Source organism: Confluentibacter lentus, from assembly GCF_002806995.1.
Taxonomy (GTDB): Bacteria; Bacteroidota; Bacteroidia; order Flavobacteriales; family Flavobacteriaceae; genus Confluentibacter; species Confluentibacter lentus.
In genome coordinates this window covers 1-230,686 of sequence record NZ_NIHE01000004.1, presented here as the reverse complement: position 1 = coordinate 230,686, position 230,686 = coordinate 1, and the positions used below count along the sequence as shown (strand labels likewise).

General features: G+C 34.1%; 204 protein-coding genes and 1 tRNA gene (1 of these 205 cut by a window edge). 79 read left to right on the top strand and 126 right to left on the bottom strand.

Annotated features, from left to right (window positions below):
* Positions 1 to 727, bottom strand: partial view of a 1-aminocyclopropane-1-carboxylate deaminase/D-cysteine desulfhydrase gene (locus CDH50_RS10045; RefSeq protein ID WP_100612139.1) — the 5' portion only. 164 nt of this gene lie to the left of the window's left edge; only the first 727 of its 891 coding nucleotides appear in the window; it begins with the start codon at positions 725 to 727; the stop codon falls past the left edge of the window.
* The gene (locus CDH50_RS10040; protein WP_100612138.1) at positions 724 to 1,056 is read right to left on the bottom strand and encodes a hypothetical protein; all 333 of its coding nucleotides are present in this window, start codon (positions 1,054 to 1,056) and stop codon (positions 724 to 726) included. Before CDH50_RS10040 ends, CDH50_RS10045 begins: the two co-directional genes overlap by 4 nt.
* Positions 1,057 to 1,106: 50 nt before the next feature.
* On the opposite strand from CDH50_RS10040, the gene CDH50_RS15200 reads away from it, so the two are divergent.
* Both CDH50_RS15200 and CDH50_RS10035 read left to right on the top strand, forming a co-directional pair.
* On the top strand, positions 1,107 to 1,256 hold the full coding sequence (locus tag CDH50_RS15200) for a DUF5522 domain-containing protein (protein WP_198513481.1): 150 nt from the start codon (positions 1,107 to 1,109) through the stop codon (positions 1,254 to 1,256).
* 162 nt (positions 1,257 to 1,418) lie between these two features.
* A complete protein-coding gene (locus tag CDH50_RS10035) occupies positions 1,419 to 1,994 on the top strand; it encodes a DUF4136 domain-containing protein (protein ID WP_100612137.1) in 576 nt (191 codons plus the stop codon).
* Positions 1,995 to 2,051: 57 nt separating this feature from the next.
* On the opposite strand, the gene CDH50_RS10030 is transcribed toward CDH50_RS10035, so the two are convergent.
* Both CDH50_RS10030 and CDH50_RS10025 read right to left on the bottom strand, forming a co-directional pair.
* Entirely contained in the window at positions 2,052 to 2,762 is a 711-nt protein-coding gene (locus CDH50_RS10030) for an endonuclease/exonuclease/phosphatase family protein (RefSeq protein ID WP_100612136.1), read from the bottom strand.
* Between the two features lie 38 nt (positions 2,763 to 2,800).
* Positions 2,801 to 3,556 carry an enoyl-CoA hydratase/isomerase family protein gene (locus CDH50_RS10025; RefSeq protein ID WP_100612134.1) on the bottom strand — a complete coding sequence of 252 codons (756 nt, stop codon included), beginning with the start codon at positions 3,554 to 3,556 and terminating at the stop codon, positions 2,801 to 2,803.
* Positions 3,557 to 3,662: 106 nt separating this feature from the next.
* Here CDH50_RS10025 and CDH50_RS10020 point away from each other — a divergent pair, with 106 nt between their 5' ends.
* Complete coding sequence (locus tag CDH50_RS10020) at positions 3,663 to 3,968, top strand: rhodanese-like domain-containing protein (RefSeq protein ID WP_100612132.1); 306 nt, start codon at positions 3,663 to 3,665, stop codon at positions 3,966 to 3,968.
* A gap of 135 nt (positions 3,969 to 4,103) precedes the next feature.
* Here the strand turns inward: CDH50_RS10020 and CDH50_RS10015 are convergent, their stop codons facing one another.
* The 4 genes from CDH50_RS10015 to CDH50_RS10000 form a co-directional block, all read right to left on the bottom strand.
* Positions 4,104 to 4,754, bottom strand: coding sequence for a response regulator (locus CDH50_RS10015; protein WP_100612130.1), 651 nt, complete (start codon positions 4,752 to 4,754; stop codon positions 4,104 to 4,106).
* A 9-nt stretch (positions 4,755 to 4,763) separates the two neighbouring features.
* Complete coding sequence (locus tag CDH50_RS10010; protein ID WP_100612128.1) at positions 4,764 to 6,710, bottom strand: tetratricopeptide repeat-containing sensor histidine kinase; 1,947 nt, start codon at positions 6,708 to 6,710, stop codon at positions 4,764 to 4,766.
* A gap of 8 nt (positions 6,711 to 6,718) precedes the next feature.
* Positions 6,719 to 6,922, bottom strand: coding sequence for a hypothetical protein (locus CDH50_RS10005; protein ID WP_232731994.1), 204 nt, complete (start codon positions 6,920 to 6,922; stop codon positions 6,719 to 6,721).
* Between the two features lie 327 nt (positions 6,923 to 7,249).
* Positions 7,250 to 9,160, bottom strand: coding sequence for an outer membrane protein assembly factor BamB family protein (locus CDH50_RS10000; RefSeq protein WP_100612124.1), 1,911 nt, complete (start codon positions 9,158 to 9,160; stop codon positions 7,250 to 7,252).
* Positions 9,161 to 9,677: 517 nt separating this feature from the next.
* Here CDH50_RS10000 and CDH50_RS09995 point away from each other — a divergent pair.
* The gene (locus tag CDH50_RS09995; RefSeq protein ID WP_100612122.1) at positions 9,678 to 10,856 is read left to right on the top strand and encodes a helix-turn-helix domain-containing protein; all 1,179 of its coding nucleotides are present in this window, start codon (positions 9,678 to 9,680) and stop codon (positions 10,854 to 10,856) included.
* Between the two features lie 5 nt (positions 10,857 to 10,861).
* On the opposite strand, the gene CDH50_RS09990 is transcribed toward CDH50_RS09995, so the two are convergent.
* From CDH50_RS09990 to alaS, 3 genes are all read right to left on the bottom strand, one after another.
* On the bottom strand, positions 10,862 to 11,809 hold the full coding sequence (locus CDH50_RS09990; protein WP_100612120.1) for a GSCFA domain-containing protein: 948 nt from the start codon (positions 11,807 to 11,809) through the stop codon (positions 10,862 to 10,864).
* Positions 11,810 to 11,826: 17 nt separating this feature from the next.
* Entirely contained in the window at positions 11,827 to 12,429 is a 603-nt protein-coding gene (locus tag CDH50_RS09985) for a hypothetical protein (protein ID WP_100612118.1), read from the bottom strand.
* Positions 12,430 to 12,526: 97 nt separating this feature from the next.
* On the bottom strand, positions 12,527 to 15,163 hold the full coding sequence (gene alaS / locus CDH50_RS09980; RefSeq protein WP_100612116.1) for an alanine--tRNA ligase: 2,637 nt from the start codon (positions 15,161 to 15,163) through the stop codon (positions 12,527 to 12,529).
* Between the two features lie 215 nt (positions 15,164 to 15,378).
* On the opposite strand from alaS, the gene CDH50_RS09975 reads away from it, so the two are divergent.
* From CDH50_RS09975 to CDH50_RS09955, 5 genes are all read left to right on the top strand, one after another.
* A complete protein-coding gene (locus CDH50_RS09975; RefSeq protein WP_100612114.1) occupies positions 15,379 to 16,350 on the top strand; it encodes a M23 family metallopeptidase in 972 nt (323 codons plus the stop codon).
* Complete coding sequence (locus CDH50_RS09970) at positions 16,350 to 16,679, top strand: MerR family transcriptional regulator (protein WP_100612112.1); 330 nt, start codon at positions 16,350 to 16,352, stop codon at positions 16,677 to 16,679. The genes CDH50_RS09975 and CDH50_RS09970 overlap by 1 nt, the downstream gene beginning before the upstream one ends.
* Positions 16,680 to 16,742: 63 nt before the next feature.
* A complete protein-coding gene (locus CDH50_RS09965) occupies positions 16,743 to 17,339 on the top strand; it encodes a LemA family protein (protein WP_100612111.1) in 597 nt (198 codons plus the stop codon).
* A 22-nt stretch (positions 17,340 to 17,361) separates the two neighbouring features.
* Positions 17,362 to 17,802, top strand: a complete 441-nt coding sequence (locus CDH50_RS09960) for a TPM domain-containing protein (RefSeq protein WP_100612109.1) — start codon at positions 17,362 to 17,364, stop codon at positions 17,800 to 17,802.
* Positions 17,803 to 17,906: 104 nt separating this feature from the next.
* A complete protein-coding gene (locus CDH50_RS09955) occupies positions 17,907 to 18,662 on the top strand; it encodes a TPM domain-containing protein (protein WP_100612107.1) in 756 nt (251 codons plus the stop codon).
* Positions 18,663 to 18,782: 120 nt separating this feature from the next.
* Here CDH50_RS09955 and CDH50_RS09950 read toward each other — a convergent pair whose 3' ends face one another.
* The 3 genes from CDH50_RS09950 to der form a co-directional block, all read right to left on the bottom strand.
* Positions 18,783 to 21,563 (bottom strand): TonB-dependent receptor, encoded by a 2,781-nt coding sequence (locus CDH50_RS09950; protein WP_100612105.1) that lies wholly within the window; start codon positions 21,561 to 21,563, stop codon positions 18,783 to 18,785.
* 230 nt (positions 21,564 to 21,793) lie between these two features.
* The gene (locus CDH50_RS09945) at positions 21,794 to 24,625 is read right to left on the bottom strand and encodes an outer membrane beta-barrel protein (protein WP_100612103.1); all 2,832 of its coding nucleotides are present in this window, start codon (positions 24,623 to 24,625) and stop codon (positions 21,794 to 21,796) included.
* A 141-nt stretch (positions 24,626 to 24,766) separates the two neighbouring features.
* A complete protein-coding gene (der, locus tag CDH50_RS09940; protein ID WP_100612101.1) occupies positions 24,767 to 26,071 on the bottom strand; it encodes a ribosome biogenesis GTPase Der in 1,305 nt (434 codons plus the stop codon).
* Between the two features lie 146 nt (positions 26,072 to 26,217).
* Between der and CDH50_RS09935 the strand changes: the two genes are divergently transcribed.
* Positions 26,218 to 26,763 carry a GTP-binding protein gene (locus CDH50_RS09935; RefSeq protein ID WP_100612099.1) on the top strand — a complete coding sequence of 182 codons (546 nt, stop codon included), beginning with the start codon at positions 26,218 to 26,220 and terminating at the stop codon, positions 26,761 to 26,763.
* A 112-nt stretch (positions 26,764 to 26,875) separates the two neighbouring features.
* On the opposite strand, the gene era is transcribed toward CDH50_RS09935, so the two are convergent.
* Entirely contained in the window at positions 26,876 to 27,757 is an 882-nt protein-coding gene (era, locus tag CDH50_RS09930; protein ID WP_100612097.1) for a GTPase Era, read from the bottom strand.
* Between the two features lie 124 nt (positions 27,758 to 27,881).
* Positions 27,882 to 28,613 carry an FKBP-type peptidyl-prolyl cis-trans isomerase gene (locus CDH50_RS09925; protein ID WP_100612095.1) on the bottom strand — a complete coding sequence of 244 codons (732 nt, stop codon included), beginning with the start codon at positions 28,611 to 28,613 and terminating at the stop codon, positions 27,882 to 27,884.
* A 272-nt stretch (positions 28,614 to 28,885) separates the two neighbouring features.
* Here CDH50_RS09925 and CDH50_RS09920 point away from each other — a divergent pair, with 272 nt between their 5' ends.
* From CDH50_RS09920 to CDH50_RS09895, 6 genes are all read left to right on the top strand, one after another.
* Positions 28,886 to 30,553 (top strand): glycerol-3-phosphate dehydrogenase/oxidase, encoded by a 1,668-nt coding sequence (locus tag CDH50_RS09920; protein WP_100612093.1) that lies wholly within the window; start codon positions 28,886 to 28,888, stop codon positions 30,551 to 30,553.
* A gap of 168 nt (positions 30,554 to 30,721) precedes the next feature.
* Positions 30,722 to 33,541, top strand: a complete 2,820-nt coding sequence (locus tag CDH50_RS09915; RefSeq protein ID WP_100612091.1) for an FAD-binding and (Fe-S)-binding domain-containing protein — start codon at positions 30,722 to 30,724, stop codon at positions 33,539 to 33,541.
* A gap of 190 nt (positions 33,542 to 33,731) precedes the next feature.
* Entirely contained in the window at positions 33,732 to 34,001 is a 270-nt protein-coding gene (locus CDH50_RS09910) for a type II toxin-antitoxin system Phd/YefM family antitoxin (RefSeq protein ID WP_157804969.1), read from the top strand.
* Positions 34,002 to 34,280, top strand: a complete 279-nt coding sequence (locus CDH50_RS09905; RefSeq protein ID WP_100612087.1) for a Txe/YoeB family addiction module toxin — start codon at positions 34,002 to 34,004, stop codon at positions 34,278 to 34,280.
* Positions 34,281 to 34,808: 528 nt separating this feature from the next.
* Positions 34,809 to 35,234 carry a hypothetical protein gene (locus CDH50_RS09900; RefSeq protein WP_100612085.1) on the top strand — a complete coding sequence of 142 codons (426 nt, stop codon included), beginning with the start codon at positions 34,809 to 34,811 and terminating at the stop codon, positions 35,232 to 35,234.
* Between the two features lie 40 nt (positions 35,235 to 35,274).
* Positions 35,275 to 35,967 carry a hypothetical protein gene (locus CDH50_RS09895; protein ID WP_198513480.1) on the top strand — a complete coding sequence of 231 codons (693 nt, stop codon included), beginning with the start codon at positions 35,275 to 35,277 and terminating at the stop codon, positions 35,965 to 35,967.
* Positions 35,968 to 36,360: 393 nt separating this feature from the next.
* On the opposite strand, the gene CDH50_RS09890 is transcribed toward CDH50_RS09895, so the two are convergent.
* Positions 36,361 to 37,089: a winged helix-turn-helix domain-containing protein gene (locus tag CDH50_RS09890; protein WP_100612083.1), complete on the bottom strand. Its 729-nt coding sequence runs from the start codon at positions 37,087 to 37,089 to the stop codon at positions 36,361 to 36,363.
* 149 nt (positions 37,090 to 37,238) lie between these two features.
* Between CDH50_RS09890 and CDH50_RS09885 the strand changes: the two genes are divergently transcribed.
* Positions 37,239 to 38,600 carry a serine hydrolase gene (locus tag CDH50_RS09885; RefSeq protein ID WP_100612081.1) on the top strand — a complete coding sequence of 454 codons (1,362 nt, stop codon included), beginning with the start codon at positions 37,239 to 37,241 and terminating at the stop codon, positions 38,598 to 38,600.
* Positions 38,601 to 38,652: 52 nt separating this feature from the next.
* Here the strand turns inward: CDH50_RS09885 and rimO are convergent, their stop codons facing one another.
* A complete protein-coding gene (gene rimO, locus CDH50_RS09880) occupies positions 38,653 to 39,963 on the bottom strand; it encodes a 30S ribosomal protein S12 methylthiotransferase RimO (protein WP_100612079.1) in 1,311 nt (436 codons plus the stop codon).
* Positions 39,964 to 40,180: 217 nt separating this feature from the next.
* On the opposite strand from rimO, the gene CDH50_RS09875 reads away from it, so the two are divergent.
* A complete protein-coding gene (locus tag CDH50_RS09875; protein WP_100612077.1) occupies positions 40,181 to 41,254 on the top strand; it encodes a serine hydrolase domain-containing protein in 1,074 nt (357 codons plus the stop codon).
* A gap of 23 nt (positions 41,255 to 41,277) precedes the next feature.
* Here CDH50_RS09875 and ftsY read toward each other — a convergent pair whose 3' ends face one another.
* The 13 genes from ftsY to recR form a co-directional block, all read right to left on the bottom strand.
* Positions 41,278 to 42,231, bottom strand: coding sequence for a signal recognition particle-docking protein FtsY (gene ftsY, locus CDH50_RS09870; protein WP_100612075.1), 954 nt, complete (start codon positions 42,229 to 42,231; stop codon positions 41,278 to 41,280).
* A gap of 264 nt (positions 42,232 to 42,495) precedes the next feature.
* Entirely contained in the window at positions 42,496 to 42,648 is a 153-nt protein-coding gene (locus CDH50_RS09865) for a DUF4295 domain-containing protein (protein ID WP_100612073.1), read from the bottom strand.
* A gap of 35 nt (positions 42,649 to 42,683) precedes the next feature.
* Positions 42,684 to 42,866, bottom strand: coding sequence for a 50S ribosomal protein L33 (gene rpmG, locus CDH50_RS09860; protein ID WP_100612071.1), 183 nt, complete (start codon positions 42,864 to 42,866; stop codon positions 42,684 to 42,686).
* Between the two features lie 27 nt (positions 42,867 to 42,893).
* Complete coding sequence (gene rpmB / locus CDH50_RS09855) at positions 42,894 to 43,130, bottom strand: 50S ribosomal protein L28 (protein ID WP_100612069.1); 237 nt, start codon at positions 43,128 to 43,130, stop codon at positions 42,894 to 42,896.
* Between the two features lie 80 nt (positions 43,131 to 43,210).
* A complete protein-coding gene (locus tag CDH50_RS09850; protein WP_100612067.1) occupies positions 43,211 to 44,461 on the bottom strand; it encodes a competence/damage-inducible protein A in 1,251 nt (416 codons plus the stop codon).
* A gap of 3 nt (positions 44,462 to 44,464) precedes the next feature.
* Positions 44,465 to 44,806, bottom strand: a complete 342-nt coding sequence (locus tag CDH50_RS09845) for an Hpt domain-containing protein (RefSeq protein ID WP_100612065.1) — start codon at positions 44,804 to 44,806, stop codon at positions 44,465 to 44,467.
* Positions 44,807 to 45,418: a fumarylacetoacetate hydrolase family protein gene (locus CDH50_RS09840; RefSeq protein ID WP_100612063.1), complete on the bottom strand. Its 612-nt coding sequence runs from the start codon at positions 45,416 to 45,418 to the stop codon at positions 44,807 to 44,809.
* A gap of 74 nt (positions 45,419 to 45,492) precedes the next feature.
* Positions 45,493 to 46,269, bottom strand: coding sequence for a 3'-5' exonuclease (locus CDH50_RS09835; RefSeq protein WP_100612061.1), 777 nt, complete (start codon positions 46,267 to 46,269; stop codon positions 45,493 to 45,495).
* Positions 46,270 to 46,371: 102 nt separating this feature from the next.
* Complete coding sequence (locus CDH50_RS09830) at positions 46,372 to 47,766, bottom strand: dihydrolipoamide acetyltransferase family protein (protein WP_100612059.1); 1,395 nt, start codon at positions 47,764 to 47,766, stop codon at positions 46,372 to 46,374.
* A 129-nt stretch (positions 47,767 to 47,895) separates the two neighbouring features.
* Entirely contained in the window at positions 47,896 to 48,510 is a 615-nt protein-coding gene (locus tag CDH50_RS09825) for a haloacid dehalogenase-like hydrolase (RefSeq protein ID WP_157804968.1), read from the bottom strand.
* 4 nt (positions 48,511 to 48,514) lie between these two features.
* Positions 48,515 to 49,084, bottom strand: a complete 570-nt coding sequence (locus CDH50_RS09820; RefSeq protein WP_100612055.1) for a phosphoribosyltransferase — start codon at positions 49,082 to 49,084, stop codon at positions 48,515 to 48,517.
* Positions 49,081 to 49,995 (bottom strand): glycosyltransferase family 2 protein, encoded by a 915-nt coding sequence (locus tag CDH50_RS09815; protein WP_100612053.1) that lies wholly within the window; start codon positions 49,993 to 49,995, stop codon positions 49,081 to 49,083. Before CDH50_RS09815 ends, CDH50_RS09820 begins: the two co-directional genes overlap by 4 nt.
* A 26-nt stretch (positions 49,996 to 50,021) precedes the next feature.
* Entirely contained in the window at positions 50,022 to 50,639 is a 618-nt protein-coding gene (recR, locus tag CDH50_RS09810; protein ID WP_100612051.1) for a recombination mediator RecR, read from the bottom strand.
* Between the two features lie 109 nt (positions 50,640 to 50,748).
* Here recR and CDH50_RS09805 point away from each other — a divergent pair, with 109 nt between their 5' ends.
* The gene (locus CDH50_RS09805; RefSeq protein ID WP_100612049.1) at positions 50,749 to 52,206 is read left to right on the top strand and encodes a sodium:solute symporter; all 1,458 of its coding nucleotides are present in this window, start codon (positions 50,749 to 50,751) and stop codon (positions 52,204 to 52,206) included.
* Here CDH50_RS09805 and CDH50_RS09800 read toward each other — a convergent pair.
* Entirely contained in the window at positions 52,183 to 52,545 is a 363-nt protein-coding gene (locus CDH50_RS09800; protein ID WP_100612047.1) for a CoA-binding protein, read from the bottom strand. The genes CDH50_RS09805 and CDH50_RS09800 overlap by 24 nt on opposite strands.
* A 242-nt stretch (positions 52,546 to 52,787) precedes the next feature.
* Positions 52,788 to 53,792 (bottom strand): 3-oxoacyl-ACP synthase III family protein, encoded by a 1,005-nt coding sequence (locus CDH50_RS09795; RefSeq protein ID WP_100612045.1) that lies wholly within the window; start codon positions 53,790 to 53,792, stop codon positions 52,788 to 52,790.
* 219 nt (positions 53,793 to 54,011) lie between these two features.
* On the opposite strand from CDH50_RS09795, the gene htpG reads away from it, so the two are divergent.
* Positions 54,012 to 55,922 (top strand): molecular chaperone HtpG, encoded by a 1,911-nt coding sequence (gene htpG, locus CDH50_RS09790; protein WP_100612186.1) that lies wholly within the window; start codon positions 54,012 to 54,014, stop codon positions 55,920 to 55,922.
* Between the two features lie 70 nt (positions 55,923 to 55,992).
* On the opposite strand, the gene CDH50_RS15110 is transcribed toward htpG, so the two are convergent.
* Positions 55,993 to 56,322 carry a hypothetical protein gene (locus CDH50_RS15110; protein ID WP_157804967.1) on the bottom strand — a complete coding sequence of 110 codons (330 nt, stop codon included), beginning with the start codon at positions 56,320 to 56,322 and terminating at the stop codon, positions 55,993 to 55,995.
* Positions 56,323 to 56,473: 151 nt separating this feature from the next.
* Here CDH50_RS15110 and CDH50_RS09780 point away from each other — a divergent pair, with 151 nt between their 5' ends.
* The 3 genes from CDH50_RS09780 (at position 56,474) to CDH50_RS09770 (ending at position 58,869) form a co-directional block, all read left to right on the top strand.
* Entirely contained in the window at positions 56,474 to 56,869 is a 396-nt protein-coding gene (locus CDH50_RS09780) for a hypothetical protein (RefSeq protein ID WP_100612043.1), read from the top strand.
* A gap of 83 nt (positions 56,870 to 56,952) precedes the next feature.
* On the top strand, positions 56,953 to 57,564 hold the full coding sequence (locus CDH50_RS09775) for a YkgJ family cysteine cluster protein (RefSeq protein WP_100612041.1): 612 nt from the start codon (positions 56,953 to 56,955) through the stop codon (positions 57,562 to 57,564).
* A 210-nt stretch (positions 57,565 to 57,774) separates the two neighbouring features.
* Positions 57,775 to 58,869 carry a glycoside hydrolase family 43 protein gene (locus CDH50_RS09770; protein ID WP_100612039.1) on the top strand — a complete coding sequence of 365 codons (1,095 nt, stop codon included), beginning with the start codon at positions 57,775 to 57,777 and terminating at the stop codon, positions 58,867 to 58,869.
* On the opposite strand, the gene CDH50_RS09765 is transcribed toward CDH50_RS09770, so the two are convergent.
* The 8 genes from CDH50_RS09765 to nusB all read right to left on the bottom strand — a co-directional run bounded on the left by CDH50_RS09765 (position 58,870) and on the right by nusB (position 64,436).
* Positions 58,870 to 59,751, bottom strand: coding sequence for an alpha/beta fold hydrolase (locus CDH50_RS09765; RefSeq protein WP_198513479.1), 882 nt, complete (start codon positions 59,749 to 59,751; stop codon positions 58,870 to 58,872).
* A 163-nt stretch (positions 59,752 to 59,914) separates the two neighbouring features.
* Positions 59,915 to 60,685: a glutamate 5-kinase gene (proB, locus tag CDH50_RS09760; protein ID WP_100612035.1), complete on the bottom strand. Its 771-nt coding sequence runs from the start codon at positions 60,683 to 60,685 to the stop codon at positions 59,915 to 59,917.
* Positions 60,678 to 61,493, bottom strand: coding sequence for a pyrroline-5-carboxylate reductase (gene proC / locus CDH50_RS09755; protein ID WP_100612033.1), 816 nt, complete (start codon positions 61,491 to 61,493; stop codon positions 60,678 to 60,680). The genes proB and proC overlap by 8 nt, the downstream gene beginning before the upstream one ends.
* Positions 61,494 to 61,528: 35 nt before the next feature.
* Positions 61,529 to 61,720, bottom strand: a complete 192-nt coding sequence (locus CDH50_RS09750) for a hypothetical protein (RefSeq protein ID WP_100612031.1) — start codon at positions 61,718 to 61,720, stop codon at positions 61,529 to 61,531.
* A gap of 26 nt (positions 61,721 to 61,746) precedes the next feature.
* Positions 61,747 to 62,175: a hypothetical protein gene (locus CDH50_RS09745; RefSeq protein ID WP_100612029.1), complete on the bottom strand. Its 429-nt coding sequence runs from the start codon at positions 62,173 to 62,175 to the stop codon at positions 61,747 to 61,749.
* A 369-nt stretch (positions 62,176 to 62,544) separates the two neighbouring features.
* A complete protein-coding gene (gene yajC, locus CDH50_RS09740) occupies positions 62,545 to 62,835 on the bottom strand; it encodes a preprotein translocase subunit YajC (protein WP_100612027.1) in 291 nt (96 codons plus the stop codon).
* 12 nt (positions 62,836 to 62,847) lie between these two features.
* Positions 62,848 to 63,405, bottom strand: a complete 558-nt coding sequence (locus CDH50_RS09735) for a DUF1573 domain-containing protein (RefSeq protein WP_100612025.1) — start codon at positions 63,403 to 63,405, stop codon at positions 62,848 to 62,850.
* Positions 63,406 to 63,491: 86 nt separating this feature from the next.
* Positions 63,492 to 64,436 carry a transcription antitermination factor NusB gene (gene nusB, locus CDH50_RS09730; protein WP_232731993.1) on the bottom strand — a complete coding sequence of 315 codons (945 nt, stop codon included), beginning with the start codon at positions 64,434 to 64,436 and terminating at the stop codon, positions 63,492 to 63,494.
* A gap of 203 nt (positions 64,437 to 64,639) precedes the next feature.
* On the opposite strand from nusB, the gene CDH50_RS09725 reads away from it, so the two are divergent.
* Together CDH50_RS09725 and CDH50_RS09720 are read left to right on the top strand one after the other, a co-directional pair.
* Positions 64,640 to 66,397, top strand: coding sequence for an ABC transporter ATP-binding protein (locus CDH50_RS09725; RefSeq protein ID WP_100612023.1), 1,758 nt, complete (start codon positions 64,640 to 64,642; stop codon positions 66,395 to 66,397).
* Positions 66,398 to 66,644: 247 nt separating this feature from the next.
* Positions 66,645 to 67,031, top strand: coding sequence for a PUR family DNA/RNA-binding protein (locus CDH50_RS09720; protein ID WP_100612021.1), 387 nt, complete (start codon positions 66,645 to 66,647; stop codon positions 67,029 to 67,031).
* Between the two features lie 79 nt (positions 67,032 to 67,110).
* Here CDH50_RS09720 and CDH50_RS09715 read toward each other — a convergent pair whose 3' ends face one another.
* Complete coding sequence (locus CDH50_RS09715) at positions 67,111 to 67,446, bottom strand: tRNA-binding protein (RefSeq protein WP_100612019.1); 336 nt, start codon at positions 67,444 to 67,446, stop codon at positions 67,111 to 67,113.
* Positions 67,447 to 67,491: 45 nt separating this feature from the next.
* Between CDH50_RS09715 and CDH50_RS09710 the strand changes: the two genes are divergently transcribed.
* Positions 67,492 to 68,049: a thioredoxin family protein gene (locus tag CDH50_RS09710; protein WP_100612017.1), complete on the top strand. Its 558-nt coding sequence runs from the start codon at positions 67,492 to 67,494 to the stop codon at positions 68,047 to 68,049.
* A 9-nt stretch (positions 68,050 to 68,058) separates the two neighbouring features.
* On the opposite strand, the gene CDH50_RS09705 is transcribed toward CDH50_RS09710, so the two are convergent.
* The 4 genes from CDH50_RS09705 to recQ all read right to left on the bottom strand — a co-directional run bounded on the left by CDH50_RS09705 (position 68,059) and on the right by recQ (position 72,449).
* The gene (locus CDH50_RS09705) at positions 68,059 to 68,544 is read right to left on the bottom strand and encodes a GNAT family N-acetyltransferase (protein ID WP_100612015.1); all 486 of its coding nucleotides are present in this window, start codon (positions 68,542 to 68,544) and stop codon (positions 68,059 to 68,061) included.
* A gap of 9 nt (positions 68,545 to 68,553) precedes the next feature.
* Positions 68,554 to 69,099: a YfiT family bacillithiol transferase gene (locus tag CDH50_RS09700; RefSeq protein ID WP_100612013.1), complete on the bottom strand. Its 546-nt coding sequence runs from the start codon at positions 69,097 to 69,099 to the stop codon at positions 68,554 to 68,556.
* 63 nt (positions 69,100 to 69,162) lie between these two features.
* On the bottom strand, positions 69,163 to 70,095 hold the full coding sequence (locus tag CDH50_RS09695; RefSeq protein WP_100612011.1) for a peptidylprolyl isomerase: 933 nt from the start codon (positions 70,093 to 70,095) through the stop codon (positions 69,163 to 69,165).
* 149 nt (positions 70,096 to 70,244) lie between these two features.
* Entirely contained in the window at positions 70,245 to 72,449 is a 2,205-nt protein-coding gene (gene recQ / locus CDH50_RS09690) for a DNA helicase RecQ (RefSeq protein WP_100612009.1), read from the bottom strand.
* A gap of 232 nt (positions 72,450 to 72,681) precedes the next feature.
* On the opposite strand from recQ, the gene CDH50_RS09685 reads away from it, so the two are divergent.
* The 4 genes from CDH50_RS09685 to lptB all read left to right on the top strand — a co-directional run bounded on the left by CDH50_RS09685 (position 72,682) and on the right by lptB (position 75,571).
* The gene (locus CDH50_RS09685) at positions 72,682 to 73,599 is read left to right on the top strand and encodes a KpsF/GutQ family sugar-phosphate isomerase (RefSeq protein WP_394337011.1); all 918 of its coding nucleotides are present in this window, start codon (positions 72,682 to 72,684) and stop codon (positions 73,597 to 73,599) included.
* Positions 73,599 to 74,423: a twin-arginine translocase subunit TatC gene (gene tatC / locus CDH50_RS09680; RefSeq protein ID WP_100612005.1), complete on the top strand. Its 825-nt coding sequence runs from the start codon at positions 73,599 to 73,601 to the stop codon at positions 74,421 to 74,423. Before CDH50_RS09685 ends, tatC begins: the two co-directional genes overlap by 1 nt.
* A complete protein-coding gene (locus CDH50_RS09675; RefSeq protein WP_100612003.1) occupies positions 74,416 to 74,769 on the top strand; it encodes a carboxymuconolactone decarboxylase family protein in 354 nt (117 codons plus the stop codon). Before tatC ends, CDH50_RS09675 begins: the two co-directional genes overlap by 8 nt.
* A 61-nt stretch (positions 74,770 to 74,830) precedes the next feature.
* Entirely contained in the window at positions 74,831 to 75,571 is a 741-nt protein-coding gene (gene lptB, locus CDH50_RS09670) for an LPS export ABC transporter ATP-binding protein (RefSeq protein ID WP_100612001.1), read from the top strand.
* A gap of 99 nt (positions 75,572 to 75,670) precedes the next feature.
* On the opposite strand, the gene CDH50_RS09665 is transcribed toward lptB, so the two are convergent.
* Together CDH50_RS09665 and CDH50_RS09660 are read right to left on the bottom strand one after the other, a co-directional pair.
* Entirely contained in the window at positions 75,671 to 76,546 is an 876-nt protein-coding gene (locus CDH50_RS09665; protein ID WP_100611999.1) for a DUF808 domain-containing protein, read from the bottom strand.
* A gap of 44 nt (positions 76,547 to 76,590) precedes the next feature.
* A complete protein-coding gene (locus CDH50_RS09660) occupies positions 76,591 to 77,328 on the bottom strand; it encodes a CDP-alcohol phosphatidyltransferase family protein (protein ID WP_100611997.1) in 738 nt (245 codons plus the stop codon).
* 127 nt (positions 77,329 to 77,455) lie between these two features.
* On the opposite strand from CDH50_RS09660, the gene CDH50_RS09655 reads away from it, so the two are divergent.
* Positions 77,456 to 78,526, top strand: coding sequence for a putative type IX sorting system protein PorV2 (locus tag CDH50_RS09655; RefSeq protein ID WP_394337010.1), 1,071 nt, complete (start codon positions 77,456 to 77,458; stop codon positions 78,524 to 78,526).
* A complete protein-coding gene (locus CDH50_RS09650) occupies positions 78,526 to 79,698 on the top strand; it encodes a lipoprotein N-acyltransferase Lnb domain-containing protein (RefSeq protein ID WP_100611995.1) in 1,173 nt (390 codons plus the stop codon). Before CDH50_RS09655 ends, CDH50_RS09650 begins: the two co-directional genes overlap by 1 nt.
* A gap of 61 nt (positions 79,699 to 79,759) precedes the next feature.
* Here the strand turns inward: CDH50_RS09650 and CDH50_RS09645 are convergent, their stop codons facing one another.
* The 30 genes from CDH50_RS09645 to CDH50_RS09500 form a co-directional block, all read right to left on the bottom strand.
* Positions 79,760 to 81,151: a sugar transferase gene (locus CDH50_RS09645; protein WP_100611993.1), complete on the bottom strand. Its 1,392-nt coding sequence runs from the start codon at positions 81,149 to 81,151 to the stop codon at positions 79,760 to 79,762.
* Positions 81,152 to 81,208: 57 nt separating this feature from the next.
* A complete protein-coding gene (locus tag CDH50_RS09640) occupies positions 81,209 to 82,219 on the bottom strand; it encodes a glycosyltransferase family 4 protein (protein ID WP_100611991.1) in 1,011 nt (336 codons plus the stop codon).
* Positions 82,173 to 83,531, bottom strand: coding sequence for an O-antigen ligase family protein (locus CDH50_RS09635; protein WP_100611989.1), 1,359 nt, complete (start codon positions 83,529 to 83,531; stop codon positions 82,173 to 82,175). Before CDH50_RS09635 ends, CDH50_RS09640 begins: the two co-directional genes overlap by 47 nt.
* Positions 83,528 to 84,604, bottom strand: a complete 1,077-nt coding sequence (locus tag CDH50_RS09630; RefSeq protein WP_100611987.1) for a glycosyltransferase — start codon at positions 84,602 to 84,604, stop codon at positions 83,528 to 83,530. The genes CDH50_RS09635 and CDH50_RS09630 overlap by 4 nt, the downstream gene beginning before the upstream one ends.
* Positions 84,601 to 85,719, bottom strand: a complete 1,119-nt coding sequence (locus tag CDH50_RS09625; protein ID WP_100611985.1) for a glycosyltransferase family 4 protein — start codon at positions 85,717 to 85,719, stop codon at positions 84,601 to 84,603. Before CDH50_RS09625 ends, CDH50_RS09630 begins: the two co-directional genes overlap by 4 nt.
* An 8-nt stretch (positions 85,720 to 85,727) precedes the next feature.
* Positions 85,728 to 86,501, bottom strand: a complete 774-nt coding sequence (locus tag CDH50_RS09620) for an FkbM family methyltransferase (protein ID WP_157804966.1) — start codon at positions 86,499 to 86,501, stop codon at positions 85,728 to 85,730.
* 8 nt (positions 86,502 to 86,509) lie between these two features.
* Positions 86,510 to 87,502: a glycosyltransferase family 2 protein gene (locus CDH50_RS09615; protein WP_449393449.1), complete on the bottom strand. Its 993-nt coding sequence runs from the start codon at positions 87,500 to 87,502 to the stop codon at positions 86,510 to 86,512.
* An 11-nt stretch (positions 87,503 to 87,513) separates the two neighbouring features.
* Entirely contained in the window at positions 87,514 to 89,052 is a 1,539-nt protein-coding gene (locus CDH50_RS09610; protein ID WP_232731992.1) for a glycosyltransferase family 2 protein, read from the bottom strand.
* Complete coding sequence (locus CDH50_RS09605; protein ID WP_100611979.1) at positions 89,049 to 90,194, bottom strand: glycosyltransferase family 4 protein; 1,146 nt, start codon at positions 90,192 to 90,194, stop codon at positions 89,049 to 89,051. Before CDH50_RS09605 ends, CDH50_RS09610 begins: the two co-directional genes overlap by 4 nt.
* On the bottom strand, positions 90,191 to 91,279 hold the full coding sequence (locus tag CDH50_RS09600; protein ID WP_232731991.1) for a glycosyltransferase family 4 protein: 1,089 nt from the start codon (positions 91,277 to 91,279) through the stop codon (positions 90,191 to 90,193). Before CDH50_RS09600 ends, CDH50_RS09605 begins: the two co-directional genes overlap by 4 nt.
* A complete protein-coding gene (locus CDH50_RS09595; protein ID WP_100611977.1) occupies positions 91,270 to 92,655 on the bottom strand; it encodes a hypothetical protein in 1,386 nt (461 codons plus the stop codon). The genes CDH50_RS09600 and CDH50_RS09595 overlap by 10 nt, the downstream gene beginning before the upstream one ends.
* Positions 92,652 to 93,782, bottom strand: coding sequence for a UDP-N-acetylglucosamine 2-epimerase (gene neuC, locus CDH50_RS09590; RefSeq protein WP_100611975.1), 1,131 nt, complete (start codon positions 93,780 to 93,782; stop codon positions 92,652 to 92,654). The genes CDH50_RS09595 and neuC overlap by 4 nt, the downstream gene beginning before the upstream one ends.
* Positions 93,775 to 94,818, bottom strand: coding sequence for an N-acetylneuraminate synthase (neuB, locus tag CDH50_RS09585; protein WP_100611973.1), 1,044 nt, complete (start codon positions 94,816 to 94,818; stop codon positions 93,775 to 93,777). The genes neuC and neuB overlap by 8 nt, the downstream gene beginning before the upstream one ends.
* 9 nt (positions 94,819 to 94,827) lie before the next feature.
* Positions 94,828 to 95,520: an FkbM family methyltransferase gene (locus CDH50_RS09580; protein ID WP_157804965.1), complete on the bottom strand. Its 693-nt coding sequence runs from the start codon at positions 95,518 to 95,520 to the stop codon at positions 94,828 to 94,830.
* A gap of 28 nt (positions 95,521 to 95,548) precedes the next feature.
* Positions 95,549 to 96,214 (bottom strand): acylneuraminate cytidylyltransferase family protein, encoded by a 666-nt coding sequence (locus tag CDH50_RS09575; protein ID WP_100611969.1) that lies wholly within the window; start codon positions 96,212 to 96,214, stop codon positions 95,549 to 95,551.
* A 65-nt stretch (positions 96,215 to 96,279) separates the two neighbouring features.
* A complete protein-coding gene (locus CDH50_RS09570) occupies positions 96,280 to 97,053 on the bottom strand; it encodes a class I SAM-dependent methyltransferase (RefSeq protein WP_100611967.1) in 774 nt (257 codons plus the stop codon).
* Between the two features lie 214 nt (positions 97,054 to 97,267).
* Positions 97,268 to 98,173, bottom strand: a complete 906-nt coding sequence (locus CDH50_RS09565; RefSeq protein ID WP_100611965.1) for a glycosyltransferase family 2 protein — start codon at positions 98,171 to 98,173, stop codon at positions 97,268 to 97,270.
* A 4-nt stretch (positions 98,174 to 98,177) separates the two neighbouring features.
* The gene (locus CDH50_RS09560) at positions 98,178 to 99,188 is read right to left on the bottom strand and encodes a glycosyltransferase family A protein (protein WP_100611963.1); all 1,011 of its coding nucleotides are present in this window, start codon (positions 99,186 to 99,188) and stop codon (positions 98,178 to 98,180) included.
* A gap of 9 nt (positions 99,189 to 99,197) precedes the next feature.
* On the bottom strand, positions 99,198 to 99,863 hold the full coding sequence (locus CDH50_RS09555) for an FkbM family methyltransferase (protein WP_100611961.1): 666 nt from the start codon (positions 99,861 to 99,863) through the stop codon (positions 99,198 to 99,200).
* Positions 99,856 to 101,070, bottom strand: a complete 1,215-nt coding sequence (locus CDH50_RS09550; RefSeq protein WP_100611959.1) for a glycosyltransferase family protein — start codon at positions 101,068 to 101,070, stop codon at positions 99,856 to 99,858. The genes CDH50_RS09555 and CDH50_RS09550 overlap by 8 nt, the downstream gene beginning before the upstream one ends.
* Positions 101,067 to 101,960 (bottom strand): glycosyltransferase family 2 protein, encoded by an 894-nt coding sequence (locus tag CDH50_RS09545; RefSeq protein WP_100611957.1) that lies wholly within the window; start codon positions 101,958 to 101,960, stop codon positions 101,067 to 101,069. The genes CDH50_RS09550 and CDH50_RS09545 overlap by 4 nt, the downstream gene beginning before the upstream one ends.
* A 7-nt stretch (positions 101,961 to 101,967) precedes the next feature.
* Positions 101,968 to 102,891, bottom strand: coding sequence for a glycosyltransferase family 2 protein (locus CDH50_RS09540; protein WP_100611955.1), 924 nt, complete (start codon positions 102,889 to 102,891; stop codon positions 101,968 to 101,970).
* 5 nt (positions 102,892 to 102,896) lie between these two features.
* Positions 102,897 to 103,868, bottom strand: coding sequence for a glycosyltransferase family 2 protein (locus tag CDH50_RS09535; RefSeq protein WP_100611953.1), 972 nt, complete (start codon positions 103,866 to 103,868; stop codon positions 102,897 to 102,899).
* Positions 103,828 to 104,850 carry a glycosyltransferase family protein gene (locus tag CDH50_RS09530; protein ID WP_157804964.1) on the bottom strand — a complete coding sequence of 341 codons (1,023 nt, stop codon included), beginning with the start codon at positions 104,848 to 104,850 and terminating at the stop codon, positions 103,828 to 103,830. The genes CDH50_RS09535 and CDH50_RS09530 overlap by 41 nt, the downstream gene beginning before the upstream one ends.
* 16 nt (positions 104,851 to 104,866) lie before the next feature.
* Positions 104,867 to 105,790 (bottom strand): polysaccharide pyruvyl transferase family protein, encoded by a 924-nt coding sequence (locus CDH50_RS09525; protein ID WP_100611950.1) that lies wholly within the window; start codon positions 105,788 to 105,790, stop codon positions 104,867 to 104,869.
* A 16-nt stretch (positions 105,791 to 105,806) separates the two neighbouring features.
* Entirely contained in the window at positions 105,807 to 107,258 is a 1,452-nt protein-coding gene (locus CDH50_RS09520) for a CatB-related O-acetyltransferase (RefSeq protein ID WP_157804963.1), read from the bottom strand.
* The gene (locus CDH50_RS09515; RefSeq protein ID WP_100611946.1) at positions 107,248 to 108,537 is read right to left on the bottom strand and encodes an ABC transporter ATP-binding protein; all 1,290 of its coding nucleotides are present in this window, start codon (positions 108,535 to 108,537) and stop codon (positions 107,248 to 107,250) included. The genes CDH50_RS09520 and CDH50_RS09515 overlap by 11 nt, the downstream gene beginning before the upstream one ends.
* 1 nt (position 108,538) lies before the next feature.
* Complete coding sequence (locus CDH50_RS09510) at positions 108,539 to 109,435, bottom strand: ABC transporter permease (protein WP_100611944.1); 897 nt, start codon at positions 109,433 to 109,435, stop codon at positions 108,539 to 108,541.
* A gap of 26 nt (positions 109,436 to 109,461) precedes the next feature.
* A complete protein-coding gene (locus CDH50_RS09505; RefSeq protein ID WP_100611942.1) occupies positions 109,462 to 111,927 on the bottom strand; it encodes an exopolysaccharide transport family protein in 2,466 nt (821 codons plus the stop codon).
* Between the two features lie 9 nt (positions 111,928 to 111,936).
* Positions 111,937 to 112,737 carry a polysaccharide biosynthesis/export family protein gene (locus CDH50_RS09500; protein ID WP_100612180.1) on the bottom strand — a complete coding sequence of 267 codons (801 nt, stop codon included), beginning with the start codon at positions 112,735 to 112,737 and terminating at the stop codon, positions 111,937 to 111,939.
* Positions 112,738 to 112,839: 102 nt separating this feature from the next.
* On the opposite strand from CDH50_RS09500, the gene CDH50_RS09495 reads away from it, so the two are divergent.
* From CDH50_RS09495 to CDH50_RS09470, 6 genes are all read left to right on the top strand, one after another.
* Positions 112,840 to 114,699: an ABC-F family ATP-binding cassette domain-containing protein gene (locus CDH50_RS09495; RefSeq protein ID WP_100612179.1), complete on the top strand. Its 1,860-nt coding sequence runs from the start codon at positions 112,840 to 112,842 to the stop codon at positions 114,697 to 114,699.
* 140 nt (positions 114,700 to 114,839) lie between these two features.
* Positions 114,840 to 115,616, top strand: a complete 777-nt coding sequence (locus tag CDH50_RS09490; RefSeq protein ID WP_100611940.1) for an O-methyltransferase — start codon at positions 114,840 to 114,842, stop codon at positions 115,614 to 115,616.
* 195 nt (positions 115,617 to 115,811) lie between these two features.
* Positions 115,812 to 116,384, top strand: a complete 573-nt coding sequence (locus tag CDH50_RS09485; RefSeq protein WP_100611938.1) for a cob(I)yrinic acid a,c-diamide adenosyltransferase — start codon at positions 115,812 to 115,814, stop codon at positions 116,382 to 116,384.
* Between the two features lie 290 nt (positions 116,385 to 116,674).
* Positions 116,675 to 116,896 (top strand): DUF2795 domain-containing protein, encoded by a 222-nt coding sequence (locus CDH50_RS09480; RefSeq protein ID WP_044638512.1) that lies wholly within the window; start codon positions 116,675 to 116,677, stop codon positions 116,894 to 116,896.
* Between the two features lie 169 nt (positions 116,897 to 117,065).
* Positions 117,066 to 120,422 (top strand): preprotein translocase subunit SecA, encoded by a 3,357-nt coding sequence (gene secA / locus CDH50_RS09475; RefSeq protein ID WP_100611937.1) that lies wholly within the window; start codon positions 117,066 to 117,068, stop codon positions 120,420 to 120,422.
* Between the two features lie 143 nt (positions 120,423 to 120,565).
* Entirely contained in the window at positions 120,566 to 121,015 is a 450-nt protein-coding gene (locus CDH50_RS09470; RefSeq protein ID WP_157804962.1) for a hypothetical protein, read from the top strand.
* 105 nt (positions 121,016 to 121,120) lie between these two features.
* Here CDH50_RS09470 and CDH50_RS09465 read toward each other — a convergent pair whose 3' ends face one another.
* The gene (locus tag CDH50_RS09465; protein ID WP_100611933.1) at positions 121,121 to 121,366 is read right to left on the bottom strand and encodes a hypothetical protein; all 246 of its coding nucleotides are present in this window, start codon (positions 121,364 to 121,366) and stop codon (positions 121,121 to 121,123) included.
* A 726-nt stretch (positions 121,367 to 122,092) separates the two neighbouring features.
* On the opposite strand from CDH50_RS09465, the gene CDH50_RS09460 reads away from it, so the two are divergent.
* The 9 genes from CDH50_RS09460 (at position 122,093) to CDH50_RS09420 (ending at position 136,569) form a co-directional block, all read left to right on the top strand.
* Positions 122,093 to 124,342, top strand: coding sequence for an outer membrane protein assembly factor BamB family protein (locus CDH50_RS09460; protein ID WP_100611931.1), 2,250 nt, complete (start codon positions 122,093 to 122,095; stop codon positions 124,340 to 124,342).
* A gap of 107 nt (positions 124,343 to 124,449) precedes the next feature.
* Positions 124,450 to 125,664 carry a cupin domain-containing protein gene (locus CDH50_RS09455; RefSeq protein WP_100611929.1) on the top strand — a complete coding sequence of 405 codons (1,215 nt, stop codon included), beginning with the start codon at positions 124,450 to 124,452 and terminating at the stop codon, positions 125,662 to 125,664.
* 8 nt (positions 125,665 to 125,672) lie between these two features.
* Positions 125,673 to 126,851 (top strand): alpha/beta hydrolase-fold protein, encoded by a 1,179-nt coding sequence (locus CDH50_RS09450; protein WP_198513478.1) that lies wholly within the window; start codon positions 125,673 to 125,675, stop codon positions 126,849 to 126,851.
* 49 nt (positions 126,852 to 126,900) lie between these two features.
* Positions 126,901 to 128,544, top strand: a complete 1,644-nt coding sequence (locus CDH50_RS09445) for a hypothetical protein (protein WP_157804961.1) — start codon at positions 126,901 to 126,903, stop codon at positions 128,542 to 128,544.
* A gap of 35 nt (positions 128,545 to 128,579) precedes the next feature.
* The gene (locus tag CDH50_RS09440; RefSeq protein WP_100611923.1) at positions 128,580 to 130,217 is read left to right on the top strand and encodes a hypothetical protein; all 1,638 of its coding nucleotides are present in this window, start codon (positions 128,580 to 128,582) and stop codon (positions 130,215 to 130,217) included.
* A gap of 52 nt (positions 130,218 to 130,269) precedes the next feature.
* On the top strand, positions 130,270 to 131,697 hold the full coding sequence (locus tag CDH50_RS09435) for a carboxylesterase/lipase family protein (RefSeq protein ID WP_100611921.1): 1,428 nt from the start codon (positions 130,270 to 130,272) through the stop codon (positions 131,695 to 131,697).
* A 71-nt stretch (positions 131,698 to 131,768) separates the two neighbouring features.
* Complete coding sequence (locus CDH50_RS09430; RefSeq protein ID WP_100611919.1) at positions 131,769 to 132,686, top strand: RraA family protein; 918 nt, start codon at positions 131,769 to 131,771, stop codon at positions 132,684 to 132,686.
* A gap of 42 nt (positions 132,687 to 132,728) precedes the next feature.
* Entirely contained in the window at positions 132,729 to 134,144 is a 1,416-nt protein-coding gene (locus CDH50_RS09425) for a sialate O-acetylesterase (protein ID WP_100611917.1), read from the top strand.
* Positions 134,145 to 134,295: 151 nt separating this feature from the next.
* The gene (locus CDH50_RS09420) at positions 134,296 to 136,569 is read left to right on the top strand and encodes an outer membrane protein assembly factor BamB family protein (RefSeq protein ID WP_100611915.1); all 2,274 of its coding nucleotides are present in this window, start codon (positions 134,296 to 134,298) and stop codon (positions 136,567 to 136,569) included.
* A 122-nt stretch (positions 136,570 to 136,691) separates the two neighbouring features.
* On the opposite strand, the gene CDH50_RS09415 is transcribed toward CDH50_RS09420, so the two are convergent.
* Positions 136,692 to 137,684 carry an SMP-30/gluconolactonase/LRE family protein gene (locus tag CDH50_RS09415; protein WP_100611914.1) on the bottom strand — a complete coding sequence of 331 codons (993 nt, stop codon included), beginning with the start codon at positions 137,682 to 137,684 and terminating at the stop codon, positions 136,692 to 136,694.
* A gap of 38 nt (positions 137,685 to 137,722) precedes the next feature.
* On the bottom strand, positions 137,723 to 139,660 hold the full coding sequence (locus CDH50_RS09410) for an SMP-30/gluconolactonase/LRE family protein (protein ID WP_100612178.1): 1,938 nt from the start codon (positions 139,658 to 139,660) through the stop codon (positions 137,723 to 137,725).
* A 279-nt stretch (positions 139,661 to 139,939) separates the two neighbouring features.
* Between CDH50_RS09410 and CDH50_RS09405 the strand changes: the two genes are divergently transcribed.
* Positions 139,940 to 140,539, top strand: a complete 600-nt coding sequence (locus tag CDH50_RS09405) for a 3-keto-disaccharide hydrolase (RefSeq protein ID WP_100611912.1) — start codon at positions 139,940 to 139,942, stop codon at positions 140,537 to 140,539.
* Between the two features lie 86 nt (positions 140,540 to 140,625).
* On the opposite strand, the gene CDH50_RS09400 is transcribed toward CDH50_RS09405, so the two are convergent.
* From CDH50_RS09400 to CDH50_RS09390, 3 genes are all read right to left on the bottom strand, one after another.
* On the bottom strand, positions 140,626 to 141,924 hold the full coding sequence (locus CDH50_RS09400; protein ID WP_100611910.1) for a mandelate racemase/muconate lactonizing enzyme family protein: 1,299 nt from the start codon (positions 141,922 to 141,924) through the stop codon (positions 140,626 to 140,628).
* A 91-nt stretch (positions 141,925 to 142,015) separates the two neighbouring features.
* Positions 142,016 to 142,987, bottom strand: coding sequence for an RraA family protein (locus tag CDH50_RS09395; protein WP_198513477.1), 972 nt, complete (start codon positions 142,985 to 142,987; stop codon positions 142,016 to 142,018).
* A gap of 60 nt (positions 142,988 to 143,047) precedes the next feature.
* Complete coding sequence (locus CDH50_RS09390; RefSeq protein ID WP_100611906.1) at positions 143,048 to 144,169, bottom strand: bile acid:sodium symporter family protein; 1,122 nt, start codon at positions 144,167 to 144,169, stop codon at positions 143,048 to 143,050.
* 546 nt (positions 144,170 to 144,715) lie between these two features.
* On the opposite strand from CDH50_RS09390, the gene CDH50_RS09385 reads away from it, so the two are divergent.
* Both CDH50_RS09385 and CDH50_RS09380 read left to right on the top strand, forming a co-directional pair.
* Positions 144,716 to 145,717: a 2-hydroxyacid dehydrogenase gene (locus CDH50_RS09385; protein ID WP_100611904.1), complete on the top strand. Its 1,002-nt coding sequence runs from the start codon at positions 144,716 to 144,718 to the stop codon at positions 145,715 to 145,717.
* 100 nt (positions 145,718 to 145,817) lie between these two features.
* Positions 145,818 to 147,779, top strand: a complete 1,962-nt coding sequence (locus CDH50_RS09380) for a sialate O-acetylesterase (RefSeq protein WP_100611902.1) — start codon at positions 145,818 to 145,820, stop codon at positions 147,777 to 147,779.
* Between the two features lie 96 nt (positions 147,780 to 147,875).
* On the opposite strand, the gene CDH50_RS09375 is transcribed toward CDH50_RS09380, so the two are convergent.
* The 11 genes from CDH50_RS09375 to CDH50_RS09320 all read right to left on the bottom strand — a co-directional run bounded on the left by CDH50_RS09375 (position 147,876) and on the right by CDH50_RS09320 (position 162,028).
* Positions 147,876 to 148,256, bottom strand: coding sequence for a cupin domain-containing protein (locus CDH50_RS09375; RefSeq protein WP_100611900.1), 381 nt, complete (start codon positions 148,254 to 148,256; stop codon positions 147,876 to 147,878).
* Positions 148,257 to 148,259: 3 nt separating this feature from the next.
* Complete coding sequence (locus tag CDH50_RS09370) at positions 148,260 to 150,347, bottom strand: transketolase C-terminal domain-containing protein (protein ID WP_198513476.1); 2,088 nt, start codon at positions 150,345 to 150,347, stop codon at positions 148,260 to 148,262.
* A gap of 57 nt (positions 150,348 to 150,404) precedes the next feature.
* Positions 150,405 to 151,160 carry an SDR family NAD(P)-dependent oxidoreductase gene (locus CDH50_RS09365; RefSeq protein WP_100611898.1) on the bottom strand — a complete coding sequence of 252 codons (756 nt, stop codon included), beginning with the start codon at positions 151,158 to 151,160 and terminating at the stop codon, positions 150,405 to 150,407.
* A 30-nt stretch (positions 151,161 to 151,190) separates the two neighbouring features.
* Entirely contained in the window at positions 151,191 to 152,267 is a 1,077-nt protein-coding gene (locus CDH50_RS09360) for a zinc-dependent alcohol dehydrogenase (protein ID WP_100611896.1), read from the bottom strand.
* A 22-nt stretch (positions 152,268 to 152,289) separates the two neighbouring features.
* Positions 152,290 to 153,318, bottom strand: a complete 1,029-nt coding sequence (locus CDH50_RS09355; RefSeq protein WP_100611895.1) for an SMP-30/gluconolactonase/LRE family protein — start codon at positions 153,316 to 153,318, stop codon at positions 152,290 to 152,292.
* Between the two features lie 23 nt (positions 153,319 to 153,341).
* Entirely contained in the window at positions 153,342 to 154,814 is a 1,473-nt protein-coding gene (locus CDH50_RS09350; protein ID WP_100611893.1) for a CoA-acylating methylmalonate-semialdehyde dehydrogenase, read from the bottom strand.
* Positions 154,815 to 154,919: 105 nt separating this feature from the next.
* On the bottom strand, positions 154,920 to 155,861 hold the full coding sequence (locus CDH50_RS09345; protein ID WP_100611891.1) for a sugar phosphate isomerase/epimerase family protein: 942 nt from the start codon (positions 155,859 to 155,861) through the stop codon (positions 154,920 to 154,922).
* Positions 155,862 to 155,872: 11 nt separating this feature from the next.
* Complete coding sequence (locus CDH50_RS09340) at positions 155,873 to 156,292, bottom strand: DMT family transporter (protein WP_198513475.1); 420 nt, start codon at positions 156,290 to 156,292, stop codon at positions 155,873 to 155,875.
* A 189-nt stretch (positions 156,293 to 156,481) separates the two neighbouring features.
* Positions 156,482 to 158,419 (bottom strand): FG-GAP-like repeat-containing protein, encoded by a 1,938-nt coding sequence (locus tag CDH50_RS09335; RefSeq protein WP_100611887.1) that lies wholly within the window; start codon positions 158,417 to 158,419, stop codon positions 156,482 to 156,484.
* Positions 158,420 to 158,451: 32 nt separating this feature from the next.
* The gene (locus tag CDH50_RS09330) at positions 158,452 to 160,761 is read right to left on the bottom strand and encodes an outer membrane protein assembly factor BamB family protein (protein WP_100611885.1); all 2,310 of its coding nucleotides are present in this window, start codon (positions 160,759 to 160,761) and stop codon (positions 158,452 to 158,454) included.
* 769 nt (positions 160,762 to 161,530) lie between these two features.
* On the bottom strand, positions 161,531 to 162,028 hold the full coding sequence (locus CDH50_RS09320; protein WP_100611881.1) for a DinB family protein: 498 nt from the start codon (positions 162,026 to 162,028) through the stop codon (positions 161,531 to 161,533).
* A gap of 247 nt (positions 162,029 to 162,275) precedes the next feature.
* Here CDH50_RS09320 and CDH50_RS09315 point away from each other — a divergent pair, with 247 nt between their 5' ends.
* On the top strand, positions 162,276 to 163,238 hold the full coding sequence (locus CDH50_RS09315; protein ID WP_100612176.1) for a helix-turn-helix transcriptional regulator: 963 nt from the start codon (positions 162,276 to 162,278) through the stop codon (positions 163,236 to 163,238).
* Between the two features lie 44 nt (positions 163,239 to 163,282).
* Here CDH50_RS09315 and CDH50_RS09310 read toward each other — a convergent pair whose 3' ends face one another.
* From CDH50_RS09310 to CDH50_RS09290, 5 genes are all read right to left on the bottom strand, one after another.
* Positions 163,283 to 163,516, bottom strand: a complete 234-nt coding sequence (locus CDH50_RS09310) for a hypothetical protein (RefSeq protein ID WP_100611879.1) — start codon at positions 163,514 to 163,516, stop codon at positions 163,283 to 163,285.
* A gap of 101 nt (positions 163,517 to 163,617) precedes the next feature.
* Entirely contained in the window at positions 163,618 to 164,004 is a 387-nt protein-coding gene (locus CDH50_RS09305) for a DoxX family protein (RefSeq protein ID WP_100611877.1), read from the bottom strand.
* Positions 164,005 to 164,046: 42 nt separating this feature from the next.
* On the bottom strand, positions 164,047 to 164,457 hold the full coding sequence (locus CDH50_RS09300; RefSeq protein ID WP_100611875.1) for a VOC family protein: 411 nt from the start codon (positions 164,455 to 164,457) through the stop codon (positions 164,047 to 164,049).
* A 10-nt stretch (positions 164,458 to 164,467) separates the two neighbouring features.
* Positions 164,468 to 164,893 carry a VOC family protein gene (locus tag CDH50_RS09295; protein WP_100611873.1) on the bottom strand — a complete coding sequence of 142 codons (426 nt, stop codon included), beginning with the start codon at positions 164,891 to 164,893 and terminating at the stop codon, positions 164,468 to 164,470.
* 36 nt (positions 164,894 to 164,929) lie between these two features.
* The gene (locus CDH50_RS09290; RefSeq protein ID WP_100611871.1) at positions 164,930 to 165,340 is read right to left on the bottom strand and encodes an SRPBCC family protein; all 411 of its coding nucleotides are present in this window, start codon (positions 165,338 to 165,340) and stop codon (positions 164,930 to 164,932) included.
* Positions 165,341 to 165,457: 117 nt separating this feature from the next.
* Here CDH50_RS09290 and CDH50_RS09285 point away from each other — a divergent pair, with 117 nt between their 5' ends.
* Positions 165,458 to 166,429 carry a GlxA family transcriptional regulator gene (locus CDH50_RS09285; RefSeq protein WP_100611869.1) on the top strand — a complete coding sequence of 324 codons (972 nt, stop codon included), beginning with the start codon at positions 165,458 to 165,460 and terminating at the stop codon, positions 166,427 to 166,429.
* 99 nt (positions 166,430 to 166,528) lie between these two features.
* On the opposite strand, the gene CDH50_RS09280 is transcribed toward CDH50_RS09285, so the two are convergent.
* The 3 genes from CDH50_RS09280 to CDH50_RS09270 all read right to left on the bottom strand — a co-directional run bounded on the left by CDH50_RS09280 (position 166,529) and on the right by CDH50_RS09270 (position 167,809).
* Positions 166,529 to 166,601 (bottom strand) — tRNA-Met (locus CDH50_RS09280).
* A gap of 122 nt (positions 166,602 to 166,723) precedes the next feature.
* Complete coding sequence (locus tag CDH50_RS09275; RefSeq protein WP_100611867.1) at positions 166,724 to 166,903, bottom strand: CPXCG motif-containing cysteine-rich protein; 180 nt, start codon at positions 166,901 to 166,903, stop codon at positions 166,724 to 166,726.
* A gap of 75 nt (positions 166,904 to 166,978) precedes the next feature.
* Positions 166,979 to 167,809 carry a Two component regulator three Y domain protein gene (locus CDH50_RS09270; protein ID WP_100611865.1) on the bottom strand — a complete coding sequence of 277 codons (831 nt, stop codon included), beginning with the start codon at positions 167,807 to 167,809 and terminating at the stop codon, positions 166,979 to 166,981.
* 450 nt (positions 167,810 to 168,259) lie between these two features.
* Between CDH50_RS09270 and CDH50_RS09265 the strand changes: the two genes are divergently transcribed.
* Genes CDH50_RS09265 through CDH50_RS09255 form a run of 3 tightly spaced genes read left to right on the top strand, consistent with a single transcriptional unit; the run spans position 168,260 to position 173,719 of the window.
* A complete protein-coding gene (locus CDH50_RS09265) occupies positions 168,260 to 169,327 on the top strand; it encodes an efflux RND transporter periplasmic adaptor subunit (protein ID WP_100611863.1) in 1,068 nt (355 codons plus the stop codon).
* On the top strand, positions 169,327 to 172,416 hold the full coding sequence (locus CDH50_RS09260; RefSeq protein ID WP_100611860.1) for an efflux RND transporter permease subunit: 3,090 nt from the start codon (positions 169,327 to 169,329) through the stop codon (positions 172,414 to 172,416). Before CDH50_RS09265 ends, CDH50_RS09260 begins: the two co-directional genes overlap by 1 nt.
* Positions 172,417 to 172,465: 49 nt before the next feature.
* Positions 172,466 to 173,719, top strand: a complete 1,254-nt coding sequence (locus tag CDH50_RS09255) for a TolC family protein (protein ID WP_232731990.1) — start codon at positions 172,466 to 172,468, stop codon at positions 173,717 to 173,719.
* A gap of 64 nt (positions 173,720 to 173,783) precedes the next feature.
* On the opposite strand, the gene CDH50_RS09250 is transcribed toward CDH50_RS09255, so the two are convergent.
* Positions 173,784 to 175,700 carry an ABC-F family ATP-binding cassette domain-containing protein gene (locus CDH50_RS09250; RefSeq protein ID WP_100611856.1) on the bottom strand — a complete coding sequence of 639 codons (1,917 nt, stop codon included), beginning with the start codon at positions 175,698 to 175,700 and terminating at the stop codon, positions 173,784 to 173,786.
* Positions 175,701 to 175,779: 79 nt separating this feature from the next.
* Between CDH50_RS09250 and CDH50_RS09245 the strand changes: the two genes are divergently transcribed.
* Positions 175,780 to 176,163: a DUF983 domain-containing protein gene (locus CDH50_RS09245; protein WP_100611854.1), complete on the top strand. Its 384-nt coding sequence runs from the start codon at positions 175,780 to 175,782 to the stop codon at positions 176,161 to 176,163.
* A 6-nt stretch (positions 176,164 to 176,169) separates the two neighbouring features.
* Here CDH50_RS09245 and CDH50_RS09240 read toward each other — a convergent pair whose 3' ends face one another.
* The 8 genes from CDH50_RS09240 to CDH50_RS09205 all read right to left on the bottom strand — a co-directional run bounded on the left by CDH50_RS09240 (position 176,170) and on the right by CDH50_RS09205 (position 186,885).
* The gene (locus tag CDH50_RS09240; RefSeq protein WP_100611852.1) at positions 176,170 to 177,216 is read right to left on the bottom strand and encodes an NAD(P)/FAD-dependent oxidoreductase; all 1,047 of its coding nucleotides are present in this window, start codon (positions 177,214 to 177,216) and stop codon (positions 176,170 to 176,172) included.
* A gap of 130 nt (positions 177,217 to 177,346) precedes the next feature.
* Complete coding sequence (porN, locus tag CDH50_RS09235; RefSeq protein ID WP_100611850.1) at positions 177,347 to 178,237, bottom strand: type IX secretion system ring subunit PorN/GldN; 891 nt, start codon at positions 178,235 to 178,237, stop codon at positions 177,347 to 177,349.
* A gap of 51 nt (positions 178,238 to 178,288) precedes the next feature.
* The gene (gene porM, locus CDH50_RS09230; RefSeq protein ID WP_100611848.1) at positions 178,289 to 179,848 is read right to left on the bottom strand and encodes a type IX secretion system motor protein PorM/GldM; all 1,560 of its coding nucleotides are present in this window, start codon (positions 179,846 to 179,848) and stop codon (positions 178,289 to 178,291) included.
* A gap of 48 nt (positions 179,849 to 179,896) precedes the next feature.
* Positions 179,897 to 180,532, bottom strand: a complete 636-nt coding sequence (gene porL / locus CDH50_RS09225; protein WP_100611847.1) for a type IX secretion system motor protein PorL/GldL — start codon at positions 180,530 to 180,532, stop codon at positions 179,897 to 179,899.
* Positions 180,533 to 180,641: 109 nt separating this feature from the next.
* Positions 180,642 to 182,006: a T9SS ring complex lipoprotein PorK/GldK gene (gene porK / locus CDH50_RS09220; protein ID WP_198513474.1), complete on the bottom strand. Its 1,365-nt coding sequence runs from the start codon at positions 182,004 to 182,006 to the stop codon at positions 180,642 to 180,644.
* 160 nt (positions 182,007 to 182,166) lie between these two features.
* Positions 182,167 to 183,333 carry a formimidoylglutamase gene (locus CDH50_RS09215; RefSeq protein ID WP_100611843.1) on the bottom strand — a complete coding sequence of 389 codons (1,167 nt, stop codon included), beginning with the start codon at positions 183,331 to 183,333 and terminating at the stop codon, positions 182,167 to 182,169.
* Between the two features lie 154 nt (positions 183,334 to 183,487).
* Positions 183,488 to 185,977: a type I DNA topoisomerase gene (gene topA, locus CDH50_RS09210; RefSeq protein WP_100611841.1), complete on the bottom strand. Its 2,490-nt coding sequence runs from the start codon at positions 185,975 to 185,977 to the stop codon at positions 183,488 to 183,490.
* A gap of 140 nt (positions 185,978 to 186,117) precedes the next feature.
* Positions 186,118 to 186,885, bottom strand: a complete 768-nt coding sequence (locus tag CDH50_RS09205; RefSeq protein WP_100612175.1) for a hypothetical protein — start codon at positions 186,883 to 186,885, stop codon at positions 186,118 to 186,120.
* Positions 186,886 to 187,037: 152 nt separating this feature from the next.
* On the opposite strand from CDH50_RS09205, the gene miaB reads away from it, so the two are divergent.
* The 7 genes from miaB to groL all read left to right on the top strand — a co-directional run bounded on the left by miaB (position 187,038) and on the right by groL (position 193,928).
* Positions 187,038 to 188,486, top strand: coding sequence for a tRNA (N6-isopentenyl adenosine(37)-C2)-methylthiotransferase MiaB (gene miaB, locus CDH50_RS09200; protein ID WP_100611839.1), 1,449 nt, complete (start codon positions 187,038 to 187,040; stop codon positions 188,484 to 188,486).
* A 67-nt stretch (positions 188,487 to 188,553) separates the two neighbouring features.
* Positions 188,554 to 189,813 (top strand): sigma-54 interaction domain-containing protein, encoded by a 1,260-nt coding sequence (locus CDH50_RS09195; RefSeq protein ID WP_100611837.1) that lies wholly within the window; start codon positions 188,554 to 188,556, stop codon positions 189,811 to 189,813.
* A gap of 39 nt (positions 189,814 to 189,852) precedes the next feature.
* The gene (locus CDH50_RS09190) at positions 189,853 to 190,359 is read left to right on the top strand and encodes an LptE family protein (protein WP_100611835.1); all 507 of its coding nucleotides are present in this window, start codon (positions 189,853 to 189,855) and stop codon (positions 190,357 to 190,359) included.
* A 64-nt stretch (positions 190,360 to 190,423) separates the two neighbouring features.
* On the top strand, positions 190,424 to 191,398 hold the full coding sequence (locus CDH50_RS09185) for a hypothetical protein (protein WP_100611833.1): 975 nt from the start codon (positions 190,424 to 190,426) through the stop codon (positions 191,396 to 191,398).
* 2 nt (positions 191,399 to 191,400) lie between these two features.
* A complete protein-coding gene (gene secG, locus CDH50_RS09180; protein ID WP_100611831.1) occupies positions 191,401 to 191,763 on the top strand; it encodes a preprotein translocase subunit SecG in 363 nt (120 codons plus the stop codon).
* Positions 191,764 to 191,912: 149 nt separating this feature from the next.
* Positions 191,913 to 192,188 (top strand): co-chaperone GroES, encoded by a 276-nt coding sequence (locus CDH50_RS09175; RefSeq protein WP_100611829.1) that lies wholly within the window; start codon positions 191,913 to 191,915, stop codon positions 192,186 to 192,188.
* 108 nt (positions 192,189 to 192,296) lie between these two features.
* A complete protein-coding gene (gene groL, locus CDH50_RS09170; protein WP_100611827.1) occupies positions 192,297 to 193,928 on the top strand; it encodes a chaperonin GroEL in 1,632 nt (543 codons plus the stop codon).
* 103 nt (positions 193,929 to 194,031) lie between these two features.
* Here the strand turns inward: groL and CDH50_RS09165 are convergent, their stop codons facing one another.
* From CDH50_RS09165 to xrtF, 7 genes are all read right to left on the bottom strand, one after another.
* Positions 194,032 to 195,273 carry a porin family protein gene (locus CDH50_RS09165; protein ID WP_198513473.1) on the bottom strand — a complete coding sequence of 414 codons (1,242 nt, stop codon included), beginning with the start codon at positions 195,271 to 195,273 and terminating at the stop codon, positions 194,032 to 194,034.
* A gap of 139 nt (positions 195,274 to 195,412) precedes the next feature.
* Entirely contained in the window at positions 195,413 to 196,315 is a 903-nt protein-coding gene (locus CDH50_RS09160; protein WP_198513472.1) for an alpha/beta hydrolase, read from the bottom strand.
* A gap of 102 nt (positions 196,316 to 196,417) precedes the next feature.
* Positions 196,418 to 196,765, bottom strand: a complete 348-nt coding sequence (locus CDH50_RS09155; protein ID WP_100611823.1) for a heavy-metal-associated domain-containing protein — start codon at positions 196,763 to 196,765, stop codon at positions 196,418 to 196,420.
* 131 nt (positions 196,766 to 196,896) lie between these two features.
* Positions 196,897 to 199,146: a TonB-dependent receptor gene (locus CDH50_RS09150; RefSeq protein WP_100611821.1), complete on the bottom strand. Its 2,250-nt coding sequence runs from the start codon at positions 199,144 to 199,146 to the stop codon at positions 196,897 to 196,899.
* A 138-nt stretch (positions 199,147 to 199,284) separates the two neighbouring features.
* The gene (locus tag CDH50_RS09145) at positions 199,285 to 199,695 is read right to left on the bottom strand and encodes an HYC_CC_PP family protein (RefSeq protein WP_449393456.1); all 411 of its coding nucleotides are present in this window, start codon (positions 199,693 to 199,695) and stop codon (positions 199,285 to 199,287) included.
* Between the two features lie 59 nt (positions 199,696 to 199,754).
* A complete protein-coding gene (locus tag CDH50_RS09140; RefSeq protein WP_100611818.1) occupies positions 199,755 to 200,183 on the bottom strand; it encodes an exosortase F system-associated membrane protein in 429 nt (142 codons plus the stop codon).
* Positions 200,176 to 200,727, bottom strand: a complete 552-nt coding sequence (xrtF, locus tag CDH50_RS09135; RefSeq protein ID WP_100611816.1) for an exosortase family protein XrtF — start codon at positions 200,725 to 200,727, stop codon at positions 200,176 to 200,178. The genes CDH50_RS09140 and xrtF overlap by 8 nt, the downstream gene beginning before the upstream one ends.
* A gap of 67 nt (positions 200,728 to 200,794) precedes the next feature.
* Between xrtF and CDH50_RS09130 the strand changes: the two genes are divergently transcribed.
* From CDH50_RS09130 to def, 8 genes are all read left to right on the top strand, one after another.
* Positions 200,795 to 201,250, top strand: a complete 456-nt coding sequence (locus CDH50_RS09130; RefSeq protein ID WP_100611814.1) for a GAF domain-containing protein — start codon at positions 200,795 to 200,797, stop codon at positions 201,248 to 201,250.
* Positions 201,251 to 201,452: 202 nt separating this feature from the next.
* Complete coding sequence (purH, locus tag CDH50_RS09125; protein ID WP_100611812.1) at positions 201,453 to 202,985, top strand: bifunctional phosphoribosylaminoimidazolecarboxamide formyltransferase/IMP cyclohydrolase; 1,533 nt, start codon at positions 201,453 to 201,455, stop codon at positions 202,983 to 202,985.
* Between the two features lie 234 nt (positions 202,986 to 203,219).
* The gene (locus tag CDH50_RS09120) at positions 203,220 to 204,248 is read left to right on the top strand and encodes a rod shape-determining protein (protein WP_100611810.1); all 1,029 of its coding nucleotides are present in this window, start codon (positions 203,220 to 203,222) and stop codon (positions 204,246 to 204,248) included.
* A gap of 11 nt (positions 204,249 to 204,259) precedes the next feature.
* Complete coding sequence (mreC, locus tag CDH50_RS09115; RefSeq protein WP_100611808.1) at positions 204,260 to 205,072, top strand: rod shape-determining protein MreC; 813 nt, start codon at positions 204,260 to 204,262, stop codon at positions 205,070 to 205,072.
* Positions 205,065 to 205,571: a rod shape-determining protein MreD gene (gene mreD / locus CDH50_RS09110; protein ID WP_100611806.1), complete on the top strand. Its 507-nt coding sequence runs from the start codon at positions 205,065 to 205,067 to the stop codon at positions 205,569 to 205,571. Before mreC ends, mreD begins: the two co-directional genes overlap by 8 nt.
* Positions 205,568 to 207,499 (top strand): peptidoglycan D,D-transpeptidase FtsI family protein, encoded by a 1,932-nt coding sequence (locus CDH50_RS09105; RefSeq protein WP_100611804.1) that lies wholly within the window; start codon positions 205,568 to 205,570, stop codon positions 207,497 to 207,499. Before mreD ends, CDH50_RS09105 begins: the two co-directional genes overlap by 4 nt.
* Positions 207,500 to 208,774 (top strand): rod shape-determining protein RodA, encoded by a 1,275-nt coding sequence (rodA, locus tag CDH50_RS09100; protein WP_100611802.1) that lies wholly within the window; start codon positions 207,500 to 207,502, stop codon positions 208,772 to 208,774.
* 21 nt (positions 208,775 to 208,795) lie between these two features.
* Complete coding sequence (gene def / locus CDH50_RS09095) at positions 208,796 to 209,425, top strand: peptide deformylase (RefSeq protein WP_100611787.1); 630 nt, start codon at positions 208,796 to 208,798, stop codon at positions 209,423 to 209,425.
* A 2-nt stretch (positions 209,426 to 209,427) separates the two neighbouring features.
* Here the strand turns inward: def and gldC are convergent, their stop codons facing one another.
* Both gldC and gldB read right to left on the bottom strand, forming a co-directional pair.
* Positions 209,428 to 209,763 carry a gliding motility protein GldC gene (gene gldC / locus CDH50_RS09090; protein ID WP_100611785.1) on the bottom strand — a complete coding sequence of 112 codons (336 nt, stop codon included), beginning with the start codon at positions 209,761 to 209,763 and terminating at the stop codon, positions 209,428 to 209,430.
* The gene (gldB, locus tag CDH50_RS09085) at positions 209,763 to 210,743 is read right to left on the bottom strand and encodes a gliding motility lipoprotein GldB (protein WP_100611783.1); all 981 of its coding nucleotides are present in this window, start codon (positions 210,741 to 210,743) and stop codon (positions 209,763 to 209,765) included. The genes gldC and gldB overlap by 1 nt, the downstream gene beginning before the upstream one ends.
* Before the next feature lie 74 nt (positions 210,744 to 210,817).
* On the opposite strand from gldB, the gene nadE reads away from it, so the two are divergent.
* Both nadE and CDH50_RS09075 read left to right on the top strand, forming a co-directional pair.
* Entirely contained in the window at positions 210,818 to 211,606 is a 789-nt protein-coding gene (gene nadE, locus CDH50_RS09080) for an NAD(+) synthase (RefSeq protein WP_100612173.1), read from the top strand.
* Between the two features lie 107 nt (positions 211,607 to 211,713).
* Complete coding sequence (locus tag CDH50_RS09075; protein WP_100611781.1) at positions 211,714 to 212,340, top strand: response regulator; 627 nt, start codon at positions 211,714 to 211,716, stop codon at positions 212,338 to 212,340.
* Here CDH50_RS09075 and dnaG read toward each other — a convergent pair.
* On the bottom strand, positions 212,335 to 214,293 hold the full coding sequence (gene dnaG / locus CDH50_RS09070; protein WP_100611779.1) for a DNA primase: 1,959 nt from the start codon (positions 214,291 to 214,293) through the stop codon (positions 212,335 to 212,337). The two genes, CDH50_RS09075 and dnaG, sit on opposite strands and share 6 nt — an antisense overlap.
* A 303-nt stretch (positions 214,294 to 214,596) precedes the next feature.
* On the opposite strand from dnaG, the gene CDH50_RS09065 reads away from it, so the two are divergent.
* The 4 genes from CDH50_RS09065 to CDH50_RS09050 all read left to right on the top strand — a co-directional run bounded on the left by CDH50_RS09065 (position 214,597) and on the right by CDH50_RS09050 (position 219,139).
* Positions 214,597 to 215,325 carry a hypothetical protein gene (locus CDH50_RS09065; protein WP_198513471.1) on the top strand — a complete coding sequence of 243 codons (729 nt, stop codon included), beginning with the start codon at positions 214,597 to 214,599 and terminating at the stop codon, positions 215,323 to 215,325.
* 43 nt (positions 215,326 to 215,368) lie between these two features.
* On the top strand, positions 215,369 to 216,826 hold the full coding sequence (locus CDH50_RS09060) for a family 43 glycosylhydrolase (RefSeq protein ID WP_100611775.1): 1,458 nt from the start codon (positions 215,369 to 215,371) through the stop codon (positions 216,824 to 216,826).
* A gap of 369 nt (positions 216,827 to 217,195) precedes the next feature.
* Positions 217,196 to 218,518, top strand: a complete 1,323-nt coding sequence (locus tag CDH50_RS09055; RefSeq protein WP_100611774.1) for a phenylacetate--CoA ligase family protein — start codon at positions 217,196 to 217,198, stop codon at positions 218,516 to 218,518.
* Positions 218,519 to 218,524: 6 nt separating this feature from the next.
* Positions 218,525 to 219,139, top strand: a complete 615-nt coding sequence (locus CDH50_RS09050) for an SET domain-containing protein (protein WP_100611772.1) — start codon at positions 218,525 to 218,527, stop codon at positions 219,137 to 219,139.
* Positions 219,140 to 219,231: 92 nt separating this feature from the next.
* Here the strand turns inward: CDH50_RS09050 and CDH50_RS09045 are convergent, their stop codons facing one another.
* Positions 219,232 to 222,630: a ThuA domain-containing protein gene (locus tag CDH50_RS09045; RefSeq protein WP_100611770.1), complete on the bottom strand. Its 3,399-nt coding sequence runs from the start codon at positions 222,628 to 222,630 to the stop codon at positions 219,232 to 219,234.
* Positions 222,631 to 222,900: 270 nt separating this feature from the next.
* Positions 222,901 to 224,676 carry an arginine--tRNA ligase gene (argS, locus tag CDH50_RS09040; RefSeq protein ID WP_100611768.1) on the bottom strand — a complete coding sequence of 592 codons (1,776 nt, stop codon included), beginning with the start codon at positions 224,674 to 224,676 and terminating at the stop codon, positions 222,901 to 222,903.
* A 457-nt stretch (positions 224,677 to 225,133) separates the two neighbouring features.
* Between argS and CDH50_RS09035 the strand changes: the two genes are divergently transcribed.
* On the top strand, positions 225,134 to 227,194 hold the full coding sequence (locus CDH50_RS09035) for a tetratricopeptide repeat-containing sensor histidine kinase (RefSeq protein WP_100611766.1): 2,061 nt from the start codon (positions 225,134 to 225,136) through the stop codon (positions 227,192 to 227,194).
* A gap of 4 nt (positions 227,195 to 227,198) precedes the next feature.
* On the opposite strand, the gene ctlX is transcribed toward CDH50_RS09035, so the two are convergent.
* The gene (ctlX, locus tag CDH50_RS09030) at positions 227,199 to 228,134 is read right to left on the bottom strand and encodes a citrulline utilization hydrolase CtlX (RefSeq protein ID WP_100611764.1); all 936 of its coding nucleotides are present in this window, start codon (positions 228,132 to 228,134) and stop codon (positions 227,199 to 227,201) included.
* Between the two features lie 286 nt (positions 228,135 to 228,420).
* Here ctlX and CDH50_RS09025 point away from each other — a divergent pair, with 286 nt between their 5' ends.
* On the top strand, positions 228,421 to 230,556 hold the full coding sequence (locus tag CDH50_RS09025) for a CRTAC1 family protein (RefSeq protein WP_232731989.1): 2,136 nt from the start codon (positions 228,421 to 228,423) through the stop codon (positions 230,554 to 230,556).
* Positions 230,557 to 230,686 lie beyond the last annotated feature (130 nt).

Here is a 230,686-nt window from a genome sequence, read left to right as displayed (position 1 = left end):
CTAACTGAATACGTTGCTTTCCTTTAAACTCGTTTATAAAACGGATTAACTCTAAATTAATTTTAGCATATCCTCCAAAATGGTAATCCGTAATGAGCTTCCAATTGGTCTTCGATACAAATTTACTAATATCTTCTTGTAAAAAAGAACCTTTTAAAGCAGGAAACCCTAAAACTTGTTGACTAGGTTGTGAACAATTTATGAGTCCGCTCACCGTGCCTCCCGTTCCAACCGAAGTACATATATAATTAAATTCGGCATCCGTTTCAGTTAATATTTCCGCGCAGCCTTTTACGGCTAAAGCATTGGTGCCTCCTTCGGGAATTATATAATAATCTTGATAGTCATTTATTAATTTCTCTGTTCTGTAAGCTTCCCGAGTCACAAATTCAAACTGCATATCATGTTTTTTTGCAAAGGAAAGCGTTGCATTACCCCCTATTTTATCTCGCAATTCATCGCCTCTTATAATGCCCAAGGTTTCAAAGTCAAAAGCATGTCCTGCATAAGCAACAGCAGCGATGTGATTTGAGTAAGCCCCTCCAAAAGTCAATAGTTTTTTAAAGCCTTTTTTTTGAGCTTCTTCAATATTATACTTTAATTTTCTGTATTTGTTACCCGAAATAAAGGGATGGATGTCGTCCTCGCGTTTTAAAAATAATTCAACTCCTAATTCATCTGGTAAATTAATTTTCTGGTTGACACTTTTATGTAATTGGAACATCATGGTTTGCGAATATACTTTAAAAAACACCAAAAAGACCTGTCATTTAGATAGTGTAAATTCGATTCATTCATATAAGCTTCACGCTCAAATGAAATATTTTTATAAGCCAAATTCCAAACTTTGAATTGAAATAATCTCACTAAAAACTCCCCAATGTAAAGCACGTAAAAAGGCACAATCAACAACTCCAATTGCTGCCTTAAATGAATTTTTTCATGGTTTACCAAACAAGCATCCTTTCTTAATTGCGCATGTTTCACAAACACAAAAGGAAAAAATGCAAAACCCGTATAACCTTTGGGCACTAAATATCTAGAAACTATAATCATCCGCTAACGCGCTTAAAAAATAATCGAATTTACATTATCTTTGTTATATTATGAAGAAAATAATACCTGTTGAAGAAGGTGATTTTTACTTAACACCCGAAGGTTACAGGTGCTTTACGGAACAATACCATTTAAAACGAGGCTATTGTTGCGAAAGTGCTTGCAGACATTGCCCTTATGGCTATAATAAAAAAAAATAGTTACAGAAATTAGATTTAGAATCCCTTAAAAGCCAATCTGTTGGTATGATTCTTGATGCTGATAGTAATACTGAAAGCCCTTTAAAACCAATGCTATGAGTGTTTTAAATTTAAGGTTTTAGGAAAAAATTGTTAAAAAGAAAATTTAAAAACTAAACTTCTATGAAAAATGTATTCAAAACCGTGCCGCTTTTAGTTGTTCTATTGGTGGTAACATCATGCAGTTCTGTGCGTGTAGCAACAGATTACGATAAAAACGCCAATTTTGGGGCATACAAAACATTTGCCTTTTTTAAAAATGGCATTGATAAAGCAGAAATTAACGATTTAGATAAACGCAGAATACTTCGCGCAATAGAAACCGAGCTTTTAGCCAAAGGTTTTACAAAATCTGAAAACCCCGATTTATTAGTTAGTATTTTTACCAAGTCCAATCAACGCGTTGATGTTTACAACAACAACTGGGGCATGGGCGGCTGGGGCTGGGGAGGCTTCGGTCCATGGGGCATGGGTGGTTTTTACGGTCCTGGTTGGGGCTGGGGATGGAACCAACCCAACGTATCTACCAGTACAGAAGGTGTTCTGTTTGTAGATTTATTGGATGCCAATAAAAAAGAATTGGTTTGGCAAGGCATGGGTACTGGCTTTTTAAGTAGAAATATGGAACAAAAGGAAGAACGTATTAAAGAGTTTGTTTCAAAAATCATGGAAAAATATCCTCCGGGAGCTAAGCAATAATTACAAAAACAAAAAGCAACTTGAGAAGGTTGCTTTTTTGTTTTTATGATTATTTTTTTAATTATCAAATTCACAAATTACAGGTTTATGGTCACTTAATTTAGTCCAAGTTTCGTAATCTCCAATACAGACATTTTTTAGTCGATTGATAAAGTAATTTGAAGCAAAACAAAAATCAATGTGATAAGGTCTTTCTTTTTTTCGATGCATAAATAAAGTTGCACAACTTTCTTTTCCTTGTTCTTCGTTGTGAAATATATGATAAACACTTTCTATTCCTTTGCCTTTTAGTTCACCAACAATATTCGAATGATTTGCTTCTCTATTTTTCTTGTCCCAAATTGAACTACTGTTAAAATCTCCTGCTATTATTACTTTTTCGTTATTTAATAATTCAGAATAGTATTTTATGGCATTCCAAGTATGAGTCCCATAATTATCACTACTTTTGGGTTTTTGACACCAAATTGCTATTAAAACAAACTCGATGTCGTTATTCTTTATGAATAATGGAATTACATATCTAAACTCTGGGTTATGCAAGTTGGATATTGATATTTTAAAATCCGAATATGAATAAACTCCTATTCCTTTATTTGGATTATCTCCATACCAAAAAATATCATGTGGCAAAGTGATGCCTTTTGTAAACCTTAATTTTTCGGGACTTTCACTTTCAGGAACAATAATTATATCTGGATTTTCATTCAGTATAAATTCAGCTTTTTTTCTGAAAGACATATTACAATTCCAAGTAATAATTTTCAATTTGAATTTGAATCTTTAGCGTATGATACATATATAATCTACCTAAACCGTTTTAAAGTTGATTTTGTAAAATCACTTAAAACCAGCTTACCGCTAATTTTGGCTCTTTCAATAAGTAAGGCATCCCAATGTTGGGTACCTTCCCAAAATACGGTTTTCATTTGTTTTAAAGCTTCGGGGTTATATGTACTTAGTTTTTCTGCTAAAACTTTCACGGCCCCATCTAAAGCTTCAACCGTTTCAAACACATCGGCATACAAGCCTTTTTCTTTTGCCCATTCCGCAGAAAAAAACGTTTCGGCATCTATGGTCATTTGGGACATGGCAGCTAAACCTATTTTTCTTGAAACAGCGGGCTCTATGACAAAAGGCCCAATACCAATACTCAATTCACTTAACCTTATAGAAGCGTATTTGGTTGCCAAACAAAAATCTGTCGCCGCCGCCAAACCAACACCGCCCCCAACCGATTTCCCTTGAACACGACCGATAATTAGCTTCGGACACTTACGTATAGCATTAATGACATGTGCAAAACCAGAGAAAAAAGATTCTCCCTTTTCGGCATCATTTACTGCGATGACCTCGTTAAAACTTGCGCCTGCACAGAAGGTTCTATCACCACCGCTTTTTAAAACAATGACGTTAATAGCGTCGTTGTTTCCAGCTTCAAAAATAGTTTCTTGCAACTGAGATAAAATATCACTAGGCATTGAGTTCCGATTTGGATGGAAGAATTCTATATATCCAACCTTGTTTTCAATTAAAAGTTTTACGTATGATTCAGTTTCCATTTACAGCTTTCAGAATTAAAAATCGAAGATACTGAAAAAAATGGTGGTAACTATTGTTACATTATGATTGTAATTAATTGGCGTATTTTGTCAAAAAATAAAAATTATGGGACTATTAGATTTTTTTCTGAAAAACAAAGAAGAAGACATTAAAGGTTTTCTTAACAAAGGCGCCATTATTATTGATGTTAGAACAAAAGCCGAATATAGCCAAGGCGCCATAGCTGGTTCTAAAAATATACCCTTGCAAATAATTGACTCTAAAATAGACGATATTAAAAAATTAAACAAACCAATTATAACCTGTTGTGCCAGTGGTATGCGTTCTGGAAATGCGGCAAGTATTTTAAAAAGCCATAATATTGAAGTTATAAACGGTGGTGGTTGGGCGAATTTGAAAACAAAACTATAACGAAACCATTGGGCATAAAAAAACATTAGTTTTCTTCGACAGAGAAGTCTAACTAATGTTAGTGACTAATTCAAATGTTTTCACAAATATAGTCTCATGAAGCCGAACATATATTATCTAAAGGTTAAACTAAGTTTATATAATATTATTTTTCTTAGCTTTTTCTACAGCCTCTAATTTGTTGTGCACTTGTAGTTTTTTGTAAATATTTTCAATGTGTTTTCTAATGGTTCCTGTAGATAAAAAAAGATGCTCTGCAATCACGTTATAGCTTAAGCCTTTACTTAATTGCTCTAATACTTGCACTTCCCTTTCTGATAGTTTTATATCTTCCAACGTGTCTTTACAATTAAAATCTATGGGGTTTCGAAGTAATTTTAAGGTTTTCATGGCTATGGAAGGATTCATGGCTGCACCACCATTTAAGGTTTCTAAAATACCTTCATGCAAATCTTTGGGATTAATTTCCTTTAATAAATAGCCATCTGCGCCCGCTTTTATGGCGTTAAAAATATGTTCATCATTATCAAAAACAGTGAGCATGATGATTTTAATGTGTGGATATTTTTGCTTGACAATCTCCGTAGTTTCAATACCATTTAAAACTGGCATTTCAATATCCATGAGGATTAAATCGAGGTTATGATTGGTTTGTAATTGTGTTAGTAAATCAGATCCATTGACGGCAGTAAACCGGACGCTTAGATCTTCAAAAAAAGACAGCTTTTCTTTTACGGCGTTAATCAAGAAAACATTATCGTCTACAATGCCAATTTTTACAGTCATAATTTAAAATCATATGGTTAATACTATGTTGCTACCTTTATTAATCTGACTTTCCATAACAATATTCGCCCCCATATCCGCAGCTCGCTTTTTCATGTTATTGAGTCCGTTTCCAAGTTGAATGTCATTTACATCAAATCCTTTACCATCATCTGAAATTGAAATTTCTAAATGATTATTAACCTTTTTGAACGATACAATAATGATTTTAGCTTCAGCATATTTTAAGGCATTATTAATGGCTTCCTGAATAATTCTGTACATATTCATGCCCTGAACCGATGTGAAGGTAATGTCTTTGTTTAATTCTGAATCGACATTGAATTCAAAAACCGTTTCATCAGAAGCTATATTGGCTTTCTCAATAAAATTTGTAGTACGTATTTGTAAATCTTCTAAAGAAATTTCATTTTTATTCATGGCCCAAATGGTATCACGCAATTCATAAATAGTTTCTTTAGTAAACGCACTAATACTCATTAATTTATTAGTTAGTTTTTCGTTGGTGATTTTAAAACCATACTGAAGATTTTCAATGGATGAAATAATAAATGTGAGTTGCGCCCCGATGTTATCATGCAAATCCCGAGATATGGTTAAACGCTGTTCTTGCAAACTATTTTGGGTTTCAATTTTAATTAAAGCCTCTTTTAACTCGTTTTCCTTTTGTAGTTGTTGGTTTTTTAGTTTTTGTTGTTTGTACAATAAATAACCTAATAAAGACAATACCAAGGCCAAAATGACCAACCCTATAATCTGTGTGTTTTTTTGATTTATATCTAATTCCTTTTCAGCAATATTGGCACGCTGCGCGAGAATTTCTTTTTCTTTTTTTTCAGTTTCGTATTTTTTATCAAGGTCGAAAATCAATTTCGTCTTCGTATCTTCAAACAAACTATCTTTTCCTAAAGCATATTTTTCATTATATAAATAAGCTTTTTTAAAATCACCCAAATGGCTATAGGCTAAAGCTAATATTTTATACGCTTGAACTTCAAATTCCTTAAAGCCTTGATTCGCACTAATATTTAAGGCATTTGTGGCATTTCCAATAGCTTCATTGTAGTTTTTTGAAGTTATTAAACTGGTTGCCAATCCCAATTCAGAATTTGTCAATTCATATAAATTATTTTCATCTTTAAAAATCTTGATGGCCTCTTTATAAAGATTTTGTGATTCTTCATTTAGTTTTAAACTATCTTTAGCTTCGGCAATGTTGCGTAACATGTAAGGAACATATCGATGATATCCTAGTTTTGAATACATGTTTTTGGCATTCGTGGAATATACTATGGCACTATCAAATTCCTTTAATTTTAGAAGTACGGAACCTATGTTTCCTGAAGTCACTACAACTCCAAAATCATAGTTATTATCTTTATATATTTTAAGAGCTTTTTTATAGTAATTTAAGGCCTTGTTATAGTCTTTTTGCTTTTTGTAAACGATGCCTATATTACTTAAAACCATCGGTGCTTTATCAAACGGCACATCTTCAGTTTCATAAATTTTAAGCGCTTCAAAATAATTCTCTAAAGATTTGGCAAAATCCCCTTTTAGGTCATAAACAATACCCATATTGTTATATGAATCGGCAATACCTTCATTGTTTCTGATTTCAAGTTTAATATTTAAACTTTTTTTGTGATAGACCAAGGCACTATCCAATTCTCCTATATTTTCAAAACAACTTGCCAGACTATTATAGGAAAATGCAATGGCCTTTTTGGAATTTGATTTTTTTGAAATTTGCAATGCTTTTCGAGCATAGTAAAATGCACTATCAATGTTTGCATTTTTAAACTCCCAAGAGATTTCATTTAAAGTGCTTACTAACGGCATCTCTTTTTGTGATTTGCTAACGTTCAATAAGCTATCCAATCTTTTGTTATTAGTTTGCGAAAAACAAGATAAAGTAAAGACTAAGAAAATGATTGAGAGCAGTCTTTTCTTCATGTCAATAATCAATTAGAATTTAAAAGTAACTTTTGCAATCCGATAAGTTCTTTACTGATTTCAAATAAACGATTAAAAATGGATTGTTCTAAATTATTTGCCAATAAAACATGCTCATTAATTATCTGACTTTTGATTTTTTCTTTATTAAAGCTTGCTTCTAGTACCACCTGTTTTTCTTTACCAATAAGATTTAATCTTATGGTATGCATATATACTTTGATTATAAAAATCACCAAAAAAATAATAATGATATAGATGGCCGTATTAAAAAGTAAATTAAATACCATAATTTATAATATTGAATAATAATGAGTGTTTTAATGGTATGGATGAATAATCCGCATAAAAAAACACCAATCACAAATAATTTTTTTAATGATTATCGCAACTGATGTTTATTTTCAACTGATTAATAGCATTATAAAAATAATTTAATATGTTGAACCTCAACTAATTTTTCGATTAAGTGTTATAAAAAAAGATTAAGCGCAATAAAAATTTATCACGCCTAATCAAACAAATCTCAACAACAAGATTTACTTTTGCAGATTATAAGCATATATAGTTTTGTCATTAGCCTTATAATATAAAACACCTGCAATTTCATCAACTTGATATTCTGGTTTTTTATCTTTAAGTACAATTTCTTTATCTACTTTACCAGTATCTTTATTAATTTTTACCAATCCAACACCTTCTTCAAGTTTTGTTAAAATAAACTGTGCGTTTTCGGTAGCTGCCGTGGCTTTAAATCGTTTTGACATCACATCAAACGCTGCATCACCAATAGATGCAAACATATCAGCCGCTCTTTTGTTTTCCTTTCCATAGTCATTATAATTACTTAAATCGTTTGCACTTCCGTAACTATTGGTTCTATTCATGCCTGCTTTTGCTGCATGAGCCATGGCCAAACCTGTTGAAGCTACCGCCAATGCTCCAGACAATACTTTCACAAAACCACTTTGAGAAGGCGATTTATAATATTCGTGATACACCTGATTTCCATCACTCCCTATCAATGCTACATTTTGAGAAGAACTCAAAAATATGTTACCATTTCTCATCTGCATGGTATTGGCAACTTCTTTTTCATCAAAATTTACTTTTGCAAAATTGGTTACATTTCCAGAATTGGCATCAATCGCATAGACTTCTCCATCTGCAGCAATTAAATACCTGTTTTTTGCGCTATCGAAAGTAGAAGCTACGGCTGCCGAATTTTTATATTTTAATGGTTTATCCCATACTTGATCACCAGTTTTTAAATCTACGATGTTAGCATCTTCTCCTGTTATGTAAATTAAACCTTGAGGCGATTGAGCCATAACCATAATATTCGGACCTGTTTTTAAAGGTTTTTTGAATAAGGTTTGTCCGTCAAAAGAAATTTTATTGATGCCTCCTTGCTGAATGCCAAATAAAATACCATCATCTTGTACATAAAAATGTTGTACATAACCTTTAGTTTTTGGGGCTTTTTCCCATAAATCTTCACCCGTAGAAGCACTTAAAAACACAATTTCAGATTCGTCACTTGTGGCAAACACACTAGTGCTACCACCTGAACTTTTATCACTTACAACAGCTATTCCTTGAGGTAAAATTTGAAAGTTAGATACATTTCCTTGTACTTTTCTATCATCTTTCCAAAGTTCTTCGCCATTACTTCCTATTTTGTGAATTCGAGTGTTTTTCCCATTAACGGTCGTCTCAAAACCATAAATTTCTTTTTCACTTTCGTCAGCAACCATCCAATTAACGCCTTTAACTTTACATTCCCATAAATCATCTCCATTATGTTTTTTAGCAATTAATCCTTGGGCTGTTGGTATTATCAAAAACTCTTTTAATAATAAAGGCACACCTGTGACACTAAAATCTTTGGCAACGCCAACCCTACCTGGCTTATCTAAAAAGAAACTGTAATCTAATTTCTGGGTACTTAAATCGTACACAGCCACTTTAGGAGTCATTTTTTCAAACTTATCACCTTCTTTTTGAATACCACTAACTATTAATTTGTTTTGTGGCAGCACAATATTACATGTGTAAATTTGATTCCAATTATCTGTTTCAGAATTAAAAATAACTTTTCCAGTTATGTAATTTATAACGGCGCGCTTTGTTTTGGCTATTCCAGCAAATTTTGAATCGGCTCCTTGAGACACCACAATATAAGGTGATGCAGGTACAAAATCTGTTTCTTCTGGTTTTAATTTTCCGAAATTGTTAAAGGTAAAAATAGGCGTACTTTGTTTTGGGTCAATGCCCACCAATCCTTCATTGGTTGCAGCAATTAAAATCCCGCCAACCGTTAATGTCATTTCATTGATAGTTGCACCTAAATCATAGGTATTTTCTGGAGTTTCCGCTTTTTGCGCCGTTGATACATTTACTATTAGAATCCCCACTAATAGTAATAAAAATTGATTTAATTTTTTCATTGTTGAATTTGTTTTGTGTTAATTGGTGAACAAAATTGCAACTTAGATACAGAGGAATCAATACGATGAATTGCGTATTTTATAAGTAATTATGATTAAAAAATAAAAGGTTGCCTTAAACTAAGACAACCTTTTATAACTGCTTGATAAAATTATCAATCAAAATTAAACCCCTCATTAAATAAAAAAACCGATAATAGCATATCAACAAATCTCTATGTTTGAGAATTATAGAGTGTTATAATATTTGGTAAATACTATGTAAACGTATTGATAAAAATGCATTATATAAAGCTAGTAAATAATTCTAAAGGGTTTTTTATACGAATCAGTAACAATTTTAATGAATCAGTAAAACATAGTAATAACTGAATAAATTATATTTTGAAGCTCAATAATACTAAATACTGGCTTTTGCTAATGAAAAAAATCTTTTAATTGAATAGTTAGTTTTTAATGTTTGCCTCAAAAGTTCACTCTAATTTAGTATTATTGCAATAAATCATATTTTCAATAAATGATTGAATCATTTTTATTTTTATTTACCGGAATCGTTGGCCTTGTCACCATTGCCTTAATGATAACTTCATATAAATCCAATCCATTTTACAATGCCTTTTTATTATTAATTATTGTAATAGTGTCTATTCGATTTTTAATCCATGGCAGTTATGAATTAGGTATACAAAACGTTTTAGCGCCTAAGGAAGGCCCGCCTTCTATACTGTATTTAATTCTTATTCCTTGTTTTTATTTATATTACAAAAATCTAGTTCGCCAAAAAAAAACATACAACCCTGAAGATTTAAAGCATTTAATTTTTATTATATTCCTTTATGTCATTAATACCGATACAACACTAAAAGAAAGTTTTTTATTTCATTTGGGGGCTATTACCAATTTTATTTTAATAGGTTTATTTATACTATTCTATTTAATATTAATTTTTAAACTATTAAGGAAGGACATATGGTTAAAAAAAAATATTCCAATAAGCAATATTCACTTTAGTTTAATAAAAAATTGGTCGATTTATTTATTTACCCTTAATATATTAGGATCTATTGCATTATTGGCTTCAATCTATAAAGAAGTCAATTCTGAATCCATGATTTCAGGAAAATCCATGGCTCCTCTTATATTGATTTTTTGGTTATTCATCTTTTTTAAAATTTTAATCTCTCCAGAAATCTTATACGGATTGCCCATTCTTAATAAAAAACTTCTCAAGTTTACACCTCCTAAGTTAAATAATGAGGAAGCTTTCGCATCTGCAAATAAAAACTGGATATTGGAACCAGATACACAGAAGAACCATCAAGATTTAAAATTACAGCAAAAAATCAGGTCTAACATTTTTAGTTATATTGATGAGATTGACAAATTGAGCAACGAAGAATTTATTTTTAGAAATCCCAAAGCTTCTTTTAGCGATATTGCCAACAAATTAGGCGTACCAACTAGCCATATTGTATATTTATTTAAATACCATTCCAACATATCCTTTTCCGAATTTCGAATGCGTTCTAGAATAAAAGACAGTCTCAATCTAATAGAACAGGGTTACTTAAAAACAAATACTTTAGAGTCATTGGCTTATAAAACAGGATTCGCCTCATACAACCCTTTTTTTAGTGCTTTCAAAAAAGTAACAACCTATTCACCGCAAGACTATTTAAAGTTCAAAAAACACTAATAGTTTTAAAATACTATATGAGGATGTTCTTTTTGAACTTTTAATTTGTAAGCTTCTAATTTTTGAATAAATACTTTGTGGGCTTCAGAATTCGGATTAAATGGTTTATGTAATAGGCCTTTTTGAATAGTCTCAACAATATCCATTGTTTTTATAGTTTCTTCTGAAATCCAAACTTGCTGAAACTTTTCCCAAATATAATTGATTGCCGTTTGGTTGGGGTGCAACATATCTTCGGCATAAAAACGATAATCGCGGAGTTCGTCCATCATGATTTCGTAACTCGGAAAATAGTTGCTGGTTGCTGGCTCTTGGTTGTTGGAGTGTATGGCTGTAATTAAATGGGCTTTGCTTTGTGTATTTTCAATAAACCCATCTTTTATATGTCGCACAGGCGACACTGTAAAAATAATGGATACTTTGGAATTTACTGTATTTATTAAACTTACAATGGTTTCCAGCGACTTTGTAATATCATCAACCGATAATAGTTCTTTAGTAAATTGCTTTTGGGGCACTTTATGGCAATTCGCCACAATTTGTTCGGTTTCAACAAAACGATACACCCACGAAGTTCCTAATGTGATGATGATGTGTGTTGAATCGTGTAATTGTTTATTTGTAGAATCGAGCAGTTCGTTTAAATAATTTAGAAACGTTTCTTTATTTGGATTTGATAATTCGGAATGCACATCAAAGCAATGCCACAACTCATTATGAAAAAAAATGTCTTTTTCGGTGTAATAATGTTGCTTTAAACTTCTTTCAATAATATTAGCTAATGACATCGGATTGAAAATAATTCCAAACGGATTTACAGTTGTTTGAAATTTGAAATACTGAAATTTTTCACCCATGTTATCCGCAAAACAAGAACCTAATAAAACTATTTTTGAAGCATAGTTAATGGCAATGTCGGCTTTCCTAATTGGAACTTTGGTAGTTAATTGCATTATTTCAAGTTAAATATCTAGTCGAAATTAGCAATGTATAGCATGAGTTCCCTATACATAGCATCAGCTGGAGAAAAGAATTTTTTTATTTTCGCACGTCCTTCATCGGCTGTTTTAAAATAATCCGTATTTACTAATGCATATCTAATATTTTCTTCAAGAAAACCAGCATCATCTATATGAAAAGCACTTATAGGATAAGTTAGATTGTCTTTAATAACTCCAGAAAAAACAAAATTATCAGGAATATAACCTCCATCGCCTTTTATTAACTTAACTGGAGGATAACCGTCAACAATCATGCTATAAAAATTCGAGTTTTGTACTTGTTTATCATTTTGATTATCAAGATATGATGCCTTTACATGCGCATTGAATTCAACAATTTTTTCAACACCTTCAACGGTATATTTTACTCTAACTTGGGCATCAAATTCTCCTGTATTATCCAATTCACCTAAATAATAAGGGTCCAATTGCAATACAATTAAAGCCATTTCATAATGATTATTGTCAGTTGCCCCAATCCAAGAATGAAACTCCAAAGAATATACTTCCTTATTTTGAGCATCAGCAAAAGAAACAAAAAACAATGTTAAAACAACTAAAAAATTTCTCATAAAATTATAATATTAAGTTTTCTGAAATATAATTATTTTATTAAGTTTTAAATTTATAAATATCTACTAAAACATAGAGCCTAGAAGCATTTATTAGTTATTTAATAAAGGTAATCACTCTGCCTAAAGCCTCTTTAATTCCATTAACATTTTTCCCTTTTCCTGATGCAAAGAACGGCTGACCACCGCCATTTCCGTCTATGTATTTACCTAATTCCCTAATAATATTTCCAGCATTTAAACCTTTACCTGCTACTAATTCTTTTGAAATGTAGCAATGAATGTTCGGCGCATTGTCTTCCACCGATGCCAAAAACACAAAGGAATTTGGCTTAGAACTCCCCATAGCTTGGGCCAAATCTTTGGTGGAACTCATTGATAAATCCACTTCTTTTGCTAAAAAGTTAACACCATTTATTTCTTGAAATTCCGAAACTAAATTATTTTTTAAACCGTCAACTTTTTCTTTTAATAATTGCTCAATCTGCTTTTTCAGCTTCGCATTATCATCTTGTAATGACGTAACGGATTTTAAAATATCCTGCGGATTTTTCAATGTTTCCTTGATTTCAGCTAAGGTATTTTCTTGATTTTGATAGAAATCTTTCACCGCATCACCTGTAATCGCTTCAATTCTACGAATTCCAGCGGCAACAGCCCCTTCCGAAATGATTTTGAAATGCCAAATATCAGCCGTGTTTTTCACATGAATACCACCACAAAGTTCCTTGCTTTCCCCAAACTCAATCATACGAACCGTGTCACCATACTTTTCTCCAAACAAGGCCATCGCGCCTTTATCCAATGCTTCTTTAATGGGGATATTTCTGTGTTCTACTAATTTTAATTGTGCTTCAATTTGGGCATTGACGCTTGCTTCCACTTGGCGTAATTCATCTTCGGAAACTTTTGAAAAATGTGAAAAGTCGAAACGTAAATAATTCGGATTTACCAACGATCCTTTTTGTTCCACATGGGTTCCGAGAATGTTTCTTAAAGCCAAATGCATTAAATGTGTAGCGGAGTGATTTTTAGACGTTGACGTTCTTAAATCAGTGTTGACTTTGGCAACAAAATTAGCTTCAATATTTTCAGGAAGTTGTTTTGTAAAATGCAAAATCAGATTATTCTCTTTTTTAGTATCGATAATTTCAATAGTCTCGTTAGCGGAAACCAAAGTACCTTTGTCGCCTACTTGGCCGCCACCTTCAGGATAAAAAGGGGTACTATCTAAAACAATTTGATATAAAATGCCGTCTTTTTTAGAATCCACTTTACGGATTCTAGTGATTTTTACGTTGTTTTCCGTTTGGTCATAACCCACAAATGTTTCCACATTTCCTGAAATTAAAACTGACCAATCCTCCGTTGAAACCTCAGATGCGGCACGAGAACGTGCTTTTTGTTTTTGCAATTCAACTTCAAAATATGCTTCGTTATAGGTATAACCTCTTTCTTTTAAAATCAAAGCTGTTAAATCCTTTGGAAATCCGAACGTATCATACAATTCAAAAACTTTTGCCCCTGAAACTTCTTTCCCTGACGTTTCTGAAACAACTTTATCTAACAACTGTAACCCTTGTTCCAAAGTTCTTAAAAACGATGCTTCTTCTTCACGAATGACGTTTGTAACCAATTGTTGCTGTGATTGTATTTCTGGGAAAAATTCACCCATTTGATTCGCTAAGACTTCAACTAACTTGTTAATGAAAGGCTCTTTGGTGTTCAAGAATGTAAATCCGTATCGAATGGCACGACGCAAAATTCTACGAATCACATAACCTGCGCCAGTATTAGACGGCAATTGTCCGTCTGCTATGGCAAAAGCCACTGCACGAACGTGATCGACCACGACCCGAATGGCGATATTGGTTTTGTTTTGTTCTTCAGAAATGTTTTTAACTTCGTTCGACGTATATTTAAATCCTGTAATTTGCTCGACTTTCTCAATAAGTGGCGTAAAAACATCCGTATCATAGTTTGAAGTTTTTCCTTGTAATGCCATGCACAAACGTTCAAATCCCATGCCTGTATCCACATGTTGTGCCGGTAATTTTTCTAGGGAACCATCGGCTTTACGATTGAATTCCATAAAAACGTTATTCCAAATTTCAACCACTTGTGGATGGTCGTTATTCACCAAACTTTTTCCAGGAACTAGTGCTTTTTCTGCATCCGAACGTAAATCGACATGAATTTCTGAACAGGGACCACACGGTCCTTGGTCGCCCATTTCCCAAAAATTATCCTTTTTATTTCCTAAAATAATGCGGTCTTCACTGATTAATCCCTTCCAAATATCATAAGCCTCTTGATCGAATGGCACATTTTCTTCCGCATTTCCTTCAAAAACAGACACATATAGATTCTCTTTCGGTATTTTATATACTTCTGTCAATAATTCCCATGCCCAATTAATGGCTTCTTTTTTAAAATAATCACCAAAAGACCAATTTCCAAGCATTTCGAACATCGTGTGGTGATACGTATCAAACCCAACATCTTCCAAATCATTATGCTTTCCAGAAACACGAAGGCATTTTTGAGTATCGGCTATTCTTTGGCTTTTTGGAGTTCCATTTCCTAAAAAGTATTCTTTGAATTGCGCCATTCCCGAGTTGTTAAACATCAAAGTTGGGTCGTCTTTTAAAACCAATGGTGCCGATGGTACAATAAGGTGTTTTTTATCTTCAAAAAAACTTAAAAATTTAGAGCGAATATCTTGTGACTTCATGTACTTTTATTAAAACTGTGTTTCTCTTGGAAACATTTTTTTTCTTTTCCCTGCAAATCTATCTTAAATTTCTAACGGATATAACTTCCTTTGGATTTTATCAGTTAGTTTTACTAAATTTACTTTGAGAAATATTTTGTAGGTTTGTTCGTTTACATACCAAAAACCAACCATTTGGTAATTTAATTTGGTGTAAAAATAGTATAAATTAAATAATGAGTAAAGTAAAATATTATTACGATTCTGAGTCGCTGTCTTATAAAAAGATAGAACGCAAAAAAGGAACAACCTTTACCTATGCTTTTGTATTTACTTTGGCAGCTGCTTTATTTGGATTTATTTTTGTGTTTTTAGCAAGTCAATTTGTTGAATCCCCTAAAGAAAGAGCCTTAAAACGCGAATTGCAAAATGCCCAACTCCAGTTTGAGTTACTTAACAAAAAAATGGAGAAAACTGAAATGGTTTTGGCTAATATAGCCGATAGGGACAATAATATATACCGTGTTTACTTTGAAGCCAACCCAATTCCTGAAGAACAACGTACAGCTGGTTTTGGAGGTGTGAACAGATATAAAAGTTTAGAGGGTTTTGATAATTCCAAACTAATCATAGAAAGTAATAAACGCTTGGATATCATTCAAAAACAATTAGTGGTACAATCCAAATCCCTTGATGAAATTGCCAAGCTAGCAGAAGATAAGGAAAAACTTTTGGCCGCTATTCCCGCTATACAACCTGTAAGTAATGAAGATCTTACTAGAATGGCGTCGGGTTATGGTTTTCGTTCCGATCCTTTTACCAAAGTTAGAAAAATGCATTGGGGCATGGATTTTACAGCTCCAAAAGGATCGCCCATTTATGCTACTGGCGATGGTGTTGTGGAACGTGCCGATAATACAGCGTCGGGATATGGCAACCATATTAGAATAGATCATGGCTATGGCTATGTGAGTTTATATGCTCATTTATTTAAATACAATGTTAGGAAAAACCAAAAAGTGAAACGTGGTGATCTTATTGGGTTTGTTGGCAGCACCGGACGTTCTGAGGCACCACACCTTCATTATGAAATATTTAAAGATGGCGAGCGCATAGACCCTATTAATTTTTACTACGGAAGTTTAACAGCCGAAGAATTTAATCAAATGCTAGAACATGCTTCATTAGAAAACCAATCTCTCGATTAATGCATATAGAATTACCCGAAAAACGATATTATGCCATTGGCGAAGTCGCTAAGGCTTTCGCTGTGAATACCTCTTTAATACGTTTTTGGGAGAAAGAATTTGATGCCCTTAAACCTAAAAAAAATGCCAAAGGCAATAGGAAGTTTACTCCAGAAGACATTAAAAACCTAAAGCTTATTTACCATTTGGTAAAGGAACGCGGTTTTACTCTGGAAGGCGCTAAGATACATTTGAAAGAAGACAAGCAAGAAACACTCAACAACTTTGAAATCATAAGTAAATTAGAGGATATAAAAAATCAGCTCATAAAAATCAAAGAGCACCTGTAACATTTCTTGGAAATGAATTACTAATTATACAAAACCGATTAAAAATCATAAAATTTACATAAAATGAAAAAATGGCTACCATGGATTATTGTTGCAGTAGTAGTAATAGGAATTTACTCTTGGGCAAAAGGATTTAATAACACCGCTGTAGGCTTAAAAGAAACAGCCACAAAAACTTGGGGTGATGTAGAGAGCAGTTACCAACGTAGAAATGACCTAATAGGCAATTTAGTAAAAACTGTGCAAGGTGCTGCAGATTTTGAAAAAAACACTTTAACAGCAGTGATTGAAGCGAGAGCCAAAGCCACGGCTACAACCATAGACCCAACTAATATCACCCCCGATCAATTAGCTGAATTTAATCAAGCTCAAAGTGGATTGAGTAGTGCGTTATCTAGATTATTAGTAACAGTTGAGAGATATCCAGATATTAAAGCCAATCAAAACTTTTTAGAATTACAGAGCCAATTAGAAGGTACTGAAAACAGAATTAACGTCGCAAGAGACCGCTTCAATGGTGCTGTTGAACCCTACAACAAGCATATTAAAACGTTTCCAAATTCTTTGTTAGCTGGATTATTTAACTTCAGCGAATTAAATTATTTCAGAGCAGAAGCTGGTAGCGAAAAAGCTCCTGATGTAAATTTTGACTTCAAATAAAATCATATTCAATTAGCAAATTATGTCTAAGAAGGTTGAAGCATTTCTATCTACTAATGAAGAGCAAGAGATTGTAGAAGCCATTAGATTAGCAGAACTTAACACATCTGGAGAAATACGGATCCATATAGAAAAAACGTCTGAAGGCGATGCATTCAATCGCGCTTTAGACGTTTTTCACACTTTAAAAATGGACAACACCAAATTACAAAACGGTGTTTTAATATATGTTGCCGTTAAAGAAAAAACCTTTGTTATTTATGGAGACAAAGGTATAAATGACATTGTTGGAAGCGATTTTTGGAACAGCACTAAAGACATTATACAATCCCATTTTAAATCTGGCAATTTCAAACAAGGTTTGATTGAAGGCGTTTTAAAATGTGGGGAGCAATTAAAACAACATTTTCCTTATCATAATTTAGATACCAACGAACTTTCAAATGAAATTTCAAAAGGCTAACATCTTTTTACCTTTAAATTTTCACAAAAAATATTCCAATATAAATTAAATATTAAATCCCATTGAAAACATTCAACAAGCATATTAAAGTTTTACTTTTTGTAATGGCATTGTTATGTATTCAATTGGCACAGGCACAGTTTAAAATCCCGAAAAAACCAGATTTTCAAACCAGTGTTTATGATTATAGCAACTTATTATCAGCTTCAGAAAAAAGTAATTTAGAAGATAAGCTAATTAAATATTCCGACACTACATCCACGCAAATTGTGATTGCCGTTATCAACTCTACTGAAGGGGAAGATATTAATTATTTAGGTGCTCAATGGGGACACGAATGGGGTATTGGGCAAGCGAAAGAAGATAATGGTATTTTAATTTTATTAGCGAGAGATGATAGAAGAATAGCCATCAATACCGGTTACGGCGTTGAGCATTTGCTAACCGACGCCATGTCTAAACGAATTATTGAAGGTGATATCATTCCTTACTTTAAACAAGGGGATTATTATGGTGGACTTAATAGAGGCGCTGATGCCATTTTTGAAGTTTTAACGGGCGAATACCAAGGCACCAGAAAATCCAATAATGACAATGGATTTCCAGTAGGATTGATATTTGTGATTATTTTCATCATCATTTTAATCTCTATTTCAAACAATAAACGTAGAGGTGGTGGCAACCGAGGGAATAAATCTGGTGGCTTTGATATTTGGGATGCCATTATTTTAAGTAACATGGGCAGAGGCAGTTTTGGTGGTGGCTCTGGAGGTTTTGGAGGCGGAAGTTCTGGCGGAGGCTTTGGCGGTGGTTTTGGAGGCGGTGGTTTTGGAGGCGGCGGTGCTTCTGGTGGGTGGTGATTTTAATAAAATTATCAAGACCTAAACGAAACAAAAGAGTTAATTACCATCATTGATGAACAATAAAGTAATTAACTCTATTTCAAACTTTATTTTGAATATATTAACTATTTAGTAAATCTACATTGGCGGTGGTGGTGCCATACCTCCTTGACCAGCATTGGCTCCTAAAGAATTAAATTTCCAACTAAAACCAATCATAAAATACTGTCTCAATACTGTATTTTGTTGGTCTTGAATAAAATTTTGATCAACCACCCTTCTGGCATTGGTGTTTTGTTTTAGTAAATCAAATGCTTTTAGAGTGATGGTTCCTTGATCTTTTAACACAGAATACGATAAAGTAGAGTTCCAAAACCATGAACTTTTCTGGAAGCCATCGGCGACATTAGGGTTATAGTTAAAATTTATATCATTCTGCCATTCCAATTTTTTAGTAAAATTTACTAAATTAAAAATTCTAATTCTGTGATTTGTAAAATCACGTCCCTCTAACCCTTCAAAATTAAATGTGTTTTTTGTGTAACTAAGCGTATAGTAAGGTCTTAACTCCATAACATCTTTCCAAACGAAACGAGCACCAATATTTACATTAGTTGTCTTAGCTAAATTTGCAAATTGTACATCGTTATTAAAATTTACGGATCGATTGATCCCTCCCCCAATACCACCACTAATTTGTACTGTTCTAAGAGTATCAATTATAAATTTTCTAGAAAGGCTTGCATCTCCATTTACCCTATAAATACCTTTAGCATTAACATATGTTGTTTCCCTGCTTAAATCATCGTTTACCGTTTGCTTAGCCACCACGGCATTGTCTTCCACAAAAGAACTCATATACAAGCTAAGTCCATTGCCATTAGGGTTATAAATATCGTAATATGTATAAAAATTGTGAGTAGTTGAGGGTTTTAACAATGGGTTGCCCGTAACAGTATTCAATGGGTCTGTTATATCACTAAATGCTTGAAATCTTGAAATATCTGGCACACTGTTGTTTACATTATAATATAAATAAACCATTTTCTGGGGAGTGGGCCTGTAACTTAAATACGCTGTACCCGTAAGAGCTTCAAAACTTCTTTTAAGATTAAAGTTTGGCCTTAAATAATCTATATTTTCCAAATCCCTAAAAAAATATTTAGCCATGACATAGGTATTCAGCTTTTTATCTTGGTAACCCAATTTTGCAGACGGGCTATTTAAGAGATTGGTGTTTTTGAAATCTGTACTAAAGTCTTCATTAATATCTGTTTCAAATTCTTCGGCAACCGCATCATAATCGAAGGAACTAAAACGCCTTTTGGAGATCGTCTTTCGATATTCATAATTAAAATCCAAATAAAATTCTTTTCCTATCAATGGCAACCTATAAGTTAAATTCCCATTGATTGTATTGGATTCATCATCTGTTTTTCTATACTGATTTCTCTCAACTGTCCCAGGATTGTCGCCATAATAAACAACTTCAGAATTAAAGTAATTATCAATTAAACTTGTTTTATCATCAAAATAAAAATTACCTCTTAAGAAAGATCCTTTACTTCCAAAACGTTTTGTGAAACTAATATCATTACTAAAATTTTTAGTTTCGTTATCAACGTACGTATCTGTTGTAGACTCGTTGGTAAGCACACGAGAAGCATTATAGCTTTGCCCGTTGGCATCGCCAATGCTTTTAGAATTTATATACGTTAGTTTAGGATTAACAGATATAAAAAGCATAGAATCTGGTTTAATCCGTACTTGCATACCCAAATCGTGGCTATCTGTTTCATTTATTGTCTTTGATTGCGAATCATTAAAAAAGGTTCTATCTGTAAAAATATTTTCTCGCTCAGTTATACTCTCATTTTCTGAATCGGATTTAGAATTGAAATAATTAGCAGAAATATCTAATTTCTTTCCTAAATCGTCTGCATAATTTGCGCCTGAACTTCTGGACGTTGTAATGCCCTGACCCCCACCAAAGTTCCTACCATCTATAATTACCGTACCATTCCCATATGAAATAATCGAATTAGCGCCCCCCAACATTTTACTTATTTCACCATAACTAAATCCAGATTGATTTATGTTGTTTCCCCCTGCTAAAATGCTCAGCCGTTGATCGCCCTTAAACAGGTTAAACATACCTGCATATTCGTACCTGTCATCTGTACCAACACCCCCTGCCACACGACCAAAAACGCCTTTATTTTTGTCTTCTTTCATCACCAAATTAATAGTCTTACTAGTTTGGCTACCTGTTTCTCCTGCAAATGCCTCTGCATCTGTCTTGGTATCACTAACCTGAATCTTACTAATAATATCTTTATTAAGATTTCTTGTAGTAATCGTTGGGTCGGTGCCGAAAAAAGGTTTTCCATCTACCAAAATTTTGTCTACAGATTTTCCATTAATTTTAATAGATCCATTTTCATCTACTTCTACACCTGGCAATTCCCTCAGCAAATCCTCAATATTAGCGTCTTTTTTGGTTTTAAAAGAATCGGAATTAAACTCTAACGTATCCTGTTTTATAACAACTGGTGCTGTAGATTTAACAATAACCTCATCGAGTGCATTGGAATCTATCTTTAAATTAATCGTTCCTAAATTTATTTCGGGGCTTTCAAGTTTTATCGTTTTGAAATACGTTTCGTAACCTACAAACGAAATAAAGAAATTGAGTTCACTATCACCCGTTTTGTTATCTAAAGAAAAATACCCATTTTTATCTGTAATGGTATAGGTTACCATGGAACTGTCCTTAATTCGTTCTAAATAAACTGTTGCAGATTCTAAAGGGGTGTTCCCTTCGTAAGTGAGTAATTTTCCAGAAATTTTAAATGATTGTGATTGTGAAAAGGCATGCGTAGTAAGCATAATTACTACGATAATTAAGATTTTTTTCATGTGATTGGTTGATTGATTGATGATTATAATTTTATATAAAACGAATATAATAACATATTCGTATGACAATTCTTAAAATAAACTTAAATTTTACACACAAAATTTCAAAAACAGTAAAAAAAGTAATCATTCCAATCTATGCAACCAGCAAAATTAGCATGAAGACTTCATTTATAACCAAAAAAAAACAACACCAAATGGTGTTGTTTTTTGTTCTTATCTGAATACTATTAGCGAGGTCCTCCCCTAAAATTTCCGCCACCACCTGGAGCACCACCACCTTGCCAACCACCTCGACCTCCTCTATTTCCTTGAGCTTGTTGATTTCCTAACGTGTTAAACTTCCAAGAGAAGCTTAACATAAAATACTGTGTCAAAACGGTACTTTGCGTATCTTCAATATAGTTTTGTGTTGCCACTCTACGTGCATTGGTGTTCTGATTTAATAAATCATACACTTTTAGTGTCACTGTTCCTTGGTCTTTTAAAACCGAATACGCTAAAGAAGAATTCCAAAACCAAGCACTTTTTTGGAAACCATCTGCTATGTTTGGGTTGTAATTAAAACGCACGTCATTACGCCACTCAAATCCTTTAGGCAAAAAGGTTGCTGTATTTATAAATAAATTATGACTGATAAACTCTTGTGTATTAAAGTTGTCAATATCAAAGGTATTTCTTGTAAATGACAAACTATAACTTGGAGCAATTTCAAGTACATCACGCCAAACCAATCGTAGGTCTATACTTGGGGACAACGTCGTATTAAGACTAGAGTATTGAATACCGTTGTTAAAGTTTATGGAACGTCTGATATTAGGATTTATCCCCACACCAAAATTCAAGGTTCTTAAGCTGTCAATAGTAACTTTTCTATTTAAAGATGCATATCCAGTTAGGCTATATGCGCCATTAACATTGGTATAAGTCGTTTCTCTTTGTAAATTTTCATCAATGGTTGTTTTTGAAACGACTTGGTTATTTTGGAAATTGGCATTAAAATAGCCATAAAATCCTGTTCCTTTTTGAAAATCGAACGTATTATAATTTACATAAACACGGTGCGCATTTTCAGGTTCTAATTCAGGATTACCCACAATGGTGTTTAATGGATTAGATACATTTACAAAAGGCTGTAATTGTGATAATTGAGGCACGTTATTATTTAAATTATAACCCACTGTTAAGGATGCTTGCGGACTAAATGTATATCGCAATCTGGAATTCACTTCAACAGCTTCAAAATCACGAGTCAAACTTAATTCAGGTCGCAAATCATCATTGTTTTCTAAAGTTCTAAAAATATAAGATGTCTCTATGCTTGCAGACCAATTTTCTTTTCTATACTCCAACTCCAAAGAGGGGGTTTGTGCTTTATTGGTATATTCAAAATCTGTACTTTGAGTGGTATTGAAATCGGAATACTCACCTGTATTGGAATCTCTATCAAAGGTGCTTTTTCTATCTTCTTGTTTGTTATTGGAATAAGCATATTGAAGCTCTGCAAAAAACTCTTTACCAATAAGCGGCACCCTATAAGTTAAAGCTGAGCTAAATTGATTGCTTTTTGTGTCACCATCTGTATATTGTTCTCTTAAAATATCTCTGGAACTGTCTTGAAAAAAAGTAGTCTCAGAATTCAAGAAATCATCCGATTCTGTAGTATTAATTCGGTTGTCAATGCTAAATCTCAAAAAAGAACCATTGGTACCAAATCGTTTAGTGATGTCTAAGTCATTACTAAAATTCTTACCTATATTCTCGACATTTGAGTTTTGTGATGATTCATTTAATAAGGTGTTATTGTCATCAGAAGATGATTCCTCTTCCGTATAAACCGTTGTACTTTTGGAATAACGAAATGAAGGCCTTATGTTGATTAGGAGTGTAGGATCTATTTCAATATCAAATTCAACATTCGCGCTATGGCTATCACTATCAGTTAGCGAAGTAGATTCAGATGTTGTAAAAAATCTAGAATCTGGTAAAATATTTTCTCTATTACTTAATGACCTATTTTCAGAATTACTTCCTGAGTAGAAATAATTAGCAGAAAGATCGGTAGCTTTTCCAAACTTGTCCGCATAATTACCCCCAAAATTTTGAGATTCGGTAATACCTTGTCCACCACCAAAAGACCTAAAACCGCCACCGCCACCGCCGCCGCCAAATCCAGCATTACCACCGCCACCGCCAAACATTTGGCGTATTTCACCAAAACTAAAACCAGGAGAATTGATATCGTTCCCTCCAGCCAACACACTGATGCGTTGGTCATTATTAAAATAATTATACATACCAGCATATTCATAGTGATCATCGGTACCTAAACCAGCTGCAACCCTACCAAATACGCCTTTGTTATTTTCCTCTTTTACTACCAGATTTATTGTTTTATTGTCTCCAGAAACCGTTTCTCCCGTAAAAGCTTGGTCTTTAGTTTTTGTGTCCAGAATTTGAATTTTCTCAACAATATCTTTTGTTAAATTTCTAGTTGTAATGGTTGGGTCATCCCCAAAAAAGGGCTTCCCATTAACAAAAATTCTATTAACTTCCTTACCATTTACGGTTATAGTACCTTCTTCATCAATTTCAACCCCTGGAAGCTCTTTTAACAAATCCTCTATGTTGGCATCCTTTTTAGTTTTAAAAGATTTGACGTTGAACTCTAAAGTGTCTTTCTTTACCGTAATAGGAGCTGTAGATCTTACCACAATTTCATCTAAGGCGTTGGTATCAGTCTTTAAGTTAATAGTACCTAAATTGATTTCTTGTTTATCGATTTTAACCTTTTGAAAGAATGTTTCATACCCCACAAAGGAAATAAACATGCCTAACTCAGTTTCATCCGTTCTGTTCTCCAAAGAAAAATTACCTGCTCTATCCGTAATGGTGTAAGTTACCATCGAACTGTCTTTGGCACGCTCTAAATAAACGGTAGCTGATTCTAGTGGTATTTTTTCATCTTCAGAAATTAATTTGCCTACAACTTTAAAAGATTTAGCTTGTGAAAATGAAACTAATGTAAATAACATTAAGGTTAGAGTGAAAAAATATTTCATTGGAATTTTTTGGTTTGGTAATTAATGATTGATGAATTTTCATTTTAAACATTGCATTTTAGACTTAACCAAAACGGTAAGGTTTAAACGGAATTAAAGTAATAACTCCTTTTTAACAAAAATTTATGTTTTCAATAAAGATTACTTTTGGCGCATATAAATGCTAATAGGAACGCCTTTAAAATCAAAATGCTCACGTATTTTGTTCTCTAGAAAACGTTTGTATGGATCTTTTACATACTGGGGAAGATTGCAGAAAAAAGCAAATTGCGGTTGATCTGTTGGCAACTGCATAATATATTTAATCTTTACATACTTTGCTTTGTATGCAGGCGGCGGATTATTTTCAATAATAGGAAGCAATATCTCGTTTAGCTTGCTGGTCTTTATTTTTTTGATTCGGTTGTTATAAACTTCAACAGCCGTTTCTATGGCTTTAAAAATACGCTGTTTGGTCAATGTAGAAATAAACACAATAGGCACATCGGTAAAAGGCTCTAATTGTTCCCTTATCTTTTTTTCGAATTCATTGGTAGATTTATGATCTTTTTCAACCAAATCCCATTTATTTACAAGAATAACAACCCCTTTACGGTTACGTTCTGCTAACCAAAATATATTTTGATCCTGACCATCAAATCCACGTGTGGCATCTAAAACAAGCAAACAGACATCACAATGTTCAATCGCTCTAACGCTTCTCATAACCGAATAAAACTCTAAGTCTTCTTTTACTTTGGATTTTCTTCTGATTCCAGCCGTATCAACCAAATTAAATTCAAATCCGAAACGGTTATATCGTGTATCAATGGCGTCTCGTGTTGTGCCTGCAATATCGGTTACTATGTATCTATCTTCACCAATTAATGCATTAATGAATGATGATTTACCTGCATTGGGGCGACCCACTACCGCAAAACGAGGTAATTCTGTTTCTTCAACAATTTCTTTTTCGGGTAGAGCTTTTACAAGATCGTCCAATAATTCTCCCGTACCACTTCCATTAATACTAGCAATGGTATAATATTCTCCCAAGCCTAGAGCATAAAACTCTACGGCATCTTCATTACGCTTGGCATTATCAACTTTATTAATGACCAGAAAGACCGGTTTATTTACTTTTCTTAAAAGCTTGGCAACATCTTCATCCATACCCGTAACACCTGTTTCAACATCTACCATAAAAATAATAGCATCTGCTTCATCAATCGCTAATTCAACCTGTTTATCTATTTCGGCTTCAAAAACATCATCACTTCCCAACACATACCCTCCAGTATCTATTATAGAAAACTCCTTTCCGTTCCATTCCGTTTTTCCGTAATGACGGTCTCTGGTAACACCGCTAACGGCATCAACAATAGCTTCCCTCCTCTGAATCAACCGATTAAAAAAAGTTGATTTCCCAACATTTGGACGTCCTACAATGGCTACTATATTGCTCATAATTTTTTTCTTAAGCTCTTTTTGTTTTCTGAAAACTTTTGCAAAAGTAACAAATATACTTCAAGCATTATTCATTTTAAGAAAAGATTAAAAAGCTTACATTTTACATAAAAATAATTAAATTTATCATGAACTAATATGAATCCATGTCCTACAAAAATAATATTGCTTTACGGCCTAGATTTAAATTCGGAATTAATAAAAACAAAGACACTATATTAAATGCTTTTGATGAAGCTAAATCTACAAATTCGTTCTTTGTTATTACCCGTATTGACAATCATATATTTATTAGAAAATCTAATGAAAATAGACAATTTTGGTCTCCGCAGTTACAAATTGAAATCACCGAAATTGAAGAACATTCCAGTATTATAAGTGGTTTGATTGGGCCTAATCCAACCGTATGGACACTATTTATGTTTTTACATTTTATGGTTGCAGGTTTGTTTATTGCATTTGGAATATGGACGTATGCTAACATTACTTTGAAAACGAGTTATGCCATTCAAATTAGCTTTATGCTTTTAATGGTTATTATATGGTTTTTACTCTATGTTATTGGAAGACTTGGCAAAGAGTCGAGCAACCGAGAAATAAGCGACTTATATGCTTTTATGCAACACACCATCAGTTTAAAAAATAAACCCCAAACTGAAACCAATTTGGAGTTTACTAAAAATTTAAACTAAATTAACTAACTCAAAAACATTTATTAACTGCAAAAAATTTAACTATGATGCAAATATCACATACACATTTAAAGCTAGTGTTATCTAATTAAAAATTTATCATTAGTTTTAATTACTGATTGTAACCAAAACGTTTCAGCTGGTTTTGATTGGAACGCCAATTTTTATTCACTTTCACATAGAGTTCTAAATGGATTTGCTTGCCGAAAAATAATTCTAAATCTTTTCTAGCCTCTACGCCTACTCGTTTCAAGGCAGCTCCTTTATGACCGATAATAATACCCTTTTGCGTCTCTCTCTCAACCATAATGACCGAACGAATTCTGATAATCGTGTCTTCTTCTAAAAACTCTTCAGTATCCACTTCAACAGCATAAGGAATTTCTTTTTTATAATGAATTAAGATTTTTTCACGAATGGTTTCATTGATAAAAAAACGTTCTGGTTTATCCGTTAACTGGTCTTTCGGATAAAATGGTGGCGATTCTGGAAGCAACTCAATAATCCTATCAAATACTTCCTTTACTTGAAATCCTTCTAATGCTGAAATGGGAATGATTTCTGCATTTGGCACTTTTTCTGCCCAAAACTGTACTTGGGTTTCCAATTGTTCTTGGTTGGACGTGTCAATTTTATTTAAAAGCAACAATACAGGTATTTTAGAAGAGGTAATCTTTTCAAAAAATAGTTCATCTTTTAAGGCTTGTTCGCCAATTTCGACCATATATAACAAAATATCGGCATCTTCAAAAGCAGATTTCACAAACCCCATCATCGATTCCTGTAACTCATAAGCTGGTTTTATAATACCCGGTGTGTCACTAAACAACACTTGAAAATCGTCGCCATTTACAATCCCCAAGATTCTATGTCTGGTAGTTTGCGCTTTCGAAGTTATGATGGATAGTTTTTCCCCAACAAATGCATTCATTAAAGTGGACTTCCCAACATTGGGGTTCCCTATAATATTTACATACCCAGCTTTATGATTCATAAATTTTTAATTTGATGCTACAAAGTTACAACCTTGAGGCAATTATTACACCATGATATTTTTTTAAACAAAAAACAGGAAGCATTTGCTTCCTGTTTATCAATACGTTTATGTAGCACTTATATTATTCTACTATTTCCAACAATTCAACTTCAAAAACCAAAGCTGAAAACGGTTGAATTGGGCCACCTTGACGTGGATTAGCGCCATAAGCTAAATCTTGAGGTATAAATACTTTATATTTAGAACCTACAGGCATTAATTGTAATACTTCGGTCCACCCTTTAATTACTTGATTCACACCAAATTGAGCTGGTTCTCCTCTTTCCACAGAGCTATCAAAAACAGTTCCATCAATTAATGTTCCCGTATAATGAACTTTAACCGTAGATTCTGCTGTTGGTTTTGCACCAGTACCTTCTTTTTCAACGATGTATTGTAACCCGCTAGCAGTGGTCTTTACACCTTCTTTAGATTTGTTTTCAGCTAAAAACGATTCACCAGCAGCTTTAATATCACCAAATTGTTTTTCTAATTCTTTAGCGGCAGCTTCTTGTTGTTTTTGCATCATTTTAGCTTGATTCTTTTGAACATACATCTGGATGATGGTTTGTGCTGCTGTTTTATCCATAAGGGTATTGGTAGAATCCATAGCATTCATATACCCTGCTAAAAATAACTCACTATTAACCTCTTCAAAATTGGCACCAATACTATTCGCCACATCTAATCCTAAAGCATAACTAACAGAGTCAACTTCTGTTTTTAATGATTCTTTAGTTACTGTTTTTTTACTATTGCAAGAAAAAACCAATGATGTTAATACAATGGCTCCTAAAAATTTAAATAATTTCATTTGTTTTTATTTAATGTTTATTGTTAATCTATTTTCAACTCCCTAAAATATATCACTTTACAATAAGAAGTCTATTTTCTGAATGTTTATTTTGGTTTATTTTTAACCGATGCCAAAAGTAGCAAAATTAAATTCACAATAAAAATATGCGTCGTGTTTTAATAAATAATTTAAGCAACCAAATTATTGATAGATGCGGGTTTTCAAATTCCATGTATTTATTTAATATCTTAGTACCAATAATATGGATTCTATAATAGCATAATTCCCAAATGAACACCATACCTTTTTCTGTTTTACATAGAACCGGACACTTAGAAAAAATACAGAATAGCATTTTCGATATACTGATTATTGGTGGTGGTATTACGGGTGCCGGCATTGCTTTGGAAGCTGCGTCTCGTGGACTCACGGTTTGCCTTATTGAAAAGAATGATTTTGCTTCTGGAACCAGTAATAAATCCACCAAACTCATTCATGGCGGTTTGCGGTATTTAAAGCAATTTGAAATCGGTTTGGTGCATGAATCGGGAACGGAACGTGCCATTCTGAATACCTTAGCGCCACATTTAGTGGTTCCAGAAAAAATGCTGTTGCCACTCATTGAAGGTGGCAGCTACGGAAAAACGCTGACATCGCTTGGACTCATGGTCTATGATTTTTTAGCCGATGTGAATGATGATGACAAGCGTAAAATGCTTGACAAACATAAAACGCTGAAAAAAGAACCGCTTTTAGACGATCAATTTCTTTTAGGTGGCGGTTATTATACCGAATACAGAACGGATGATGCCCGTTTGACCATCGAAATTTTAAAGCAAGCGGCTGGTTTTGGTGCTACTATTATTAACTATTGTGAAATGATGTCCTTCAATTACACCGACTCCCTAATCGACAATATTGAATGTGTTGACCACAACTCCAAAGAAAGAATCATCATCAAAGCCAATCATTATGTGTCGGCTACAGGACCTTGGGTGGATGTTATCCGTAAAAAAGATGTCTCCCTAAACAACAAACGTTTGCATTTAACCAAAGGTGTTCATATTGTATTTCCTTATGAAAAATTGCCCATCAAGCAATCTATTTATTTTGATGTTCCAGATGGCAGAATGGTTTTTGCCATCCCCAGAGGAAAAACCACGTATGTTGGCACCACCGACACGAATTATGATGGAAATCTAGACCATGTGGTCACAACCATGAGTGATGTGAATTATTTGCTCATCGCCATCAATGGTGTGTTTCCAACTGTAAATCTGACACTTGATGACGTGGAATCGAATTGGGCTGGGTTACGACCCTTGATTCATGAAGATGGTAAAGATCCTTCGGAATTATCCAGAAAAGACGAGATTTTCGTGTCGGATAGCGGACTTATTTCCATTGCTGGCGGTAAGTTAACAGGGTATAGAAAAATGGCGCACCGGGTGGTAGAAACCGTTTTAAAAACCATGCCCAAAGAAAAGAAAGAACTAATTAAAGACTCGTTTACAGACACCATCCCTTTGGTAACTCCTGCTTTAAAATCGTCTGAAGATGTCGTTAATTATATAGATGCATTGAAAAAACAACTGCTGGATTTTGGGATAACCGACACATTTTATTCAACATATCTCTGCTCCACCTTTGGAAAAAACGCTGATATCCTGCTGGAAAAAGCAAAATCCTATTCATTTGGAACTCCTAAAGAACGCTTGGTACGAGCCGAATTATGGTACTGTGTTCATTATGAAATGACAAATACCTTGGCTGATTTTTTCGTAAGACGTACCAGTAGTTTATACTTCAACATTAAAAGCATCAGCAAGCATTTAGATGTGGTTGTGAAGGATATGACACAGTATTTTAATTGGGATGCGGATAGAATTACTGCTGAAAAAGCCCAACTACAGCAACTTGTATATGATGCCACGCATTATTATGAAACCGAGTTCTAATCAATGTGGGTTTACTCATACTTGAATGTTAGGTTGAGCGCAGTCGAAACCCATAAATTATCGATTTACATGACCTTTCGACTACGCTCAAGGTGACAATAAATACTAATATTGGAATTTATACTTAGATTAGGTTTGCTTTTAAATTGAACTCACGTTAATATAGATATGAAGAATATTGCCTTAGAGCTTGAAAACATACTACCTGCCAGCAGGATCAAAACCCGTTATATAGATTTGGTATCTTACGCCTCCGATGCTGGTTTTTATCATTTAGTTCCCAAAGCGGTGGTGCAACCCATTAGCGAGGGAGAAGTTATTTCATTATTTCAATTTTCGCAAACCTACAACATGCCTTTGGTATTTCGCACGGGTGGCACGAGTTTATCGGGGCAATCCATTACCGATGGTATTTTAGTGGATTTAAGTCATTCTTGGAAACAAATTTCCGTGGAAAATAATGGCGATACTGTTCGAGTACAACCAGGATTGACAGGGGCTATGGTGAACGCCCATTTAAAAAAGTATAGTAAAAAAATAGGTCCTGATCCAGCGAGTATCAATGCCGCCATGATGGGTGGCATCGTATCCAACAACTCCAGTGGCATGTGCTGTGGCGTGGCTTTAAACTCCTATCATACGGTTAAATATTTACGGTTTATTTTACCTAATGGAAACACCTATTCCACAGAAAATAACGATGATTATTCCAGATTTGAAACGGTTGAAAAAGACTTGTTCGACAACTTATCAACGCTTCAAAACAACATCTTATCAAATCAAAAATTGCATGATAAAATCCGTAAAAAATACTTGACCAAAAATACGGTCGGTTATTCGTTAAACGCCTTTATCGATTTTGAACATCCGTTGGATATCTTAGCGCATTTGCTTATTGGTGCCGAAGGGACTTTGGCTTTTATTTCTGAAGTGGTTTTAAATACAGTTCCCGATTATAAATTTAAATCGACTGCCCTACTCTATTTCCAGTCCATTTTTGATGCGTGCCAAGCCATTGTGCCTCTTAAAAATTCTGGTGCAATGATGGTGGAACTCATGGACAGAGCGTCGCTAAGAGCTGTTGAAAATATGGAATCCATCCCCGATTTCGTAAAAACATTACCAGAATCTGCCGCTGCTTTGCTTATCGAATATCAGGAGAATGATTCGGAAGCACTGGATAAAAAAGTGACTGATTTTTTAAGCCTTATGAAGCATTGGAATCTCATTCAAACGCCTGTTTTCACCAGTGTGCCTTCTGAAATGGCTGCGTTATGGAAAGTCCGTAAAGGCTTATTTCCCGCCGTAGGTGCCGTGCGCGCTTCTGGTACGACCGTTATTTTAGAAGATATCGCGTTCCCTGTGGAAACATTAGGCGCTGCCATTGTTGATTTACATGTCCTTTTTAAAAAGTACCACTACAATAACGCGATTATTTTCGGGCATGCCAAAGATGGGAATATTCACTTTGTGGTCACACAATCCTTTAATACGGATTATGAAATCAATCGGTACGACACCTTCATTAAAGAGGTTGTGGAATTGGTGTTGACAAAGTATGATGGCACTCTCAAAGCGGAACACGGTACGGGTAGAAACATGGCACCTTTTGTGGAAACCGAATGGGGTGGTTTGGGGTATGAGATTATGAAAACCTTAAAATTGTCGGTGGACCCACATTTGCTTTTAAATCCGGGCGTGATTATTAATGATGATAAAAATACCCATTTAAAAAATTTAAAGGCCCTGCCCACGGTGGAGCCTGAAGTGGACACCTGCATAGAATGTGGGTATTGCGAGCATAAATGCCCAAGTAAAGATCTCACCACCACACCAAGACGACGTATTGTGGTTCGTCGCGCCTTAAAAACGTTAGAACATCAAGGCGATACCGCCAATTACAACTTGCTAAAAGACCAATACCAGTATGATGGTTTAGACACCTGCGCCGTGGATGGTTTGTGCGCTACCGCCTGCCCAGTAGATATCAATACAGGTGATTTGGTAAAACGACTACGCAGTGAAAACCATTCCAAATTTGCAAACGCCGTGGCATTAACGGTTGCTAAACACTTTGGCACAATGCAATGGACACTAAGAACCGCCATCAAGGCAGGAACACTCATCAATAGTTTTTTTGGGAAACAAACTATGGGCAACCTCACCAAGCTCCTTAGAAAAGTCATTCCCAATGCGCCATTATGGACACCACAAATTGCATCGCCCCCTAGTTTATCGGTTTTAGAATCACAGTCAAAACCCAAGCCAGACATTATCTACTTTCCGTCGTGTATTTCTAGGGTTTTGGGCACGTATGAAGGCAAGGAAAAAAATAGTATGGAAGCCTTTTTAAGTGTCTGTAAAAAAACAAACATCGCCGTTTCCATTTTAAAGGATGTGAATAGCAGTTGTTGCGGCCAACCCTTTTCATCAAAAGGGCATCAAGAGGCGTATGGTTTTACAGCCAATACCATTTTTGAAAGGCTTTGGGATGCCACAGATTCAGGAAAAATTCCTGTGGTGATTGATGTGAGTTCGTGTGCGTATAGCTTAAAGCAAATGGGTTCTACCCTCACTGCTGAAAACAAAGACAAATTAAAAAAACTACGAATTTTAGATACGGTCGCCTTTTTACACGATATGGTACTACCTAAAAGTCAGGTGAAACGTAATAAAAATAGCATTGTGTTGCATTCGGTGTGCACTTTGGAAAAGTTAAAGATTGAAGATGCATTTACAAGCCTTGCCAAGCATTTTGCCAAAGAGGTTATTGTACCAAAAAACAATGGTTGTTGTGGTATGGCGGGCGATAGAGGGTTTTTATTTCCAGAACTCACCACCTCTTCCACCAACCAAGAGGCGCAAGAACTAAAAAACGTGGTTTGCGATGGCTATTACGCCTCTACCAAAACCTGCGAAATGGCCATGAGCCAAGCCATAAATACCAATTACGAATCTATTTTGTATTTGGCGGATGAATGTTTGTAAGTTGTAAAAATCACTTAACTTAATTTTCAATAAAAATTAACAGATTTTATTTAACTTCTGATATGAAACATTAAAAAGATTTCATATCATCATAGCTGATAACAAGCCGACAAATCTTCTCATTTGGAAATTCGGCATAAATATTGTACATTTGTTTGTACAATATAATGTACATAAAAAACCAATAGTTATGAGAGCAATAACAATTTCCACTCTACGCAAGAGTATAAAGAAACACTTCGACTATGTTTCAAAGTCAATGGAAGTGATAGTTGTACCAAGAAGTAAAGGTGATGGCGCTGTTGTCATAATGTCTATTAATGAGTATAATTCATTAAAAGAAACAGAACACTTATTATCTACCAAAGCTAATAGAAACAGACTAATGGAATCCATCGAACAAATCGAAAAGGGAGAATTAGTTGAATACAATGAAGATGAAATAGAATTAGCTCATTAAATGAACATTGATTTTACTGCACACGGATGGGAAGATTTCACCTATTGGCTAGAAAATGACCCTGATACAGCAATCAAAATAAAAGACTTGTTAAAAGAAATTAAAGTAAACCCATTTAAAGGAACAGGAAAACCTGAACCTCTAAAACACGGACTTAAAGGCTTTTGGTCAAGAAGAATTACAGGTGAACACAGATTAGTTTATAGTGTATCTGGAAAAAAAGGTGTTGACCAAAAATGCACAATAATTCAATGCAGATTTCATTATGATGATAAATAACAGCCTATTAACAACAACGTCCATAATTAATTACTTCTGACTTTCCAATAGGAAAGTCAGAAGTAAATTTGTTATATTCGGCTTACCCCAGAAAATATTCATGTATTTTTACGTAACGAAACCATAGCCAAAACATTAAACGAACCAATCAAAAATCAACGTAATTTACTTAATCACAACCTCCTCACACAAGTCAAAATGCGCAACATCCGTAATATTTATAGCCGTTTTTAAATGGATTTTTGCAGGCATAAATAAGCACTTTAAAGTATTTCTTTCTTGGTTCAGCTACACCAAAACTCACTAAATGGAGATGAGCCAAGCGATAAACATCAATTACGAATCTATTTTATATTTTGGTGGATAATTGTTTATAACTTGGTTTTTGTTTGTAAAATTTTTCAGCTATCTTCGTTTAACGTCTGATATAAAACATTAAAACGATTTCATATCATTAAAGTTAGCGGTAATACTTTTAGAGTATATCATTATATTTGATTTTAACATAATAATTTAAAAAAATATATCATGGGAGAGGATACAAAAATTACAGAGTCAAAAGCATTGAATGGTATAGCAAAAAAAGTTAGCCCCAAAAAAGCTACTAAAGCCAAACCTACAAATGCAAAAACTGTTAAAAAGTCTCCAAAGCCAACACGAAACTACCAAATTGTAACAGTTGAAAAAAGTCTTATAATTGCTCAAAAATTAAAAGAAATGAACGGTGGAAATCCGTGGACTCCTAAAGATGTAAAAGTTGCAATTAACTTAACTGATAATAACAAATTCTTTTATTGTTCTCAAGCTTCAAGAGATTTTGGATTTACAATAGGTACAAGAGATGCAAAAGAAATAGCGTTGACCGATTTCGGCAGATCTACTGTTTATACTCCTGACGTGCAAACTGAAAAGAGAAAAAAAAATAGAAGCATTTTTAAAAATAGAGATTTTTAGAAATGTATTAGATTACTATAAAGGAAGTAAACTTCCTGAAATGAAGTATTTAAGTAACACTCTGGAAGATAAGTTCAAATTACATCCTGATTTTCATGAGGAATTTTCTAAAGTTTTTAGTGAAAATTGCAAAGAGTTAAATATAACTAATGGGAATCCATTATCTGACTCTGAGTCAAGTCCAATATCCCATTCAACAATTGTTATAGGAGAAACTAGAAAAAATACAAAAGGAAAATTAAAATTAAAGGCATTTGTAATCATGCCATTTGTTGAAAGGAATGACATTCGCGCTCAAGGTTTTTTTAAAGAAGTACTAGACAGTTTAATTATTCCCGCAGGAATCGAAGCTGGTTTTAATGTAGAAACCGCCAACAAACAAGGCTCTGATGTTATACAATCTACAATCATAAATGATTTACTAGAAGCAGATTTAGTGATTGCAGATTTAACTGACCATAATCCGAATGTTCTTTTTGAATTAGGAATGAGAATGGCAAATGATTTACCAGTTGCACTAATTAAGACAAAAGATACAGGTAAAATTTTTGATGTTGACAATATGCTGAGGGTTTATGAATATAATCAAAATCTATGGAAATCGACTATTGAATCAGACATTCCATCATTAATAGAACATTTTAAAGCTGCTTGGGATAACAGAGGAAGCGAACAAACCTATATGAAAAAACTTAGAAGAGTTTCTATACAACCTTCTACTATAACTTACTAAGAAAAATAGTACTACCGCTAACAAGGTTTTATGCAACTGGTGTTTTAAGATTTACCGACAAAGGTCGGTGTTTGCATTTTCTTATCCTAAGTGAAAGTTTTTCTTTTAATCTTTTCGGTATATTTGTAAACATCGGTAATAAAAGTCCCCACCTGCATAAAGTCCCGGGAAGTTAAGAGAACCAATACGATTAAACCAATTTATTTATTGGCAACAACCTCACCATATAAATCAAAATCCGCAGCATCCGTAATTTAACCGTCGTAAATTCACCCGTTTTTAAATAGATTTTGCTGGCATCAATAAGCACTTTAATGGTGTTACTTATTTTCTTGGTTTAACTCCCAATTTTGTGTTTGGTGGGCAATGAATGTATGGATAGGGTACATTTAATTATTTATTGATACCTCCAATGGAATCATAGTACTTTTTTTGCCTTTCCCATAATTGTTTCAGCATATTATCTATCAAAACAGTATAGTCTTCTTGATTTTTAACGAGTTTATTGTTGATATAAAAAGTTGGTCTTTTATCACCAATAGCAATGACTTTATATGTTGTGTTATCGGGGGAAACTGTCGTGATGGTATTCAAAAATGTTTCGGCTTCAGGCTTGTTCAATTCATTGTAATTAACATCCGTTGAAAATTCAACTGGACTGTTTTTTGTAGTTACTGAAGATGATTTATCCTTTTTTAAAAAGATAACTCCTGCCAAGATGATAGATACAAAAATGGCAGCATAACCCTTAATTCCAAGCTTTTTAAAAATAGACTGATGTTGTTTATGTCTAGTTTCTTGGTCTTTTAAAACCAGCATATTTAAAACATAGCCTTTCTTTGGAATGGTCTCAATTATTTTTTTGTCTTTGTCTAAAAGTACTTTACGCAAATAAGAAATCGCTTGATTTAAACCGTCTTCAGCACCACCGTAATTGTTCCAGATTTTATCAATAATATCTTCTCTAGTCACTAATTTCCCTCTGTTATCACAAAGTAAGCTCAATAAATTTCCTAGCCTTGGTTCAAGTTTAATTTCATTTGTTGTGGTTGTATCAATCAAAAGGCTACGATTTGGATTAAAAACAAATCTTTCAGTAATCATTTCTTCTGTATTTTTCATTGCTGTGCTCTTTTATAAATGAATACAAAATTACATTTCTGTGGTTTATATATTTTGTTTATCCATAAAAATAGAAAATCTAAAGTTTTTCTAAAGACAGAATGTGTTCAGTATAAAACAATTTTGCAAAAAAAAAAAAAAAATTAATCATGTACAAGCAAATTAAATTTCTTACTGCCTTTATTTTTATAATTACCAGCTACAGCTTTGGCCAAACAAAACTTGAAAACAAATTAGATGACTTTTTCAATACTTTTTTTACAGAGGATGGTGTTGGATGTGCTACCCTTATTTCAAAAAACGGCCACATCATTTATGAAAAAGGTTTTGGTAAAGCGGATATAGAATTAAATGTGGCAACCAACCCAAGTAATATATTTAGAATTGGTAGTATCACAAAACAATTTACTGCTATTACCATTTTACAATTATACGAACAAGGTAAGTTAGATTTGAACGATGCCATTCAAACACATGTTCCAGATTTTCCAGTGCATTCTAAAAAAATTACAATTAAAAATTTATTAACGCATACTTCTGGCATTAAAAACCTTACTGAAATAGAGGATTTGGAAATAAAACAAACGCCTTATAGCACAGAAGAATTAATTGATTTATTTAAAAATATGCCACTTGATTTTCAGCCGGGTGAAAAATACAGCTACTCAAATTCGGGATACATATTATTGGGATACATCATCGAAAAAATAACAGGTAAAGCGTATGCCGATTATATCCAATCAAATATTTTTGATACGCTAGGAATGACGGACTCTTATTACGACAGTTCCACAACTATCATACAAAACAGAGCAAAGGGCTACGATTTGGATGCTGATTACAAACTAGTAAATTCAGGCTACTTAAATACCACATTCCCATATGCTGCTGGTGGACTTATCATGTCTGTCCAAGATTATTTTAAATGGCACGAAGGATTAATAACAAACAAATTAGTTAAAAAAGAAACATTACAAAAAGCATGGATGCCATTTCAATTAAATAATAAAACTTTTACACCATATGGATATGGTTGGGCTTTGGGGGATATTTTTGGAAGTAAAAAAATTGAACACGGTGGACATATCAATGGTTTTAATTGTAAAGCAACCTATTTACCACAAGAAGATATTTTAGTTGTTACTTTTAGTAATGGTAGTTTTATAAACACCGATATCATTAATGACCAAGTTGCAGCCATAGTCGCTGAAAAAGCACCATTAAAAGAAATAAAGATTTCCTCATCTGCAATGGATGATTATGTTGGAACGTATAGATTTTCACCAAATGATCCCTCAACTATAAAAATTTACAAAGAAAATGGCGACCTTTATTTAAAAGACAGTAACTCTCACACTGCTTGGAAAATGCACTTTATTAAAGAAAATGAATTTATTTGCTATGAAGTTTTTCCTAATACTCAAATCCTTTCAAAAAATGAAAAAGGTCAAGTAGATTTCCTAATTATTAAAAATTATGATAGTGAAATAAAGGCAAAAAGAGAGAAATAATAATATCAACATGAAAAGTGCCTCCCCATACAAATTAACACCTGGCCTGCGCTCAAGGTGACATAACTACTTCGCCATAAAGGTCAAAATCAGCAGCATCCGTGATTTTAACGGTGGTAAATTCCCCTGTTTTTAAATAGATGTTGCTGGCATCAATAAGCACTTCGTTATCAACATCGGGTGAATCAAATTCTGTTCTTCCCACAAAATAACCGCCTTCTTTTCTGTCAATAACCACTTTAAAGGTATTGCCTATTTTCTCTTGGTTCAACTCCCAAGAAATCTGCGATTGCAGTTCCATAATCTCGTTGGCACGTTGTTGCTTCACGGCTTCTGGGACATCATCTTCCAAATTATAGGCATGGGTGTTTTCTTCATGACTGTAGGTGAAACAGCCCAAACGCTCAAAACGCATCTCCTTCACCCATTGTTTTAGGGTTTGATAATCAGCTTCAGTTTCACCGGGGTAGCCCACAATCAAGGTCGTTCTAATGGTCATATTAGGCACAGCGGCTCTAAAATCCTTAATCAATTGCGTGGTCTTTTCTTTGGTGGTACCACGACGCATGCTTTTTAAAACGCTATCAGAAATATGTTGCAACGGAATATCCAAATAATGGCATATTTTCGGTTCACGCTTCATAACCTCCAACACATCCATTGGGAACCCCGTTGGAAAGGCATAATGCAAACGAATCCATTCAATACCATCTACTTTTACCAAGGCCTCCAAAAGTTCGGCCAGGTTGCGTTTTTTATATAAATCCAACCCGTAATAGGTTAAATCCTGCGCAATTAAAATAAGTTCCTTGACCCCTTTGGCGGCTAGTTTTTCAGCTTCGGTCACTAAATCTTCAATCGGCGTACTTTTATGTTTACCACGCATTAACGGAATGGCACAAAAACTACAGGGGCGATCGCATCCTTCGGCAATTTTTAAATAGGCATAATTTTTTGGCGTGGTGGTTAAACGCTCACCAATGAGTTCGTGTTTATAATCGGCACCCAAGGCTTTCAGTAATCCGGGAAGCTCAGTGGTTCCAAAATACTCATCCACATTCGGGATTTCCTTTAACAAATCCGGTTTGTAACGTTCACTCAAACACCCCGTAACAAACACTTTATCGACTTCGCCATCTTCCTTTTTTTGCACGTATTCCAAAATCGTGTTGATGCTTTCTTCCTTGGCATTATTGATAAATCCGCAGGTATTAATCACCACGATATTCCCTTCTTCTTCATGAACCACATCTTTTCCACTGGCTTTTAATTGCCCCATCAACACCTCGCTATCGTAAACATTTTTACTACAGCCCAGGGTGACTACATTAATTCGGTTTTTCTTTAGTGATTTTGTACGCATGCCTTTTTTAATAAGTGTGCAAAGATAGGGAATGATTTACGAATTACGATATACGATTTATGATTTACGAATTTTGGGTATCGGGTCTTAGGTCTTTGGTGTTGGGTTGCTAGTTGTTTAGTTGTTTGGTGTTTAGCTGAAGTAACTATTCACTTTTCACTATTAACTAATCACTATTTTATTATATTTGTATGTCCCGTTATTAAAACCTACTATTATGAAACGTATAAACGTATTCTTGTTTATTGCTTTATTGTCGTTTTTTAACTGCTCTAAAGACGAACCCGTTGAACCGGACACTCTTTATTTTCCACCTGTTAATTCCAATACTTGGGCAACGCTTTCCATTGCCGAGGTGGGCTGGAATGCCAGTGCAGAACAACCGTTGTATGATTTTCTGGAAGCCAGTGCTACTGATGCTTTTATTATTTTAAAGGATGGAAAAATTGTTGTTGAGAAGTATTTTGGGACTTTTCAACAATCGAGTATTCATTCTTGGAACTCAGCCGCAAAAACTTTAACCGCTTTTACCGTTGGGATTGCACAGGAAGAAGGCTTTTTATCGATTGACAATCCGTCCTCCAATTATATGGGCACTGGTTGGTCGTCTTTAACTTCGGAACAAGAATCACAAATTACGGTACGCAACCATTTAACAATGACTACTGGACTCGATTATACCGTTCCCCAAAATTTTTGCACCGACCCCGAATGTTTTCTGTATAAAAATGAACCGGATACGTTTTGGTATTACCATCAAGGTGCGTATACAATCTTGGATAATATTGTTACTGGTGCTGTGGGACAGGATTTCAAGGATTATTTTAATGCTAAAATACGTAACAAGATAGGCATGTCTGGAGGTTGGGTTAAAACGGGTAGTTATTTAAACCTGTATTTTAGCAATGCGAGAAGTATGGCGCGTTTCGGATTATTGAATTTAAACGAAGGTGTTTGGAACGGTACAACCATATTGGCAGATAAAAATTATTTCATGGAGATGACAACCACATCACAAGATTTGAATAAATCATATGGCTATTTATATTGGTTGAATGGAAAAAGCAATTATAAAATTCCGGGTTCTGAAACCTTGTTTACAGGTAAATTAATTCCCAATGCACCGGATGACTTGATTGCGGGATTGGGTGCTTTCGACCAAAAATTGTACATCATCCCAAGCAAAAATATGGTAATAGTGCGCATGGGAGATAGTGGCAATGAAGATGAATTAGGTCCAACCAATTTCGATAATGATCTTTGGGAAAAGATTAATTTGTTGATAAATTAAAAGATTCCGTGAATGCGGAAATTTTACTTAAAAAACGAATCTACAAACTCAAATTTGTTGAATACCTGAAGGTCTTCAATACCCTCACCAACACCAATATATTTTACGGGAATTTTAAATTGATCTGAAATACCAATCACCACACCACCTTTTGCAGTGCCATCTAGTTTGGTAACGGCTAATGAGGTGACCTCGGTTGCGGCTGTAAACTGTTTGGCTTGCTCAAATGCGTTTTGCCCTGTAGAACCATCTAAAACCAACAAGACATCATGAGGTGCATCCTCAACCACCTTTTGCATCACCCGTTTTACTTTGGTAAGCTCATTCATTAAATTGACTTTGTTGTGTAAACGACCCGCTGTATCAATAATCACTACATCCGCATTATGTGTCACAGCACTTTTAAGCGTATCGAACGCCACAGAAGCTGGATCACTACCCATAGATTGCTTGATTAACGGCACACCTACTCTATCCGCCCAAACCTGAAGTTGGTCGATGGCAGCAGCTCTAAACGTATCGGCAGCACCAAGCACCACGTTCAATCCTTGTTTTTTAAATTGATAGGCCAATTTGCCAATGGTCGTTGTTTTACCAACGCCATTAACGCCAACTACCATAATCACATAGGGTCTTTTAGTTGATGGAATGGTAAATTCGGTATCTTCCCCTGTATTGGTTTCAGAGAGCAGACCAGCGATTTCTTCACGAAGGATTAAATTAAGTTCGTCGGTTCCTAAATATTTATCTTTGGCTACTCGGGCTTCAATACGTTCTATGACTTTAAGCGTGGTATTAACGCCGACATCACTAGACACCAAAATCTCTTCCAGATTATCTAAAACCTCATCATCTACTTTAGATTTTCCTGCAACGGCCTTACTTAATTTGCCAAAAAAAGTGGATTTGGATTTTTCAAGTCCTTTATCTAAGGTTTCCTTTTTTTCTAATGAAAATATTTTTTTAAAAAAACTCATTCTATGAAATGTTTAGTCGTTTGTTGTTTAGTTATTAATGCGTTAAGGATTGAAGCGACATCCTTTTTTGGATTCCTGCCTTAGCAGGATTAACAAAAAAGATACAGCTGAAAGCCTGACCCTTGTGGTAACGCCCAAAACATCCTAACAACTTTCCTGCCCATTATGACCTACTGAAAAATTGTCATTAAAACGGAATGTAAATATAAAACAAAAGCCGCTTTCTTTAAGAAAGCAGCTTTTAAATATCTATAAAGAAGTAAATTATTTCTTGCTTAAGAAATTATCAACTAATTCAGGTGCCATAATAGCTTCAACAAATGTGTAAGCTCCCGTTTTTGGAGATCTTACCATTTTAATAGCTTTTGACAATCTTTTTGATCCTGTTTGTAACGATGCTACTGCTTTCTTTGCCATGATTCAATACGTTTTGAAGTTTTAGAAACCTCTAATTATTTAATTTCTTTGTGAACTGTCATACGTTTAAGAATAGGATTAAATTTTTTAATCTCCATTCTGTCAGGCGTATTCTTCTTGTTTTTAGTTGTAATGTATCTTGAAGTTCCTGGTTGTCCAGATTCTTTATGCTCAGTACATTCTAATATAACTTGTATTCTGCTACCTTTTTTTGCCATGTTTTCTTAACTTATTATGTGCGGCTATTATTTTAAAAACCCTTTAGATTTTGCATCTTTAATTGCTGCCGTAATACCTATTTTATTAATAGTTTTTAAAGCTGACGTAGATACTTTTAAAGTTATCCAGTTATCCTCTTCTGGAATGTAAAAACGTTTCTTAACTAAGTTCGCATTAAATTTGCGTTTAGTTTTATTCATCGCATGAGACACGTTGTTTCCAACCATTGCCTTCTTACCTGTAAGTTCACAAACTCTTGACATTATATATAACTTTAAATATTGTTGTTTAAAAACGAGGTGCAAATATACAAAATCTTTAATTTATGACAATCTATTTATTATCAATTTTTAAAAATTTCTTTTAATAGCATTTCCAAAGCTTTATTTACTGCTTTACTAATCACTTTTATACGATAATTACCCAGCATAAATTTTTCAGAATACACGGCATTTTTTGTAGCTATGGCGATAAAAACAGTTCCTACTTCTGCATCAGAATCACCTTTTGTAGGCCCAGCATTACCTGTGGTTGCAATGGCATAATCTGACTGAAACAATTGCAACACGTTTTTTGCCATAGATTCGGCTATTTGTGAACTTACTACCGAATGAGCGTCTATTTCTGATTCTGCCACCCCTAGGACATCTATCTTAGATTCGGTAGAATAGGTAATAATACCTCCTTTAAAATATGCCGATGCGCCAGGTTGTACCGTAAATTGTTCGGCAACCATACCACCCGTGCAGCTTTCGGCTATCGCTAAGGTTTTCCCTAAATTGGTTAATTGTTTGGCAATAACAACTTCTACCGAGCCATCTTCCTCTTCATACCCAGCAAATTCATTTTTTATTAATGGTATTACTTTATCTATTTCAGCCTGCACACTACTGTTTATATATTGCGCATCAAATCCTTTTGCAGATAAGCGTAATCTCATTTTTCCCAAACTTGGCAAATAGGCTAATTTTATATGCTTTGGCAAAGCATCTTCCCACGATTCAATTCTTTCAGCAAGTGCACTTTCACCCAACCCATACACCAATAAAGTTTTATGTAAGATATATGGACAATTATACTTTTCCTTTAATTTAGGGATAACTGCGTCTTGAATTAATGCATTCATTTCATAAGGAACACCTGGAAGCGAAATAAAAACTTTATTGTTTTTTTCCATCCACATACCAGGAGCTGTACCTAATTTATTCATGAGTACTTTACATTTAGAAGGCACCAATGCTTGGTCTTTATTCACCTGTAAAAGCAATCCACCTGCATAATGCTTCCAAAGTTCTTCAATATTTTTTAATACTGAAGCATCCCTTATTAATGTGTCATTAAAATATTCAGCGATGGTTTTTTTAGTAATATCATCTTTTGTTGGCCCTAAGCCACCCGTAATGATGATGATATTCACCCGACTTTCAGCATCTTTAAAAGCTGTTAAAATATGAGATTTGTCGTCTTGAACAGACGTAATTTGATACACCGACACACCAATTTTGTTGAGTTCTTTAGCTATAAAAGCAGAATTCGTGTCAATAACTTGACCTATAAGAAGCTCATCGCCTATGGTGATTATTTCGGCTAACATGTATTATAAATTGAAATCAGATCTTAATTCGTCAATGGCTTTTTCTACAGCGTCGATGACAATATCCAGTTGAGGCTTAATATCCAAGTCCCTTTTTTCGAATTTGCCCCAATCCTGAACCTCAATTAAGGTGGCTAGCACGCCGAGCTCAAATAAATCTACGGTAGGTTTCATTTTATGGGCCGCTTGATATGCCTCACGATAATCTTTTTCAGCCACAGCTTTCTTTAAACGTTCGGCATCTTCGGGAACTTCCTCTAAAAATGCGGCAGCTAACGTAGCGATAAATTCCTCATCGTTGTCGGCTAACTCACGTACCCTGAATAATTTGTAATGTTGTTCCATTTATTTAACTGTTATTGAAAACATTTGTTTATCTTCTAAAAATCCTATAAGCTTATCATTTGCCTCAACTTTGCCTACGCCGGCAGGAGTTCCCGTAAATATAATATCTCCTATCTTTAATGTGAAATATTTTGAAATATATTCTATCAATTCATCAATTTTCCACAACATGAGGCTTGTATTTCCGATTTGAACAATATTTTCGTTTTTTTTTAAAGAAAATTCAATAGCATTTACGTCCTTAATATCTTTAATGGGAATCCAATCACCTATAACGGCAGCACCATCAAATGACTTTGCTTTTTCCCAAGGCAAGCTTTTTTCTTTTAATTTTGCTTGTACATCGCGAGCGGTAAAATCGATTCCCAAACCAATCTCATTATAATATTTATGGGCAAATTTTTTATCAATGTGCTTTCCTATTCTATCAATCTTGACCAAAACCTCAACTTCATAATGGACATCGTTTGAAAAATCTGGTATAAAAAAAGGTTGTTTTTTTACCAAAATGGCTGTATCTGGTTTTAAAAAAATAACAGGATCTGTTGGTTTTTCGTTTTCCAACTCTTTTATATGTTCTGCGTAATTTCTACCAATGCAGATAATTTTCATGCTTGATTTGTTAGGTTTTAGATTTGTTAGACGGATTATGTTTTTGGGTTCCTGCCTACGCAGGAATGACAAAACTACCCAAGCTTGTTATTAAAATTCCTTAGTTTGATGGCTGTCAATACTTTTTTGGTGTATAGTGGAAAATCGGCGTTTAATAACCACCCAAAATAACCAGGTTCAGCGTCCAAAACCTCCGTCACTAATTTGCCTTTATGCTTACCAAATGCAAAGCATTCTTCCCCTTTTTTATTATAACTAATAAAGCCTGCAAAATCCGCAAATTGTTTCCGTGTGCTGAACTCTGCCAAAAACTTGGTGTCATTTTCTATCTCTTTATATTTTTCGATTTGGGCTTTTAAAACTTCGTAAGTCGCATTGGTATCAGCTTCCGCACCATGAGCTCCTTCCAATTCTTTATGGCAATAAAATTGATAGGCGGCACTTAAAGTACGTTGTTCCATTTTATGGAAAATGGTCTGTACATCTATAGATAATCTGTTTTTCATATCAAAATCCACTTCAGCACGCAGCATTTCTTCCGCCAGTAACGGAATATCAAATCGGTCGGAGTTAAAGCCCGCCAAATCTGAATCCTTAATCAAATTATAAATGTCTTTGGCTACTTCTTTAAAAGAAGGCTTATCGGCTACATCAGCATCCGTAATACCATGAATGGCGGTGACTTCCTTAGGAATGGGCACTAGTGGATTCACCAACCAGGTTTTACGTTCCTCCTTCCCATTTGGGAATACTTTTAGAACGGAAATTTCAACAATTCTATCGGTTGTTATATTGACACCTGTGGTTTCTAAATCGAAAAAACAGATGGGTTTTGTTAAATTGAGTTGCATGAGCTATATTTTACAAAAGTGTAAAGATACTAAATTGGAAAGTGTAGAAAACAAAAAACCCAACCGTTTTAAGGGTTAGATTTTGCATATAATTTAATGTTATTAAATTTCCCTATTGCTATCCCAAGCCTCTAAATAATCTTTTACGGCTTTTACAAACATACCTCCAAGAGCACCATTGACCACACGATGGTCATAAGAATGGGATAAAATCATTTTGTAGCGAATACCAATAAAATCGCCTTCGGCAGTTTCAATAACAGCTGGCATTTTTCGTATAGCTCCTAGAGCCAAAATACCGACTTGTGGTTGATTGATGATGGGCGTTCCCATAATACTTCCAAACGAACCCACATTGGTTACGGTATACGTACCGCCTTGCGTATCATCTGGTTTTAATTTACCTGTTTTTGCACGATTGGCTAGATCATTTACCTGTTTTGTCATACCAAATAAATTAAGCTGATCGGCATTTTTAATAACGGGCACTATTAAATTTCCATCTGGTAGCGATGCCGCCATACCCAAATTGATGTTTTTCTTTTTGATTATTTTATCACCTTGCACAGAAATGTTCATCATAGGGTAATCTCGAAGTGCTTTGGCTATGGCTTCCATAAAAATGGGCGTGAACGTTAAATTTTCACCCGTGCGTTTCATGAAATCATCTTTAACTTTTTGTCTCCAGTTCCAAATTTTTGTCACATCCGCCTCAATAAAACTTTGAACATGGGCCGACGTTTGAATGGATTCCATCATGTGGTGCGAAATGAGTTTCCCCATTCTCGTCATCTCTATAATTTCATCCTCACCACTTGGCATTATTGGTGATTGAGAAATTTTAGGCATTTCTGAAATAATATCTTTAGCTACTGGAGTTTCATTTACAGTAGGTTTAGTTTCCGATTGAACAGAAAACGTTTCTGCGAGGGCAACTTCTTTATCTTGATGGATTGGAGCTTCAACCTTGTTCTGGAAGGTATTCAAACCATTAGATTTATTTTCTATATACGCTAGAATATCATCTTTGGTAACACGGCCTTCTTTACCTGTTCCCGAAATCGTGTCTAATTCCTGTTGGGATATACCTTCTTGTTTTGCAATGTTTTTTACTAAAGGAGAATAAAATCGTCCGTCGGTTGAAACTATGGGAGTTACTATTTCTTTAGCAACTTGTATGGTTTGAGCAACATGCTCGACAGCTTCTATAACTTCTGGTTCTTCAAAAGACAAAGGAGGTTCTTGTTCAACAACCCCTTCAGTTTCGATAATGGCAATAACATCGCCAACTTGAACTACATCATCTACATGAAAGCGTTTTTCAATTAAAACACCCTCTACTTCACTAGGCACTTCACTATCTACTTTATCGGTAGCTATTTCTAATACTGCTTCATCTAGTTCAATGGTGTCGCCAACTTCTTTTAACCATGATGTGATGGTTGCTTCTGCAACACTTTCTCCCATTTTTGGTAATTTAAGTTCAAATTTTGCCATATTTATAAGGTAAGCTGGTATTTTTATTTGTGACGCAAAATTAGTGAAAAATGAGTAATTTCTTCAGGCAATCTAAAACTAATATTGTTTATAAGCAACAAATTGATCTTAAATCATTTCAGCATTTATTTACACCCTTGATTTAAAAGTTACAGCACTTTTGCTTAATTCCTCCACAGTAAATTGGTTTGGGTTATAAACAATATTATTTTGTGCTATATTCATAAGAGGCAAATCGTCCAAATGATCTGTAACCAAAGTATCTATTTTGTAATCACCAACGCTTTGAAGGTACTGAAGCACATTTTTTTTCTTTACTTCACTCTTATTCTCGTAATCTGTACTGAATAATTTAGCAGGGAATTCCGTTCCCAAACAGACATCAAACTTCTCACTATTGGCAATAATATTGGCATAGCAAGATGGGGCCGCTGTTGCTAAAATTTTTATGCCAAACTCTGGGTTGTATATTTCTTCTATATGTCTTTTGTGTTTTTTTATACTTTCCACAAACCTGCTATAATCTAATTTATATGGTTCTATTGTTTTTAAAACATAATATTTCATCTTAGCATGTGTTACAAAACGAAACAATCTTAACAACATAATCCAGAAAAGGGCTGAAAACAGGTAGAATTTAAATTTTCTAAAACTGTAAAAGACAAGAAATTTCAGAAAATAATGGAATGTATTTACATTATAGAGTGTGCCATCTAAATCGACTACTAAAACTTTTTTTTTCAAAATACTATTCTTTGAAATCTTTAGACCACGGAAATCGTACTAAAACATCTTTAAATATATAAAAATCTGGTTTTATTATTGATTCTTCAATAGTCCATGAAATAACGGCTGTTTTTATTTCACAATCATCAAAAATTCTAACCATATTGTTTTTAACTATAAACATGGTAGTTCCTGTATCGATGGCATCGTCTACCAAAAGTATTTTTTTTGGAGGTTTACTTACAGATATACTACAACTTATTTCCCGATTTAATAATTGCTCTTTAGTTAGATTTTTTAAGCTGTCCTTTATTTGATTGTGCTCATAAACTCTAAGATAATCTGCTATTTTTAACGGCATGTATTTCAAAAGAATTTTAGCAAAAAAATTATTTTTAAAATTGTCTTTTCTTTGAATTTTTACCATTTCAAAATGAGCACAATCAAATTTTTTCACATCCTTAAACTCGTTTAAAACAAAAGCACCACCGTTTTGAACCCCTATAATAATATCTGGGTAAAAATCTATTTTAGCAACCAATTCTAAACACGTTTGCTTAAAATCTTTGATATTTAATGTTATTACCCTCAATTATAACTGCATTTAATGTCCCTATCCTTTATTTTAAATATCAAAATTCCCAATTTGTAAAAATCGAACAAATATAAGTTGACAAACCCTAGCGACAACATTTTTTTTAATAAAGGTTTAAAAATTTTAAAACCCACTCCTATCAAAGCTTTGAATTTCACAACCTTAAAATATACATTTAAAAGGGATACATCTTTTATAAAATCTTTATCACAATTTAAAAACCCAAGTATTTCAACAAGATTTCCAATAGCTGTTTCTGTACTCGAAATATATACACCGTTATCTTCTAAATCTCCATTTAATATAGGGTTTTCAATATGCCTTACTTGTATATTTCTTTTTTTTAACTGGAACCCGAACAGTGTATCTTCATGTCCATAATCGGTTAGTCTTTCATCAAAATTTATGGTTTCAAATATTTTTCTGTTAACAACAAAGTTATGGGTCATAAACGATTTATTAGGGTTTAAATTTCTTTTATAGAACGGCTTACTTTCCCTTATTTTACCATATTTCCACCTTAGTCGTTTGTTTCGTTTAGGAGACTGATTTTCATAAACCCTACCACCACACAACACTTTGTTTGGCTCTTTCTTTATTACTTCAATATATTTCACTAAAAAATCATCATCATAAACAATTGAATCACAATCCAAAAAAAGTAAATTATCATAATTTGCATACTTTAAAAATCGATTTCTAATAGCAGCCCTTCCAATATTCTTTTCAAGTTTTATATAATTGTGTTTTTTGCAGACATTTTCATTCTTTTCTTTGAAAAATACATCAGAACAATCATCAATTAAAATTATTTCTGAAGGGACTTCCAAGGATTTGGATAAATTGTTCAATTTCTCTACCAAATTGGAAACATCAAAATTATATATGGGAATACATATTGAAATCATATTTTATAGACTATTTAACTTAAAGATTAAAGTTTTAAAGTAGCCTCAAAGGGAACCCTATTAATAATACTGCGTCCCAAGGTAATTTCGTCTGCATATTCTAATTCATCTCCAACAGAAATTCCTCGTGCTATGGTTGATGTGATGACTTGGTATTCTTGAATTTTACGGTAGATATAAAAATTAGTGGTATCACCCTCCATGGTAGAACTTAATGCAAAAATAAGTTCTTTCACGCTGCCCTGCTTCACTTTTTCAACTAAGGAATCTATCTTCAAATCGTGTGGGCCAACACCATCCATAGGCGAAATTTTGCCTCCTAAAACATGGTATAATCCTTTAAAAGAACTGGTGTTTTCTATCGCCATAACATCCCTTACATCTTCAACAACACATACAATATCTTTATTTCTATTAGGGTTTGAACAAATATCGCATACATCTACATCGCTAATATTATGGCACGATTTACAGAATTTCATATCATTCCGCATGGTTTGCAAAGCCTCCGAAAGCGCCAAGGTTTGCTCTTTGGGCTGCCTTAACATATGCAATACCAAACGCAACGCAGTGCGCTTGCCAATACCTGGAAGTTGGGACATTTCATTTACGGCGCGTTCTAGTAGTTTTGAAGAGAATTCCATAGGTTGCGAATTTACAATTTTAGTTTAATAATGAATACCAAAGCATTTGTAAATATTAGCAATTGTTTTGGATTGTAATTTTGTATATTTCGCCTACCTAATTTAAGTTATGCAGCCTTTACACGTACTTCTTCTAATAGTTATTTATTTTGGCATTCTCATTTTTGTATCGTATTTAACCAGCAAAGACGACAGTAACGATTCCTTTTTCAGAGCCAATAAATCGTCTCCTTGGTTTTTGGTAGCCTTTGGTATGATAGGTGCCTCATTAAGTGGTGTTACCTTTATATCGGTTCCTGGCGATGTTGGTTCGGGCATGTTTGGATATATGCAAGTAGTGTTTGGTTACTTATTGGGCTACATGGTTATTGCCTTTGTTTTAATGCCTATTTATTACAGATTAAATGTGACCTCTATTTACGAATATTTGGGTGATAGGTTTGGGATTGTGAGTCATAAAACAGGAGCCGCATTTTTCTTTATATCTCGGGTTTTGGGTTCTGCTTTCAGATTGTTTTTAGTCGCAAGCGTTTTACATGAATATGTGTTCAAATATTGGAATTTTCCATTTCCATTAACCGTAGTTATTTCCGTAGCTCTTATTTTAATTTACACATTTAAAGGCGGTGTAAAAACAGTGGTTTGGACAGATACTATACAGACATTGCTCATGCTCGTCGCTTTGGTTGTCACCATTGTTTTGATATATTCAGAAATGGGATGGGGATTAGGCGATTTTATTGGGAGTGATGCCATAGAAAAGTATGATAAAATTTTCTTTTTTGAAGATATTTTAGCGAAAAACCACTTCTTCAAACAATTCTTGGGAGGCATGTTTATCGCTATTTGCATGACAGGATTGGATCAAGATATGATGCAGAAAAATCTAACCTGTAAATCCTTAAAAGATGCCCAGAAAAATATGGTGTCTTTTAGTTTGATTTTGATATTTGTAAATTTCATATTCCTACTTTTAGGAGCTTTATTATTTGTTTATGCGGAAACCAAAGGCATTAAAGTTCCTGTGATTGATGGTGTTGTAAAAACAGATTTATTATATCCTGAAATTGCACTGAACTCCAATTTAGGATTGCCAGTTGCCATATTTTTTACGTTAGGACTTATTGCCGCAGCATATTCTAGTGCAGACAGTGCGCTAACCGCCCTAACAACCTCTTTTTGTATTGACTTTCTTAATATTGAAAAAAGACCAGAAAACACCCAAAAACGTACTCGAAAAAAAGTCCATATTGGCATGAGCGGTTTAATGGTTTTGGTGATTATTTGCTTTTACTATGTGTTGAACCAAAGTGTTATTAGCGGCATATTAACAGTGGCAGGATATACATACGGACCCTTATTAGGCTTATTTGCTTTTGGAATATTGACCAAATTTAAAATAAAAGATCATTTGGTACCTTACATAGCAATAGCTTCTGTTATAGCATGCTATATCATAGCTAACATTCCTTCAAATTACTTAGGAGGTTATAAATTTGGATATGAATTATTAATTGTAAACGGCATTTTAACTTTCTTGGGATTAATATTGATTCGTAGAAAGTAACACCAAAGAACAAGCAATTTCATATGGAATTTTGTTTTCGTTTAAAATCTCATAAAATTCAGTATTCTCAGTTCCTGGATTAAAAATAACCCTATTTGGTTTTAATGAAATAATATAATCATAAAACTGTTTTTGATTTATAGGATTAAGGTAAAGTGTTACTGTATCTAAATCTTTATATAATAATTGTTCAGTATCAATATTGACACCAGCAATCTCGCCCGGTTTCTTGCCAATCGCTACAACTTCATGACCATGAGATTTTAGTTTTTGTATTACGAAATTTGAATATCGACTAGGATTTAAAGAAGCTCCTATTACTAATGTTTTTTTATCCATAATTTAATTAGTCTTGAAAATACTACTTAACTATCTGATTACAAATGTTAAATATTATTAAAAATCCAAAAACAATACAATATACATACAACCTCTTGCGTTTGTAAAGTGACCAATCACTGAATTTATAATTATTTGAGTTAGTCACCACAATAATAAATTCGAAAAAAGGTTAGTGTTAATTGTAAATGATTAATAGCTAGAAAAATCCGAAATCTCTTCAATTTCGGATTTTTTATTTTTCACCATTTAATAATGGCACTGGCCCAAGTAAAACCGCTCCCAAAAGCGGCCAAAACCACTTTATCTCCTTCTTTAATTTTACCTTCTTCCCAAGCTTCGGTAAGTGCAATAATTACAGATGCCGCTGTGGTGTTACCATATTTCATTATGTTGTTAAAAACTTGGTCGTCTCGCAATCCGAATTTTTGCTGAATAAATTGGGCAATCCTTAAATTGGCTTGATGTGGAATTAACATATCAATATCTTCTTTCTTTAAATTATTCGCCATCAAACCTTCCACAATAGCTTCACTAAAACGTACTACGGCATGTTTAAAAACAAATGTACCATCCATATATGGGAAATAAGACAAATCTTCCTCTCTAGATTCAAGAATTTCCGGTACCCAATGCGCAATACTTGGCGATGCCACAATCAGCTTATCGGCATATTTCCCTTCACTATGTAAATGGGTTGATAAAATTCCTTTTGTAGTATCATCTTCTCTCGTTAAAACGGCAGCACCTGCGCCATCTCCAAAAATAACCGTGACACCTCTACCCCTGGTTGTTTTATCCAACCCATTACTATGATATTCAGCCCCTATCACAAGCACATTTTTGTACATACCCGTTTTTATGTATTGATCGGCCACCGAAATAGCATACACAAACCCCGAACATTGGTTCCTTATATCAAGGGCTCCAACGGTTTTCATATCAAGCATATCTTGAATTTGCACACCACATCCCGGAAAATAATAGTCTGGACTCAAAGTGGCAAACACAATAAAATCGATATCATCTTTTGTCAAACCAGCACGTTCAATGGCGATTCTAGCCGCTTTTGCACCCATAACGGCCGAAGTATCATCTGTACCTTCCTTGATCCATCGGCGTTCTTTAATACCAGTACGCTCCTGAATCCATTCATCAGTGGTATCCATCATTTTAGATAAATCATCATTTGTCACCACATGATTTGGAACATATTTACCTAAACCAATTATTCTCGAATTATACATGACTGTTATATTAGATATACAAAGTACAAAATTAAATCCTCAAAATCCAACATCGTAATTCAAAAATAAGTAGTGTCAGTTTGTCACTTTTTGACTCTTGGCATTTTTGTTGTCTAATAAAACTCATCGAGTTTAAACTAAATCATTAATTAGATTCCTGCCTAAGTTTATCTTGAGCGAAGACGAAAGGCAGGAATGACAAATAAAAATAATTATATTATGACAAAAGGAAATATTAATGTTTCGGTAGAGAACATCTTCCCACTTATTAAAAAATTCCTGTATAGCGATCACGAAATCTTTTTACGTGAATTAATCAGTAACGCTACAGATGCTACTTTAAAATTGAAACACCTAACCAGTATAGGTGAAGCCAAAACTGAATACGGCAATCCTAAAATCGAAGTTAAGATTGATAAAGAAGGTAAAAAACTTCATATCATTGACCAAGGTTTAGGTATGACGGCTGAAGAAGTTGAAAAATACATCAACCAAGTGGCGTTTTCCGGTGCTGAAGAATTTTTGGACAAATACAAAGATGCTGCTAAAGATGCTGGTATTATTGGTCATTTCGGACTCGGATTTTACTCCGCTTTTATGGTGGCTGAAAAAGTAGAAATCATTACCAAATCTTATAAGGATGAACCAGCAGCTCATTGGATTTGCGATGGGTCTCCTGAATTCACCATTGAACCATCTGATAAAACGGAAAGAGGTACTGAAATCATTCTTCATATTGCGGAAGATTCTACGGAGTTCTTGGAAGAATCACGGATTAGAACCCTACTTTTAAAATATAACAAGTTTATGCCTATTCCGATTAAATTTGGAACTAAGGAAATAAATGATCCAGATTTCGAACCAAAAACTATTACGGACAAAGACGGTAAAGAAACCAAGGAACCTCACAAAAAAATTACAGTTGATAATATTGTCAACAACCCAAATCCAGCTTGGACCAAGCAACCGGCCGATTTAAAAGATGAAGATTATAAAAGCTTTTATCGTGAATTGTACCCTATGCAATTTGAAGAGCCTTTATTCAACATTCACTTAAATGTAGATTATCCGTTTAACCTGACTGGGATTTTATATTTCCCAAAGATGGGTCAGGATATGAACATCCAAAAAGATAAAATTCAACTCTACCAAAATCAAGTGTATGTAACCGATAATGTGGAAGGTATTGTACCAGAATTTTTAACCATGCTTCGTGGTGTGATTGATTCGCCGGACATCCCGTTAAACGTTTCGCGTTCTTACTTGCAAGCTGATGGTGCCGTCAAAAAGATTTCATCTTACATCACTAGAAAAGTTGCCGATAAATTAAAATCGCTTTTCAATAGCAATCGTGAGGATTTCGAAAAGAAATGGAACGATATCAAAATCGTGATTGAATATGGTATGCTTTCCGAAGAAAAATTCTTTGAAAAATCTGGGGATTTTGCATTATACCCAACAGTTGATGATGCATATTTTACCTATGATGAATTATTCAACAAAATAAAAGCCAATCAAACGGATAAAGATGGCAAATTGGTCATTTTATATGCTTCCAATAAAGATGCACAACACAGCTACATTGAAATGGCAAAAGCCAAAGGCTATGAAGTGTTATTGTTGGATTCGCCAATCGTGTCGCATTTAATCCAAAAACTAGAATCTACAAAAGAAAACATTTCGTTTGCACGTGTAGATGGCGACCATATTGATAATTTAATTAAGAAAGATGATACTAAAATCTCTAAACTTTCTGAAGAGCAACAAACTACTTTGGAAACCCTTCTAAAAGAAGTGATTCCTTCTGAAAAATTCATGGTACAATTAGAGGCTATGGATAGTGATGCATCACCATTTATCATTACCCAACCAGAGTTTATGCGCCGAATGAAAGAAATGCAACAAACTGGCGGTGGCGGTATGTTTGGTATGGGCAGTTTCCCAGAAATGTACAATTTGGTGGTGAATACCAACTCTAAGTTAGTTGGTGACATTTTAGAAACAAAAACTAAAAACAAGCAGGAACGTTTGATTAATCAGAGTTTAGACTTAGCACGTTTATCGCAAGGTTTGTTAAAAGGTGAAGAACTTACAAACTTTATTAAACGTAGTTATGAGATGATTAAATAGTTCTTCCTGCGTAGCAGGAATCTCATAAAGACAAAAAACCACTTCGCTTTGAAGTGGTTTTTTTATGGAATTATTTCTTCTTCTTTTTTGATTTTTCTTTTTTCGCTTTAGCCTTTTCCTTTTTTGCTTTTTCCTTGGCTTTAGCTTTTTCTTTTTTGGCTTTCTCTTTCTCCTTCTCTTTTTTCTTTTTCTCCTTTTCTTTATCTTTTTTACTCGCTTTCTTTTTCTCCTTCTTCTTTTTCTTCTCTGCCTTTTTTGATTTTTTGGTTATTTCCTCTTGAGCATTTTCTTGAGAAACTTCATTGCTTACCTCCTCCACATGTTCATCAATCGTATTGTTTACTGCATCGTTAACAACATTTTCATTGGGTTCGTTAAAGTTTGAAATATGTTCTTCCATAGTACTACTTTTTTATTTTGTTACCTTATCTTAATTAATATATCAAAGATATAGTATAAAAATATATGCCAATGTTAAGTTTTCGTATCCTAAATTTAGATTTTGAAAGAAAAAAGAGATACCTTAGTAGAACAAACACTAAACTATCCAAATGGAAACCTCTACAAACAACCTTGGTTTATTTAAAACATTATACCTTGTAAAAGGTATTTTGACTTTATGCTTTTCATTATTTTTCATTATCTATGCAGCATTTGGTTTATTTTTTGATAAAATGATTGATGCCAATGATGCTAATAATGACATGTCATTTAATCCTGGATTTATTTTTCTGATTATAGGAATTATAGGCGTAATAATCTGCGTTATATTTGGCGTACTTACGTTAATGGCCTCTAAATATCTTAAGGAAGTAAAAAACTACAATTTTATATTCGCCATTGCCATTTTAAATTGCCTTACTGGTATTCTAGGCATTCTTCTTGGGATTTTCACTTTAATTGAATTAAATAAACCCGAAGTAAAACAACTGTTCCATAAAGTTTAATTTTTCATTTTAAATCTTCAAAAAAAAATATTTAACAGCTTATCAATCAATCCAATTATAGCGTACATTCGTGAAAAAATTGTATGTCTTTAGAGAGTAAGGTAAAGTTGGTTGAAGGTTTATTTGAACAGCTTGATTTAGAAATTTCGCTATTTCAAGATCAAACCAAATTGCATTGTTTAACTGGTTGTGGCAATTGTTGCACCAACCCTACAATGGAAGCATCTCCATTGGAATTTTTACCTTGGGCGTTCCATATATTTTTAATGGGAAAAGCCGAAGACACCCTTAAAGAACTAAATACCAAAGAAAAACAGTCAGTTTGCCATATTTACAGTCCGTTAAACCTAATAGATAGTACTATGGGAAATTGCAGCAACTACAAATACCGTGGCCTTATTTGCAGGCTTTTTGGTTACGCAGCAACTAGGGATAAATACGGACAACAACGTTTGGTAACTTGCAAAATCATTAAAGAAAACCAAGCTAATTTATACCAAGACACTATAGAAGCTATTAACAAAGGACTTTATGTGCCTATGTTTACAGATTATTACATGCAACTCAATCAAATCGATTTTCATTTGGGAAACCAAGTGGTGTCCATTAATAGAGCACTTAAATTAGCTTTAGAAGAGGTTTTGCAATATTATGCGTACAGACCATTTCCTGGAGGTTTGGAACATACGGCTTGATTCTTAAAAAGCTTTAATCAAAAAAACACTTCTGCAAGTGGATCTTTCATCATAATTAACAACTGTTAAATGATGAAAAAAAATGAATACGAAATAACCTTTATCTATATTTACAACAGATAAAATGTCACAATTGCTTAAGCAAAAAAATCTACATAGTTAATTTTTTGAAACCTCTACTGATTCAATAAAATCATAAAACAATTTCAAATGAAAAATAAATTTTGTCAGCTAATCCTAGTTGTATTGGAAATACTTCTTGTAAAAAACGCCTATTCTCAAGAAACCCCAACAGCTATAGCTCCAACAGGTATCGAAATAGTAAAACAACTAGAAAAACCTAAAAATCAAACGTTTGACGAAAAAGATTTGGGAGGTTATTTGTTGGTATACTTCAAGGACCAGAATCAATCTGCTTATATGGCCATAAGTAGCGATGGTTACACCTTTACTGATATTAATAATGGCAATCCCGTATTTATTGGCTCTGAGTTGGCCGAACAAAAAGGTGTACGTGACCCCCATATTACCCGTGGCCCCGATGGTGCTTTTTATTTAGCGATGACCGATTTGCACATTTTTGGCAAGCGAGCAGGATTTCGTGAGACTGATTGGGAACGTCCTCTTGAAAAATATGGTTGGGGGAACAACCGTGCGCTTGTGTTGATGAAGTCATATGACCTGATCCATTGGACACATGCTGATTTTCGTGTTGATTTAGCATTTCCAGAACTAGGAGATATCGATTGCTCTTGGGCTCCGCAAACCATATATGATCCTGAGAAGAAAAAAATGATGGTATATTTTACGATTCGTTACAACAATAAGGATGCAAACATTTACTATTCTTATACAAATGATGCGTTCACGAAATTGGAAACAACCCCAAAACTTGTAACCGCTATTGGAGGTATTGATGCAGATATTACAAAAGTGGGAGACAAATATCAAATGTTTTATGTGGCTGGTGCCAAAATTAAGCATGCCGTTTCCGATAAAATCAACCAAGATTTTACAGGAGAAGACAAAAGAATTGATCCAGAAGAAGTTAATACAGAAGCACCCAACATTTTTAAAAGAATTGGTACGGACACTTATGTATTGGTGTATGATGTGTATGGTTTAAGACCAAGCAACATGGGTTTTAGCGAAACCAAAGATTTTGTTACCTACCAGAATATTGGCCATTTTAATAAAGGCGTTATGAAAACAACCAATTTTACAAGTCCGAAGCATGGTGCTGTTACTTACCTTACCAAACAAGAACTAAAGGCTATTGCTGAATATTGGAAAATTGATAATTGATTAAGCCATTCTTTCAGTCCCATTAATTTTTTCAAAATTAATACCTTCTATACCAGTTAAGAAATCATGAAGGTATTTGTTGAAGCCATCTGGTTGTTCCAAATTGGATACATGACCGACATTGTCAATAACGTGAAGTATGGATCCTTCTATAGAAGTATGCATAGATTCCGATTGGACAAGGGGTGTTACTTCATCTTCCCTACCGCAAAGAATGAGGGTTGGTATGTTGATCTCTTTCAAGATGGAGCAAGTTTCCGAACGTTCAGCCAAGGCTATCAATCCTTGCTTAATAATATGTTCCGAATTGGAAAATACAACATGTCTTAATTCCTCAACCAATTCCTTCTTATTTACTACGGAATCTTTATGGAAAACTTTTTTAATAAATCCTTCGTTAAAATTAGATACGCCTTCATTTTCAATTTCATTAATAGCGGCACAGCGTTTTTCTTTTACTTCAGCAGTATCTGCAATACATTGCGTATCGCATAAAATGAGCGCATCAAAACGATCAGGAAATCTTTTCATGGCATTCAGGGCTACAAATCCTCCCATAGATAATCCACAAACAATTGCTTTTTCAATACTTAATTTATCCATAAACTGAATTAAATCATCAGCAAACAAATCCATACTTAGAGCAGATTCCTCATCCGTCGATTTTCCAAATCCTCTGATATCACAAGCGATTAAACGATAGGAAGATTTTAAAAAATCTAATTGACCTTGCCACATGGTTTTATCAAAAGGAAAACCGTGCAAAAAGATAATCGGGATGCTTCCTTCTCCTACATCATCATAAGATAATTGAAAGTCATTTACGGGTATGGTTAAATTGTATCCTTTAGTTTGTGTTTCCATGATAAATATATATGCCATTAGGTTTTTGAAAATCCTAATCTTTATATACAAACTTACCTAATGATTTTCGGGGAAGCTTTATATGATTAGAGATAAAAATTACATAGTTCACGGTATGCGTAATCATACCTAATCGTTGCTTTTACATAACCTAAGCTTATCACAAAACCTATAACCTCAACTAAAGAGCTACTTTGGTTCCTACACATTTACCATCTATAATATCAATAATGGTATTCTCTTTTTTACCATTGGCAATAAAGGTAGGTATGCCCTTGGCTGCGGCCTGCTGGGCATAATCTAATTTTGAACCCATGCCACCTCGACCTTCTTCCTCGTTTTTATTGCTGTCATTAATATATTTGTCTAAATTCTCATCGGGTACGATGTTGGATATAACTCTACTATCTTCAGCATCGGGATGCCCATCATAAACACCATCTATATCCGTTAAAATAATTAATTTGTCAACTTTCATAAGTTGGGCAATTAAACTTGCCAGCTCGTCATTATCAGAAAACATGGACATGGTAACGGACACAGCATCATCTTCATTAGCTATAGGAAAAACGCCTTCTGACAGCAAACCTTCACAGCAATTAATCATATTTTGGCGGTGCAAACCCGGACTAAAATCCCGTTTTGTAGGGAGTACCTGTGCACATTTTAAACCATAATCGTGAAAAATATCATAATAAAGTCGCATCATTCTGGGTTGGCCAATGGCCGAATACACTTGCCTACGCTGTGTTCTATCTTTAATTTTAGATTTCCCCAATACTTCTTTTCCCGCTATAACGGAGCCAGAAGACACTAATATGGTCATAATGTTCCGCTCATACAATTCTGCTATTTGTCTTACCAAATTTCTTAATACGGGTCTAACAATTCTATTATCGTTGTTGGTCATCACATTGGTTCCAACTTTAATGACGATTCTTTCTTTATGCATGTTGATTTTCTTTACCTAATTCTATAGCACGATTAAAAGCTGCAAATGCGGCTTCCTTTATTAATTCTTTTACGTTATTATCATCCATGGAGTCTAAAGCCGCTCTTGTGGTGCCTCCTTTTGATGCCACCATATCCATCCAAGAATTGGGTGATAAATTGGACTGATTAAAAAGTTCAACTGCTCCTATAAAGGTCTGACTTACCAAAACCGTGGAATCGTTTTTAGAAAACCCCATCTGTAAAGCAGCTTCCATCATGCTTTGCATAAAATAAAACACGTAGGCAGGTCCGCTACCAGAAATACCCGTCGAGGCATCAATTAAGGTTTCATTGCTTACCTGAATGGATTTTCCCGTCGTATTCAACAAACTTTCAATGGTTAGCATTTCTATTCTAGATACTTCGGGCGATATCACAAAAGACGTTAATCCCATACCGATTTTAGCTGGTAAATTTGGCATGGCCCTTACTATTTTTGTTAAACCCGAAAACTCCTTTATAGACGCAATAGTAACTCCCGCCATAATGGAAATGATTATTTGTCCGGGATTTATTAATGGTTTTATGGCTTTAAACAAGTTTTCGGCATGAAAGGGCTTTACTGCTATAAAAATAATATCTGCTTGCGGCACACAATCTTTCAACTCACTAAACGCATCAAAGTGCGATAGTTGATGAAGTTCTTTCAATTTTTTTTCAGAGGTATCCAAAACCATGATGTTCTTTTTCTTTAACAATCTTGACTTAGACATACCTTCCGCATAGGTTAAACCCATATTTCCAGCACCTATTACTAATATTTTCATCTTATTATTTTTTTGTATTAATATGATTATATGAATTAGATAAACAAGGAACAGTCGTTACAATCTTTAACCTCCCCATAATAGGTTTTTCTATAAGCATGTAAGGTTTTAATAGGCATACCAAACATGTGTTTTTTAATATATGTCACTTTGGTATCTAATTGTCCCATTTTTGGACTGTACCGTTTTTCGTTAATTGTTTTTCTTTTTAGTTGAATAAATTTCATGGTATCTGTTTAATTTTTTTAACGCGTTAAACGCATTTCAATGTTTCTGGACTTGAATCCTTTTTCTTCAAACCATGTAATTCGGCACTTTCTTTATTAATATAAAGAGCTATATCTCCTTTACAATAATTCATGGTATAATTGATTAATTTTTCCTTAATCGCATCTTCATCATGATTTTTATTTATAACTAGATACACCAAAATATTTTCGGGAATATATTCGTTCATTCCTGTTTTGTTAATTACCAAAACCCCTAAAACTTCATTTTTGTGCTCTAAAACAAACACATATCCTCCAAGTCCAGGTATTTCCTTTATGGCATATAATAAAGATTTTTTAATAGCACTTTTGCTATCTCTATATGCACCTGAGTGCTCAAATATAAATTTGGTTATTCGACTGATATCCATAAATGATAGCTTCGAATAAGCATCAAAGGTTTTAATGGTCATAAAATATTTAATGTTGAAAATGTTGGTGATTTCAAGTGAAATGATAATGATAAGTATGGAAAATACATACTTATTAATTTTAAAACACAGCAATGAAAAAAAAGGGTTTTACTAAATTGCTAAGAATGGTTTATTGAAGGAGGAATGAATTTATTGGATTGTGTTCTAAAAACCAGAAATTTAAAACTCAATATTCTGTAATTTTTATTTTCTCGAATTCCCTTTTGCATGTTGCAAAGTTACAAAAATCTAAAGCTACATACAAGTTAATGGGGTTAAGATGCCAATAAACTTTTTGAGGAAGGGATTTAAAAACAAAACAGGCTTCCAAAATTTGGAAGCCTGTTTTGTTTTTAAAGTGTACTGTTTTTAAGCTGAAACAGGTTCTTTTTTAACTTTTTCTGTCATTTCCATGGATATTGAAGAGCGTTCGAACTTCACTTTTCCAGACATGGTTTCAATAATACATGTGCTGTCTTTGTCGTTAAACTCTAAAATTTTACCATGTAAACCGCTTTTGGTAACCACTTTATCACCTTTTTTTAATTCTGCATTAAATTTTTTCTCTTTTTTTGCGCGTTTCATTTGCGGTGCAATCATAAAGAAATACACAACTACAAACATTAGTATAAACGGCATAAATTGCCCAATTCCTTCCATATTTTTATTTAATTAATCGTGGTTATGGCCTTCGTGACCTGGTTGTGTGCTATATTTAACTTGTGGTTGTCCAGAAGTCATCAATGGTGTTGTACTATTTGTAGATGTTGATACAGCTGCATTTGGGTTAGGTTTTACAAAAGCTGTTATTCTCACAGTTTCAGTTCCCTTTTCAGTATTGGCAGTTACCGTAATAGTTTTAGATACACTATTAGACCCACTTCCATTAAAATTAACAGTAAACTGACCACTCTCTCCTTTAGCTAATGGCTCTCTTGACCAATCTTGAGGTACTGTACAGCCACATGAGCTTTTAATATCCGTTATTACCAAAGGTGCATCACCCGTATTTGTATATTTAAAAACAGTTTCAACTGCTTGGTTGGCTTCTATCTCACCAAAATCGTGTGTGGTTTTTTCAAACTGAAGAATAGGAAATTTACCTGAATTGGCGTCTCTTTCTGCTGCAACAACCACATTGGCCTCATTTATCTTTTTAGATGCATCTTCTTTGCATGAAGTAAAAGCTACTAAGCTTAAAGCGCTTAATGCTAAAATTATTTTTTTCATAATTAGGTAGTTTTTCAATTTATAGGTTTGTAAAAGTAACAATTATTTAGTGTATTTGAAATTTTTATGGGTTTCTTAACAGAAATCTATACCAAACCTCTTCCTATTTTATTCAATGTGCCATTCTCTTCATATTCTTTAACCAACTTGTCTAAAATACCATTGATAAACACACTGCTTTTAGGTGTTGAATATTCTTTAGCTATTTCTAAATATTCGTTGATGGTCACTTTAACGGGAATGGACGGGAAATTTTTAAGCTCACAAATCGCCATTTGTAATAATACAAAATCGACATTGGCAATGCGATCTGAGTCCCAATTTTGGGTTTTAAGCTCAATTTCCTTATTTAAAGAGGTTTTGTTAAGGAGTGTTTTTTTGAATAAATCGATGGCAAATTGCTTATCTTCCGTATCCTTATATAGCTTAGGCACAAAATAATTATCTGGATTGCTAGGTTTTACTTTTCTCAACAATTTCAAAATAGTGGTATTTATTGTTGGAAGATCGTCTAACCAAGTTAAGTTTTTGTCCTCGATATATTCGTAAAGTTTTTCGTTTGGCGCAATAACGTCTTTAAAAATATCTATAATAAATTCTTTGTCCTGTTTAAAATCCGAGGTTTTAGTTTGTAAATAGGTTTTGTATAAATCACTAGTAGTTATCGCCTTGAAAATAACATCTACATATTCGGCATCTAAACTCCAATACGCTATTTTATGTGTATCTAGTTGGTTTTTAAGTTGTAAATTTTCTTTTAGCTGAAGTAATAACTCATTGTTTACAAATTTCCGATTCGGATTTTTGTCTTCTTGTGTAGCTAAATGTTTCTTTTGCTTTTTCTGTAAATCTTCCTCTGCTCTTTTTTGCACTTCAATGAGCAGCGATATTAAAAGCAAATACAAATTGTACATATTATCTATGCTGAAAAGCAAGAATTTTTGGTTTGGACTAAAATCATCGCTTTCACCACCTTTAAAGGCATAAATGGTTTGCATAACTTTTACTCGAATATGTCTTCTATTCAGCATATTTACAAAGAACTTGAATTAAAAAAGATGAATCATTTTTTATTTTGAACGGCAAAAATAATACTATTTTAAAAAAAACAACTTCTATTTTACGTTTATTATTGGGAATACTTTAGGGTATATTTAACATTAAGCCGTGGCGTGTAAAATGAATTTATTGGTATAAACATGTATCTTTGTCCCCTTATTAGTGAAGCCACCACATGAAAGAACTGAAGCATCTTAACAAATACTTTTTAAAATACAAAAAGGATCTTTTAATTGGTATTGTAATTACTATTGTCGCTAGGATTTTTTTGCTTTACACACCAAGATATGTAAAACGTATCTTTGAAGTGGTTGAAAAATATAACGAAGGCTTAAATACAGGCGACAGAACCATTCAAGGCGAACTTACAGAAATCATCCTCTACATCATTGGCGCGGCCATTATTGCTGGTATCCTTACATTTTTTATGCGTCAAACCATTATTAACGTATCGCGTTACATTGAATACGATTTAAAAAATGAAGTATATGACCATTACCAAAAACTGTCCTTAAACTTCTATAAAAAAAACAGAACAGGCGATTTAATGAACCGTATTAGCGAAGATGTTGGTCGTGTACGTATGTACGCTGGTCCCGCCATTATGTATAGCATAAATACGATTGCGCTGTTTGTAATTGCCATTGCTTACATGTTTAACGAAGCCCCTATCCTCACTATATATACTATTTTGCCCTTACCTATTTTATCATTTGCTATTTATAAATTAAGTAAGGAAATCCATAAACGTAGTACCATTGTCCAAGAATACCTATCGAAACTCTCTTCATTCGCACAAGAAACATTTAGTGGTATTTCGGTCATAAAAGCTTATAGTTTAGAAGCACAAACATCTGCTAGTTTTGACGCCCTTTCAACAGCCAATAAAGAAAAACAAATACATCTGGTAAGCATTGAAGCCTTATTTTTCCCCATGATGATCTTGCTTATTGGAGTTAGTAACTTACTCGTGATTTATATTGGTGGCAAGCAATATATAAGCGGTGAAATTGAAAGTATGGGAACAATCGCGGAGTTCATTATTTACGTAAACATGCTTACATGGCCGGTTGCTACGGTTGGTTGGGTAACTTCCATTGTGCAACAAGCTGAAGCATCCCAAAAGCGTATCAACGAATTTTTGACCATTGAACCGGAAATAAAGAATACCGTTAAAGGCCACACAAATATTGTTGGTAATATCTCTTTTAACAATGTATTTTTTACCTATGACGACACCAATATTGAAGCATTAAAAGGTGTTAGTTTTACCTTAAAAGCTGGAGAAACGTTGGCTATTATTGGTAAAACGGGGTCTGGAAAATCTACCATTCTGGAATTAATAGGAAGGCTTTATGATATTGATAAAGGCTCAATACTGATTGATGGTATTGAAATAAATCAGCACAACCTAGAAGATCTAAGAAACAGTATTGGCTATGTACCACAAGATGCATTTCTATTTTCCGATACCATAAAAAACAACATCAAGTTCGGAAAAGAAAATGCAACCGATGAAGAGGTTGTTGAAGCCGCCAAAAAAGCCCATGTGCATAAGAACATTGTGAAGTTTAATCATGGTTATGATACTATTTTAGGTGAGCGTGGCATTACCTTATCTGGTGGACAAAAACAACGGATTTCCATTGCACGAGCTGTTATAAAATCGCCAAAAATTTTATTGTTTGATGATTGCTTATCCGCTGTAGATACGGAAACCGAAGAAAAAATATTGAAGAACCTGTACCAAATAACTTCCGATAAAACGACTATTTTGGTAAGCCATAGAGTCTCTTCCACAAAAAATGCCGATAAAATTATTGTACTTGAAGATGGTAAAATTGTACAGGAAGGCACACACGAAACACTCATAAATGTAGATGGATACTACAAACATCTCTATTTAAAACAACTTAGTGAAACAACTACCTAACCGATGTTTTTTTACACATCATTGTTAAATTTTACTGCTTTATTATCAATTAATAGTGTACTTCTTAAAAAGAAAGCATGCAATTTGTTGGTTAGTATATATTTTTTTTAGATTTTTGATGTAATTAATGATAATACTATAAAATTCTGTAACTATGAAATCGCGATAAACAAAAAGTTTGTTTATAAACACCAATGAAATTAAAGCGATAACATATGACCATTAAGAAACAAATAATAATTTACATATGAATTCAAATGACATGATGGAGAAAGAGGAGATTTTTTCTAAAGTATTAAGGGCAGGAAGACGCACGTACTTTTTTGATGTAAGAGCAACAAAAGCCGATGATTATTATCTTACAATTACTGAAAGCAAAAAATTTACTAATGATGATGGTTCATTCCATTACAAAAAACATAAAATATATATTTACAAAGAAGACTTTAATGAGTTTAAAGATATATTATCTGAAATGACCAGCTATATCATTGATGAAAAAGGGGATGAAGTTATTAGCGAACGCCACCAAAAAGATTTCAAAAAAGAAAATGATACCGATGAAGATGATAGTATTGAAACATTTGGTAAGTCTGTAGAAAGTTTCACGGACATTGATTTTGATGATATATAATAGGCTTTAGGCAATACATCATAGGCAAAAAAACCGCTACTTTAAGTTAGCGGTTTTTTTATTATATAAATACAATAATTTAGCTTACCAAACTTCCATTTACCACCTTTTTTTCAGGATTTAAAAGCATCACATCTTTTCCTTGTACTGCACCAAGCACCAAACACTCACTCATAAATTTGGCGATTTGCTTTTTAGGAAAATTAACAATCGCAACAACTTGTCTGTTTAGTAATTCTTGCTTTTTGTACAGAGTTGTTATTTGGGCGGACGATTTTTTAATCCCTAGTGGTCCAAAATCAATCGTTAATTGATAAGCAGGATTTCTAGCTTCAGGAAAATCATTGACTTCAATAATGGTTCCTACACGTAAATCTACTTTAGCAAACTCTTCAAAAGTTATTGTCTCGTTCATTTTTTAAAATTACAAATTATCCCGAACTTTGAAAAAACGTTTATTATGGCAAATACACCATCAAATATGCTGCCTTTAGGGACTTTTGCTCCTGATTTCAATTTGTTAGATACCGTAAGTGACACGCATTTCAGTTTACAGAATTTAAAAGGCCAACGCGGAACAATCATTATGTTCATTTGTAACCATTGCCCATTTGTACTTCATATAAACAATCAATTGGTAAAAATCGCCAATGACTATTTAAAAAAAGGTCTGTCGTTTATAGCAATTTCAAGTAACGATGTTATTAACTATCCGCAAGATGGCCCTGATAAGATGAAAATTCAAGCTAAAAATGAACAGTACCCCTTTCCTTATTTATATGACGAAACCCAAGACGTAGCCAAAGCCTATGATGCAGCTTGCACACCTGATTTGTATCTTTTTGATGCGGATTTAAAATTAATTTACAGAGGACAATTGGATGACTCCAGACCCGGAAATAATATTGAAGTAACAGGAAAAGATTTAAGAAACGCTTTGGACTGTTTGCTTCAAAATAAAGTGAATACCAGATTACAAAAACCAAGTATTGGCTGTAATATTAAATGGAAAAAATAAAATAGCCAGTTAATCCAATATTAATTGCCAAAAACCAACGTCATGCCACTTATTGAATTTATAGCCAACTTCTTTAAAATGGGCAACTTTATCAAAACCAAATTTTTCATGAAGTTTTATGCTTGCGTCATTAGGTAATGTTAATCCACCAATAACCACGTGATAGTTTTGTTTTTTAAGTTGATCTAACAATTCTGAATACATTTTTTTACCAATCTGCTTTCCTAACGCATCATATTTTAAATAAATAGTCAATTCTACTGTTCTGTTATAGGCTGGCTTAGTTCTAAAAGTATTTGCATAGGCATAACCCAACAAAACATTATTTTCTTCGTAAACAATAAATGGAAATTGACTAGAAATGGTTTTTATTTTTTCTTCAAAATCTTGTACCGAAAATGGAACTAAATCTAAAGTCACAATGGAATTCAGCACATAATAGTTATAAATATCAACTATTTGTTTGGCATCTTTTATATGTACGTTTCTTATCATAATATAAAATCACAACCAATTATTTCGTTTTAATACATTTTCAATATGAGCATAATGATGTTTACTATGCCATGCATAAAGACCTATATTTCTTTTTAAGGAAACCTCCTTTTTTGTTTCAGGATGTATAAAGCTTCTGCTTAAATCTTCATCAGACAATCTTTTCAGTAAATAAACCAATTTAAAATGAATGGCTTTTAAATGTTGCAAAGACATCGTTATAGGAGCTGATTTAGAATCTATGAGTTCTGCCCACAAATCTTCATGGTAAGCTTTAATAATGGGTTTTTCTTCTGTTAATGCCCATTTAAAACGCGTATAACTATGATGATGGCTATCGGATAAGTGATGCACGGTTTGCCTAATGGTCCAACCCTCGGGTCTGTAGGTCGTATCTAATTGTTCCTCTGATAAATTTTTCACCAGCATTTCCAATCTTTCAGGAAAGTGTTCTAAAATGGAAATGCAATCCTCAATATATTCTTTGGTTACGCTATCTGGAAAATCAAATTTACCAATAGGATATTTCAATGTTTCTAGTTCATTATTTGTCATATATAAATATAAAAAAAGCACTTAATATATAAGTGCTCTGGATAGTATTTAATAAAAGTTTTTTTACTTAACAGCAACTAATTCCACATCAAAAATCAAAGTGGCATTTGGTGGAATAACACCGCCTGCACCTGCACTTCCATAAGCTAAATCGCTTGGAATAACAAAACGGGCTTTATCACCTACTTTTAATAAACCAACCCCTTCATCCCAGCCTGGAATCACCTGACCAACACCTAAAGCAAAATCAATAGGCTGATTGCGTTTATATGAAGAATCGAACACTGTTCCATCTGCCAATTGGCCTTTATAATGAACAGATACTTTTTTACCTTTTTCAGCTTTTACACCATCTCCTTTTTGAATGATTTGGTAACGTAATCCGCTATTGGTTTTATTGAAACCTGCGGCTAATTTTTCCAATTCTGCTTCAGATTTTGCCTTTTCTTCAGCCAATTTTTTATGTCTTGAACCTTCAAATGTTCTAAAAGCTTCAACGGCATTAAAGGCATCGGCTTCCGCCCCTACTCTAACTATTTCCAAACTCTCAATAACATCACCTTGTGCAATCGCATCAACTACTTCTTGACCAGATACTACTTTCCCAAAAACGGTATGCTTACCATTTAACCAAGCCGTTTCTACATGGGTAATAAAAAATTGACTCCCATTTGTTCCAGGACCTGCATTTGCCATGGACAAAACTCCTGGCCCATCGTGTTTTAGGTCTGGATGAAACTCATCATCAAATTTATAACCAGGACCGCCAGCACCAGAACCTTGTGGGCAACCACCTTGAATCATAAAATCTGGAATGACTCTATGGAATTTCAATCCGTCGTAATAAGGTTTCCCTTGTGGTTTTACGTTGTTTTCTAAATTCCCTTCAGCTAAAGCAACAAAGTTACCAACCGTTCCAGGTGTTTTTTTGTATTCTAAGGCTACAAGTATGTCTCCTTTAGTGGTGTTGAATTTTGCGTATAAACCGTCTTTCATCGCGTTCGTTTTTAATGAAGCGCAAAGATAACAAGGATTTACGAATTAAGATTTACGATTTAGGATTTTTTGTGCAAGAAGAATAAAGACCAAATACCAATGACGGAAGACGGAAGTTTAAATGAAAAACTTTTAGCTTTTAACTTAAACTAATTAGCTACTTCACTTATAAATTTTATTCTGTAAAGGCGAAGTTCGTCATCATCATATTCACCATCAAATTCTTTAATGGCAACGTCAATGGCATCTGATTGCGATTCCATAAAATACTCATGAATTTCTTCTTGTTGGTCTTCATCTAAAATATCATCAATCCAATAATTGATGTTCAGTTTAGTGCCAGAATAGACAATCGCTTCCATTTCCTTGATGAATTCTTGCATGGACATGCCTTTAGACGACGCAATATCGTCAAGTGGTAATTTCCTATCTATATTTTGAATGATGTATAATTTGTTGGCAGAATTGCTCCCTGTTGATTTCACAACCAAATCGTCTGGTCTCAGAATGTCATTTTCTTCAACATATTTGGCAATCAATTCCACAAAATCCTTACCATATTTTTTAGCTTTTCCATCACCTACACCGTGTACATTTGCTAATTCGGTTAGGTTTATTGGGTATTTTAAAGCCATGTCTTCCAACGAAGGGTCTTGAAAAATAACAAAAGGTGGCACGCCTAATTTTTTGGCATTCTTCTTACGTAAATCCTTGAGCATGCCCATTAAAACCTCATCGGCAGACTGTCCGACCGCTTTAGCCGAGGTCACAATACTGCCATCTTCTTGTTCGCCATCAAAAATATGGTCTTCGGTCATCATAAATGATTCAGGCTTTTTAATAAAGGTCCTTCCTTTATCATTCAATTTAATGACCCCGTAGGTTTCAATATCTTTTTTTAGATAACCTGCAACCAACAACTGCCTAAGCAATGCCATCCAATATTTATTGTCTTTATGACTTCCCTTACCAAAAAAGGGCTGTTCATCTGTTCTGTGTGATTTTATAAGGGCATTCCCTTTCCCTATAACAACGTTGACCATGTCTTTCGACTTATATTTTTCATTCGTCTTTTCAATGGTCTCCAAAAGAAACTTCGCATCGTCTTTAGCCTCGTGTTGTTTTTTGGGGTGACGCACGTTATCATCCATATCACCACCTTCACCCGTTTCATTGTCAAATTCTTCTCCAAAATAATGAAGGATAAATTTTCTTCTGGAAATGGATGTTTCAGCAAAAGCAACGACTTCCTGTAACAAGGCTTGTCCAATTTCTTGTTCCGCTACTGGTTTTCCCGACATGAATTTTTCTAACTTTTCAATATCTTTATAGGAATAATAAGCCAAACAATGACCCTCGCCACCATCACGACCTGCTCTACCAGTTTCTTGGTAATAACTTTCTATACTTTTTGGAATATCATGATGAATTACAAACCGAACGTCTGGCTTGTCTATACCCATACCAAAAGCAATAGTAGCAACCACCACATCAACGTCTTCCATCAAGAATTTATCTTGATGACTGCTTCTGCTTTTTGCATCTAATCCTGCATGATAGGGTACTGCTTTAATACCATTGACTTGCAAAACTTGAGCCAATTCTTCAACGCGCTTTCTGCTCAAACAATATATAATACCCGATTTTCCTGAATTTTGTTTAATAAAACGTATGATGTCGGCATCTACATTTTTTGTCTTTGGGCGTACTTCGTAATATAAATTAGGTCTGTTGAACGACGCCTTGAATGTCTTTGCATTGGGAATGCCAAGATTTTTTAAAACATCTTCCTGAACTTTTGGTGTTGCTGTTGCTGTTAATCCTATAATCGGAATATCGTCACCTATTCTACCTATGATTTGCTTTAAATTTCTATATTCTGGTCTAAAATCGTGCCCCCATTCACTAATACAATGTGCTTCGTCAACCGCCATGAAAGATATTTTTACTGAACGTAAAAAATCGACATTCTCATCTTTGGTCAACGATTCTGGTGCGACATACAATAGTTTAGTAATGCCATTTTTTATATCCTCTTTTACGCGCTTTACCTCGGTTTTGTTGAGCGACGAATTCAATACATGTGCAATACCTTCTTCGTTGGAGATACCTCTTATGGCATCCACTTGATTTTTCATTAATGCAATTAAAGGAGATACTATAATAGCTGTTCCTTCCTGCATCAATGCTGGCAACTGATAGCAAAGAGACTTACCGCCTCCCGTTGGCATGATGACAAATGTGTTATTCCCTGATAATATGCTTTCAATAACGGCTTCTTGAAGACCCTTAAATTTACCAAAGCCAAAATACTTTTTTAATGCAGCTTGCAAATCACTTTTTGTTATTAACATGAACGGTATAAAACTTTATTTAAATAAAAACACAAATCGAATAATTAATTTAATTGTGTATTGAGAGAACCCTCATTTTTTCGTTAGTTTTGTAACGATAATCAAAATTAATATAAAACTTAATCTGATTATCATTAAAGATAATAAAATCTTTAAAAGCTTCAATCAAAAAAAATAATAAATTTTGAAAAACAAAAATTCTATTATTACGACTGCTACACAGACCATTAAGATGGAAGGGGATGCTATATTGAATCTTTCCAGCCTTATTGATGATGAATTTGCTGAAGCTGTAGAACATATTTATAACTCAAAAGGCCGCCTTATTATCACTGGCGTTGGTAAAAGTGCCATTATAGCCAATAAAATTGTCGCGACACTTAACTCTACAGGAACACCTTCGGTTTTTATGCATGCTGCGGATGCCATTCATGGTGATTTAGGACTTATTCTTAAAGACGATATTGTGGTTTGCATTTCCAAAAGCGGAAATACCGCCGAAATTAAAGTGCTTATTCCACTAATTAAAAGTGCAAAAAATAAAATAATTGCCATAACCGGACGCAAAGATTCTTTTTTAGGGGAGCAGGCAGACTATGTTCTGAATTCTTATGTAGAAAAAGAAGCCTGCCCTAACAATTTAGCACCGACCACAAGTACGACCGCTCAATTGGTAATTGGAGATGCCCTTGCTATTTGTTTATTGGAGCTACGTGGATTTTCCAGCAACGATTTTGCAAAATACCATCCTGGAGGCGCTTTGGGCAAACGATTGTATTTAAGAGTTGAAGATATATCATCCGTAAATTTAAAACCCAAGGTTTTTAAAGATACTGGCATGAAAGATATTATTATTGAAATGACGGAAAAAATGCTTGGCGTTACTGCTGTTGTTGAAAACGATGCCATTATAGGCATTATAACAGACGGCGATTTACGACGCATGTTAAGCAAAACGGATGATTTTTTAGCACTAACTGCCAAAGATATTATGAGTTTAAACCCAAAACGCATACAAACCGATGCCATGGCATTGGAAGCGAAAGAAGTGATGGAAGTTTATGGCATTTCACAGTTACTTGTAGAAGATAAGGGCAAATATGCAGGCGTAGTGCACTTACACGATTTAATAAAAGAAGGAATTATATAATGGCAAAAAAGAACATAAACGAGATGTCGTTTCTAGACCATCTCGAAGATTTACGATGGCATTTAATAAGAATAGTTATAGCTGTTGTCGTTATGGCTACAGCGGCTTTTTTCGCTAAAACATTCATCTTTGATGTTTTAATTTTAGGCCCTAAAAAAGCAGATTTCATTACTTATCAAGTTTTATGCAATATGGCAAAAAGTTTTGGCATGAGTGATGCTTTTTGTTTTCAAGAATTACCTTTCAGAATACAAAGCAGAACCATGTCTGGGCAGTTTTCTTCACACATTTGGGTATCTATAACAGCTGGCTTTGTTGCGGCTTTTCCTTATATACTTTATGAACTATGGAAATTTATAAGTCCTGCCTTGCATGAAAACGAACGCAAACATTCCCGTGGGTTTATAATGGTAGCCTCTGGCCTGTTTTTTATAGGCGTTCTGTTTGGGTATTATATTATTTGCCCTTTGTCTATTAATTTCTTAGGTTCTTATCAAGTGAGTTCGCAAGTTCACAACGATTTTGATTTAGACAGTTATATAAGTTTGGTAAGATCGTCCGTTTTAGCATCAGGCTTGGTGTTTGAGCTCCCTATAGTAATTTATTTTTTAACTAAAATAGGATTGGTTACCCCAGAGTTTTTAAAAAAATATAGGAAATATGCCTTAATCATTGTATTGGTCTTAGCTGCAATCATTACACCACCAGATATTGCGAGCCAGATTATTGTAGCCATTCCTATTCTCATTTTATACGAAGTGAGCATATACATCTCTAGAATCGTCATCAGAAATCAAAAAAGAAGAGAAAAGAAACATGTCTGATATCGTTAATGAATTCAATGCGTACCGTTCTAAAATGAACGAAAAAATCTTGGCCGATAATAACAAGGTTATTAAACGCATTTTCAATTTAGATACCAACGCATATACCGAAGGCGCTTTGGATGTAAAGACCAAAGAACTTTTAGGATTGGTGGCATCTGCCGTTTTACGTTGTGACGATTGTGTGAAATACCATTTAGAAACCAGTTATAAATTAGGATTAACCAAAGATGAAGTTGTGGAAGCCTTAAGTATTGCCACATTGGTTGGAGGCACTATCGTGATTCCACATTTACGTCGCGCTTATGAGTTTTGGGATGCTTTGGAAGACCAACACAAAAACTAATTAATTTACCTACGCCAAATAGTTATATGTTTTTGCTATTTTTAGCGTTTACCATACAGATATGATTTTAAGAGCCGAAAATTTAATGAAGTCCTATAGCGGACGAAAAGTTGTAAAGTCTGTTTCCCTTGAGGTAAACCAAGGGGAAATAGTTGGATTGCTAGGACCTAACGGTGCTGGCAAAACCACGTCTTTTTACATGATTGTTGGTTTAATAAAACCCAATGGTGGCACCATTTTTTTAGATGATAAAGACATTACAAAATACCCCATGTACAAACGTGCCCAAAACGGTATTGGCTATTTGGCTCAAGAAGCGTCTGTTTTTAGAAAATTAAGTATTGAAGATAATATATTAAGCGTGTTGCAACTTACAAAACTTACTAAGCAACAGCAACATGATAAAATGGAGTCCTTAATTGAAGAATTTGGATTAGGACATATCCGTAAAAGTAGAGGTGATTTATTGTCTGGTGGTGAACGACGCCGTACCGAAATCGCCCGTGCTTTGGCAACCGACCCTAGCTTTATTTTATTGGATGAACCATTTGCTGGCGTTGACCCCGTGGCTGTTGAAGATATTCAACGTATTGTAGCACAACTCACCAAAAAAAATATTGGTATATTAATTACAGACCACAACGTACAAGAAACATTAGCCATTACTGATAGAACGTACTTAATGTTTGAAGGTAGTATCTTAAAAGCTGGCGTACCAGAAGAATTGGCTAATGACGAGATGGTACGTAAAGTGTATTTGGGACAGAATTTTGAACTTCGTAAAAAGAAGATTAGGGAGTAGGACGTTAAGCGTCATTGATTTACTGTCATTGACTTCGTCGAATCTTCGATTTCCTGCGAAGGCAGGAATCCACTAACCCAGTAAATTTTCAATTGATTATCAATGCTTATTCCGTTTAAAAATCACCTTAAAACCCTTAACTACCAAAAAAGCCGCAAACCCAACTAATAATCCAACAACAAATTCCTGAAGAATAGCAGGCAAAACATCTAGAAAATGATGTAAAAACTCTATATTATGGACAAAGATACCTCCTGCCACCAATATTAAGGCAATGGTACCAATAACGGACAAACTCTTAATTACCCAAGGAAGCGCATTCACCAAAAACAAACCCACAGTCTTTGAAACACCCTTTTTATCCCCGCTTCTTTTTATAAGTCTGAAGCCCAAATCGTCCATCCTCACAATAAGCGCTACAATACCATAAACACCAACCGTTGCAATAATGGCGACAATGGAAACCACCAATATTTGGAACAAAAGATCTTTCCCTATAACAGTTCCCAGAGCAATAATAACGATCTCTACCGATAAAATAAAATCGGTTAAAATAGCCGACTTAATTTTATTCTTTTCTAATAACAAAACCTCTTCTTCGGTAGGTTCTCTTTCAATAATAACTTCAGATGAATGTTTATGGGGTACAAAAAATTCATATATTTTCTCGGCGCCTTCAAACGCTAAATAAATACCTCCCAACACCAACAATACGATTATCGCTGGTGGCAAAAAAGCACTCAGCAAAAAAGCCACTGGCAGAATGATTAATTTATTAAGAAACGAACCTTTTGTAATGGCCCATAACACAGGAATTTCACGAGAGGCAACAAACCCCGTTGCTTTTTCGGCATTCACTGCTAAATCGTCCCCTAAAATGCCAGCTGTTTTTTTGGTTGAAATCTTACTCATAACGACAACATCGTCCATAAGTGCCGAAATATCATCTAATAATGCAAAAAATCCTGATGCCATATTTATCTTTATTGATGGGGAATTGATTTAATAAGTCTGAAATTCTATTTTGAAGTTACATTATCCAGTACAGACATGGTAATGTAAGTCAGTATAATAATGGGAATGGCTGCAAATTGCAAAACAATCATAAACAAAGCAGATAGAAATATAAAAATATACCTAGTCGCATTGGTTTTAAAACGCCAATCCTTAAACTTTAAGGCAAATAATTTAATACCGGAATTCAGCATATAGCAACTCACCAATGTGATGATTATTAAAAACCATTTATTTAGAATAATGGTATTCATCAAATCACTATTCTGAAACTCCATGATTAATGGCAACGCTATAATAAACAAGGCATTTGCTGGCGTAGGCAAACCTTTAAAATAGGTTTGTTGATCTTCATCTAAATTAAATTTCGCCAATCTGTACGCAGAAGCTAACGTAATGAATAAGCCCAAAAGCGGTAAAAGGTTGATATGTGAAAAATCAAAATTAGAGTAATCAATATCGGAATGACCCCATGATGCATCAGATAAAGCCAATAACTTATACATGATAAGTCCTGGCACCAATCCGCAGGTAACCATGTCGGCCAAGGAATCCAACTGCAAGCCCAATTCGCTTTGAACGTTCAATTTTCTAGCCGCAAAACCATCAAAAAAATCAAAGAAAACACCTAAGAACACAAAGAACGAAGCGGTAACAAAATCATCATTTAAAACAAACGTTACCGCTATACTTCCGCTGAACAAATTCAACAACGTCAGCGTATTTGGTATATATTTTTTCATCTCTTATAATTCTATGATGTAAAAATAGCAAAGAATTTGCGTCTAAAACAACAATCAAACAATAAGTGTTGCTATTTCAAGTTTATTAGCTGATAAATTATATGCATCTTTGTAAAAAAATTTGCGATTGAGAACATCCTTAACCACCATATTCTTCATTGCTTCATTAAGTCTCTTCGGCCAAACCGTTAGGAAATATTCCAATGAGTTTATGAATATTGGTGTTGATGCGGCAGCTTTAGGTATGAGCAGTGCAGTAACATCGCATACGGCCGACGTGAATTCCGGGTACTGGAACCCAGCAGGTTTATTGGATTTGGAAGACAATCAACTAGCACTCATGCATTCCAGTTATTTTGCCAACATTGCCAATTATGATTACGCTGCTTTTGCGATGCCTTTAGACGACCAAAGTGCCATTGGCATCTCTTTAATAAGGTTTGCTGTGGATGATATTTTGAACACCACCCAATTGATTGACGAACAAGGCAATATAAATTACGATCGGATTAGTTTGTTTTCTACGGCCGATTACGGACTCACGTTTTCGTACGCTAGGGAACTGCCTGTACAAGGACTTAATTATGGTGTGAATGCGAAAGTCATTAGACGAATTATTGGCGATTTTGCCTCGTCTTGGGGTTTTGGATTGGATTTAGGCGTACAGTTCAAAACCGAAAATAAATGGAAATTCGGAGTCATGGCTCGCGATATTACTACCACGTTTAATGCTTGGGCTATTGATGAAAACGAATTTGCAAAAATACGGGATGCCGTGGAAGGTCAAAATCAAGAATTACCGGAAACAACCGAAATAACCATACCTAAATTACAAATAGGCATCTCAAAATTATTTGATTTTAATTACGATTACACATTACTGACAGCCGTTAATATGAATGTCCGTTTTGAGCAAAACAATGATATTATTTCGTCGTCATTTGCCAGCATCAACCCAGCTTTTGGTTTCGAATTTGGTTATGTTGATATGGTATATTTACGTGGCGGCGTTGGGAATTTTCAAAATGAATTGCAAATCGATAATACCGAGCAATTGAGTTTTCAGCCCAGTTTTGGTGTTGGCTTTAAATATAATGGCGTACAAATAGATTATGCATTTACCGATATAGGTGACCAAAGCGTGGCGCTATATTCTAATGTGTTTTCTTTAAAAATTGATTTAAGTATCTTTAGGTAATGCAAAAAACACTCTTTATTTTATTCATTTTTTTATTTGTTAAGACAACATATTCACAACAAAATATATTGTCTGATAAAGCTGAAATAAGCGTGCTTACCGTAGGCCCTGGGGCTTCATTGAATGATTCTTTTGGACATAATGGGTTTAGGATAAAAGACATGGTAAAAGGTACTGACCTTGTTTTTAATTACGGTGTTTATGATTTTACAGCACCAAATTTTTATTTAAAATTCGCCCAAGGAAAACTCAATTACTTAATCGGCGTAGATTATTATGAGGATTTTTTTAATAGTTATGTGTTACAAAACAGAACCATTGAAGAACAGGTTTTAAATCTGTCGCAAAGTGAAAAACAGAAGTTATTTGATTATTTAATCAACAATTACAAACCCGAAAACAGACGGTATTTATACGACTTCTTTTATGACAATTGTGCCACAAAAATAAAAGATGTCACTAACATTACTTTGAACAATACGATTCAATTTAAGGAACCTAATAATTTTAAACAACAAACATTCAGGGAGTTAATACATAGCAATTTAAATAGAAATTCTTGGGGCTGTTTTGGAATTGATTTGGCATTAGGCTCTGTCATTGATAGAAAGGCGTCACCGGAAGAACACATGTTTTTACCTAAATACATCCATAGCTTTTTTAAAAATGCAACCATTAAAAAAACAGGCGAGCCTTTGGTAAAAGAAAGTAAGGTGCTTTATAAAAAAATGGACAAGCCAGAGTCATCAAATTTTTTAACAAGTCCGCTATTCGTTTTTGGCATCATGGGGTTACTTATCCTTTTCATCACTTACAAAGATTTTAAAAATAAAAAACAAAGTGTTTGGTTAGATGTTACTCTGTTCAGTATCACAGGCCTTATTGGCATAGTCATTTTGCTACTTTGGTTTGCAACCGACCACACAGGAACCCACCAAAATTACAACTTGCTTTGGGCTTGTGTGCTTAATATTTTTATGATAGGTCAACTATTAAAAAAACAAACAAGCGGTTGGTTTATTAAATATCTTAAGTTTTTGGTGATACTCTTATGTCTTTTAACGCTTCACTGGATCATTGGCGTACAAGTATTCGCCATCGGGCTTATTCCTCTTTTAATAGCCTTGATGATAAGGTATTTGTATTTGATAAAGCTTTATTCCAATAGATAATAGAAGTTCGACCCAAAGCCTAAAACCCAAGACCAAGTACCCAACAGCTAACAGCCAACAACTACTGCCCCCTGAAGAAAATCATGGTGCTTAATGTCTTTATTAAAATATTTATATCTAAGAAAAAACTTCTGTGCTTTATATAATATAAATCATATTGTAATTTAAGGAGACTATCATCTACACAAGAGCCGTATCTGGTATTAACTTGTGCCCAACCTGTAAGCCCAGGCTTAACCATATGCCTAGTTTCATAAAAAGGTAGGATTTTCGACAATTCACCAACAAATTGTGGGCGCTCTGGTCTGGGCCCAATCAAACTCATGTCTCCTTTTAAAATATTTAAAAATTGGGGGATTTCATCTAATCTGGTATTTCGCATAAATTTCCCAAACTTTGTAATCCTTGAATCGTTTTTTTCAGACCAAACAGCACCATTCTTTTCGGCATTTTTAATCATGGTCCTAAATTTAATTATTTTAAAAATGTGACCATTTTTGCCGACTCGCTCTTGTATGTAAAATAAAGATCCTTTATTGGCAAAAGCATTCCCCAAAAGAATCATTGGCAACAAAACAATCCCAACCAAAATACCTAAAACAGAAATTACGATGTTAAATAACATATTAAAAAACAAGTACATTTTGTTTTGATTGCTTCTGCTAAATGGGAAATACTTATAAAAATCCTTGCCCACAAACTGAACAGGTATGCGTTGCGTCATATCTTCATAGACCTGAGTATATTCTTTTATGGAAAACCCACTTTCAAGAAGCGTCATAAGATCTTTATAAATATCGGATGTTATGGTTTCAGAGTTATAACTCGCAACAACAATTTCCGATATGTTTTCATCCTTAATTGTTTGAAGCATATCACTTGGGGCATATTCCTTTATTTCTTTAAATCTTACACTTTTGGTAGTATCTATTTCACAATTAACAAACCCTATAATTTTATAATTAGGATCAGAATCGTTAAACGCCTTAATAATGGTTTCAATGTTTGATGTTTCGCCCACTATCAATACTTTTTTATAAAACCTGGGCGATATAATAAACGTGACATAAGCAAAGCGCCACATAAAAAGCGCCAAAATAATGGCTAAATAAAAATATAGTATTTGAAGCCTATTGTCTGGTAAAATGGGTGTAAAAAATGGTGTTAAAAAATAGAACAATACCGTGACGGAAGCCGTTAATATAATATTGCCATAGATTAACTCAAATTTACTTGACTTTTGTAAATCATAAAGTTCAAAAATGGTTCCAAATATGGATATGTATATAACGAGTACAAAAACCCAAACCCAATTTTCTTTGGTAATCGTTATATAATCAAACTCAAACGTCCCACTTATAAAATATAAAACAACCAGTATAGATAAAATATCAAAAAGACGTAAAAGAACCTTTCGTTCTGAAATATTGAAATGGATACCCTTGTGAGACATTTTGGATTTTATTGAGAGACCCTAAAGGTAGTAAGAAATTTATATTAACTAAAAAAACTATCGTAAAAGTGAATGCCATTCCCGTTTAACGGTCTCCCAATCAAATTGTTCTACCCTTTTCCTAGCATTTAAAGCCATCGTTTTAGTGTCATTTGGATGAGAGATGATACGTGTTATCGCGTTTACAAATTCTTCCATGCCATCTGGATTTACCAACATCCCATCTTGACCATTTTCAATCAAAAAAGACATGCCACCCACATTAGTGGACACAACGGGCAAGCCTAAAGCCATAGCCTCCATAACACTCACAGGCATATTATCAAAATTCGTGGTATTGATAAAGATATTATAATCTTCTGATAGATGTATCCATGCGTCCTTGGATAGTTTCCCTGTAAACTTGACTTCAACCTGCAAGTCTTTAGCTAGATTTTGTGCTTCTTTTAATGCACCGTCACCTTCCGGCCCAACCATACAAAGCGATGCCTGAAGCCCTTCATCTTTTAAAGCCTTTAATAATTTTATGGCCAAAAATGGGTTGTATATTTTAGAAAAGGAACGTAACCAAAGTAAGTTAACAGATTCATGAGGTCTTTGTTTGAACGGGTAGTTTTTAATATCTATGGAATTCGGAATATAGATGATATTGGAATATCCCCGCTTTTCAAATTCGGATTTAATATATAACGACGGGGACACATTTTTATAGGCATTGTTAAATAGCGCAGCACATAATTTGGGATTGTCCTTTAATCGATTGGGTAAATTTCCCCCATGTAATATGGGTATGTATTTGAGCTTAAAGAGCCTACATAACTGACTGATAAAAAAAGCATAATAAAAATTTTGGGTACTGTAAGTATCTATTAAAACATAATCTACCTTATTTGCATGGCTTAGAACAGCCAAAAGCATATCGACAAAACGTAATAACTTATTCATTTTATTAGAAAACGCGTAAACCGTAAACCCCTCCATTCTTAAATTTTCACTTAAGGTCTCAATAGTGGTTTGCGTTTTACCCCTTTGCGATAACAGATTTCCTATGTATAGGAGTTGTTTCATATCTAATATTTAATAAACAAAGCCCATAAATAAATGCGGGTGCTGCAATGCGCATGGCAGAATGATTAATAGTTAAAAGCCAAAATAAGTAAAAAGAATAGAAAAACAAGTTCGACTTATTTTTCAACCTCAAAACCAAAGGGGCTATGAGTAAAATTAAGAAAGCAAATATTCCAAATAAGCCATGTTCTGCAACAATACGACTCATTTCGTTATGGGAAGCAGCTTCAACACCTGTTTCATTCAAACGCTCTTCTTTTACTTTTCCAACACCAATTCCTAAAAACGGGTTATCTATAAACTCATTGAATTCAAAAGCAATTAAATCGGTTCTCCCAGTAGTAACATCTTCCTTCTCTCGTCCTGCAGCATCTTGATTGGCATAGCGCTTTTCAATAAAACCTCCTGTTTGAATAGAACTATATATCCAAATAAAAGCTACAAATGCTAAAAACAAAAACAATGAAAACTTTAAACGAAACTTGGTTTTAATATTGACTTTTAAGTAATAGAACCCTAAAAAAAACAAAATCATAGCAACAGCCGTAATAACACCTCCTCGACTAAAGGTAATGAGTGCCCTATATGTTAAAATACCCAGCAATAACAAATCTATAAAACGATATAAAAAGCCCTCTTTAGACATAAAGAAACGTGTAGCCAAAACAAATATACCAATGCCCAGAACCGTTGCTACTTGATTAGGCCCAAAACCTCCAGATGTAGCAAAATTAGATTCCGTGCCAGTAATAGCTTCTTGCAAATCAGGGGTGTACAAAAACAAATAAACCGTCATACTCACCAATGGAACCACCAAGGCCAATAAAATAATTTTTATCTGACCATAAGTGATGGTTCGCTTGTAACAAAAAATAGCGGTTATTCCTAAACAAATAGGACCACTTAAGTTAAAAGCTATAGCTTTCCTTATATCCGTTTCAAAACCCAAATCGGCAACCGCAACAAAAATCCCCGGGATCAACAGTAAAACATATAACACATAGATCAATGCTTTATTAGAAAAACTGTTACTAATTAAGCCCAAAACCGTAAAAAGAATGACCAAATATTTGATGGCTTCATAAGAAACAGTGCCACCATTCATTCTTAAAAACACTTCAATACCTACAAGATAAGCACAGGAAACTAAAACATAAAATGTTTTATATCCTTTTGAAGCCATTAAAATTTTATAAGTAAAAAATACAATAATGAATAAAAAATATGCAAGTGCCAATGGTTTAAAAACAAAAACCCCTACAGCTAAAACAATATGAAAAATGAGGAGTTTGTAATATAATGACAACTTCATTTTTGATGGGTTTTATAAATTTCAATTAGTGTCTCTATGGCTTTTGCTTGTGAAAAAGTTGATAATACTTTTAAATGTAAATTATGTCCAACTTGGACTCTTAAATCTAAATCATTTATATATATGAGCAAAGCCTCGGCTAAAACTTTATGATTTTCAGACGAGATTAAAAATCCTTCCTCATCATTTGAGATCACTTTACTACAATCGCCCACATTGGTTGCAACCACAGGCAATTTTGCTAGACCATATTCTAATAACGCTAAAGGCAAGCCTTCTGATTTTGAAGCTAATACACCAATCGTGCATTGACTCAAAATATTGAAAACATCTGAACAACTTCCATAAATAAAAACATAACTTTCCAAATTGTTTTTCTTGATGAATGTTTTAACCGACAACGAATAAGCATCATTAAAATCTTGACCAATTAAATGCATTGTCCATTCTGGATATTTATCTTTAATTGTTTTGAAAGCTTCAAGCAAGGTAATATGATCTTTTTGAGCTCTTAAATTTGCTAAACATACTATTCTGCGGCCTTCTTTCCCTTGTAATTGTGTAATGGGCTGTATGGTGCTTATAGTTGCAAAATTGGGCAAATAACTAACAGATTTGACACCTAATATTTCCTCAGACCAATTTTGCAATAGCGTATTAACCGTTACAATATGGTCAAATAATTTTGAGCACCATGTTAAAACAAATTTTGGACGATCATTTAAAAATTCACTTTTACCATAGTGATCATGCCATATTAAAGCAATTTTAGGATTTAATATTTTAATAATGGATGCTATAAAAAAGGATGAACTGTGTGCGTGAACAATATTAATTTTATTGATTTTGACAAAAACATGAAGCTTTTTAATCGCCTTAAAATCAAAAGTAGATTTTCTATTTAGAAAAAGATATGCAACATGGTTTGACAAACTTTCTTTTAACAGTCCTTCCTTCCTTGTCGAACATAAATAGGATGCCTCAATAAGATTTGCTAAAGAATTCGCATAATTAACAGCTACTCGTTCTGCACCTCCAGCATCTAGTGAATCTATGAGTTGTAATACCTTCATGAACGGACCAGTAGTTTTTTAATTTCAGCCTCAAAATAATCCAATGTAAATTGTTGGGACCATTCCATACCAAATTTAGACATTGTTCTTAAATCTTTAGCTTTTAGTGCTTCATTTATAGTTGCAATGGCTTTATCTAAATCAGGTTCTATTAAAATACCTCTACGTCCATAATCCAGCATATAAGGCACACATGAAATATTGGTCGCTATGGGGATAGCACCAAAAAACATGGCTTCGGCTATGGCTTTTGGCCAACCCTCAGATTTAGACGCTAATATTAAAAAATGAGCCTGTTTCAACGTTGCCTTAATACGGTCTTTAGATTGATTTCCATGTAGAATAACTATTGTTTCAAGTTTATTATCATTAATATACTTTTGCAACACTTCCCTTAAAACACCATCCCCATAAATATCTAAAGACACCTGTTTACCTTGTTCGTGTAAAGCTTCAATTATTTGAATCGCTAACAGAGGTCGTTTCCCTTCTACCAAACTACCCAAAAAAACACATTGTAAATGCCCAGAATAATCCCTTTCAAGAGGCTTTTCAATTTCAGAATTCTTATAAGTGGCCGTAAAAAAAGGTTTGATGTTTTTAGTTTGGTTTTTCCAATTTCCATATATCAAAACATGCATATTTCTAGTTAAAAAAGTATTATTTAAAATCCACTTTTGAAACTTATAACTTAATGGTTGTTTCGCATTTGGGTCCCAATTACCCGCATATTTAGCAGTTTTTGGTGTATTCGGAAAAAAAATCTGAACCAAGCATCCTAACAGCCCTATATTACCGGGGCATCGCAAATGAATATGGTCGACTTTTTGGCAAGCTTTAAATATCTCAAACAGTATTACTGGAAGTTTAAATAATGAGCTTATTGTTTTCTTTATTGAAGTAAATGCAATGGATGGAATTTGTGTAAACCTAACATCTTTATGTTGGTACGCTAGTTCTATGTCTGATATAGTACCAGAAACCAAAGGAGCTACGATAGTTACCTCATCAACATACTTTAACCATATATTCATTTCTAGTACATAGGGGGCATATGCAAACCATTGATTATTTGGTTTTTTATGAGGAACATGTGTTATGATTAAAAATTTCATTAACAAATTTATTTTATACTTTTCCCCGCATATGTTATTATTTCACCATCTTTAAAAAATTCTGTCTTATATGGATAATCTATTTTCCTAAAAAAATCTTCTACTGCAATATAGGTCGGCTTATTATTTATTATATGGTAACTAGCAATTGCAAAATCTGGTTTATACTTATCTATTGACTTAATTGCTCCTTCCAAAGCCTCAATTTCAGCTCCTTCAATATCCATTTTAACAAAGTTTAAATGATTAATTTTTTGTAAACTCATAAAATTATCGATAGATATTGTTTGAATGGCAACTTTTTTAGACTTTTTATCTTCATAAAAAACTGATGAACCGACTGAACCTGCTTCAAAAAAATCTATTATATCTTTTTTGTTCCATAAGCCCATCTCTACAAGGTCTATATTACTATACTTTTTATTTAAAGACAAATTACTTTTAAGCATTTCTACATTTATCGAATCTGGTTCAAAGGCAAAAACTTTACCTCTATTACCAATTTTTTGAGAATAGACGACAGAAAGAGCCCCCTCATTTGCTCCGGCATCAATTACAATGTCGTTGATTTTTACTTTATAATATTTTTCATATCTCTCGATATCTTTTACAATGAAATATAATGGTTTTCTTGTTATGACTTCCCAAGAATCCCCTTCCTTAGTTACATAATGACCATTTTGTAATGCAAAAGAAAATTTGTTATTCTTTATATTATAATAATTAAGTTTAATTCTTTCTCTTAAAGAATTTGGCAACAAATTAAATATTAATCTTTTCAATTCTAATATTACATTTTAGGTTTGCTAAATATAAGAGAAAACCAGCCAACAATACGTCCAAAACTTTCTTTTAAAGCTTCTTTTCTATTTGACGTAGTTATAGCATTAAGGAGTCTTATTTTTGTTAACAAAATTGCCGTAGCATGCCACTTTAGTCGTGCTTTAAATATAGGTTTTGGATACTTTATTCGCCAAACATACCAGCCATTTCTAATGACCATTTTACCATATCTAAAGGAGTTTGGACGTCCGGAACCATCATGGTAATGATATAATTGTGCATTGGTGTTTAAATATAATTTTCCGATTTTTGCTACTCTTAAGGCAAACTCAGTATCCTCATATAAACCATAACCAAAAAAATATATTGAAAATGATATTGTATCAAAAACATGTTTTTTGTAAGATGAAACACCGCCATTCAATTGTTCAACCATATATATTTTACAAGAAGGAGGCAAAAATTCAAGTGGTCTGCCATGTGAAAACGTGGGCATAAAACCTGGGGCAACATCCGGTTGCAAGCCAAATTTTCGCCTCATTTTAAACCTTAACGGTTCATCACGCATCCAACCATCATAATAAAATTTATTCGGATTGTTTTTATTGTCTGATGGTTCCCATGTTATTTCATTTGTAATATAACCACCAACCGCTAATGCATCTGGTTTTTCATCATATGTTTTTATTAAAGCTTCAAAATAGGTTGGTTTTAAAATAATATCATCATCTAAAAAACAGACTATTTCTGAAGACTCGGCAACATGCTTAATACCAAAATTTCGTTGCTTGGTTAAGCCCCTATGGTCATCGCCTACTTTATAATATTTTAGATTTTTAAATGGGTTTTGTTTTAAAATATGCTCTGTTTCATTGTTAGTAGAACCATCAATAATGAGAATTTCATTCGGATATACCGTTTGTTTTGCGACCGACTGTAATAAATTAAACAGTGGTTGTGTCCGCAAATATGTACAAACAATTAAGGTGAAATTCATCATTATTATTATTATTATTTAGTTCGCTTTCCCAAAGCCATTAATCTTTTTGCGTAAAATACAGACTTATCAAATTGCAAAAGACGCATCGGGAATTTTAATAGTCTCGATGGTAGGTCAATAAACTTCGCTTTTGTAAAATATAATATAAAATACTTTATTTTATATTCCTTTCGCTGCTTGTCATCAAAATGTTTAAACAGTTGATACATGATGGTCGGACTTGGCTTTGGTACAATACTTCTAACTGGCACATCCAGTTCCCAAGGTTGTTGTTTTCGCTTTTTACCCTTTATGCCCGCTTGTTGTCCCCAAAAGCGATAGCCTCCCAAAGGAGGTTTTAGATGTAAGTTAGCTGAAAACGGATTATGCAAAACGGTAACCCCTAATTTGGTTATGGATAACCCAAAATCACTATCTTCACCATAACCGCCATCGTAATTAATATCATTGCCAACTAAAACATCTACCACACGCTTAGAAACGCAAGAGTTTGCATTACTAAATGTTTGAGATGCCCCAACTTTCCAACGGCTTTCTCCTAATGCTGTTAGTTTTCCCTCTAAATCAGACAAATCTTGTTGCTGATGGCCTGCCCTAATATCCAATCCATTACAAGCCTCAACATTATAGGTTTGCAATAACCTGATATGATTTTCTATAAATTCTGGTGGAATACGAATATCATCATCACCAAACACAATATAATCGCCCGTACACAACTCGATGGCTTCATTTCTTGCTCTGCAACTGCCTTTTGAGGTTTGCCATTTAAAAAAAACCTTAAAGGAATATTTTTGGGGATTATATAAAGAGACATCTCTCGTTTCGTCTGGAGTGGCATCAACTACAATGACTTCAAAAGGTTTGTAGGTTTGATTTTCTAAATCATTTAAAAGGTTCAAGGTAAAATCCTGACGCATCATGGTAGGAATGATGTAACTTACTTTTGGTGTTCCTTTAATTGGTTGTAGTTCGCGAGGCTTTAAAATCTGTTTCTTGTCCTTAAACTGAAATGCCTTTTTAGCAAACCTAAACGCATTTAGTTCTTTAAAATTCCAAACCCGGCGTCTAAATAGCATATACACGCTATGTGACAACTTGAAATTTTTAATATAAAATGTGTAAACATCTTTAATTGAAATGTTGACTTTTTCAATGTTTGCTTCAAACAATCCTTTAATATATAGAGGTACAACGCCTTGATAGCGCAAGGTGTTGAAACCAAAATCTAAAGCCGATGTCTGTAAATTTTCATAATCTAAATCGAAACCACCAAAGGTGTCCCAAACCTCCTTCCTAATAGCAAATGCGTTTGGATTGATGCGCCAACTGACCGATTTTTCTAGATTATCAAAATCCTTGGCATACCAGAAATAAACGACCGTTTGATAAATAATTTCAGGAAAAGCATTTTTATATCCTTGATCTAAACTACTGTGCCATATATCGCCTTCACCTGACGCCAGCTCGTTAAGCACATGCAAATCTGGAATACCTTTATATAATAAAACAGCTCCATTTGGTGTGATATGTTCTTTTAAATCTATCAAGATGTTACTAGGGTTTTATAAAATGCAACAGACTGTTTTGCGACCAAATCGTGACTAAATTGTGCTTTAACTTTTTGTCTAGCGGCTTTACCAAAAGCTTGCTGTTTAAAGGGGTTTTTCAATAATTCTAAAATACGTGCGGCATATTCCTCATGATTGGTTGGATGTACCAAAAAACCTTCCTTCCCATCTTCAATCATTTCTCTAGCCCAACCAATATTGGATGCCACTATGGCCTTTTCCATCGCCATGGCTTCCAACCATGATACTGGCAACGCTTCAGCAAAGGTAGGAAATACACAAACCGTGGCATTGCTGATCAAATCTCTTATCTTAAAATAATCTACCGCACCTAAATAGGTTACTTTCTTTATGGCTGATTCGTTAAAAAGCGGTTGCATAAGTTGCCATGTGGAAGCAGAACCTGATTTTATATCTCCACTATCTCTCCCAACAAGAATTAATTCTACTTCTTTATTGGTTTCATGAACTATATTGAATATTTCTGGTAATTCTAAAAGTCCCTTTTTTCGTATCAATGTTCCAAAATAAAGAATCGTCAATTTTTTAGAGTTGTTTTGTTCTGTCACAAACACAGATGCATCAATACTATTGGGGATGACCGTAAACTTTTTATTCAATCCTAACAATTCATTCGTTAAATTTCCTGTATAAGCACTCACACTTATAATGCCATCTGCTTTTTTAAGAGCTCGCCTTTCTAAAAATTTATTTTTGTACTTTACTTTTCTATTATCCAAATAACAAAAATAGGTATCACTGCCGTTTTCCCGAATAACCAAAGGACATTTAGGTTTTATAAACGCCGTGAACCCCGTCCAATCCGGAGCCTCTACTATCTCAATTTTACCTGAATCGTATAATGAATTGATCGAGCGTTCCACTTTTTTTTGGGTAAGGATAAGAGACAATCCTTTTATTTTAACGTTTTTTATTTTATAAAAATGTATGCCATCTTCAACAAAATAGGCATCTTCCTGTTGCCCGTAAACCAAAACACTAATAGTATGTCCCAATTGCGACAAGGCCTTCCCTAAATTTAAAATACTCGTACCAATGCCCCCGGCGTGCCCTACCATATTAGGATGTGGATATTCGGGAGCTAGGAATGCTATTTTCATATATCCAACAGTTTTATATGGTTTTGCACCATCGTATCCATTGAAAACTTGTTTTCAATTAAAATTCTAGTATTTCCCACGATGCTTTTTTCGCCTTTTAATATTGAACCTAATAATGAAGTTAAAGCTTTGACATCTTTCGTCTCAAATATAAATCCATTTTCGTTATTTGTCACTACTTCAGTATTACCACCCACAGGCGTTGTAATTACAGGAATATTGGCTGCTAAACTTTCTAAAATGGATAAGCTGAAGCATTCCATATGACTTGGCTGAATTAAATAATCGTAATGTTGATACAGTTCATTAACATTGGAATGGCTGCCTTTAAAGTTGATAATGGACTCCTGATTATATTTCGAGACTAGCTGAAGCAATTCCTTTTTATAAGGGCCATCGCCATACACATCAATTTTTAAATCGGATTTTAAATCCTCAGACAGCATATGAACAGACTTTATTAAATCCTGAATCCCTTTTGAATAACGCAAATGAGAGACCACTAGAAATTTAGGGTTTATTTTAATGCGTTCCGTTGTTTTTGGAGTGATGGTATCAATCAACACACCGTTATAAATAGTATGTGTTTTAGGTTTTAAAAAGCCACCAAAATCTTGTAAAATAGCACGGCTTGTGTAGTTTGAAACCCCTATAAATTGGTTGATATATTTTGAATATAAAACCCCTTTAATTCTCTTTTTGATTCTTTTTTTTAATGGATACCCATTTAAAGGCCTTGGGTTGTGGTCGACCACAATCACTTTGGAGGTTTGGTATGTTTTTATATCCTTAAAAAAAGATGTGCAGAGTTCCACAAAATGCGTGATGATGTGTGTGTATTCAACGTTTTGGGTTTTGATATAATTTATAAAATGGTGTTCTAAACCCGTACTTTCAGAAGGCATTATATTAAATAAATAATAATCGCCATGCGAAGCTGTATTAGGAAAAAACCAATCGACTGCAATTTGCTCTTCGGCACATTTTTTATGGAATGCCCAGAAAAAATAGTCCATCCCACCTACCCTGCTTTCCAGAAGTTCGTAATTGCAGATGATGGCAATATGCTTTGGTTTTATATCCATGCTTTTAAACTCTCAACTAATTGTTTACTTGTTTCCTCTAAAGGCACACCAACTTGTTGGCTAATGAAGTTTTTTCGATTTTCGGTATCTGAATCCTGCGCTAAATAACCAATAATGGCTTGAAGCAATGCGTCTTTTGTTTTAACCACTTTTGATGCCTTACTATTAACCAGATGTTCTATGTGGGCATATCCCAAAAACCGTTGGTCATCATACAAACCGTTGGTTGCATTTCCAAAAATAGGATTAATAACAGGTTTATCAAACAACATAAAATCCAAACTCATGGTGGAAAGCATATTGATGTTTAAATCGGAATATTCCAATAATGCCCTTAATAGCTTCACATCTTCAGTTGTTGGTATACGTTGTGACCACGATTCTTGATGATCGCTACGTACTTGTACCCATTTGGGAAAATTCCACTTAATGAACGGAAATTTTTCAACTAAAGAATAAAATCGAATGGAATCTTCAGCAGGTGATGTCCTAACAATAAAATTAACCTTTTCTATTTTGTTTTCTATGATGGCGTTAGCAATGGTTTCTATATACAGCTCATCATTTTTACTGGTTGAGATGTCTCCGCAACTAAAACAGATGGTTTTTAAATGACTGTCTAAATTAAATTCAGAGATAAAATCTTGCCTAGTTATTTTGTATTCGTGCATCACGTAAGGTAAAAATTGTGGTGTCCCAACAATCTTAATTTGTGTATGCATAATCGATTTATAAAACAGCAATAAATCCTGCTTCATTAAATCGCTCCAAACTAAGTAATAATCAAAATTAGAGGCCATTCTCCCTTTTGATGCCAAATTATCCCAACTAAAAATAAAGGCTGCGGTTTTCAGCTTTAACTTTTGCGCTACATATACCAATGGTGCTATATAGGGCGGACGCTGATGTGTAAAAAACAATAGATTGAATTGTTCTATTCTTAAAATTGAAGCGTATTTTTTTGTGATTTTATGATTGGAAAAGGTGCTATTTTGTAATTTCTGAAGCTGCTGAATATGGAATTCGGAATGAAACAACGACGTTAATTTATATATAAACCGAGTGGCATAACCTCTGGTTGTTCTTAACTTGGAGTCATTGGTTTTTAAATTATCCTGTATGCCCAAATTGTCTTTTTGGTGTAATTTAAGATGGGCAATTTCTTTAGTTTTTCTAAAAAACCATGTTTTAAATGTTTCTTCAAAAACATCTAATTCAATAACCCGAGTATTGGTATGCGGTTTATAAACATCTTTTGGTAAACATGATAAAATAACTACCTCATCAAAACTTTTTTCAGCATGTTGTAAAAAATCGCTTAAGATAAAATTTCTAAAGCCAACACCATCAGTAATTACCAATCCTAGTTTTTTCATGAAAGTGCCCTAAACTGTTTTTGATGATTCGTTTTCCAAAGTGATTCCGATTTCAAAACTTTTAAAAATGCTTCCGCACTATTTCCGTTACCAAAATCAGATATTTTGTTTATTGTCACATTTTTAACCTCTTTTATCCCTTCCAAAATAGCATTTACTTGATAGCCTGTGTTTATTATAGCATTGGAAACAACCCTATTTTGCTGACGCGTACCAATATTGATGGTAGGAATCCCATAATAAGGTGCTTCCCGAACACCTGCACTACTATTGCCAATAATAAAACTGGAATGTTTCAATAAGGTTAAGAAATATTCGAACCTAATAGAGGGAAACACTCTAAAATTTGGATGGTTTAAAATAGGCTCATAAGCCTCTAAAATGGTTTGACTGCCCATATCATTATTTGGAAAAATAACTACATAATTTCTACCACTATTTATTAAAGCATCCACAAAATTCTTTGCATATTTTGCCATTTGCCGATGTTCTGTGGTTACGGGATGAAACATAGCAATAGCATAAACATCAAAACTAATATTGTAATATGATTTTACGGTTTGTAAATCTGGCAACGTATTTGAAAACATGATATCAATATCGGGAGACCCAATATTATAAATAGATTCTGGTAATTCCCCCATTTGTTCCAATAATAATTTTGCCTTACCATTTGCTACAAAATGAATATGACTCATCTTACTGGTGGCATGACGTAATAATTCGTCTATGGTTCCAGATAATTCCCCGCCCTCAATATGTGCAACCAATACATTATTTAAACTTCCCACAATGGCACCTGCCAATGCTTCTACACGATCACCATGAATAACAATTAGGTCTGGATGAATGTTTTTAACAAATTCAGAAAAACCTGCAATGGTTTTGGCTAGCGTTAAATCCATACTGGCTTCATGGGTATCATTTTTGAATGTTGAAATGTTTTTAAAACCACAACGTTCAACCTCAATGAGCGTGTAACCATACCTTTGCAAAAGATGCATGCCCGTAACAAAAATATGGGCTTCAAATTCCTGATGATTCTCAAGGATTTGAATAAGCGGTTTCATTTTACCAAAATCGGCCCGTGTACCTGTTAAAAATGCTATTTTTTTTACCTTATTCAATATCGCTCCACGTTAATTGTTCATCATTTTCAATATCCCGACTAGCCTTTTTTCCTAAAATTGTTTCAAAATGTTCTGCTAAAATTTTACCTGTGCCAGGACGTTTTACCCAGATATTCTCTTTTGTAAAAACAGTGCCTTTTTTAATATTGGAAATACTACACACTGTTGCAAAGGCAAAATCGATGGTCACTTGCTCCTCTTTGGCTGGTTCTTTAACACCGCCTCTCATTAAAGCAATTTCTTTACTACCCACAATAAGGTCTTTGCATGCCATTTCATCCATACTACATATAATATCAGGCCCTTGGCGTTGCATGTGATCGGTAAAATGACGCTCTAAAATGGAGGCTCCCAAAGCTACTGCACCTAGGCAAGCATTGTTATTTAATGTATGGTCGCTTAATCCGAAAACTTTATCGGGAAACGCTTGGTGCAACTCCATCATCGCTCCAAAACGTACCAAATGGGTTGGTGTTGGATATAAATTTGTGGTATGCAAAAGCGCCACTGGCACCTTATATTCATCAAAAATAGCCACTGCTTTCTTTACGCTTTCAATGGTATTCATACCAGTACTTAATATGACGGGCTTTCCAAATTGAGCAATATGCTCTAATAGCGGGTAATTGTTACATTCGCCCGAACCTATTTTGTAAGCTGGCACATCAAACCGGTTTAAGCGTTCTGCTGCTGCTCGCGAAAATGGTGTGGATATAAAAATCATGCCTTTGCTTTCAACGTAATTTTTTAATTCTAATTCGTCGGCTTTATTTAAAGCACAGCGTTCCATGATCTCATAAATAGACACATTGGCATTCCCTGGAATCACTTGCTTTGCAACTCGGCTCATTTCATCTTCAACAATGTGTGTTTGATGCTTCACCACCTCAACACCCGCTCTAAAAGCGGCATCCACCATTTGCTTTGCAACTTTTAAGGAACCTTCATGATTAATACCTATTTCGGCAATTACCAATGGCGGATAATCTTGGCCTATTTTTCGACCTGCTATGGTTATGGATGGATTATTCATTTTTATATTTTATCTAGTGAAATTTTCATTAATAAATAAGGCATCTGATTTAGAAGCAAAACCTTTGCCTGTAATACTAAAATCATAAAATTTAACCAATGAAAAATTATTCTTTTCTAAAAAGGAAAAAATTTCACCTACTGAAGATTGTCCAACAAAATTTAAGTCAAAAAATAGTTCTATTAAAACAAACTGAATTTTGTTTTTACTCATCATTCCTTTTGCCCCATTTAATACTTTCAATTCAAAACCTTCCGTGTCACTTTTTAAAATATGGACATTTTTAATTTGATTTTCATCACAATAATCATCAATCGTGGTAACATTTACTTTATAAGTTTCAAGTATTTGAGCCTTACCATAAGCTCTTTGCAAAAAAGAATTCATAGCATCCCATGAATACTCATTAAACTCTAAAATACCTTCCTTATCGGATATTCCAATATTGTTTAAAATGATACTCTTTTCATTCTTAAAATCATCTTCTAATTGTTCAAAACAATATTTACTGGCTTCAAATCCGTGAATTGTTGCACTAGGAAAAATTTCTTTAATTTTTTTTAATGTTTGACCATGATTCATACCAATATCAAATATAGTAGGATGCAGTATATTAATTTCACTTCTACAAGCCTTAAAAGGATTAGAATCTTGTAAAGGATTATTATTGATTTTAGAAATTTTATAACCTCTTTTAAACAAAAAATTCTTAAGATAATTTTTTACCGATTTACCCATTCTTATATTCTTTAAACATAAATTCTGCTAAATCTAAATCTTCTTGCGCATCTATATCAATTGAAGCAAATGCATGGTTAACAATTAGCGGAAATGCATTGGTGGTAATGATTTTGTTATTTAAAATATGTTTAGATTTTGTAATGTATAACAACCCGTTCTCAAAATAAAGCGGCACTAAATCTTGACTACGCTGCCCTATTTTATAATTAAAAGGTTCGAATTTATCATTCTCTATAGTTCCAAATTTTTGATGGTTTCGGGATACCGTAAACAAACTATCGTATTTTTTTTCCTTAAATAGCTCAAACGCTTCTGCCAACAAATGTTTTGGCCTTAATGGGTTTGTTGGCTGCAATAAAATAACATTTTCTACCTCATCATTAATAGACTCCAATACATGCTTTAAAGCAGTTACCGTAGGCTCCAAATCACCCGATAGTTCATGTGGTCTATCAATAACCAAAACACCATGTTGCAGAGCAATATTTTTTATGTCGTTACTATCTGTTGTTACATAGATAGCGTCAATAAAATCATGTTGCTTTGCATAGTTTATACTGTGAACCAATAAAGGGATGCCTGCCAATAACTTAATGTTTTTATGAGGCAAGCGTTTAGAGTTTCCTCTGGCTGGTATGATGGCTATGGTTTTCAATTATACTTTGTCGATATCCAATTCAAAAAAAATAACTTCCTCAACAAATGATTTCACATCTATTATTACGGATTTTTAAATCTTTTTTTTAATCTTTTAATAAAGTCAAATCCAAAAATAGAATATAAAAACCACTTAAAATAATATATTGATTTCACTTTGCCTGTAACAATCTCCTTAAGCATTATACTTTTTTCATATAATTCTTTAGATTTTAACAAATATAATTCGTAATGAACGATATTTCTCATTGGTACAGATTCTTTAATAAATTTCAATTTATAATCTTTGTGAGTTATTAGCACTAGATTTTGTTTATACCACCAAAAAATTTCTGGATTATCCCAAAAAATTGGCCTAATAACATCGTGTATGATAAAATCGTGTTCTAAAAATTTTTTTTCCCAAAAAGTAATCCATTGCTCATTAATATGATTTTGTCCTCCTTGATAAGGAATTGCTGCAGAAAATAAAATTGCATTTCCTGAATTTATCAAATTTTCAACAAATGTAGTAGCCGATTCCTCAGTTAAATGCTCAGCAACTTCTAGACTTAATACTAAATCGTACTTTTTATCTAGAATAATTATATTTTCTAAATCAGATTCAAAGAACTCATTTGGTTCAATGTAACTATACAACAATTCTTTATTTACCCAAGAACCATCAATACCCAAAATATCATTTACACCTAATCGCTTAAAAACATGAATAAATGTTCCAAGTCCACAACCAAAATCTACTACACTTTCAGGGGCTAATAACTCAATCATTTCAGGAACGATAATATTGGCATCCCTTAAATTATGAATTCTTTCTTCATGTTTGTATTTGCTCATTCTATCGTTTAAATTTATGAAACTTTGCTTTTTTTAAACAAAAACAATAAATGGTTAATCTTTTCAATAGATTTAAAAATTAAGCTCATTATCTCTAGAGAATTAATTATAACTTCAAAATAATCTTCTATTTACCTTATTATTATATCTGGATTAAATCTAAAAAAATTAGTTAGGAACAATATATATCTTCATTAGATTTAATTTCCATTTATTATTCTGGCTTCCAGTATATTTTTGTTTCTGGCAACTGTTTTATATATTTAAATTCATCATCAGAAAACCTATTAGAGTGCTTAGCAACTTTATGAAATGCTTTAATTAAATCTAATAAAGCCATCACAATTGCAATAAATGCTTTAATATCTCCTTTCACAACTTTGTTTTTAAATTGTATAAATATTGAATATATCATTTGTTTTGGTATTCTTTTTTTTGGCCAAAATAAAAAGTACAGGTACCATCCTGAAGCGAGTGATCTTCTTAATCTGATTAAATAATCTGAATTTTTTTTTCTGTTTTTTATATCTACTCTATGTTGAATTAAAACTTCAGGTAAATAATGTATTTCCCAAGAATTTTTATATAAATGATAACTAGCAAATTCTTCTTCTCCATAAAAAATAAACCATTCAGGATAATTGGGTATTTCACTCCAAGCTTTCATTCTCCATACATGGCCACAGCCAACAAATGCTCGAACCCTACAAGCCTTTTCATTCGATAATTTAGTTTTAGGCTCATCTAAACCCCAATAAATTCTAAGCCCTAAAACACCACAACCCAGATGCTCATCAAAATAATTCTTCATTGACTCTAAAGCAAATTCTGTAACAATATGAGCATCATCATCCAACGATATAGCAAACTCTGTTTTTACATTATTTAATAACAAATTCCTACAATAAATATAACCTTTGCTCTTAAAATTTCTAATTAATTTTATCTGAGGAAAATTTGATTCTATAAATTGAGAGGTTCCATCTACAGAACCATCGTCACAAATAATACATTCAACATCATTTCTTTCAATCAAATAGCTGTTTTTTTTTAGAGTAAACTTTAAATCTTCTATTCTATCTTTAGTTGCTATTAGTATTGAAAAACCTGGCTTATTCATAAATTTAGTAATTTTTCGCAATACTTTTTGGAAGCCCTTTCCAATTTAAAAATAATTTATACAGAGAGGGCACAGATATAAATTTTATGAATAGTCTATTTTTAATAAAATAATCCAATTTGTTAGTTCTTCTAATTGTCTTAAAATTCGTTTTAAATAAATCTCTTTGTTTTTCTAGACTTTGATTAGTTTTCATCCAATCTTCATAGGTATTACCCATATGGTAAGCATAATTATCTTCTGTAGTTAATCGCCAATACCCTTTTCTTAAGGGCGCTTTGTCTAAATACATCTCACTAATGCCTCCTAACTTATAACCTAAATAAGATATAATTTCTGTAAACATATCCTTTTTATATGTTGCTACAAAATGTCCTGAACCTATTAACGCGTTTAAATTTGAATTGATTTCTAACCCTAGAATATATTTTAAATAATCTTGATTATAATTTCTATCCCAACCAATACTATTATAAAAATGTTTTAATGCTTCTGGATTTTTAACTGGTAAAAACTTTAATTTTTCACTGAAAATAGTTTCATAAATTACATTACCACAGCAATTTTCATACATTTTAAATTGTGGTACAATGCCAACAACACCTGCTTTTGGAATATTATCAAAAAGCTTTATAGTTTCTTCTTGCCAATTAGAAAGAAATAACACATCGGCATCAGAAATAGTAACTAATTCTATTTTGTTACCAACCAAACCTTTTATGATTGCATTGAGTTTGCCTATGTTTTCAGTATGTATTACTTCATGAATATTTCTGTTATTGAAAAGTAATTCTAAATATTCTTTTACTTCTTGGCAGCTTCCATTGTTTACAATAGTGATGAATGTCTTGTTATGCACTGTATTTAATAATGAATCTATACAGAGTTTTAAAATTTTAAAACTGTCTTTAAAATAACCTTCTTGATTGGGAATATAAACAGGAATAACCACTTGATGAAAATATTCAGAAGTGTTTAATGATTTGTCTTTGTTGGGATTTGAGCCTACTCTCATTGTCACTATTTAATTTGATATAAAAAATAGATTGCCTAAATCACCATTAATATTTGATTTCCCAATTAATCTATAATTTTTGGATTCAAGATACTTTACCAATTCAGAATTAACATCTTGTTTTATTGCCACATCACTTTCTACAACAACAACTTTAGGTCTGTATTTATCCCAATCATTTGTCTTTAAAACTTCTAAATCAAATCCTTCAACATCAACATCAAAAAAATCCAACCTATCATTTTCATCTAAATTTTTATCTAAAATATCTTTCAAAGAATAAATAGGAATGTCTTTGATGTTTTTAATTTTTAAATGCAATTTATGTTTATCAATAAACTCTCTACTAAATGTATTCATAGAACTTTCCTTAAACATATAATATTTTAATATGGAATCAGAATTTCCCAAACCAACATTAATAAAATTATCTGAAGGCCTATATTTTGCATAAAGAGATTTCAATTCTGGATTAGAATCAATACAAAGTCCTTTCCATTTTCTAAGATGAAAAAAATAAGTGTTTGATGCTTTTATTGGATGCCAACAACCAATATCTACATAAGTACCAGGCGTATTATTGTTTATTAGTTTCATAAGCTGTATGTCGTCTCCAGATTTTGAAAAACTTATATTATATCGTCGCCTTATAAATCGTTTAATTTTTTCAATCATATTTATCTTCTAATATTTCATTCAACATAAGCTTAAAACTCTCGTCACCAAAATAATCTCCAAAAGGAAAAACCTGCTCATTTGAATTCAATCTATCATCTATTAAATTCTTCAATTTTAGCTTTATTTCTTCGAAGTCATCATAACTTGCTATGTATTTTTTGTCTTTAAGTAAAGTCCTCATTTCACTTCTTTCTGGAGAAATACACAATATTGGTTTTTTCAACGAGGCCAAAAAAGGCGCTTTACCAACCAAGACATTAGAATAAAAAGGGCCGTTTTCCAAAATTATAAGAATATCTGCTTCATGAGTTTGTTCATAGCAGGAATTTGAAAAATTTAATGTGTCTAGAATTTTAATGTTTTCACAATTAGAGTATTTATTTCTCAACCTTACATTGTCTTGACCTCGCAACCTTAAAACGAACTCTGTACTTTCTTTATAAACTGAACTATCATTTATTAAGTCTTGATAAGCATCAAGAAGACTATCTATCTCTCTTCCAAACATAATAGCCCCATGATAGGAAACACCAACTTTCTTAGACTTTGCCATTACATTACTAATATCAGAAAAATCAAAAACAGAAGCTTCAAATTGATGTGGTAATGTATAAAACTTTTTTTTAGATGCATACAACTGCTGTAAATCATGCGACATACAGTTTGCTGTGCTAGCACAAGCCTTGGACTGTCTTACTACCTCCATAACATACTTTAACCGGAAAAAATCTAAATTTGAAGGGGTTTTATTAGAACCCACATACCATGATAAAGGGTATGGGTCATGAAAAATCAAAACCGAATTCTTTAATATAGGTAACCCATGGGTAGCCAAAATCGTTTCATGTTCAATTCCAGAACTTGTTATAAGAATATGATCATACTTCTTAAAATCAATAGCCCCTATAAATTTAGCGTACTGTTTCAGGATATAGCGTTCATTTAAAGATACATGAAACAACCGCCAAAAAATTCTGTTTAGAAATGTTGTATAAAAAGGAACTTTTGTTTTAACAATATGCTGGGTAATTTTATTAACTGGTAACAAGTCTAAACGATCTTCTGTATTAAAACGACTTAAATAGCAAACCTCAATTATTGAATTTGGATAAACCTTACGTAATTTGCCCAACAAAGACCTCCTTCCTATGCCCGCGCTTGTGCCAGAAATCCTTAAATCTTGGACTATAACTAAAAACCTCATCGAATGCTTCTTTTAATTTTTAAAAATAGTAATAAAAACCTGTGATACTGATGGAAACGGACATACAATAAAAATAATCTCATCCATCTAAGGGGTGTTTTTTTATTATTTAATTGTACTTTTTCAAGTCTATTAAAAAGCATATTAATCAACTCTTTAGAATATTGTTTTCCAAAATTTGTTAGTAGATAATCATAAAAATGAAACCATGCTTCATTTTTTTCTATTGAATCTGTTTTTCCTGTAATATTTTTTCTGCTTAATCTAAAATAAACTAATGCACTGTTGATGGTATAAATGTTATTGCCACATGAAAACTCAATCACTCCAAGCAAATCACTTGACCATGCTAGTGGAAAATCTTTAAATTTGATTGCATCAATTTTTTCCTTTTTAAAAATATATTCACTTAAAGAACTTCTGGTGCCTCCTTTAAACTTACGAATTAAAAAATCGCTTGCAGTTTCCAACTTTGGATGTTTATGAGTTTTAGATATCTCCTCACCATCTTCATTAATTACAACAGTTGAATATCTAACAACATCTATTTTTAATTTAGTTATTTCATCTAAATGGTTATAAAATTCAGCAACAAAACTATCGCTAACTACATCATCATCGCCTAAAATTACTACCCAAGTTTCATCTTGTACCATATCCAAACAACGCTCCCATTGTTTTACAAGTGAAATACTGCCTAAATTGGAATCAAATCGTTTGTAATTAATTGTAAAAGCATCTTTATATTTTTCTATTAATTCTTTTGGGTCGTCAGGGCCGGCATCATCACCTATATAAACAGCAAACTGTTTATTAGTTTGACTTTTTAATGCAAGTAAAGTTGATTCGAAAAAAGTATGCTTGTAATATGGAATTACGATGGCTAACATAAACCTTTTAATTCTTAGTTTTAAATTTTAAAAAGAATGGAAATATTTTTTTTGAAATTTTTAATAATCCAAAAGCTTTTAGCACTTTCTTTACTATTAGCCCTGTTTGATAGGGTTGTGACATTTTGATATTTCTTAATCTACTTTTAAACTCCTCTTGAGCTCTATAATACCTTGTTATTAATACAATTGAAAGTCTATGAAATTCTTTTTCATCAAGTATTTCTTTTAAATACTCATATGCTCTTATTTGATCTTCAAGTAAACTTTTAGTTTTCGTTCTTCCACTTAAATTTTGTCTGTAAAAAGCCAAAGGTTTATCTAAAAAAAAGACTTCAATATTTAATCTAAATAGTTTAACCCAAACCATCCAATCTTCTTGTGCCGTTAAATTTTCTGGAAAACGAATTGTCCTAAATAAAAAGGTTTCAAAGAAACCACAGTGTATTGGGATAGAAAAAGACTCATTCCATTTATAAAGCAAATTCTGATAAGTAAACAATTCTTTATTTAAAATGCAATATGGCTCTGAGGTTACATTTGCATTACCAGAAAACATTCTAAAATTAGATATTACAATCTGTTGGTTTTCACTTTGGGATGCATCCAAAGCATTTAACGATAATTCAAGTTTTCTTTTATCCAATATATCATCAGCATCTAAAAACTGTATATAATGTCCTTTAACCTTATCTAGTGCCAAGTTTCTGGTAGCACTAACACCACTGTTTGGTTTATAAAAATATCTAAATCTAGCATCTTTGGCTACCCAATTTTTAGCAATATTTTCAGAATCATCTATACTTCCATCATTAACAATGATACATTCCCAATTCGTATAAGTTTGGTCTAAAACAGATTGTAAAGCATTATTTAAAAATAATCCTTGGTTATAGCACGGAATAATTACAGATACTAATAAATTATTCATCTTTATTATAAAATATTAAACCTTAAAAATCTTTCACCCTTAGAAAAAATTAGAAATGATAAAAAAGCCATACAAGATTTCATGATAAAAACAAACTTAGCATAATTACTAATTTCTAAAATATTAATATTTTGGTATAGTGATTTTAGAACCATCAAGGATGATTTGAATTTACTGTTTATTAAACAAAACTTATATAATTTTAAAAGTTCTGCATACTTTTTTTTTAAAGTTGATTTACTTAATCTAAAGTTATATTTATTAATTATCATATTTAAGACTTTAATATTTGAAGCAATTTTTCTTGTATTGTTTATTCTTGAATTTGACATATTATCTTCATGAAAATTAAAAATGACAAGTGGTTCATTAATTTGCAAATAATTTTCTGAAATAAGAAGTGTTTTCATATGAAAATCATAATCCTGAGCTTGATATAAATTTTCATCAAAAACCAAGTTGTTTTTATTTAAAAAGCTTTTTTTCCAGAGTGGTGCTCCTGTCAACCAAAATATATTATAAGATACATAATCCTCAAAAATATTATCAGAAATAAGCTTAGGTGCTCTTAATCCGAGTTTTTCTTTTGATTTTAAGTCAACCATCATTGTCTGACAAATACTATAGTCATAGGAAGAATTATGCAAATGGTTAATTTGAATCTCAAGTTTATTATGCACCATTAAATCGTCACTATCAAACCAATTAATATAATCTCCTTTACTTAAATATAATCCATAATTTCGACACGAGTTAGCCCCCTTAGGCTTATTTTTTGGTCGATGTATGTATTGAAACCTAGAATCTTCTATTATATACTTATTAATTAAATATTTCAAATTATCGGTACTTCCATCATCAACAATAATACATTCCCAATTTTGATATGTTTGGGCTTTAATTGAATTCAATGTGCCATCAATTAAATGTGCCCTATTATAAACCGGAATTATTATTGAAATTAATGGTCTGTTCATTTAAAATAAGCTTAAAAAACTCTAAGTATTGCTTGGAAATTAATTTTGGATTGTGGCTTTCCCATATTCGGTCAAAATCTATTTTATTTTCTATTTCCAAAGATAAATTCAATCCCTCTTTGATTGCATTTTCGATAGAACTCTTATGATTGAAGTCATAAACGGGAAAACCTGCCCTCATTAATTCTTCACCAATATTACCAATATTTGGTCCAACAACTGTCTTTTTGAAAGTATATGCCAAAAATACATTTCCTGAATTAAGACCTTCTTTTCTCGCAATCAAAATTACATCAGCTGCATTAACATAATTTTGTATTTGTAAAGTTTTAACGAATTTATTTTCAAAATAATGTTTTTTAATTAATCTGTTATATTTTTTAATTAAAAAAAAAGCATATTTTCTTAAATATTTTGGAACATTAGGAGATAAACCATAAGACATTCTTGGTGCTAACAAAATTTTATTCTTGACTTTTAATTTTTGAAATGATTCTTGAATTATTTTTTTTTCTTCTTGAGATCTTATAGCTCCAAAAACTAAAATAACTTTTGCATTTTGATTTATTTTTAAAATGATTCTAGATTCTGTTTTTGTTATAGTATTAGGAATAGATTTGAATAATGGGTGCCTAATAACTATTTGCTTTTTGTTAGTATATATAGATTTAAAATTTAAAAAACTATAATCTCCCAAGTGAATAATCCCTTCTGAAAAACTATAAACCAAATCGTATAACTTTTTGAAGTTATTTGTGTTTCTGAAATGTGGATAATCGTTGTGGCGAGTAGTTATGATTTTAGAATATTTTTGCCACTCTTCAAGGTTTTTTTTTAAAGAATTTAGTTCATCTTGGCTAGGTTCTTTCCAATTAAATATAGCTTCTGGCCAATGGATATTTACAATATCATAAGATATATTATAATCATTTAAATTACCATATGTAAAAGTTCCTTCAAAATTGTTTTCTAACTCAATCAAATATTTATAATCATCTCTATAAAATGGAAGAAACACCTTCATTTATATTATTTTTAAAATCTTCTATAATAATTTGTATCTTTTTTTTTATTTCAAAAAAAACCTCATCAGTAGATAGCATAACCGTTTCTTTATCTAATAAACTAGATTTTAACGCTTTAACAATCTCTTTTTCCTGCTGAGAAACAAAATAGCTATTAAAATATTTTTTTAAAATACGTTTTGGAAATAATTCAGTATTTAAAAACCTTAAATTAAAATAATTATTACTAAGATTTACCGAATATAACCAATCGTTCCATTTAAATTCTGAAACCACCTCAGTTTCATGTATATGAGAATAAAAGCGGACTCTTTTCCAATGTACTCTACAAATATCAGCAATTATAGCCCCATGCATTGCTTCAGAAACAACTAACTCACTTGATGCTATTTCAGATAATAAAAACTCAATATTTTTTTCTAAAGGAGAAATTAAATTCCATGACATTTCTTTACATATTTTCACCCAATCTACTTTATCCATCGATCTAAAGTATGGCATAAAACTAACCTTATACTTTTTTTTAGAATCCTTAAGTTTTTTTTCATAAAAATCTGTTAATGCTAAAGAGTATGCACCATCTGAAATATAACTATCTATATTTTTATTTATTTTCAACGAACTGAAAGGACCTCTTAAAAATAGAGTCTTATAGCTATCATCCAATTGTAAATTCGTATTGATACTTCTTACTCCAGTACCAAAAATATACTTTGTTTTATATTTTTTTGTCGACTCCATCAATCTGGAATTTTCATCCAATATTGACCCAATACCTATAATACAAGAATCCGAACTTGAATTTAACATATCATTCCCTAACAATTTAGGCAACAACCAAGCATTTAAATCATCACCAAAATTACCAATATCTGATTTGTAGTAAATTATATCCATCTAAAATCCATAAAAATCACTTAATTGAATTTTTGTAATCTTCTGTAGTACATTCATTTAAATTCAAATGAAAAATTTTTTCATTACATCTTATTTTTTTGTCAGACCAATTCCACCATTTTGTTTCTTGTATTAATTCAATAATATCTTTATTGAACCTTAATTTAATTTTTTTATTTGGTATACCTGCATGTACTTCAAAATCACCCACATCTTTAGTGACTATCGTGCCTGTACCAATTGATGCTCCATTACCAATTTTTACACCAGACAAAACTGTCACATTATCCCCAATCCAAACGTCATTACCAATATAAACTGGTCCTTTTGTCCTTTCGATATTTGGTGGATTGGCATCTTCTCCTGGATGATTTTTTTTAAAATAATTACGATATAAATATCCTTGTGAGCAAAGAAAATTTGTATCATGATTAGATGTTATAATAGAAACATTATTCCCAAACGAACAAAAAGCTCCAATAGACACAAATTCATCTCCCTTCACTATAAAATTACCGTTGTGAAATGAATTTCTACCTGCTTTAATTTTATTACTAGATTCAATTCTATTACTAATAAAAGTTGATTCTTTTTTATTAAATAATTTTTGTATGCTCGTTCTTATTTGATTAGAATAATAATATTCATCCCAAATTGGACTTGCAATTAACTCTTTTAATTTTGGATTGTCATTTTCAATCTTTATAGGCACATTGCACAAACGAGATTCTAAAACGGCACGTTCTCCACCTCCATTTACATCAGAGGGAATATAAACTAATTTAGATTTATTTATCAATTTCGAAAGCTCCTCTTGAGATGTATATTCCAATATTTTAATTCCTGAGTTTTCTAAATAGCTTTTTATTCCTGAAGAATCTGTTGTGTTTACATCACCTACTATTACTTTTTTTTCTTGAGGTAAATCAATAAATTTATGAAATCTTTTATGTGAAGTTAAAGCCCCAATACCTAAAACATCTATATCTTTTTCATAATTTTGAAAACCAAAATCTGATGCATTTACACCAAATGCATGAACTAAGTTTGGATGCTCTGATATTTGCTTGCCGTACCAATATGTTTCATACCAAACAATATCATAAAAAAACATGCTTTGCTTATTGTTAGGAATTTTAGAACAAGAGACCATTATTCCCTTGTATACTTTTAAGTTTTTTAAACTCCTTACATAATTATCTACTATCCAATCCCAACAACTTTTTACGATTAAAAAATCAAATTGATTTAATTCATCAGAAGATGGTTTTACATCAAATAAATTTATCCAAGTTATATTAAAATCTTCACTCAAAATGTTTATAGCTCTTGTAAAACCATCTTTCCAATTATTATATTTATTTAGATTTGAATCTGGAATAAAATAAATTACCGCAATATTATTTAAAGCACTATTAATGTTAATACGCTTTTCAGATTTCAAAATGTTCTTTAATCTATTTTTCATAAACATTCCATATTGCAGCAGAATAAATCAAACTATTAGTTGATTTTTCTTTTGTTATCGAATGAAATTCATCATTTGGCTTTGAGGGAAAAATTTCAAATTTTTCAAATTTTATTTCTGAATCTAGAACTTCTTTTCCATCTGCTAAACCAATTGAAATATTATAAATTCCATTTAATAAATATAATGTTTTTGTAGTTATAGTAACTTCAAAATTATTCTTTTGCATTTTAGGTAAAGGTTCTTTTTTAAAATCATTGCTTCTCCAAGTTATAATATTTACGTTATTTAAATCACTAATACGCAAACTAAAAACAGGATTTCTAATAAGATGCTTAACACTGACCATTGTCTTAAAAGTAATAGGCTCTCCTGATTTGAACTTTGATGTTATTTCTCCTTTTTGATTGGTAATTTCAAAATGTGAAAATGAAGCTGATTTTATATTATTGACCTTTTTGAAATCTACAAAACCTTTAGAAACATTATTTTGATTTAAGTATTTTGATATTCCTATATTTACATTTCCTTCAAAAATTAGTTTACCACTTTCTAATATTATAATTCTTGAACACAAGTCTTGCACCGCCGCCATATTATGGCTCACAAACAACACCGTTCTACCTTCCCCCTTACTAATATCCTGCATTTTACCAATGGCCTTTTTTTGGAATTCGGCATCACCTACCGCCAATACTTCATCTATCACTAAAATTTCCGGCTCTAAAAAAGCGGCTACGGCAAATGCTAAACGCACGGTCATGCCCGAAGAATAACGTTTTACAGGGGTATCGATATAGCGCTCACAGCCCGAAAAATCTATGATGGCATCGATTTTTGAGGCAATCTCTTTTTTGGTCATTCCTAAGATAGCACCATTAAGGTAAATGTTTTCCCTACCTGTCATTTCTCCATGGAACCCTGTACCAACTTCCAGTAACGAGGCGATTCGACCTCTTGTCTTAATTTCACCTGTAGTTGGACTAGTGACTTTTGAGAGTATTTTTAGCAAGGTTGATTTTCCGGCACCATTTTTACCTATGATACCTAAAACTTCGCCTTGCTTTACTTCAAAATTAATATCCTGTAATGCCCAAACATAATCCGAAGTTCCTTTGGTGCTTCTATCATTTACGTCTCCTATTTTTAAATAGGGGTCTTCCTTACCTCTAATTTTGTGCCACCAACGGTTTAAATCATGGCTGATGGTACCTGTGCCCACAAGACCTAATCGATATTGTTTGCTTATATTCTCGGCTTTTAGTATTATGTCACTCATATTAAACCGTATCTATAAACCGTCGTTCTGTTCTATTAAAAACAATTAATCCCAATAAAAATACAATCACACTAATGGTTGTTGCGTAGATTAATTTTATAAATGAAAAGCTTCCCACATTTAGCATCATGAAACGAAACATTTCTATAACAGTTGTCATAGGATTATATTCAATGACGTTCCCAACCCAAATAGGCAATTCGCCTAGCTGTACTTTATCTTGTATTAACGAAACAGGGTACATAACGGCAGAACCATACATTAATAATTGTACGCCAAAACCAACCAAAAAACTCAAATCGCGGTATTTTGTAGTCATGGAAGAAATCATCATACCAAAACCCAAACCCATTAAAGCCATAATGATAACAACTAATGGCAGCCATATTATGTAGATACTTGGAGAGGTGTTATAAGCTATGTCTGTAAAAAATACAAAATAGATATAGAAACTAACAAACACCAACAGCTGGATACCAAACTTAATAAGGTTTGACAACACAGTTGCCATTGGCATGATAACCCGAGGAAAATAAACCTTTCCAAAAATGCCTTGATTCTGTTTAAACGTATCACTTGTGCCATTTAGGCAAGCGCTAAAGTAATTCCATGCGCTTATCCCAGCCAAATTAAACAAGAAAGGCGGCACCCCTGCCCCAGTTTTTATATCAGCTATAGTATTAAAAACCAACGTAAAAATTATAGATGTAAATAAGGGCTGTATAAAATACCACAAAGGCCCTAAAATAGTTTGTTTATAAAGGGTTATAACATCACGCTTTACAAACAGCAATAACAAATCGCGATAATACCAAATCTCTTTAAAATTAAGGTTTATGGCACTATTTTTTGGAGAAATTGTATATAGCCAATCTTGATTTGCTTTTTTATTATCCAATAACTTGATATTTAACTATTATGAATTTATGAGTTGTTAATCTTAAATACACGTTTCAATTTATTTACGAAACTTAATTTTTGATTGGCATCATCATGGTATCCGTTGGCATAATTTCCGTAGCCATAACCATAGCCGTAACCATAGCCGTAACCATAGCCGTATTTTGCTTTTTGGTCATAGCCATTATAGATTAAACTAATGTTTTTAATCTGTTTGGTTTTATACTTTTCGTTAATAAAATTGAGCATGCCTTTCTTGGTATAATCCTGACGAACAACATATAAAGACACATCTACATGATCCAACAATTCTAAAGCATCCGAAACTAAACCTACCGGGGGGGTATCTAAAACAATATAATCATATTTCGTTTTTAAAATTGTAATGAGTTCATGCAGCTTTTCATTGATGAGCAATTCGGACGGGTTGGGTGGAATAGGTCCCGATGTAATAACATCTAAATGGCCAATTTCTGTGTGCTGAATAACCGTATCTAATGATTCCTGACCGATTAAATAGTTAACAACGCCGATATCATTTTTAATATTAAAATCCCCAAAAATCTTTGGCTTCCTCAAATCCAGCCCTAGCAAAATGGTTTTCTTTCCACTCAATGCAAAAACCGTAGCTATGTTTATGGAACAAAACGTTTTTCCCTCCCCACTAACCGAAGAAGTCACCAACAGTGTCTTTGCTCCCTCTAAATCTTGCGATTTATAATAATACTGTAAATTAGAACGAACTGCCCTAAATGCTTCGGCAACAGCCGATTTAGGTTTTCTGTGGACCACTAAATTATTGTCAAGATTATTTTTACCTATAACCCCTAAAATTGGGATGGACGATAACTGCTCTACATCCATGGGGCTATGGATACTATTATCTAAAAACGTTAGAATAAAAGCCAATAGTAGTGGAATTAATAAGGCTACAAAAAGAGCAAATACATAGCGTATGTTTAAATTCCTGCCTAAAAGTGTGGCTCCAGTATTTTTTGCTGGGTCTATAATCAATATATCCGACACGTTAGATGCTTTAATAATTTCAGCCTCTCCTCGTTTAGCCAAAAACACATTATAGGTCTGTTCACTTAGTGAATATTGACGTTGGATGGTAATGAGCTTTTGTTGGTCTTCGGGCAATTTACTAAACTCGGCCTCCACACGACTTAAATCTGAATTTATTGAATTCAAATCTCTCCTTAAACTATTTGTGACTGAACTAATGTTTTCAAGTAATACATTTTTCAAGCCTTCTACCTGTCTATTTAAATCATTAAACACGGATGTTTCGCTCCTTACAGAATATTGTAATTTCGATTTTTCTACAGAGAGTTCATTAATTTTGGAGACATTGTTCAAAATATTGGGGTCTGTAATTCCTGCTATGGAAGGTGCTGGTATTTCGGTAAATGAGCTACTGGTTAATAAATAGTTTTTAAGATTTGAATAATAATTTAATTGCCTGTTGATGAATTCTTTTTCTGTATCTAATTTGGCTAATTTTTCATTTAATAGGCTACTATCATCAGTTAAATTATAAATTTTGTTGTCCTTTCTATAATCATTCAAAGCCTCAGCATTATCGGTCAACTCTGTTTGAACTCTCGATATTTGTTCATCAATAAATTTTATAGCATTGGATGCATACTGATTTTTTCTATCTAGCTGATCATCACTTAAAACAGCAACGACCGTATTTAAATAATCAACTATTTTTTCGGTGTTTTTATCAATAAGAGCGATATCAAGAATTGGGGAATTTGCCGTATTGGCAATCGATGTTCTGCCTTGATAACTTGCCACCACGGCATCAAAACTAGCAAACTGAATAAAATAATCTTCCTCAGGAACTGCAACCCTGTTTTCCGCTAAATTAATAATGCCTTTTAAAAATGGCAATTCAATGGATTCTCCAAATTTGTAGCGCCTTTTAAAAACACCAACAGGTACATCAACACTTGAAAGTTCTTTTGTCATATAATTTTGAACCGTTGCCGTATTTCCGGGAAATTCTATTTGCATCTCAAAGGAACTGGCATCCAAAAATGTGATTTCGATGGGAATATTTATAAGCTGCGGAAAATTATAATCATGATTAAACCTAAAAGGGGATGCTTTGTAAATATCTTGTTTTCTAAAACGCCCTTGCTTCAAATAACTTTTATAAAACTCTAATCTATCCACCACTTTTTCATGATGCGAACGCGACTTAAGCGTTACAATCATGGTTTGTACTTTAGAGGTTACGCCCCCCCAGTTGAAATTTAAACTTTGAGTGGATGTAAATAAGGGATTACTATCATCTTCAATAGAAATTTTGGTTCCTAAACGGTATGAAAACTCTTCCCGAATATTTTTTTGATACACGTAAAAAACACCAATAGCTAAAAGTATTACAAATATCTTCCAATAACTTAAAGCCCTGAATAAAAACTTTTTAATATCAAAACTTGTATTGGATTCTGAAACTTCAAATTCTTCAATCATAATGAAATATTAAAGATTTTTAGTTAAAAAATAGGTAGATACCAATACAGATAATATGGATGCTATAGTCGTTAAATTTTGAAAGGCCGTTTGTCCAGCACCTATGGCTTTACGTTTTAAAGGCTTTACCAAAATAATATCGTTCGGCTGAATATAATAATAGGGCGAATGCATCGCTGTTATATCTGTTAGATCTATATGATGGATTTTTTGCCCATCAGGATATTGCCTTACCACCAAAACATCTGTCCTGTCACCTGTTTGGCTAATATCGCCAGCATTTGCCAACGCTTCAATAATATTTGCCCTATCTTGATAAAGTGTGTAAATGCCTGTCCCTCCAACCTCTCCAGTTACAGTATATCTTAATCCAGCCAATTTAACCGTTACAAATATTTCAGCAGTTTCTTTAAAATATTGGGCTAGCAATTCGGTTTTCACCTTATCTTCAATATCTTTAATCGTATATCCCAACACGTTAATATCACCCAAAATAGGAAACTTAATATTGCCATGTAAATCCACCGTGAAACCATTAAAATACAATGATGATTGTCCTTGATTTACGTTTAAATTTGTAGTTTCAACAGGATTAAAAATTGCTGTTAGCTCTTCATCCAAAGCCTTGACATTAATACTTAAAATATCATTAACTTGTACTCTATACGGCTTTGATAATTCTTTAATAGCCAAAGAATCAGGAATGACAGTTCCTTTATCCTGTAGATAAACAACATCTTTATTGGTGATGCATGAGGAACACAACACGGCAGTTGTTATACTTACAAACAATGAAAATTGTTTTATCATAAAGTAAATGGATTTACCACAAATATAACTTTTCAAAGGTAACAATAAAACTAATACTGTTATTTTTGGTTTTTTATCCGTTCTTTGCAAAAAAAATACGCCTTGAATTATTTAACTGTCGAAAACATATCAAAATCCTACGGAGAGCTAACGCTGTTTGAAAACCTCTCTTTTAGTGTCCATAAAGACCAAAAAATAGCCTTTGTGGCTAAAAACGGCACGGGAAAAACCTCTATTTTAAATATTCTTTCGGGCGAGGATGAAGCCGATTCTGGAAACGTCATCTACAGAAAAGATATTAAAGTGGCGTTCTTATCGCAAGACCCAAAATTAGATAAGGATTTAACTATTGAAGAAACCATTTTTGCAAGTGATAATCCCATTTTAAAAGTCATTTTAAATTACGAACATGCACTTTTAGACCCCGAGGATTCCGATGCCTACCAAAAGGCGTTTGAGCAAATGGAACAACATCAAGCTTGGGATTTTGAAACCCAATACAAACAAATACTGTTCAAATTAAATCTGGAGGATTTAAATCAAAAAGTAAGCACACTTTCTGGCGGACAAAAGAAACGACTGTCATTAGCAAACGCCTTAATAAACAAACCCGATTTATTGATTTTGGATGAGCCTACCAATCATTTGGATTTGGAAATGATTGAATGGTTGGAATCTTTTTTCGCCAAGGAAAACATGACGCTTTTTATGGTGACGCACGACCGTTATTTTTTGGAACGTGTGTGCAATGAAATCATTGAATTAGATGAAGGCCAGCTCTATAGCTATAAAGGCAACTACTCCTATTATCTAGAAAAACGTGAGGCTAGAATTGAACAAACCGAAGTAGAAACCGGTAAAGCCAAACAACTCTTCAAAAAGGAGTTGGAATGGATGCGCCGCCAGCCCAAAGCCAGAACGACAAAATCGAAATCGAGAATCGATGATTTTCACGATATAAAACACCGTGCCAGTCAACGCCGGAACGATTATGAAGTGCAATTGGAACTCAATATGGAACGCTTAGGCGGCAAAGTTGTTGAATTCCATAAAGTCCATAAATCATTTAAGGACAAAGTGATTCTTAATGGTTTTGAATACCTATTTAAAAATGGTGAGCGCACGGGCATTATTGGTAAAAATGGCACAGGAAAAACCACGTTTTTAAATCTTTTAACCCAAACCGATCAACCAGATTCTGGAAAAATCATTAAAGGCGACACCGTTAAATTTGGGTATTATACCCAAAACGGCATTGCCATAAAACCAGAGCAAAAAGTGATTGATGTTATTAAGGATTTTGGCGATTACATTCCCTTAAAAAAGGGAAAACAAATAAGTGCACAGCAACTCTTGGAACGCTTTCTATTCAACCGAAAAAAACAATACGATTTTGTTGAAAAATTGAGTGGTGGCGAACGTAAACGCTTGTATTTGTGTACCGTTTTAATTCAGAATCCTAATTTTTTAATCCTTGATGAACCGACCAACGATTTGGATATTGTCACTTTAAATGTGTTGGAAAGTTTCTTATTGGATTTTCCCGGATGTGTGATTGTGGTATCGCACGACCGCTATTTTATGGATAAGGTGGTAGATCACCTTTTTGTTTTTAAAGGCGAAGGTGTCATTGAAGATTTCCCCGGAAATTATACCGATTACCGTGTTTATGAAGATAGCCAACCCGTGATTTCCAATACTTCTGAAGAAAAGAAAGATAAAAAAGCATGGAAAAAAACCGAGGATAATAAGCTAACCTACAACGAAGAGAAAGAACTTAAAAACATTGAAAGTAAGCTGAATTCCCTTGCCTATGACAAAAAAGAACTGGAAGCAAAATTTAATAACCCCGATTTATCTCCTGATGAGATTAACAAACTATCCGAAGCATTACAGAAAATTCTGGATGATATAGAAGCTAAAGAAGAACGCTGGTTGGAGTTGTTGGCGAAATTGGAATAAAGCTAAAAACGCCTCGATACAAATTTGTTTCTCTATTGGAAACAAATTCACTCGAAGTGACAACATAAATTTTATAGTTATGTCAGTTCGAGTGAAATATTGAGGAACGAAATATTTTGTATCGAGAACAAGTATAAAATATGTTGTACCAAATTAAACAATACATAAAATTCCTAATCAAATCCACCAACCAACATGGTGTGCACTCGCCTTTTGTGTTTAATTTGGTGACGAAGTGTTTTTATGATACCTCTCATTATGAAGTTTACAAAGAGATTATAAATTACAAAAAAGAGCTTCTAAAAAATAGAACGAAAATTAAGGTAACCGATTTAGGAGTCGGCTCCCATGCCACAAAACAACAAGAACGCCTTGTTTCTGAAATGGCCAAAAACGCTGGCACCACCAATAAAAGAGCCAAACTTTTATACAGACTTTCTACCTATTTTAAATCTAAAAACATACTGGAATTAGGCACATCGCTGGGCGTTGCAACACATGCCATGAGTTTGGCTAACCCAAATGCGAATGTTATAACTATTGAAGGCTGCCCGAATATTTCGAAATTCACGAAATCAACTTTTAAAAAATACAATCTAGAAAACATCCAACTAATTACTGGAAATTTTAATGAAGTCATAAAAGACCTTAAACCAAGAACCTTAAACCTCATTTTTTTCGATGGTAACCATCAAAAAGAAGCCACTTTAAATTATTTTGAATCACTTTTAGAAACCACCCACAACGATTCCGTATTTATTTTTGATGATATTTATTGGTCCAAATCAATGACCGATGCTTGGGAAATCATTAAACAACATCCAAAAGTAACCCTAACCATCGATACTTTTTTTTGGGGATTTGTTTTTTTTAGGAAAGAACAAGTGAATAAAGAGAATTTTGTTGTGAGAGTTTAATGGTTTAATCGCTTAGTTGTTGAGTCCTTCAGAAATATAAAAAACCTCAATGAATTCATAGCAAAAACTTTTAACTTCTAACTTTTAACTTCTAACTTTGTTACATGAAATGAGCCATAACAATTAAGTTGATACCAACCGAAATGATTATTTGCGAATTCCATCTGACCTTTGAAAAGCAATAGATATAAACAGATGAAAATTTATACAAAAACAGGCGATACAGGAACCACGGCATTATTTGGTGGCACACGTGTACCCAAGCACCACATACGCATTGAAAGCTATGGCACTATTGATGAATTAAATTCCCATTTAGGACTCATTCGTGACCAAGACATCGATTCCCTATATAAAGATATCCTTATCAACATTCAAGATAAACTATTTACCGTAGGTGCCATTTTAGCAACCGATCCTGAAAAAGCAATATTGAAAAATGGTAAAGAACGATTGAATATCCAGAAAATTTCCGATGAAGATATTGAGCTTTTAGAACAGGAAATAGACAGTATGAATGACGTGTTACCTCCCATGACGCATTTTGTTTTGCCAGGCGGCCATCAAACGGTGTCATTCTGTCATATTACACGCTGTGTGTGCCGTAGAGCCGAGCGTTTAACCGCTGCACTTAATGATTTAGAGCCAGTAGAACCAAATGCTTTAATATACTTAAACCGCCTTTCTGACTATCTTTTTGTGTTGGCACGAAAGTTGACTTACGATTTGCAAGCAGATGAAATTAAATGGATTCCAAAAAAATCCTAAATTAAGTGCGTTAAGGATTGTAGTGAAAATCCTTTTTTATGTCAGTTCGAGCGTTTTGTGAAGCATGAGCAAAATGTATCGAGAACAAATAAAAAAGATTGTAACGAAAAGCCCGACCGCCTGTCCTGATTGGAGCCGAAGGATGCGGTAACGCCCAAATTAAAAGCTAAATTTCAGCTGCTTACATAGTAAAAAAACACGTTCTTAAAAATAATAATTAAATAATTCATTTTTTTCTTGTGTGTTTGAACTAAAAAATTATTTTTGCACAAAATTAAAACGCATATAAAATGTATTGGACTTTAGAATTAGCATCGTATTTAAGTGATGCGCCTTGGCCAGCAACAAAAGACGAGTTAATAGATTACGCTATTAGAACGGGAGCCCCTTTGGAAGTTGTTGAAAATTTACAGTCTATTGAAGACGAAGGTGACGCTTACGATTCAATTGATGAAATTTGGTCTGACTATCCAACTGATGAAGATTACCTCTGGAATGAGGATGAATATTAATAAAGCATAAAGAATAGTTAAAAAGTCTCGATTAGAGACTTTTTTTATGCTCTAAAATTTACAAAACAACCCAACAAACTGTATCTTTGAATGCTTGCTTAAGCATCAAAATAAAAATAAGAAAATAAAAATCTCTGGAACATTTCCAGATTAAAACAATATATAGCACATGAGTTTTTTAAATAGTGTTCTTAAAGTATTTGTAGGAGACAAATCTAAACAAGACGTAAAAGCCATCACGCCTTTAGTCGATAAAATTAAAACATTTGAAAAGGCATTAGAAGCTCTTTCCCATGACGAATTAAGAGCTAAAACTGCTGAATTTAAAGCTAAAATAGCCGAAGCCAATAAAGCTATTGACGACCAAATAGCTAAACTTCTTGACGAAGCTGAAGATACCGAGGATATTGATAGACGTGAAGATATTTACCAAGATATTGACAAGCTTAAAGATGATGCTTACAAAATTACCGAAGATGTTTTAAATGCCATTTTACCAGAAGCTTTTGCTGTGGTTAAAGAAACCGCAAAACGTTTTAAAAACAACTCAACCCTTACTGTTACCGCCAATACATTCGACCGTGAAATTTCAGGAACCAAAGATTATGTGACTTTAGATAATGATAAAGCCATTTGGTCCAACTCTTGGGATGCTGCCGGAAAACCCATTACTTGGGATATGGTGCATTACGATGTACAACTTATTGGTGGTATTGCGCTGCATCAAGGTAAAATTGCCGAAATGCAAACGGGTGAAGGTAAAACCTTGGTCGCCACATTACCCATGTACTTAAATGCGCTTTCAGGGAAAGGCGTTCATTTAGTAACCGTAAATGATTATTTGGCAAAACGTGATAGTGCCTGGATGGCGCCATTATTTCAATTTCATGGATTAACTGTTGATTGTATTGATTACCACCAACCAAATTCTGATGCCCGTAAAAAAGCCTACAATGCAGATATCACTTATGGAACCAACAACGAATTTGGTTTCGATTACTTGCGTGATAACATGGCACATACGCCAAACGATTTGGTTCAACGTCCGCACCACTATGCTATTGTCGATGAGGTGGATTCGGTTTTAGTGGATGATGCGCGTACGCCATTGATAATTTCCGGACCGATTCCTCAAGGGGAACGTCACGAATTTAATGAGCTAAAACCTAAAGTGGATGATATTGTTGCCGTACAACGCAAATATTTAACTGGCGTTTTAGCCGAAGCCAAAAAATTAATTGCCGCTGGCGATACTAAAGAAGGTGGTTTTCAACTGCTACGTGTGTATCGTGGTATGCCAAAAAACAAAGCACTTATCAAGTTTTTAAGTGAAGAAGGCATTAAGCAATTACTTCAAAAAACAGAGAATTTCTATATGCAGGACAACAACCGCGAAATGCCAAAGGTTGATGCCGAATTATATTATGTTATAGAAGAAAAAAACAATCAGATTGAATTGACCGATAAAGGTGTGGAATACATCTCCGGAAAAGACAATCCCACGTTTTTCATCTTGCCAGAAATAGGTGTTGAAATCGCTAAAATTGAAAATCAAAACCTTTCCAAAGAAGAAGAAGCCAAACTTAAAGAAGAATTATATAAAGATTTTGGTATAAAATCGGAGCGCATCCATACCCTTAATCAACTTCTAAAAGCATACGCATTGTTTGAAAAAGACATTCAATATGTAGTGATTGACAATAAAGTCATGATTGTGGATGAGCAAACGGGACGTATCATGGATGGTCGCCGTTATAGTGATGGGTTACACCAAGCTATTGAAGCCAAAGAAAATGTAAAAATTGAAGATGCTACCCAAACATTTGCAACCATTACACTTCAAAATTATTTTAGAATGTACCGTAAGTTGTCTGGTATGACGGGTACTGCGGTTACGGAAGCTGGTGAGTTTTGGGAAATCTATAAATTGGATGTCGTTGAAATTCCAACCAATCGTCCTGTTTCTAGAGACGATAGAGACGATTTGGTATATAAAACCAAACGTGAAAAATACAATGCCGTTATTGACGAAGTAACACAATTATCGCAAGCTGGTCGTCCCGTATTGATTGGTACTACTTCTGTAGAAATTAGTGAACTACTTGGTAAAATGCTTACCATTAGAAAAATTCCACATAATGTATTGAATGCCAAACTTCATAAAAAAGAGGCGGATATTGTTGCAGAAGCTGGACAATCCGGACAAGTAACTATTGCCACCAACATGGCGGGTCGTGGTACGGACATTAAATTAAGTGACGCTGTTAAAAAAGCAGGCGGTTTGGCCATTATTGGTACAGAACGCCATGATTCCCGTCGTGTGGACAGACAGTTACGTGGTCGTGCCGGTCGTCAGGGTGACCCAGGAAGTTCACAATTTTATGTATCGCTGGAAGATAATTTAATGCGTTTGTTTGGTAGTGAACGTATTGCTAAAATGATGGATAGAATGGGCTTGAAGGAAGGTGAAGTGATTCAGCATTCCATGATTTCAAAATCCATTGAGCGTGCCCAGAAAAAAGTAGAGGAAAACAACTTTGGGGTTCGTAAACGTTTGTTAGAGTACGATGATGTTATGAATGCACAACGTGAGGTTGTTTACAAACGTCGCCGTCACGCCCTACATGGTGAACGCCTTCGTGTGGATTTGGCAAATATGATTTTCGATATTACAGAAAACATTTCGGAAACCAATAAAACTGCAAACGATTTTAAAAATTTTGAGTTTGAATTGATTCGTTATTTCTCCATGGCTTCGCCCATTACAGAAGCAGAATTTGGAAAATTATCAGTACAGGAAATCACATCCAAAGTGTACAAGGAAACTTTTAGCCACTATAAAGATAAAATGACCAGAAATGCAGATATCGCATTTCCTGTGATTAAAAATGTTTATGAAACGCAGCGCGATAAATTTAAGCGCATCGTGGTGCCTTTTACTGATGGCATAAAAAGCTTAAGCGTTGTTACCGATTTAGAAAAAGCTTATCAAACAGGGGGCAAGCAATTAATTACCGATTTTGAAAAAAATATTGCACTTGCCATTATTGACGATGCTTGGAAAACGCATTTACGTAAAATGGATGAGTTAAAACAATCGGTACAATTAGCAGTGCATGAGCAAAAAGATCCTTTATTGATTTATAAGTTCGAAGCGTTTGAACTGTTTAAAGGCATGATCGATGAAGTGAACAAAGATGTGATTTCATTCTTGTTTAAAGGTGAATTACCAAGTGAAACACAAAATACCATACAAGAAGCCAAAGTACGCCGACAAGAAAAATTGAACGTTCAAAAAGACGAAATTCCCAATTTAGATGAACGGTCTGCCCAAAGTAGGGCTGTTGGCAATAATACGCAACGTCAACCGCAAGTCATTGAAACCATTGTTCGTGAACGACCAAAAATTGGACGCAATGATCAGGTAACCATCAAACATGTAATTAATGGTGAAAACAAAACATTAAAGTACAAACAAGCAGAACCCTTATTGGCTAAAGGAGATTGGGTGCTGGTTGAAGAGTAATTAAAACATGCATAGCTTCATAATGAAGTGTTTTTTTTTAAATCCTGATGGTTCTCTATCAGGATTTTTATTATTGCAATATTTACTTGTCCATGTAACGCAACCATATGTATATTCTGCATCTAAGTAAAAACGGACAGTCTATGAAAAGCACTTTATTTATTATCTTTTTTATTTTATTGATTGGTTGTGAAACAAATGACGCGGCCAAACCGGATTGTTCAGCTGTTCTTTGTGCGGCATTAACAGTATCGGTTAATATTTTAGATGAAGAAACAAACGCCAATTATATCATAGAAAATAATATTTCTAAAGATGATATTGAAATAAAGAACTCTAAAAACGAATCTATTTATTTTGAATTGGTTTCCAACACCACATCTCAATATTATGGAACAATCATATTATACGCCAGTACTGAAAATATTCAAGTTTTAAACATTAAAAATCTAGATGCTATTACCATATCTTATGAGGTTTCACAACCTAAAACCAATGAATGTTGTGACCTTGGTGATATTAAAAATTTGATAGTTGCCAACAATACTTTTGAGTTTGACTCCGAATTAAAAAAATTAACCATATATTTATAAAACAACAAGGAGGTTTAAAGTAATTCTTGTTGTTTTATAAATAATCATTTAAATGACAAAAACCGACGATAATGTCGGTTTTCTGTTTCTTAAATTTTAAAAAAACTATTCTTTAATTGATATTTCAGTTTTTTTATCTCCACTTTTAGTCGAAAACTCAACCCCTTCACCATCAACACTAATCGAAGTTCCATCTTTATCTTCAGTTTTTGGTTGTTCTACTGGTTTTTCAATAATTACAGTTTCTGTTTTTGCTTTCTCATCTCTACAGCTTGTAAAAGCAAAAAACATTAAAGAGATAAAAACGGCAATACTCATAAAATTCCCGAATATTAATGTTTCTTTTTTCATTTTCTATGTTTTATATAAATTATGAGCGCAAAGTACAACCAACTCCAATGACATGAATTACAAGAATTTTAATTTAAATTACAATATTCCCATTTATACATCTCTTTCGTGTTAATGTTTTATAGACTTTAACAAACAATCCTTTAGACTTGATTTATCATGTTAATACAAATCGATTTCATTGCAAACATTGGAGACAACGTCTTTTAATTCTAGTAAATCTTTTATAAATTAAACTACAATTGGTAAATAATTAAAGTATTAATTCCGCAACATAAATATACACTTCCTTTATTCATATAACTACCCGATGATCTTATTTTATGCTAAATTAATTCCATTACCAAAAAAATTGAAATTGTATTTCCATAATTCGCTTCGCAACCGTTTGCTTCAAATTTTTAATGGGGATTTTTATTTTTAACAAAGTTTTAACGATGCACGCAGAACATTAAGTTTATCAGGTATTTACGCCATTTAAAAGACCTATTATTCAGGTTTAATTGAGTTAAAAAAAACACAACGATATAGACCTAAGTTTGTTGATTTTAATTTTTTACTATCTTGGTTTTTCGAGCCGAAAACACTCATGTTTTTTCGTACAATTAAACCAAAACCAATAAGTTAAGTCTAATTGAAATTCGAGTAACAAAAAATACCTGATTCATTTAAATAACAACAAACTAAACTAAACATTTTCACTAAAATCATTAATGATTATTTTTTATGCACACCAAAAAAAATCCAACTAAATTAACTACAATTTTTGCTGCCTTATTATGCCTTGCATTAGTAAGTTGCGGGAAAGATAATTCAACCACCAAACATACAACATGGTCACATTATGGCGGAAGCCCAGATCAATCCAAATATTTTGATGGCTCCGAAATCACTAAGGAAAATGTTAACCAATTAGAAGTTGCGTGGAGTTATCCTGCGGACGGAGGGTTTAACAATTTTGCCCCGATTGTGGTAGACACTACCATGTATGTAGTAGGAAAAAATAATTCCTTAATAGCTTTAAATGTTTTAACAGGTAAAGAAATTTGGATACACGCCAATTTAAGAGGTATCACTAGAAAAGGTATCAATTATTGGGAAAGCAGCGATAAAAAAGATAAAAGATTAATATTCACACTTAACAATTCTTTACAAGCAATAGATGCAGTTACAGGAAAATCCATTTTAACATTTGGTGATGAAGGATATACAGATTTAAGAGAAGGTCTAGATCGAGAACCAAGCTCTATTAGAAGGGTACAAGCCATGATGCCTGGTGTTATTTGTGGTGATTTAGTAATTATGGGTTCTGCACCCGGCGAAGGTTACTTTTCAGCTCCAGGGTATGTAAGAGCATATAACGTTGTTACGGGAAAATTAGCATGGACATTTCATACCATACCTCACCCAGGTGAGTATGGGTACGAAACTTGGCCAAAAGATGCTTATAAATATGCTGGTGGCGTCAATGTTTGGAGCGAAATGTCTGCCGATGTTGAAAAAGGTATTGTTTACTTATCATTAGGTTCTCCAACATATGATTATTATGGTGCTGACCGTATTGGAAGCAACTTGTTTGGAAATTCATTGGTGGCACTTGATGTTAAAACTGGCAAACGTCTTTGGCATTATCAAACCGTGCATCATGATCTTTGGGATTATGACCTCTCTCCTGCTCCCCAATTAATAACAATCAATAAGGATGGTAAAAAAATCGACGCGGTTGCTTCAGCCACTAAACATGGTTATGTATTTGTTTTTGATCGTGTCACAGGCGAACCTGTATTTCCTATAGAAGAAAAGCCGTTTCCTGCCAGTGATATGCCTGGAGAAGAAGCATGGCCTACACAGCCCATACCAACCATCCCAAGTTTTATGAGGCATGAAGTTACTAAAGAGAATATAAATCCTTATTTTACCGATAGCTTAAAACAAGTATGGCACGCAAGGCTAGATGCCGCTAAAACAGGTTTATTTGTACCACCTTCCGACAAATATGAAACCATTATACTACCTGGCCCATTAGGTGGTGCCAATTATGGCAATACAGGAAGTAACCCTGAAAAAGGATTAATGTTCGTGATGTCCCAAGAGCATCCATCAATTTATAAATTGAGTAAAGTAGAGCCTCCTAAAATAAATATTTCTGATGATGAAGTAAAAAAAGCTAAGACTTTATACGATAACACTTGTAAAACATGTCACGGACCAAATATGGAAGGTGGTGTTGGACCAACCCTTAAGAATGTAACACAACATATATTTTATGATGAATTTAAAGCCATCGTATTAAATGGTCGCGGACAAATGCCAGGATTTGTGCATGTTGATGAAGCATCCTTAGCAAGTTTATACCGTTTTATGGGTGGAAATCCTAGAAGCATGAATTTCAGAAGAGGAGGAAATACCGATGAAGAAGCCATGCCCGAAGGCCCTGTTGTGGCATCTGGAGGTGTAAAAATGAGAGAAGATGTAAAACGTGCAGCACCAATGTTAGACTATCCTGAAAATGTGCAATATCCAGAAGCCAGATACACCACGGAATACGGACTGGAATGGACAGATTTAATGTCCCCTCCTTGGTCTTATATGGTGGCTTACGATTTAAATAATGGTACTATTAAATGGAAAACACCTATAGGTGAAGACTATAAATATGCGAATGGAGACAAAACGAAAGGAGCCATCGTAGGCGTTCAACGTAAAAGTATGGTAGTTACCTCTACAGGTATTGTGTTTGCTACTGCAAAAGGCGGCAAATTATATGCTTTAGATCAAGATACAGGAAAGGTTTTATGGGATACGACTTTAAGTGGTGAATCTGTAGCAGTACCTGCTATGTATTCCATAAATGGTAAACAGTATTTAGTTATCAATGCAACTGGAAGCTTCTCATCAGATAGTTTTGATCATTCAAAAAAACCTGGTGCATTGCCAAAAGGTTATGTAGTATATGCACTTCCAGACAAAAAGTAATCGATTACTTCATGTCATAAGATTTTATAACTATATCTGTAATTTTTATAAATTTACAGATATAGTTAATTTATTTAATTTAAAAGCCAATTAAACCAATAATAGATATGAAACAACTAATAACCTTATTACTAGCTTTTGTTACATTTCATGCTACGTCTCAAACTATAAAAGAGCGTATCATACACAATGATGCTTCTAAGTACAGAGAACTCTCAGCTGTTCATGCTGGTGCCGGAACCATGGGATTTACACAACTAATAGGAAGAAACGATTTATCAACTAACTTTCTTTACCTACACTCTGGAGTCATTAACCCCAAATCTGGTATCGGCCACCATTTCCACCATAACATTGAGGAAATGTATGTTATCTTAAACGGCGAAGCAGAATTCACCATTAATGGACGCACTTCAAAAATAAAAGCACCTGCTATTGTCCCTTGTAAAATGGGTGATGCTCACGGTATTTATAACGCATCTAATGAATCACTTCGTTGGTTGAATTTTGCCGTTAGCTCAGTAAAAGCAAGTAGTGATAATTTTGATTTAGCTGACACCCGTGTTGGTGCTACATTAGACCCTGTTCCTGTTTTTGTTTCTGGTCGGTTAGAAAAAGAAAAAACTAGAGCCAATAACCGTTTATACACTGGTGACGGTGTACTATCCCGTCGTTTATTTGATGCAAATGTTTTTAGTACGGATTGGAACCATGTTGACCATGTAATCATTCCTGCTGGTAAATCTACCGAGGAAAGACAACTTTTAGGCATTGAGGAAGTATACTTTGTTTTGAAAGGTTCTGGAACTATTTCAATAGATGGACATTCTGGAGCTATAAAAGGTGATGATGCTTTCTTCGCTAAATTGGGTGAAAAAGCTACTATATCCAATAATGGCAGTGAAGACCTTGAGCTATTGGTCATAGGTGTTGCTGCTTCTAAATCCATTGGATTGGGTATTAAAAAGCCTTTAGCTCAACCAAAAGCCATGGTCTTACAAATGGATTTTGTGGTGCCAAAAGAAAATGCAGAAGCATTTGAGAATATGTATTATTCCATATATGTACCCGCTATGACCGTTCAGCAAGGTTATTTAAGCTCGAAATTATTGAGACTTTATGATGAAAACCTTTCTAAACAAATACAAGCAGAGCCAACAACATACAACTATCAAGTACAAATTAGTTTTGATACTGAAGCAAACAGGATGAAATGGGTAGGTAGCGATCAGCATAAAATTGCATGGCCTGCGGCAACGTCTTTAGCTAAAGAGTATAAATGGAGAGGTTATGATGTGATGGGCGATGACGACCAACGATAATGCTATTTATGATGGATTATATCAAGATAAATATCAATCGGAGGTCAGCGTATTCGATAATCGCTTTAGTGCTTGGTCTTACATTTAATAATTTAGAGGCTCAAGTTCCAGCAGATACAAAACCTGCGCCTACTAATATAAATCAGAACGGTTGTCCTTGTATTTTTCAGGACAACCGTGTTCTTTTTACCGTAAGTGCTCCAGAAGCGACTAAAGTTCAGTTAGATTTAGGAAAGCTTTATGATATGCAAAAAGATGATAAAGGTGTTTGGACTGTAACAACCAATCCACAAGTACCTGGTTTTCATTACTATTCTTTAGTCATTGATGGTTTTAAATTTGCCGATCCTGCGAGTGAATCTTTTTATGGCACTGGAAGAATGGCTAGCGCAATTGATGTTCCAGAAGCAGGTGCTGACTTTTATAATATTAAAGATGTCCCTCATGGCAAAATAAGCTCTCATGTTTATTTTTCTAAAACTACGGGTACTTGGCGTAATATTAATATTTATACGCCTCCAGGATATGATGAAAATACCAGCAAAAACTACCCTGTTTTATACATTCAACATGGTGGCGGTGAAGATGAACGTGGTTGGGCAGTGCAAGGAAAAACTGGCTTCATTTTAGATAACTTAATTGCTGAAGGGAAAGCCGTTCCTATGATTGTGGCTATCCCGAACGGTAACGTTAACAAACCCGGTGTAAATGCCAGAGGTTATAATGATGAAGCGATGGCAGTCTTTAAGGAAGAATATTTTGAGAATATTATCCCTTTTGTAGAGAAAAATTATAGAGTAAAACCGGATGCGGCTAACAGAGCAATCTCAGGATTATCTATGGGTGGCGGACAAGCCTTTTTCACTGGTCTTCGTAATACAGACACATTTGATTATGTTGGCGTTTTTAGTACAGGCCTTTTTGGGGGGATTAGAGAACAAGCATCATTTGATGTGGAATCTGTAATCCCAGGAATATTAACTAATCCAGAAAAATTCAATAAGGGTCTGAAGCTATTTTATATTTCGGTCGGCGAACAAGACAACAGAATTGAAGCTACAAAAAAACTCATTGAAACCTTCAAAACGAAAGGGTTAAATGTGGATTTTGCATCATTCCCTGGCGACCATGAATGGCAAGTTTGGAGAAAATCACTTCATGATTTTGCCCAAAAGCTTTTTAAATAAATCATTTCCAGATAGTATCTGGCGACTTATAACTAAACTAAAATTCATAATGAAAACTAAGATTTCTTGGATTATTATGTTGACCCTATTTGCCAATAGCCTATTCCTTTGTGCGCAAAACATCCCTCCCACTACATCCTTAGTATATCCTGGTATAGATGGCAAACTGGTTTATGTTGCAGACAGTCTTGGTAATACAATTCCCGATTTTTCCAATGCAGGGTATAAAGGTGGTGGTGTTTCGATTCCTACCGTTGCTATAAAAGCAACTGTGTGGCCAATTTTGGGTGATAATTCGGAAAGAATCCAAAAAGTAATTGATAGTGTATCAGCACTTAATCCAGATTCTTATGGTTTTAGAGGTGCTATATTGCTTAAAATGGGATATTATCGACTTGAAAAACCCATTTATATAAAAGCTTCTGGCATCGTTTTACGTGGTGAAGGCATGGGTGATACAGGAACCATTCTTTATGGCGTTTTACCTCCTCGAGATCCAAATGCTACTGGCAGGCAACGATTTGCAAGACCCGACTTGATTAACATAGGAGCAGAAAATGGAGCTGAGCCGTTGGAAGACAGTAAGCAAACAATTACTGATAATTATGTTCCTGTTGGAGCTGTTAGTTTTAATGTGAAATCTGCCAAGGGTTTTAAAAAGGGAGATAAAGTATTTGTTAGACGCTTTGGTAATGAAGATTGGATTAAAGAATTAAAAATGAAGGACGAAATAGCTAACAGCAGGCAATGGAAATTTGACATCAATTATGACCGCGAAATTATTAATATAAATGGCAACACTATTACAATAGATGCTCCCATTTTTACTGCCATCGATTCACGTTGGGGAGGGGGCGAACTATTAAAATACAATGATAACCGTATAGAAAATGTAGGTATTGAAAATTTGCGTGGCGTATCAGATTATGACCCAACGGTGCGTACCACAACTTATGGTAATATGGACCGTGATGATTTGGACAGAACGTATCAATACCAAGGCGAAGAATATTATTCTGATGAAAATCATTATTATAATTTTATCAGTTTTGGCAATGCTAAAAATGCCTGGGTACGCAATGTGACCGCTTTGCATTTTGCCTACAGCGCTATAATAACGAGTGGAGCAACTAAATGGCTTACTGTTCAGGACTGTGTCTCTATGGAACCTGTTTCGGTTCGAGCCGGAGGCCGACGATTTACTTTTAAAATGAATGGGCAATTTGCCCTGGTTCAAAGATGCTTGTCCTATAAAGGCCGACACTCATTTGTGGGAGAAGGTTCCACCTCAAGCGGTAACGTATTTCTGGAATGTAAAGCTATCAATCCGTACTCAACAAGTGAACCCCATGGCTATTGGGTAAATGGTATACTTTACGACAATGTCCAAGCGCCATTAACTGCCAGATATTGGGACTTTGTCATGGGTTGGGCAGGAGCCAATGTTGTATTCTGGAATTGTGAGGGTGATTTCCTAATTCAAAATCCACCTACAGCACAAAATTATTCATTTGGTCACATTGGTGTAAATGCCGTTGTTTTTAATACAGCCTTAATGGATTTAACGAAACCAAATGGTCATGTAGAATCCATGGATAAACATATAATGCCAAAGAGTTTATACCTTACCCAACTTAAAGAACGATTGGGAATTGGAGCAGTGAATAACACCTTATTAAATACAGATCAATAGACTCATTAATATTGATAATTAAAATATATGTCCGTATGAAATTTTATAATCTTATTGTTTTACTTTTTTTAGGAAGTTTTTCAATCATAAATTCTTTAAATGCTCAAGATATCCCTCCTACTACATCCTTAGTATATCCTGGTATTGATGGTAAATTAGTTTATGTTGCAGATAGTCTTGGCAATACAATTCCTGATTTTTCCAATGCAGGTTATAAAGGTGGTGGAGTACCAATCCCCTATATTCAATCAAAAGCAACTGTTTGGCCTATTTTGGGAGATAATGCTGAAAGAATACAAAAAGTAATCGATAGTGTGTCTGCATTAACACCTGATGCTTTTGGTTTTAGAGGTGCAATTTTGCTGAAAGCAGGGTTTTATGTTCTTGAAAACCCACTTTACATCAAAGCTTCGGGTGTAGTATTAAGAGGCGAAGGCCAAGGTGATACAGGAACTATTCTGTATGCCAAAATACCTGCACCACAAGCAGCTAGTGGAGGTAGATTCAGAAGACCAGCTGTAATAAATATTTCTGGGGAATCTGGAATTACAATTGATGAAAATTCCACTCAGGATATTACAGATAAATATGTGCCCGTAGGAGCTAGAAGCTTTAATATTAAATCAGGAAAAGGATTTAAGGTAGGTGATAAAATTTCTATCAAAAGAATTGGAAATGAAGATTTCATCAAAGCTATTGGCCTTGATTCTGCTTCTGTTGGTAGAAATCAATGGCGACCTTTTGATATTACGTATGATCGTATCATAACTGCCATTAATGGGAACAGGATTACAGTGGATGCTCCCGTTTACACAGCTGTTGACAGTCAATGGGGTGGCGGAAATATCAGTAAATATTCAGATGAACGAATTGAGCAGGTAGGTGTTGAGAATTTACGTGGAATTTCAGAATATGATCCTTCTGTTCGTCAAACCGCCTACGGAAATATGGATAGAGATGATTTGGGCGAAGAACATAGATATCACGGCGAAGAATATTATTCTGATGAAAATCACCATAGCACTTTAGTAGACTTCAGTAATATTCAAAACGGATGGGTTCGAAATATTACAGCATTACATTTTGCAAATAGTGTTATTAATGCCAATGCAGGTACAAAATGGATTACTGTTCAGGACTGTGAGTCAAGGGAACCTGTTAGTCAAAGATGGGGAGGTAGACGATTTACCTTCCAAATGAATGGTCAGCTATTGTTGGTACAGCGCTGTATGGCTCAAAAAGGTCGGCACTCTTTTGTACTTCAAGGGTCTCAGGCAAGTGGCAATGTATTTTTAGAATGTGAAGCCATCAATCCGTATTCATCTAGTGAACCCCATAATCGCTGGTCAAACGGTGTTTTGTATGACAATGTAAAAGCTCCACTTACAGCACGATTTTGGGATTACATCATCGGCTGGGCCGGTGCAAATATTGTATTCTGGAACTGTGAAGGTGATTACCTAATTCAGAGCCCTCCAACAGCCAACAACTATTCGTTTGGTCATATTGGTGTTAATGCTGTAGTATTTAATGCTGCTTTACAAGATTTAACAAAACCAAATGGCCATGTTGAATCTATGGATACTCATGTTGCTCCAAGAAGTTTATACCTAACCCAACTTAAAGAACGTTTGGGGATGGAAGCTGTAAATAACATAATATCAAAGTTTTAGAAATGATTCGAAAACTATAAGTATTAAACAAATCAACTAAACAAAACATAATATGAAAAAATTATCTTTAGGCATTTTGATATTGATCATAGGAGTATTTACCTCTTGTGTTAAAAAAAGTGATCCCAACCCCGTATTGACCATTGAAGGTGGCCAAATTCAAGGTGTAGAAACCCCCACTGAGGGAATTATTGCTTACAAAGGTATACCATTTGCTGCACCTCCTGTAGGAGACCTGCGTTGGAAAGAACCACAACCAGTAATTCCTTGGGAAGGCATAAAAGTAGCCGATGCTTATGGTAACGCCGCCTCTCAAGTAACATGGAACCCTGAAAGTTTTTATGGTAGAGAATGGAGAGCTAGCGGATCAGTTCCTTTCAGTGAAGATTGTCTCTATCTGAATGTCTGGACTCCCGCAGCTGGTAAGACAGAATCGAAACTACCTGTGGCTTTATGGATACACGGGGGAGGATATCGTGAAGGATTTGCTTTTGAACCGGAAATGGACGGTGGAGAAGATTGGGCATCTCGCGGAGTAATTTTAGTACAAGTAACTTATCGTCTTGGTGTCATGGGGTTCTTCTCTCACCCATTATTGTCGAGCGAAAGCCCTAATGGTGTTTCAGGTAATTATGGTCTTCTGGATCAAGTTGCAGCGTTGAAATGGATTAATAATAATATCCAACAGTTTGGTGGTGATCCAAACAATATTACCATATTTGGTCAAAGTGCAGGTGCTGGGAGTGTAAAGTCGTTGGTTGCTTCTCCTCTATCAAAAAATTTGGTTAGTAAAGCAATAAGTATGAGTGGTGGTGGTTTAAACAGATCTGAAATGGGAATAACTTTGGATACCGCTCAAGTAACCAATAAGAAAATGATGGACTATTTTGACAAAACAACCTTAAATGACATGCGTACGCTTTCGTTTGATGAAATGCTTCAAATGGCAAGAGAGTATGCGGATACTACAAAAACCAATGTTTCATGGCGCCCCGTTATTGATAATTATTTATTGGAAGGTACTTTTAGTGAGGTCGCGCTTGCTAATAAAATTGCAGATATTCCCTATATTTTTGGATTTACTGCCAATGATGGAAATGATGCAACTCAGGCTATAAAAGATTTTGGAGCTTTACGAGCAGAACAAAGTGACCAGCCTACATTTGCCTATTTGTTTCAAAGACAATTACCAGGAGACGAAAATGGTGCTTTCCATTCTTCAGATTTGTGGTATGCATTCCATGCTTTTAAGCACAGTTGGAGACCTTTCAATAAGGGTGATGAAGCATTAAGCAATCAAATGGTGGACTATTACACCAATTTCGCTAAGTATGGTAATCCTAATGGTGAGAATGAAGGTCTATGGACTCCATACAGTACGGAAAATCCTAAGTTTATATTATTTGATGTGAATGGTGAAGTTGCTGATATATCTATGACCGACAGTCCAAAATACTTAGGGCCTTCACCAAGGAAGTAAATAAAATACAATGAACCGAATCAGCTTAAAAACTACAATATTCAATAATTAAAATATTTAAAATCAATACAATGAAATTAATTAGTGTTATTATTTTATTTTCTCTAAGTTTTATAAACCAATTACAAGCTCAGACTATTACCAAAGAAGAAATGATTTTTTTAACTTCAGAATGGCAAGGCGAACGTTTTGATGATGGTAGACCCAAAATTCCAGATGATTTATTGGAAAGAGCTAAAAATATTATGATTGATGATGCTTGGACGGTTTTAAGGAACGAAGGTTATTTAAACCAATATGCTGGCGATTGGAAAATGGTAAACCACAGCACTATGACAGGACGTGCTGTTACAGCCATGTATATGCCTAGCAGACCTGATGTCGAAAAAAACATAAAAGAAAGAGGTGCTTCTCAAGGGAGGAAAGGTAATACTAATTCTTGGCCTATAGATTTGTTATCAAAAGGTGATTTGTATGTTGCCGATGCTTACGGAAAGATAAGTGGGGGCCCTATTATGGGTGCCACTTTAGCAAACTCCATATTAAGTAAATCTGGTAATGGTGTGGTATTTAATGGGGCATCCAGAGATTTACAGGAAATACAAAATCTTGAAGGTTTTAATGCTTTTGTTCGTGATTTCCATCCTTCGTTTACGGAAGAAATGGTCCTTATGGGATTAAATACGCCCATTCGTATTGGTGATGCCATTGTAATTCCAGGCGATTTAGTAATTGCTACTAGAGAAGGTGTGCTTTTTGTTCCTGCACATATGGCCGAGCAAGTGGTAAGCACTGCAGAGTTTGTAACCAGAAAAGATCAATTTGGCTTTGAAATGGTTAAAACAGGCACATACAGTACAGGTGAAATTGATAGCCAATGGGGAGATGATATAAAAACTGCTTTTTTAAAGTGGCTTGAAAAACACCCTGAGTTAGGTAAAATGACACGCGCCGAACTAGATAAAGTGATGAGTAAAAGAACATGGTAATCGATAAGATTACCATTTTTTATATTCAAACCAAATAGACAAATGAAAAAACTTTTATTAATTAGCTTATTTATAGCAAACGTTTTATTTCCATATAGAACAGATGCGCAGATTAGACTACCCTCCATTATAAGTGATAATATGGTATTGCAACAAAACTCAGAAGCGACACTTTGGGGTTGGTCGGGTGCCAGCGAACGTTTTGTTATTATTTCTTCTTGGAAAGAAGAAGTCGATACGGTGCAAGCCTCCAACATTGGAAAATGGAAAGCGAAAATTAAAACGCCTTCAGCTGGAGGTCCATATACCATCACCTTAAAAGGTATGAACAGGTTTAGACCAACACCGAGTATTGTACTAGAAAATATCATGATAGGAGAAGTATGGTTGCTTTCTGGGCAGTCCAATATGGAAATGAGCAATAACCAACAAATAAAAAATATTTTACCAACCAGTGCGAATAATAATATCCGATTCTTTACAGTAGATAAAAAAGCCTCTGAATATCCTCAAGACCACGCCGATGGCGATTGGGTATCATGCGATGAAGAAACCTTAAAACGTTTTAGTGCTGCTGGTTACTTCTTTGGAAAAAAAATACACGAAGAATTGAATGTGCCTATCGGTTTGATTCAATCCGCATGGTCTGGAACGCCTATAGAACTCTGGGAACCCGCATCTGTCATAGATTCAGATCCTATCATGAAAAAAGCCGCCAGTGAAATTGTAGTGAAAACGCATAGACCACATCAACCCGGCTATCTCTTCAATGCCATGATTTATCCTATTTCAAATTATACCATTAAAGGTGCACTTTGGTACCAAGGGGAAAGCAATACACCAAGAGCCTATGCCTATGAAAAAATGTTAAATGGCTTGATTGGATCTTGGCGTGAGGCCTTCCAAAATGATTTTCCATTCTACTACGTACAGATTGCACCATGGAAATACGAGACTTCTTTGTATGAAGGGGCTTTGCTTCAAGAAGCACAATCAAAATCACTTTCATATCCTAAAACTGGCATGGTGGTAATTACCGACCTCGTAGATGATGTCACCAACCTACACCCTCAAAATAAAAAGGACGTAGGAGAACGTTTAGCCCTATTGGCACTTGCTGAAACTTATGGAAAAAACATTCCTGTTTATAAGAGCCCCATATTGAAAAAGATGGAAATCAATAAAGGAAAAGTTAACCTATATTTCAGTGATTCACCGAACGGTTTTATCACCAAAGATGGTGGCAAGCCCACGGAATTTATGATAGCCGGAAGCGATAAGAAATTTTTACCTGCAGATGTGAAACTAGAAAAAGGTAGAATAGTTGTTTCAAATAAAAATATTAAAGAACCTGTAGCAGTTAGATTTTCATTTAGCAACACAGGAATGTCTAATGTGTTGAGTAAAGAAGGATTTCCTATTGTTCCATTTAGAACGGATACTTGGGAAGTTGATTAGACTCAATATACAAAGAAACGCTTGAGCTATTATATGAAGTAAGGCATTTTTTTGATGAAAGCTCTGGCGTATTTAAATACTTTGAGAATATTGGACGTTTTCTATTTTCTCTAAAAAACTAATTACAACGATGCTAAACTAACAATTACCCATGCCACACTCAAGCACTCTTTCAGGAAGGTTATCTCCTTCATTTTTCATTTATTCTGGTTTCATTCTTCTTTTAGTCAGTTGCAATGTTAAGCAGTCAGAACCTTTAGCGACGCAACAACACATTGAATGGAAAGACTATGGCGGAGGTCCCGATCATTCAAAATTTGTGGAATTCACCCAGATTACCAAGAAAAATGTCAATGAACTAGACGTAGCATTTATAGTGCCCACCTATGATAATTCCAATTATAATTTCAACCCTATTATCGTAGATAACGTGATGTACGTAATGGGTCGAAACAACTCGATTATTGCAGTTGATGCTAGTACTGGCAAAGAAATTTGGATTCATGAGAATCTCAAAGGAATCATTACCCGCGGCATCAATTTCTGGCAAAGCGAGGATAAGAGCCAAAAACGACTGATTATTTTTCTTAACAATACCATGCAGGCCATTGATGCCATTACCGGAAAGTCCATCATGGACTTTGGTGATACCGGTCCCGGATATACCGATATGCGCCTTGGAGTAGATCGGGATCCTGAAACACTGGGTCGTATGATGCCAGTTATTCCCGGTCATATATTTGAAGACCTGATTCTGGTTGGTTCAGCTCCAGGAGAAAATCCATTTGTTGGGCCTGGCCATCTTCGTGCTTATAGTGTCATCACTGGAAAAATGGCATGGATTTTTCATACCATCCCACTCCCAGGCGAATATGGCTACGAAACTTGGCCAAAAGATGCTTACAAATACGTTGGCGCTACCAATACTTGGGGTGAAATCTCTGTAGATGCGGAACGTGGCATTGCCTATTTCCCAACAGGTTCTCCAACTTATGATTTTGATGGTGCAGATCGGCAAGGCGATAATTTATTTGGAAATTGCATCATCGCCCTTGATGCACGTACGGGTAAAAGACTATGGCATTTCCAAACTGTACATCATGATATTTGGGATTATGACTTGACAGCTGCACCTCAGTTGATTACCGTTCAGCACGAGGGCAAAAAGGTAGATGCTGTGGCCGTTGCTGCCAAAACAGGATTTTTGTACGTGTTTGATCGGGTAACCGGCAAACCACTTTGGCCTATTGAGGAAAGACCCGTTCCGCAAAGTGACATGCCTAATGAAAAATCATCGCCAACCCAACCCTTTCCTACTGTCATACCACCTTTCAACCGCCAAGTAGTAACTGCTGATGATCTGAATCCTTATTGGAGCAACGAAAAACGTGAAGAAATGATTGAAAGAATTAGTAAAGCGAAAGTAGGATTGTTCCAGCCACTCTCCGACAAATATGAAACCATTGCCATTCCAGGCTCTACGGGTGGTGCCAATTATGGCAATACGGCGGCAAATCCCAAAAAAGGCATTGTTTATGTTCAAACTAAAGAATCTGCATCTATATATCGCTTAAAAATTAGGGAACCGATAAAGAACAACTCGGAACTGTCTGGTGATCTAATAGCAAAAGCAGAGGCTTCATATAAACAAACTTGTTTGGTTTGCCATGGCGCTGATAAAAATGGTTTGGAGGGATTAGGAACTAGTTTGCTCACTATGGATAGAAGTGGCGGATTGGATGCCTTCAAATTGACAGTGACCAATGGTAAGGGTCGAATGCCCGCCATGCCACACCTAGATAGTGAAACCTTGAGCAATCTATACACCTACCTTGCATCCTTAGCCAGAACAAGAGGTAATAACAGCCAACAAGAGCAGGTACCCGAGCCATCGGGGCCTGTAGTAGCTTCGGGGGGAGTAAAAGTTCCTGATTACCCACCACGAAAAGAAGTTGGGTACCCCAAGGATTACATGGGTCCTAAAGCAATTTATATAGAATCCAATAACTATGGTGAAGCAGCTAACGATATTTTAACACCCGCGTGGTCATGGATTGTCGCTTATGATTTAAATAAGGGCGAAATCAAATGGAAAGTGCCCCTAGGTGATGATGATGATATTGATAATGAAGAAAATACGGGAACAGCCAACGGATCCTTACGAAAAGGAATGGTTGTTACGGCAACGGGGCTCGTATTTGCCACAGCCGGGGATGGTAGGGTTTATGCTTATGATGCTGATAATGGCAATATTCTTTGGAAAAAAGAAGTAGGACGAACAAATCCTCAGGGAATTCCTGCCATGTATGAATCTAATGGGCAGCAATACCTTGTAATTTGCTCAACTGGACGTTTAAAGTATGATACACTAAAAGAAGAGGACATTCCGAAAGGATATGTGGTTTATGCGCTTCCTAAAAAGTAAGGAAAATAAATTCCAAAAAGATAGTTTACACCTAAATATATCAACAGCAATCTAACTAAAGTTTTTTTATAAAAAAATGCCACGTGTTTTGCGTGGCATCTTTTTATTTACTCAGAGTTCTTTTATTTCATTTTTAATCTGAATACATTATTTGTAGCTGTAATGTACATTGTTTTTTCATCTGGAGAAAAAGCAAGATTGGCAACACTTAATCTACTAAATTTAATTCTACCAATAAGTTTTGCGTTTTTATTGAATATCCAAACACCGTCTGGTCCCGTAGCATATACATTACCTGATTTATCAATTTTCAATCCGTCGCAACCTCCCATGCCTTTTTCTTGAGCAACATTGTAAAATACACGTTTGTTTTTTAAGTTTCCATCTTTATCAATATCATATAGAAACCATCCTTTATCAGCACCATCGGTACTAGCAACAATCATGGTTTTTTTATCAGGGAAAATAGCAAGTCCGTTTGGTTGTGGAATGGCATCATCTTGAAGCGTTACTTTTCCTTGTTTATCCATTTTATAAACACCTTGGAAAGAGATTTGCTTTTTTGGGTCGTTCATACCGCCTTCAAAACCATACATAGGATCTGTAAAATACAAATCGCCTTTATCAGATATTACCAAATCATTTGGACTATTTAATTTTTTGCCATCATATTCCCCAGCAACTGTTACATACTTTGTTTGTGGCGCATTAAGCGGTGCATCCATTCTAGCTACTCTGCGGTCACCATGTTGAGCAATTAGCAATTCTCCCTTTTTTGAAAGATACAATCCGTTAGAACCCATAAATCCACCTCTTGATTCGCTTGCTGTATAACCAGATGGTTTTAAATACACTTCTTTACCTTTAGCTTCTGTCCATTTATAAATCGTATTTGCAGGAACATCAGAAAACAACAACATCTTTTCTTTTTCAATCCATAATGGCCCTTCCGTGAATTGGCAGCCATCAACGATTTTTTCAACTTTGGCGTCTTTATTTATAACGCTTGATAGTTCATTTGAAATAAATTCTATCGTTCCTTGCTCTTGAGCAAATCCATAAGACGTTGTAATGAGAACAATAAGACTCCAACCTAATTTTATTTGTTTTTTCATTTAATTATTCTTTATTATGTTTAGTAAAATTGATGTTTCTATAAATAATTTACGTAACCTTCCATATTGGTTTTAATTTTAAAAACCTTACTGTAACTTACAATATATAAGGTTTTCATGTCTTCGTCACCAAAACAAAGACTTACTGGAAATGATGGTAAATTTATCATTCCTATATATTCACCTTTATTATTGAAGATTTGAACGCCATAATAAGTACCAACGTAAATATTGCCCATTTTATCAATCGCCATACCATCGGCACTAGAGGATTTTCCTTTTCTATCAAGTACGTTTCCTGTTAAAAATAGCTGAGCAAATTGTCGCCCGTTAGTTATTGTTCCATCGTCTTTCACATCATAAGCCCAAATAAAATTATCCTTCTCACTGTTTACAGGATACCATGATTCATTATCATAGCAATTATTTATATAGAGTGTTTTTCCGTCAGGTGACAATAAAATACCATTAGGCATGGCAAACTCGTTTGGCTCAGTAATTCTGGTTATTTTACCTTCAGCAGACACATAATACACCGCACGACCAGGCTGATTTTTTTCTGGTTCCATAGTAAATTGAGGGTCGGTAAAATAGAAACCACCTTTGGAATCTGTAATCACATCGTTAGGACCGTCAATTGGTTTTCCATCATATTTATCAACCAAAACCTTAACTACTTGTCCACTAGTTGTCATTTCCACAACACGATGTCCAATCATATCACAAACAATCAGATTGCCATTTTTATAAGGATATAAACCATTGGCTTGCATTTTGCCTTCGGTGATGTTTTTGTAGCTTCCGTCTGGAGATAATTCTACAATGGAACTCTTTTTTGGATCGGCATTCCAACTTTGGTCAAAATACATATTCGAAAAATACACTTTACCATTCATCCATTTAGGTCCTTCACTAAACGTTAAAGATGGTTGTGTTTTTGTGCCATCAACCAATAATTCAGGTTTTGAATCTTTAGGAATTATGGTATGATAAGCAGTTAAAACCGCTTTTTCCTTTTCAGAATAATCTGCTCTGGCTGGCCAAAAAATATCCAAGGCATCACACCCAAGTTCGCTAATATAAGCACCATGAACCATATTACCTGGTAAGCGAACAACATCATTTTCTCCCATGTGTGCTTTGCCATCAAGAATGATTTCATCACATTCACCGCGCATTACAAACATCATTTGTTCTTCTGGATGAATATGGTGTGGAAATGTAGAACCTGGATCCATAGAAATAAAACTTAACTGTGTATTTCTTCCGGAAATCAGTCTAGAATGTGCACCATCAGCTAATTTTGTTAGTTGAAAATTATATAAATCGTAAACATTATTAGGGTCAACATTAGGTTCTTGGTAGGTTCTAACATCCAGTATCTCATTTGGAAGGTTTTCAATACCTAATTTTTGAAGATAATCCAATCGTAACGGACTAGCAACTTCCAGTATTTTAGCTTCAGATCCCCCAGCAATAATGCTGATTTTAGTACCTTTTTGTAAATAAACAAATTCTGTTTTTGGTGTACCGCTATGGCTTCCGTCTGGTTCCTCTCTTTGAATGTTAACAAGTGTTTCAGGCTTTCCGTTAATTAATACATTAACTGTTCCTTTTTGAACAAAAATAAAGCAATCTGAAGGTAGAACAGTTTCTGGAATTTCGGTATTTGCTGCCATTTCAACAACACTTACCATATTGCCAGTGCCCCAGAAAATTTTTGCATGGACACCTGTAGAAAGTTCTAGACTATCAACATTATTAAGATTCTTTACTTTACCCGCTTCAAGGTTAGATTCAATATCATTGTTTGGTAAATCGGTAAGTTCTCTAACAGAAAGATTATGCTGACTGATTAGTTCTTGGTTTATACCTTGCCATTCTGGTGTATTTGATTGTTTACACTGAATGAAAGCAAAAACTGTAACAGTTAATAAAACACTGCTAAATATTCTTTTAGATAATTTCAAATCCATTAGTTTAGTTTTTAGTTTAATTAAAGCTATAAAAATAACTATTTTAAGATAAATCTTGCTTTCAAAAAAGTTAAGATTTAAAAAAATAAACACATTTAAATATTTAAGTAATTGTAGAAATAAATCTATTATACAACATGTTAAAACCATAAATTCATCTTAGGCATATATATAAAAAATACCTATATTAGTTTTTTTGAAAACAGGCTTGTTGATTTTATTTTTCTAATGAAATAACATCCTTTTATTAACACTATAACTAAATTAAAAAAACTAAAAATGAACTTTATTAATTCTATTAAACAAACGAAACTACATCTTCTTATTCCAACCATGCTAATTTTAAACAGTTCTTGTAAAAATTCCCAAGCTTTATTTCTAGAAAATGCTTCTAATTGGGAAAAAAACGGAAATGCTACTTGGGAGTTTTCAGATGGCATCCTTTCTGGAAGCATTACTAGGGGAAACAGTTTTGTCGTTACAAATGAAAAATATGATAATTATATTTTAGAATTGGAATTTAATCCTGATGCTGTTATAAATTCTGGTGTTTATATCCATTGTGGAGAAAAAGTTTTCAATACAGAAAAATGTTACGAAGTAAATATTTCTGATAACAATGCAACACAAGCGAATAGAACAGGTTCTATTGTGCCTATCGGCCCACAATTAGTCGCTGTTGAAACTGTTAATAAATGGAATACACTTAAGATTAAAGTAGACGGCAATCATTTTCAAGTTTGGACTAATGGTATATTAACTGGTGAGGCTACCGACGATAAACTATCTGATGGTTTTATTGCATTACAAGCATTAGGAAATAATCAAACTGATGGGAAGATTCAATTTAAAAACATTAAAATAACACCTTTAAAATAATAAAAATTAAAAGGTTATAAATTAAAAAACCACTTCAAAATGAAGTGGTTTTTTGTTAAATAATAATTATAGTTGAACGTTAATTATTAGTTAGTTTTTTCAAAGAATGGCGCATTACCGCGTTTGTATTCTCTCATGGCTTCAATGTTAAGATCAACACCAATTCCTGGCTTGTTAGATACTGTAACAAAACTGTCTTTTACCCAGTCGCCTTCATCATAAATTACAATCTTTTTGTACATTTCATCAGTATGGAAATATGATTGCCATTCCATTAAATGGAAGTTAGGAACAGACGCACAAACGTGAGCACAAGCCATAGCTCCTAAGAATGATGCCACCATGTGAGGAGAGAATGGTACATAGTATAAATTAGCTAAGTTAGCAATACGCTGACCTTCTCCTAGTCCACCACATTTTTGTAAATCCGGCATGATGATATCTACACCGTTATCAAGTAATTGTTTGAAACCATGACCAAGATATACGTTTTCACCTGCAGAAATTGGAACACTAGTTTCTTGTGTTAGAGCTTTAAATGCATCAAAGTTTTCTGCTGGAATTGGTTCTTCTAACCATGTTAAGTTTAAATCTCCCACTTTACTAGCAATAGCTTGCGCAGTTACATGATCGTAACGTCCGTGCATATCCACACACAAGTCTACTTTTGGTCCTACAGCTTTACGCACCGCTGCTAATTGATTGTACATTCTTGATATTTCACCTGGGCTAGCTGTCCAGTTGTAACGGTCATATTTATCAGGATCTTGAGCATAATCAAGATCGAATTTTAAAGCATTGAATCCCCAATTTTTGATAGCATCCGTTGCTGCTTTAGCAAAATCTTCAGGGGTTGGGAATCTTACACGATACAACGCCGTATCGCAATATACTCTTACTTTATCTCTAAATTTACCTCCAAGTAATTGATAAACAGGCAAATCTAATGCTTTACCTGATAAATCCCATAGTGCCGTTTCAATAGCAGAAAGTACAGCTACATACATACCTGACTGACCACCACCAAAGTGACCTCCTCTTCTTATGTCTTCAAATATTTTATGAACATTAAATGGACTCTGACCTCTTAATCTACGTCCAAAACTGTCAACTAAATTTTCAGATCCTCTAATAGCATCAACACCTTCACCACAACCATATATCCCTTGGTCGCTATTAATTTTCACAAATAAGCTACCTCCGATGATTCCGTATTGAACATCCGTAATTTTTATTGCAGATGGTGCAGAAAGTTTAGGTTGATCGTCAATCTTATTTGTATAAGTTTTACCGAAAGTCTCTGAAAAAGCAGTGGCTCCGATTACACCCGCTCCAGCTATCGCTCCCTTAGTCAAAAACGAACGTCTCGAAAATGATTGTTTCATAATTTTAATTGTTTGTTTATTAGTAATTTGATTAGTTTTTATTGAGAACTATACTTATCAAGTTCTTTAATATTTTTGCCAGCTTTTATAATTAAAAACTATTAGTTTGCTGAGTTCTACTTTCTCTATCTTTAATAATTTCCTTAACTTGTTCTTCACCTACAGGTAGTTTTTTAACATTGTCTTTAAGCCACTGGGTAAAGTCTTTTTGGATGTTATCTGCCCATCTGGCATCAATTTGTCCAGCTGTATATTTTCCTTCACGTATGCGAAGTATTCCAAACATATCTTCTAAACGAACAAGCTCTGAACTTTTTACAACGCGTTCCGCTAAATGAGGAGGAATGAAAACAACAACTCCCATTTTACCTAACACAACATCACCAGGCATTACCGTTACAGTACGTATGCGAGTTGGTCTATTAATACCAACAATCATGGTTGTTAAGTCTCTGTTTTGTCCACCTCCTGGATTATGGAATGAAGGATCATAACTACTGAAAAAAGAAGTAAAACTACCAAATTCCTTCATGCCTTCCACATCTCTTAACGCACCATCATACACAATCCCATTACCCGTTTTTGTATAAATGGCAGTACCTACTCTGTCTCCAATTGTTGGACCATTCTTTTTTGCTCCAAATTGATCGGCAACATACACATCCCCTTTTTGCAACTGCTCAACTGCCCAAACGTTTTGAGACAATCTTCCTTCTTTTTTTCCAATGGAATCAATGGCTTTCCACACATCTGGTCGCCCAGGCATGAAAGTCGTAGTAAAAGCACGGCCCACCAATACACTATCAGGATTAATTATTTGTCCCCAACCATCAGCTATTTGATACCTATATCCAGCACCATTAATAATAGCCCAAGCTTCTTCTACAGTTACTAATTTCATTCTTTTGATGATATCATCGGACACTCTAGGTCTTCCGTCTGGAAAACGTTCTCCTTTCCATTCAGGCGTTAATGTAATAAGCTCTTCTTTACTTATTTGTACGTTTTGAGCTTTAACTTGAAAGCCAAATGCAATGATTATTGCAGGTAATAGAAATTTCAATTTTAACATATTTTAGAAATTTTTGATTATACTTAATTTAGTTATGATGGTTTAGTTTATTTAATGTCTTTTAAATTCAACTTCTTCAGGTTGTTCTCCATCTGGCTGACGATTATGCCACCAACTAGCTAGTGCAGAACCCGTAATATTCATTATTGGACCAAATACTGCAGGTGCTAATCCTATGGTTGCTAGTTTACCTAATTGCGCTGCAATACCTGATGCAAGACCTGCATTTTGCATTCCTACCTCTAATGCAACCGTTCTACAATCACTTTCCGGCATTTTAAACAATCTGGCTGACCAATAACCTAAAGTATATCCACTTATGTTATGCACTAGTACAACAACAATTAAAATAGGGCCTATAGCCAATAAGCTATCTCTACCTGCAGCTGTTATAATAGTAAGGATTAATGCAATACCAACCATAGAAACTATTGGCATAGCTTTATCTAGCCATTGTGATTTTCCGCTTAATAATTTATTGAATATTAATCCAGCACCAATTGGGATGATAATCATTTTAAAAATTTCCCACATCATTCCATACACATCAATTTCTATAAGCGACCCTGCCAATAATTTCATTAAAACAGGTGTAATAAATGGAGCTAACAATGTTGTAATGGAAGTTACTGTTAAGGAAAGAGCCAAATTTGCTTTCGCCAAATAGCACATAACATTAGATGCAAGTCCACTTGGAGAACAACCTATCAAAATAATACCCGCTGCAATTTCAGGTTCTAATCCTGATAAATTTGCCAATGTTAACCCTATTATGGGCATAATCATAAACTGACTAACAACCCCAATAACAACACCTTTAGGAGTTTTAATTACAGCAGCAAAATCCTTTATGCTCATAGAAGTTCCCATACCGAACATGATGATCTGTATAAGTGGTATTATTAAAGCTTTTAAATTAAAATCACCCCATTGGGTAAAATATTCAGGATGGTACAAAGACAGTCCCACTGTACCAAAGATAAACATGGTAAAAGATAATCCGCTAAGTAATTTACTTCCATTAAAAGCAATCGCTAGACTAGTAAAAAAAAGCAGTAGTGCCCAACCAGCAGAAGGGCTGTGAGAATCAACTACAATATATAAGTAGGCTATTAAAAAAACTAAGGCTGCAATGTAAAAATACTTGTAATAATCTTTAGGTGTAGAAGACATTATTAATTAATTTGGTTTAGTTGGTTAAAAAAAACTGGCAACCAATAATTGATTGCTAGCGATTAAAATCTTAAGGGATAATTAAAGAATAAGAAATGAATAAAAACTATTAGTTATGTAAGTATTTATTGTAATTTTTGTGCCATTTATTTGCTAATTCTTAATTTTTCCTTTTAATTTTTCGAACATACAAATTATTTCCTTTTAAAAAAAAATTAAACTCTTATTTTAAGAAATAATTTGCATTTCAAATTTTACACAACGAAATCGTTTGAGTAAGTTTCTACATAACTTAAAAACATAAACCTAAAAATTGAATTCTGCCCTAAAAAACTCATTAGCAACACAGAATAATTTTTCGCAAATTTCAAACCCCTTATAATCAGAAACATTAAGAAACAAATCTTAAATTTTAAAATGCCACTTGTGCTAAATATATTAAAAGAATAAATTAGTTTGCTATATTTATAAGCCCAACAAGCAAAGCGAAGTATTAAATATTCTGTTTAAGATTCTCTGACATTAAAACATCAGCTTATAATCCACATGAACACTAAAAAAATATTTGTTTCTAAACTTTTCCCAGAGATTGGAGTTAATTTATTAAGATATAACGGATTTAACGTCACAACTTGGAACGAAGACAGGCCAATGACCCAAGATGAATTAATTGAAAACGTTAAACTACACGATGCCTTATTTTGTGCAGGTTCCGATAGTATAGACACGCGATTTTTAAACGCCTGTTCTCACCTTGACATCATTTCCCAGTTTGCTGCAGGATATGATAATATTGATATTCCTGAAGCCACCAGACTAGGAATCCCCATTGGTTACGCACCTAATGCTATGAGCGATGCAACGGCAGACATCGCTTTTGGACTGATGATTGCGACATCAAGAAAAATGTTTTTCATGCACAAGCAAATCATCGAAGGCGAGTGGAGTTATTTTAGACCAAAAGCTAATTTAGGCATGGAACTCAAAAATAAAACTTTAGGTATTTTTGGTTTGGGCAGAATTGGTATTGAAATGGCCAAACGCTGTAAAGGCGCTTACAACATGGACATTATATACAATAATTCCAGTCCAAATTTAAATGCTGAAAAAGAGATTGATGCCACTTATGTTGATTTCAACACCTTACTATCACAAAGCGATGTTATCTCGGTACACTGTTCTTTAAACGCTAAAACGGAAGGCATTTTTAACAAAGACGCTTTTAGCAAAATGAAACAGACATCTATATTCATCAACACATCTCGAGGAATGGTTCATAATGAATTGGATTTAATTGATGCGTTAAATAACAGAACCATTTGGGGAGCCGGATTGGATGTGACAAATCCAGAACCCATGCTTCCTAACAATCCTTTATTACAAATGGAAAACGTATCCGTTTTACCTCATATAGGCTCTGCAACCATAGAGGCTAGAAATGAGATGGCTCGATTAGCCGCCATGAATATTATTGAATATTATAAGAACAGAACTATTCCTCATATTGTAAATCCTGAAGTCCTAAAAGTTGATAGAATGACCAAATAATACTGTTTTAACTTTTTTTTAAACCCATAAAATACATTCCAAAAATTCTATTTTATAAATTGCAGATTCAAAATTTTATCAATAATCAATCAAATCAATAATGAATCGCATTTTCACACTAGCCATTGTTATATTAATTTCAATTTCTACTTGTTTCGCCGATGTAAAACTTCCTAAGCTTATAAGCGATGGTGTTGTATTACAACGCGATACTAAAATTCCCGTTTGGGGATGGGCATCACCTGGCGAAAAAGTAACCATTTCTTTCCAAGGAAAAAAATACAGCACGAAAGCTTCCGCTGAAGGTACTTGGACGCTGACTTTACCAAAAATGAAAGCTGGTGGCCCTTTCACAATGACTATTACTGGTAACAATACACTTGAAGTTAAAGATATTTTAATTGGTGATGTATGGCTTTGCACTGGGCAATCTAACATGGTTCATGAGTTGGATATTCATGATGTTACTTATGCCGATGAAATAAAAAATGCCAACAATCCTAAAATTCGTCATTTTAAAATCCCGACCAGAACCAGTATTTCTGGGCCTCAAGACGATTTAGAAGGTGGCGAATGGCTAAAAGCTGTCGGGGAAGAAATCAGACCTTTTTCTGCTGTAGCCTATTTTTTTGCTAAAAAGATTTACGAAAAATACCGTATTCCGATTGGTTTAATAAATGCCAGCGTTGGTGGTACTCCCATAGAAGCTTGGACCCCAAAAGAGGGTTTCAAGAATTTTCCAGATATTTTAAAAATCATTGAAGAAAATAAAGATACCGCTTTTGTTAATAGCCAAATGGGAAACGGGGCGTCCAACAATAGAACACCATCAAAACCAACAGATAAAGGTTTAATTGGCGAATTGCCTTGGTATGATGTTAACTTTACTCCGAAGAATTGGAGAACCATCAACATTCCAGGATATTGGGAAGATCAAGGCATCAAAGATTTAAATGGTGTTGTTTGGTACCGCAGAGAGATTGAACTACCAAAATCTATGGAAGGCAAAGAAGCTAGAGTCTTTTTAGGTAGAATTGTCGATGCAGACGAACTATACATAAACGGTGTAAAAGTTGGTGAAAAAACATACCAGTATCCACAACGAAGATATAAAGTTCCCGCTGACTTATTAAAAGCAGGCAAAAACACTTTTGTGGTTAGGGTAACCAACAATAGTGGAAAAGGTGGTTTTGTGCCAGATAAACCCTATTACATCTTTACTGATAAAGATACGGTCGATTTAAAAGGCTATTGGGAATATAAAGTTGGTGATGTGTTTCCTCCAATGGATTTTTCAGCTTTTAGACGAAATAATACTGATACACCAAGACCTAGAAGAATCAATCCGCAAAACGAGCCTTCCTCTTTATACAATGCCATGATTGCGCCTTACAAACAATTCCCTATGAAAGGTATTTTATGGTATCAAGGGGAAAGCAATACAGGTCAATCCAAAGTTTATGAAAGCTATATGTACAGCTTGATTAATGGTTGGAGAGAAGTATTTAACCGTCCAGATATTCCTGTTATTTATGCGCAGCTCCCTAATTTCATGGATGTGTCTTATGTCCCTTCCGAAAGCAATTGGGCAGAACTTAGATTTTCACAATTAAAAGCACTATCCATACCAAATACGGCCATGACCGTAAACATTGATTTGGGCGAATGGAACGATATTCACCCGGATAATAAAAAAGATGTTGGCGAACGTATGGCTTTGGCTGGACTAAAACTGGCTTATGGTGTAGAACTAGTGTATTCAGGCCCCATAGTTAAAGATTCGCAAGTTGACGATAATAAGGTTATTATTTCATTCAATCATATTGGTAGCGGATTGACCAGTTATGATGGTGAAGCATTAAGTGAATTTGCCATGGCAGGTGAAGACAAAAAATTTGTTTGGGCAAACGCTAAAATTAAAGGAGATAAGGTAGTGGTTTGGAGTGATGCCATTACAGAACCAAAATACGTTCGCTATGCATGGGCAGATAATCCAGATAACCCGAATCTTTATAATATAGAAGGTTTACCAGCGTCTCCTTTTGAGATTGAAATTAAATAAAAATCAAATAGTTCTTAAAATGAAAAAACCACAGCATAAAATCTGTGGTTTTTGTTTTGTATTGAAATGATAACTAAATATCATATTCAATTAGTTTTATTCAGGAAAAGTAATATCGTCAAAAGTTTTATAATTATCTATATTGGTTGCTGGAGCAAAGAAGCAAATAACTTTCATTTCTGTATCTCCTGTATTTTTCAACATATGGATTTTGCCTTGTTCAAAAAGTATTGCTGAACCAGTTTTAACATCGCCCACTTCATTTTCAATCATCACTTTTCCTGAACCGTTAATAATATAAATCAGTTCTTCACTATTGGGGTGCGAATGTGCTGGTCGTACAGTTTCACCAGGCAACACCCTGATCACGCAAACCGATAAATTCTTAGCCTTTAAAGAATCTTCGTTGGCCAACCAACGCATAAATCTGCCCGGATGGCTTACTTCTTCTACGTCATTTTCATGTATAATTGTCATTTTCTAAGCTTTTAGTATTTTAATAATATGTTTACTCAATGTATCAGCATTCAATCCGTAATGCGCTGCCAATTCATCATAAGTTCCTGAGTGAATATAATTTAATTCCCTGTTATGGGTTAGGTTTATGGGATGAAGGTTTTTGGTATTGATTGAATCTAAACTTGAAAAAAGTACTTTTCTGAAATTTGTCCATAAATAGCCATTGTTCTGTTCTGCAATAAAAACAGGTTTTCCTGAATTGTAAAGTTCAATCATGACATTAGAATCAATTGATGGCATGTCAATGACATTAACGTTAAATCCACTAGCTGATAAAATATCACTCGCATCCATGGCTTCAAAAACACTTCTGCCACTGGTTACAATATAAGCTTGGGCATTATCTCTTTGAACAACTGGATAGGATTTACCAAATTCAAATTTAAAATCAGCATTATAAATTACCTTTGACGGCGCTCTTAGGATTCTTAGGTAAATGATGCCCTTATTTCCTTCTACAATCCATTTCATAATGCTTAATAATTGTTGTGGACAAGACACATTTATTATTTTAACATGTGCTGCCTCATTCATTAATAAAACATCATCATTACCCATATGTGTTGCTCCATTGGACTGGGTATCTAAGTCGGCTGCGGTAACCACCATAGTATAATCAATGCCATGACCTTCAGATAGCCAGCCATTAGATTCTATAACTTCTAATCTTTCTTGGTGTCCAACGGCAATTCTTCTAAGAACTTTCCAATCGAAAAACGGACAAAACGTACTCACCCACACATTAGAGCCTAGCACACTCAATGCTTCACCAATCAACATCATATTTGCTTCAGCTACACCAACATTTAAAGCCCTTCTTTTATCAACATACCCCACTCCCGACTGAAGTCCGCTGGTCGATGCCAAATCGGAATCTATTGAAAAAATACGTGTATCCGAAGCAAAAACCTTCATAGCACTTTCAATCACCTTGTCTGCTGCATATAATTTTCCAATTTCTAACTTAGGAAGCTTTTCAGCATTATATTCTATTTTTTTGTTCCGTATTTCAGCTTTTTTTAATTTAACCTTATCAGATGCGTTTGATACTTTTTTAAGCAATCCTTTATCCACTTCTAGCACAAAACCTATTTGTTGGGCATGTTGCTTTAAAACCTCCGCAACTTCAGATATCTGTGCTTCCTTTAAAATTTTATTAAAAAATTCACAAAAAGCCTTCTCTTTTAAGGCTCTGGTTTTATTGTGAAAAGCCTCTTCTTGTTCCAACAAATCACCAACAATACTGGTTTTATGATTGTTCATATGGGTAGAAAACCCGCCATGCCCTTTGGTTGATTTGCAAATAATAACTGTTGGCCTGCCATCCCTTGGTTCATATTTAAACGTATGAAGTGCTTCGTAAACGGTATGGTATTTTGTAGCATCCACCTCTAAAACTCGCCAACCAAAACTTTCAAAATTGGCTCCTAAATTATGGTATGGGAAATGTAAGCTTGACACGATGTCCAATTGGCCTCCATTATTATCTACCATCACACATAAATTTTCCAATCGCTTGGCACCAGCAAACATGACTGCTTCCCAAATAGGACCTTCTTGCAATTCACCATCTCCCGTTAATGCATAAACATCAAAATTGTTTGACTGCTGACCTGCAATGGCAAATCCTTGAGCAACACCCAAACCTTGACCCATGGGCCCTGTAGCGACATGAACTCCCGGAAGTACCGGTCCTGGATGTCCATTGAGCACACTTGAAATGGATCGGGATTTTTTTAGAATTTCTTTATCAAAATAACCCAAATCGGCATAAATGGAAGCCAACGTGGCCACGGCATGCCCCTTACTCAACACAAACTGATCTTGATTGATTGCCGTAGGGTTTTCGACATTGATATCTATAATACCTCCATAAAAAAGGCTGACCATAGGTATTGTTGCCGAAAAGGCACCTCCTATATGAATACCATTATCGATGGCATGTCTGCATTGGTAAAGACTTAACAATCGGATTTCAGCATCCTTTATTTCAAGCAATTGGGCAATACCCCTATTGATTAGGTTTTCTTTATTTTCTAAATAAATCACTAGCCTCTATTTTTAATGAAAATTATTAATTATTTACTGTTTTTAGTCTTATAAATTTTACATTATAGACCACCCACCATCCACAAAATAGGTGGCCCCAGTAACAAAGGATGCTTCATCTGATGCTAAAAAGTACATCACATTGGCAACCTCTTCAGACGTTCCCATTCTATTTAACACGCTCTTTGAATTTAAGAAGTTTTCTGTTTCTTCTGGATTTGGAGAGTCGTTTATTGAACCTCTTAATAAAGGCGTATCAATAGCACCTGGCGCTACACAATTAACCCTGATATTATTTTGAGCCAAATCAAAAGCCATGCTTCTAGTTAAGGTATCAATCGCTCCCTTTGAGGAAGAATAAGCAGCACGTTCACCAACCGTTCTATACCCCAAAATAGAACCTGTATTTACGATGGCGCCTTTGCCTTGTTCAATCATCATAGGTGCAAAAGCATTGGTCATATAATAAATGCCTTTTAAGTTGATATTATATAATTTTACCCAATCTTCTTCACTACATTGTAAAATACTACCTCTTACTTCTAGACCAGCATTATTGATTAGAACATCAGCCCTTCCAAATCGCTCTTTTGTTTGCTTGGCTGCCGATTTTATTTGTTCATTATTTGAAATATCGCATAGGCAAAAAATAGCATCTTGGCCCATGCTTTTAATTTTTGCTTCAGCTTTTTGACCCTTTTCCTTATCTATATCTATGATGACGATATCATAACCATTTTTTGCAAATTTTTCTGCAGCGGCAAGGCCTAAGCCAGAAGCACCACCACTTACAATCATTACTTTGTTATTCATAATTAGTTTAGTTTAATAGTTTTATTCTTATTATAACCCATTTGGTTTTGTTGCCACTTTAATAGCGCCATCTTCTCTTTTCTCAAAAATATCCAAGGCCTTGTCAAAATCCTTTAAGGCAAACCGATGTGTCATTAAGGGCGTTAAATCGATTCTTTTATTTTGGAGCAATTCAATGGTCGGTTGCGCCGTATTGGGATTGGCCCTGTTGCCAATAATCTCAACTTCCTCCAAAACAATTCTTTTTAATGGAAGCGAAGGGTCTGAATGCGGAATACCAATAACTGATACAACACCTCCCTTAGCCACAGCTAAACAAGCTTGGGTAATTGATTTAGAAGTTCCTGCACATTCCAAAACAGCGGGAACACCTCTTCCATTGGTTAAATTCTTTATTTTCTCTACAACATCTTCTACCCTATAATCAATGGGGATAGCTCCTAATTCTTCAGCTTTTACAAGTCTTTCTCCACTTCCTGCAGCAAATATTCTTCCTGCTCCCATAGCTTTAGCACATAAAATGGCCATTAAACCTTGTGGCCCAGTTCCTAAGATGAGAATATCGTCACCCGGCTGCATTCTGGATCTTTTTACAGTATATAAAGCGATGCTTAGTGGATCGACACATGCAGCATATTCAAGCGACATATCATCAGGAATTTTGAAAATACTTTTTACTGAAGAACGCATGTATTGTGCATAGGCACCTGGTGTATAATGTCCATACTGTCTGTGCCCTTTGTCTTCATTGCCATAATTTAAGCAGATATTATATCTTCCCTTTAAACACATCTCACAATAGCCACAGCCACAATGGGAAATGCCACATACTCTATCGCCTTCATTCCAACCTAATTGTGAAGCTCTTTTTCCTGTTTGCACAATAGTTCCAGACCATTCGTGTCCGGGAATAAAAGGATAACCAGTTGGCCAAAAATTAGGGAAATCGCCATTAATAATGTGTGGGTCTGTGCCACAAATAAACGTCGTGTCCACTTTACAAATAACCTCATCTGCATCAGGAACTGGAACGGGGACCGTTTCTATTGAAAACTCCCTAACTCCTTTTAAAACAAGAGCCTCCATTTCTTTTGGTAATTGCATCATTCTTTTTTTTATTATTTAATAATTATTTCCAATGAACCATGGGTAAACCAGGTACTGGAGATTTAAAATACGGTATATTTTTTCCTTTAAGTGAACCGATGTAAACCGTTCGTAAATCGGGGCCACCAAAGGTCACACTAGCCATCCATGGGGCAATGCCTTGACCTGTAGCGAAAAGCACATCTTCAGTCACATTATTGTTATAAAATGCCTTTTCAAGTGCTTCCACCTTAGCGGGATCCCCTTCATCTAAGAGCGTTTTCATATCGCCTTCAGGAGTTAAAACAAATAATTTATCTGAATAGACGGTGGTTCCCCAAAGGTTTCCAAAAGCATCAAAGGCAATGCCATCTGGCCATGCGCCTTTGCCTAATTTGGTTGGACCAAAAATTTCCCTATCAACTAAATCACCATTTTCAGTCAGCCGCATTCTTGTAATACAGCCGCCAGTTGTTTCTACAATATATAAATATTCCTCGTTTTTATCGAATCGTATTTCATTGGTAAACCCAAATCCATCGGCCATAATTCTAAAAGCACCATTTTCATATCTGGCGACATAACCATCTTTAAGATCGTGTTTTAAGGCATGCATCCAATTTTTGGTTTTGGTAGAAATGGTTATCCAAATTCTATTTTTGGAATCCCTTAAAACAAAATTCACTTTGCCAATTTCTTCCCCTTCTATTTTGTCGGCCAATACGATGGTATGCCCTGTTCGTGTCATACGTTCCAAACGATCGGTACCAAAATTCGAAATTAAAATATCACCATTATCGGCAAAAGCCAAGCCATTGGGCAAGGTTCCTTCTAAATATCGCGTAGCTTCGCTTTTAGCTGCTCCAAAAAAATCGGAACCGGTTTGCGTTATTAATTGTTGGGAGCCATCTTTTAAGATTTTCATAACTCCGCCTCTCGCATCGGCGGCCCAAAGTGAGCCGTCAGGTTCTGCCAAAATACACTCGGGTCTTTGTAAATCTTTCCCTATCGTTTTTATATCTGAATGGTTTAATTCAAAATTAAGTAAGGGATTATCTTTATAATTAGTCATAGTTTAATATTATATTTCCTAATTTAAAATTTTCTTGACCATTCTTTTGGCCATCTTTCTATAACCACTTTTGTTTGGGTGAAAAATTCAATGGCATGGCGACCTTGTCCATGTAAATCACCAAAGAAACTTTCATTCCACCCACTAAAAGGAAATTGAGCCATGGGTGCAGCAACACCAATATTGATGCCTATATTTCCAGCGTTGGCTTGGTTTCTAAACTTTCTAGCATTAGCTCCACTACTCGTAAATAAACAAGCCATATTGCCGTAACGGCCACTATTTATAAACTCAAGGGCATCATCAACCGATTTTAGCTCAATCAAACTCATCACCGGACCAAAAATCTCAGTTCTTATCACTTCACCATTTAAAGGCAAGTTTTGTAATATGGTTGGTTTTAAAAAATTACCATTTTCAAAACCACTGATTTTTGCGTTTCTACCATCTAATAATAGATTGGCGCCTTCTTTAACACCTTTGTCTATTAAATGTGAAATTCTATCCCGACTATCCTTTGTAATTACAGGACCCATTTCTACACTTTCATCAAGGCCATATCCTGTTGTTCGGGCTTTAGCCGTTTCGTAGAGTGCCTCCTTTATTTTACCGTTATCACCAACTGTAATAATATTAGAAGCCGCCAAACAGCGCTGACCAGCACAACCATAAACACTATCAATAATTATTTTTACCGACATATCTAAATCAGCATCAGGTAATATAACTACAGGGTTTTTTGCACCACCTTGCGCTTGAACCCTTTTACCATTAGCAGCACCTTTGGAATAAACATATTTGGCAATATTTGTAGAACCAACAAAGCTTATAGCTTTTACTTCCTTATTCTCTAATAATTCATCAACAGATTCTTTACCTCCGTGAACTAAGTTCACAACACCTTTTGGCAAGTCGATTTGATCCAACAGTTCAAATACCTTCATCATGGTTAATGGCACTTTCTCTGAAGGCTTTAAAATAAATGTATTACCACAAGCTATCGCGTACGGCAAAAACCAAAATGGAATCATTCCCGGAAAGTTGAAAGGTGCAATACAGGCACAGACTCCTAATGGTTGACGAATCATAAACTCATCTATACCAGATGCAATATTTTCTGAAAATTCACTTTGCATTAAAATGGGCGTTCCGCAAGCTACCTCCACATTTTCTATAGCTCGCTGGATTTCACCTCTTGATTCATTCAACGTTTTTCCACATTCCTTAGTGATTATTCTAGCAATGTCTTCCGCATGTTCTTCTAATAAGGTCTTTAATTTATAAAGCGGCTGAACCCTTCTCATGACAGGTACTTCCCGCCATTCCTGATAGGCTTTTGAAGCTATTTTTACTGCTTCTTGAACATCTGAAATGGTGTTTTCGCCATAAGGAACTTTTGCTAATAGTTCTTGTGAAGCAGGGTCAATGACTTCAATTGATTTTTTTTCTTTACTACTAACCCACGATCCTCCAATGTAATTTTTTAATATATCCATAAAATAATAATTAACAAGGTTTCTAAATGTTGAATCTAGAAACCTTTAAATTTTTCTTATTAACTTGAAACTAACAACAAACTGAAATTCAATCACTTATTAATTTCAACTAAATTTATAACCTAATTTTTTCAGGTAATCTCTTGAGATTTCAGCAGCCTCAAAGGTGGTATGTATTGGTTTGACTCGCCTATCATAATCTAACTCGAACATAATAGCACCAGCCATACTTGGTCTTTCCTTTTCTAACTGCTTTAATATTTTCTTTATATTAACCTCACCCTCACCCAACGGGGCATAACCTAAATAACCATTATCACCACCTTCATAATCTTTAAGATGCACATGTTCTATTAGCGACATAAAATCGTTACATATTTTAACTGGATCTGCACCACCTTTTTGTAATTGCCCTACATCGGGTCCAAATTTCATATATTCCGTGTTTACATTTTCCATGATAAAATACACTTCCTCTTCGGTCTCAATAGGTGTACCTGTATGTGGATGAAGTGCACATACCAAACCAAGGTCGGTCACTGCTTTCGCATAGTCGTTCATGGATTCCACCATATATTTTTTATGCACTTTGTAATCATAGTCCTTTCTATTGATGCTAGACGGACAATATTCTACAACTTTCCCTCCTGCTCTTTTCAGCAGTTTAGACCATTTTATAAGCTTCTCAAGCTCTTCCTTTTTTTTGGATGGATCTAAAACATCGGTCATACAAAAAGCAGATGTTATTGGCATACCAACTTTATCAATAAGGGCTTCCAAACCGCCACGTTTTTCGTCATAATCCTGAATGACATTACCAAAGGTTTCGAAAGAATGATATCCTAACTTTGACAAATCGGCCAAAGCGGGTTCTAAATTCTCTGGACCGTAGCCCCACAAAATAAAGGTTGCACCAATATCAAATTTCTTTTTAAAATCTTCAGAAAGCCCCATACTGGTCAAAGTAGGTAGAGCCAATAATGACAAACCCCCTAAACTTGTTTTTTTAACAAAATCTCTTCTGGAAAATTCAAACTCTTTACTCATAATTTTTATTTTTATTTAGAAAAAGTAACCAATCCTGCACCACCTATTAGCAGCAATGCTCCCAAAATTTTTGTGGTTGAAATTGGCTCTACGGGTGCGCCAAGCAAACCGTAATGAGACATGACCATTCCCGCAATCACTTGACCTGCTATCATTATTACAAATGCTGGCGCTGCCCCTATCTTTGGGATAATCCATGCGATTCCAAACACCAATGCAGCCCCCATGACCCCTGCGAACAGTAACCAAACAGGGACTTCCTTTAATCTAACAAATACTTCTGGGTCCCAGTTGGTAGCCCCAATGATTATTGCGGTGATTCCACCAATACACCAAAAAATGGCGTTACCCATTTGTGCGTTGCTAACAATAGAGCCTACTTGCGAATTCATTGACAGATGCACTGCCAACACGACGCCGATTAATAACATTAATACATAAAGATACATTTTTGGTTTCATTTTAAATTAATATTTAGTTTAGTCTGGTACTATAAAAAACAATACTATAAGTTGGTTACATGTGGATGTTGGCATTTTTCTAAATTAATAATTATTGTTGACAAATGCTAAACATAATGTATTTCAATATAATAATCAAGCCATTAAAAACCTATAATTCTAGTCTTTAGTGTTATTCCAATAAATAAAAGTACCATTGTTGGTAGATGTTATGACATCTAGAGTACCATTTTTATCAAGATCAACAGCGTTAATTTCTGAACCTACACCAGAACGATTATGGATTAATTCCGGAATAAGTTCTGCCCCTCCAGGAGCTGATTTGTTTCTAACCGTTTTATACCAATACAATACTGGTGGCCCATAAGGGTCAGGGTCTAAATAGTTATCCAAATGCGTAAAATAACGTTTACCAACTATATAATCTTTAATTCCATCACCATCTATATCCGCAAATGTGGCTCCATGGGCTTGAGAAAATGTGACACCTCCATTATTATCAAATTGGTAATCATCACTTATCATGTGTTGAACAAAACTTATATCCCCATTCTCATTTCTTTTTTGTTCAAACCAAGCCAAACCAAAACCATGCACGTTTAAATTTGTAACCACATCATTTAACCCATTACCATTGACATCATAAACTGCCATGATACTTCCGCCAATTCCGCCAGATCTCTTTCCATATCTACCAAATGCTACTGGATGGTATTTCCAAGTTTTAGTGCTATCTAACACTGCGGGCTGTTCCCACCATCCTGCTGGATTCAAAATATCGATCCTCCCATCACCATTTATATCTCCCGTTCCAATACCATGGGCTAAATGATATCCTTGATCAGAAACATTATATTCTATCCATGTTTCAGTTGGGTTATTTTCATTAGGTTTTGCATAACGCACATGCCCATTTGCCCCATATATTAATTCTGGTTTTCCATCTTTATCAATATCTACTAAGGCTGTTATCTCACCTACGCGAGCATCAGGTAGAATGTTATAACTTTTCCAACGTCTATGCTCACCTTTAGGGTTAATATATAATGTGGTTGCAAAAGCACTGCTAATGATGTCGGGCCAACCGTCATTATTAAAATCGTAAGTGTCCTGAACTCGATTATAGGCAAACTCTAGTGAAGGACTAGCAGCAATAGCTGGAAATATTTCACTTCGCTTTGTAAAATCAGGGCCATAATAAAGATAGGGACCTGCTACTACATCCATATTTCCATCTTTATTATAATCTGCAGCATCAACTGCCCAAGAATAGTACATGTCACTTATCCGTTGAATTTTAAATCTATCCGAACCCATCTCAAGAGGTGTTTCTTTGATAGACGCATCCTTTAACATGATATTTTTAAATTGCACCTCTCCTTTTCCTTTAATGAATAAAGCCACAGGACCATAGCCATCCTCATTTTTTTCTTCTCCCATAGTTCCACCAACCTCCCTTCCATCGTTCATAAAAGCCCGTATGGTGTTAACATCCACATAAGCTTCCAATTGGTTCCATTCTCCGTTTACAAATTCTGTATTGGGCTGTTTAACGGGAAGATCACTTGGTACTGGAGGTGGCGTAGAATTAGGCCTTCTGGTTTGAGTTTGGTTAGTTGTTTCCTTTACAGGTGGCGCTATCCGATAATTCAGACCTCCAGCTCTTGCTAACTTTTCACGCTCAACTTCATTACCCTGTGCATCAAAACGAATATTAAATGATGCTAAATTTCCCGTTGGGTCAACCGACAATAAAACGGCATTAAATCCATCATCCTTTTTCTCAAATCTAAAAAGAAGACCTATCTCAACCGTACTGTTTCTTTTTGTAGAGACCTGAAATGCAACATCTTGATAAGACTCACTAAAAACTAGAATTCCAGACTCGTTTTCATCATTTATTTTTCCGATAACACTTCCATTATTTGCACTCCACTTAGCAGAACCAATAGGTTTCCAATTATCTAGTTTTGAACCTTCAAAAAGATAATCCGGTATAAATGCCATGGCTTTTAAATCTTGTAATTCTTTATAATTCTGCGAAAAACCGATACATCCTGCCCAGAAAAATACCATTACGGTTACAAATGTTTTCATGTGAATAATCTATTATTTTACTTATTTATAACCTATTTACTTGGCAGTGCATAAACAACATAGCCTCCCTGAGGCTCATTACCTTCATTGATTTCATCACCATTTTTACCAACCCGTACAGGTGTTGTAGCTGTTATTACTAAATACTGCTTGTTATTTTCTTCGTACATGGCCGGAAGTCCTTCGGATCCAGTTGGTAATGTTGAACTCCATAATTCTTTACCGTTATCAGCATCAAAAGCATAAATTTTACCATCCTTGGATGTTGAAAAAATCAATCCAGTAGACGTAACAATCATTCCGTTCCTTTGAGCTCTCATTAACCCTGTATTTTTAAATCCTAATTTATTGGCCACAGGATCTTCACCTAGCGGTCTTTTCCACTTAAGCTTTCCTTTATTTAAATCGTATGCCATGATTTCAGACCAAGGCGGATTAATAATGTAAGGATATTCCAACCCCCATTGATACATGTACAAACGTTCGTGATCTATTTTAACGCCTTCAGGATACGGAGCGCCATATCGTCCACCGCCGTTCTCCACTTTTCTTTGTTCTAACCCACCCGGAGCACCACCAACTTCTACAACAGGACCCGATGGCAATACTGTTTCATCGTTATTCGCTGCAAAAGGATTCTGATTTAGACCAGATAAAAAATCATAAAGCGCTTCCACTTCTTCAACTTTTAAATGAGCATATGATGGCATATCGCCTCGACCAGAAAATAAAATTTGCTTAAAATCATTCATATTCATTCTTTGACCAAGATTTACAAGGGCAGGCCCTGCTAAACCTTCCCTATTTTGCCCATGGCATGTTGCACAATTCTGTTGATATAGTAAAGAATTCCCTCTTGAAACACGCATACTGTTGTTTTTCTCTTGTATTTCATCTAGAGTCATCAATTTTTCATAAAAGGACGGATAATTCATAGAAATTACATATACCATGCCTTTGTCTGGATTTGCAGCTGTCATTCCCCAATTAACCCCACCCACTGCACCTGGAATCGCTAATGTGCTGTTTTTATTGGAAAGTGGCGTGTAAAATCCTGTTTCGGCACTATCCAATTTCTGTTCCCATTCTTTTCGTTCTTCATCACTTAGAAATACCAAGCTTAAATCTTCCTTTTTCATTTCTTGTCTTGAAATAGGTGGCACCACAGTTGGAAATGGTTGTGTAGGCCATGCTTGTTCACCAGCAATTTTACTTGGTGGAACGGGCCGTTCTTCAATGGGCCATAAAGGTTCTCCTGTTACCCTGTTAAAAACAAACATGAACCCATTCTTGGAAGCAACCGCAACCGCATCAATTTTTTTACCGTCATGATTCACTGTAATTAGTTGGGGAGCCGCAGTTAAATCATAATCCCATATATCATGATGCACCGTTTGAAAGTGCCATATTCTTTTTCCTGTTCTGGCATCTAATGCTAAAATACAGTTGCCAAACAAATTACTGCCAATACGGTCTGCCCCATAGTAATCGTAAGTTGGTGAGCCTAAAGGGTAATAAGCAATGCCTCTTTCCTCATCTATGGAAATCTCTCCCCATGTATTAACACCGCCAATATATTTATAAGCATCCTTTGGCCAAGTATCATACCCATATTCTCCTGGTTGGGGAACGGTATGAAATGTCCATTCCAACTTCCCCGTAATTACATTAAATGCTCTCAAATAACCTGGTGGCGACATATAGCCTTCGCCGGGTGCAGAACCCATTAAAATTAAATTTTCAAAAATTTTACCTGGTGTAGCCGATTGAACCCTTGCGAAAGAATTTGGATCTCTATTTAATCCCTGTCTCAAATCAACCAATCCATTTTTACCAAATGAGAGAATGGATTTTCCTGTTGTAGCATCTATTGCCTGTAAATAACTATTTATTTGGAATATTAATCTTTTATCCTTCCCATCTTCACTTTCCCAATAATTAATACCTCTTCGAGTAATTCCTGGTAAATTTGCATGAATCCAAATCTCCTCACCAGTGGTGGCGTTTAAAGCCACAAGTGAATTGTTTTTTGCCAAAACATACATGCGATTGTTCGCTATTATTGGATTGAACTGGTAAATCTTGTTATCACCAGTTGGATAAAACCAAGCAACTTCCAAATCCTTTACATTCGTTTTGTCTATTTGATCTAAATCAACATATTTAGATTGATCGGGACCACCCCCATAATCCTTCCAACTTTTATGCTGGCTATCTTTATCTTTATTGCAGCCAATGTTAGTAAAAAGTATTAAAATGAGACCCGATTTTGTTATTGAGTTTAAGTATAATTTCAGGTTAGTAAATGAAATTACTGAAAGATGAAAGTTTTTGATTTTCATAAAAAAGCGACAAAAGAGTTATAGTTGGTTAAAATAAAATATTATAGTTGTTGTTTGACTTTTCTAATCTTCCTTCACCAACTTCCATCTTTACAATAAAGCCTTTAAACACATTTAAAAAGCATTTAAAAATATAATGGCCACCCTTGTGCAAATAATCATCTTTCTGAAAACAGCTCTTGTTCTTGCTCAAGATTTTAACTCAATCTGCTATTTTTTAATCAAAAAAATGAGACTTTATTTTATTTTCAAAAGCCATCATTTATTCAATAAGGTCTATAATATTAAGAATAAAAAGTATTAAATATTACCAGATGTTAAATATTTTAACAAAAAAATAAGAAAACCGAATTATTTAAGTTAATATGCCCTAGCAGCATAAAATTAGGAAGAAATGTAAGAGACTTACAAGATTAAAGTCTATTAATAGTAAGATATTATTTATTTATTTTGTCCATTTCATTCAGTTGGTAGTGGACTGATTATTTATCATTTTATTACTATGAAAGGTAATTTGTACTAACCCAATAAAAAATCAATACAACTCCTCACATAAAAATCCATGATTGTTTAAGACATTACAAATGATGTCACTTTTAATGCTTGGGCATTCGACTCGGAGGATGTTGTCGCAATCCTCCAAGTCAAAATTCCAATAACCGTTTTTGGCAATCAAATGATTCAAAAGTGGTTTTACCTTTTTAATATGACTTTTTTTATGAATAGACGTTTTAAATACCAAAACAGTTGTCATACAAATTGTTTTTAATTAACGCTCGTAAAATGGTGGTGGCTCAATACCCAACGAGCGTAGATATACATATCCTTGTCCCCTATGGTGAATTTCATTATCAATAAAATAAAATATTGAGGAATGAACAGTACCTTCATATTGACCGAATATTTTAATATGTTGTTGAAATTGCTCCGGTTTTATTTGAACCCAATAAGTATTGATGTCGTTGGTTGCTTCGTCCCATAATTCAAGGATTTTTGCTTTTTTATTGCCGTGATCAAAATTCTCATTAAGTGGTGCTTGCACACCAGAGGCGATTTCTTTAATCCCTGGCCCTGCAATGCCTAAAAGTTCCATCACCATGTCTGAAAAAGGACGCATCCCTCCTATGGTATGATTAAAAAATGCTTCCTCAGGAAATGCTTCAATCACCCGGCGTGTTAAACCTCTGTGTCCTTGCCAATGGTTTATTAAATCGGTTGGCGTTATCACGTCATAATGTTTTGTGTTTTTGTTTAATGTAGTTTCCATAATTGTTTGTTTTTAAATTCTAATTCAAAATTAAAATGGACGTGTGACAGCAGTTTGTCAGCAGTAAAAAAGAATTTTAAAAAAAACGAAAACTGATTTTATTGTTGACAAACCATTGTCACAAACTAGGGTTTAATTTGTGTGGTAATTAAGTTGTTAATATCACATTCCAATGAATAAATTGAAACTTGATTTTGGTTTATACTTTCATTTGAAGTCCTATCTTTGGGAAATATGTTATGCCATTATGAGTTTAGATTCCGTAAAACGTTTTGACCGTATTGTTGCCATTCTAGTGCAATTGCAATCCAAACGTATTGTAAAAGCCCAAGAATTGTCTGATAGATTTCAAGTCAGTTTACGCACCATTTACAGAGACGTCAAAACCCTAGAAGCTTCTGGCGTTCCTATTGTGAGTGAAGCTGGCGTTGGTTATTCCATCATGGAAGGCTACAGATTGCCACCTGTTATGTTTACACGTGAAGAAGCGGGAAGCTTTGTGGCTGCTGAAAAGTTTATGCAGAAATTTGTTGATAAATCTTTGGGAAGCCATCATGAATCTGCCATGTTTAAAGTAAAATCGGTGTTACGCGGACGGGAAAAAGATTGGATTTCAGCATTAGAATCCCAAATTATGGTAGACCCATCTCAAGAACTTTTCAATAAAAATTTACCAAATGCCTTAGAAATTCTTTTTGAAAGCGTTGCCGAAAAAAAACAAGTCTTTTTAAAATATCATGCTTTAAATAGCGACACGCCTTCTGAAAGATATATAGAACCCGTTGGTTTGTTTCACGAAAACGGATTTTGGTATGTGTTGGGTTATTGCCATATCAGGCATGATTACAGGCAATTTAGAACTGATAGAATGTTATTGATTAGCAGAACGCAACTGCCGTTTACTTCGGAACACGGAACCATAGATGAACACCGCGAAAAAGAGAAAACCATTGAAAAAACAAAAGTCATTATTTTAGTAGATAAAACAGTGGCACGATACATTAGTGGCGACAAGAAACACCATGGATTCATTTCAGAAAAAATGAAAGGAAATCATGTAGAAATGACTTTTATGACCACCGATATAGAAAACGGATTCTCCCGATGGTATCTTATGTTTTGTGATTATGCTAAAATAATAGAACCTGAAAGATTAAAAATTCGGGTTAAAGAGATATTGAAAAAAGGGGAATTGAAACTCGTGGATTGAAGAAAGTTAATTATTTGAAGTTATTTTATGGTGTTATCAAAAATTCAATCATTAGAAAACTCCTCTCTTAACGGTTCAATACAAAAACCAACATCACTAATTAATTGAATAACTTGATCATTATGAACTTCCCCAATGGGATTTTCAATTCGCAAAATGTTATCGCAATCTTCCAAATCGAAGTTGATTTTGTATTTGGGAAACGTTTCAGCTAGTTTCTCAAGAATCTGTTTTGATTGCTTTTGCTTTGTGATGTTGGTCTTAAAAACTTCTACCATTCTAGAAATAATTCAATTGATGTTACCAAAGAGAATATACGTACAGATGCTAAAAACTACATTTAGTTGCGTTCCATTACAAAATTTTTTAAGCTATTTTACTACGCTCTTAAAGTTGTGGCTTTCAGTTTATGAAAATAGATATAAGAAACCATTAATATGGTTAGTATAATTAATGGGAAAATGGTTTGAAAATCGAATCCGTCCACCGCGTAATGACTGATACTTGCAAATATAAAATCGAATGTAAAACCAGCATACGCCCACTCTTTAATTCGATTTGGCACTTGCGGAATGACCAAAGCCAAAGCACCTAGCACTTTAAATACTACCAAGGTATTCCCAAAATATTCTGGATACCCTAAATGACGGATACCTTCTTTTGCCAATTCGGTTTGTGATGTGAATGCCGGCATAACACCTTCAAATAAAAAGATGATAATGGTTGCCGTCCAAAAAATGATTTTGTTTGTTATTGTTGTTTTCATTTGTATATGCGTTGCTTAATACTAATTTAAAAATATAAAAATCTATTGCTCATAACTCAGCAGCCAATGGTTGCCATATTTATCGGTAAGATCTCCAAATAAAGCTCCCCAAAAACTATGTTCCAAAGGATGCTCAACCTTCCCGCCTTCCGACAATTTTTCAAAATATATTTCAATCTGTTCCAGACTCATGCACTTTAACGAAAGTGAAACATTATTCCCTTTTATAAGTCCTTGAGATGACACCATATCTGTTCCCATCAGTATAAGAGCATCATTTATAAGTGTCGCATGAAGAATGCAATCTTTCATTTTTTTTGGCATTTTATCAGAGAGCGGAGAATCTCCAATGGTTTGTAAGGTGAGTTCCCCACCAAAGCACGATTTATAAAACATCATGGCTTCCCTACAATTGCCTTTAAAAGTTAAATATGATTGAATTTGTGCTGACATAAATTAACTGTTAAGCATTTAATATGGTTTGCACATCCAATTTCCGCATGGTCATTACAACTTCAAATACTTTTTTAGATTTTTCTGGGTCACGCATTAAGACGCCTAAAACAGTAGGAACTACTTGCCACGACACGCCAAATTTATCTTTGCACCATCCGCACATGCTTTCTTGTCCGCCATCTGCAATGAGATTGTTCCAATAATGATCAATTTCCTGTTGGTCTTTACATTCAATCACAAACGAGACGGCTTCACTGTGCTTAAATTGTGGCCCACCATTTAAGCCCATAAATCGGTGTCTGTTAAGTTCAAATTGAACTACCATGGGACTTTCAAAAATAATTCTTGAATTAGGAAAAATACGGCAATAAAATTCTGCAGCTTCTTTTGCTTGGTTATCAAACCAAAGGCATGGGTATATTAGATTTTTCATTTTATATTTTTTAGGTCTATGCCAAATTTCTATTATCTAATTACTTTCTGCATAAATTTTGAAATTATCCAAAATCGCTTGCCAACCGGTTCGTTGCATATCGATAGGGTTTTGTGATTCTGCATCAAAAACGGTAATAATTTCAACACTTTCCTGATTCTCCTTAAAATCGATTTCAGCTTTACGTCCATCTTCCATGGTATAAGCTATTCTTTTTAATGGTTCAACTTCATCATAAATTCCTATAAAATCAAAACCAAAACTACCATCTTTAGCTTCCATTCTAGACAAGAATTGCCCGCCAACCCTTAAATCGTTTTCTGCACGAGGTGTATGCCAATCTTCAGATGCTGTGTTCCATTTTACAATATGTTTAGGATTTGTCCATAATTCCCAAACCTTTTTCGCTGATGATTTTACATTTGCTTTAATTGTTATCCGTTCCATTTTTTATTAGTTTAATTGTTCTCTTACAAATTTCGGAAACATATAATTTTCTAACAGTGTGCAATAACGGCTATCAAAAGGGTTGATTACGACAAATGGATTTATTACATTTGGAATATGAAGAAAGTATCCATTTTAGTACCAGAGTCTGCTGTTATTGAAGCAGTTGCAGATCCGCAATATATGTTTTCGGTTGCCAACCAATTTTTGCAAGCCAATGGAGAGCAACCTCTTTTTGAAGTTAATCTTGTTGGATTAAACCATGAAGTAAAATTTAACAATGGCTTGTTTTCTGTACATACCGATTATATATTGAATGATGCTATAGAAACCGATCTCATCATCATCCCTGCGCTTTTTGGTAATATGAAAACTGCGGTAGATTTAAACCGCGATGCCATACCTTGGATATTAAATCATTATAATAAGGGAGCAGAAGTAGCTTCACTGTGTGTAGGTGCATTTTTATTGGCCTCCACAGGTATTTTAAATGGAAAAAAATGTTCTACACATTGGGCTTTTTATAATGAATTTAAGGAAACTTTTCCTGATGTTGATATTATGGATGGAAGTATCATTACTGAAGAAAATGGTATTTATTCCAGTGGTGGAGCTAACTCATATTGGAATTTATTACTTTATTTATTGGAAAAATATACTAATAGGGATACCGCTATATTGGCTTCAAAATATTTTGCTATTGACATTGACAGGGAAAATCAATCTGCTTTTATGATGTTTAGCGGACAAAAAAATCACAATGATGTTGAAGTTAAAAAGGTGCAAGAATATATTGAAGCCAATTATCAAGAAAAGATAACGGTTGATGATATGTCAACCATGGTAGCAGTGAGCCGCAGAAGTTTAGAACGTCGTTTTAAACAAGCCACAGACAATACCATTATTCAATACCACCAGCGTGTGAAAATAGAAGCTGCCAAACGCAGTTTTGAGTGTACCAGAAAAAATATCTCTGAAGTTATGTTTGATGTTGGTTATACCGACACAAAGGCCTTTCGCACTGTTTTTAAAAAAATAACAGGTTTAACCCCTATTGAATATAGAAATAAATACAGTAAGAATATTTGAGTTTAAATATAAAAGAACCAAATACAAAAATCGCATTATCCTTTACTATGCAGAATAAAAAAAAGGCTCTCGATTTTTCGAAAGCCTTGTCTTTGTTAGTAGCGGGAACTGGACTCGAACCAGTGACCTTCGGGTTATGAGCCCGACGAGCTACCTACTGCTCTATCCCGCGATTTAATCTCAAAACAATTTGCTTAGCTTTTAACTTTCGGTTCATAATGCCGACAAAACTGTATTGGACTGCAAATATACAATCCTTTTTAATTTTTACAATGATTATATTTAAAAATATTATTACTCAACACTATCCGCCTGAAAATCTATAAGTTCCATGTCGAAAAATTCAACTGTAACTTGTATTGGGTTGCAACACACTTCACAATCTTCAATATAGGATTGTTTTGAAATAGAAGAATCCAATAGCATAGAAATGCTTTCCCAACAATACGGACAACTAAAATAATGTTCTATCATCCCATAAAATTATAAAAAAAAGAGGCTGTATTTAAATACAACCTCTCTTTAAGATTTAAGAAATTCTAACTAAAACTATTCTTTTTCAATATCCATGATGGCCGTAGCATTTTGTCCATGCATTTCTAATTGAATGATACTTGGCGGATTTTTACCTGAAACACTAATATATTCTTGATTCAAATTATTATCACTTACCATAATGGTATTCAAATTTTTCAAGTTTATAAATTCCATTGGTAAATCACCTGTTAATTTGTTGCTAGATAACACCAATTCTTCCAATTGGCCTAATTGTGCAATTTCTACTGGTATTTCACCTTCTAATTTATTATCCATCAAACTTAACTTTTCCAACTTACTTAATTGATGAATTTCGTTTGGAATGGTTCCTGTTAAAAAATTGCTTCCTAATAAAAGTTCTTTTAAATTGATTAACCCCATTAATTCAGATGGTATTTCACCTGTAAGGTTATTACTATATAATTTTAATGATTCTAATTTTTTTAGTTCACCTAATTCAGAAGGTATCGTTCCTTCTAACTTATTCATGAATAGTTCTAAAGAGGTTAACTCTTTTAGATTTTTAATAGAAGTTGGTATCGTGCCACTTATTTTATTAAATCCAAAATTTAATACTCTTAAAGATAATAAACTACCTATTTCTTCAGGCAACTTACCTTCAAGATTATTAAAAGGTAAATTAATCTCAACTATCTTATCGTTTTCTATTTTGATTCCGTACCAAGTATCTACAGACTTGTTTAAATCCCAGGTAGCATTCCAATTACTGCCATTTGTATCATTGTATAGTGCCATTAAGGCATCCTTTTCAGTTGAGGAAATATCTGCGAAAGAGTATGCTGTAACAAAAAAGCAGATTAAAAGTAGTTTTATAGTTTTCATGTTCGAATTGATTTGGGATTAATTCTCTCACGAAATTAGCCTTAAAGCAGATTAAAAACTATTTTATTCGATGAAACGCGTTTTTTTTTAACATTTGACAATCGACGAACTACTTAATTTCCGATGAACGACATAGTTACTCATATAGAATAATAAAAAAACACTAGAGGTTAAACCTATCATGTTAAGTTTGAAACTCATTATTGTGACAATTTTATATCAATTTAAAAATTTATAAGAAATTAAATAAGGCTAAAATCAGAATTTATTTTATCCATTTTTAACAATAAAAGCATTTAAAAACACTCTCCATAACTCCATTAGGAATGATTTTAAAGAAAACATCTAAAATTCTGTTAAATAAAAATTAAGTTGTAATTTTTTTGACTGATAACAAGTAGCTTTGTAAAAATTGTATGCTTAATTAACATGCGATAACCGCCAACTTTAATGAAAAAAAGATATCTAATTTACACCGTTATTATTATCGGAATAGTTGCCCTAATCATCTACAGGGTTACTGAAAATAAAAAAGCCAACAGCCAAGGAAATTTTAAGAAAGCGGCACCTGTAATGAGTGTAGAAGGTGAAGTCTTAAAACCTCAAAAATTTGACGATAATCTTTCACTTTCAGGAACCTTGGAATCTAATGAAGAAATTAATATTAGAAGCGAAATTGCAGGCGTTGTAGAAAGTATTAATTTTGAAGAAGGTGCTAAAGTATCTAAAAATCAAGTGTTGCTTCGAGTGAATGACATTGAACTTCGTGCACAATTATCTAAAGCAAGAACGGCACAACAATTGGCTTCTGAAAATCAGAGAAGGGCAAAATTATTACTAGAAAAACAAGCCATTAGTCAAGAGGAATTTGATATTTCCAATGCCGATTTTGAATCTGCGCGCGCAGAATCAGATTTAATTGCTGCTCAATTATACAAGACCACCATCAGAGCCCCTTTTTCAGGCACTATTGGGTTACGTTCCATTTCAAAAGGCTCTTTCGTAACACCAGAAACACCTATTGCAAAATTGGTTAATACTAGTCAAATAAAAATCACTTTTTCAATTCCGGAAAAATATGTTTCTAACATTAAAGTTGGCAATTCACTAACTTTTACGACGTCTGATTCCAAAGAACAACATGTGGCAACTATATACGCTATGGAACCTCAAGTTGATATTGCTACAAGAACATTAAAAATAAGAGCTATTGCCGATAATAAAGACGGCAAATTATATCCTGGGGCGTTTGCCAATGTTATATTGCCATTAGAAACTGTAAACGAGGCATTAATGGTTCCTACAGAGGCATTGATTCCTATTCAAAATGGGAAAATCATCTTTGTTTCTAAAAACGGCAAAGCAGAAGAAGTTAAGGTAGAAACCGGTACTCGTACAAATAGTTTGATAAGAATCCTTTCAGGAATTAAAGCTGGTGACACCATTTTAACATCTGGTGTTATGTCTCTTAAAAATGGAACTCCTGTTAAGGTCAATCTAAAAAAATCCTCAAACTAATGAGTCTATCAACCCTAAGTATCAAAAGGCCTGTTCTTACCATTGTCATGAATTTGGCCATCATGCTATTTGGTATTATTGGCTTTACATATCTTGGTGTTAGAGAATTTCCGTCTATAGATCCTGCTCAAATTTCTGTAAGCACCAATTATTCAGGCGCCAATTCTGATATTATTGAATCACAAATTACAGAACCTCTTGAAAAAGCACTAAATGGTATTGATGGCATTCGAAATATTACATCACAAAGTAACCAAGGTTCTAGTAGAATAAATATCGAATTTAACCTCGATAAAAATTTAGAGGAAGCGGCTAATGATGTGCGGGATAAAGTATCTCAAGCTTCCAGAAGTTTACCTCAAGATCTAGATGCACCGCCAGTTGTTTCAAAAGCTGATGCCGATTCCAGAGCGATTATTTCCATGACCGTTCAAAGTGATAATAAAAATACTTTAGAACTTTCTGACTATGCCGACAATGTATTGGCACAACGCCTTCAAACCATTCCCGGAGTAAGTAGTGTACAAATTTGGGGACTGCGCAAATATGCCATGCGCTTATGGATTGATCCTATAAAATTGGCATCATATGGTGTAACTGTGGCCGATGTTAGACAGGCTTTGTTATCTCAAAATGTAGAATTGCCTTCTGGAAAATTAACAGGCGCCAATACGGAATTGACAGTTAAAACCATTGGTAATCTTTCTACTCAAGAAGAATTTAACAACATCATTATTTTCGCCGAAGGTGAAAAAGTTGTCCGTTTTAGCGATGTTGGGAATGCCACATTGGAAGCCGAAAATATGGAAACCAAGTTAAGCGATTCTGGACAACCCATGGTTTCAATGGGTGTTATACCACAACCTGGCGCTAATTATATTGCTATCGCAGATGCTTTTTATGAGGAATTTGAGAGACTCAAAAGAGATTTACCCAAAGATTTTAAACTAAACATTGTTATTGATGATACGCTTTTTGTAAGACGTGCTATTACTGAAGTGGTAGAAACATTGGCTATTTCCATTGTATTGGTGGTTTTGGTCATCTTCTTTTTCTTTAGAAACTGGTCCATAGCAATGCGCCCACTCATTGATATACCCGTGTCTTTGATTGCTACGTTTTTCATCATGTGGATATTTGGTTTTTCTATAAATGTCCTCACACTTCTTGCTATTGTATTGGCCACAGGTTTGGTGGTTGATGATGGTATTGTAGTGACTGAAAACATTTATAAAAAAGTGGAAGAAGGTATGACACCTATTGAAGCAGCCATAAAAGGCTCTAACGAGATTTTCTTTGCTGTTATTTCCATATCCATAACATTGGCGGCCGTATTTCTTCCCGTAATTTTTCTCGAAGGTTTTGTGGGACGCTTGTTTAGGGAATTCGGCATCGTTATTGGAGCAGCCGTATTAATTTCAGCATTTGTGTCTTTGTCGTTAACTCCCATGTTAAACGCTTATTTAATGAAACCAGGCAAACAAAAGCATTCAAAATTTTATGAAGTAACAGAACGTTATTTTGTAAAAATGAATACCATATACGCTAGTTCTCTACGTGATTTCTTGAAGAAAAAATGGTTGAGTTTCCCAATATTGGTTGTCTGCTTAGTTATGATTGGGCTGTTTTTTAGTTTACTTAAAAAGGAAACGGCACCTTATGATGACCGGAGTTCTTTAAATGTCAGTGTAACCGCCCCAGAAGGTGCTTCCTATGACTATATGGATCGATTCATGGGTGAATTGACAGAGTTAATAAATGATTCGATTCCTGAAAAAAAGGTAAGTTTGATTATCACTTCTCCAGGATTTGGCTCTTCATCTGTTAATAGTGGGCGTGCAAATATTTCTTTAGTCGACCCCAGTGAGCGTGAGCGTACACAACATGAAATTGCAGAAGATTTGACCAGATGGACAAAAAGTATAGAAAATGTACGTGCGAATGTTTCCCAAACGCCAACTATTGCCGTAAATCGTCGTGGTGGTATGCCTATACAATATATCATTCAAGCTCCTAATTTTGAAAAATTAAAAGAGAAAATCCCTGAATTTATGGCAGAGGCAGAAAGTAATCCTGTTTTTGCAAATACAGACCTCGATTTAAAATTCAACAAACCTGAAATCTACGTGACTATTGATCGTGAAAAAGCTAAAAGTCTAGGTGTCTCCGTTTTGGATGTGGCACAAACGTTACAATTATCGCTGAGTGGACAGCGTTTTGGCTATTTTATGATGAATGGCAAACAATACCAAGTAATTGGGCAATTTGATAAGAAGGACAGAGATACACCCATGGATTTGAAATCCATATTTGTTAAAAATGATGCTGGACAACTCATTCAAATGGATAATCTAGTGACGACAGAAGAACAGAGCAGTCCGCCGCAATTATATCACAACAACCGTTATATGTCGGCTACGGTTTCAGCAAGTTTAGCACCTGGCATGAGTATGAATGATGGTATTGAAGCGATGGAAACTATAAAAGAAAAAGTATTGGACGATTCTTTTACAACCGATTTAGGTGGAGAATCCCGGGATTTTGTGGAAAGTAGCTCTAATACCTTATTTGCTTTCGGATTGGCGTTACTACTTATTTTCCTCATTTTAGCAGCACAGTTTGAAAGCTTTATTGATCCGTTTGTGATTATTTTAACCGTTCCAATGGCGGTTGCCGGTGCCTTATTTTCATTGTGGTTATTCGGACAAACTTGGAATATTTTTAGTCAAATTGGGACTATCATGCTGATTGGATTAGTGACTAAAAACGGAATTTTAATAGTAGAATTCGCCAATCAATTACGTGAAGAAGGCATGCCAAAACATGAGGCCATATTAAAAGCGGCAGAATCCAGACTTAGACCCATCTTAATGACAAGTTTAACTATTGCATTAGGGGCATTGCCAATTGCATTGTCGCTAGGAGCAGCATCCACAAGCCGCATAGGCATGGGAGTTGTTATTATAGGCGGTACCATGTTTTCATTGGTATTGACCTTATTCGTCATTCCTGCTATTTACTTGATGTGGTCTCGGGAGAAAAAACACCGTCCTGAATTTGATAAAATTGATAGTTATGAAAAGGCGTAATATTTTGAAAATTTGCCTGAGTTTATGCCTTGGTTTTTTGTCTTTACAGATGAATTCTCAAGATTTGCTAACGCTAGATGAAGCGGTACAAATAGCTTTGAAAAACAATTATGAAATCCGTTTAGCTAGTAATAATTTAGACATGGATTCACTTTCTGTAAGTCTTGGATTTGCTGGTATATTACCTAGAGTTTTCGCTTCTGCAAGTACAAATAATAGCACACAATCTAGCTCGCAAGTACGTGCGGATGGTACAGAAATAGAACTTGATGGAGCTAAAAATAATAACAAAAGTTATGGTGTAGGTTTAGATTGGACCATTTTTGATGGCCTTAGCATGTTTGCACGTTATGACCAGTTGAAAGAACTTAAGAAATTAGGGGAAGCAGAACTGAAAAGTACCATATTGAATCGCGTTAGCGACGTCATGATTACGTATTATGATTTGGTACAACAACAACAACAATTAACTGCTTTGGATAGCACTATAGTGATTTCGCAACAGCGTGTTGACCTTGCTGATAATAGATTTAGTATTGGAAAAGCATCTAAATTGGAAGTACTTAATGCCCAAGTAGATCTCAATACAGATAGAACATTATTTTTAAGACAGAAAGAACTTTATGCCAATGCAAAAATTAGGCTCAATGAAATTCTAGCAAGAGATACAAAAATTGATTTTAAGGTTGATGATGATGTACTAATTAATGATAATTTAGTGCTAACTGATTTAGAAATGCTTGCCACCAAACAAAATCCGGAGTTACAAGCGCAACTCATCAACAAACGTATAGCGGAATTGGAATTGAAGCAAATAAAAGGCAATCGTTACCCAACCATTACGGCAAACACAGGCTATAATTTTAGTGATTCTGAATCTACTTTGGGTTTTGCCAGACTCAATAATTCGAGAGGTTGGAACTATGGTTTTTCAGCTAGTGTAGATATTTTTAATGGGTCCAATCAAAATAGGAATGAGAAAATCGCAAAAATGCAACTAGACAATTCAGCCATTGCTATTGAGCAACAAACCCAAACCATAAAAGCACAATTAAATACAGCGTTTCAAACCTATCTTACCAATGTCGGCTTGGTTGATTTGGAAGCTGATAATGAAGAAATAGCTAGAGAAAATCTTGACATAACCTTGGCTAAATACAATATTGGCACCATTCCAACTATAGAATTTAGAACAGCGCAACTTAATTATATCAATGCTAAATTGCGGTTAAGTGCAGCCAAATATCAAGCCAAATTATCTGAGATTACTTTAAAACAGCTTGCTGGTAATTTGTCGCTATAATATTCATTGAAGGTAAAAAATAATACTGTTTATTTTAACTACAATAATAAACAGTATTAAATTATTATAATTCGTTTGAATATTGTTCAATTTCTAGTTGAATATCTTCCCATTTCTGCATAGAATCCTTCAATTTAGATTTCTTTTTTTGATAGTTATCAAAAAAATGGGGCTGCTTTGTTACCTCTTCGTAATTAATTTCTAGAGACAAATCAATGGCTTTTATGTCTTTTTCTAACTGACTTATTTCAGCTTCAATACTACTTAATTTATTATTTAAAGACTTTAATTTTTTTTGGTCTTCGTAAGATTGTTGCTTTTTTTCTTTGGGAGTTTCCTTAACGACTGTACGTTTTTCAACTTCCCTTAGGCTATCTACTTTACGCTGTTCTAAGTAATAGTCAATATCGCCTAAATATTCCTTTATTTTATGGTCTTTAAATTCGAATACGGTTTTTGTTAAACCTTGAAGAAAATCTCGGTCATGGGAAACTAAAATCAACGTACCTCCAAAACGTTTCAATGCTTCTTTTAAAACATTTTTAGACTTAATATCTAAGTGATTCGTTGGCTCATCCATCACCAAAACATTAAACGGTTGCAACATCAATTTCGCTAACGCCAATCGGTTACGCTCACCACCAGACAAGACCCTTACATATTTTTCGGCCTCATCGCCCCTAAATAAAAAAGAGCCTAAAATATCCCGAACTTTGCTTCTATTGGTTTCATTAGCAGCATCAATCATAGTGTCTAAAACGGTTTTATTACCATCTAAATACTCTGCTTGGTTTTGGGCAAAATAACCTATTTGAACATTGTGTCCTAACTTTAAATGCCCATCGTGCTTTAAATCTCCAACAATAATTTTTGCAAGCGTAGATTTTCCTTGACCATTCTGACCTACAAAAGCAATTTTGCTATCACGTTCCACAAGCAAATCGATATTCTTTAAAACCTGATTATGTCCGTAATGTTTGGATACTTTTTCTGCCTCCACTATTATTTTTCCAGGCGTTATAGATACTGGGAAATTAAGCGTCATCACACTATTATCATCTTCATCGACTTCAATTCTATCAATTTTATCCAACTTTTTAATAAGTGATTGTGCCATCGTTGCTTTTGATGCTTTGGCTCTAAACTTTTCTATAAGCTTTTCGGTATGTTCTATCTGCTTTTGTTGGTTTTTTTGTGACGCTAACTGCTGTGTTCTAAGTTCTTCTCGTAATACCAAGTATTTAGTATACGGCTTTGGATAATCATAAATTCTACCTAAAGAAATTTCAATAGTCCTGTTGGTTACATTATCCAAAAACATTTTATCGTGCGATACAATCACTACCGCACCCGCATAATTTTTCAAAAACCCTTCGAGCCAAATAATAGATTCTATATCCAAATGGTTTGTAGGCTCATCCAACAATAAAATATCATTATTTTGAAGAAGCAGTTTCGCTAACTCAATACGCATACGCCATCCACCCGAAAAGGTATCAGTTAACTTATTGAAATCTTTACGCTGAAAACCCAATCCTTGAAGGATTTTTTCAGTTTCCCCTTGGTAATTATAACCACCTAAAATCTCATATTGATGCTGAAGCTCGTTGATATCAACCATAAGCTGATGGTATATATCGCTTTCATAATCGGTACGCTCAGCAAGTTGGGTATTGATATCATGGATTCTGACCTCCAGTTCTTTAATTTCGGTAAATGCCTCATAAGCTTCCTCCAGCACCGTTCTTCCCAAAACAAAATCAATATCCTGTTTTAAAAATCCGATTTTAAGTTCTTTATCTGCCGCAATCTGACCTGTATCTGGCTCCATTTCCTTAGATAAAATTTTAAGCATGGTAGATTTACCCGCACCATTTTTACCTATGAGGCCTATTCGGTCGCCATTCCCTAATTTAAAGGTTAGGTCTTCAAAAAGATACTCCCCTTGAAATGAAATCGATAAATTATGAATGTTCATCATAGAAATGTTACTTAAGTTACAAGGCTTTATTTATTAAAACTTATTTTTGCTAAGCGGTTGCAAAAATACATTAAATTCTATGTTAAAAAAAGGAACTAAACTATATAGTATCATAACGGGGGCTTGCCCTAAATGTCATGCAGAATGCATGTACGTTAATAAAAACCCTTATATACTTTCTGAAACGTTAACTATGCACGAAAAGTGTAGCTGTTGTGGCACTAAATATAAAATAGAGCCTTCGTTTTTTTACGGAGCCATGTATGTAAGTTATGGCGTTGGTATTGCCTTTGCTGTAGCTGCTTTTGTGATTTCATTTTTCTTTCTAAGTGCTAGCATTGATGTTGTTTTCATATCCATAATAGGCACTTTAATTATTTTTTTTCCTATCATTTTGAGAATTTCCAGAAATATTTGGATTAATCTATTCATGAGCTATGATAAAACTCTTGGCAAAAAATAGATTGTTTCAGACTTTTTCAAAGCGTTTGATATCTATTTCTGCTTCTAGAGGATGATTATATTCAATGAAATTGAATAGTTGTTCTGCTACATAAGGCCCAATCATAACACCACGAGTTCCCAGTCCGTTAAGTGTAAATATATTTTTATGTTTTGGATGTTGGCCAACCAAAGGGCGTCTATCTTTTACAGTGGGACGTATACCGGCAACTTGGCTTACAACTTCGAACGAACAATTGATTAACTTTTTTAATTTGTTTAAAAGTTCATTTTTGGCTGTATCAGTAATTTGATGGGTTAAATCTTTCCACTCATATGTGGCGCCAACTATATAAAAATGGTTTCCTAAAGGAATTAAAAAAATAGCTGATTTTAAAACATAATTTATGTTTAAATGTGGGGCATAAATAGTTAACAACTCCCCTTTTGCGGGCACTAAAGGCAAATGATTGAAAAACGGATTTTGCCTAATACCAAAACCATCAGCAAAAACTAATTGTTTGGTCTGTATATTTTTATATTTAATATCGTTTTCTTCAATATTTAAATAGGCATCATCAAACGCGGTTTCAAAAAGAATCCCTTGCTTTAGCAAACTTGATTTATATACATCACACAATGTTTTAACATCAATTCTGCCTGTTTCCTTAACTTCACCAAATCCGAAAGGTGCATCAATATAGGGATTATCATTTTTAATAACTTTTGAAGACAGATATTCTGAAAGGTTTGGTTTATCTGAAGCTGTAAACCAATCGTTTTGTTCTTCTAGTGAAGCAAATTTTCTGTAAACTGGAATTTTATAATCCAGTTTTATACTGAATTCCGTTTCTAAATTTTTGTAAAGGTCCAATGCTATTTGCAATTGTTCTTTACATTTCCAAACGGGTGTAAAACGTTTTAAAACCACAGGATTGTACAAACCACCTGCAACCGATGATGATTGTTGTGAGTTATCATCAAAAACAACAAAGGTTTTATGTTGCTTTTTTAATTGCTCACAAAAACTAATACCAGCAATACCACAACCTATAATAATATAATCTACTTTCATAATTATAGCGAATATAATTAGAAAAGTGGATTAACTCCGTTTAATCTTTGATTTCCTGCCTGCTCAGGGATAACAAAAAAACGCCCACCTAAGGTGAGCGTTTTGTATTATTTAAAAAGACAAGTGAAAATTAATAAGTCCACATATCAAGTTCGAAATCCCTGATTTTATCTTTAATTCTATCAGACTCCAATAATTGCATCAAAGCATTTTCAGAGACATATTCGTTAATTTTTCTATCACCTTGTACGTTTTCTTCTTTATAGATGTAGCCGTTGAAACGTCTAGAATTTAAAATATGGTCAAATGAGAATGGCATAGAACTATTTTCATTATTAAATGCTTTAGCTTCATGGAGGACTTCCCTAGCATCTGGGAAAAATATCCAAAACAATTCTACTAGATCTGCATTTTCTGTACCAATAAAATTAACATCTTCTGATACTGGAGCAATCCCTAACAATCTGTATTTTAATTCCGCTTGACGCTTATCAAAATACCAAAGTCCTTTAATACGATATTCTGTAATATCTGCAGCAGTGATATCTCTTCTGTTAATATATTCTGCAGATAGTTCCTCACCGGCATTTATTTGCTCAATACCAAGTTCAGTAGTGTCAATTTTAACCAAAGCCGCTTCAATATCCTTTAAAGTTCTTTTTGCTGAAAAATAAGAATCATCATAAATGTTCGCTATTTTACCGTTTTTAATATTCTTCATAAGCACATCGTATAATGACCTTCTATTACTACCAATATTATTCGTATCTATTGGATAGTACAAAGGAAAATTAACGCGCTCATCAAGAACAATGCGCTCCCATGTCATTTTAGAAAAAAGAATGTCCCTGTCATCAACATAACCATATTCTAATGGTTTGTCATTGTCTACTGCCTTTTGCGCTTCTGTTCTTACACCTATTTGGTCCGGGCTTTTAGCATTTAATATATTTGCTTGTGCAAATGCACCAGACACTGTAAAAACAGCTGTAACGGTTAATAAAAAACTCTTTATTTTCATCTTGTTATACATTTTAATTTAGGGTTTTAACCAGATGCACCATACTTGTATTTAGTTTGTAAGCTCAATCATGATAGGAGATACTTTTTTAAGTATCACACTAACACCGCTAGCTTTAGCTTCAATATCAAATATTTGAACATCTTCTCCTCGTTTTGCTTTTAATAAAGCTGCTTTTGCTCTACTATCAAGTTTATTTCCATTGACATCAATGGTTGGCTGACCAGGTACTTTAAATTTAAATCCTGTAACATTTAATGGTAATTCGAAATCGAAATCATCAAATTTAGCTCCGACAGTTGAAATTTCAAGAGCGTTACGTTGCATTTTAATAGAGCCATCTTCACCTCTAACAGTACCTGTTGGTTTTGGCAAATCTTTAATTCTAAATGTTGCTCTATCACTTACTGTTGTTCCATCCAATTTACCAGTTACATTAATAGTAACCTCTCTACCTGATATTGTTGTGGCATCCATTATGTATTTACTACCACTTACTCGGCTTAAACCTTGAGCAGAGGCATTCACATTATTATCTGCAATACCAGCAAACGAAATAGTCATCGGGTTTTTAACACCACGATATACCACATTCATTTTATCGGCAGAAATAGTAGCTGCATTTGGTTTTGAAACCGTTGCAAAAGATTGACTCACTGGCACTTCAACTTCTTCTCCGTCTTGTGAAAATATTAATTTCCCTTCGATTTTATGTTCTCCAACACCACCTGTACCAATTTTCAATTTCACTTTACCTTCTTCAATAGTGTATTCGTTTTCAGAAAGTTTTCTTCCATCCAAAGTTAACTCAACTCTATTTGGCTTTGTTGTACCGTCTTTACGGCCTAACACGATTTGCCCATCGAATTGCTCACCATTAAAATAAGCAGATTTCGATGTTTCCAATAAAGTTGTATAGTTTGTCATAGACACTTCACTTGTAAGCGTTCCTTGTAACATGTTTGACAATACTTCAGATTCTGTTGTTTTGATATCGTTCTGTAATGCTGTTAATTTAGTTAATGATGCCACTAAAGGGAACCCTTTATAATGGTAATCCAACCAATCGATTTTAATACCATCTCTGTTTTTTACTTCATCAGTATTAAACTTTTCCTTAACTTCTTTAACAATAGGTTGCATACCATCAATAGTAGAAAGTATTTTTGTTACACCATCTCTAAATGTTGCTATTTCATTTAAAAATTTTTCTCCTTCTGGTTTTAGCTTACCTCCTTTAAAAAAGTGCTCATCTAAATAATCCCCTTTGTCCATTACTTCGTAATCGGTTGGGTCATCTACGGTAGCTACCATTTTACTTTTTAAATCTTCAATATAGCTATCAATATTATCTGCTAAAACGTGTATTTGAGCCGCATCGGATTTCAACTTAAGGTATTTCTCTGGTTGCTCGGTTGCTTTGGTCTCTAATCCAGCTATAAAGGCATTGTTTCTTGCCTCGGTAGCTTGGTTTGTTTCAGTCATTTTTTTGTTCATTAATCCGAAGGCTGAAAGCACTTCTTTCGACATATTCAATGCTAGCATCGCTATGAATATTAAATACATCAGATTAATCATTTTCTGTCTGGGTGATAAATTTCCTCCTGCCATGTTAATTAGGGTTTTTGGTTAATTATTTGATCTGGGTTAAACCCCTAATTACTTCCTGTTCATAGCTGATAACATACCACCGTATACGCCATTTAATGACGATAAGTTTGATGCTAAAGATTGCATTTGCTCTTTTAATTTAGCAGCATTTTCAACTGATTCTGCATTTATTGAAGATTGACGGCTTGCGCTTTCCAATTGAGCTTTATACAAACTATTCAATGATTCCATTTGAGCTGCTGCCAATGAAAGTTCTTCACCATATTTCTTAGTAGCTGCAATAGAATCAACCGTTGGTGCCATACTTTTAGCAACACCTTCAAAACTTTTAATACTATCACCAAGGCTAGCCATTAATTCGCCATCAATTTTAGCATCTTTTAATAATTCATCTAGTTTTTTAGATAATAACCCTTGTGGATTTTCTTTTTCTTTTTTACTTGACTCTCCTCCAGCTAATTCTGGATATACTAACGACCAATCTAAATCGTTATCTACTGGTTCGAATGCTGAAATAGCAAAAATAATGGCTTCGGTTACTAGACCAAGGGTTAACATAAGGTTTCCATTGATGAATCCAAATTCCATATGAGTAATTTTAAACAGAGCGCCTATAATAACGATTGCTGCTCCTAATCCGTAAGCCATATTCATGAACTTTTTACTTGCTTTTGACTGTGCCATAATAATTTTCGGTTTTTAATTTTAAGTACATGTACTTAAGTAGGTTAATTAATAGATTTGATTTATTTATTGATTTGATTTATTTATTGATTTGATTTAATACTAAAATTTATTTTTTACCGTTTTTTTTAGTTACTTGAGTCCCCATGTAATCTTGAACGGTTCTAAATCCTATATAACTTCTTGCTGAATCTCCATACTCATAATCCCTTGTGCTTACTTGCAAATAGTACGCAACATCTTTCCAAGAGCCTCCTCTAACAACTTTACGATTATTCTTTTCATCGTTTACGTTAGGGTTTATTGTTGAAACATATTCGTAAGAGTTAGGGTCGTATGAAGCATTTACCCATTCAGAAACATTTCCTGCCATATTATATAAGTTATAATCATTTGGCTCATAGGATTTCGCCTCCACGGTATATAATGCATCATCTGCAGCATAATCACCCCTTACAGGCTTAAAGTTAGCCATAAAACAACCTAAATCGCTTTTCGTATAAGGTCCACCCCATGGGTAGGTTGCAGCTTGAAGTCCTCCTCTAGCAGCATACTCCCATTCAGCTTCAGATGGCAATCTAAAATTATTTACTAAAGCTGCTCCTCTAGATTTTTGATATGCGTTTTTATTTATGGTTCGCCACTCACAAAAAGCTTTTGCCTGCTGCCAAGTAACACCTACTACAGGATAATCGCCATAAGCGTCATGCCAAAAGTAATCGTTGTGCATAGGTTCGTTATAAGAGTATGCAAAATCCCTAATCCATACCGTTGTATCTGGGTATATTTCAACTTCCTCTTTTTTGATGACCTCTGAACGTTTTACGCCTCTATTTCTTGCTGCTTCTTTTATATCCATGTAGTTATATTGAAACTTGAATTTTTTAACATCCCATGTACGTAGTCCATTATAAGACTCTTCAAGTTTTAAATACATGGTGTCCATAACCTCAGTATAATATTCGTCTGGATATTCTGCTGTGTCAAAAATCAATTTAATATCACGATTGATTTTTCTGCCCTCATAACCTGTTGGCCCTAATCCTGTATAGTTTTCAAACATATACTTTTCATACACAGACATATTGGCCGTATCTGCATCTTTAAATGCAAACTCTCCAATACCACCATCTCCTGGAACCTTTCCAACCTCATCTGCTAAAATGGCAAGTTTTAATCTAATGATAGAATCCCGAACCCAATGAACAAATTGGCGATACTCGCTATTTGTTATTTCTGTTGCGTCCATATAGAAAGCTCTAACGGTTACTGTTTTTGCAGGGGCATCATTTACACCAGCAAGGTCGTCGTCTGCTTTACCCATTATAAAAGCACCACCAGGAACTAATTCCATACCATAAGGCTTTTCGGGGTGCCACTTCTTGCCTTGCACACCTACCAGTTCCCCTTTATCTTTAGAGCCGCAACTGGCAAGTAATGTTACTACTGTGGTTAATAATAAAAACTTCTTCATATCCATAGAAAACTCGAGGTTAATTATTTAAGCTTCAATTTGAGAGCGTAAACATATTTATATATTTTTTAAAAAACAACTTTTTATCTAAATAATTTACATTTCATCGTGAAAAAATGTCGTTTTACCGATAAAATTGTCGACCAAGTACATATTTTCACTACAAACTGTTTCTTTGTAAGGCCTTATACCAACGGTTTGGCACCTTATTGCTACAAGCATCCAGATAATCTTGGTGCATGCATGGTAATAACGTATGCCTCTTTAATTTATTATTGACATCCGACAAAAAGGGGATTTCAATCCACCACCTGCCTGTTTTGTTACTTTTATAGAAAACCAACTCTTCGGCATCTACTAAGGTTATAAACTTTTGATAACTATTTTCATCTAAAAATATATCATCTTTAACCCTGAAATTAACACCTTCAATAAAATACCATATTATTTGCGCAATTAGCATAGAGGTTATTTCATCATCTTTTGACGGTTTATACTCATATATACCAATAGAACTCACTTTATTGCTGATACCTGCATAACGGGAAATGGCACAAATTTCTTTTCCGTCCAATCCATTAGGTGAAAATTTTTGGTTTAAACTTACTTCAGCACCTTTCACACAATTTAAATCAATACTTACCATGTTGGCATCACGCATCACTGGCTCTACAATGGTTATATCTTTTGAAACTTGACCTAATCTATATGATTCAAAATAAAGTTTATCCATTAAATCTATTTCTTCTTGAGAGTTGAAATAGGTTTGGTAACCTATATTAGCATAATTAAAAAGATTATAAGGTTCATCTAAAATAATTTTACCAACAAAACTATTGTTCTTAATGGGTTTGGATGAATCTCCCAAATTGAAACTACAATCTACACTAACGATGTTTACCATAGGTATTAAATCATCATAAGCCCTATAATTAGCATAAGTAAGATCTTGAGAGCCTCCTATTATAATAGGTATAATCTTTTTTTTAATTAAAATAGCTATGGCAGTTTTTAAAGCAAAATAAGTATCTTCAACACTTTCTCCTTTATTGATATCTCCTAAATCCGCGATGGTAGTTGTCCAACTTCCAGGATATAATGCATATAAAGATTTACGAATTTCATTCAGTTTAAAATCCACTCCTAAATAATTAATATCGTTTCGGTTTTCTAAAACACCAAGAATGGCAATATTAACACCTTCTAAATCGGGGATTCCTTTTTGTGCGGAATGTATCCTTAACTTTCTACCAAGTGCTTGGGGCGACAGCAACTCATTATGTGCTAAAACAAAATCTGGTACTGGGGAAAGAAAATTAAAATTCATCAATTATTAAAATGCATCTACTTTATTGAAGTCTCACAAATATCAAAATAATAAATGATTTATCACGCACCTTCATTGTAAAAAAATCGGACAAAACACACTTTTTTCACAATTAAATCCTTAAAAAAAAATCTTTTTATATTTTATTAAGAATTTACTTCTTTTTAACGGATGCCTTTTTTGTAGTTGTTTTCTTTTTTGGAGCATTTTTATCGATGATGGCTTTCACTTCTTCCAAAGTTAGTTTAACAGCATCAACTGTTTTAGGCAATTCAATTTTAGTTTTGCCTTTTATAATGGTATGTCTTCCCCATCGTGCTTTTTCAACTTGGATACCCTCTTCTTTCCAGTTATGAACAACCTTATCCTTTTCTTTCTGAATTTTATCTTCGATCAATTCCTCTATATCAGAATCAGATAAATCATCCCAATCGTACTTTTTGCTCACATTGATGAATATATTGTTCCATTTGATAAATGGTCCAAAACGTCCTTTTCCTTTTTGAACAGGCAACTTTTTATACGTATAAATTGGCGCATCAGCCTCTTCCTTTTCTTTGATTAAATCAATAGCATCATCCAGTTCCACGCTTAAAGCTTCAACCCCTGCAGGAAGCGAGACAAATTTATCCCCAAATTTCACATACGGTCCAAAACGTCCATTATTCACTTCTATCTCTTCTCCTTTATATACTCCTAATTTTTTTGGAAGCTGAAATAAAGCCATAGCATCATCAAACGTGATGGTATTTAATTGTTGGTCTGGACTTAAGCTAGCAAATTGTGGTTTTTCTTCATCATCGGGCGTGCCAATTTGAACCATGGGTCCGAATTTACCCAAACGCACGCTGACTTGTTTTCCTGTTTTGGGATCAGTTCCTAAAACACGTTCACCAGATTCCCTTTCGGCGTTTTCCTGAACATTTTCAACTTGTGGATGAAAATCTTTATAAAAATCTTTCATCATTTTAGACCAATCTACTTTGCCTTCTGCAATATCATCAAAATCTTCTTCAACTTTTGCCGTAAAATTATAGTCTAAAATATTCTCAAAATGATTCACTAAAAAGTCGGTAACAATCATTCCAATATCCGTCGGCACTAATTTTCCTTTATCTGAACCTACTTTCTCAGTAAGTTCCTTTTCTTTTAGGTTTCCATTTTTAAGTGTAAGCTGAACATACTTACGCTCCACACCTTCCACAGAACCTTTTTCTACATAGTTTCTATTTTGGATGGTTGAAATGGTAGGCGCATACGTTGACGGACGACCAATACCTAATTCTTCCAATTGCTTAACCAATGACGCTTCGGTATATCTATATGGCGGACGTGTATAACGCTCCGTTGCGGTAATGTAATTATTAATAAGCACTTCACCTGTTTTCATGGCAGGCAACATGTCTTCTTGCTCCGTATCCTCATCATCGGTGCCTTCTAAATACACTTTTAAAAACCCTTCAAAAGTAATGACTTCACCATTAGCTGTAAATGTTTCTTTATGTGTTGAAGCACTAATCTTTACATTGGTTCGTTCCAATTCTGCTTCACTCATTTGGGATGCAATGGCGCGTTTCCAAATTAAATCATATAAACGCGCTTGGTCTCTATCAATATCTACGGAATGTGTCGCAAAATCGGTTGGCCTGATGGCCTCATGTGCTTCTTGGGCACCTTTGGATTTTCCTGTATAATTTCTTGGTTTGCTAAATTTTGCACCATAAGCGCTTTCTATTTCTGCTTTAGCACCATTTCTCGCTTCATCAGATAAGTTAACACTATCCGTTCTCATGTAAGTTATCAACCCAGCTTCGTAAAGGCGTTGCGCCATAGTCATGGTTTTACTTACCGAAAAATATAATTTACGGGAGGCTTCCTGTTGTAATGTAGAAGTAGTAAATGGCGCAGCCGGTGATTTTTTAGCTGGTTTTTTATCTAATTCAGCAACTTTAAATGCTGCTGATTTATTCGATTCTAAAAATTTATGTGCTTCTTCCTTGGTTTCAAAGGTTTTAGGCAATTTTGCTTTAAACGTTTTTCCTTCTTCATTTGAAAATTCAGCATCAATTCTATAAGACGCTTCTGGTGTAAATCCTTGAATTTCACGCTCACGCTCTACAATCAATCGCACAGAAACCGATTGCACACGCCCAGCGGACAACCCCCCTTTTACTTTTCTCCATAAAACAGGAGACAATTCGTAACCTACAATTCTATCTAATACTCTTCGCGCTTGTTGCGCATCTACCAAATCGTAATCAATACCTCTTGGATTTTCAATCGCTTTTTGAATAGCAGATTTAGTAATTTCATGAAAAACAATACGCTTTGTTTTCGCTTTATCCAACTTTAAAGTTTCGGCTAAATGCCATGCAATAGCCTCTCCTTCTCTATCTTCATCACTAGCCAACCAAACCATGTCGGCATTCTTAGCTAAGTCCTTTAGTTTTTTAACAACTGAAACTTTATCTTTAGAAACTTCGTATTTTGGTTTAAAATCACCATCAACATCTACACCTAATTCACTGGAAGGCAAATCGGAAATATGTCCGAAACTAGACTCTACCTTAAAATCCTTTCCTAAAAATTTTTCTATCGTTTTTGCTTTCGCCGGTGACTCAACTATTACTAAATTCTTCGCCATACTTGGGTTTTTGAAGCTACAAATGTATATGAAAAAAAGTTTAACTTCCTAATTTTATAAACTAACTCTATCATTTTCAAATATAAAAAGCCTGCATTTTAGGCTTAAAATACAGGCTTTTTGAAATATTGATTAAAATTTTACTCTTGGATGGTATCTATGTCATTAATACCATGCATCCCGTCAAAACCAATGGCATCTTTATAAATTAAAAATGAAGGTAAGTAAATAATGGACATGGTAAAAACAATGCCTATAACGCATCCTAAAATTCCTAACATGGCGACTAATCCTGCAACAAACATAGTTCCAAAAGTAATTAACCATTTTTTGTTTCCTAAAGCAAAACTGGCTTTTACGATTTCCATTTCAGTTAAATCTGGATTATTCGCTAATATCACTGCAAAATAAGATAAGGGTACAAACACATATATATAAGGAATGAAACATAATAATTGAGCGATGGTTACAATGGCTGTATAAATAATTCCTAGCATAAATACTTTGGAAAAATATTCTTTTTGGAAAAAATAAAAATAATCTTCATACCCATTTTCACCAGACATTATTTGCTTACATATTCTATAAAAGCCGCCAACAAATGCAAGGTTTAATGTTGACACAAGCATGTTTTGAGGAATGCCATAAATGGCACTTGACGAATAAAAAGTTGCAAGTGCTTTTAAATCAAAGTCACCGTTAAAAAAATCCTGGTCTAAAACCGGAGCCACACCAATTAAACCAAATACAAGGTTAATACAAATAGCTGAAACTAAAACAAGCAACACCACAACCAATCCTTTTAACCAAACTTCTTTAAATAGCTCAATTGTATTGCTAATAACATCTCCAAAATCCAATTCTTTGGCGTTTTTTATTTTGTTTAGTAAACTATCTATGTCATTCATATTATATATTCCTAGTTGTCCACTCCAAAAATAAGTGTTTTCTGAAAGATTTAACAAAAATTTATCTCGCTTTAAAATATGACAGTTTGTCATAAAACACAAATAAGTTGTATCTTTGCACACTTATTGACTGTTACCCCATTCAGTAAATTATGGAAAAAATAATAGACGAAAACAAACAAGGCGAAGCGCTAGTTTTAGAACAAAAAGAAGGCAATAAACGTAAGCTTTTTATTGAAAGTTATGGCTGTGCCATGAATTTTAGTGATAGCGAAATTGTGGCGTCTATTTTGGCAACCGCTGGGTTTAATACAACTCAAAATCTGGAAGATGCCGATTTGGTTTTAGTAAACACCTGTTCCATTCGTGATAAAGCCGAACAAACCGTACGCAAACGCTTAGAAAAATACAATGCCGTAAAACGGGATTCAAACCCTAAAATGAAAGTAGGTGTTTTAGGCTGTATGGCAGAACGTTTAAAAACAAAATTTCTGGAAGAAGAAAAAATAGTTGACCTAGTCGTTGGACCCGATGCTTATAAAGATTTGCCAAATTTATTGGCAGAAGTGGATGAAGGTAGGGACGCTATCAACGTAATTTTATCCAAAGAAGAAACGTATGGTGATATTTCTCCAGTTCGTTTAAACACCAACGGTGTAACCGCATTTGTTTCCATTACCCGTGGTTGCGATAATATGTGTACCTTTTGTGTTGTACCTTTTACACGCGGACGTGAGCGCAGTAGAGACCCACAAAGTATTATTGAGGAAATAAATGATTTATGGGATAGAGGTTTCAAAGAAATTACCTTACTCGGACAAAATGTAGATAGTTACCTTTGGTATGGTGGCGGTTTAAAAAAGGATTTTGATAAAGCTTCAGATTTCCAAAAGGCAACCGCTGTTAATTTCTCAAACCTATTGGAACTTTGTGCCAAAACACAACCTAAAATGCGTATTCGGTTTTCAACATCAAATCCACAAGATTTAACGCTGGATGTTGTTGAAACCATGGCGAAATATCAAAATATTTGCAATCACATTCATTTACCGGTACAAAGCGGAAGCAACCGTATCTTAAAGGAAATGAACCGTTTACATACTCGTGAGGAATATATGGCGTTGATTGATAATATTCGAAAAATAATCCCTGATTGTGCCATAAGTCAAGATATGATTGTTGGTTTCCCTACGGAAACGGAAGCCGATTTTCAAGACACGGTCTCTTTGATGGATTATGTAAAATATAATTTCGGGTATATGTTTACCTATTCCGAACGCCCAGGTACTTTGGCTGAACGAAAAATGATAGATGATGTGCCAGAGGAAGTAAAAAAACGACGTTTGCAAGATATTGTAGATTTACAAAGAGAGCACAGTGAAATTAGAACCAAAGAACATTTGAATACGGTTGTGGAAGTTTTAATTGAAAAAGAATCCAAAAAATCGGATACTCAATGGTCTGGCAGAACACCTCAAAATATTGTCGCGGTGTTTCCCAAAGAACATTACAAAGTAGGTGATTTTGTAAACGTAAAAGTTACCGATTGTACCAGTGCGACCTTAATTGGTGTAGCTGTTGGATTATCAATGAACAATTAACAATGAAAAGCAGTTATATGAATTTGATTATATTTTTAACTTTTCACTTTTAATTTTTAACTTATAAATGGAATCAGTACAAGCCATAAAACAACGTTTTGGTATTATTGGGAACAGTGGTACACTTAACCGTGCTATAGAAAAAGCCATTCAAGTAGCACCTACCGACATTTCTGTTTTGGTTACTGGAGAAAGCGGTGTTGGTAAGGAAAGTATTCCTAAAATCATCCATCAATTATCGCACAGAAAACATAATAAATACATTGCCGTAAACTGTGGAGCTATCCCAGAAGGCACTATAGATAGCGAACTTTTTGGTCATGAAAAAGGCTCATTTACAGGAGCTACCCAAACCCGTGAAGGGTATTTTGAAGTTGCAGATGGTGGCACCATTTTTTTAGATGAAGTTGGCGAATTACCATTAACCACCCAAGTACGTTTATTACGTGTTTTGGAAAATGGCGAATTTTTAAAAGTCGGTTCCAGTAAAGTACAAAAAACTAATGTGCGTATTGTGGCTGCCACAAATGCCAACATGTTCCAATCCATTGAAAAAGGAACTTTTAGGGAAGATTTATACTACCGTTTAAGTACGGTAGATATCCATTTGCCGCCTTTACGTGAGCGCCAAGAAGATATACATTTGTTATTCAGAAAGTTTGCAAGCGATTTTGCCTTGAAATATAAAATGCCAACCGTCAAATTAACTGATGCAGCCGTACAAGTGCTTTTAAAACATCGCTGGAGCGGAAACATCCGTCAATTACGAAATATAGCAGAACAAATTTCTGTTTTAGAACATAACCGAACCATAAGTGCCGAAGCCCTAAAAGCCTATTTGCCAACATCTGGTAGTAATTTACCGGCCGTTATAAAAACCTCAAAGTCTGAAAGTGATTTTAGTAGCGAACGAGAGATTTTATATAAAGTGTTATTCGACATGAAAAGTGATTTAAACGATTTAAAAAAACTCACTTTAGAACTCATGAAAAATGGAAACTCCAAAGATGTTGAAAAAAACAATGAAGGCTTAATCCAAAAAATATATGGCAATACGGATGAGGAAGATTATGAGGAAGCCGTAGAAGATGACGTTTTATCCATTCCTGAACAAACCGCTGTTACTCCAGAAATTTCCAGCAAACCAGATAAATATCATTTTGCTGAAGAGATTGAAGAAGAAGAAACACTCTCGCTTCATGACAAAGAATTGGAATTAATAAAAAAATCGCTTGAACGTCACGACGGAAAACGTAAATTAGCCGCTGCAGAGCTTGGTATTAGCGAACGCACTTTATACAGAAAAATTAAACAATATGATTTGTAATTTTAAGTTTAATTAAAAACAGATCATCATTATACATACATGAAATCATTAAAATTCATTTTAGTGCTATTGATAGCTTCAAGTTTGGTTGGCTGTGGATTTTACTCATTTACAGGAGCTTCCATATCATCAAAAACCAAAACATTCCAAGTTAATCGTTTTGAAAACAACTCACTATTGGTAGAACCTGGATTGGAAGTAGATTTCAGAAATGCGCTCATAGCAATATTAGAAAACCAAACAAATTTAACCAATGTTAATTCCAATGGTGATATTGTTTATGAAGGCGAAATAACAGACTTCAGAATTTCCCCAACTACGGCAACTGCCCAACAAACGGCTGCGCAAAACAGATTAACCATCACTGTAAGAGTTCACTTTTATGATAAAAATGATGAAGAAGCGGAGTTTGACCAACCATTTTCATTTTTTTACGATTATGCAGGTAGTGCACAATTAATCGGCAGTCAGAAAACCGCCGCCATAGAAGAAATTTTTGAACGTATTACCCAAGATATATTTAATGCGTCTCTGGCCAAATGGTAGTGTTGTTTGTTGCGGAATTGTATGAGCAAATATGTCTATAAAAATAGTTTGAAATTTTAATCCTTTGAATAAGCAAGAATTTACATATTTATTATCAAATCCAGGCAATATAACGGGACACCAAACTGGTGCTGTAAACGCTATTATTGAAGCATATCCTTATTTTCAATCGGCACGAGCTTTGTATTTAAAAGGATTAAAAAATCAAGAAAGTTTCAAATACAATCAAGAACTTAAAAAAACGGCGGCCTATACAGCGGACAGAAGCATCTTATTCGATTTTATAACTTCAGAAGCTTTTATTCAAAACGAAATATCGCAAGTCATCAAACAAAATGATGAATACCTGAAAACCATTGAGGTATCGATGGAAGATATTTCTGTGAATAAACAGGTGACGATTGATGATAGATTAAAACAGCAAATTATTGATACCACTGGTGTTTTAGACCCTACATTATTTGAACCTAAAGAAGAACGTATTAAAAAAGTTATTCCTTTTACTCTAGATACTTCTGGCACTATTGAAGAAGTAACAACAGACAAAATTGAGACAAAAGATATGTCGCCAAGCGATATTTTAAAGCTTGGAAAACCTTTGGAATTTGATAAACGTGAATCACATTCGTTTACAGAATGGCTTAAACTAACTCGATTTCATCCTATAAAAAGGGATAACAACATAGACGAAACACCTCAACAAGAAAATAAAGAACCCGAAGTTTTAAATGAAACTGTTGTTGAAGACAACTTTGAAAAAACAAAAAAGTTTCAACTTATAGATAAATTCATTTCGCAAAATCCTAAAATAGATCCAAGAACGCCTGCCAATCCAAAACTCAATCTGGCAAAATTGCAAAATATCCAACCAGAAGAGTTGATGACAGAAACTTTGGCACGTATTTATGTTGAGCAAAAAAACTATTCGAAAGCAATTCAATCATATAAAATTTTAAGTTTGAAATATCCAGAAAAAAGTAGTTTCTTTGCAATCCAAATTAAAGCAGTAGAAGAATTACAAGAACAAAATAATAAGTAATAATGAGCACATTTTCAATATTTTTAGCACTGATTGTTATCGTAGCATTTTTATTAATAGTCGTAATCATGGTGCAAAACCCTAAAGGAGGTGGATTATCCTCTTCTTTTGGAGGTGGTGGTACTCAACAATTAGGTGGCGTTAAAAAAACAACCGATTTTTTAGATAAAAGCACATGGACTTTGGCAACCATCTTATTGGTACTAATTTTAGTATCTAATGTTGCCATAAATAGAGGCATACAAAGTGTTGATTCTAAAGCCTTGGATATCGATCAATCGGCACAACCTTTAAACCAAACACCACCTGTTCAACAACCTTTACCAAATAATACAACGGAACCAACAACTGAGCCAGCACAATAATCAGGGTTCATTAAAATAAACCAAGATGCCAACTTAAACCGTTGGCATTTTTTATTTCTGCAAGTTTGTCAGTTTACAGCGATTGGCACACTTTTAGACTAGTATATCAACATTAAATAATAACTTAATAATTTAAAACGTATAATCACATGGGATTAAACATTAAACCATTAGCAGATAGAGTCCTTATAGAACCTGCTGCCGCTGAAACCAAAACAGCATCAGGAATCATTATTCCAGATAACGCTAAAGAAAAACCGCAAAGAGGAACTGTAGTAGCTGCCGGAAAAGGCACAAAAGACGAGCCTATTACTGTTAAAGTTGGTGATACTGTGCTTTATGGAAAATATGCTGGTACAGAACTTAAATTAGAAGGTAAAGACTATTTAATTATGCGCGAAAGCGATATCCTTGCAATTGTTTAACACGTGCTGTTTCCGCACTTGATACGGAATCCACAAAAAAATTAAACTATAAATTCAACAGATTCCTGCCTTCGCAGGAATGACAAAAAAAACTAAAAATTAAAAAATATGGCAAAAGATATTAGATTTGATATTGACGCTCGCGACGGTTTAAAACGTGGCGTAGATGCATTAGCCAATGCAGTTAAAGTAACATTAGGCCCAAAAGGACGTAACGTTATTATTAGTAAAAGTTATGGAGCACCTCAAGTAACCAAAGATGGTGTTACCGTTGCAAAAGAAATTGAATTAAAAGATCCTCTTGAAAATATGGGGGCTCAAATGGTTAAAGAAGTTGCTTCTAAAACCAACGATTTAGCTGGAGATGGTACGACGACTGCTACCGTTTTAGCACAAGCCATAGTAAAAGAAGGTTTGAAAAACGTTGCTGCGGGTGCAAATCCAATGGATTTAAAACGTGGCATCGACAAAGCTGTTAAAGCCATCATTGAAGATTTAGAAAAGCAAGCTAAAAAAGTTGGCAATTCTTCCGAAATGATTAAACAAGTGGCTTCTATTTCTGCAAATAATGATGACACTATAGGTGAATTAATCGCAACCGCTTTCGGTAAAGTTGGTAAAGAAGGTGTTATTACTGTTGAAGAAGCTAAAGGCATGGAAACCTATGTTGATGTTGTAGAAGGTATGCAATTCGACAGAGGTTATTTATCGCCCTACTTTGTAACAGATGCCGATAAAATGATTGCTGATTTAGACAACCCATATATCTTATTATTTGATAAAAAGATTTCCAACTTACAAGAAATCCTTCCTATACTTGAGCCAGTAGCCCAATCTGGAAGACCATTATTAATTATTGCTGAGGATGTTGACGGACAAGCGCTAGCGACTTTAGTAGTAAACAAATTACGTGGTGGACTAAAAATTGCTGCTGTAAAAGCACCAGGTTTTGGTGACAGACGTAAAGCAATGCTTGAAGATATCGCTGTCTTAACAGGTGGCACCGTTATTTCAGAAGAAAGAGGATTTACTTTAGAAAATGCCGATATTTCCATGTTAGGTACTGCTGAAACTGTAACTGTTGATAAAGACAATACCACTATTATCAATGGTTCTGGAGATGCAAAAGAAATAAAAGCTCGTGTAAACCAAATCAAATCTCAAATTGAAACTACAACTAGCGATTACGATAAAGAAAAATTACAAGAGCGTTTAGCTAAATTGGCTGGCGGTGTTGCTGTTCTTTACGTTGGTGCTGCAAGTGAAGTTGAAATGAAAGAGAAAAAAGACCGTGTAGATGATGCTCTACACGCAACTAGAGCTGCCGTAGAAGAAGGTATTGTTGCTGGTGGTGGTGTTGCTTTAGTAAGAGCTAAATCGGTTTTAGAAAAAATAACAACCGCAAACCTAGACGAAACAACAGGTATTCAAATTGTAGCACGTGCCATTGAAGCACCATTACGTACCATTGTTGCCAATGCGGGTGGCGAAGGTAGTGTAGTTGTTGCTAAAGTTATGGAAGGCAAAGGTGCTTTTGGTTATGATGCTAAGACAGAAACCTATGTAGATATGCTAAAAGCTGGTATCATAGATCCTAAAAAAGTAACACGTATTGCTTTAGAAAATGCCGCTTCTGTAGCTGGTATGATCTTAACTACCGAGTGTGCTTTAATTGATATTAAAGAAGATGCTCCTGCGATGCCAGGTGGCATGGGTGGCGGTATGCCAGGAATGATGTAGTCAAGAGCCTCGACACGCAAATATTAAAAACGCTTCAATTTAGTTTGAAGCGTTTTTTTTGTGGGTTATTTTATGGCTTACTTATAAAATACTAAGACTTGTTTTAAAACAATGAATACCCTAATATGATTGATGCTGTATTAAATTTAGAAGTCCAATTTGGATTGCGGCCTAAAATTTCTCTACTTGTTTGATATCTAAATTCCAAACTATATCTATCATTATATTTATAACCTAAACCCAATAATAGATTGCTATTTGTTCTAATTATAAGTTCATCAAGCATTGAACCGTCATTTCTAAAAAATTGAATAGAGGAGGCATCACTTGGGAAATCAAATACATAAGATAGGTTTAGGAAAATTTTAGAATCATCATTTAGATAAAAATAATGCCTAATACCTATTGGCAATTCAATGGAATTGTAGTTTACTTTCGAAATAAGAATACCTCCTGAAACATTACTGTTTTCTCGTGATCTTTCAGATTTATAATCTTGGCGATATGTTGGTTCTATGATTACACTCCATTTGTTTTTATTAAATGGAAAAATTATTTCGGCTTCAACCCCGAACCTAAACGCAAGTTCATTGCCAAAATCAAAATCTCTGTTATTTATAAAACTATTTTCTATTGAAAGTGACGAACTATTAAAACCAGGGCGAATATTTAAATTGAATAAATCTTTTTTCTCTTTTTCTTCAAAACTGATTGATTCTTGATTATTACATTTATTATATGCTTCAAAAAAACGAACTAACTCCTTTTCATCATAACCTAAATTTTCAACTTTTGACATATTGAAAGTTGGACATTTTAAATCGTTCCAAAGCTGTTGTTTATAACCTTTATTTAAGGAAACTTTATTATTCTCAATATCCAAATATCTTTTGTATATTAATTGTTCAATTTTAGAACCATCATTACTATAAAAAAACTTTTCTGTGTTACCCTCTTGAAATGAATATAGACTGGCTTTCCCTTCTAATAATACTTTTAAAAAAAGCTCTTCTTCTTCAAAAACAGGATTTTTCTCTTTACTTATTAAAATCCTACTATTAACATTTTCAATAGACTTATCAATATTTACTGCAATTCTTACGTATTTTGAAACGTTATCAATTCCAAATTCTTTAGCAGATTTTATTGTTGCTATTACCGGCTCACTGTTTTCTGATAATTTGTATTCAAATTCCGTTGGATTATTTCTCCAATCAATATTTTTAATAAAACAATTAATTTTTCGGTCATTATTATCAATATAATATCCCTTCTCAAAAGAAATCTGTGAATAACAGTTCAGGCTTAAAATTGTTAATAAAATAAGTAATAGTTGGTTTTTCATATTGAATTTGGTTGGTTAATATGTATTTAATGGGCACAAATAACAACACTTTTTAGCTAACAATTCTTAAAAATTTTGTTATTCAAGAAACGAATGTAGTGAAATTATTTACAAAATAAAGCAGATAATTATAGTAGATTTATTTCTCCCCAGCCTCCATCATAAAGAAATCACTCATCTTTTTAAAGGTGTTTTCATTAAATGTCACAGGGCCATGCTGTCCGTTGGGTACCGAAATAAATTCATTTAACAACCCTTTTTCTTTTAAAGTATCAGAGAAAAAAACGCTTTGGCAATGTGGCACCACGTTATCTGTGTCGCCATGAATTACCAAAAATTGCGGGTCATTATTATCAAGAAACGTCATCGGGTTTATGAGCGCTAACATATCCAAATTATCTGCTGGATTGCCTTTTATTAAAGCGGCTTCGGGGGATTTATCATCTTTTGTGGTCGTGCAGTTTTCCATACGTGTAAAATCTATTGGGCCAAACCAATCTACCACCGCATCAACGTCACTTCTAACTTCAGTATAGTTCCCTAAATCACCTTCAATATTAACCGTTTTTTCACCAACCGTAAATGTTTTAACACCATTGGTTGTTCCCGCCAACGATGCCAAATGGCCACCAGAAGAAAATCCCGTAATACCAATAAAAGACGCATCAATGTTATAAGCATCAGCATTGGCTCTAATAAAACGGATGGCAGCTTTTACATCATTAATTTGAGCAGGATACATGGCATCTCCACTCGACCGGTGATTGATGGAAATAACCGCAAAACCACTATCCAATAAGGGTTTGCCCAAAGCTTGAAATCCCATTTGTTTCATATTATTGGCAAACCAAGCACTACCATATATCACAATGATGGCTTTGTATTTGGTTTTTTCTATGTTAGGTAAATGAATATCAAGTTTATGATAAACTTTATCGTCATTAGCATAATTTAAATCCAGCCATTGTTTTCCCATATTTTGCGCAAAACTGCTGCTAATACAAAGTACTGCTAGTATAAGAACTAAAAAGTTATTCTTCATGGTCATAAAGTTTGTTGGTTTGTTTACTAAAAACGAAGTTAGCTAATTTTATCCATAAAAAAAGTCCAAACTTGGTTGTTTGGACTTTTAACATTCTGACTCTTAATGGGCATCTATAACGGCTTGATCTCTGTATTGGCAGCAGGCATCTATAGTTTTATAAACCTCTTCTTTCGCTTTCAAATTTTTAGTGTCGTGCCCAACAGCAACGATGTTTTTTTCAATTGTTTTTATGTCAGTTTTATTTTCATCAAAAATCAATTTTAATTCATGGGTTTTGACGTCCCAAATGGCACTTTTTACGCCTTTGGTATTTAGACTTGCTTTTTCGATTCTGGTCTTGCACATTAAGCATACACCGTTGACTTCTAGTGATGCTTTCGCATTTTTGTTTTGGGAAAATGCCGCGGTTTCTATTAAGATTACAGCTATTAATATTAGTTTTTTCATGATTCTTGTTTTTTGTTTTTTCGTCTTTGCGAGGACGAAGGAAGAGGCAATTTTTTTAATATATGTTACTATTATTGTGAGATTGCTTCGGTCATGCTTCCCTGGCAATGACGGTATAATTATTATTTTTTTTATTCTATTCTAAATCGTAATCCCGCATAATACATGCTTCCAAAAACGGGACCATATACAAAAGTGGTATCAAAATTTGCTCCAAAAGGATCATTTGCTGCGACAATAGGATTTGGTTGTCTCACATTGGTTATGTTTTCGCCTCCTAAATATACTTCAAAAGTTTTAGAAAACACTTTCGTTATCTGTGCATTTAAAGTTGTTACCGTGGGTGTTCTATCAGGCAATTGATATTGTACAGGATTTGCCAAAGTGGATGAAAACCGTTGCTCGCCCACCCAATTATAGGTAGCGTCAAATTTCCATTGACCACCATGATCTTGCTCTTTCGTTTCGTAACCTATATTGGCAAACAAACGATGCTTTGGTATTAATGGTTTTTCTAGTTTTCCAGAATTGTATTGCGTTTGTACATCATAAAATTTATAGGACGTACGTAAATCCAAACCTTCAAACATATTATAATTAAATTCTGCTTGAAAACTATTGGCGAAACTTTTTCCATCAAGATTATAAAATTTGACTTCTTGTGGATTTTCAAAATCCACTACCACTTGATTTATAAAATCGGTTTTATAATAATCTATAGTGACATCCGCTTTTCTTCCTAAAAGATTAAATCCTTGTAAAAATGATACTCCATAATTCCATGCGATTTCAGGATCCAATCCATAAATATTTCCTGATGTATTTAAAATATTGATGTCACGAGACGTTGAAAATATATTCTGGTTTTCGGCAAAAATATTAGCGCTTCGTTTTCCTCTACCAAATGATGCGCGCAACGCCGATTTTTCCCAAGGCGTGTACCTGGCATGAACACGAGGTGTCACAAAGGTCCCCATAAGATTATGATAATCGACACGAACACCAGCCGTTACATTAAATTTATCCAAATCATCATAATTATATTCAAAAAATCCACCAACGGAATTTTCGGTTCTTTTATAATTTGACGCTAGATTTTGAGCATCTAAAAACTCATCATAGTGGTCATAAGTATAACTAACACCTGTTTTAATTTTGTGTCTGGAATCGCTAATGATGGAATTGTAAATCGCATTGGCATAAAGGCTGTTTTGTGTAATATCATATTGTTTTAATCCAAAATAGGATTCTTGAGTATGACTACTAAACGCTGTTTGAACACCCAAACTTTGCCAAGGAATCTCTGGATTTACATAACCCAATTTAGCAGATACTTCATAACGTTTGGTATCAATCTCGCTGCCCCAAGCGTTTGTAGTTAGTTTGTCAATTTTCGGATTAAAATCCAATTGACCAGTTTGTTTTTCATCATTCAAAAACCTTAAATTTATAAAACTCACAAAACCTTTTTCGGCATTGGTATATTGCCAACGATTCATGATATTAATTTGATTGAATTTCGGCATATCCAAAAAACCATCATCATTTACATCATGTTCTTGGTTTTGGGTATTTCCATGTAAATACAAACCAGTGTGCCACTTATCGCCTACTTGGGTATTGATATGGGTGTTTAACTCAAACCGCTCACTAGATGCACCATAAAGATTTACAAATACTTTATCATCTGAAAACGGTTTTACAAGTTCGGCATTGATTTGCCCGGCGATACTTTCATAACCATTCACAACACTTCCAGCACCTTTTGTAATTTGAATGCTTTCAACCCAAGTGCCAGGAATAAAACTCAATCCGAATGCTTGCGAAGCCCCGCGAACGGACGGAATGTTTTCAGTAGCTATTAAAATGTACGGACTTGTAAGCCCGAGCATTTTAATTTGCTTAGTGCCTGTAACGGCATCGGCAAAATTGACATCAATGGACGGATTGGTTTCAAAACTTTCCGACAAGTTGCAACAAGCTGCCTTTAACAGTTCATCACTAGTTACCGTAAATGTATTGGCAGCTTGCAAATATGATTTTACAGTAGCTTGTTTTCTGGAAGTTACAGTAATTTCATCTAAATTATCAGTCGGCTGCAACCAATGATGCACCATTTTAGGTTCGGTAATGGTTAAGGTATCGGCTTTAAAGCCCACATAACTAATCACCAATTTTGTGTATTCCTTTTTGTATTCCAGAGAAAACATGCCATCAATATTAGTGACTGTACCCACGGAAGTATCGAGCCAATAAACATTAGCTCCCGCTAACCCAATGTGCTCATTTTTGTCATTAGCTTCCATTATCATTCCCGTAATTTTTTCTTGGGAAGACAGAAATAATGGAAGTATTAATAATGTATATAATATCGTTTTCATTTTATTTTAGAATTCGCCACTATTCCACAAGCAAATTATTGAATAATCTTATGATTTTGCAGCAGTTTTTTATTGATTAAAAAGCATAATGATGGTCATAGCAAGATGACTTACTTTGCTTACTTTAATATATAAAAATCAAATAATGAAAACTTGGTCCAACACCTGAATGTCGGCGACCAAATTGGGAGGAGAATAATTTTTATGGGGAATTATTTGTTCAGATAAACCTTCAAAAAGGTTTACGAACGAATAAACATATGATGCTAAAAACAGTTGTTGTTGATATTTTAAATCATCAAAAGTTGTGGTCTTTAATTTATCTTGTCCTTTAACAACCTCAACTTCGTTTTTGCAACAGTTATCTTTTTTGCTTTCGGCTGTTTGTAGTTTAGACATATCCATGCCACACCCTATGGCTTCAGTAAATACTGCTGTTTCTACTAATGTATTACCACAAAAATGCTTTTCAACAGTGAAAGACATGGTTGACACTAAAACCAAAAGCGCTAGCGCAACCGAAAAAGCTTTATGTAACATATCTTTAATCACGTTGCAAAGATACGAAAAATTGAATTTTAAATAAATTTTTATAATTTGATTAACACCTATTGCTTGAGCTTGTAATAATAAAATGCTGGCAATAACAACAACAAAAAGAGGGGTTGAATTAAAAACCGGCGGATATTAAAAAACATATAATAATCTTGTTGTCTCGGACTAATAACAAAATATAAATAAAGGCCTATTAACACAATAAACGCTGAAACATAGACCATTACCGAAAACTTAATTATACTTATATCTTTAAAAAACAGATATAAAATACCCAAAGAAATAACCGTATTTATAATATAACGACATGTTGTAAATAGTGTAACCTTAAAAACTTCCCTTCTAGGGCTATCTATATATAAATAGTCATTTTGAAAAAAGATTAAATAGGGATCATAAAATAACTGGTTTTCAAAAACCCTCACCAGCACCAATACTGTGAATAGTACAAAAAGTAATATGTAAGTAACCGACTTATTCATTTTTTTTTGTCAGTTTAGAAAATCGATTCGCCCAAAACATCCATAGTAAAAATACCATTCCGTAAATAATTCCTGGAAAAACAACTTGATGCAATATGCCTGATCTCCAAGGATAATGATACAATCCTATAGACAAAACAACGATACGAAGTAAATTAACCACATATAGCAAAACACTTCCAGACAATGTAAAAATGATGGTTTCTTTTACATTCCCTGAAAAGGCTACAATAAACGAGACAAATAAAATAATAATACTTACCGAATTACAACCTTCAATAATTCTCGCTAAAAATTTACCGTTAACAATTAGTTTCATGGAAGGTTCATCGGGATGAGGTATTACAACGGCATTATAATCCAACACATTAAGCAAATCTTGGCTTTGAATGGCGACTAAATGCGTCATATAATCTGGATAAAATTGAGAACCGTCAGAAAACTTTAAATAGAATTTGTATGCCATTGATAACGTGACGTACACTATTAAAAAAGTCAATACGAACCTTGTTACCGATTTATATTTAATGAAGAGTTCTTTCAAAATATATCATTTATATATCGAACCGAATGTAACGCTTTTTAAATACTTTTACCAAAATTTTAATGAGATGATATTTGAACCGTTAAAACCACAAATTGAAGCCATTGTTTCAAACCAAAACAATTCGGTAAACGAACGATTACTTAACATTTGCAAATTACTTGAATCAAATATTCCACATTACAACTGGGTAGGATTTTATTTTAGGAATGGCAAAAAAGAAGAACTCATTTTGGGGCCTTATGTTGGTGCACCTACAGACCATACTATTATTCCTTTTGGAAAAGGCATTTGCGGACAAGTAGCCTTAAGTAATAAAAATTTTGTAGTGCCTGATGTGACGGCACAAGATAATTACATTGCCTGCAGCATCACTGTAAAAGCCGAAATTGTGATTCCAATTTTTGTAAATGGTGAAAATATTGGTCAAATAGATATAGACTCCAATACATACGATCCGTTTACTGAAGCAGACGAACGCTTTTTGGAGTTTGTATGTGAAAAAGTGGCGTCCATCCTTTAAATTAGAAAGATAAGTGAAAAACTTTTAACTTTTAACTTTTAACTTTTAACTTTTAACTTTTAACTTTTAACTTTTAACCTTTAACTTTTCTACTGTTAACAACTCTATTTTTTAGTTAAAAAATAGCTTCGTTTTTTAATTCTTCAAAGTACATATTTTGGTTTAAATAATTACTTTTGCACTTTAATATAACAAGCCAAAAATGAGCAACGAAAAAACCATTAAATCTGCTTTAATCTCTGTATTTAGTAAAGACGGTTTAGAACCTATTGTGAAAGAATTAAACCGCCAAGGTGTGACTATTTATTCTACTGGAGGCACCCAAAGTTTTATTAACGATTTAGGAATTAAAGTGGTTCCTGTTGAAGAAGTGACATCCTACCCTTCCATTTTAGGTGGCCGCGTAAAAACATTGCATCCTAAAGTATTTGGCGGTATTTTAAACAGACAAAATCATTCTGGTGACGTTGCCGAATTAGCCGAATATGAAATCCCGCAAATAGATGTGGTTATTGTGGATTTATATCCATTTGAAAAAACGGTGGCTTCTGGGGCAAGCGAGCAAGATATTATTGAGAAAATAGATATCGGTGGTATTTCATTAATTCGTGCTGCTGCCAAAAATTTTGCTGATGTAATTTGCGTATCGTCCGTAGATGATTATGCAGAATTTTTGAATATTATTTCGGAAAACAATGGAAGCATATCTGAAGAAAACAGAAAACGTTTTGCAACTAAAGCTTTTAATGTATCGTCTCACTATGATTCCGCAATCTTTAATTATTTCAATAAAAATAATGAGGAAGTTGTTTTAAAAATAAGTGAAAACAATGGGAAAGTGTTGCGTTATGGCGAAAACCCACACCAAAGAGGTTTTTTCTTCGGAAATTTTGATGAGATGTTCACTAAACTTAATGGTAAAGAATTAAGTTACAACAACTTATTGGATGTTGATGCAGCAGTTAATTTGATTAATGAATTTAAAAATGACGGCCCAACATTCGCTATTTTAAAGCACAATAACGCTTGTGGTTTTGCGCAAAGTAATTCAATTCAACAAGCTTACTTAGCAGCCTTGGCTGGTGATCCGGTTTCCGCATTTGGAGGTGTTTTAATTAGCAACACTGAAATTGATAAAGCTACTGCAGAAGAAATTAGTAGTTTATTTTGCGAAGTTATTATTGCGCCATCCTACAACGCCGAAGCTTTAGAAATTCTTAAAGAAAAAAAGAACAGAATTATTTTAATTCTTAATGATGTTGAGCTTCCTCAAACGAACGTGAGAAGTTGCCTAAATGGTATTCTACTTCAGGATAGAAACAATATGACAGATTCCATTGAAGGGTTGACTTATGTAACAAATAAAAAGCCAACACAAAATGAGTTGGAAGATTTAATATTTGCTTCAAAAATTTGTAAGCATACAAAATCAAATACCATTGTTTTGGTGAAAAATAAAAAATTATTGGCAAGCGGAACTGGGCAAACAAGTCGCGTAGATGCTTTGGAACAAGCCATACATAAAGCTAAAACTTTTAATTTTGATTTAAACGGTGCAGCCATGGCAAGTGATGCGTTTTTCCCGTTTCCTGATTGTGTTGAAATTGCTAAAAAAGCAGGCATTACTTCGGTAATTCAACCTGGAGGTTCTATAAAAGATCAATTAAGTATTGATTATTGTAATGAAAACAATATGTCCATGGTATTTACAGGTACACGTCATTTTAAACACTAAAAGAAATTATATTTGATATGAAAAGCTTCATGTATTTGAAGCTTTTTTTATTTCATTAAAAAATGAAAATACAATAAAAGACACATAATTTTGTTATGAATCCGATGAAATTCATCTATAAAAAATATATACCATAACAATAAACAATAATTTGTATTTTTTTCAGTAGTTTTATTACTTTTACATCCCGAAACCTAAGGGCTTTTTAATAACTTCATTAATAACAGATAATACATGGGCTTTTTCGACTTCCTAACCGAAGAAATTGCAATAGATTTAGGTACTGCAAATACACTCATAATACATAATGATAAGGTAGTTGTAGATGCGCCTTCCATAGTTGCTAGAGATAGGATTACCGGTAAAATAATAGCCGTTGGTCAAGAAGCTAGCTTAATGCAAGGTAAGACCCATGAAAACATTAAAACCGTAAGACCTTTGAAAGATGGCGTTATTGCGGATTTTGATGCTTCTGAGCAAATGATAAGTATGTTCATCAAAAACATTCCTGCATTAAAAAAGAAGTTTTTTACCCCTGCGCTTAGAATGGTTGTTTGTATCCCCTCTGGAATTACTGAGGTTGAAATGCGTGCCGTGAAAGAATCTTGCGAGCGCGTTAATGGTAAGGAAGTATATTTAATTCATGAACCTATGGCTGCAGCTATTGGTATTGGTGTCGATATCATGCAACCTAAAGGAAATATGGTGGTGGATATAGGTGGTGGAACTACCGAAATTGCCGTGATTGCCCTTGGTGGAATCGTATGCGATAAATCGGTAAAAATTGCTGGTGATGTGTTTACTAATGATATTGTATATTACATGAGAACCCAGCATAATTTGTATGTTGGTGAACGTACAGCCGAAAAAATAAAAATTCAAATTGGTGCCGCAACTGAAGATTTAGACCTTCCTCCAGAAGATATGAGCGTTCAAGGACGTGACTTATTAACAGGAAAACCAAAACAGGTTCAGATTTCATTCAGGGAAATAGCAAAAGCATTGGACAAATCTATTTTAAGAATAGAGGATGCCGTTATGGAAACCTTATCCCAAACACCTCCGGAATTGGCTGCCGACATTTACAATACTGGTATTTATTTAGCTGGTGGAGGCTCCATGTTACGCGGTTTAGACAAACGTTTATCGCTAAAAACAGATTTACCTGTTTACATTGCAGAAGATCCTTTAAGAGCTGTAGTAAGAGGAACTGGTATTACACTTAAAAATTTAGCTAAATATAAAAGTGTCTTGATAAAATAGGCCTATAAAACATGCAACAGATTGTTAATTTTATAATAAGGAACAAAACGTTTTTGTTGTTCTTGTTGCTCTTTTCTATTTCTATATTTTTTACCGTACAATCCCATTCTTACCATAAAAGTAAGTTTATAAATTCCGCTAATTTTTTAACTGGTGGTGTTTATAATTCCATTAATAATATTAGTGAATATTTTCATTTAAAATCGCAAAACGAGATTTTAGCTAAAGAAAACAATCGTTTAAAGGCTATTTTGTACAATTCCCAAACCAAGCGTAATACCTCCTATATTGATAGTGTCACTTTTAATGCGCTATATAAATTTCGTACTGCCCAAGTTATAAAAAACAGTTACAACGCAACAAACAATGTATTGCTTGTTAATAGAGGCATTAAAGACCATATTAAACAAGATTTTGGCGTTATTACAGATAAAGGTATTCTGGGAATTGTTGATCAAACTTCAAAAAACTATGCCACTGTCCTATCTGTTTTAAATTCCAAGAGTAATATTAGCGCACAATTAAAAAACTCAAATCACTTTGGAACCTTAAAATGGGACGGTAAAAGCCATGTTTATACACAACTTATCGATATTGCTAAAAACGCCATATTAAAAAAAGGAGATACTATTATCACCTCTGGGCGTTCATCTATTTTCCCTAAAGGTGTTCTTGTAGGAACCATAAATGATTTCAAATTGGATCCGTCTGAAAACTCATATATTATCAATATCAAACTTTTTAATGATATGGCTAATATCGAACATGTTTATATTATTGAGAATGTTAATCTTCCAGAAATAAAAAAATTACTGAATGAATAATATCCTTTCAATACATAGCATCCGATTTTTTATCCTTGTATTTCTTCAGGTGATCATTTTTAATCACATTAATTTTCTTGGGAATATAAATCCATATCCATACATTTTGTTCCTTGCTTTATTTCCCGTAAAAAATAACAGGACCGCGATAATCGGATTAAGTTTTGTATTGGGATTGTGTATTGATTTTTTTTTAGATACAGGTGGCACCCATGCCGCAGCGTGTTTATTTATTGCCTATATAAGACCTGTGATTTTGAAGTTTTGTTTTGGGACAATTTATGAACACCAAACCATAAAGTTTGAGACTGTCGAATTTGGCTCGAAACTTACTTATTTTACCCTACTTACGGTAATTCACCACTTTGTTTTATTTTCATTAGAAATATTTAACATCTCAAAAATAATTTTAGTGCTTCAAAAAACGTTATTCTCAGGCATTTTTACTATCTTAATGTGCTTACTTATAACTATTATTTTTACTAGGAAAACCAAATGAGGCAATTATTACTTTTCATAATTATTGGAATAACAGGAATCATCTTTATCAGCAGGCTATTTTATTTACAAATTTATTCTTCTGGCGATGAAAATTTGTATGATGATAATGCCATTAGAAAAGTATATGATTACCCTAAACGGGGTTTTGTTTATGATAGAAATGGAAACCTTTTGGTGGATAATCAGCCATCCTACGATGTGATGTTTATACCAAGAGAGGTAAAACCACTAGACACCCTTGATTTTTGTAATCTTCTTAAAATAACCAAAGAAGACTTTATAGAAATTTACAATAAAGCTTACGCTTATTCTCCCAGACTTCCTTCTGTTTTTATACCGCAATTAACCAAAGAAGATTATGCCGCCTTGCAGGAAAAAATGAGAAAGTTTGAAGGGTTCTATATCCAAAAACGATCCTTGCGCCATTATCAAACGACCATCGGAGCTAATGTTTTAGGCGATATTGGTGAAGTAAATGATGCCATTATTGAAAAAAACCCATATTATAAAATGGGTGATCTTATTGGTAAACAAGGTGTTGAAATATCTTATGAAGACATTTTAAGAGGCGTAAAAGGCATTAAGTTTATTCAAAAAGATAGATTTAATAGAGACCTAGGGCCTTATAAAAATGGTATTTATGACACGCTTCCAAAGCAAGGAAAAGATATTACTATAACCATTGATTCCAAGCTTCAAGAATATGGCGAACTTTTAATGCAACATAAACGTGGTGGCATTGTTGCCATAGATCCCTCATCGGGTGAAATTTTGCTTATGGTTACTGCGCCAAGTTACAATCCTAATTTATTGGTTGGAAGGGCTCGTTCAAAAAACTTTACCAAACTATACAACGATTCCATAGCAAAACCTTTGTTCGATAGAGGTTTAAAGGCTCAGTACCCTCCAGGTTCACCATTTAAAGTATTGAATGCCCTAATTGGTTTACAAGAAAAAGTAGTGACCACAGAAGATCAATTTTATTGCAGAATGGGTTATTATCTAGGTAGCAGACGCCTTACGGGATGTCATGCCCACTACAGTCCTTTAAGCATGAATGATGGTATAGCACAATCCTGTAATGCCTATTTCGCAAACGTATACAGACGTATTATTGACAAAAATGGCAACCCAAGTGAAGGCATGGATATTTGGAGCAATCACGTTAAAAGTTTCGGACTTGGTAATTATTTGGGCTACGATTTAAAAATTGGTAATAAAGGACGCATTCCAGATAGTGACTTTTATGATACTTGGTATGGCGAAAATAGATGGGCGTCAACTTACAATATTTCAAATTCCATAGGTCAGGGCGAAGTAGAAACCACGCCTATTCAATTGGCAAATATGATGGCCGCTATTGCCAATCGTGGCTATTATTACACGCCTCATATCATCAAAAAAATTGAAGGGCAAGACATTGACAAAAAGTTTACAACGCCCAATTATACGACTATTGACAAAGAAAATTTTGAGCCTGTGGTACAAGGCATGTTTGATGTGTATAACAAAGGTACGGCATCAACATTGCAAGTTCCAGGGATAGAAATTTGTGGAAAAACTGGAACTGCAGAAAATTTTATGAAAATTAATGGTGTAACAACTCAATTAACAGATCATTCCATATTCGTAGCTTTTGCCCCAAAAGACAATCCTAAAATAGCGCTTGCCGTTTTTGTTGAAAATGGGTATTGGGGCAGTCGGTTTGCTGGAAAAATTGCCAGTTTAATTATTGAAAAATACATAAAAGGGGAAATTACCAGAACCGATTTAGAAGATTGGATTTTAAGATATAGTTTAGAGCATGAATATGAAAAACCATACTCTGGTGAACCGTTTGGAATAAACAAAAATACAACTCTAGAACAGGTTGATGAGTTAGAATATAATAGACTTAAAGAGCAATTAAAACAGTTGTCTAGTTAAATGGTAGAAGCTCAGAAATATTTTAAGTTTGATTGGATTACTATTTTTCTCTTTTTTTTGCTGGTTGGCTTTGGTTGGCTCAATATTGTATCGGCATCCCATACTGGTGAAACTGTCAATTATTTCGATTTTTCCCAACGCTATGGAAAACAACTCATGTTTATTTTTCTAACCATTGGTTTAATTATTATCCTGCTAGCCATAGAAGCTAAATTTTATGAACGTTTTTCAAGTGTCATCTATATTCTTTCCATGCTGTCACTTGTGGGTCTTTTTATTTTTGGAAAAAACGTAAATGGCGCTACATCATGGTACAGCATTGGTGGCATGACGTTCCAACCAAGCGAGTTTGCCAAAGCTGCCACCGCACTTGCCGTTGCTAAATATATTAGTGATTTAAATACAGACATTAAAAGGGTTAAAGATCAAATTAGTGTGCTTGCTATTGTAGCCATTCCTGCTATCTTGGTATTGCTTCAAAAAGATGCCGGAAGTACTTTAGTTTATGGCTGTTTCATATTCATATTATATCGTGAAGGGGTCTCACCTGCCTATTTATTAATTACCTTATCAGTCATCATACTATCGCTTCTTTCTATAAAATTTGGAGTTTTAATAACTTCAACAGCTATGGTTTTAATTGTTTTGACACATCATTTTACCAGAAAAAGAAAACCTTTATTAATTCAACCCATATCTGTTATTTTAATAAGTGTATCTATTTGTTATGGGGTTAAATATTTTTTTGACAACATACTACCTTCACATCAAAAAGATAGGATTACTATTTGGTTGAGCTTAGAAAAAGATCCTGAAAAGTTAGAGCACATGAAAAAAACCATTGCTTATAACTTGAACGAATCAGAAAGGGCCATAAGCTCTGGAGGGTTAACAGGAAAAGGATTTTTAGAAGGTACCAGAACTACTGGGAAATTTGTACCCGAACAAGATACCGATTACATTTTTAGTACCGTTGGCGAAGAATGGGGTTTTGTAGGAAGCGCTTTCGTTGTCATTCTATATGTGCTTCTTTTAATGCGTATCCTTCATTTAGCAGAATTACAAAAATCACAGTTTAGCCGTGTATATGGTTATAGTGTTGCCGCTATCATTTTTATGCATTTTTTAATTAATATAGGTATGGTTATGGGTTTAATCCCCACTATTGGCATCCCATTGCCGCTTTTTAGCTATGGCGGCTCTGGACTTTGGGGCTTTACCATTTTATTGTTTATTTTTATAAAGTTGGATTCTGAAAGAATAAACCAATGGTAGTCAGTAATCAATTTTAGCTTTATGAAAAAATGCGGCTTCATTTTTATTGTTCTTTTGATGGTTGCTTGCTCAAGCAGCAAAAACACTAGCGGCCATAAGTCTTTTTCATCAGAACAAATCAATTTAATTACAGCGGCTGATTCACTTACGCCCATGCGTGTTTTCAAAATAACAAATAAACAAGATTCCATTTTATTAAGAACCAAAAGCCAATATATTAAGCCTGATTCGACCGATATTGTTTTACAAACATTTGTAAAACGTCTCTATAAAACAGTTACTGATAGCATGTCTTTAGGTGTGGGTATTGCGGCTCCTCAAGTAGGTATTTTAAAGAATATTATTTGGGTACAACGATTTGATAAAGAAAATTTTCCTTTTGAAGTATATTTAAACCCAAAGATTGTTTCCTATTCTGAAAAAAAGCAAGTCCGAAGAGAAGGTTGCCTTTCCATTCCGAATCGTTCAGATACTTTAAGTACCAGAGCTTATTCCATTTTATTGGAATACGATACTTTGGAAGCCAAACACATCACAGAAACCGTGGAAGACTTTACCGCAATTATATTTCAGCATGAAATAGATCATTTAAATGGTATTCTTTATATAGACCACCTCAACAAGGAAATTACCGATGCTAAAAAGAAATAAAACTACTTTTTTAACTCCAATTTCTCAGCAAAATAATCGCAAAAATCCTTCATAGTCGCCGTCATTTTTTCATCTTGTGTGGCTCTACTAAATGTATCGCTCATCCCAACTAAGGTTTGATGAAAAAATATTTTCATATCATCAACAGGCATGTCTTTTGTCCATAAATCAATTCGCAAGGTTTCTTTCTCTTTTCCGTCCCAAACCGAAAGCATCATGGCCTTAGCTTCTTCATTGGTAATGCCTCCATCCTCAGCCGTCCAATGTAATTTTTCTGGAACTCTGTTTTCATCAAGTCTTACTGTTAATTCTATTTTAGAGGTTATTTTTTTCGACATTATTTACGTGGTTTAAATTTTGAATTATTAAATATTTCTTCGGTGCTGGCATCAAACATGTTTACTAAGGACACGTTGTTTTGGACCATGTAAGCCCTTACTATTTGCCAGCCTATATATTGTCCTAATTTATCGGGAGATTCTGTATCTATTTCCTCTAAATAAAACTTGGAAAATGGCGCATCGATGATGAATCGGCCTAGTAATTTAGAATCAGTACTGTACAACAACTCTCTTTCAACAAGATACCGCCAAATATAACTTTCGTTAGCAATGGCCCAATCCAACTGCTCTTGTGTATAAGCTATACGTTCTGCCTCAGTTTTAAATGGAATCATGACATCTTTAAAGTAAAGCAATTTCCCATGATAAATCATTTCATCTAACAAGGTCTTATGTTGTTGATGGTAAATATATTTTTGCGCGTATTGATTAGCCATATCAACCACAATTTGCTCTTTATTCATATCGGCAGCAATGTATTGTTGAATACCTTGATAAAACTCATGATCGCTTCCTAAATAGGTATCTAAAGAAATAACAACAATGGTATCCGTAACAATCACTTTGTTTCTATAATCCACATCACTGGTTGTGGTAATAATTCTTGGCGTTTTAAATTCGGGGAAATAATATTTTATATGATTGAATAACGACTCTATCTCCTGTTTGGTGTTATCCATGCTTGGAAATGCTTTTTCAACCTCAAAAAACAATTGTTTTTGCAAGGTATCATTCATTTTATCAATCCAAAATGTGTCACTATACTTTGTTGAAAACATAAAAGGATAAGCTGTTTGTAATTTTTTTAAATCGCTTGCTGAAGATGCAGAAAACAATTTATCAAATCGTTCAATATTTACCTCAATCCCAATATTGGCTATCTCTTTTTCTAATTTATCATCTTTTTTGCATGATATTATAACTATTGCGATAACAAATAGATACAATAATCGGTTTAAATAAAACTTAAACGGCATAAATTTTTATTAATTAAGTGTTTGGTTTATTTTTGTTTACAAATGTACTATTCTTGAATTTAAATTCATTTAATATGCAAACAGAAAAAGTTGCAAATCATATTGTAAATTGGCTAAAGGATTATGCTACCAAAGCAGGGGTAAACGGATTCGTCATTGGAATTTCTGGAGGTATCGATTCTGCCGTTACCTCTACACTATGTGCAAAGACTGGATTAAAGGTATTATGTTTAGAAATGCCCATACACCAAGCAGAAAGTCATGTATCCAGAGCTCAGGAACATATTAAACAATTAAAGGACAGATTTAGTAATGTAAGTGATATCCATGCCAATTTAACACCTGTTTTTGAAGCCTTTAGAACTGAAATGCTTTTTGATGGCGATCAAGCTACTATAGATATGGCACTAGCAAATACTAGGGCGCGTTTACGAATGACCACTCTTTACTATTATGCTGGACTTTACAGGTTACTAGTAGCGGGAACCGGCAATAAAGTTGAGGATTTCGGCGTAGGTTTTTATACAAAATATGGAGATGGTGGCGTCGATTTAAGTCCGATTGCAGACTTGTTAAAATCTCAAGTTTATGAGCTTGGAACGTATTTAGAAGTCCCCGATTCTATATTAAAAGCTACCCCCAGCGATGGCTTGTTTGGAGATGCCAGAAGTGATGAAGACCAAATAGGAGCTTCGTACCCAGAATTGGAATGGGCTATGGGCATGGATGAAAAAGGAAAAAAACCTGAAGACTTTTCAGGTAGGGAAAAAGAAGTCCTTAAAATTTACAAACGTTTTAACAACGCCAACAAACATAAAATGCTTCCCATACCTATTTGTAACATTCTTAAAGAAATGTTATAATTATTGTTGTATTTATAAAAAATTCTTACATTTGCTACTTAGGAAACTCTCTCCGTCATGATTCTCTCAACAAAAAATTCATGACAATCTAAAAAACCTAAAAAATTATGATAAAATTATTAATAGCAGATCCACACCCTATCGTGAGAAAAGGTCTTGAACATCTATTTTCTAGCTCTTCTAACATCAAAATTGTTGGCAGTGTTGATAATGGAAATGACCTTCTTGAATTTTTGAAAAAAGAACCCGTAGACATTGTTTTGTCTGAAATTGATTTACCCAAACTCAATGGGTTAACAGTTTTAAGATATTTAAAAACTGACTACCCAAACGTTAAAGCAGTTATGTTTAGCTCGCAACCAGAAGAAGTTTATGGTTTAAATGCCATAAAAGCTGGTGCCTTAGGCTACATTTCTAAAACTGTAAACATCATTACAATTAACGAAGCCCTTATGAAAGTTCATGAAGGTGGCGTTTATTTAAGTAATGAATTAACACAACAGTTAGCTTTTGGTAGTAGAGTTAATAAATCAGGTTCGTTTTTCAAAAAACTATCAACCAGAGAAACTGAAGTTTTAAAACTTTTAGCTATCGGAAAGAAAAACAAAGAAGTTTCGAAAGAACTTAACATTAATGAAAAAACAGTGAGTACCTACAAAGCACGCTTAATGAGAAAACTAAAAGTAACCAATATGGTTGATTTGGTTAATCAAGCGAAGCTAATGGACTCATAGTACTCTATTGAGTTTTCTAGATAAAAGCATTTTTAATCCAGAATAGTCTTTGACTTCCTCGAGAACACTTCTGTTAACTTCAGATTTATTTCTCAACGTTTCCTGTTGAAATTCCAAGACTTTCTGTTCTATTAAAAAGCATCTTAAACTCAATATGGTTTCACTAACTAATTGGGCAACGCTTTGGGTTTTATCTTTTGGGTAAATATTCATGCGTTGCCAATTATCTAAGCTATAACGCTCATCTTCCATTAGTATAGTCGTTATTTCATTACCCATATCGGCATCCACAATATTAACAAATGTTTTAAGTTCGAAATCGGGATTCTGATTTAAAGCATCAATGATGGTATAGTATAAGGTTTTAAATTGCGGGTTTGTAAATTCCATTTCATCTTCCTGTAAATCTAAAAACACTTTTTCAAAAACTTTTGCGGTTTGTTTCACGGGTTCTAAAACCAATTCACCTTTATCGTTCTCCTTTAAAACCAAATCTTCAAAATCTTCGGTTTTATTTCCATAAAGCAATAATACTTCTATAATTTTTCGTTCCAACACATATTGAACATCCACCTTTTTTACAGGTTGTTCGTTTTTTATAACATCAAACGCCTTTTGTTCAGCTTTATATTGTGTATTAGTTTCTTGAAAATCTTTCTTATTAATTTGTGCCAGCGTGCTAAATAAAACGGCTTCACTAATGTCCATAATCCTGGCACATTCTTGAATATAGATTTCTTTTTTAATACGATCTGGAATTTTAGAAATACTGTTTACAATATCCCGGACAGTTTCGGCTTTTTTTATAGGGTCGTTTTTGGAATCTTCAAATAATAGGGACGCTTTAAACTGAATAAAATCCTTGGCGTTTTCATCGAGATACAAAGACAATTCTTCGAGTGTATTTTTTTTAGCAAAACTATCGGGGTCTTCGCCCTCAGGGAACGTACAAACCTTCACGTTCATCCCCTGTTCTAAAATCAAATCAATCCCACGAATGGAGGCACGCATCCCTGCCGCATCCCCATCAAACAATACAGTGATGTTTTTAGTCAGCCTATTTACTAATCTAATCTGTTCTGCTGTTAATGCCGTACCTGAAGACGCTACCACATTTTTAATCCCTGTTTGGTGAAACTGTATGACATCGGTATATCCTTCAACCAAAAAACAATTGTCTTCCTTGGCGATACTTTGTTTGGCGTGAAAAATACCATACAGCACATTACTTTTATGGTACACTTCGCTTTCGGGAGAGTTTACATATTTAGCAGCCTTTTTGTCGTTTGTTAATATACGTCCGCCAAAGCCCAACACCCGACCACTCATGCTTTTTATAGGAAACATGACACGACCTTTAAACCTATCAAACCGTTTATCGTCCTTGACTATCGTGAGTCCAGTTTTCTCTAAGAAATCAATATTATAACCTTGTTTCAAGGCCTCATCTGTAAAAGCTTGCCAAGCATCCAGAGAGTACCCTAAATCAAATTTTTTAATGGTGTCTTCGGTAAAACCCCGCTCTTTAAAATAACTGAGACCAATAGACTTTCCTTGGTCGGTTTTATGCAGTACTTTTTGAAAATAACTATTAGCAAACTCATTTACCAAATACAAACTTTCGCGTTCGTTGGCATGTTCTTTTTGCTCGTTGCTCTGTTCGGTTTCTTCTATCTCGAGATTGTATTTTTTAGCAAGATATTTAATAGCTTCAGGGTAGGTGAAGTGCTCGTGCTCCATTAAAAATGCCACCACGTTGCCACCTTTTCCGCTACTAAAATCTTTCCAAATTTGCTTTACGGGAGATACCATAAAACTGGGGGAACGCTCATCACTAAACGGACTTAACCCTTTAAAGTTACTACCCGATTTTTTAAGCTGCACAAAATCACCAATAACCTCCTCTACCCGGGCGGTTTCAAATACTAAATCTATGGATGCTGGTGATATCAAAAAATGAATGATTTTTTAAGATTTGTAAATGTAATACAAACAAATTCATTATTGAAATTTAAAATTATTTTGGAAATTTTATTTATAGATAAATCCAATTAAACTCATTGAAGAGCAATAAAAAACAACTTAAATATTCTCTGTATATTAAGTAAAAAAGAATCTCTTTGCACATCATTTATTTAGTATAATATTATGAGTTATGTCATAAAAAAGCGAGAATTCTTTTCGTATGTTTGCAATAAAGTACACTCTTTTTTTCAATACCAACTATATTAAAAACTTTTAAAAACAACTATGAACATGAAACGCAAAACATTGTTACAAGCGATGGGTTTTGTAATTTTGGCAGTACTACTATTACAAGGTAGTTCTGCTTTCGCACAGAGACAAGCTGATTACGCTACCAAAATTGACGCCACACGAAGCATCGCTCCTTACTTCACTCCTGCAACAACTAAAAAAATGACCCCTGATTCGGACGGTTTTATCCAACGTTGGTTACTCTTAGAACCAATCAACAAACCAAACCGTAGCAATACTGTCTTTACAGATAGCTACTTAAGAAAAGCGTTTGATACTTTGTATTTTAAAAACCAGTTTACCGTTATACCTAAACATGGCGACAAAGTAAAAGTTGGGGACCAAGAGCTAAAATGGCATGCCTTGGAAAGCACAAATTTTAATGTGAAATTATTCCGTTTCGCCTTCGGGTTAGACAAACAGATTTATGGCGTTCTATTTTGGGCTGTAACCGTAGTTAACTCTCCGGAAGAAATGAAAGACGTTAGAATGGCTGTTGGATCAAATTCAGCATCTATGTGGTGGGTAAATGGCAAAGAAGCTGCGCTACTTTCTGGTGATAGACGCATGGTTATGGATGATGTTGTTTCAACCCGTTTAACCCTAAACAAAGGAAAAAACATCATTCGTGGGGCCGTCATTAATGGCCCTGGAATGAGTGACTTCTGTGTTCGCTTCCTTGATGAAAAAGGAGAACCAATAAAAGGCATTACAATTAGTTATGAATAGAATAAATTTCCATTCATTATCAATTATAAAAAATTATTTACTGATGAAATTAAGCATTAAAAAAATAAGCATAGTAGCCATGCTATTAGTATCGCTAACTGGTACATTAATGGCACAAATTGGAAAACCATTTATACACGATCCATCAACTATTATGGAAAGTGATGGAAAATATTACACATTTGGGACAGGCTCAGGTGGATTAATATCAGAAGATGGCTGGACATGGAATAGCGGTGGTGTAAGGCCTGGCGGCGGAGCCGCTCCTGATGCCATAAAAATTGGAGATCGTTACCTTATTGCCTATGGCTCTACTGGTGGCGGATTAGGTGGTGGCCATGATGGTAAAATAAATACCATGTGGAATAAAACACTGGATCCAAAATCTCCAGATTTTAAATATACAGACCCTATTGTGGTTGCAGAATCCAAGAACATGGAAGACAATGACGCCATCGATCCAGGACTTTTACTAGACCCAACCGATGGACGTTTATGGTTATCTTACGGAACCTATTTTGGGAACATTCGCCTAATAGAGCTCGATCCTAAAACAGGAGAACGTGTAAAAGGAAATGAAGCATTAGACATCGCTATTGATTGTGAAGCTACCGATTTGGAGTATCGTGATGGATGGTATTATCTTCTTGGCACACACGGCACTTGTTGTGACGGTTCAAACTCAACCTATAACATTGTTGTTGGTCGATCTAAAAAAATAACAGGCCCTTACCTTGATAATATGGGAAGAGACATGTTAAGAGGCGGAGGCAAGATGGTCATTTCCTCTGGTGGAGGACGCGTAAACGGTGCTGGACACTTCGGTCGTACGGTTCTTGAAGATGGTGTTGAAAAAGTATCTTTACATTATGAAGCAGATTTAGACCAAGGAGGACGAAGCGTATTAGCCATAAAACCACTATTATGGAAAAATGGATGGCCAGTTGCTGGTGAGAATATTAAAGATGGTACTTATGAAATCGAATCTGAAAGACGCGGATATGGCTTAGAATTAATTGTTGATTTTGTTAGAATGCCTCGTACAGCACGTGGATTTGGTGCTGCTGCTGCAAACGAGCCAATAGTGCCCGTTCCATCACAACAATTATCGGATGTGATTAACACCTGGCCAACTGGAAATATTAATGTTAGAATAGGAGATTATATAGGTCGTCCGCATCAGAAATGGACTATAACTGCGGTTCCTGAAGCAAGTGGATTTTTAGGCACTCCATCATACAAAATAGTCATTGCCGGAACAGAACGCGCATTGACAGCAACAGCAGATGCCGAATTAGTGACGGTTCCAACGTTTACCGGCGCACCAGAACAATTATGGCGCATTGATCAATTGACAGATGGCACTTATAGAATCATGCCTAAAGCCATTCCAAATTCAAACAAAAAGTTAGCGTTAATATCTGCAGGAGATAGCACGCCAACATTGGGTGAATTTGATATGAACAGTGATAATTCTAAATGGAATTTTAAAGCAGACTAACTAATAACTATTTTTATAAAAGCCGCTTGTTTAACTAAACAAGCGGCTTTTATATTGGAAAACTCTGATCTTTTGGTTTGTTTCACTTGCTATTAAAAAAGTATATACCTCATCTACTAAGGTGGTTTCAAATACTAAATCTATATTAGGTTTATTGATATAGGTTTTTTTCATATATTTTACATACTTAAGCCATAGCTCAAAATAGTCCTCAACAAGGACTATTAAAATAATACATTATGAATTTTAACATATAAAAAAAGTCAAATAAATGTATTATAAGCCCATTTATTATAATAGCGTAAAATTATTTTAATAATTAGGAAAATATATATAAAAAATATATTTTAGCCGAGCTATTAATCAAGTATGTTTACAGATAAAATTAGGAAAAATGTTTTCTGGATTTTAGATTCTCTCAAAGGAAATAAAATTAAAAAACATTACGAAGAAATTGCGTACTTAAATGGAAACAAAAACATTACTGATATTCAAGAAAGAAGATCTGTAATTATAAGTAATCTTTTAGGGTATGCTACAGAAACAACACCTTTTTATAAAAAATTTAAAGGTATAGATGAATTGGAAAAATTTCCTATTTTAAAAAAAACAATTATCCAAGAAAATTTCAACGCCTTCAAATCTGAATCTTACTTGAATAAGCCTTATAAAATAGTTTCTACAAGTGGTTCTACGGGTATTCCATTTATTCTTCATCAAAGCAGCAATAAAGAAATTCGCAACATGGTCGATGTATTGTTTTTTTGCAATAAAGCTAACTTTAGCTTAGGAGAAAGACTATATATGTTACAGGTTTGGGGCAACAATTATCAAATGGACAACAAAATAAAATCTTGGAAACAAAATTCAAAACAGATTAATGTTTCAAATTTTAACGATGATGAAATAAAAAAGTTTTTAAAAAGCCTACAAAAATATCCCTTTTCAAAAAATATCATTAGCACTGTTTCGGCCTTAGAAAATATTTGTGAATATATTGAGAGAATGAAATTAGGACCCTTTACAAAATTAAAAATAAACTCAATTATTGCTATTTCTGAATCCCTAAGCGATTACACAAAACTTTCCTTAAAAAAACATTTTAATGTTGATGCAGTCTCCAGATATTCAAACGAAGAATTAGGTATAATTGCACAACAATATCCCGGAAAAGAAAACTCTAATTTCAATATAAACTGGGCTAGCTATCATGTGGAAATTTTAAAAATGGATAGTGATGAATCTGCAGAACCAGGAGAATTAGGAAGAATTATTGTTACCGATTTATTTAACTATTGCATGCCAATAATTAGATATGATACTGGTGATATTTCATGTTTTGAATCCTCAGAAAAGGATGCTTTTCCAACATTAAAGAAAATTGAGGGAAGGAAAATGGACTTAATCTACAATACTAAAGGCGGGATATTTTCATCTTTTTTGGTTGACTATGTTTTTTTCGATTATTTTTCATGGATAAAACAATATCAATTCATTCAAGTTAATGAAAGTGAGTACCATATAAAACTAAACACACACAGTGGATATTTTAATTATGAAAAGGACTTAATAGATACTTTTAAAAAAAATCTTGGAGATGATGCAACTGTAAAGATTTTTTATGTCAATGAAATACCTCTTTTGTCATCAAGAAAGAGAAAGAAAATAATGAATTTATACCATAACAATTAATATAATATGATACATCCTCATACCGAAGTTAGATACATAAATAACACCATTGGATATGGTGTATTTGCAACCAAACTTATTCCGGCAGGCACCATTACTTGGGCATTGGATAAATTGGACAGAGAGTTCAGCAAAAAGGAATTTGAATCAATGGAACCTATATACCAAGAGATATTGGAAACTTATACCTATAGAAACAATCTAGGAAAGTTAATTCTTTGTTGGGATAATGGGCGTTATGTAAACCATAGTTTTAATTCTAACTGCTTAACTACAGCTTATGATTTTGAAATAGCTATAAGAGATATACAAGCTGGTGAAGAATTAACCGATGATTATGGTTATTTAAACATTTCCAAGCCGTTTGAAGGTATTGACGAAAGTACTGAAAGAAAAATTGTTTATCCAGATGATTTATTAAAATACCATAAAGAATGGGATGAAAAAATCAGCAATGTTTTTAATAAAATCACATCATTAGAACAACCTTTAAAACAAATAATCCCCACTAAAGTATGGGATAAAATCAATAAAGTTATAGAAGGAAAAGAAATGCTGGATTCAATCATTTGCAATTATTATGATGAGAATAAGGAAAACCAATTAGAAATCAATAGCTAAAAGTAAAAACTTATTAAATACAAATACACAAATTAGAAATCAATAAAAAGCCCGCATAAAGCGGGCTTTTCATTTTTATAAATCGTCAAAGTCTAATTAAAACTTGCGTTAGATAACATTAATTGAGAAGGTTCTTCTTCCGTAACGCCAGATGCTGAATATATAACATATAAACTAGCATTTGTTGTTTGTGATTTTATTGGCACATTAATCATCACATTACGCTCCCCTACTTTTGGTTTTGGCATAGACCCTCTACCTATTACAGGACCATCTGGCGTGTTCAATCGCACTTCAAAACTATATTGTGCTTTTGGTGGTTGTCTAAAAAAGCGAGCATTTAATGACACGGACTTAACGCCTGTTAAATCCATAGTTCCTAATTCAAACCAGCCTTTAGCTTGGTCTAAAATAGCCATAGCTCCCCCGTTAAAGTTTCTAACCCCAACACCTTCTTTTTTCATATCTTCTTTAAAAGCAACCGTGCTACTTGGCAATATAACCGATTTAGTACCTGTTAATGGAACAGCACCTGTTTCTCCTTCATCGGTATAAGTAGCTGTAATACGCATCAGTTGTTCAGGATTTTTTGGTTCTGCCTTCACTTTTCCTTTAGCTGGCAACGATTGATTTTTAGCACCATCATTAGCCAATGCCATAATATAAGATGCTATTTGGCTAGATTCATCCAATGTCATATTTGGATGTGCAGGCATCATGACTTCACCCCAAACACCAGAACTACCTGAAACAATTTTTTGTTGCAAATAAGATATGGCACGCTTTTCATTTTTATACTTCTCAGCAATGTCCACATATTTTGGTCCCACAGACGCTTCTGCTTCTTTATGACAAGCCTTGCAATCCATGGTTTGGGTTAATGCTTTTCCAGTTGCAGCAGCCGAAACTTCTTGATGTCCAAGATAATCTTCCTCATTATCTATTTGTTCTAGATAATCTACACTCACAAAAATATTATCATTTACTATTTTTTCGTTACCATCGGCATCTGTTACAGTGACATTGTATTCAATCTGGCTTCCTGGTAAGAAGAACGAACTGTTACCTCCAATAATATCTATCTTGACTTCTGGCCTGGAATTTCCTGCTACAACCAATACAGATTGACTTGAAGCAGTTTCTCCTTTATCGTCCTTCACTTCAACAGTAATTTTATAATCTCCAGCTTTAGCGTAGGTAAATTTTAATTCTGGTTCTTTGGTTTCTTTAATTTCTCCATTTCCTAAGCTCCATACATAGGTCATTGGGTCTTTTTCTCTATCTCTGGCATCTACTTTGGCAGTCACCGTTAAAGGTAATTTACCATTATTCACATCTAATGAAATCCCATCAATCACTGGTGGTCTGTTGCCTTCTTTATACTGAATGTAGCTTAATCCAGAATCTGCATTTTGGGTAAACCAACCATTTCCATATTCCAATAAATAAACACGGCCATCAGGACCAACTTCCATATCTATTAAAGCATTTAATTTAATATCGGAGGCAAACGGTTCCATTTTACTAAAACTACCATCTTCATTTAAATGTACGGCAAACATCCAACCACGAACCCAATCATATACGATAGGCTTGCCATCATAATAGCTTGGCAATTTTTCGGTGCCTTCATACATATCTGAATAATACGTAGGCCCCGCCATGGCATTTCTTCCCCCCGACGTTGTCTGTGGGAAATCGGCGGAATTTCCATAATCATAAAAAATAAATGCAGGATTTGCACTTGGAAGCTCTGTTAAACCTGTATTATTTTTAGAATTATTTATTGGTTTTTCTGGATTGAAAGGTGCTCCCGATTTTCCAGTTGCATAATCATAAGCCACATAAGGTTTATTATCTGCAATAAACAATGGCCATCCATAATTACCTGCTTTTTGAGCTTGGTTAACCTCATCATAACCTCTTGGTCCACGTGTTTGCAAACTATCAGCTCTTGAATCTGGACCTACATCGCCCCAATACAAATAATTTCGTTTCATATCTATGGAAATACGGTACGGATTACGGTGACCCATGGTATAAATTTCAGGTCTTGTTTTTGGAGTTCCTTTTGGGAATAAATTACCCTCTGGAATATTATAACTTCCGTCTTCGTTAACCTTAATTCTTAATATTTTTCCACGTAAATCATTAGTATTACCTGAAGATCTTCTGGCATCATATTGCTCACGACCTGGAATATCATTTAAAGGTGCATAACCACTGTTTACATATTTAGCATCCCGTTCATTGAATGGTGTTGAATTATCTCCAGTTGAAACATATAACAAGCCATCTGGACCAAAAGCAATCGAACCACCTGTATGACAACAAATATCACGTTGACTGGCAACATCTAAAATAACTTGTTCAGAAGTAAGATCGAATACATCATTCTTAAACTTAAAACGCGACAATCTGTTAACGCTTTCCGTTCCCGTTGGAGAATAATACACATATACCCAATTATTTTTTGCGAAATCTGGATCTTTTTGCAATCCTAAGACACCTTCTTCGGCATTTACGCCTGGCGCGGTTGAACTAAAATACACATCTAATTTAGCGACTTCTTTTACTTCTTTAGTATCCGCTTTATATAGCATGATTTCACCTCTTCTTTGTGAAATAAGTACGTCGTTATTAGGAAGCACGGTCATTTCTGTAGGCTCATAAAACTTACCTTCAGTCAGCATCACTTTTGAAAAACGATCTGCCGCTGGCGGAATTTGGGACGTTGCTTTTTTATAATTTAGATTTTCATTGTCGCCAATGGCATATTTAATGCCGCCTAATATATGTTTTAAGAATAAATCTTCTGAAAAACTTTCTTCTGTATGGCCGCCTCCTGTATAAAATGCTCTACCCCCATCAAAATCGTGATACCAAGCGATGGGATGAAAATCACCATTCATACCACCTTCATAAGTGGATTCATCTAATGTTATCAATACGTTGACGTCTGGATTGATTTTTTTGTAATTATACAATTCGTCGGTACGATGCCAAACGGTATCGGTAAAAAATTCAGTCGCTAAAAAATTTTTATCTTTAATAATGAAATCGGCTTCAGGAGTACCTCTCGGGTGACTTAAAAAATAAGCGCCAACTAATTTATTGTACCAACCCCAATCATATTCGGTATCTGTTGCTGCATGTATGCCAACAAAACCGCCACCTGCTTGAATGTATCGCTCGAAAGCGGCTTCTTGATAATGGTCTAAAACATTACCTGTAGTACTTAGAAAAATAATAGTTGAATATTGTTTCAGGTTGTCTTCATTAAATAGCTCAGCATTCGTTGTTGTATCTACTACAAAACCATTTTCGCTGCCCAATTTTTGAATGGCCGCTATGCCTGCTGGAATAGAGGCATGAACGAATCCGGCCGTTTTAGAGAACACTAATACTTTTGGAGCACCTTCTCGCTTATTGCTGCAAGAACTTAAAATTATGGTAGCTACAAGAATTAATAGAGGTAATAATTTCTTCATTAGTTTAATTTGTTTGATGGTGTTTTTATTTAGTTATCTGTTGGTTTTTCAGAAATCGGTTTAAAAATACATTATCTCATATTTACATCCATACATTTATTACATATTTAACAGTTTTTGTGATACAAGCTATCAAATAGCTAATAATTTAATTCATGGCTAAGTAGCTTTTAAACCAGAATAATACTGATTGTATTAAAATAAAAAGTCAGTGAAGTATAAAAAAAATGAATACTTTATTATGTGTTTAATGTGTGAAAACGAAAAAAGCTACATTCTCTCTGGAACTTGAATTCCTAAAACATGAAAAGCGTTTTTTATGGTTGATGCTACTTGTTTAGAGAGTTGTACTCTAAATATTTTTTCGTTTAAATGATCTGCTCCTAAAATAGAAACATTTTGGTAGAAGGAATTGAATTCCTTAACCAATTCATACGTATAATTGGCAACTAACGCCGGACTGTGTTGGGATGCGGCATTTTGAATGACTTCTGGAAACAACTCCAATTGTTTTAGCAATTCTTTTTCCTTTTCGTGTAATGGTAAATCTATATTTGCTGATAAATCAAGATCTGCTTTTCTTAAAATAGCTTGAATTCTGGCATAGGTATATTGTATGAAAGGACCTGTATTCCCTTGAAAATCGATGGATTCTTTAGGGTCGAATAGAATGCGCTTTTTTGGGTCTACCTTTAGTATATAATATTTTAACGCCCCTAATCCTATGATGCTGTATAATTCTTGTTTTTCGACTTCGGAATAGCCATCTAATTTTCCTAATTCTTCTGAAATTTCTTTGGCCGTGCTTGCCATCTCAGTAATTAAATCATCAGCATCCACTACGGTTCCTTCCCTGCTTTTCATTTTTCCGCTAGGTAAATCAACCATGCCATAACTCAAATGATACAAGTTTTTTGCCCATTCAAATCCTAATTTTTTCAAAATTAAGAACAACACTTGAAAATGATAATCTTGCTCATTGCCAACGGTGTAAACCATCCCACCAACATCTGGAAAATCTTTAATACGCTGTATGGCGGTTCCAATATCTTGAGTCATATACACAGCGGTTCCATCCGAACGTTGCACTATTTTTTTATCCAGTCCGTCTTCGGTCAAATCGCACCATACCGAGCCATCTTCTTCTTGAATAAATACGCCAGATTTTAATCCCTCAACCACAAATTCCTTCCCTAATAAATAGGTATCACTTTCATAATATAAGGTATCAAAATCGACACCTAAATTTTTATAAGTTTCGGCAAAACCCTCATAAACCCAGCCGTTCATTTTTTTCCAAAGCTCCACAACTTCTTTGTCGCCAGCTTCCCATTTTTGAAGCATTTGTTGGGCATCTAGTAAAATTGGCGCATTTTTTTTTGCTTCTTCCTCAGATTTTCCTTTTTCAATTAAAGAGTTGATTTCCTTTTTATATTCTTGGTCAAATTTCACATAATAATTCCCGACCAATTTATCTCCTTTTAATCCGGTACTTTCGGGTGTTTCTCCATTTCCAAAAAGTTTCCACGCCAACATACTTTTACAAATATGGATGCCTCTATCATTTATAATTTGAGTCTTATAAACTTTCTTTCCAGATGCTTTTAAAATTTCTGCAACACTATAGCCTAAAAGATTGTTTCTCACATGTCCCAAATGCAACGGTTTATTGGTGTTTGGTGAAGAATACTCCACCATGATGGCTTTGTCTTTAGGGTTTGGTGTTACAAAACCGTAGCTCTCATCATGCTTAATGGTGTTGAAAAAATTAATATAGTAAGCATCGGAGATTTCAACATTTAAAAATCCTTTAACCACATTAAAAGCCTTAACATCTTCAACATTTTCAACCAAATAATTTCCAATTGTTTCACCAATTTGACCTGGATTTCCTTTTATAAAACGTAGCATTGGGAAAATAACAATGGTGATATCTCCAGCAAATTCTTTTCTGGTGGCTTGAAATTCAACGGTTTCCAATACAACATTAAAGTATGCTAAAACGGCTTGTTTTACTTGGTTTGATAAAGTCTCTTGAAGGCTCATTAATGGTATTTTTTTTGGTGAACAAAGATAAAACTTTTATTAAAGCTTAATTGTAAAAATGCATAGACTTATAATACCGTGAAAAAATAACAACTATTAAGAACTAATTCCAAAACAAAACTGTTAATCAGTTCTAAAAAGCTTGGATTGAAATCTTTAAACTTATAACGATATTTCGACGACAAATGGTTGTTTTTCTATGTTTCTTGCCGTTCATCTATTCATCGGTTTTTCGCAAAAAAGGGGAACAACTCTTTATCTAATTTTTTGGTATTAAAACGCCAAAATTAGATTTTAACTTAGCTTTTTCTAACTTTTGCTGTGTAAAGCTATTACTCAAAATAAAATTGGATTTTTTTACGTCAACAAACAAACTAAAATTCAATAAAAAGGCATGCTAGTTTCCCTCAACTAGATGTTCTTAATAATGGGTTTCGAGCGCATTATAAATAATTGTATGAGGAAAATAATTACTTTAATTATTTTTATATGTTTCTTAAAATCTGGTTTTTCACAAAACTCGGACATAGATGCTCTATCTATACAATTAGCGTTTCAAAATGCCGATACTTTAAAAGTAAACACATCCATTAAACTTATTGAAAAACTTTACGAAATCAATGACTTCGAAAGAGCATTAAAGTACATTATAGAAAGCGAAAAACTTTCATATAAATTAGATTACAAAAAAGGCATTGCAGAAATCACCTATTACAAAGCATTAATTTATGCACAAAAAAATGATTACATAAATGCTATGAATGAATATGCAAAGTCTAAAGACATATTCAATGAATTAAAAAATCTATTGGGAGTTGCTAAAGTTAATAACAGCATTGGTCTTATCGAAATAAAAAGAGGAAATTATGCCAAGGGTTTACAATACTCGCTTTCCGCCATTAAAGAACTTGAAAAAAGAGGTCTTGAAAAAGAATTACGCTCAGCATACAGTAATCTAGCTAAGGCTTACTACAATATTAAAGATTATGATAAATCGATTGAATTCTATTTAAAAGCATTACAGTCGCAAGAAAAACTAAATGACAAAAAGGGGATTGACATATCAAACAGCCGATTAGCCGAACTTTATTCCATGAAGAAAGAACATAGAAAATCGATTGATTACTATGAAAAAGTTTTGGCCAACAATCCAACTAATAACGATTCCATACAAAGTGTTATTTACCCCAAACTAGGTGGCGAATATTTACAATTTAATGACTACGACAATGCCACTAAGTACCTTGAACAAGGTTTAAATGTTAATAGGCGCATGAATAACAAGGATGGCTTATTAACGGCTTTAATAAATTTAGGAAACTTAAACTTGCAGCAAAATAAACTAGCAATAGCTGAAATACAACTCATGGAAGCTGGAGATATTGCTGAAGACATTAATAATAAAATGGAGCTATTAAGGCATTACAAATTAATGAAAACCTTAGATTCCATTAGAAACAGATTCGACAAAGCATTTGTTTGGCAACGAAAGTATTATGACTTAAAAAGTAGCCTAACCAAAAATAATGTTTCCGTTGATGATGGATCTGTTGAACGCTCAGAATTAGATTTAAGCTTAAATTTTGACAAAAACCCTCCTGAACAAAATACTATTACAGGTAACGAAGGAAAAACAAAAAAGGATTTTGATAGACTTCAATTAATTTTTTATGCTTTGCTTGCTGCTTTAGCCATTGTTTCTACGTTTTTAATATTAATTTATTTAAAACGCAATAGTAGTTTAAAATACGCCCAAGAATTAGAAGAAAAAAACATTAAGATAGAATTACAAAACGAAGCTTTTCAAGAACAAACCAAACATTTGGAGAACGTTAATAATGTTAAAGATAAATTGTTTTCTATCATTTCGCACGATTTAAAAGATTCGTTATCTTCCATTAATAGTTTTATTGATTTATTGAAGGATGGTTCTTTAACCAGAGCTGAGTTCGATAATTTAATACCAGAATTAAGTGAAAATGCCAATAATGCGTCTTTATTATTATTCAATTTATTGAACTGGTCTAAATCCCAAATGCAATCGCTTAAACCAAACCCTAGTTTATTTGATGTTCAAGAAGTTTTTGAAGATAAAGTAAGACTTGTTGAACAGCGTTTAGAAAGCAAAGGGATTGAATTGGTAGACCACTCTTTAAGGGACTTTGCTTATGCCGACAGAAGCATGATAGAGATTGTGATTCAAAATTTACTTGCCAACGCATTAAAATTTTCTAAAAAAGGAGACAAAATCACCATTTCAAACCACATAAGCAATGGTCACTGTATTATTAGTGTTGCCGATACGGGCATTGGAATTTCCAGACAAAATATTGAAAAACTTTTTAAAAGTAATTCGTTTACCACCGTTGGAACCAATAATGAAAAAGGAACTGGTTTAGGATTATCTATCTGTAAAGAATTGGTAGAACTAAATGGCGGTAAAATTTGGGTTGAAAGTACCGTGAATGTTGGTAGCACTTTTTATGTACAATTACCAAAATCAAAACCCGCAGCTTAGTATATTATTCTCTAGGCAAAAACACTTCAGCCATCATACATCGTGCGCTTCCTCCACCACATGCTTCAATGGTATCCAAAGAACTTGATAAAATACTTGCATGCTTTTCAAAAGTTTGTATTTGATTTTTTGTTAATGAATTATAGGCGGCCTGACTCATAACTAAATAGGGTTTATTGTTAGCACCTTTTACTTGAAGCATATTTCCTGCAAAATTAGTTACTTGGTTTTCTGAAATTACTATTATTTCTTTGCCATCTTGCTTTAAGTGGCTCATAACATTTTTACGCTCAGATTTATCATCAATACAATCTAAACAAACAACTGCAAAAGTCTCTCCAATACACATCATAACATTGGTATGATAAATTGGTTTTCGCTGTCCGTTAATTGTTTGGTTTGCATTAAAAATTACTGGAGTATATTCAAAATCCTCACAAAATTCAATAAATAAATCTTCATCAGCTCGTGGCGACAACGCACAATACGCTTTCTGGTTTACCCTATCTAAAACGATACTTCCTGTGCCTTCTAAAAATACTTGTTCTTCTTCTGCACTGGTATAATCTACAAGGTTATTAATTACAAAACCACCATCCTCCAATAGATCTAAAATATCCTCTCTGCGCTCTAACCGTCTGTTCTCTGCAAACATAGGATACAAAGCAACCGTTCCATTTTCATGAAAAGATATCCAATTATTAGGAAAAACTGCATCTGGGGTATCGGTATCTAAAGTATCGGCAACCACTATAACATGAACCCCAATACTCTTAAGTTTAACAACATAATCATCAAACTCTTTCTGTGCTTTAGCATTAATTGTTTCTGGCAATATCGTATCCAATACTTTCTGATAGTAGTTATTTACCGCCGTTTGCTCGTTCATCCTAAAATTTACTGGACGAATCATTAAAATAGTGTCTGTGATTTGTTGCATACTAAAAATATAATCCTGTAAAAATAAAACTATTGCGTTAATAAAACACACGTTCATAAATTTTGATTTTAAAGAAAAAAAAAGATACCTTCGTTTTCTACAGAACTAAAACCGCTAACTAAACATGTGCTTTTCTTTTAAAAAATATTTGTTTCTTTTTTTTTGTCTATCAATTGTTTTACAATTTTCTAGTTGTTCAAAATCTAAGGAGAGTTACAACTTTAAAGCTGTAGCATTTACTGTGCCCACTCGTACTCCAGGTGAAGCAGATGTAAAAACAAAAGAGATGATTAAACATGTGCAGCATGCCGTTTCGCAAATAGATGTTGAGAATGTTCAATATATTTTGAATAGCAAGAAAGTAGCCATTTTAGAGAATCGCCTTCAAAATTTAAGTGGAAATAAAAGAGTAAACGTATTATTCCCTTATGGAATGGAACTACTTAATGCCGGAAAAACTGAAGAATCAATCGCCACTTTAAAAGAAGTATTAACTGCTATTGAAACAGCCAATACAACTTCAAAAGCTGATAAAATTTTCATTATCAAAAAACAGTTGGCAATTGCGTACATGAGAAAAGCAGAACAAGATAATTGCCTTACTAATCATAACAATGAATCCTGTATCATTCCTATAAGTAAAAAGGCGCAACACATCTTGAAAGAAGGCGCTGAACAAGCTATTGCTTTACTTAATGAATTACTTGATCTAAACCCTAATGATCTTGAATGTCAATATTTACTTAATATTGCCCACATGACCATAGGCCAATACCCAGCAAAAGTTCCTGATAAATTTAGAATACCTGAAACTTATTTTTCAAATTCCCCTGATTTTCCTCACTTTTCGGATATAGCGACAACATTGGGAGTAGACGTTACCCAAAAAGCAGGAGGAACTTGTATAGACGATTTTAATGGGGATGGTTATCTGGACATTGTTGCATCTTCATGGGGTTTTGATGATCAAATTAAATACTTTGAAAATAATAAAATGGGTGGTTTTACAGACAAAACCTTAGATGCAGGATTAAAGGGCGTCACTGGAGGACTAAATTTAAGACATGCCGATTACAACAATGATGGTCATTTAGATTTTATTATACTGCGCGGTGCTTGGCTATCTAATAATGGCGGTATACCAAACTCATTAATGCGAAATAACGGAGATGGCACTTTTACCGATGTAACTATGGAGGCAGGAGTATATTCCCTAAATCCTACGCAAACTGCCGTTTGGACAGATATTAATTTAGATGGATGGGTCGATTTGTTTATCGCCAACGAATGGTCACCAAATAAACAAAGCCCATGCGAATTGTATTTAAATCAGGCTGATGGCACATTTAAAAATATCAGTAATGAAGCTGGAATTTCTGCTACTGGTTTTTTCAAAGGCGTTGCATCTGGGGATTTAAATAACGACATGTATCCAGACCTTTATCTATCCAACTATTCCGGAACCAACACTTTATACATTAATACAACTGAAGAAACCGGAAAACCTTCCTTCAAAATTGCTACTGAAGAAGCTGGCGTTTCAAATCCTATACATAGCTTTCCAACATGGATTTTCGATTATAATAATGATGGTTTTGAAGACATATTTGTTTCTGGTTATTCTTCAGCAACGATACTCCCTTCTGAAATGATGATTAGAAATATTAAAACCAATTCTCCCGATTATAGACCGCTTTTATATAAAAATAATGGAAACGGAACTTTCACCGAAGTATCGTTACAAGTTAATTTAAATCAGCCTATTGCTACTATGGGCTGTAATTTTGGGGATTTGGATAATGATGGCTTTTTAGATTTTTATTTGGCAACGGGCGACCCTAGTTATTTCTCAATAATACCAAATAGAATGTACCACAATGTTAATGGCGAAACGTTTGAAGATGTTACTTACAGTGCAGGTTTTGGACACATACAAAAAGGTCACGCGGTAGGTTTTGGTGATCTAGATTTGGATGGAGACCAAGATATTTATGCCGTTATGGGAGGCGCTTTTGAAGGTGACGTATTTGGAAATTTACTTTTTGAAAACCCTATAGGCAATAAAAACAATTGGATTAATATTGTCTTAGAAGGAAAACGAAGCAATCGATTAGTTATGGGAGCAAAAATCATTATAACTATTGAAGAAAATGGCAAAAAAAGAAATATCTATCATTCTGTAGGTACCGACGCTAGTTTTGGTGGCAACAGTATCATGGCAGAAATAGGTTTAGGAAAAGCTACAATCATTAAAAAAATGGAAATCAAATGGCCCCACTTTTCTAAGGAAACAACAATTTATGAAAACATAAAATCAAATCAAACCATCAAAATTATTGAAGGAGAAAATAATGTTCAAATACTAAACTTACCAAAAGCTCCTTTTAAAAGCAATAGTGACATGCAGCATCACAACCATTGATTTCATACAAATCTAATTAACCCTAAAAATGGCCAGTGGCATGTTGTTGTTGGCAATGAAAATATGGAGCCTGTCCCCGATCTTCACCACTTCCATGCGCTTGGCGTTAAAATCGTTATAAAAACTGACG

Excerpts from the sequence above, each read along its gene's own strand:
- CDH50_RS10040 (WP_100612138.1), bottom strand. The coding sequence starts at position 1,056 with ATGATTATAGTTTCTAGATATTTAGTGCCCAAAGGTTATACGGGTTTT.
- CDH50_RS15200 (WP_198513481.1), top strand. The coding sequence starts at position 1,107 with ATGAAGAAAATAATACCTGTTGAAGAAGGTGATTTTTACTTAACACCC.
- CDH50_RS10035 (WP_100612137.1), top strand. The coding sequence starts at position 1,419 with ATGAAAAATGTATTCAAAACCGTGCCGCTTTTAGTTGTTCTATTGGTG.
- CDH50_RS10025 (WP_100612134.1), bottom strand. The coding sequence starts at position 3,556 with ATGGAAACTGAATCATACGTAAAACTTTTAATTGAAAACAAGGTTGGA.
- CDH50_RS10020 (WP_100612132.1), top strand. The coding sequence starts at position 3,663 with ATGGGACTATTAGATTTTTTTCTGAAAAACAAAGAAGAAGACATTAAA.
- CDH50_RS10015 (WP_100612130.1), bottom strand. The coding sequence starts at position 4,754 with ATGACTGTAAAAATTGGCATTGTAGACGATAATGTTTTCTTGATTAAC.
- CDH50_RS10010 (WP_100612128.1), bottom strand. The coding sequence starts at position 6,710 with ATGAAGAAAAGACTGCTCTCAATCATTTTCTTAGTCTTTACTTTATCT.
- CDH50_RS10005 (WP_232731994.1), bottom strand. The coding sequence starts at position 6,922 with ATGCATACCATAAGATTAAATCTTATTGGTAAAGAAAAACAGGTGGTA.
- CDH50_RS10000 (WP_100612124.1), bottom strand. The coding sequence starts at position 9,160 with ATGAAAAAATTAAATCAATTTTTATTACTATTAGTGGGGATTCTAATA.
- CDH50_RS09995 (WP_100612122.1), top strand. The coding sequence starts at position 9,678 with ATGATTGAATCATTTTTATTTTTATTTACCGGAATCGTTGGCCTTGTC.
- CDH50_RS09990 (WP_100612120.1), bottom strand. The coding sequence starts at position 11,809 with ATGCAATTAACTACCAAAGTTCCAATTAGGAAAGCCGACATTGCCATT.
- CDH50_RS09985 (WP_100612118.1), bottom strand. The coding sequence starts at position 12,429 with ATGAGAAATTTTTTAGTTGTTTTAACATTGTTTTTTGTTTCTTTTGCT.
- alaS (WP_100612116.1), bottom strand. The coding sequence starts at position 15,163 with ATGAAGTCACAAGATATTCGCTCTAAATTTTTAAGTTTTTTTGAAGAT.
- CDH50_RS09975 (WP_100612114.1), top strand. The coding sequence starts at position 15,379 with ATGAGTAAAGTAAAATATTATTACGATTCTGAGTCGCTGTCTTATAAA.
- CDH50_RS09970 (WP_100612112.1), top strand. The coding sequence starts at position 16,350 with ATGCATATAGAATTACCCGAAAAACGATATTATGCCATTGGCGAAGTC.
- CDH50_RS09965 (WP_100612111.1), top strand. The coding sequence starts at position 16,743 with ATGAAAAAATGGCTACCATGGATTATTGTTGCAGTAGTAGTAATAGGA.
- CDH50_RS09960 (WP_100612109.1), top strand. The coding sequence starts at position 17,362 with ATGTCTAAGAAGGTTGAAGCATTTCTATCTACTAATGAAGAGCAAGAG.
- CDH50_RS09955 (WP_100612107.1), top strand. The coding sequence starts at position 17,907 with ATGGCATTGTTATGTATTCAATTGGCACAGGCACAGTTTAAAATCCCG.
- CDH50_RS09950 (WP_100612105.1), bottom strand. The coding sequence starts at position 21,563 with ATGAAAAAAATCTTAATTATCGTAGTAATTATGCTTACTACGCATGCC.
- CDH50_RS09945 (WP_100612103.1), bottom strand. The coding sequence starts at position 24,625 with ATGAAATATTTTTTCACTCTAACCTTAATGTTATTTACATTAGTTTCA.
- der (WP_100612101.1), bottom strand. The coding sequence starts at position 26,071 with ATGAGCAATATAGTAGCCATTGTAGGACGTCCAAATGTTGGGAAATCA.
- CDH50_RS09935 (WP_100612099.1), top strand. The coding sequence starts at position 26,218 with ATGTCCTACAAAAATAATATTGCTTTACGGCCTAGATTTAAATTCGGA.
- era (WP_100612097.1), bottom strand. The coding sequence starts at position 27,757 with ATGAATCATAAAGCTGGGTATGTAAATATTATAGGGAACCCCAATGTT.
- CDH50_RS09925 (WP_100612095.1), bottom strand. The coding sequence starts at position 28,613 with ATGAAATTATTTAAATTTTTAGGAGCCATTGTATTAACATCATTGGTT.
- CDH50_RS09920 (WP_100612093.1), top strand. The coding sequence starts at position 28,886 with ATGAACACCATACCTTTTTCTGTTTTACATAGAACCGGACACTTAGAA.
- CDH50_RS09915 (WP_100612091.1), top strand. The coding sequence starts at position 30,722 with ATGAAGAATATTGCCTTAGAGCTTGAAAACATACTACCTGCCAGCAGG.
- CDH50_RS09910 (WP_157804969.1), top strand. The coding sequence starts at position 33,732 with ATGAGAGCAATAACAATTTCCACTCTACGCAAGAGTATAAAGAAACAC.
- CDH50_RS09905 (WP_100612087.1), top strand. The coding sequence starts at position 34,002 with ATGAACATTGATTTTACTGCACACGGATGGGAAGATTTCACCTATTGG.
- CDH50_RS09900 (WP_100612085.1), top strand. The coding sequence starts at position 34,809 with ATGGGAGAGGATACAAAAATTACAGAGTCAAAAGCATTGAATGGTATA.
- CDH50_RS09895 (WP_198513480.1), top strand. The coding sequence starts at position 35,275 with ATGAAGTATTTAAGTAACACTCTGGAAGATAAGTTCAAATTACATCCT.
- CDH50_RS09890 (WP_100612083.1), bottom strand. The coding sequence starts at position 37,089 with ATGAAAAATACAGAAGAAATGATTACTGAAAGATTTGTTTTTAATCCA.
- CDH50_RS09885 (WP_100612081.1), top strand. The coding sequence starts at position 37,239 with ATGTACAAGCAAATTAAATTTCTTACTGCCTTTATTTTTATAATTACC.
- rimO (WP_100612079.1), bottom strand. The coding sequence starts at position 39,963 with ATGCGTACAAAATCACTAAAGAAAAACCGAATTAATGTAGTCACCCTG.
- CDH50_RS09875 (WP_100612077.1), top strand. The coding sequence starts at position 40,181 with ATGAAACGTATAAACGTATTCTTGTTTATTGCTTTATTGTCGTTTTTT.
- ftsY (WP_100612075.1), bottom strand. The coding sequence starts at position 42,231 with ATGAGTTTTTTTAAAAAAATATTTTCATTAGAAAAAAAGGAAACCTTA.
- CDH50_RS09865 (WP_100612073.1), bottom strand. The coding sequence starts at position 42,648 with ATGGCAAAGAAAGCAGTAGCATCGTTACAAACAGGATCAAAAAGATTG.
- rpmG (WP_100612071.1), bottom strand. The coding sequence starts at position 42,866 with ATGGCAAAAAAAGGTAGCAGAATACAAGTTATATTAGAATGTACTGAG.
- rpmB (WP_100612069.1), bottom strand. The coding sequence starts at position 43,130 with ATGTCAAGAGTTTGTGAACTTACAGGTAAGAAGGCAATGGTTGGAAAC.
- CDH50_RS09850 (WP_100612067.1), bottom strand. The coding sequence starts at position 44,461 with ATGTTAGCCGAAATAATCACCATAGGCGATGAGCTTCTTATAGGTCAA.
- CDH50_RS09845 (WP_100612065.1), bottom strand. The coding sequence starts at position 44,806 with ATGGAACAACATTACAAATTATTCAGGGTACGTGAGTTAGCCGACAAC.
- CDH50_RS09840 (WP_100612063.1), bottom strand. The coding sequence starts at position 45,418 with ATGAAAATTATCTGCATTGGTAGAAATTACGCAGAACATATAAAAGAG.
- CDH50_RS09835 (WP_100612061.1), bottom strand. The coding sequence starts at position 46,269 with ATGCAACTCAATTTAACAAAACCCATCTGTTTTTTCGATTTAGAAACC.
- CDH50_RS09830 (WP_100612059.1), bottom strand. The coding sequence starts at position 47,766 with ATGGCAAAATTTGAACTTAAATTACCAAAAATGGGAGAAAGTGTTGCA.
- CDH50_RS09815 (WP_100612053.1), bottom strand. The coding sequence starts at position 49,995 with ATGATTTCAATATGTATTCCCATATATAATTTTGATGTTTCCAATTTG.
- recR (WP_100612051.1), bottom strand. The coding sequence starts at position 50,639 with ATGGAATTCTCTTCAAAACTACTAGAACGCGCCGTAAATGAAATGTCC.
- CDH50_RS09805 (WP_100612049.1), top strand. The coding sequence starts at position 50,749 with ATGCAGCCTTTACACGTACTTCTTCTAATAGTTATTTATTTTGGCATT.
- CDH50_RS09800 (WP_100612047.1), bottom strand. The coding sequence starts at position 52,545 with ATGGATAAAAAAACATTAGTAATAGGAGCTTCTTTAAATCCTAGTCGA.
- CDH50_RS09795 (WP_100612045.1), bottom strand. The coding sequence starts at position 53,792 with ATGTATAATTCGAGAATAATTGGTTTAGGTAAATATGTTCCAAATCAT.
- htpG (WP_100612186.1), top strand. The coding sequence starts at position 54,012 with ATGACAAAAGGAAATATTAATGTTTCGGTAGAGAACATCTTCCCACTT.
- CDH50_RS15110 (WP_157804967.1), bottom strand. The coding sequence starts at position 56,322 with ATGGAAGAACATATTTCAAACTTTAACGAACCCAATGAAAATGTTGTT.
- CDH50_RS09780 (WP_100612043.1), top strand. The coding sequence starts at position 56,474 with ATGGAAACCTCTACAAACAACCTTGGTTTATTTAAAACATTATACCTT.
- CDH50_RS09775 (WP_100612041.1), top strand. The coding sequence starts at position 56,953 with ATGTCTTTAGAGAGTAAGGTAAAGTTGGTTGAAGGTTTATTTGAACAG.
- CDH50_RS09770 (WP_100612039.1), top strand. The coding sequence starts at position 57,775 with ATGAAAAATAAATTTTGTCAGCTAATCCTAGTTGTATTGGAAATACTT.
- CDH50_RS09765 (WP_198513479.1), bottom strand. The coding sequence starts at position 59,751 with ATGGCATATATATTTATCATGGAAACACAAACTAAAGGATACAATTTA.
- proB (WP_100612035.1), bottom strand. The coding sequence starts at position 60,685 with ATGCATAAAGAAAGAATCGTCATTAAAGTTGGAACCAATGTGATGACC.
- proC (WP_100612033.1), bottom strand. The coding sequence starts at position 61,493 with ATGAAAATATTAGTAATAGGTGCTGGAAATATGGGTTTAACCTATGCG.
- CDH50_RS09750 (WP_100612031.1), bottom strand. The coding sequence starts at position 61,720 with ATGAAATTTATTCAACTAAAAAGAAAAACAATTAACGAAAAACGGTAC.
- CDH50_RS09745 (WP_100612029.1), bottom strand. The coding sequence starts at position 62,175 with ATGACCATTAAAACCTTTGATGCTTATTCGAAGCTATCATTTATGGAT.
- yajC (WP_100612027.1), bottom strand. The coding sequence starts at position 62,835 with ATGGAAGGAATTGGGCAATTTATGCCGTTTATACTAATGTTTGTAGTT.
- CDH50_RS09735 (WP_100612025.1), bottom strand. The coding sequence starts at position 63,405 with ATGAAAAAAATAATTTTAGCATTAAGCGCTTTAAGCTTAGTAGCTTTT.
- nusB (WP_232731993.1), bottom strand. The coding sequence starts at position 64,436 with ATGCTGAATAGAAGACATATTCGAGTAAAAGTTATGCAAACCATTTAT.
- CDH50_RS09725 (WP_100612023.1), top strand. The coding sequence starts at position 64,640 with ATGAAAGAACTGAAGCATCTTAACAAATACTTTTTAAAATACAAAAAG.
- CDH50_RS09720 (WP_100612021.1), top strand. The coding sequence starts at position 66,645 with ATGAATTCAAATGACATGATGGAGAAAGAGGAGATTTTTTCTAAAGTA.
- CDH50_RS09715 (WP_100612019.1), bottom strand. The coding sequence starts at position 67,446 with ATGAACGAGACAATAACTTTTGAAGAGTTTGCTAAAGTAGATTTACGT.
- CDH50_RS09710 (WP_100612017.1), top strand. The coding sequence starts at position 67,492 with ATGGCAAATACACCATCAAATATGCTGCCTTTAGGGACTTTTGCTCCT.
- CDH50_RS09705 (WP_100612015.1), bottom strand. The coding sequence starts at position 68,544 with ATGATAAGAAACGTACATATAAAAGATGCCAAACAAATAGTTGATATT.
- CDH50_RS09700 (WP_100612013.1), bottom strand. The coding sequence starts at position 69,099 with ATGACAAATAATGAACTAGAAACATTGAAATATCCTATTGGTAAATTT.
- CDH50_RS09695 (WP_100612011.1), bottom strand. The coding sequence starts at position 70,095 with ATGAAAGACGGTTTATACGCAAAATTCAACACCACTAAAGGAGACATA.
- recQ (WP_100612009.1), bottom strand. The coding sequence starts at position 72,449 with ATGTTAATAACAAAAAGTGATTTGCAAGCTGCATTAAAAAAGTATTTT.
- CDH50_RS09685 (WP_394337011.1), top strand. The coding sequence starts at position 72,682 with ATGGAAGGGGATGCTATATTGAATCTTTCCAGCCTTATTGATGATGAA.
- tatC (WP_100612005.1), top strand. The coding sequence starts at position 73,599 with ATGGCAAAAAAGAACATAAACGAGATGTCGTTTCTAGACCATCTCGAA.
- CDH50_RS09675 (WP_100612003.1), top strand. The coding sequence starts at position 74,416 with ATGTCTGATATCGTTAATGAATTCAATGCGTACCGTTCTAAAATGAAC.
- lptB (WP_100612001.1), top strand. The coding sequence starts at position 74,831 with ATGATTTTAAGAGCCGAAAATTTAATGAAGTCCTATAGCGGACGAAAA.
- CDH50_RS09665 (WP_100611999.1), bottom strand. The coding sequence starts at position 76,546 with ATGGCATCAGGATTTTTTGCATTATTAGATGATATTTCGGCACTTATG.
- CDH50_RS09660 (WP_100611997.1), bottom strand. The coding sequence starts at position 77,328 with ATGAAAAAATATATACCAAATACGCTGACGTTGTTGAATTTGTTCAGC.
- CDH50_RS09650 (WP_100611995.1), top strand. The coding sequence starts at position 78,526 with ATGCAAAAAACACTCTTTATTTTATTCATTTTTTTATTTGTTAAGACA.
- CDH50_RS09645 (WP_100611993.1), bottom strand. The coding sequence starts at position 81,151 with ATGTCTCACAAGGGTATCCATTTCAATATTTCAGAACGAAAGGTTCTT.
- CDH50_RS09640 (WP_100611991.1), bottom strand. The coding sequence starts at position 82,219 with ATGAAACAACTCCTATACATAGGAAATCTGTTATCGCAAAGGGGTAAA.
- CDH50_RS09635 (WP_100611989.1), bottom strand. The coding sequence starts at position 83,531 with ATGAAGTTGTCATTATATTACAAACTCCTCATTTTTCATATTGTTTTA.
- CDH50_RS09630 (WP_100611987.1), bottom strand. The coding sequence starts at position 84,604 with ATGAAGGTATTACAACTCATAGATTCACTAGATGCTGGAGGTGCAGAA.
- CDH50_RS09625 (WP_100611985.1), bottom strand. The coding sequence starts at position 85,719 with ATGAAATTTTTAATCATAACACATGTTCCTCATAAAAAACCAAATAAT.
- CDH50_RS09615 (WP_449393449.1), bottom strand. The coding sequence starts at position 87,502 with ATGATGAATTTCACCTTAATTGTTTGTACATATTTGCGGACACAACCA.
- CDH50_RS09605 (WP_100611979.1), bottom strand. The coding sequence starts at position 90,194 with ATGAAAATAGCATTCCTAGCTCCCGAATATCCACATCCTAATATGGTA.
- CDH50_RS09600 (WP_232731991.1), bottom strand. The coding sequence starts at position 91,279 with ATGGATATAAAACCAAAGCATATTGCCATCATCTGCAATTACGAACTT.
- CDH50_RS09595 (WP_100611977.1), bottom strand. The coding sequence starts at position 92,655 with ATGAAAAAACTAGGATTGGTAATTACTGATGGTGTTGGCTTTAGAAAT.
- neuB (WP_100611973.1), bottom strand. The coding sequence starts at position 94,818 with ATGAATAATCCATCCATAACCATAGCAGGTCGAAAAATAGGCCAAGAT.
- CDH50_RS09570 (WP_100611967.1), bottom strand. The coding sequence starts at position 97,053 with ATGAGCAAATACAAACATGAAGAAAGAATTCATAATTTAAGGGATGCC.
- CDH50_RS09565 (WP_100611965.1), bottom strand. The coding sequence starts at position 98,173 with ATGAATAAGCCAGGTTTTTCAATACTAATAGCAACTAAAGATAGAATA.
- CDH50_RS09560 (WP_100611963.1), bottom strand. The coding sequence starts at position 99,188 with ATGAGAGTAGGCTCAAATCCCAACAAAGACAAATCATTAAACACTTCT.
- CDH50_RS09555 (WP_100611961.1), bottom strand. The coding sequence starts at position 99,863 with ATGATTGAAAAAATTAAACGATTTATAAGGCGACGATATAATATAAGT.
- CDH50_RS09550 (WP_100611959.1), bottom strand. The coding sequence starts at position 101,070 with ATGAGGTTTTTAGTTATAGTCCAAGATTTAAGGATTTCTGGCACAAGC.
- CDH50_RS09545 (WP_100611957.1), bottom strand. The coding sequence starts at position 101,960 with ATGTTAGCCATCGTAATTCCATATTACAAGCATACTTTTTTCGAATCA.
- CDH50_RS09540 (WP_100611955.1), bottom strand. The coding sequence starts at position 102,891 with ATGAATAATTTATTAGTATCTGTAATTATTCCGTGCTATAACCAAGGA.
- CDH50_RS09535 (WP_100611953.1), bottom strand. The coding sequence starts at position 103,868 with ATGAACAGACCATTAATTTCAATAATAATTCCGGTTTATAATAGGGCA.
- CDH50_RS09525 (WP_100611950.1), bottom strand. The coding sequence starts at position 105,790 with ATGGATATAATTTACTACAAATCAGATATTGGTAATTTTGGTGATGAT.
- CDH50_RS09520 (WP_157804963.1), bottom strand. The coding sequence starts at position 107,258 with ATGAAAAATAGATTAAAGAACATTTTGAAATCTGAAAAGCGTATTAAC.
- CDH50_RS09515 (WP_100611946.1), bottom strand. The coding sequence starts at position 108,537 with ATGAGTGACATAATACTAAAAGCCGAGAATATAAGCAAACAATATCGA.
- CDH50_RS09505 (WP_100611942.1), bottom strand. The coding sequence starts at position 111,927 with ATGATTGAAGAATTTGAAGTTTCAGAATCCAATACAAGTTTTGATATT.
- CDH50_RS09500 (WP_100612180.1), bottom strand. The coding sequence starts at position 112,737 with ATGATAAAACAATTTTCATTGTTTGTAAGTATAACAACTGCCGTGTTG.
- CDH50_RS09490 (WP_100611940.1), top strand. The coding sequence starts at position 114,840 with ATGTTGTACCAAATTAAACAATACATAAAATTCCTAATCAAATCCACC.
- CDH50_RS09485 (WP_100611938.1), top strand. The coding sequence starts at position 115,812 with ATGAAAATTTATACAAAAACAGGCGATACAGGAACCACGGCATTATTT.
- CDH50_RS09480 (WP_044638512.1), top strand. The coding sequence starts at position 116,675 with ATGTATTGGACTTTAGAATTAGCATCGTATTTAAGTGATGCGCCTTGG.
- secA (WP_100611937.1), top strand. The coding sequence starts at position 117,066 with ATGAGTTTTTTAAATAGTGTTCTTAAAGTATTTGTAGGAGACAAATCT.
- CDH50_RS09470 (WP_157804962.1), top strand. The coding sequence starts at position 120,566 with ATGAAAAGCACTTTATTTATTATCTTTTTTATTTTATTGATTGGTTGT.
- CDH50_RS09465 (WP_100611933.1), bottom strand. The coding sequence starts at position 121,366 with ATGAAAAAAGAAACATTAATATTCGGGAATTTTATGAGTATTGCCGTT.
- CDH50_RS09460 (WP_100611931.1), top strand. The coding sequence starts at position 122,093 with ATGCACACCAAAAAAAATCCAACTAAATTAACTACAATTTTTGCTGCC.
- CDH50_RS09455 (WP_100611929.1), top strand. The coding sequence starts at position 124,450 with ATGAAACAACTAATAACCTTATTACTAGCTTTTGTTACATTTCATGCT.
- CDH50_RS09450 (WP_198513478.1), top strand. The coding sequence starts at position 125,673 with ATGATGGATTATATCAAGATAAATATCAATCGGAGGTCAGCGTATTCG.
- CDH50_RS09445 (WP_157804961.1), top strand. The coding sequence starts at position 126,901 with ATGAAAACTAAGATTTCTTGGATTATTATGTTGACCCTATTTGCCAAT.
- CDH50_RS09440 (WP_100611923.1), top strand. The coding sequence starts at position 128,580 with ATGAAATTTTATAATCTTATTGTTTTACTTTTTTTAGGAAGTTTTTCA.
- CDH50_RS09435 (WP_100611921.1), top strand. The coding sequence starts at position 130,270 with ATGAAAAAATTATCTTTAGGCATTTTGATATTGATCATAGGAGTATTT.
- CDH50_RS09430 (WP_100611919.1), top strand. The coding sequence starts at position 131,769 with ATGAAATTAATTAGTGTTATTATTTTATTTTCTCTAAGTTTTATAAAC.
- CDH50_RS09425 (WP_100611917.1), top strand. The coding sequence starts at position 132,729 with ATGAAAAAACTTTTATTAATTAGCTTATTTATAGCAAACGTTTTATTT.
- CDH50_RS09420 (WP_100611915.1), top strand. The coding sequence starts at position 134,296 with ATGCCACACTCAAGCACTCTTTCAGGAAGGTTATCTCCTTCATTTTTC.
- CDH50_RS09415 (WP_100611914.1), bottom strand. The coding sequence starts at position 137,684 with ATGAAAAAACAAATAAAATTAGGTTGGAGTCTTATTGTTCTCATTACA.
- CDH50_RS09410 (WP_100612178.1), bottom strand. The coding sequence starts at position 139,660 with ATGGATTTGAAATTATCTAAAAGAATATTTAGCAGTGTTTTATTAACT.
- CDH50_RS09405 (WP_100611912.1), top strand. The coding sequence starts at position 139,940 with ATGAACTTTATTAATTCTATTAAACAAACGAAACTACATCTTCTTATT.
- CDH50_RS09400 (WP_100611910.1), bottom strand. The coding sequence starts at position 141,924 with ATGAAACAATCATTTTCGAGACGTTCGTTTTTGACTAAGGGAGCGATA.
- CDH50_RS09390 (WP_100611906.1), bottom strand. The coding sequence starts at position 144,169 with ATGTCTTCTACACCTAAAGATTATTACAAGTATTTTTACATTGCAGCC.
- CDH50_RS09385 (WP_100611904.1), top strand. The coding sequence starts at position 144,716 with ATGAACACTAAAAAAATATTTGTTTCTAAACTTTTCCCAGAGATTGGA.
- CDH50_RS09380 (WP_100611902.1), top strand. The coding sequence starts at position 145,818 with ATGAATCGCATTTTCACACTAGCCATTGTTATATTAATTTCAATTTCT.
- CDH50_RS09375 (WP_100611900.1), bottom strand. The coding sequence starts at position 148,256 with ATGACAATTATACATGAAAATGACGTAGAAGAAGTAAGCCATCCGGGC.
- CDH50_RS09365 (WP_100611898.1), bottom strand. The coding sequence starts at position 151,160 with ATGAATAACAAAGTAATGATTGTAAGTGGTGGTGCTTCTGGCTTAGGC.
- CDH50_RS09360 (WP_100611896.1), bottom strand. The coding sequence starts at position 152,267 with ATGATGCAATTACCAAAAGAAATGGAGGCTCTTGTTTTAAAAGGAGTT.
- CDH50_RS09355 (WP_100611895.1), bottom strand. The coding sequence starts at position 153,318 with ATGACTAATTATAAAGATAATCCCTTACTTAATTTTGAATTAAACCAT.
- CDH50_RS09350 (WP_100611893.1), bottom strand. The coding sequence starts at position 154,814 with ATGGATATATTAAAAAATTACATTGGAGGATCGTGGGTTAGTAGTAAA.
- CDH50_RS09345 (WP_100611891.1), bottom strand. The coding sequence starts at position 155,861 with ATGAGTAAAGAGTTTGAATTTTCCAGAAGAGATTTTGTTAAAAAAACA.
- CDH50_RS09340 (WP_198513475.1), bottom strand. The coding sequence starts at position 156,292 with ATGTTATTAATCGGCGTCGTGTTGGCAGTGCATCTGTCAATGAATTCG.
- CDH50_RS09335 (WP_100611887.1), bottom strand. The coding sequence starts at position 158,419 with ATGAAAACATTTGTAACCGTAATGGTATTTTTCTGGGCAGGATGTATC.
- CDH50_RS09330 (WP_100611885.1), bottom strand. The coding sequence starts at position 160,761 with ATGAAAATCAAAAACTTTCATCTTTCAGTAATTTCATTTACTAACCTG.
- CDH50_RS09320 (WP_100611881.1), bottom strand. The coding sequence starts at position 162,028 with ATGGAAACTACATTAAACAAAAACACAAAACATTATGACGTGATAACG.
- CDH50_RS09315 (WP_100612176.1), top strand. The coding sequence starts at position 162,276 with ATGAGTTTAGATTCCGTAAAACGTTTTGACCGTATTGTTGCCATTCTA.
- CDH50_RS09310 (WP_100611879.1), bottom strand. The coding sequence starts at position 163,516 with ATGGTAGAAGTTTTTAAGACCAACATCACAAAGCAAAAGCAATCAAAA.
- CDH50_RS09305 (WP_100611877.1), bottom strand. The coding sequence starts at position 164,004 with ATGAAAACAACAATAACAAACAAAATCATTTTTTGGACGGCAACCATT.
- CDH50_RS09300 (WP_100611875.1), bottom strand. The coding sequence starts at position 164,457 with ATGTCAGCACAAATTCAATCATATTTAACTTTTAAAGGCAATTGTAGG.
- CDH50_RS09295 (WP_100611873.1), bottom strand. The coding sequence starts at position 164,893 with ATGAAAAATCTAATATACCCATGCCTTTGGTTTGATAACCAAGCAAAA.
- CDH50_RS09290 (WP_100611871.1), bottom strand. The coding sequence starts at position 165,340 with ATGGAACGGATAACAATTAAAGCAAATGTAAAATCATCAGCGAAAAAG.
- CDH50_RS09285 (WP_100611869.1), top strand. The coding sequence starts at position 165,458 with ATGAAGAAAGTATCCATTTTAGTACCAGAGTCTGCTGTTATTGAAGCA.
- CDH50_RS09275 (WP_100611867.1), bottom strand. The coding sequence starts at position 166,903 with ATGATAGAACATTATTTTAGTTGTCCGTATTGTTGGGAAAGCATTTCT.
- CDH50_RS09270 (WP_100611865.1), bottom strand. The coding sequence starts at position 167,809 with ATGAAAACTATAAAACTACTTTTAATCTGCTTTTTTGTTACAGCATAC.
- CDH50_RS09265 (WP_100611863.1), top strand. The coding sequence starts at position 168,260 with ATGAAAAAAAGATATCTAATTTACACCGTTATTATTATCGGAATAGTT.
- CDH50_RS09260 (WP_100611860.1), top strand. The coding sequence starts at position 169,327 with ATGAGTCTATCAACCCTAAGTATCAAAAGGCCTGTTCTTACCATTGTC.
- CDH50_RS09255 (WP_232731990.1), top strand. The coding sequence starts at position 172,466 with ATGAATTCTCAAGATTTGCTAACGCTAGATGAAGCGGTACAAATAGCT.
- CDH50_RS09250 (WP_100611856.1), bottom strand. The coding sequence starts at position 175,700 with ATGATGAACATTCATAATTTATCGATTTCATTTCAAGGGGAGTATCTT.
- CDH50_RS09245 (WP_100611854.1), top strand. The coding sequence starts at position 175,780 with ATGTTAAAAAAAGGAACTAAACTATATAGTATCATAACGGGGGCTTGC.
- CDH50_RS09240 (WP_100611852.1), bottom strand. The coding sequence starts at position 177,216 with ATGAAAGTAGATTATATTATTATAGGTTGTGGTATTGCTGGTATTAGT.
- porN (WP_100611850.1), bottom strand. The coding sequence starts at position 178,237 with ATGAAAATAAAGAGTTTTTTATTAACCGTTACAGCTGTTTTTACAGTG.
- porM (WP_100611848.1), bottom strand. The coding sequence starts at position 179,848 with ATGGCAGGAGGAAATTTATCACCCAGACAGAAAATGATTAATCTGATG.
- porL (WP_100611847.1), bottom strand. The coding sequence starts at position 180,532 with ATGGCACAGTCAAAAGCAAGTAAAAAGTTCATGAATATGGCTTACGGA.
- porK (WP_198513474.1), bottom strand. The coding sequence starts at position 182,006 with ATGAAGAAGTTTTTATTATTAACCACAGTAGTAACATTACTTGCCAGT.
- CDH50_RS09215 (WP_100611843.1), bottom strand. The coding sequence starts at position 183,333 with ATGAATTTTAATTTTCTTTCCCCAGTACCAGATTTTGTTTTAGCACAT.
- topA (WP_100611841.1), bottom strand. The coding sequence starts at position 185,977 with ATGGCGAAGAATTTAGTAATAGTTGAGTCACCGGCGAAAGCAAAAACG.
- CDH50_RS09205 (WP_100612175.1), bottom strand. The coding sequence starts at position 186,885 with ATGAATGACATAGATAGTTTACTAAACAAAATAAAAAACGCCAAAGAA.
- miaB (WP_100611839.1), top strand. The coding sequence starts at position 187,038 with ATGGAAAAAATAATAGACGAAAACAAACAAGGCGAAGCGCTAGTTTTA.
- CDH50_RS09195 (WP_100611837.1), top strand. The coding sequence starts at position 188,554 with ATGGAATCAGTACAAGCCATAAAACAACGTTTTGGTATTATTGGGAAC.
- CDH50_RS09190 (WP_100611835.1), top strand. The coding sequence starts at position 189,853 with ATGAAATCATTAAAATTCATTTTAGTGCTATTGATAGCTTCAAGTTTG.
- secG (WP_100611831.1), top strand. The coding sequence starts at position 191,401 with ATGAGCACATTTTCAATATTTTTAGCACTGATTGTTATCGTAGCATTT.
- CDH50_RS09175 (WP_100611829.1), top strand. The coding sequence starts at position 191,913 with ATGGGATTAAACATTAAACCATTAGCAGATAGAGTCCTTATAGAACCT.
- groL (WP_100611827.1), top strand. The coding sequence starts at position 192,297 with ATGGCAAAAGATATTAGATTTGATATTGACGCTCGCGACGGTTTAAAA.
- CDH50_RS09165 (WP_198513473.1), bottom strand. The coding sequence starts at position 195,273 with ATGAAAAACCAACTATTACTTATTTTATTAACAATTTTAAGCCTGAAC.
- CDH50_RS09160 (WP_198513472.1), bottom strand. The coding sequence starts at position 196,315 with ATGAAGAATAACTTTTTAGTTCTTATACTAGCAGTACTTTGTATTAGC.
- CDH50_RS09155 (WP_100611823.1), bottom strand. The coding sequence starts at position 196,765 with ATGAAAAAACTAATATTAATAGCTGTAATCTTAATAGAAACCGCGGCA.
- CDH50_RS09150 (WP_100611821.1), bottom strand. The coding sequence starts at position 199,146 with ATGAAAACGATATTATATACATTATTAATACTTCCATTATTTCTGTCT.
- CDH50_RS09140 (WP_100611818.1), bottom strand. The coding sequence starts at position 200,183 with ATGAATAAGTCGGTTACTTACATATTACTTTTTGTACTATTCACAGTA.
- CDH50_RS09130 (WP_100611814.1), top strand. The coding sequence starts at position 200,795 with ATGATATTTGAACCGTTAAAACCACAAATTGAAGCCATTGTTTCAAAC.
- purH (WP_100611812.1), top strand. The coding sequence starts at position 201,453 with ATGAGCAACGAAAAAACCATTAAATCTGCTTTAATCTCTGTATTTAGT.
- CDH50_RS09120 (WP_100611810.1), top strand. The coding sequence starts at position 203,220 with ATGGGCTTTTTCGACTTCCTAACCGAAGAAATTGCAATAGATTTAGGT.
- mreC (WP_100611808.1), top strand. The coding sequence starts at position 204,260 with ATGCAACAGATTGTTAATTTTATAATAAGGAACAAAACGTTTTTGTTG.
- mreD (WP_100611806.1), top strand. The coding sequence starts at position 205,065 with ATGAATAATATCCTTTCAATACATAGCATCCGATTTTTTATCCTTGTA.
- CDH50_RS09105 (WP_100611804.1), top strand. The coding sequence starts at position 205,568 with ATGAGGCAATTATTACTTTTCATAATTATTGGAATAACAGGAATCATC.
- rodA (WP_100611802.1), top strand. The coding sequence starts at position 207,500 with ATGGTAGAAGCTCAGAAATATTTTAAGTTTGATTGGATTACTATTTTT.
- def (WP_100611787.1), top strand. The coding sequence starts at position 208,796 with ATGAAAAAATGCGGCTTCATTTTTATTGTTCTTTTGATGGTTGCTTGC.
- gldC (WP_100611785.1), bottom strand. The coding sequence starts at position 209,763 with ATGTCGAAAAAAATAACCTCTAAAATAGAATTAACAGTAAGACTTGAT.
- gldB (WP_100611783.1), bottom strand. The coding sequence starts at position 210,743 with ATGCCGTTTAAGTTTTATTTAAACCGATTATTGTATCTATTTGTTATC.
- nadE (WP_100612173.1), top strand. The coding sequence starts at position 210,818 with ATGCAAACAGAAAAAGTTGCAAATCATATTGTAAATTGGCTAAAGGAT.
- CDH50_RS09075 (WP_100611781.1), top strand. The coding sequence starts at position 211,714 with ATGATAAAATTATTAATAGCAGATCCACACCCTATCGTGAGAAAAGGT.
- CDH50_RS09065 (WP_198513471.1), top strand. The coding sequence starts at position 214,597 with ATGAAACGCAAAACATTGTTACAAGCGATGGGTTTTGTAATTTTGGCA.
- CDH50_RS09060 (WP_100611775.1), top strand. The coding sequence starts at position 215,369 with ATGAAATTAAGCATTAAAAAAATAAGCATAGTAGCCATGCTATTAGTA.
- CDH50_RS09055 (WP_100611774.1), top strand. The coding sequence starts at position 217,196 with ATGTTTACAGATAAAATTAGGAAAAATGTTTTCTGGATTTTAGATTCT.
- CDH50_RS09050 (WP_100611772.1), top strand. The coding sequence starts at position 218,525 with ATGATACATCCTCATACCGAAGTTAGATACATAAATAACACCATTGGA.
- CDH50_RS09045 (WP_100611770.1), bottom strand. The coding sequence starts at position 222,630 with ATGAAGAAATTATTACCTCTATTAATTCTTGTAGCTACCATAATTTTA.
- argS (WP_100611768.1), bottom strand. The coding sequence starts at position 224,676 with ATGAGCCTTCAAGAGACTTTATCAAACCAAGTAAAACAAGCCGTTTTA.
- CDH50_RS09035 (WP_100611766.1), top strand. The coding sequence starts at position 225,134 with ATGAGGAAAATAATTACTTTAATTATTTTTATATGTTTCTTAAAATCT.
- ctlX (WP_100611764.1), bottom strand. The coding sequence starts at position 228,134 with ATGCAACAAATCACAGACACTATTTTAATGATTCGTCCAGTAAATTTT.
- CDH50_RS09025 (WP_232731989.1), top strand. The coding sequence starts at position 228,421 with ATGATTAAACATGTGCAGCATGCCGTTTCGCAAATAGATGTTGAGAAT.